The organism is Pseudomonas sp. BIGb0176 (assembly GCF_024810175.1).
Taxonomy (GTDB): domain Bacteria; phylum Pseudomonadota; class Gammaproteobacteria; order Pseudomonadales; family Pseudomonadaceae; genus Aquipseudomonas; species Aquipseudomonas protegens.
The window spans coordinates 1-228943 of sequence record NZ_JANUEC010000005.1 but is presented as its reverse complement, the minus strand read 5'-3'; the positions used below and the strand labels follow the sequence as shown (position 1 = coordinate 228943).

General features: G+C 63.7%; 197 protein-coding genes, 2 tRNA genes and 3 pseudogenes (1 of these 202 cut by a window edge). 104 read left to right on the top strand and 98 right to left on the bottom strand.

Annotated features, from left to right (window positions below):
* A protein-coding gene (locus tag M2395_RS27860) for a LacI family DNA-binding transcriptional regulator (protein ID WP_123431247.1) crosses the window boundary here: on the bottom strand, window positions 1–905 show its 5' portion. It extends 142 nt beyond the left edge of the window; 905 of the gene's 1047 nt are visible here — the first part of the coding sequence; the start codon lies at window positions 903–905; the stop codon falls past the left edge of the window.
* 205 nt (window positions 906–1110) lie between these two features.
* Here M2395_RS27860 and M2395_RS27855 point away from each other — a divergent pair, with 205 nt between their 5' ends.
* The 3 genes from M2395_RS27855 to mgrA all read left to right on the top strand — a co-directional run bounded on the left by M2395_RS27855 (window position 1111) and on the right by mgrA (window position 6028).
* The gene (locus M2395_RS27855) at window positions 1111–3369 is read left to right on the top strand and encodes a TonB-dependent receptor (RefSeq protein WP_123431246.1); all 2259 of its coding nucleotides are present in this window, start codon (window positions 1111–1113) and stop codon (window positions 3367–3369) included.
* Window positions 3370–3512: 143 nt separating this feature from the next.
* A complete protein-coding gene (locus M2395_RS27850) occupies window positions 3513–4841 on the top strand; it encodes an LLM class flavin-dependent oxidoreductase (RefSeq protein WP_123431245.1) in 1329 nt (442 codons plus the stop codon).
* Window positions 4842–4990: 149 nt separating this feature from the next.
* Window positions 4991–6028: an L-glyceraldehyde 3-phosphate reductase gene (mgrA, locus tag M2395_RS27845; protein ID WP_019094917.1), complete on the top strand. Its 1038-nt coding sequence runs from the start codon at window positions 4991–4993 to the stop codon at window positions 6026–6028.
* Between the two features lie 95 nt (window positions 6029–6123).
* Here the strand turns inward: mgrA and M2395_RS27840 are convergent, their stop codons facing one another.
* Entirely contained in the window at window positions 6124–7311 is a 1188-nt protein-coding gene (locus M2395_RS27840) for an HlyD family secretion protein (protein ID WP_011058638.1), read from the bottom strand.
* A 77-nt stretch (window positions 7312–7388) separates the two neighbouring features.
* Between M2395_RS27840 and M2395_RS27835 the strand changes: the two genes are divergently transcribed.
* Window positions 7389–8984 carry a DHA2 family efflux MFS transporter permease subunit gene (locus M2395_RS27835; protein ID WP_123431244.1) on the top strand — a complete coding sequence of 532 codons (1596 nt, stop codon included), beginning with the start codon at window positions 7389–7391 and terminating at the stop codon, window positions 8982–8984.
* A 14-nt stretch (window positions 8985–8998) separates the two neighbouring features.
* Here M2395_RS27835 and M2395_RS27830 read toward each other — a convergent pair whose 3' ends face one another.
* Window positions 8999–10045, bottom strand: a complete 1047-nt coding sequence (locus M2395_RS27830) for a GlxA family transcriptional regulator (protein WP_011058640.1) — start codon at window positions 10043–10045, stop codon at window positions 8999–9001.
* Between the two features lie 371 nt (window positions 10046–10416).
* Between M2395_RS27830 and M2395_RS27825 the strand changes: the two genes are divergently transcribed.
* The 8 genes from M2395_RS27825 to lpdA all read left to right on the top strand — a co-directional run bounded on the left by M2395_RS27825 (window position 10417) and on the right by lpdA (window position 19112).
* Window positions 10417–12198 (top strand): fatty acyl-AMP ligase, encoded by a 1782-nt coding sequence (locus tag M2395_RS27825; protein WP_041115188.1) that lies wholly within the window; start codon window positions 10417–10419, stop codon window positions 12196–12198.
* A complete protein-coding gene (locus M2395_RS27820) occupies window positions 12195–13103 on the top strand; it encodes an acyl-CoA desaturase (RefSeq protein WP_015633759.1) in 909 nt (302 codons plus the stop codon). Before M2395_RS27825 ends, M2395_RS27820 begins: the two co-directional genes overlap by 4 nt.
* Window positions 13104–13134: 31 nt before the next feature.
* Window positions 13135–14091 carry an acyl-CoA desaturase gene (locus tag M2395_RS27815; RefSeq protein ID WP_015633760.1) on the top strand — a complete coding sequence of 319 codons (957 nt, stop codon included), beginning with the start codon at window positions 13135–13137 and terminating at the stop codon, window positions 14089–14091.
* Between the two features lie 52 nt (window positions 14092–14143).
* Complete coding sequence (locus tag M2395_RS27810; protein WP_011058644.1) at window positions 14144–14464, top strand: acyl carrier protein; 321 nt, start codon at window positions 14144–14146, stop codon at window positions 14462–14464.
* An 18-nt stretch (window positions 14465–14482) separates the two neighbouring features.
* Complete coding sequence (locus M2395_RS27805; protein ID WP_015633761.1) at window positions 14483–16462, top strand: alpha/beta fold hydrolase; 1980 nt, start codon at window positions 14483–14485, stop codon at window positions 16460–16462.
* A 37-nt stretch (window positions 16463–16499) separates the two neighbouring features.
* Entirely contained in the window at window positions 16500–16697 is a 198-nt protein-coding gene (locus M2395_RS27800) for a rubredoxin (protein ID WP_011058646.1), read from the top strand.
* Window positions 16698–16899: 202 nt separating this feature from the next.
* Window positions 16900–17661, top strand: coding sequence for an alpha/beta hydrolase (locus M2395_RS27795; RefSeq protein WP_169892889.1), 762 nt, complete (start codon window positions 16900–16902; stop codon window positions 17659–17661).
* On the top strand, window positions 17658–19112 hold the full coding sequence (gene lpdA / locus M2395_RS27790; protein ID WP_123431243.1) for a dihydrolipoyl dehydrogenase: 1455 nt from the start codon (window positions 17658–17660) through the stop codon (window positions 19110–19112). The genes M2395_RS27795 and lpdA overlap by 4 nt, the downstream gene beginning before the upstream one ends.
* 57 nt (window positions 19113–19169) lie before the next feature.
* Here lpdA and tauD read toward each other — a convergent pair whose 3' ends face one another.
* The 7 genes from tauD to M2395_RS27755 form a co-directional block, all read right to left on the bottom strand.
* On the bottom strand, window positions 19170–20009 hold the full coding sequence (tauD, locus tag M2395_RS27785) for a taurine dioxygenase (RefSeq protein ID WP_041751907.1): 840 nt from the start codon (window positions 20007–20009) through the stop codon (window positions 19170–19172).
* 124 nt (window positions 20010–20133) lie between these two features.
* Entirely contained in the window at window positions 20134–20973 is an 840-nt protein-coding gene (tauC, locus tag M2395_RS27780; protein WP_123431242.1) for a taurine ABC transporter permease TauC, read from the bottom strand.
* Entirely contained in the window at window positions 20970–21764 is a 795-nt protein-coding gene (tauB, locus tag M2395_RS27775; RefSeq protein ID WP_123431241.1) for a taurine ABC transporter ATP-binding subunit, read from the bottom strand. Before tauB ends, tauC begins: the two co-directional genes overlap by 4 nt.
* Window positions 21765–21791: 27 nt before the next feature.
* Window positions 21792–22769 carry a taurine ABC transporter substrate-binding protein gene (tauA, locus tag M2395_RS27770; protein WP_015633766.1) on the bottom strand — a complete coding sequence of 326 codons (978 nt, stop codon included), beginning with the start codon at window positions 22767–22769 and terminating at the stop codon, window positions 21792–21794.
* Between the two features lie 173 nt (window positions 22770–22942).
* Complete coding sequence (gene gshA, locus M2395_RS27765; protein WP_026020196.1) at window positions 22943–24526, bottom strand: glutamate--cysteine ligase; 1584 nt, start codon at window positions 24524–24526, stop codon at window positions 22943–22945.
* Between the two features lie 215 nt (window positions 24527–24741).
* Window positions 24742–25125 carry a PaaI family thioesterase gene (locus M2395_RS27760; RefSeq protein ID WP_011058654.1) on the bottom strand — a complete coding sequence of 128 codons (384 nt, stop codon included), beginning with the start codon at window positions 25123–25125 and terminating at the stop codon, window positions 24742–24744.
* Window positions 25125–27449 carry a Tex family protein gene (locus tag M2395_RS27755; protein WP_011058655.1) on the bottom strand — a complete coding sequence of 775 codons (2325 nt, stop codon included), beginning with the start codon at window positions 27447–27449 and terminating at the stop codon, window positions 25125–25127. The genes M2395_RS27760 and M2395_RS27755 overlap by 1 nt, the downstream gene beginning before the upstream one ends.
* Before the next feature lie 359 nt (window positions 27450–27808).
* Here M2395_RS27755 and ompR point away from each other — a divergent pair, with 359 nt between their 5' ends.
* Together ompR and M2395_RS27745 are read left to right on the top strand one after the other, a co-directional pair.
* Window positions 27809–28549, top strand: a complete 741-nt coding sequence (gene ompR / locus M2395_RS27750) for a two-component system response regulator OmpR (RefSeq protein ID WP_011058656.1) — start codon at window positions 27809–27811, stop codon at window positions 28547–28549.
* Window positions 28550–28654: 105 nt separating this feature from the next.
* Window positions 28655–29968: an ATP-binding protein gene (locus M2395_RS27745; RefSeq protein ID WP_011058657.1), complete on the top strand. Its 1314-nt coding sequence runs from the start codon at window positions 28655–28657 to the stop codon at window positions 29966–29968.
* A gap of 75 nt (window positions 29969–30043) precedes the next feature.
* On the opposite strand, the gene rimK is transcribed toward M2395_RS27745, so the two are convergent.
* From rimK to M2395_RS27730, 3 genes are read right to left on the bottom strand one after another with little or no spacing between them, the layout of a single operon-like run.
* The gene (gene rimK, locus M2395_RS27740; protein WP_007931744.1) at window positions 30044–30949 is read right to left on the bottom strand and encodes a 30S ribosomal protein S6--L-glutamate ligase; all 906 of its coding nucleotides are present in this window, start codon (window positions 30947–30949) and stop codon (window positions 30044–30046) included.
* On the bottom strand, window positions 30946–31428 hold the full coding sequence (locus M2395_RS27735) for an ATP-dependent zinc protease (protein ID WP_015633768.1): 483 nt from the start codon (window positions 31426–31428) through the stop codon (window positions 30946–30948). Before M2395_RS27735 ends, rimK begins: the two co-directional genes overlap by 4 nt.
* Before the next feature lie 16 nt (window positions 31429–31444).
* Complete coding sequence (locus M2395_RS27730) at window positions 31445–32224, bottom strand: EAL domain-containing protein (RefSeq protein WP_123431240.1); 780 nt, start codon at window positions 32222–32224, stop codon at window positions 31445–31447.
* 115 nt (window positions 32225–32339) lie between these two features.
* Here M2395_RS27730 and M2395_RS27725 point away from each other — a divergent pair, with 115 nt between their 5' ends.
* Entirely contained in the window at window positions 32340–32744 is a 405-nt protein-coding gene (locus tag M2395_RS27725) for an RNA-binding S4 domain-containing protein (protein WP_011058659.1), read from the top strand.
* Window positions 32745–32782: 38 nt separating this feature from the next.
* On the opposite strand, the gene M2395_RS27720 is transcribed toward M2395_RS27725, so the two are convergent.
* The gene (locus M2395_RS27720) at window positions 32783–33595 is read right to left on the bottom strand and encodes a phosphatase PAP2 family protein (protein WP_011058660.1); all 813 of its coding nucleotides are present in this window, start codon (window positions 33593–33595) and stop codon (window positions 32783–32785) included.
* A 98-nt stretch (window positions 33596–33693) separates the two neighbouring features.
* Between M2395_RS27720 and hslO the strand changes: the two genes are divergently transcribed.
* Entirely contained in the window at window positions 33694–34596 is a 903-nt protein-coding gene (gene hslO / locus M2395_RS27715) for an Hsp33 family molecular chaperone HslO (RefSeq protein WP_011058661.1), read from the top strand.
* A 179-nt stretch (window positions 34597–34775) separates the two neighbouring features.
* Complete coding sequence (locus M2395_RS27710; protein ID WP_011058662.1) at window positions 34776–36320, top strand: phosphoenolpyruvate carboxykinase; 1545 nt, start codon at window positions 34776–34778, stop codon at window positions 36318–36320.
* 115 nt (window positions 36321–36435) lie between these two features.
* On the opposite strand, the gene M2395_RS27705 is transcribed toward M2395_RS27710, so the two are convergent.
* The gene (locus tag M2395_RS27705; RefSeq protein WP_185057802.1) at window positions 36436–37290 is read right to left on the bottom strand and encodes a DMT family transporter; all 855 of its coding nucleotides are present in this window, start codon (window positions 37288–37290) and stop codon (window positions 36436–36438) included.
* Between the two features lie 40 nt (window positions 37291–37330).
* A complete protein-coding gene (locus M2395_RS27700) occupies window positions 37331–37684 on the bottom strand; it encodes a DUF1493 family protein (RefSeq protein WP_011058664.1) in 354 nt (117 codons plus the stop codon).
* Between the two features lie 233 nt (window positions 37685–37917).
* Between M2395_RS27700 and M2395_RS27695 the strand changes: the two genes are divergently transcribed.
* From M2395_RS27695 to M2395_RS27675, 5 genes are all read left to right on the top strand, one after another.
* Window positions 37918–39075, top strand: a complete 1158-nt coding sequence (locus M2395_RS27695; protein WP_015633773.1) for a YfaP family protein — start codon at window positions 37918–37920, stop codon at window positions 39073–39075.
* A 67-nt stretch (window positions 39076–39142) separates the two neighbouring features.
* A complete protein-coding gene (locus tag M2395_RS27690) occupies window positions 39143–40273 on the top strand; it encodes a polysaccharide deacetylase family protein (protein WP_123431238.1) in 1131 nt (376 codons plus the stop codon).
* Window positions 40274–40441: 168 nt separating this feature from the next.
* Complete coding sequence (locus M2395_RS27685) at window positions 40442–42376, top strand: ATP-dependent DNA helicase RecQ (protein ID WP_123431237.1); 1935 nt, start codon at window positions 40442–40444, stop codon at window positions 42374–42376.
* Window positions 42377–42480: 104 nt separating this feature from the next.
* Window positions 42481–43707 (top strand): 3-hydroxyacyl-CoA dehydrogenase, encoded by a 1227-nt coding sequence (locus M2395_RS27680; protein WP_123431236.1) that lies wholly within the window; start codon window positions 42481–42483, stop codon window positions 43705–43707.
* A 67-nt stretch (window positions 43708–43774) separates the two neighbouring features.
* Entirely contained in the window at window positions 43775–44209 is a 435-nt protein-coding gene (locus tag M2395_RS27675; RefSeq protein ID WP_011058669.1) for a thioesterase family protein, read from the top strand.
* Between the two features lie 167 nt (window positions 44210–44376).
* On the opposite strand, the gene M2395_RS27670 is transcribed toward M2395_RS27675, so the two are convergent.
* The 3 genes from M2395_RS27670 to M2395_RS27660 form a co-directional block, all read right to left on the bottom strand.
* Window positions 44377–44850 (bottom strand): YMGG-like glycine zipper-containing protein, encoded by a 474-nt coding sequence (locus tag M2395_RS27670; protein ID WP_011058670.1) that lies wholly within the window; start codon window positions 44848–44850, stop codon window positions 44377–44379.
* A 291-nt stretch (window positions 44851–45141) separates the two neighbouring features.
* Window positions 45142–47490, bottom strand: coding sequence for an FdhF/YdeP family oxidoreductase (locus M2395_RS27665; RefSeq protein WP_053148523.1), 2349 nt, complete (start codon window positions 47488–47490; stop codon window positions 45142–45144).
* A 281-nt stretch (window positions 47491–47771) separates the two neighbouring features.
* A complete protein-coding gene (locus M2395_RS27660; RefSeq protein ID WP_123431235.1) occupies window positions 47772–48659 on the bottom strand; it encodes a LysR family transcriptional regulator in 888 nt (295 codons plus the stop codon).
* Between the two features lie 136 nt (window positions 48660–48795).
* Between M2395_RS27660 and lysM the strand changes: the two genes are divergently transcribed.
* On the top strand, window positions 48796–49236 hold the full coding sequence (lysM, locus tag M2395_RS27655; protein ID WP_011058673.1) for a peptidoglycan-binding protein LysM: 441 nt from the start codon (window positions 48796–48798) through the stop codon (window positions 49234–49236).
* Between the two features lie 68 nt (window positions 49237–49304).
* Here the strand turns inward: lysM and yrfG are convergent, their stop codons facing one another.
* Window positions 49305–49967, bottom strand: a complete 663-nt coding sequence (yrfG, locus tag M2395_RS27650; RefSeq protein ID WP_015633779.1) for a GMP/IMP nucleotidase — start codon at window positions 49965–49967, stop codon at window positions 49305–49307.
* Between the two features lie 224 nt (window positions 49968–50191).
* On the opposite strand from yrfG, the gene nudE reads away from it, so the two are divergent.
* Both nudE and cysQ read left to right on the top strand, forming a co-directional pair.
* Window positions 50192–50758, top strand: a complete 567-nt coding sequence (gene nudE / locus M2395_RS27645) for an ADP compounds hydrolase NudE (protein ID WP_011058675.1) — start codon at window positions 50192–50194, stop codon at window positions 50756–50758.
* 11 nt (window positions 50759–50769) lie between these two features.
* The gene (gene cysQ, locus M2395_RS27640) at window positions 50770–51597 is read left to right on the top strand and encodes a 3'(2'),5'-bisphosphate nucleotidase CysQ (RefSeq protein WP_011058676.1); all 828 of its coding nucleotides are present in this window, start codon (window positions 50770–50772) and stop codon (window positions 51595–51597) included.
* A gap of 141 nt (window positions 51598–51738) precedes the next feature.
* Here cysQ and M2395_RS27635 read toward each other — a convergent pair whose 3' ends face one another.
* The 7 genes from M2395_RS27635 to rfbB form a co-directional block, all read right to left on the bottom strand.
* Window positions 51739–52194, bottom strand: coding sequence for a YiiD C-terminal domain-containing protein (locus M2395_RS27635; RefSeq protein ID WP_015633781.1), 456 nt, complete (start codon window positions 52192–52194; stop codon window positions 51739–51741).
* 37 nt (window positions 52195–52231) lie between these two features.
* Window positions 52232–53638, bottom strand: a complete 1407-nt coding sequence (locus M2395_RS27630; RefSeq protein WP_053155930.1) for a sigma-54 dependent transcriptional regulator — start codon at window positions 53636–53638, stop codon at window positions 52232–52234.
* A 73-nt stretch (window positions 53639–53711) separates the two neighbouring features.
* Window positions 53712–55520, bottom strand: a complete 1809-nt coding sequence (locus M2395_RS27625) for an ATP-binding protein (RefSeq protein WP_011058679.1) — start codon at window positions 55518–55520, stop codon at window positions 53712–53714.
* A 34-nt stretch (window positions 55521–55554) separates the two neighbouring features.
* A complete protein-coding gene (gene rfbD, locus M2395_RS27620; RefSeq protein ID WP_123431234.1) occupies window positions 55555–56436 on the bottom strand; it encodes a dTDP-4-dehydrorhamnose reductase in 882 nt (293 codons plus the stop codon).
* Entirely contained in the window at window positions 56433–56978 is a 546-nt protein-coding gene (gene rfbC, locus M2395_RS27615; RefSeq protein WP_015633784.1) for a dTDP-4-dehydrorhamnose 3,5-epimerase, read from the bottom strand. The genes rfbD and rfbC overlap by 4 nt, the downstream gene beginning before the upstream one ends.
* Window positions 56975–57850, bottom strand: a complete 876-nt coding sequence (gene rfbA, locus M2395_RS27610) for a glucose-1-phosphate thymidylyltransferase RfbA (protein WP_015633785.1) — start codon at window positions 57848–57850, stop codon at window positions 56975–56977. Before rfbA ends, rfbC begins: the two co-directional genes overlap by 4 nt.
* Window positions 57847–58929, bottom strand: a complete 1083-nt coding sequence (gene rfbB, locus M2395_RS27605) for a dTDP-glucose 4,6-dehydratase (protein ID WP_015633786.1) — start codon at window positions 58927–58929, stop codon at window positions 57847–57849. The genes rfbA and rfbB overlap by 4 nt, the downstream gene beginning before the upstream one ends.
* A gap of 239 nt (window positions 58930–59168) precedes the next feature.
* On the opposite strand from rfbB, the gene M2395_RS27600 reads away from it, so the two are divergent.
* The 4 genes from M2395_RS27600 to M2395_RS27585 all read left to right on the top strand — a co-directional run bounded on the left by M2395_RS27600 (window position 59169) and on the right by M2395_RS27585 (window position 64792).
* On the top strand, window positions 59169–62087 hold the full coding sequence (locus tag M2395_RS27600) for an aminotransferase (RefSeq protein WP_077933208.1): 2919 nt from the start codon (window positions 59169–59171) through the stop codon (window positions 62085–62087).
* Between the two features lie 269 nt (window positions 62088–62356).
* Window positions 62357–63235, top strand: a complete 879-nt coding sequence (aguB, locus tag M2395_RS27595) for an N-carbamoylputrescine amidase (RefSeq protein ID WP_011058685.1) — start codon at window positions 62357–62359, stop codon at window positions 63233–63235.
* Between the two features lie 5 nt (window positions 63236–63240).
* Window positions 63241–64347, top strand: coding sequence for an agmatine deiminase (gene aguA / locus M2395_RS27590; RefSeq protein ID WP_011058686.1), 1107 nt, complete (start codon window positions 63241–63243; stop codon window positions 64345–64347).
* A 244-nt stretch (window positions 64348–64591) separates the two neighbouring features.
* Entirely contained in the window at window positions 64592–64792 is a 201-nt protein-coding gene (locus M2395_RS27585) for a hypothetical protein (RefSeq protein WP_011058687.1), read from the top strand.
* A gap of 81 nt (window positions 64793–64873) precedes the next feature.
* Here M2395_RS27585 and M2395_RS27580 read toward each other — a convergent pair whose 3' ends face one another.
* Complete coding sequence (locus M2395_RS27580; protein WP_123431233.1) at window positions 64874–66973, bottom strand: TonB-dependent siderophore receptor; 2100 nt, start codon at window positions 66971–66973, stop codon at window positions 64874–64876.
* A 262-nt stretch (window positions 66974–67235) separates the two neighbouring features.
* Here M2395_RS27580 and M2395_RS27575 point away from each other — a divergent pair, with 262 nt between their 5' ends.
* The 5 genes from M2395_RS27575 to M2395_RS27555 all read left to right on the top strand — a co-directional run bounded on the left by M2395_RS27575 (window position 67236) and on the right by M2395_RS27555 (window position 71447).
* Window positions 67236–67931 (top strand): DsbA family protein, encoded by a 696-nt coding sequence (locus tag M2395_RS27575; protein WP_015633791.1) that lies wholly within the window; start codon window positions 67236–67238, stop codon window positions 67929–67931.
* A 27-nt stretch (window positions 67932–67958) separates the two neighbouring features.
* The gene (locus tag M2395_RS27570) at window positions 67959–68348 is read left to right on the top strand and encodes a nuclear transport factor 2 family protein (protein WP_015633792.1); all 390 of its coding nucleotides are present in this window, start codon (window positions 67959–67961) and stop codon (window positions 68346–68348) included.
* 238 nt (window positions 68349–68586) lie between these two features.
* Entirely contained in the window at window positions 68587–69873 is a 1287-nt protein-coding gene (locus tag M2395_RS27565) for an OprD family porin (RefSeq protein ID WP_015633793.1), read from the top strand.
* A gap of 207 nt (window positions 69874–70080) precedes the next feature.
* Window positions 70081–70746 (top strand): hypothetical protein, encoded by a 666-nt coding sequence (locus M2395_RS27560; protein WP_230493583.1) that lies wholly within the window; start codon window positions 70081–70083, stop codon window positions 70744–70746.
* A 5-nt stretch (window positions 70747–70751) separates the two neighbouring features.
* Window positions 70752–71447 (top strand): tetratricopeptide repeat protein, encoded by a 696-nt coding sequence (locus tag M2395_RS27555; protein WP_011058694.1) that lies wholly within the window; start codon window positions 70752–70754, stop codon window positions 71445–71447.
* A gap of 71 nt (window positions 71448–71518) precedes the next feature.
* On the opposite strand, the gene M2395_RS27550 is transcribed toward M2395_RS27555, so the two are convergent.
* From M2395_RS27550 to M2395_RS27505, 10 genes are all read right to left on the bottom strand, one after another.
* On the bottom strand, window positions 71519–72649 hold the full coding sequence (locus M2395_RS27550; protein WP_123431232.1) for a lysozyme inhibitor LprI family protein: 1131 nt from the start codon (window positions 72647–72649) through the stop codon (window positions 71519–71521).
* 24 nt (window positions 72650–72673) lie between these two features.
* Window positions 72674–73060 carry a cytochrome c family protein gene (locus M2395_RS27545; RefSeq protein ID WP_011058696.1) on the bottom strand — a complete coding sequence of 129 codons (387 nt, stop codon included), beginning with the start codon at window positions 73058–73060 and terminating at the stop codon, window positions 72674–72676.
* A gap of 79 nt (window positions 73061–73139) precedes the next feature.
* Window positions 73140–73934, bottom strand: coding sequence for a hypothetical protein (locus M2395_RS27540; protein WP_053148554.1), 795 nt, complete (start codon window positions 73932–73934; stop codon window positions 73140–73142).
* 13 nt (window positions 73935–73947) lie between these two features.
* The gene (locus M2395_RS27535; RefSeq protein WP_011058698.1) at window positions 73948–74775 is read right to left on the bottom strand and encodes a phosphatase PAP2 family protein; all 828 of its coding nucleotides are present in this window, start codon (window positions 74773–74775) and stop codon (window positions 73948–73950) included.
* A 35-nt stretch (window positions 74776–74810) separates the two neighbouring features.
* On the bottom strand, window positions 74811–75662 hold the full coding sequence (locus M2395_RS27530; protein ID WP_123431231.1) for a MipA/OmpV family protein: 852 nt from the start codon (window positions 75660–75662) through the stop codon (window positions 74811–74813).
* A 213-nt stretch (window positions 75663–75875) separates the two neighbouring features.
* Window positions 75876–76910 (bottom strand): DUF1254 domain-containing protein, encoded by a 1035-nt coding sequence (locus M2395_RS27525; RefSeq protein WP_011058700.1) that lies wholly within the window; start codon window positions 76908–76910, stop codon window positions 75876–75878.
* Between the two features lie 161 nt (window positions 76911–77071).
* The gene (locus M2395_RS27520) at window positions 77072–78055 is read right to left on the bottom strand and encodes an AraC family transcriptional regulator (protein WP_123431230.1); all 984 of its coding nucleotides are present in this window, start codon (window positions 78053–78055) and stop codon (window positions 77072–77074) included.
* A 264-nt stretch (window positions 78056–78319) separates the two neighbouring features.
* A tRNA-Thr gene (locus M2395_RS27515) sits at window positions 78320–78395 on the bottom strand.
* Between the two features lie 113 nt (window positions 78396–78508).
* Entirely contained in the window at window positions 78509–79465 is a 957-nt protein-coding gene (gene speB, locus M2395_RS27510) for an agmatinase (protein WP_123431229.1), read from the bottom strand.
* 29 nt (window positions 79466–79494) lie between these two features.
* Window positions 79495–80880, bottom strand: coding sequence for a sodium:solute symporter (locus tag M2395_RS27505; protein ID WP_123431228.1), 1386 nt, complete (start codon window positions 80878–80880; stop codon window positions 79495–79497).
* Window positions 80881–81078: 198 nt separating this feature from the next.
* Here M2395_RS27505 and M2395_RS27500 point away from each other — a divergent pair, with 198 nt between their 5' ends.
* The gene (locus tag M2395_RS27500; RefSeq protein ID WP_011058704.1) at window positions 81079–81723 is read left to right on the top strand and encodes a hypothetical protein; all 645 of its coding nucleotides are present in this window, start codon (window positions 81079–81081) and stop codon (window positions 81721–81723) included.
* A gap of 53 nt (window positions 81724–81776) precedes the next feature.
* Here M2395_RS27500 and M2395_RS27495 read toward each other — a convergent pair whose 3' ends face one another.
* From M2395_RS27495 to M2395_RS27455, 9 genes are all read right to left on the bottom strand, one after another.
* Window positions 81777–81998 carry a formate dehydrogenase subunit delta gene (locus M2395_RS27495; protein WP_011058705.1) on the bottom strand — a complete coding sequence of 74 codons (222 nt, stop codon included), beginning with the start codon at window positions 81996–81998 and terminating at the stop codon, window positions 81777–81779.
* On the bottom strand, window positions 81995–84892 hold the full coding sequence (fdhF, locus tag M2395_RS27490; protein WP_123431227.1) for a formate dehydrogenase subunit alpha: 2898 nt from the start codon (window positions 84890–84892) through the stop codon (window positions 81995–81997). The genes M2395_RS27495 and fdhF overlap by 4 nt, the downstream gene beginning before the upstream one ends.
* Window positions 84889–86448 carry an NADH-quinone oxidoreductase subunit NuoF gene (locus tag M2395_RS27485; RefSeq protein ID WP_123431226.1) on the bottom strand — a complete coding sequence of 520 codons (1560 nt, stop codon included), beginning with the start codon at window positions 86446–86448 and terminating at the stop codon, window positions 84889–84891. Before M2395_RS27485 ends, fdhF begins: the two co-directional genes overlap by 4 nt.
* Window positions 86448–86924, bottom strand: a complete 477-nt coding sequence (locus M2395_RS27480; RefSeq protein WP_011058708.1) for a formate dehydrogenase subunit gamma — start codon at window positions 86922–86924, stop codon at window positions 86448–86450. Before M2395_RS27480 ends, M2395_RS27485 begins: the two co-directional genes overlap by 1 nt.
* A gap of 404 nt (window positions 86925–87328) precedes the next feature.
* Entirely contained in the window at window positions 87329–88144 is an 816-nt protein-coding gene (locus tag M2395_RS27475; RefSeq protein ID WP_019093897.1) for an ABC transporter permease, read from the bottom strand.
* A gap of 7 nt (window positions 88145–88151) precedes the next feature.
* Window positions 88152–88988 (bottom strand): ABC transporter permease, encoded by an 837-nt coding sequence (locus tag M2395_RS27470; RefSeq protein WP_047283525.1) that lies wholly within the window; start codon window positions 88986–88988, stop codon window positions 88152–88154.
* 10 nt (window positions 88989–88998) lie between these two features.
* Window positions 88999–90111, bottom strand: a complete 1113-nt coding sequence (locus M2395_RS27465; protein ID WP_015633809.1) for an ABC transporter substrate-binding protein — start codon at window positions 90109–90111, stop codon at window positions 88999–89001.
* An 85-nt stretch (window positions 90112–90196) separates the two neighbouring features.
* Window positions 90197–91288: an ABC transporter ATP-binding protein gene (locus M2395_RS27460; protein WP_053148571.1), complete on the bottom strand. Its 1092-nt coding sequence runs from the start codon at window positions 91286–91288 to the stop codon at window positions 90197–90199.
* Window positions 91289–91437: 149 nt separating this feature from the next.
* The gene (locus M2395_RS27455) at window positions 91438–92355 is read right to left on the bottom strand and encodes a LysR substrate-binding domain-containing protein (RefSeq protein WP_011058712.1); all 918 of its coding nucleotides are present in this window, start codon (window positions 92353–92355) and stop codon (window positions 91438–91440) included.
* Window positions 92356–92638: 283 nt separating this feature from the next.
* On the opposite strand from M2395_RS27455, the gene M2395_RS27450 reads away from it, so the two are divergent.
* Window positions 92639–94222 carry a peptidase M20 gene (locus M2395_RS27450; protein ID WP_053148574.1) on the top strand — a complete coding sequence of 528 codons (1584 nt, stop codon included), beginning with the start codon at window positions 92639–92641 and terminating at the stop codon, window positions 94220–94222.
* 285 nt (window positions 94223–94507) lie between these two features.
* Here M2395_RS27450 and M2395_RS27445 read toward each other — a convergent pair whose 3' ends face one another.
* From M2395_RS27445 to M2395_RS27425, 5 genes are all read right to left on the bottom strand, one after another.
* On the bottom strand, window positions 94508–95716 hold the full coding sequence (locus M2395_RS27445) for a methyltransferase (protein ID WP_077934982.1): 1209 nt from the start codon (window positions 95714–95716) through the stop codon (window positions 94508–94510).
* Between the two features lie 49 nt (window positions 95717–95765).
* Window positions 95766–96455, bottom strand: coding sequence for an ABC transporter permease (locus M2395_RS27440; RefSeq protein ID WP_072452116.1), 690 nt, complete (start codon window positions 96453–96455; stop codon window positions 95766–95768).
* Window positions 96455–97147: an ABC transporter permease gene (locus M2395_RS27435; protein ID WP_011058717.1), complete on the bottom strand. Its 693-nt coding sequence runs from the start codon at window positions 97145–97147 to the stop codon at window positions 96455–96457. The genes M2395_RS27440 and M2395_RS27435 overlap by 1 nt, the downstream gene beginning before the upstream one ends.
* A 65-nt stretch (window positions 97148–97212) precedes the next feature.
* Entirely contained in the window at window positions 97213–97965 is a 753-nt protein-coding gene (locus M2395_RS27430) for an ABC transporter substrate-binding protein (RefSeq protein WP_011058718.1), read from the bottom strand.
* 13 nt (window positions 97966–97978) lie between these two features.
* Complete coding sequence (locus tag M2395_RS27425; RefSeq protein WP_011058719.1) at window positions 97979–98752, bottom strand: ABC transporter ATP-binding protein; 774 nt, start codon at window positions 98750–98752, stop codon at window positions 97979–97981.
* A gap of 565 nt (window positions 98753–99317) precedes the next feature.
* Between M2395_RS27425 and gabP the strand changes: the two genes are divergently transcribed.
* The 3 genes from gabP to M2395_RS27410 all read left to right on the top strand — a co-directional run bounded on the left by gabP (window position 99318) and on the right by M2395_RS27410 (window position 103606).
* Window positions 99318–100709: a GABA permease gene (gene gabP, locus M2395_RS27420; protein ID WP_011058720.1), complete on the top strand. Its 1392-nt coding sequence runs from the start codon at window positions 99318–99320 to the stop codon at window positions 100707–100709.
* 187 nt (window positions 100710–100896) lie between these two features.
* Window positions 100897–102927, top strand: a complete 2031-nt coding sequence (locus M2395_RS27415) for a DKNYY domain-containing protein (protein WP_123431225.1) — start codon at window positions 100897–100899, stop codon at window positions 102925–102927.
* A 358-nt stretch (window positions 102928–103285) separates the two neighbouring features.
* Complete coding sequence (locus tag M2395_RS27410; protein WP_011058722.1) at window positions 103286–103606, top strand: hypothetical protein; 321 nt, start codon at window positions 103286–103288, stop codon at window positions 103604–103606.
* A gap of 82 nt (window positions 103607–103688) precedes the next feature.
* On the opposite strand, the gene M2395_RS27405 is transcribed toward M2395_RS27410, so the two are convergent.
* A complete protein-coding gene (locus M2395_RS27405; protein ID WP_011058723.1) occupies window positions 103689–104099 on the bottom strand; it encodes a hypothetical protein in 411 nt (136 codons plus the stop codon).
* Window positions 104100–104358: 259 nt separating this feature from the next.
* Here M2395_RS27405 and M2395_RS27400 point away from each other — a divergent pair, with 259 nt between their 5' ends.
* Genes M2395_RS27400 through gltS form a run of 3 tightly spaced genes read left to right on the top strand, consistent with a single transcriptional unit; the run spans window position 104359 to window position 107302 of the window.
* Complete coding sequence (locus M2395_RS27400) at window positions 104359–105084, top strand: IclR family transcriptional regulator (protein ID WP_041115262.1); 726 nt, start codon at window positions 104359–104361, stop codon at window positions 105082–105084.
* A gap of 18 nt (window positions 105085–105102) precedes the next feature.
* Window positions 105103–106041 (top strand): formimidoylglutamase, encoded by a 939-nt coding sequence (gene hutG / locus M2395_RS27395; protein ID WP_123431224.1) that lies wholly within the window; start codon window positions 105103–105105, stop codon window positions 106039–106041.
* 52 nt (window positions 106042–106093) lie between these two features.
* A complete protein-coding gene (gene gltS / locus M2395_RS27390; RefSeq protein ID WP_011058726.1) occupies window positions 106094–107302 on the top strand; it encodes a sodium/glutamate symporter in 1209 nt (402 codons plus the stop codon).
* Here gltS and M2395_RS27385 read toward each other — a convergent pair whose 3' ends face one another.
* Both M2395_RS27385 and M2395_RS27380 read right to left on the bottom strand, forming a co-directional pair.
* Window positions 107303–108280, bottom strand: coding sequence for an alpha/beta fold hydrolase (locus tag M2395_RS27385; RefSeq protein WP_123431223.1), 978 nt, complete (start codon window positions 108278–108280; stop codon window positions 107303–107305).
* A 49-nt stretch (window positions 108281–108329) separates the two neighbouring features.
* Entirely contained in the window at window positions 108330–108659 is a 330-nt protein-coding gene (locus tag M2395_RS27380) for a hypothetical protein (RefSeq protein WP_065364819.1), read from the bottom strand.
* A gap of 122 nt (window positions 108660–108781) precedes the next feature.
* Between M2395_RS27380 and M2395_RS27375 the strand changes: the two genes are divergently transcribed.
* The 3 genes from M2395_RS27375 to M2395_RS27365 all read left to right on the top strand — a co-directional run bounded on the left by M2395_RS27375 (window position 108782) and on the right by M2395_RS27365 (window position 110330).
* On the top strand, window positions 108782–109123 hold the full coding sequence (locus M2395_RS27375; RefSeq protein WP_123431222.1) for an isochorismate lyase: 342 nt from the start codon (window positions 108782–108784) through the stop codon (window positions 109121–109123).
* A 252-nt stretch (window positions 109124–109375) separates the two neighbouring features.
* On the top strand, window positions 109376–109834 hold the full coding sequence (locus M2395_RS27370) for a hypothetical protein (protein ID WP_053155983.1): 459 nt from the start codon (window positions 109376–109378) through the stop codon (window positions 109832–109834).
* A 220-nt stretch (window positions 109835–110054) separates the two neighbouring features.
* Complete coding sequence (locus M2395_RS27365; protein WP_077933219.1) at window positions 110055–110330, top strand: hypothetical protein; 276 nt, start codon at window positions 110055–110057, stop codon at window positions 110328–110330.
* A gap of 264 nt (window positions 110331–110594) precedes the next feature.
* Here the strand turns inward: M2395_RS27365 and M2395_RS27360 are convergent.
* The 4 genes from M2395_RS27360 to M2395_RS27345 all read right to left on the bottom strand — a co-directional run bounded on the left by M2395_RS27360 (window position 110595) and on the right by M2395_RS27345 (window position 114334).
* Window positions 110595–110670: transfer RNA gene (locus M2395_RS27360), tRNA-Phe, on the bottom strand.
* Between the two features lie 105 nt (window positions 110671–110775).
* Window positions 110776–111048, bottom strand: a complete 273-nt coding sequence (locus tag M2395_RS27355) for an oxidative damage protection protein (RefSeq protein WP_011058732.1) — start codon at window positions 111046–111048, stop codon at window positions 110776–110778.
* Window positions 111045–112112, bottom strand: a complete 1068-nt coding sequence (gene mutY, locus M2395_RS27350; RefSeq protein WP_053148603.1) for an A/G-specific adenine glycosylase — start codon at window positions 112110–112112, stop codon at window positions 111045–111047. Before mutY ends, M2395_RS27355 begins: the two co-directional genes overlap by 4 nt.
* Window positions 112109–114334, bottom strand: a complete 2226-nt coding sequence (locus tag M2395_RS27345) for an AsmA family protein (protein WP_015633825.1) — start codon at window positions 114332–114334, stop codon at window positions 112109–112111. The genes mutY and M2395_RS27345 overlap by 4 nt, the downstream gene beginning before the upstream one ends.
* 342 nt (window positions 114335–114676) lie before the next feature.
* On the opposite strand from M2395_RS27345, the gene M2395_RS27340 reads away from it, so the two are divergent.
* The 7 genes from M2395_RS27340 (at window position 114677) to M2395_RS27310 (ending at window position 120447) form a co-directional block, all read left to right on the top strand.
* Window positions 114677–116338, top strand: coding sequence for an OFA family MFS transporter (locus tag M2395_RS27340; protein WP_015633826.1), 1662 nt, complete (start codon window positions 114677–114679; stop codon window positions 116336–116338).
* A 237-nt stretch (window positions 116339–116575) separates the two neighbouring features.
* Window positions 116576–117169, top strand: a complete 594-nt coding sequence (hisB, locus tag M2395_RS27335; RefSeq protein ID WP_011058736.1) for an imidazoleglycerol-phosphate dehydratase HisB — start codon at window positions 116576–116578, stop codon at window positions 117167–117169.
* Window positions 117169–117807 (top strand): imidazole glycerol phosphate synthase subunit HisH, encoded by a 639-nt coding sequence (gene hisH / locus M2395_RS27330; protein ID WP_019093880.1) that lies wholly within the window; start codon window positions 117169–117171, stop codon window positions 117805–117807. The genes hisB and hisH overlap by 1 nt, the downstream gene beginning before the upstream one ends.
* A complete protein-coding gene (locus M2395_RS27325; RefSeq protein ID WP_011058738.1) occupies window positions 117808–118068 on the top strand; it encodes a DUF2164 domain-containing protein in 261 nt (86 codons plus the stop codon). It abuts the gene before it with no gap.
* Window positions 118069–118110: 42 nt separating this feature from the next.
* Window positions 118111–118848, top strand: a complete 738-nt coding sequence (hisA, locus tag M2395_RS27320) for a 1-(5-phosphoribosyl)-5-[(5-phosphoribosylamino)methylideneamino]imidazole-4-carboxamide isomerase (protein ID WP_011058739.1) — start codon at window positions 118111–118113, stop codon at window positions 118846–118848.
* A 9-nt stretch (window positions 118849–118857) separates the two neighbouring features.
* Window positions 118858–119628, top strand: coding sequence for an imidazole glycerol phosphate synthase subunit HisF (hisF, locus tag M2395_RS27315; RefSeq protein WP_015633827.1), 771 nt, complete (start codon window positions 118858–118860; stop codon window positions 119626–119628).
* A gap of 63 nt (window positions 119629–119691) precedes the next feature.
* Entirely contained in the window at window positions 119692–120447 is a 756-nt protein-coding gene (locus M2395_RS27310; RefSeq protein WP_015633828.1) for an ABC transporter substrate-binding protein, read from the top strand.
* 38 nt (window positions 120448–120485) lie between these two features.
* Here M2395_RS27310 and M2395_RS27305 read toward each other — a convergent pair whose 3' ends face one another.
* The 5 genes from M2395_RS27305 to gpmI all read right to left on the bottom strand — a co-directional run bounded on the left by M2395_RS27305 (window position 120486) and on the right by gpmI (window position 126833).
* Window positions 120486–121292 (bottom strand): divergent polysaccharide deacetylase family protein, encoded by an 807-nt coding sequence (locus tag M2395_RS27305; protein WP_015633829.1) that lies wholly within the window; start codon window positions 121290–121292, stop codon window positions 120486–120488.
* Between the two features lie 115 nt (window positions 121293–121407).
* Window positions 121408–122718, bottom strand: coding sequence for a S41 family peptidase (locus M2395_RS27300; protein ID WP_011058743.1), 1311 nt, complete (start codon window positions 122716–122718; stop codon window positions 121408–121410).
* Window positions 122719–122749: 31 nt separating this feature from the next.
* A complete protein-coding gene (locus M2395_RS27295; RefSeq protein WP_015633830.1) occupies window positions 122750–124036 on the bottom strand; it encodes a murein hydrolase activator EnvC in 1287 nt (428 codons plus the stop codon).
* A 174-nt stretch (window positions 124037–124210) separates the two neighbouring features.
* A complete protein-coding gene (locus M2395_RS27290; RefSeq protein ID WP_015633831.1) occupies window positions 124211–125125 on the bottom strand; it encodes a DUF1460 domain-containing protein in 915 nt (304 codons plus the stop codon).
* A gap of 166 nt (window positions 125126–125291) precedes the next feature.
* Complete coding sequence (gpmI, locus tag M2395_RS27285; RefSeq protein WP_015633832.1) at window positions 125292–126833, bottom strand: 2,3-bisphosphoglycerate-independent phosphoglycerate mutase; 1542 nt, start codon at window positions 126831–126833, stop codon at window positions 125292–125294.
* Between the two features lie 164 nt (window positions 126834–126997).
* On the opposite strand from gpmI, the gene M2395_RS27280 reads away from it, so the two are divergent.
* From M2395_RS27280 to secB, 3 genes are read left to right on the top strand one after another with little or no spacing between them, the layout of a single operon-like run.
* The gene (locus tag M2395_RS27280; RefSeq protein ID WP_011058747.1) at window positions 126998–127411 is read left to right on the top strand and encodes a rhodanese-like domain-containing protein; all 414 of its coding nucleotides are present in this window, start codon (window positions 126998–127000) and stop codon (window positions 127409–127411) included.
* Window positions 127411–127665, top strand: a complete 255-nt coding sequence (gene grxC, locus M2395_RS27275; protein WP_011058748.1) for a glutaredoxin 3 — start codon at window positions 127411–127413, stop codon at window positions 127663–127665. The genes M2395_RS27280 and grxC overlap by 1 nt, the downstream gene beginning before the upstream one ends.
* A gap of 42 nt (window positions 127666–127707) precedes the next feature.
* Window positions 127708–128187 (top strand): protein-export chaperone SecB, encoded by a 480-nt coding sequence (gene secB, locus M2395_RS27270; RefSeq protein WP_011058749.1) that lies wholly within the window; start codon window positions 127708–127710, stop codon window positions 128185–128187.
* Between the two features lie 95 nt (window positions 128188–128282).
* On the opposite strand, the gene trmL is transcribed toward secB, so the two are convergent.
* Window positions 128283–128738, bottom strand: coding sequence for a tRNA (uridine(34)/cytosine(34)/5-carboxymethylaminomethyluridine(34)-2'-O)-methyltransferase TrmL (trmL, locus tag M2395_RS27265; protein WP_011058750.1), 456 nt, complete (start codon window positions 128736–128738; stop codon window positions 128283–128285).
* Between trmL and M2395_RS27260 the strand changes: the two genes are divergently transcribed.
* A complete protein-coding gene (locus M2395_RS27260) occupies window positions 128737–129177 on the top strand; it encodes a hypothetical protein (RefSeq protein WP_011058751.1) in 441 nt (146 codons plus the stop codon). The genes trmL and M2395_RS27260 overlap by 2 nt on opposite strands.
* 685 nt (window positions 129178–129862) lie before the next feature.
* On the opposite strand, the gene ntrC is transcribed toward M2395_RS27260, so the two are convergent.
* Window positions 129863–131299: a nitrogen regulation protein NR(I) gene (gene ntrC / locus M2395_RS27255; protein ID WP_011058752.1), complete on the bottom strand. Its 1437-nt coding sequence runs from the start codon at window positions 131297–131299 to the stop codon at window positions 129863–129865.
* Complete coding sequence (gene glnL, locus M2395_RS27250; protein WP_011058753.1) at window positions 131296–132381, bottom strand: nitrogen regulation protein NR(II); 1086 nt, start codon at window positions 132379–132381, stop codon at window positions 131296–131298. Before glnL ends, ntrC begins: the two co-directional genes overlap by 4 nt.
* A gap of 371 nt (window positions 132382–132752) precedes the next feature.
* Here glnL and M2395_RS27245 point away from each other — a divergent pair, with 371 nt between their 5' ends.
* Window positions 132753–133847 (top strand): bifunctional transcriptional activator/DNA repair enzyme AdaA, encoded by a 1095-nt coding sequence (locus tag M2395_RS27245; RefSeq protein WP_011058754.1) that lies wholly within the window; start codon window positions 132753–132755, stop codon window positions 133845–133847.
* Here M2395_RS27245 and M2395_RS27240 read toward each other — a convergent pair.
* A complete protein-coding gene (locus M2395_RS27240; protein ID WP_015633834.1) occupies window positions 133830–135242 on the bottom strand; it encodes an MFS transporter in 1413 nt (470 codons plus the stop codon). The genes M2395_RS27245 and M2395_RS27240 overlap by 18 nt on opposite strands.
* A gap of 157 nt (window positions 135243–135399) precedes the next feature.
* Window positions 135400–136299 (bottom strand): LysR family transcriptional regulator, encoded by a 900-nt coding sequence (locus tag M2395_RS27235; RefSeq protein WP_011058756.1) that lies wholly within the window; start codon window positions 136297–136299, stop codon window positions 135400–135402.
* A 110-nt stretch (window positions 136300–136409) separates the two neighbouring features.
* Between M2395_RS27235 and M2395_RS27230 the strand changes: the two genes are divergently transcribed.
* Window positions 136410–138131 carry an acyl-CoA dehydrogenase family protein gene (locus M2395_RS27230; protein ID WP_015633835.1) on the top strand — a complete coding sequence of 574 codons (1722 nt, stop codon included), beginning with the start codon at window positions 136410–136412 and terminating at the stop codon, window positions 138129–138131.
* 35 nt (window positions 138132–138166) lie between these two features.
* Complete coding sequence (locus M2395_RS27225; protein ID WP_015633836.1) at window positions 138167–139354, top strand: CaiB/BaiF CoA-transferase family protein; 1188 nt, start codon at window positions 138167–138169, stop codon at window positions 139352–139354.
* A gap of 3 nt (window positions 139355–139357) precedes the next feature.
* Here the strand turns inward: M2395_RS27225 and M2395_RS27220 are convergent, their stop codons facing one another.
* The 3 genes from M2395_RS27220 to glnA form a co-directional block, all read right to left on the bottom strand.
* The gene (locus tag M2395_RS27220) at window positions 139358–139864 is read right to left on the bottom strand and encodes a DUF4124 domain-containing protein (protein ID WP_185057800.1); all 507 of its coding nucleotides are present in this window, start codon (window positions 139862–139864) and stop codon (window positions 139358–139360) included.
* Window positions 139865–139932: 68 nt separating this feature from the next.
* On the bottom strand, window positions 139933–140487 hold the full coding sequence (locus tag M2395_RS27215) for a chorismate mutase (RefSeq protein ID WP_077933223.1): 555 nt from the start codon (window positions 140485–140487) through the stop codon (window positions 139933–139935).
* A 137-nt stretch (window positions 140488–140624) separates the two neighbouring features.
* Entirely contained in the window at window positions 140625–142031 is a 1407-nt protein-coding gene (gene glnA, locus M2395_RS27210) for a glutamate--ammonia ligase (RefSeq protein ID WP_011058761.1), read from the bottom strand.
* A gap of 331 nt (window positions 142032–142362) precedes the next feature.
* Here glnA and thiI point away from each other — a divergent pair, with 331 nt between their 5' ends.
* Together thiI and typA are read left to right on the top strand one after the other, a co-directional pair.
* Entirely contained in the window at window positions 142363–143817 is a 1455-nt protein-coding gene (gene thiI / locus M2395_RS27205; protein WP_011058762.1) for a tRNA uracil 4-sulfurtransferase ThiI, read from the top strand.
* A 139-nt stretch (window positions 143818–143956) separates the two neighbouring features.
* A complete protein-coding gene (gene typA, locus M2395_RS27200; RefSeq protein ID WP_019093868.1) occupies window positions 143957–145777 on the top strand; it encodes a translational GTPase TypA in 1821 nt (606 codons plus the stop codon).
* A gap of 269 nt (window positions 145778–146046) precedes the next feature.
* Here the strand turns inward: typA and M2395_RS27195 are convergent, their stop codons facing one another.
* Entirely contained in the window at window positions 146047–146487 is a 441-nt protein-coding gene (locus M2395_RS27195) for a YkgJ family cysteine cluster protein (protein ID WP_026020056.1), read from the bottom strand.
* 269 nt (window positions 146488–146756) lie between these two features.
* Between M2395_RS27195 and M2395_RS27190 the strand changes: the two genes are divergently transcribed.
* The 5 genes from M2395_RS27190 (at window position 146757) to M2395_RS27170 (ending at window position 156218) form a co-directional block, all read left to right on the top strand.
* Complete coding sequence (locus M2395_RS27190; protein ID WP_041115300.1) at window positions 146757–149207, top strand: glycogen/starch/alpha-glucan phosphorylase; 2451 nt, start codon at window positions 146757–146759, stop codon at window positions 149205–149207.
* Between the two features lie 205 nt (window positions 149208–149412).
* Complete coding sequence (locus M2395_RS27185) at window positions 149413–153045, top strand: DUF2339 domain-containing protein (protein WP_123431221.1); 3633 nt, start codon at window positions 149413–149415, stop codon at window positions 153043–153045.
* Window positions 153042–154415 (top strand): DUF3999 domain-containing protein, encoded by a 1374-nt coding sequence (locus tag M2395_RS27180; RefSeq protein ID WP_123431220.1) that lies wholly within the window; start codon window positions 153042–153044, stop codon window positions 154413–154415. Before M2395_RS27185 ends, M2395_RS27180 begins: the two co-directional genes overlap by 4 nt.
* A 186-nt stretch (window positions 154416–154601) precedes the next feature.
* Complete coding sequence (locus M2395_RS27175; RefSeq protein WP_011058768.1) at window positions 154602–155612, top strand: class 1 fructose-bisphosphatase; 1011 nt, start codon at window positions 154602–154604, stop codon at window positions 155610–155612.
* Window positions 155613–155615: 3 nt separating this feature from the next.
* Window positions 155616–156218, top strand: a complete 603-nt coding sequence (locus tag M2395_RS27170) for a DUF924 family protein (protein WP_123431219.1) — start codon at window positions 155616–155618, stop codon at window positions 156216–156218.
* 35 nt (window positions 156219–156253) lie between these two features.
* Here M2395_RS27170 and M2395_RS31980 read toward each other — a convergent pair whose 3' ends face one another.
* Window positions 156254–157018 (bottom strand): methyl-accepting chemotaxis protein, encoded by a 765-nt coding sequence (locus M2395_RS31980; protein WP_370059460.1) that lies wholly within the window; start codon window positions 157016–157018, stop codon window positions 156254–156256.
* 93 nt (window positions 157019–157111) lie between these two features.
* Window positions 157112–158134, bottom strand: a pseudogene (locus M2395_RS31975) (cache and HAMP domain-containing protein); the annotation flags it as partial.
* A 294-nt stretch (window positions 158135–158428) separates the two neighbouring features.
* Here M2395_RS31975 and M2395_RS27160 point away from each other — a divergent pair.
* Window positions 158429–158683 carry a hypothetical protein gene (locus M2395_RS27160; protein ID WP_011058771.1) on the top strand — a complete coding sequence of 85 codons (255 nt, stop codon included), beginning with the start codon at window positions 158429–158431 and terminating at the stop codon, window positions 158681–158683.
* A gap of 35 nt (window positions 158684–158718) precedes the next feature.
* Window positions 158719–159288 carry a lipocalin family protein gene (locus M2395_RS27155; RefSeq protein WP_011058772.1) on the top strand — a complete coding sequence of 190 codons (570 nt, stop codon included), beginning with the start codon at window positions 158719–158721 and terminating at the stop codon, window positions 159286–159288.
* A gap of 81 nt (window positions 159289–159369) precedes the next feature.
* On the opposite strand, the gene M2395_RS27150 is transcribed toward M2395_RS27155, so the two are convergent.
* Window positions 159370–160734 carry a formimidoylglutamate deiminase gene (locus tag M2395_RS27150; RefSeq protein ID WP_011058773.1) on the bottom strand — a complete coding sequence of 455 codons (1365 nt, stop codon included), beginning with the start codon at window positions 160732–160734 and terminating at the stop codon, window positions 159370–159372.
* A 107-nt stretch (window positions 160735–160841) separates the two neighbouring features.
* On the opposite strand from M2395_RS27150, the gene hutC reads away from it, so the two are divergent.
* The 19 genes from hutC to M2395_RS27055 all read left to right on the top strand — a co-directional run bounded on the left by hutC (window position 160842) and on the right by M2395_RS27055 (window position 184665).
* A complete protein-coding gene (hutC, locus tag M2395_RS27145) occupies window positions 160842–161591 on the top strand; it encodes a histidine utilization repressor (RefSeq protein ID WP_011058774.1) in 750 nt (249 codons plus the stop codon).
* Window positions 161588–162160 (top strand): HutD family protein, encoded by a 573-nt coding sequence (locus tag M2395_RS27140; protein ID WP_011058775.1) that lies wholly within the window; start codon window positions 161588–161590, stop codon window positions 162158–162160. The genes hutC and M2395_RS27140 overlap by 4 nt, the downstream gene beginning before the upstream one ends.
* A gap of 404 nt (window positions 162161–162564) precedes the next feature.
* The gene (gene hutU, locus M2395_RS27135; RefSeq protein ID WP_011058776.1) at window positions 162565–164247 is read left to right on the top strand and encodes a urocanate hydratase; all 1683 of its coding nucleotides are present in this window, start codon (window positions 162565–162567) and stop codon (window positions 164245–164247) included.
* A gap of 129 nt (window positions 164248–164376) precedes the next feature.
* Window positions 164377–165846: a cytosine permease gene (locus tag M2395_RS27130; RefSeq protein ID WP_053156003.1), complete on the top strand. Its 1470-nt coding sequence runs from the start codon at window positions 164377–164379 to the stop codon at window positions 165844–165846.
* Between the two features lie 75 nt (window positions 165847–165921).
* Window positions 165922–166887 carry an ABC transporter substrate-binding protein gene (locus M2395_RS27125; protein WP_011058778.1) on the top strand — a complete coding sequence of 322 codons (966 nt, stop codon included), beginning with the start codon at window positions 165922–165924 and terminating at the stop codon, window positions 166885–166887.
* A 71-nt stretch (window positions 166888–166958) separates the two neighbouring features.
* Window positions 166959–167810: a proline/glycine betaine ABC transporter permease gene (locus M2395_RS27120; RefSeq protein ID WP_011058779.1), complete on the top strand. Its 852-nt coding sequence runs from the start codon at window positions 166959–166961 to the stop codon at window positions 167808–167810.
* Window positions 167807–168637, top strand: a complete 831-nt coding sequence (locus M2395_RS27115) for a glycine betaine/L-proline ABC transporter ATP-binding protein (RefSeq protein ID WP_011058780.1) — start codon at window positions 167807–167809, stop codon at window positions 168635–168637. The genes M2395_RS27120 and M2395_RS27115 overlap by 4 nt, the downstream gene beginning before the upstream one ends.
* Before the next feature lie 80 nt (window positions 168638–168717).
* Window positions 168718–170241, top strand: coding sequence for a histidine ammonia-lyase (hutH, locus tag M2395_RS27110; RefSeq protein WP_123431218.1), 1524 nt, complete (start codon window positions 168718–168720; stop codon window positions 170239–170241).
* Window positions 170242–170358: 117 nt separating this feature from the next.
* The gene (hutH, locus tag M2395_RS27105; RefSeq protein ID WP_019095429.1) at window positions 170359–171897 is read left to right on the top strand and encodes a histidine ammonia-lyase; all 1539 of its coding nucleotides are present in this window, start codon (window positions 170359–170361) and stop codon (window positions 171895–171897) included.
* A gap of 156 nt (window positions 171898–172053) precedes the next feature.
* A complete protein-coding gene (locus M2395_RS27100) occupies window positions 172054–173466 on the top strand; it encodes an amino acid permease (protein ID WP_015633849.1) in 1413 nt (470 codons plus the stop codon).
* Between the two features lie 10 nt (window positions 173467–173476).
* Window positions 173477–174682, top strand: coding sequence for an imidazolonepropionase (gene hutI, locus M2395_RS27095; RefSeq protein ID WP_123431217.1), 1206 nt, complete (start codon window positions 173477–173479; stop codon window positions 174680–174682).
* A 10-nt stretch (window positions 174683–174692) separates the two neighbouring features.
* Window positions 174693–175493 (top strand): N-formylglutamate deformylase, encoded by an 801-nt coding sequence (gene hutG, locus M2395_RS27090; RefSeq protein ID WP_011058785.1) that lies wholly within the window; start codon window positions 174693–174695, stop codon window positions 175491–175493.
* A gap of 202 nt (window positions 175494–175695) precedes the next feature.
* Complete coding sequence (pip, locus tag M2395_RS27085) at window positions 175696–176667, top strand: prolyl aminopeptidase (RefSeq protein ID WP_011058786.1); 972 nt, start codon at window positions 175696–175698, stop codon at window positions 176665–176667.
* Entirely contained in the window at window positions 176664–177101 is a 438-nt protein-coding gene (gene dtd, locus M2395_RS27080) for a D-aminoacyl-tRNA deacylase (RefSeq protein WP_015633852.1), read from the top strand. Before pip ends, dtd begins: the two co-directional genes overlap by 4 nt.
* A gap of 276 nt (window positions 177102–177377) precedes the next feature.
* On the top strand, window positions 177378–179210 hold the full coding sequence (locus tag M2395_RS27075) for a glucan biosynthesis protein G (protein ID WP_011058788.1): 1833 nt from the start codon (window positions 177378–177380) through the stop codon (window positions 179208–179210).
* Entirely contained in the window at window positions 179203–181773 is a 2571-nt protein-coding gene (gene mdoH / locus M2395_RS27070) for a glucans biosynthesis glucosyltransferase MdoH (protein WP_011058789.1), read from the top strand. Before M2395_RS27075 ends, mdoH begins: the two co-directional genes overlap by 8 nt.
* A 259-nt stretch (window positions 181774–182032) precedes the next feature.
* Complete coding sequence (locus M2395_RS27065; protein ID WP_019095754.1) at window positions 182033–182830, top strand: transporter substrate-binding domain-containing protein; 798 nt, start codon at window positions 182033–182035, stop codon at window positions 182828–182830.
* A 145-nt stretch (window positions 182831–182975) separates the two neighbouring features.
* Window positions 182976–183938, top strand: a complete 963-nt coding sequence (locus tag M2395_RS27060; RefSeq protein WP_011058791.1) for an amino acid ABC transporter permease — start codon at window positions 182976–182978, stop codon at window positions 183936–183938.
* The gene (locus M2395_RS27055) at window positions 183931–184665 is read left to right on the top strand and encodes an amino acid ABC transporter ATP-binding protein (protein ID WP_011058792.1); all 735 of its coding nucleotides are present in this window, start codon (window positions 183931–183933) and stop codon (window positions 184663–184665) included. Before M2395_RS27060 ends, M2395_RS27055 begins: the two co-directional genes overlap by 8 nt.
* 49 nt (window positions 184666–184714) lie before the next feature.
* Here the strand turns inward: M2395_RS27055 and M2395_RS31970 are convergent, their stop codons facing one another.
* From M2395_RS31970 to ubiE, 11 genes and pseudogenes are all read right to left on the bottom strand, one after another.
* Window positions 184715–185428: a methyl-accepting chemotaxis protein gene (locus M2395_RS31970; RefSeq protein ID WP_370511284.1), complete on the bottom strand. Its 714-nt coding sequence runs from the start codon at window positions 185426–185428 to the stop codon at window positions 184715–184717.
* Window positions 185429–185569: 141 nt separating this feature from the next.
* Window positions 185570–186631, bottom strand: a pseudogene (locus tag M2395_RS31965) (methyl-accepting chemotaxis protein); the annotation flags it as partial.
* Between the two features lie 137 nt (window positions 186632–186768).
* The gene (locus tag M2395_RS27045; protein WP_011058794.1) at window positions 186769–187476 is read right to left on the bottom strand and encodes a 16S rRNA (uracil(1498)-N(3))-methyltransferase; all 708 of its coding nucleotides are present in this window, start codon (window positions 187474–187476) and stop codon (window positions 186769–186771) included.
* Window positions 187473–188267, bottom strand: coding sequence for a twin-arginine translocase subunit TatC (tatC, locus tag M2395_RS27040; protein WP_011058795.1), 795 nt, complete (start codon window positions 188265–188267; stop codon window positions 187473–187475). The genes M2395_RS27045 and tatC overlap by 4 nt, the downstream gene beginning before the upstream one ends.
* The gene (gene tatB / locus M2395_RS27035) at window positions 188264–188722 is read right to left on the bottom strand and encodes a Sec-independent protein translocase protein TatB (RefSeq protein ID WP_011058796.1); all 459 of its coding nucleotides are present in this window, start codon (window positions 188720–188722) and stop codon (window positions 188264–188266) included. Before tatB ends, tatC begins: the two co-directional genes overlap by 4 nt.
* Window positions 188723–188732: 10 nt before the next feature.
* Window positions 188733–189014: a twin-arginine translocase TatA/TatE family subunit gene (locus M2395_RS27030; protein WP_077933226.1), complete on the bottom strand. Its 282-nt coding sequence runs from the start codon at window positions 189012–189014 to the stop codon at window positions 188733–188735.
* Window positions 189015–189039: 25 nt separating this feature from the next.
* Window positions 189040–189372, bottom strand: a complete 333-nt coding sequence (locus M2395_RS27025) for a phosphoribosyl-ATP diphosphatase (RefSeq protein ID WP_011058798.1) — start codon at window positions 189370–189372, stop codon at window positions 189040–189042.
* A 1-nt stretch (window position 189373) separates the two neighbouring features.
* On the bottom strand, window positions 189374–189766 hold the full coding sequence (gene hisI, locus M2395_RS27020; RefSeq protein ID WP_077933227.1) for a phosphoribosyl-AMP cyclohydrolase: 393 nt from the start codon (window positions 189764–189766) through the stop codon (window positions 189374–189376).
* 80 nt (window positions 189767–189846) lie between these two features.
* Entirely contained in the window at window positions 189847–191451 is a 1605-nt protein-coding gene (ubiB, locus tag M2395_RS27015; protein ID WP_011058800.1) for a ubiquinone biosynthesis regulatory protein kinase UbiB, read from the bottom strand.
* Complete coding sequence (locus tag M2395_RS27010) at window positions 191448–192071, bottom strand: SCP2 domain-containing protein (RefSeq protein WP_015633857.1); 624 nt, start codon at window positions 192069–192071, stop codon at window positions 191448–191450. The genes ubiB and M2395_RS27010 overlap by 4 nt, the downstream gene beginning before the upstream one ends.
* Window positions 192071–192841 (bottom strand): bifunctional demethylmenaquinone methyltransferase/2-methoxy-6-polyprenyl-1,4-benzoquinol methylase UbiE, encoded by a 771-nt coding sequence (ubiE, locus tag M2395_RS27005; RefSeq protein WP_053148653.1) that lies wholly within the window; start codon window positions 192839–192841, stop codon window positions 192071–192073. Before ubiE ends, M2395_RS27010 begins: the two co-directional genes overlap by 1 nt.
* 155 nt (window positions 192842–192996) lie before the next feature.
* Here ubiE and M2395_RS27000 point away from each other — a divergent pair, with 155 nt between their 5' ends.
* The 3 genes from M2395_RS27000 to M2395_RS26990 all read left to right on the top strand — a co-directional run bounded on the left by M2395_RS27000 (window position 192997) and on the right by M2395_RS26990 (window position 194701).
* Window positions 192997–193272: a polyhydroxyalkanoic acid system family protein gene (locus M2395_RS27000; RefSeq protein ID WP_011058803.1), complete on the top strand. Its 276-nt coding sequence runs from the start codon at window positions 192997–192999 to the stop codon at window positions 193270–193272.
* 123 nt (window positions 193273–193395) lie between these two features.
* Window positions 193396–193818, top strand: a complete 423-nt coding sequence (locus M2395_RS26995) for a phasin family protein (protein ID WP_011058804.1) — start codon at window positions 193396–193398, stop codon at window positions 193816–193818.
* Between the two features lie 10 nt (window positions 193819–193828).
* Complete coding sequence (locus tag M2395_RS26990) at window positions 193829–194701, top strand: phasin family protein (RefSeq protein WP_011058805.1); 873 nt, start codon at window positions 193829–193831, stop codon at window positions 194699–194701.
* A gap of 60 nt (window positions 194702–194761) precedes the next feature.
* On the opposite strand, the gene M2395_RS26985 is transcribed toward M2395_RS26990, so the two are convergent.
* From M2395_RS26985 to M2395_RS26940, 10 genes are all read right to left on the bottom strand, one after another.
* Entirely contained in the window at window positions 194762–195382 is a 621-nt protein-coding gene (locus tag M2395_RS26985; RefSeq protein ID WP_011058806.1) for a TetR/AcrR family transcriptional regulator, read from the bottom strand.
* A gap of 65 nt (window positions 195383–195447) precedes the next feature.
* A complete protein-coding gene (gene phaC, locus M2395_RS26980; protein ID WP_011058807.1) occupies window positions 195448–197130 on the bottom strand; it encodes a class II poly(R)-hydroxyalkanoic acid synthase in 1683 nt (560 codons plus the stop codon).
* A 108-nt stretch (window positions 197131–197238) separates the two neighbouring features.
* Window positions 197239–198099: a poly(3-hydroxyalkanoate) depolymerase gene (gene phaZ, locus M2395_RS26975; protein ID WP_011058808.1), complete on the bottom strand. Its 861-nt coding sequence runs from the start codon at window positions 198097–198099 to the stop codon at window positions 197239–197241.
* 130 nt (window positions 198100–198229) lie between these two features.
* Window positions 198230–199909, bottom strand: a complete 1680-nt coding sequence (phaC, locus tag M2395_RS26970; RefSeq protein WP_077933228.1) for a class II poly(R)-hydroxyalkanoic acid synthase — start codon at window positions 199907–199909, stop codon at window positions 198230–198232.
* 257 nt (window positions 199910–200166) lie between these two features.
* Complete coding sequence (locus tag M2395_RS26965) at window positions 200167–200544, bottom strand: gamma-butyrobetaine hydroxylase-like domain-containing protein (RefSeq protein WP_011058810.1); 378 nt, start codon at window positions 200542–200544, stop codon at window positions 200167–200169.
* Between the two features lie 91 nt (window positions 200545–200635).
* On the bottom strand, window positions 200636–201976 hold the full coding sequence (hslU, locus tag M2395_RS26960) for an ATP-dependent protease ATPase subunit HslU (protein WP_077933229.1): 1341 nt from the start codon (window positions 201974–201976) through the stop codon (window positions 200636–200638).
* 57 nt (window positions 201977–202033) lie between these two features.
* The gene (gene hslV / locus M2395_RS26955) at window positions 202034–202564 is read right to left on the bottom strand and encodes an ATP-dependent protease subunit HslV (protein ID WP_003186641.1); all 531 of its coding nucleotides are present in this window, start codon (window positions 202562–202564) and stop codon (window positions 202034–202036) included.
* Between the two features lie 199 nt (window positions 202565–202763).
* Entirely contained in the window at window positions 202764–203471 is a 708-nt protein-coding gene (locus tag M2395_RS26950) for an SPOR domain-containing protein (RefSeq protein ID WP_011058812.1), read from the bottom strand.
* A 1-nt stretch (window position 203472) separates the two neighbouring features.
* Window positions 203473–205209, bottom strand: a complete 1737-nt coding sequence (gene argS, locus M2395_RS26945; RefSeq protein ID WP_072452088.1) for an arginine--tRNA ligase — start codon at window positions 205207–205209, stop codon at window positions 203473–203475.
* 210 nt (window positions 205210–205419) lie between these two features.
* Window positions 205420–207639, bottom strand: a complete 2220-nt coding sequence (locus M2395_RS26940; protein ID WP_041115330.1) for a primosomal protein N' — start codon at window positions 207637–207639, stop codon at window positions 205420–205422.
* Between the two features lie 299 nt (window positions 207640–207938).
* Here M2395_RS26940 and rpmE point away from each other — a divergent pair, with 299 nt between their 5' ends.
* From rpmE to M2395_RS26925, 3 genes are all read left to right on the top strand, one after another.
* Window positions 207939–208160: a 50S ribosomal protein L31 gene (gene rpmE / locus M2395_RS26935; protein WP_011058815.1), complete on the top strand. Its 222-nt coding sequence runs from the start codon at window positions 207939–207941 to the stop codon at window positions 208158–208160.
* A gap of 41 nt (window positions 208161–208201) precedes the next feature.
* Window positions 208202–208981: a thermonuclease family protein gene (locus M2395_RS26930; RefSeq protein ID WP_077933230.1), complete on the top strand. Its 780-nt coding sequence runs from the start codon at window positions 208202–208204 to the stop codon at window positions 208979–208981.
* A gap of 187 nt (window positions 208982–209168) precedes the next feature.
* Entirely contained in the window at window positions 209169–210437 is a 1269-nt protein-coding gene (locus tag M2395_RS26925) for a malic enzyme-like NAD(P)-binding protein (protein ID WP_011058817.1), read from the top strand.
* Window positions 210438–210558: 121 nt separating this feature from the next.
* On the opposite strand, the gene M2395_RS26920 is transcribed toward M2395_RS26925, so the two are convergent.
* Window positions 210559–212991, bottom strand: coding sequence for a penicillin-binding protein 1A (locus tag M2395_RS26920; RefSeq protein ID WP_373365351.1), 2433 nt, complete (start codon window positions 212989–212991; stop codon window positions 210559–210561).
* 219 nt (window positions 212992–213210) lie between these two features.
* Here M2395_RS26920 and pilM point away from each other — a divergent pair, with 219 nt between their 5' ends.
* From pilM to hemE, 11 genes and pseudogenes are all read left to right on the top strand, one after another.
* A complete protein-coding gene (gene pilM, locus M2395_RS26915) occupies window positions 213211–214272 on the top strand; it encodes a type IV pilus assembly protein PilM (RefSeq protein ID WP_123431216.1) in 1062 nt (353 codons plus the stop codon).
* Window positions 214272–214838 (top strand): PilN domain-containing protein, encoded by a 567-nt coding sequence (locus tag M2395_RS26910; protein WP_077933232.1) that lies wholly within the window; start codon window positions 214272–214274, stop codon window positions 214836–214838. Before pilM ends, M2395_RS26910 begins: the two co-directional genes overlap by 1 nt.
* Window positions 214835–215458, top strand: a complete 624-nt coding sequence (locus M2395_RS26905) for a type 4a pilus biogenesis protein PilO (RefSeq protein ID WP_015633865.1) — start codon at window positions 214835–214837, stop codon at window positions 215456–215458. The genes M2395_RS26910 and M2395_RS26905 overlap by 4 nt, the downstream gene beginning before the upstream one ends.
* Window positions 215455–215985 (top strand): pilus assembly protein PilP, encoded by a 531-nt coding sequence (locus M2395_RS26900; protein ID WP_077933233.1) that lies wholly within the window; start codon window positions 215455–215457, stop codon window positions 215983–215985. Before M2395_RS26905 ends, M2395_RS26900 begins: the two co-directional genes overlap by 4 nt.
* Before the next feature lie 110 nt (window positions 215986–216095).
* Window positions 216096–217751 (top strand): annotated as a pseudogene (locus M2395_RS26895) (type IV pilus secretin PilQ); the annotation flags it as partial.
* Window positions 217752–217755: 4 nt separating this feature from the next.
* Window positions 217756–218274 (top strand): shikimate kinase AroK, encoded by a 519-nt coding sequence (gene aroK, locus M2395_RS26890; RefSeq protein WP_011058824.1) that lies wholly within the window; start codon window positions 217756–217758, stop codon window positions 218272–218274.
* Window positions 218275–218419: 145 nt separating this feature from the next.
* On the top strand, window positions 218420–219520 hold the full coding sequence (aroB, locus tag M2395_RS26885; protein ID WP_011058825.1) for a 3-dehydroquinate synthase: 1101 nt from the start codon (window positions 218420–218422) through the stop codon (window positions 219518–219520).
* Window positions 219521–219530: 10 nt separating this feature from the next.
* Window positions 219531–221111 carry an SPOR domain-containing protein gene (locus M2395_RS26880; RefSeq protein ID WP_015633869.1) on the top strand — a complete coding sequence of 527 codons (1581 nt, stop codon included), beginning with the start codon at window positions 219531–219533 and terminating at the stop codon, window positions 221109–221111.
* 348 nt (window positions 221112–221459) lie between these two features.
* Window positions 221460–225908, top strand: a complete 4449-nt coding sequence (gltB, locus tag M2395_RS26875; RefSeq protein ID WP_011058827.1) for a glutamate synthase large subunit — start codon at window positions 221460–221462, stop codon at window positions 225906–225908.
* A 33-nt stretch (window positions 225909–225941) separates the two neighbouring features.
* Window positions 225942–227360 (top strand): FAD-dependent oxidoreductase, encoded by a 1419-nt coding sequence (locus tag M2395_RS26870; protein WP_011058828.1) that lies wholly within the window; start codon window positions 225942–225944, stop codon window positions 227358–227360.
* Between the two features lie 210 nt (window positions 227361–227570).
* Window positions 227571–228638, top strand: a complete 1068-nt coding sequence (gene hemE, locus M2395_RS26865) for a uroporphyrinogen decarboxylase (protein ID WP_041115348.1) — start codon at window positions 227571–227573, stop codon at window positions 228636–228638.
* The last annotated feature ends 305 nt before the right edge of the window (window positions 228639–228943 follow it).

Sequence of the window (228943 nt, the reverse complement as noted above, 5' to 3'; positions counted from 1 at the left end):
CTCAGGCTGGGCAGCAGCATCTGCGCAAAGGGGTAGTCGCCAAAGCCCAGCACCGCACATTCCTCGGGGATCTTCAGCCCGGCTCGTTGCCCCGCCAGCAGGCCGCCGGCCGCCAGGTTGTCGTTGGCGAAGATGATCGCGTCGGGGCGTTCCGGGTTGCCCATCAGCGCTTCCATGGCCTGTTTGCCGGCCTCGAAGGGCGCGCGGTCGGCATCCGGGGCAAACACCCGGGGCGCCAGCCCCAACTCGGCCAGCGTTGCCAGATAGCCGTCGCGCCGCTCCAGGGCACTGAAGTCTCCCGGGGCGCTGTTCTGCACGAAGGCGATGCACCGGTAGCCTTTGGCGTGCAGGTGGCGAGCGGCCGTGACCCCTACCTGAAAGTGCGAAAAGCCGATCTGCAGCGGTTGGCGCTGGGGCTGGTAGTCCCAGGTTTCGATCACCGGGATCTCGGTGTCGGCGAGCATCTTTTCCGTGCCCGGGCTATGGAAGTGGCTGGTCAGTACCAGGGCTGCCGGCGACCAGCCGAGAAAGGCCCTTACCGCGCTCTCCTCCTGCCTTGCGTCGAAGTAGCTGGAAGCCAGCAGCAGTTGGTAGCCATGGCGGCTGAGGGTGTCGCTGAAGCCCTGGATGGTCTGGGCGAAAATCGGCCCGGAAATGTTCGGGATGACCATGGCGACAATCCGCCCGCGGGCCGAGGCCAGCCCGCCGGCCACCAGGTTCGGTACATAGCCGAGTTCGGCGACCACCGCGGCGATGCGTTCACGGCGCTCGGGGGAAACACTGTCGGGCTGGTTGAAATAGCGCGAAACGGTGATCGCCGAGACCCCGGCCTGGCGCGCCACGGTGTTCAGGGTTACGCGGCCGGCGCCGCGGCGCTTGCGGCCAGGCGCTTGGTCAGAGGTCATGAGCGCATCCCTTTGGCTGAACAAAAAGGCATATAAAAGTAATTTTTCAGTATTGGACGCTCTATCAAGAGCCTGTCGATACTGGCGATGTTAGCGCTAACAAAGCGCCATGTCTGCTACTCGCTCGAGCGAATGCCCAAGATAGTTTTCAGGCGCTGCCGGCACAGATCGGCAGCGGTTCGGGGCATTTTTCAGCAGGTGCAGCATGCAGAACTTTCTTGGGGAACAGCACAGTCTCACGCAGTCGATCCGCGGTGCCACGCCATTGCGACCCCATCTGGGCTGGTTGCTGGCGGGGCTGGTTGCCTTGCCGCTGCCGGCGGCTTTTGCCGCTGACAGCGGCGCCAGCGCACAGGATCAGGAACCGACCCTGAAGTCGGTGACCGTCACCGCCACCCGCCGCGAAGAATCGCTGCAGAAAGTCCCGGTGGCGGTCTCGGTGGTGGAGGGCGAGCAACTGGAGCGGGATAACCGCAACGGCGTTGCAAGCATCGTGCAGCAGGTGCCATCGCTGAACTTCCGCACGGGTGCCTCGAACAAGGACACCTCGCTGTTCATCCGTGGCGTGGGCACCATTTCCACCTCACCGGGGGTGGAGCCCACGGTGGCGACGGTGATCGACGGCGTGGTCTACGGCCGCCCCGGCCAGGCCACCCTGGACCTGCTGGATCTGGAACGGATCGAAGTCCTGCGCGGGCCCCAGGGCACCCTGTTCGGCAAGAACGCCTCGGCCGGGGTGCTGAATGTCATCACCAAGGCGCCTACGGCCGAGACTCATGGCTACATCGACCAGGCCTACTACAGCGGCAATGAAAGCCGCACCCGTTTCGGCATTGGCGGCAGCCTGATTCCCGACACCCTCAAGGGCTCGTTCACCACCTTGTTCGGCAGTTACGACGGCAATGTGGATAACCGCCACAACGGCCAGGAGGTCAACGGCTACAACCGCAAGGGCGTGCGCGGCAAGCTGGAGTTCACCCCCAGCGAGGACCTCAAGTTCACCTTCGCGGCGGACTACATGCAATCCCATGATGACGCCCCCAACGGGGTGGTGAGCAAGGCCCTGACACCTGCCTTTGCCAATGCCCTGAACCCCGTGCGCGCCAGCAGCGACAACCGGGACATCAACACCGACACCCGTACCCATGTGGACGATATCAACAAGGGCCTTTCCGGCCAGCTGGACTGGAGCCTGGGCGACTACACCCTGACCTCGATCACCGCCTGGCGCGGCTGGAACAATACCCAGTACCAGGACGGCGACCGTCTTGGCACGGTCACTGCGGCTTTCCCCGGGACCGCCGACAAGGGTGACCTGGACTACAACCAGTACTCGCAGGAGCTGCGCCTGGCATCGCCCAAGGGGCGGTTCCTGGAGTACGTCGGTGGTCTGTTCTACATGCACGGCAAGGATGAAGAAACCTACCAGCGCACCCTGACCACGACCACCGGCGCCAACCGGGGCATTGCCGACTACAGCACCACCAACGACAGCTACGCGGTATTTGGCGAGAGCACCCTGAATTTCACCGAGGACTTTCGTGGCATCGCCGGCCTGCGCTGGACCCACGATGACCTGAAGTACGATCACCGCCGGGTCTCGACTTCGGCGACCACGGTCAGCGGTATCCAACCGGGCACTCAGAGTTCCGGCTCGGTGGACGAGGATGGCTGGTCCGGGCGCCTGGGCCTGCAATATGACCTCAGCGCCACGGTCACCAGCTACCTGACCTATTCCCGGGGCTACAAGGGCCCGGCCTACAACGTGTTCTTCAACATGCAGCCGCGGGACACCCAAGCACTGAAACCCGAAACCTCCAACACCTGGGAGGTGGGGATCAAGGCCAGCAGCTGGAACAACCGGCTGACCACCAACCTCGCGGTGTTCCACAGCGAATACGACAACTACCAGGCCAACTTCTTCGACACCGTGGCCGGGCAGGTAGTGACCCGCCTGATCAATGCCGGGAGCGTCAGCAGCGAGGGCGTGGAACTGGATTACGCCCTGCAGGCCACCCAGCAACTGAAGTTCTCCGGGGCCCTGGCCTACACCCGGGCGCGCATCGACGAATTCGCCTGCCCGGCGGGCGCGGCGGCTTCGTGCAATGTCAACGGCAAGCCGTTGCCCTTCAGCCCGGACTGGAAAAGCTACGTGCGCGCCGACTACAGCATTCCCCTGGATAACGGCCTGGATATCGAGTTGGGCACTGACTACAGCTGGCAAAGCGAAGTGCAGTACGACATCAGCCAGAACCTCGACACCCGGGAGGGCGCCTACGGCATCTGGAACGCCAGCATTGCCCTGGCCGACTACAACGATGGCTGGCGCGTGGCATTGCTGGGCAAGAACCTTGCCGACAAGTCCTATTCGCCCTTGCTGGCCAGTGGCGGCAACTACATCTACCGCGCCGTGCCCCGGGATGACGAACGTTATTTCGGCGTGCAGTTGCGCAAGGATTTCTGATGCCCTGCCGTTGTAGGAGCCGGCTTGCCGGCGAATGGGTCGGCGAGCTGGGAGCAGGTCCCGAGGGCGCTTTCGCTGGCAAGCCCGCTCCTACAGCGGGCTTTGGCGGTGCCCTTTTTGCAGCATGAAACAAGGAGTGATCCATGTCCCGTTCCACTCGCCAGCTCAAGCTCGGTGCCTTTCTCATGGCCACCGGTCACCACGTTGCCGCCTGGCGTCATCCGGATGTTCCGGCCCAGGCAGGGCTGGATTTTGCCGTCTATAAAAAACTGGCGCAGATCGCCGAAGCCGCGCGCTTCGATGCACTGTTCGTCGCCGACAGCCTGGCAGCCCCTACCGGCCCCATCGCCAGCCGCATGGCCCGCTCCGATTACTTCGAACCCTTGACGTTACTGGCGGCCCTGGCGGCCGTGACCGAGCGAATAGGGCTAATTGCCACTAGCACTACGAGCTATAACGTACCGTACCACGTAGCACGTAAATTTGCGTCGCTGGACCATCTTTCAGGTGGTCGGGCGGGGTGGAACCTGGTGACTTCCGACAATGCCGCCGAAGCGCGGAATTTCGGCCGGGAGGAACATTTTGGGCACGCGGAACGTTATCGCAGGGCCCGGGAGTTCCATCGGGTGGTCACCGGGCTCTGGGACAGCTGGGAGGACGACGCCTTTGTCCGCGACAAGGCCAGTGGCAAGTATTTCGACCCAGACAAGCAGCATTTACTGGACCATCGCGGTGAATTCTTCCAGGTCAAAGGGCCATTGAATGTGGCGCGCCCACCCCAGGGATACCCGGTGATCGTCCAGGCCGGTTCTTCCGAGAGCGGTCGTGAGCTGGCGGCCCAGACCGCCGAAGTGGTATTCACCGCCCAGCCTTCCATGGCCGCCGCGCAGGCCTTCTATGCCGACCTGAAAGGGCGCCTGAAGCAGTACGATCGTAGTACGCAATCCCTGAAAATCATGCCTGGGGTATTCGTGGTGGTGGGGGACAGCGAAAGTCAGGCCCGGGAAAAGTTCGAAGCCTTCCAGGACCTGGTGGAGCCCGAAGTGGGCGTGGCCCTGTTGGGGAGGATGCTGGGCAACTTCGACTTGTCCGGCTACCCGCTGGATGCACCGTTGCCGGCGCTGCCACTGACCGAGAGCGGCCAGCAGAGCCGCCAGCAATTGCTCACCGAGCTGGCCGGCAAGGACAACCTGACCCTGGCCCAGCTGGGGCGCAGGATTGCCGGTGGCCGTGGGCACTACAGCCTGATCGGTACGCCCGGGCAGATAGCCGACGAACTGCAAGCCTGGTTCGAGGAGGGCGCGGCCGATGGTTTCAATGTGCTGGTGCCGCATCTCCCTGGTGGGCTACGGGACTTTGCCGGCGGGGTGATTCCGGAACTGCAGCGGCGCGGGCTGTTCAGAACTGAATACGAGGGCCGAACCCTGCGGGAAAACCTGGGGTTGGCGCGACCGAAAAATCAGTTTGTGTGACAACGCGGCTGGCGCAGGGGCCGGCTTGCCAGCGAAGGCGCTCGTGCTGGTTAAGGCTTGCGGGCCTTTGGCCGGCAAGCCGGCTCCTACCGTGGGGCGCTTTGATCGACGTTAGTCGTTTTGGAAAGACCTGACTCAGAGAGGATTCGATGACTTACATAGCTGCTGAAAACCGCTACGACTCCATCCCCTATCGCCGTGTCGGCCGCAGTGGCCTGGTACTGCCGGCGCTGTCCCTGGGGCTGTGGCACAACTTTGGCGACAGCACGCCGATCGACACCCAGCGTGCCTTGCTGCGCACCGCCTTCGACCTGGGGATCAACCACTTCGACCTGGCCAACAACTACGGCCCGCCCTACGGCAGCGCCGAAATCAACTTCGGCCGCCTGCTGCGTGAAGACTTCAAGGCCTATCGCGATGAATTGATCATCTCCAGCAAGGCCGGTTGGGACATGTGGCCCGGGCCTTACGGCCAGGGCGGCGGTTCGCGCAAGTACGTGCTGGCCAGCCTCGACCAGAGCCTGCAGCGCCTGGGCCTGGACTATGTGGATATCTTCTATTCCCACCGCTTCGACCCGGATACGCCGCTGGAGGAAACCGCCAGCGCCCTGGCCACCGCCGTGCAGCAGGGCAAGGCGCTGTATATCGGTATTTCTTCCTATTCGGGGGCCAAGACCCGGGAAATCGCCGCGTTGCTCAAGGAGTGGAAGGTGCCGCTGCTGATCCATCAACCGGCCTACAACATGCTCAACCGCTGGGTCGAGAAGGACCTGCTGGACACCACCGAGGAACTCGGCGCCGGGGTCATCGCCTTTACGCCGCTGGCCCAGGGCCTGCTTACCGACAAGTACCTCAATGGCATTCCCGAGGATGCGCGGGTCAATCGTCCGGGGGGCGGCTCGTTGCAGGCTTCGCACTTGTCGGAGGCCAATATCGCCCATGTCCGCGCGCTCAACGAGATCGCCAAGAACCGCGGCCAGAGCCTGGCGCAACTGGCCCTGGCCTGGACCCTGCGCGACCCGCGGGTGACCTCGGCGCTGATCGGTGCCAGCCGGCCGGAGCAGATCATCGAGAACGTCGGGGCGTTGCAGAACCTGAGCTTCAGTGTCGAGGAACTGGCGGAAATCGATCATTTCGCCAAAGAAGGGCGCATCAACCTGTGGGAAAAACCTTCGACGGCAGAGTGAGGTAAGTCTGCCCCTGCACCGATAAAACAGCCCCCGGCAGAGCGATCTGCCGGGGGCTGTTGGCTTTGCCGCCTGGAGCGGGGCGGCAGGCGTCGTTACCTGGTCGTGCTGCTGACTTTCAAGGAGGACGGATTGCCGGCCACAGTGCGGTCCTGGGGATCATCGAGGTCGACCTTGGCGGTCACCGACAGGCCCGGCCGCAGGCGTTCGAGGCCGGACTGGTTGGCGTCGAAGCGAATGCGCACCGGCACCCGCTGGACGATCTTGGTGAAGTTGCCGGTGCCTGGTTCGAAGGGCAGCAGGGCAAAGGTCGAGCCTGAACCCGGAGCCAGGCTTTCCACGGTGCCGGTGATGCTGACGCCTGGCAGGGCATCGATCTTGATCTGCGTCGATTGCCCCGGGTACATGTGCTGGGTCTGGGTCTCCTTGAAGTTGGCCAGTACATAGAGGTCATGCAGCGGCACCAGGGTCAGCAGGCGCGAACCCGGTTGCACGTAATCGCCAACCTGGATCTGCCGATTGCCGACGGTGCCGTCCATCGGTGCATAGATGGTGGTGTGGCGCAGGTCCTGCTGGGCCAGTTCCAGCCGCGCCTTGGCGGTTACCACCTTGGCCTTGGCCATCTGCAATTGCGCTTGCAGGCGTTGCCGTTGCGCGGTGGTGACCGCAAGGTCGTTCTCCGCCACTTGCAACATGGCCTGGGCGTAGGCCAGGCCTTGTTCGGCGGAGATGGCCTGGGTGCTGTATTTCTCCACCTCGTTGCGCGCCACGGCGCCGGTGGTGACCAGGGTATCGAAGCGATTGCGCTCCGCACCGGCACGCTTGGATTCGGCCTGGTTGGTGCGGATCGAGGTGCGCGCCGCCTGCACGCGGGCACTGGCCAGGCGCTGCTCGGCGTCCTGGATGGTCAGCGCGGCCTCGGCCAGGGCGACCTGGGCCTGGTTGTCCGCCAGATCGCCTTCGGCCAGGGATACCCGGCTGTCGAACTCTTCGCTGTTGATGCGCACCAGGGGCTGCCCGGCGGTGACGTTCTGGTGATCCTTGACCAGCACCTCTGTCACCAGGCCATGGACCCGCGGCGCGACGGAGGTCGCATCGGCGGCGATGTAGGCATCGTCCGTGGCCTGCGTCGACGGCGCCATCAGCACCCAGCCAACCCCGACTGCTACCAATGTCAGGGCGATAGCGCCGGCGATCAGCGGGCGCTTGGAACGCTTGCGCGGCTTCTCGGACTCTTGGGCGGCTTGCAGGATGGCGTTCTGAGTCTGGGTGCTCTGCTCCATGTTGAAGCTCCATGCTGTTTTGAATTACGATCATAATATTCACATGTCGGTCGCAATACTACAGGGAAGTACCTACCGTGACGACAAGCGCAACTGACCTCTCCGAAGCGGGTGCCCAGCCCGGCCAACAGTCCACCAAGCGCAAGTTTCTGGTCTTCACGATCATGGCTTTCGGCATGTTCATGGCGCTGATCGACATCCAGATCGTGGCGGCCTCGCTCAACGACGTGCAGGCCGGGCTCAGTGCCGGCCCTGATGAAGTGAGCTGGGTGCAGACCGCCTATCTGATTGCCGAACTGATCATGATTCCCTTCTCGGCGTTTCTTGCCCAGGCGATTTCCACCCGCTGGCTGTTCGCTGCCAGCGCGGCGTTCTTTACCCTGTTCAGCGTGGGTTGCGGGATGGCCTGGAACATCGAGTCGATGATCGTGCTGCGGGCCCTGCAAGGCTTTGCCGGCGGGGCGATGGTGCCCACGGTATTCGCTGTGGGGTTCGTGTTGTTCGAAGGCAAGCAGCGGGCGATGGTCCCGGCAATCCTTGGCATGACCGCGGTGCTGGCACCGACCCTGGGCCCCACGGTGGGCGGCCTGGTGACCTTCTACCTGGACTGGCGCTGGATCTTCTTCATCAACGTGCTGCCGGGGCTGGTGATCTGCATCGGCGCGGCGTTGCTGATCGATGTGGATCGCCCGGACCTGTCCATGCTGCGGCGTATCGACTGGCTGCATTTCGTCGCCATGGCGCTGGCCCTGGGGTGTTTTGAATACGTGCTGGAGGAGGGGCCGCGCAAGGACTGGTTCAGCGATACCGGGATCGTCATCGCGGCCTGGGTGTCCCTTGTGTCCTTTGGTTTGTTCATCGAGCGCTCGTTGTATTCGAACAACCCGATCGTGTCCCTGGTGCCGTTTCGCGACCGCACCTTTTCCATTGCCTGCCTGTTGAACCTGGTGATCGGTTTTGGCCTTTATTCGTCGACCTACCTGGTGCCGGTGTTTCTTGGCCGGGTGCGTGGCTTCGATAGCCTGGAAATCGGCACCACGGTTTTTGTCGTGGGCATCGGGCAGTTGGTCAGTACGATTATTGCTGCCCGGGCCTCGGAAAAAGTTGATCGGCGCCTGATCATCTCGGTGGGTTTCCTCGGCCTGGCGCTGAGCCTGTGGCTGACTTCCCGGGTCACCTCCAACTGGGGATTCGATGAGTTGCTGGTGCCGCAGGTGGCGCGTGGGCTGTTCCTGATGCTGTGCATCGTGCCGAGCGTGAACATGGCCTTGAGTTCGTTCCAGGGGGTTGAACTGCGCCAGGCCTCCGGGCTGTTCAACCTGATGCGCAACCTGGGCGGCGCCATTGGTATTGCTACGGTCAACACCTGGCTGCAGGACGATGCCCGGACTCAGGTCCTGCGCCTGTCCGAGTCGCTGGGGAGCAAGGCTGTCGCCGCCCAGGAACTCATGGGCCAACTGGCGCTGAAGATTGCCGCCGATACACCGGATGCCAGCCACGCTTTCCTGATGGCTCAGGGCATTCTCGGCCGCCTGGTGGGGCGTGAAGCGCTGACCCTGGCCTTTGGCGATGTGTTCCGCCTGATGGCGATGATGTTCGTGGTGGCGTTGTTGCTGGTGCCGTTGTGCAAGGTGCCCCCGGCCGTGCCAGGCGCAGCCGAGGAGGAGAAGTGATAAGCAGCCGGGGCCTAGATGATCGGCGGCCCGGAGCGGGTCTTGCGCAACTGGCTGGGGGTGCAGCCCATGTTTTTCCACATCAGGCGGCGTAGAGCGGTGGAATCGGCATAGCCCACTTTGAAAGCAACTTCTTCAATGCTCATATTGGTGGTTTCCAATAAGCTTTGAACATGTTGCAGGCGAACTTTCTGAATGAAGGCCATGGGCGGCTTTCCCGTGGCGCTACGAATTCTGCGGGATAAGGTCTTCTCGGTTATACGCAAGTGTTCGGCAATGGTGCTCAGTGGCGGAACGTTGGGCAGGCAATCCTCGATGAACTTCTCCATTAACAAAACTTCACGGTTTTCCGTTTGCAAGTTGGACAGGGCCATGTAGTGATATTGCGCCGGTCGACCATCTATCAACAGATAACGCATGGTCAATTCAGCAATCTGATTGCCCATCTTATTACGCAATATGTAGAGCATTAGATCCATTTGCGACATGCCTGCGCCTGCTGTAATCATATTTCCGTCATGAATAAGCATGCGTTTTGTGTCGAGTATCGCTTCGGGATAACGCTCTTTGAAAGTTTCATACAGTTGCCAATGAGTGGTGACCGTATGCCCCTCCAGAACCCCCGCCTCACCCAGGACGAAAACTGCTGAACAGGACGCCGCCGTCTGCTGCCCGCGGCGGTGATGGTCATGCACCAACTGGCTGAGCTTGCGGATATCGGCGTGCCCGAGCCGGGTGATCAGTTCGCTGGACAGGCTTAGCCCAGGCAGCCTTTTTTCCCGGCGACAGCCAAAGAAATCCAGCTCCTGGGTGTTCTCCAGCCCCAGTCCCGGGATCACCAGCATGCTGCCTTCGATGGCCTGGACCTTGTCCAGTGGCTGGGCATCCAGGCGCATGCCGTTGCGCATGCGAACCGATTCGCTGCTGCCGATAATCTTCCAGGTGATGGTTGGCCGGCCCATGACTTCGGCGACCTGGTTAGCTGTTCGCAGCACATCCAGGGTGATCGCGACACTCGATCCCATGGCACCTTCCAGCGCAATAAGCGTGAGCACATCCATGTCCATTTTCTCCCTGTAAGTGTCCATTTGTGCATTAGCAAAATATACAAGCTGGTGGCAGACTTCTCAACGCATCCAGATTTCACTTTCCTGCCCACGCTATTCCCTGTGGGACATAAAAAAATATGCATTCATCAAGTGAATGCGTTGCTCTGTCAATAAAATGACATCTTTGTCTACTGCCTAGTAAGAGCTCCCCTTCTTAGGGGCGTTTGTTCGGTTCCTTAGTGCTGAAAATAATAAACGACCTCCAGGTCAATATATGGCTCTCCATTTAAAAAGGATTTTGAATGAACTACGCCGTGCCTCGTGATTATCTTAATGATGTCAATCCAGCCATCTCAGCGCATGTAGCAGTTGATGATCTGCCGTTGGCTGAAGTCCCGGGCATCGAATGTTTAAGTTCGGTTACCGAAGTACTGGCCTATCGCGCATGGCGGCAACCCGATGCCATTGCCTTCATCCATCTGCTCGATGGCGAGCGGGAGGAGGCGTCGATCAGCTACGCCGAACTGTGGAAGCGTAGTCAACGATTGGCCGCCGCGCTGCAGATCTTCGAGCCCCGTGAAAAACGGGTGCTGATGCTGTTCGAGACCGGTATCGACTACATCGTTTCACTGTTCGGCCTGCTGCTGGCCGGTGCCGTGGCGATCCCGGCCTTTCCCCCAGTGGGGACCCGGGGGCTGGAGCGGCTGGCACTGATCTGCGCTGATGCCCATCCGCAACTGGTGCTCACCAGCTCGCGCTTCATGCGGTCCCAGGAGCGGGTCAACGCTCTGCTCCAGGGTGATTTGCCCGCGCCCCAGTGGGTTGACCCGGAGCAGTTGGCCGAGGCGGATTCATCCTGGCGCGGGCAGGCGCTCGCCCACGGCCAACTGGCCCTGCTGCAATACACCTCGGGCTCCACCTCGGCGCCCAAGGGCGTGATGCTGACCCACGACAACCTCTACAGTAATTGCCGCAGTGCCAGCCAGTGGATGGGCCCGGCCAGGAATCGCGTGGGTTGCAGCTGGCTGCCGCCCTATCACGACATGGGCCTGATGGGCGGAATCCTGCAGCCGATCTTCGATGCCTTCCCTACCGTGCTCATCAGCCCCGGGCACTTTGTCCAGCGGCCGCTGCGCTGGCTGGATGCGGTGTCCAGGTACGGCGCCGACGTCACCATCGCGCCCAACTTCGCCTTCGACCTGTGTGTCGAAAACATCACCGACGAGGAACTGGCAGAGCTCGACCTGAGCAAGCTCAAGGCTATCTATTGCGGGGCCGAGCCGGTGCGCCAGAGCACCCTGGCGCGCTTCTCCGAACGTTTTGCCGCCGCCGGCTTCAACCCGGCGGCCCTGGGCCCCTGCTACGGGTTGGCCGAGGCCACCGTACTGGTCTCGGGCAAGCGCCACGATGAGCCGGCGTTCAATACCCAGGTGGATCGGGACCAACTCGCCAGTGGCACCCTGGCCATCGTCGATGCCGAGGATGCCCGGGCCCTGCCGCTGGTCAGTAGCGGCAGGGTCGCCCCGGGCCTGCGTGTGGCGATTGTCGACCCTGTCAGCCTGCAACCGGTGGCGGACGGCCAGATCGGCGAGATCTGGGTCCAGGGCGACAACGTGGGCGCCGGCTACTGGGGCAAGGAAGCGCTGAGCCAGCAGGTGTTTCGCGCCAGCCTGCCGGGCATCCATGGGCGTTTCATGCGCACCGGCGATCTTGGCGCGCTGCACCGCGATGAGCTGTTCGTCACCGGGCGCCTCAAGGACCTGATCATCATTGCCGGGCGCAACCTGTATCCCCAGGACCTGGAGCTGGCGGTGGAAAGCGCCGACCCGCGCATCCGCAGCAACGGCTGCGTGGCGGTGGGCATCGATAACGGTCAGCAGGAACAACTGGCGATCGTGGCCGAGGTCAAGCGCAGCGAGAAACTCGATGAAGCCCAGCAGGAACAGCTGCGCCAGGTGATCACCAGTGCGCTGGTCAGCCAGTTCGGCGTGGCCCCGGCGCGCATCCACCTGGCGCCCATGGGCGGCATTCCACTGACCACCAGTGGCAAGGTCCAGCGCCAGGCCACCCGCAAGGCCCTGCTCAACGACACGCTGGCGCGCTATGGCGCCAGTCGCGCGGCTGCGGCACCTACCCTTAAAACTGCTACGGATGCCCTGTCATGACGGCCATGAATCCTCATATCGACCGCACCGGCCAGCGCGAGCGGCAATTGGCCTGGCTGACGGTCGCAACTCCGGCAGTGGGCACCGTGGTGGCCCTGGTGCTGGCCTGGCATCAGGGCATCGGCTGGCTGGAAATCGGCGCGCTGGCCAGCATGTACCTGCTGACCGCCCTGGGAGTGGAAGTGGGCATGCACCGGTTCTTTTCCCACCATGCGTTCAAGGCCGGCCCGGTGATCACCGCATTCTTCGGCATCGCCGGTTCGATGGCGGCGCAGGGCCCGATCCTGTTCTGGGCGGCGACCCATCGCCAGCACCACGCCTTCACCGACAAGGAAGGCGACCCGCATTCGCCGCGTCCGCTCAAGGCGGGTTTTATCGGCAATATCCAGGGCTGGTGGCACGCTCACCTGGGCTGGCTGTTCAGCCTGCGCAAGCAGAACTGGAGCCAGTTCGTGCCGGACCTGCTGCGCGATCGACTGATCATGCAGATCAACCAGCGCTACTACCTGTGGATCATCCTCGGCCTGCTGCTGCCCAGCCTGGCATGCGGGCTGATAACCCGCAGCTGGGAGGGCGCGCTCAGCGGCCTGCTGTGGGGCGGCTTCGTGCGGATCTTCCTGGTGGACCACGCCACCTGGTGCATCAACTCCTTTGCCCACCGGGTTGGCGGCCGCGACCACAAGACCCGGGATACCAGCCGCAACGTGTTCTGGCTGGCGATTCCGACGGTAGGGGGCGGTTGGCACAACAACCACCATGCCTTCCCGGCGCTGGCCCATGCCGGCCTGAAACCCTGGCAGTTGGATATTGGCGGCCTGTTCATCGAGCTGCTCGCCCTCTGCGGCCTGGCCTGGGATGTCAAACGGCCCGGCCCGACCGTGGCTGCAGAACCTTCAGAAAGCTGATTGCCGGTCCCTACCTCACAGGAAGCAATTCATGGACGAGATACTCACCAACACAGCGACACCAGAGGTCGGCGGGGTTGCCCAGCTGAGCCCGAGTGCGGCCAGGACCAAGGCGCGGATCGCGCTGGCAGTCATGCTGGTGCCCCTGTTCGGGACTTTCGAGGCAATCCGGCTATGGTTCACCGGCCAGGTCCATGCCCTGGATTTCATCCTCTTCGCGGTGTTCTACGCGGTGCAGATGTTCGGGGTTTCCATGGGCTACCACCGTTACCTGGCCCATCGTGCGTTCAAGACCTCGCGGCTGATGAGCAGCCTGATGCTGATCGCCGGTTGCATGGCGGCCCAGGGGCCGATCCTGTTCTGGGTCACCACCCATCGCCGGCACCACACCTACAGTGACCAGCACGGTGACCCGCATTCCCCCAACCTCATGGGCCAGAGCCGCTGGCAACGGGCCAAGGGGCTGTGGCATGCGCACATGCCGTGGATGCTGGCCCCGGACATGTCGAGCTGGAACTTCTTCGCCCCGGACATCCTGCGCGACCGCCGGCTGTTCTTCTACAACCAGACCTACCTGTTCTGGGTGGCCCTGGGGGTAATCCTGCCAGGGGTGATCGGCGGGCTGGTCAGCCAGAGCTGGTCCGGTGCCTGGAGCGGCCTGATCTTCGGCGGCCTGGCGCGGATCTTCGTCGCCAACCAGGCGGCCTGGTGTGTGGGCTCCATCTGCCACCGCTACGGCGCTCGCCCGTTCGTGACCCACGACCAGAGCACCAACAACTGGATCGTGGCCTTCCTCACCTTTGGCGAGGGGCTGCAAAACAATCACCACGCATTCCCTGCCTGGTACCGGCATGGCGTGCACTGGTGGGAGCCCGACCTGTCGGGCTGGACACTGGCGTTAATGGGCAAGCTGAGACTGGTCTCAGACCTGCGTTCCCCGTCCCAGGCAATGATCGACAAAGTCCGCAAGCGCCAGGCCTCGTCCTGAAACGCCCAATCGGCTGATCGTATTAACCACCTCACTCATCAAGGAAGATCCTATGTCCAATTTCATCTCCAATTTGCTGAGCACTCTGAGCTTCTCAGAGAAAAAACAGGCGGCGGTCGAACTCAACGAGGACAGCATCAAGCATTGGCTGGTGCAGAAGATGGGCGCGCTCTTGAAGATCGATCCTTCCCAGGTCGATACCGCCCGCAGCTTCGAGTCCTACGGCCTCGATTCGCTGGTAGCGGTGAAAGTGGCGGGTGACCTGGAGAAGTTCATGGAGCAGCGCCTGTCGCCGGCCCTGCTGTTCGAATACTCCAGCATCGATGACCTGTCCAAATACCTGGCCAATGAACTGACCACATCCGAAGTTTGACTTCGCAGGAGCTTGGCCATGGCCATTGCACAGATGCCCTCGCAAAAAAACGATAAATTCAATGACCTGCTCCGACGCTCTCAGGAGATCGAGGGCCTGCGTCTGACCGACGCAATCCCCAAGCACCTGTATCAGCCGCGGGTATGGCGCGGGATGCTCAGCTTCGTCGTCAGCTACATGCTCTACATCGGTGCCATCGTGGCGGTCGCCCACGTGCACTGGATGTTCTACCTGCCGCTGTGGCTGGTGGCGGGCCTGGGCGGCTGGGGCCTGTTCTGTGTCGCTCACGATTGCGGGCACAACTCGTTCTCGCGCAACCGCAGCTTCAACCACATCCTCGGGCACATCGCGCTGCTGCCGTTGCTGTACCCGTTCCACGGCTGGCGCCACATGCACAACATGCACCACGCCAACACCAACAACCTGGAAATGGACGTCGACTGGCGCCCGGTGCTGCGCGTGCAATATGACGCCATGCCCTGGTGGGACAAGCTGGTCTACAGCAGCACCCGCACCTGGCTGTTCTGGCTGGGCACGGTCAACTACCAGCGTCACTCGGGCTTCCGTCCGTCGATGTTCCACAAGCTCGAAGCGCGCAACGAAGTGCGTCGCTCGATCCTGTTCATGGTGGTGGCTGCGCTGATCTACCTGCCGACCCTGGTCTACTTCACCGGCTTCACCGGCCTGTTCCTGTACTTCATCGCCCCGTGGCTGGCGACCCATGCCTGGTTCAGCCTGACCACCATGATGCACCACATCAGCGACGAGACCCCGTTCCTCACCAAGGAACACTGGAGCTTCAACAGCAGCCGCCTGCTGCTGACCACCGACTACATGTACCCCAAGTGGCTGCTGTTCCTGACCCACTACATTTCGGTGCACACCGCGCACCATGTGGCGCCGATCATTCCCCACTACAACCTGCCCGAAGCCCAGGCCGCGTTGAAGACGGCCTTCCCCGGCATGGTCCGGGAAAAGCCCATGACCGTGCAGGACGTGTGGCACGTGGCGCGTAGCTGCCACCTGTACGACCCGGTGAACGGTTTCTATGAGTCCTTCGACCAACCAGCCCAGGCGGCCGGTGACCCGAGCACCCCCGGAGCCCGGGCCGCCAACGGCCCGTTGACCATGAAGCAGCAGATGCTGCGCAGCTACATGGGCGTGCTGGGATCGGTGTCGCTGGAGACCGCCGGGGCCAAGGCCACCGACCTGTTCGGCTACACCCGGGAATACATCAAGCAGCCGGACAAGGAAATGAGCCCCCTGGGCGCCCAGCGTTTCCATATCAAGGGTATCCCCGGCGTTCCCCATGGCTATCAGTGGGGCACGGGCAACCAGACCATCCTGCTGGTCCATGGCTGGGGTGCGGACAGCCGCAGCCTGTATTCCTTCACCCGGGTCCTGCAGCGCCAGGGCTTCAAGGTCGCGACCTTCGATGCGCCGGCCCACGGCATCTCGCCGGGCTCGCTGAGCACCATGACCGAGTTCAAGGACGCGGTGAAAGCGGCGATTGTCGCCCTCGGTGACGTGGTGGGTATCGTTGCCCATTCCCTAGGCGGGATCGCCGCCACCGGAGCCCTGGCCGAACTGGCCGAGACTCATCGGATCAAGGCCCTGTGCCTGCTGGGCTCGCCGGCCAACCTGCCGGTGGTGATCCAGCGCTGGGCCAACGGCTACCTGAAGCTCAAGCCGGCGGTGGTCCAGGCCATGCACCGGGAACTGTGGAAACGTAACGGCGTGCCGGTGGAGCACTGGGATATCCCGGCGCTGGGCAACGCCCTGCAACTGCCAACCCTGGTGCTGCATGACCTCAACGACCCGATCGTGCCGTTCTGCGAAGCGCAGCAGATCACCACGCTGATGCCATGGGCCAAGCTGGAGCCGGTGTCCGGGCTCGGGCATGTGCGGATCCTCTCCGATGCCGCGGTGCTGGAGCAGGTGGCGCAGTTCCTCGTGGAGAACGTCAAGGTGGCCGAAGTGGCTCAGGCCAGCGCATGAGAACAACGCATAACCCTTTGATGATGGTTGACCACCCATGAGCACCTACGCTGAAAACGCTGTGGCCGAGTCCGGCCTGTGGATGTGCCTGATCTGTGGCTGGATCTACGATCAACGCCTTGGCGATCCGGATTCGGGGGTGCCTCCGGGCACCGCCTGGGACGACATTGCCGAGGATTGGACCTGCCCGGAATGCGGCGTGAGCAAGTTGGACTTCAACATGGTGAAGCTGTAGCCCAGCGCTTGAATTCTGTAGTCGATGAGGAAGGAAGATGGCGACCCAAGAGCCAAGGCCGGCACCTGCCAGGGGCCGGCGCAACAGCTTCAGGAAGATGCTCTTCAAGGGCATTTACAACGGGGTTCTGGGGCTGCTTCGCTGCAGCTTCTGGATTGAGTCGCGGCTTTTTCCCCAGCGCGCTGCAGCACGGGCGCTGAAGATGTTCACGACGCCACAACGGCTGCGCCAGCATTTTCCGCAGACCTTGCCCAGCGCCACGGTGCAGGACCTGGAAACCGACCAGGGGCGCCTGCGCTGCTTTCGCTGGACTCCACCGCAGGTCCGGCGCCGGGTGGTGCTGGTGCACGGTTGGAGTGGCGCCAGCACCCAGTGGCAGTACCTGATCCCGCTGTTGCTGGAGGAGGGCTGCGAGGTCCTCTCCTTCGACTGCATCGGCCATGGCGGCAGCGGCGGTCGGCAGGCCTCGCTGCCGACCTTCGTCAGCATGCTCGACCAGGTGCAAAAGCAACTGGGGCCCTTCGACACCGTGATTGGTCACTCCCTGGGCGGCGCTGCCGCCGGGTATGCCTTGAGCACTCCGGTCGGCAAGGGTTTCCAGCGGGCGGTCCTGGTGGCCGCGCCGGCCGATATCGAAAACGTGGTCCGGCGCTTTGGCGCATTTTTGTGGATCAACGATGACGTCAGGCAACGCATGCAACTTCTGGTTGAGCAACGCTATCAGAAGGACATGGCTAGCCTGGCGGTCAGCCGTTATGGGCGCCAGGTGGAGGTCCCGGTGCTGCTGGTGCATGACCAGCAGGATCAGGAAGTCCCGGCAGATGACCTGCAATCCTTCGCCGAAGGCTTGCGACACCGGCGAGTCTTGCAGACTCGCGGGTTGGGCCATCTGAAAATTCTCAAGGACAGCGCGACCATGGAGGCCGTGGTCGAGTTTGTCTGTGCAAAGGACGGCAACCTATGAGTGAAAGTTACGATGTGATCGTTATTGGTGCGGGGCCCGGCGGCTATGTCGCCGCCATCCGGGCCGCGCAACTGGGGCTCAAGACAGTCTGCATCGAGCGCTACAAGGGCAAGGATGGCAAGACCGCCCTGGGCGGGACGTGCCTGAACGTTGGCTGCATTCCCTCCAAGGCACTGCTGGACAGTTCCCACCACTACTACGAAGCGCGCAACGGCTTCGAAGTGCACGGCATCGGCATCAGCAATCCGCAGATGGATGTGCCGGCCATGCTGGCGCGCAAGGACAACGTGGTGCGCAATTTCAACGGCGGCATTGCCTCGCTGTTCAAGGCCAATGGCGTGGCCCTGCTGGAAGGTCACGGCAAGCTGCTGGCCAACAAGGAAGTGGAAGTCACCGCCGCCGATGGCAGCACGCAACGCATCAGCGCCGGCAATATCATCCTGGCTCCCGGCTCGCGGCCGATCGACATTCCCGCGGCGCCCCTGGCCGGCGAGGTGATAGTGGACTCCACCGGCGCCCTGGAATTCACCCAGGTGCCCAAGCGCCTCGGGGTGATCGGTGCCGGCGTCATCGGCCTGGAACTGGGGTCGGTCTGGGCACGCCTGGGGGCTGAAGTCACAGTGCTGGAAGCCCTCGACAGCTTCCTCCCGGCGGTGGATGCGCAGATCGCCAAGGAGGCGCAGAAGATCCTCGGCAAGCAGGGCCTGGATATCCGCCTGGGCGCCCGGGTGACGGCCTGCGAAGTGCAGGGCGACAGCGTCAAGGTCAGCCTCAGTGAGGCCGGCGAGGACAAGCAGCAGGTGTTCGACCGGCTGATCGTCGCCGTCGGTCGCCGCCCCCTGACCACCGATCTGCTGGCCGCCGACAGCGGCGTGCACCTGGACGAACGCGGTTTCATCCACGTCGATGGCCAGTGCTGCACCAGCGTTCCCGGGGTGTTCGCCATTGGCGACGTGGTACGCGGCCCGATGCTGGCGCACAAGGCTTCTGAAGAGGGGGTGATGGTGGCCGAGGGGATTGCCGGGCATCGGCACCCGTTGAATTACGACCTGATCCCCTCGGTAATCTACACCCACCCGGAAATCGCCTGGGTCGGCCAGACCGAGCAGGCCCTCAAGGCCGAGGGCGTCGAGTTGAACATCGGCACCTTCCCGTTCGCTGCCAGCAGCCGGGCCATGGCGGCCAACGACACCGCCGGGCTGGTCAAGGTGATTGCCGATGCAGGCACCGACCGCGTGCTGGGCGTGCATGTGATCGGGCCGGGCGCGGCGGAGCTGGTTCAGGAAGGGGCCATCGGCATGGAGTTCGGCACCAGCGCCGAGGACCTGGGGATGATGGTGTTCTCCCATCCGACCCTGTCCGAAGCCCTGCATGAAGCCGCGCTGGCCGTGAATGGCCAGGCGATCCATATCGGCAATCGCAAGAAGAAAGCCCCCGCCGGCGTCAAATAGCCAGTGGCCCCGGCCCCGCTCATGCAGCGCGGCCGGGGTTTGCTGCATCCCCGCGTTTCAGCGCAAGAACGGCACATCCCCAAGAATGGTCGCGCGCTGCATCACCCGGCGCTGTGGACGGTAGTCGTCCACCGCATAGTGCTGGGTCACGCGGTTGTCCCAGAAGGCAATGTCGTTCTCCTGCCAGCGCCAGCGAATGGTGAATTCCGGGCGGGTGGCGTGGGCGAACAGCAGTTGCAGGATGGCTGCGCTTTCGCTTTCCGACAGCTCGTTGATCCGGGTGGTAAAGCCGTCGTTGACGAACAGCGACTTGCGCCCGCTCACCGGGTGCGTGCGGATCACCGGGTGCGACAGCGGCGGGTTCTTGCGCCGGGTTTCTTCCCAGCGCGCCAGGTCCTCGGGGGTGTTGCCGAAGCGCTCCAGAGGGAAGGACTTGGTGAAGTCGTGGGTCGCGGTCAGGCCCTGCAGCAGATTCTTCATCGGCTCCGACAGCGCCTCGTAGGCGGCAATGCCGCTGGCCCACAGGGTATCGCCGCCGAACTCCGGCAGCAGCTTGGCGCTGAGCACCGCGCCCAGGGCCGGGGTCGGCAGAAAGGTTACGTCGGTGTGCCAGATGGCGTTGTCGCGTACGTCGGTCTCGGCGGTATCGAGGATCAATACCTCCGGCTGCTCCGGCACATTGGGGTAGATCGGGTGGATGTGCAGGTCGCCGAAGCAGGCGGCGAAACGCGCCTGCTGCTGCGGGGTGACCGGCTGGTTGCGAAAGAACAGTACCTGGTGCTTGAGCAGCGCCTGCTCGATGGCGTCACGATGTTCGATGCTCAAGGGCTGGCTGATATCGATGCCGCCGATCTGGGCGCCGAGGGCGGAGCTTAGAGGAGTGATGGTCAGGCTCATGGTCGTTCTCTTGTACGGCGCCGGACGTCGGCGTGGTCGGATTCGGTTTATCTGCATCAATCTTGAAATCGCTGGCATGCACGGCTACAGACAACCGGGGCAATCGACGCAAGGCAGGCGCCAGTCAGTGGCTCTGGCCATGCCAGGGCACCAGCTTGCGCTGCAGGGCGCGCAGGCCCATTTCCATGGCGAAGGCGATCAGGGCAATCACCAGGATCCCCAGCACCACCACATCGGTGACCAGGAATTGCGCGGCGGACTGCACCATGAAGCCCAGGCCGCTGGTGGCGGCAATCAGCTCTGCCGCCACCAGGGTCGACCAGCCCACGCCCAGGCCGATGCGCACGCCGGTGAGGATGTCCGGCAAGGCGCTGGGCAGGATCACATGGCGAATCAGCTGGGCCCGGGTAGCCCCCAGGGACTGGGCGGCGCGCAGCTTCGCCGGGTCCACGGTGCGCACGCCGGTGGCGGTGGCGATGGCGATCGGGGCGAAGATCGCAAGGTAGATCAGCAGCACCTTGGACAGCTCGCCAATGCCGCACCAGATGACGATCAGCGGCAGGTAGGCCAGGGGCGGAATCGGCCGGTAGAACTCGATCAAAGGGTCGAGCACGCCACGGGCGATGCGGTTGGCGCCGATGGCGATGCCCACCGGAATCGCCGTCAGCACGGCAAAGCCCAGGGCCAGGCCGATGCGTTGCAGGCTCGCCGCCAGGTGCTGCCATAGGGTGGAATCCATGTAGCCGCTGGTGGCCAGCAACCAGCCCTTTTGCAGCACCGCAGAAGGGGGCGGCAGGAACAGCGGCTCGATCAGGCCGGTGGCGGTGACGGCCCACCACAAGGCCAGCAGGGCGATCAGGGTCAGCACGCTGATCCAGCGGGTGCTCAGGCTGCGGCGCACGATTTGTGGCGCTTTGGGGTTGGCATCGCCAGTGGCGGTGGCGGGAATCTCGTAGCTGCTCATGGCCGCTCCTGCTGCTGGGTGGCGCTGCGCTGGGAGAACACCCGGGCCAGCACGTTTTCGCGGGTTTCGATGAACCGCGGGTCGGACTTGATCGCCCGCGCCGACTCGCCGGCGGCGTAGCGCTGGCCGAAGTCCAGGTTCAGGCGTTCGACGATCTGCCCCGGGTTGGGCGCCAGGAGAATCAGGTCGGTGGCCAGGAACACCGCTTCCTCGATGTCGTGGGTAATCAGGAACACCGGCTTGGCAGTGCGCCGCCAGACTTGCAGCAACAGCTCCTGCATCTGCTCGCGAGTGAAGGCATCCAGGGCACCGAAAGGTTCGTCCATCAGCAGCACCCGCGGGTCGGCCGCCAGGGCGCGGGCCAGGCCCACACGCTGCTTCTGGCCACCGGAGAGCTGCCAGATGCGGCGCTTGTCGAAGCCGGCCAGGTCCACCAGGGCAAGCATTTCCCGAGCCCGGGCTTCGCGCTTGTCGCGGGCCACGCCGGCCAGCTCCAGGCCGAAGGCGACGTTGCCCAGCACGTCCTGCCAGGGCAGCAGGGCATCGTCCTGGAACACCACGCCGCGTTCGGCGCTGGGGCCCTGCACCGGTACGCCATCGAGCTGGATGCGCCCGGCGCTGGGTTCGACGAAGCCGGCAATCAGGTTCAGCAGCGAGGTCTTGCCGCTGCCGGAAGGGCCCAGGGCGACCAGCAGTTGCTGTGGCCCCAGGGTCAGGGAAATATCCGCCAGCACCGGTTCGGCGGCGCCGGGGTACTGTGCGCTGATGCGCTCCAGTTGTAGCAAGGCCATGACGGCTATCTCCTGTCCTGACGCGGGTTATTCAGGGATGAACTTGGCGCTGACGTAGGGGGCGTAGTCCGGCAGCACTGCCTCCACCTTGCCCTGCTCCTTGAGGAACGCGGCGGTGTCGGTGATGGCCTTGGTGGTCGGCGCACCGAGGCTGACCACCTGGTCGGCGGCCAGCGGGTAGACGTTGCCCTGCAGCAGCAGCGGAATATCGCTGGCCTTGGCCCCGGAGAGCTTCACCAGCTTGTCGACGTTGCCCTGGTTGGCCAGCCAGGCTTGCGGGTCCTTGCGGTACTGGGCGTAGGCATCCAGGGTCACCTTGGCGAAGGCCGTGACGATTTCCGGATGCTTCTCGGCAAAATCCTTGCGCACGATCCAGGCATCGAAGGTCGGCGCGCCGAACTTGGCCAGTTCACCGGAGGTGATCAGCACCTTGCCGTTTTCCTTGGCCACGCCCAGGGCCGGGTCCCAGACGTAGGTGGCATCGATATCGCCGCGCTTCCAGGCGGCGATGATCGCCGGTGGCGCGAGGTTGAGTATCTGCACTTTCGAGGGGTCGATGTTCCAGTGCTTCAGGGCTGCCAGCAGGCTGTAGTGGCCGGTGGAAACGAAGGGCACGGCGACTTTCTTGCCGACCAGGTCCTGGGGCGAGGTGATCCCGGAACCGTCCCGGGCCACCAGGGCTTCGGCGGCGCCGATCTGGGTGGCGATGAGGAAGGTCTGCACCGGCACCTTGCGGGTGATGGCGGCGGTCAGCGGGCTGGAGCCCAGGTAGCCGATCTGCACATCGCCGGAAGCGATGGCGGCGATGACGTCGGCGCCGTTATCGAATTTGCGCCAGTTGATCTTGGCCTGGGTGGCTTTTTCATAGCTGCCGTCGGCCTGGGCCACTTTGGCCGGGTCGACGGTGGTCTGGTAGGCGACGGTGACGTCGGCCGCCTGGGCGAAGAAACTCGCTGCGGCCAGGGACGCGGCCGCCAGGAGGCGAAGGGGGAAATGCAGTTTCATGGGAGGCTCCTCATAGGCGGCCGGTGATCGGCGTGGGAGGAGACTAAATGATCTAAGAATGCAGAAATAAATAACTTATTTGCATTAGCTTATGAGGGGAATATGCAGAGTGCTGTTCGCCGGCAAGCCGGCTCCTACGGGAGGGGTGTAGGAGCCGGCTGGCCGGCGAAGCGTCAGTTGCTGATGGCCAGGATGCTGGCCTGGTAGGCACCGACGAACACGTCGAAATCACCCACCTCGTTCTGTTCAAGCTCGGTCTGCTGTTCCAGGGATTTGCGCGCCGCTTCTTCGAACGCGGCTTGCTCTTCCTTGCTCAGGGCCTGGCTGCGGAAGTACTCGGCATGGGCCTGGCTCTGGCGCAGGGAGAACTGGGTGAAGCTCTCCTTGTGCTCGCTCATGGCCGCCAGCACCTGGGCCGAAGGGGTCAGGGACGAATCCTTGACCTTGGCCAATTGGGCGTCCAGGGCCTTGCTGTGCACGTCGCTGCCATGGCTCTGGTCGAGCAGGGCGGCCAGAGGGGCGATCTGCTCCAGCAGTTGGGCGGCCCACTCCTTCATTTCCACCGGCTGGCCCTGGCGTTGCAGCTGCAGGCCCGGGCGCCGGCCTTCCTTGACCACGGCGAGGAAGTTCGAGGTGGCATTGCCGCACTCGTTGTTCTCGAACAGCGGGCTGTCGTTGAGTGCGCAATACAGCAGGAAGGCGTCGAGGAAGCGGGCTTCCTGGATGTCGATGCCCAGTGGCAGGAACGGGTTGATGTCCAGGCAGCGTACTTCGACGTACTGGATACCCCGGGCCATCAGCGCCTGGATCGGCCGCTCGCCGGTGTAGGTCACGCGCTTGGGGCGGATGTTGGAGTAGTACTCGTTTTCGATCTGCAGGATGTTGGTGTTCAGTTGCACCCATTCGCCATCCTTGTGGGTGCCGACTTCCACATAGGGCGCGTAGGGCGTGGCCACGGCCTTGCGCAGGCTGTCGGTGTAGCTGTTCAGGTCGTTGTAGCAAGGGGTCAGGCCGGCCTGGGCCTTGCTCTGGTAGCCCAGGTCGCTCATGCGCAGGCTGGTGGCGTAGGGCAGGTACAGGGTCTCGGCGTCCAACTGTTCCAGCTGGTGCGAGCGGCCGCGCAGGAAACCCGCGTCCAGGGCCGGCGAGGCACCGAACAGGTACATCAGCAGCCAGCTGTAGCGACGGAAATTGCGGATCAGCGCGATATAGGCCGAAGACTGGTAGTCACGGTCGGTGCCGACAAAGCCCTCGGCCTGCTTGAGCAGCGGCCATAGCTGTTCCGGCAGGGAAAAGTTGTAGTGGATCCCGGCAATGCACTGCATGGTCTTGCCGTAGCGCAGGGCCAGGCCCTTGCGGTACACGTACTTGAGCTGACCGATGTTGGAGGTGCCGTAGTAGGCGATGGGGATATCTTCCTCGGCCGGCAACGGGCACGGCATCGATGGACTCCACAGGTACTCGTTGCCGAGCTTGCTGTAGGCGAAGCGATGAATCTTGTCGAGGCTGGCCAGGGTGTCCGCCGGGTCCTTGAGGGCCGGGGTGATGAACTCCAGCAGCGACTCGGAGTAGTCCGTGGTGATCTGTTCGTTGGTCAGCGCGGAACCCAGTTCTTCCGGGTGCGGGGTCTGTGCCAGGCGGCCTTCGCCGGTGACACGCAGGCATTCACGTTCGATACCGTGCAGGCACTGCTCGAGCAGAGAGAGGTTAGCGCGCTCGCCGAGCAGAGCCAGGCGGCGGTTGAGAAGTTCGCTCAAGTTGGATTCCTTCACGCGTCAGTCGCCCCAATATGGGGGTGGGCAGGACGGTCTACAAGGGTGAAGTTAAAACTGGCGTTTTCGCCTGGTTTTTGAGTCAAGCCGACTCGCCTGAAAACGCCAATCCTTCATCCCTGAATCTGGCTTTAGCGCGGGCAGAAAACTCCGACGCCGCTTTTGCAGCGCCGAAATTAACCCAAATACATGACAGGGAGCTATAGGACCGCGAAGGTGCCTTGTGCTTTTGCGACCAGTTTGTCGCCCTGGATCACATCCGCTTCCACCACCAGGGTGCGGCGGCCGGGGTGGATCACCTTGGCCCGGCACAGCACCTCGCCCTCGGCCACGGCGCGGATGTAGTTGATCTTGCACTCGATGGTGGCGCTCTGCTGGTCGAAGCCGTGGGTGCTGGAACAGGCCAGCCCCATGGCAATGTCCACCAGGCTGAAGATCGCCCCGCCGTGCAGCTTCTGCCCGCGATTGCGCAGTTGCGGGGTCAGCTCCAGGGCGACGTCCGCTTCGCCGGTTTCCAGGCGTTGCAGACGGCAGCCGAGCAATTGGCTGAAGGCGCTTTCGGTCAGGCCGGCAGGGATCTGCATCAGCGTTTCTTCAACTGCTTGGCGTTGGCGAACAGCGAGGCCATGGCGTTGTTGCTCGGGGCGGGCGCGGCGCTCTCCTTGCGCGGTGCATTGCCCTGGGAGGAGCGTGGCGCCGAGCCGGGGCGGGAGCCACGGGCACCGTCGATCTTCTCGCCCGGGGTGTCGCCCATGCGCATCGACAGGCCGACGCGTTTGCGCGGGATATCGACTTCCATAACCTTCACTTTCACCACGTCACCGGCCTTCACCGCTTCGCGTGGGTCCTTGATGAACTTCTCCGACAGCGCCGAAATGTGCACCAGGCCGTCCTGGTGCACGCCGATGTCGACGAAGGCCCCGAAATTGGTGACGTTGGTCACCACGCCTTCGAGGATCATCCCCAGTTGCAGGTCCTTGAGGTCTTCGACACCGTCCTGGAACTCGGCGGTCTTGAACTCGGGGCGCGGGTCGCGGCCGGGCTTGTCCAGTTCCTGGAGGATGTCGGTGACGGTGGGCAGGCCGAAGGTTTCGTCGGTGAACTTTTTCGGGTCCAGGCGCTTGAGGAAGCCGCTGTCGCCGATCAGCGAGCGGATGTCGCGGCCGGTGTCGGCAGCGATGCGTTGTACCAGCGGGTAGGCTTCCGGGTGCACTGCGGAAGCGTCCAGCGGGTTGTCGCCGTTCATCACACGCAGGAAGCCGGCGGCCTGTTCGAAGGTCTTTTCACCCAGGCGGGCGACTTTTTTCAGCGCGGCGCGGGTCTTGAAGGCACCGTGTTCGTCGCGGTGGCTGACGATGTTCTGCGCCAGGGTCGCGTTGAGGCCGGAGATCCGCGCCAGCAGGGCCACGGAGGCGGTGTTGACGTCGACGCCCACGGCGTTCACGCAGTCTTCCACCACCGCGTCCAGGCCACGGGCCAGTTTCAGTTGCGAGACATCGTGCTGGTACTGGCCGACACCGATGGATTTCGGGTCGATCTTCACCAGCTCGGCCAGTGGATCCTGCAGGCGGCGGGCGATGGACACCGCGCCACGGATCGATACGTCCAGGTCCGGGAATTCCTTGGCCGCCAGCTCCGAGGCCGAGTACACCGATGCACCGGCTTCGGAGACCATGACCTTGGTCATCTTCATGGCCGGGTATTTCTTGATCAGCTCGGCCGCCAGCTTGTCGGTTTCCCGGCTGGCGGTGCCGTTGCCGATGGCGATCAGGTCCACCGAGTGCTTGGCGCACAGGGCAGCCAGAATGCCCAGGGTCTGGTCCCACTTGTTATGCGGCACATGGGGGTAGACGGTGGCGTGGTCCAGCAGCTTGCCGGTGGCATCCACCACCGCCACCTTGCAGCCGGTGCGCAGGCCCGGGTCCAGGCCCAGGGTGGCGCGCGGGCCGGCCGGAGCGGCCAGCAGCAGGTCGTGCAGGTTGTGGGCGAAGACGTTGATCGCCTCGGTTTCCGCGCCATCGCGCAGTTCGCCCAGCAGGTCTGTTTCCAGGTGGGTGTAGAGCTTGACCTTCCAGGTCCAGCGCACCACTTCGCCGAGCCATTTGTCGGCCGGGCGGTTCTGGTTCTGGATGCCGAATTGCTGGCCGATCATGCCTTCGCACGGGTGCATGGTGCCCGGCAGTTCGTCACCGACTTTCAGCGCGGAGCTGAGAATGCCTTCGTTGCGGCCACGGAAAATTGCCAGGGCGCGGTGCGACGGCATGCTTTTGAGTGGTTCATCGTGTTCGAAGTAGTCGCGGAACTTGGCGCCTTCCTCTTCCTTGCCGGCGATCACGCGGGCGCTGATGGTGGCTTCCTGCTTGAGGAAATTGCGCAGCTTTTCCAGCAGGCTGGCGTCTTCGGCGAAGCGCTCCATCAGGATGTACTTGGCGCCTTCCAGGGCGGCCTTGACGTCGGCCACGCCTTTTTCGGCGTCGACGAAGCGTGCGGCTTCGGTTTCCGGAGCCAGGTTCGGGTCGTTGAACAGGCCGTCGGCCAGTTCGCCGAGGCCGGCTTCCAGGGCGATCTGGCCCTTGGTGCGGCGCTTCTGCTTATAAGGCAGGTAAAGGTCTTCGAGGCGGGTCTTGGTGTCGGCCAGCTTGATGTCGCGGGCCAGCTCCGGGGTCAGCTTGCCTTGCTCTTCGATGCTGGCCAGGATGCTGATCCGCCGTTCGTCGAGTTCTCGCAGGTAGCGCAGGCGCTCTTCCAGATGACGCAGCTGGGTGTCATCGAGGCTGCCGGTGACTTCTTTCCGGTAGCGGGCGATGAAGGGCACGGTGGAGCCTTCATCCAATAGAGCGACGGCCGCTTCGACCTGTTGTGGGCGTACGCCGAGTTCCTCGGCAATGCGGCTGTTGATGCTGTCCATAAAACCACCTGACAAATTGTGAAAGCAGGCCCGCGGGCACGAAAATAAGGCCCGGCGAGTCTGGTTGAGCGGCCTGGCACGCGCCGCCACCTGGATCAAAAGGCTGCCTGTTGACCCGTGAAATCGAAAAAATACTGCCGGCCCGGGTAAAAAAATAAACCGGCCGCAGGCGTACTGATCAGATATTGCCCAACACAAAAGGCGGCGCATTATACCCAGCGTTAGCCGTTGCGGGGTGATCGCCAGCCTCAGGCCGACAGCGGGTTTGCTGGCGATAGAGGAAAAATCTGCTAACAATGCACTCGGTGCGTATAACGGCAGCTACGCCATAATGCGCACCGAGATAAGAGGAGCATCCAATGAGCAGCACTGTACAAACTGCTGAAGGCGAAAAAATTCTTATTGTTGACGACGACCCGGGGCTGAGCAGCCTGCTGGAGCGTTTCTTCGTCAGCAAGGGCTACCGTGCCCGCGCAGTACCTAACACCGAGCAAATGGACCGCCTGCTGGGTCGCGAAGTGTTCAACCTGGTGGTACTCGACCTGATGCTGCCCGGCGAAGACGGCTTGACCGCATGCCGCCGCCTGCGCAGCGCGAACAACCAGATTCCGATCATCATGCTCACCGCCAAGGGCGACGAGCTGAGCCGCATCAAGGGCCTGGAACTGGGCGCCGACGATTACCTGGCCAAGCCGTTCAACCCCGACGAGCTGATGGCGCGGGTCAAGGCCGTATTGCGTCGCCAGTCCGCCCCGGTGCCGGGTGCGCCGGGCAGCGAAGACGAAAGCGTGACCTTCGGCGACTACGAGTTGTCCCTGGCCACCCGCGAGCTCAAGCGCGGCAATGAAGTGCACATGCTCACCACCGGTGAATTCGCGGTGCTCAAGGCGCTGGTGATGAACGCCCGCCAGCCGCTGACCCGGGACAAGTTGATGAACCTGGCCCGTGGTCGCGAATGGGACGCCCTGGAGCGTTCCATTGACGTGCAGATCTCCCGCCTGCGTCGGATGATCGAGCCCGATCCTTCCAAGCCGCGCTACATCCAGACCGTCTGGGGCGTGGGTTATGTCTTTGTGCCGGATGGCACCGCGACCAAGTGATCATTGATTTGTAGGAGCCAACGCCCGGGCCGGTAACGACCCGGGCGTTCGCATTCCGCAACGGTGCGAGCGCGAGTCGCTCCTGCAAAGTGTGTAGTGGCTGTTATGAAAACCCCGCTGTGGTTCCCCCAGAGTTTCTTCTCCCGCACCCTGTGGCTGGTGCTGATCGTGGTGCTGTTTTCCAAGGCATTGACCCTGGTTTATCTGTTGATGAACGAGGACGTGCTGGTGGACCGGCAGTACAGCCACGGCGTGGCCCTGACCCTGCGCGCCTACTGGGCTGCCGATGAATCCAACCGTGACCAGATCGCCGAGGCTGCCGGCCTGATCAAGGTGGTGGGCAGCGGCGTACCGGCCGGCGAGCAGCATTGGCCCTACAGCGAGATCTACCAGCGGCAGATGCAGGCCGAACTGGGCGCCGACACCGAAGTGCGCCTGCGCATGCATGCGCCGCCGGCGCTCTGGGTGCGGGCGCCGAGCCTGGGGGACGGCTGGCTCAAGGTGCCGCTGTACCCCCACCCGCTGCGGGGGCAGAAGATCTGGAGCGTGTTGGGCTGGTTCCTGGCCATTGGCCTCTTGTCCACCGCCTCGGCCTGGATTTTCGTCAGCCAGCTCAACCAGCCCCTCAAGCGCCTGGTGTATGCCGCCCGGCAACTGGGCCAGGGGCGCAGCGTGCGCCTGCCCATCAGCGATACGCCCAGCGAAATGACCGAGGTCTACCGCGCGTTCAACCAGATGGCCGAGGACGTGGAACAGGCAGGGCGAGAACGGGAGTTGATGCTGGCCGGGGTGTCCCACGACCTGCGCACGCCGCTGACCCGGCTGCGCCTGTCGCTGGAATTGATGGGCGATCACACTGACCTGACCGACGACATGGTGCGGGATATCGAGGACATGGACGCCATTCTCGACCAGTTCCTGGCCTTCATTCGCGATGGGCGCGACGAATCGGTGGAAGAGGTGGACCTGGGCGATCTGGTGCAGGAAGTGGCGGCGCCCTACAACCAGAACGAAGAACGGGTGCACCTGCGCCTGGAGCCGATCCAGCCGTTCCCGTTGCGCCGGGTGTCGATGAAGCGCCTGCTCAACAACCTGATCGGTAACGCCCTGAATCATGCGGGTACGGAAGTGGAAGTGGCGGCCTATGTGTCCGGTGACACCAATGCGCCCTATGTGGTGCTCAGCGTGATGGACCGTGGCGCGGGGATCGATCCTTCGGAACTGGAAGCGATCTTCAACCCCTTCACCCGTGGCGACCGTGCCCGCGGCGGCAAGGGCACCGGGCTGGGGCTGGCCATCGTCAAGCGGATTGCCGCCATGCACGGTGGCAATGTCGAACTGCGCAACCGCCCCGATGGTGGCCTGGAAGCGCGGGTACGCCTGCCGCTGGGCTTGCTGCTGCCCCGTGATGCGGATTGATCAGGGCTTCGCTCCTGCAGGCAGCACATAGCCCGTAGGAGCTGGCTTGCCAGCGCAAGGCCGGCAACCCGATCCCTAGCCCTTGCCCTTGGTCCGGGTCATGTTCGGCCCGCCGTTCTTCTCGATGTGCTCGATGATGATTCCCGCCACGTTCTTGCCGGTGGTGGTCTCGATGCCTTCCAGGCCCGGCGAGGAATTGACTTCCATCACCAGCGGCCCGTGATTGGAACGCAGGATATCCACCCCTGCCACGCTCAGGCCCATGACCTTGGCCGCCCGCAGCGCGGTCATGCGTTCTTCGGGAGTGATCTTGATCAGGCTGGCGCTGCCGCCGCGATGCAGGTTGGAGCGGAACTCCCCCGGCTTGGCCTGGCGTTTCATCGCCGCGATCACCTTGTCCCCCACCACGAAGCAGCGAATGTCGGCGCCGCCGGCCTCCTTGATGTACTCCTGGACCATGATGTTCTGCTTCAGGCCCATGAAGGCCTCGATCACCGATTCCGCCGCCGTGGCGGTTTCACACAGCACCACGCCGATGCCCTGGGTGCCTTCCAGCACCTTGATCACCAACGGCGCGCCATTGACCATCTCGATCAGGTCGGGAATGTCGTCCGGGGAATGGGCGAAGCCGGTCACCGGCAGGCCGATGCCACGCCGCGACAGCAACTGCAGCGAGCGCAGCTTGTCCCGGGAGCGGGCGATGGCCACCGATTCGTTGAGGGGGAACACCCCCATCATTTCGAACTGGCGCAGCACCGCGCAGCCATAGAAGGTCACCGAGGCACCGATCCGCGGGATCACCGCATCGAAGCCTTCCAGGGGCTTGCCGCGGTAGTGGATCTGCGGCTTGTGACTGGCGATGTTCATGTAGGCGCGCAGGGTATCGACCACTACCATTTCATGGCCACGCTCGGTGCCGGCCTCGACCAGACGACGAGTGGAATACAGACGCGGGTTACGCGACAGCACAGCGATCTTCATGCAACACCTGTGGCAGAGGTAGTGGATACCGGGAACACCGGTTTGTCTTGTACGTACTTGATGCCCGGATTGACCACCAGTTGGCCGTCGATCAGAGCCTTGGAACCCAGCAGCAGGCGATAGCGCATGGCCTTGCGGCAGGCGAGGGTGAACTCCACCCGCCACACCCGATCGCCCAGGGCCAGGGTGGTGCTGATCACGTAGCGCACCTGGGCCTGGCCGTTGGAGCTTTTAATGGTTTTCATCGCCACCAGCGGTGCTTCGCAGCGCCGGTGACGCAACTGCACCACACTGCCCAGGTGGGCATTGAAGCGCACCCACTGCTCACCTTCGCGCTCGAAGGGCTCGATCTCGGTGGCATGCAGGCTGGAGGTGCTGGCCCCGGTGTCGATCTTGGCGCGCAGGCCGGCCACGCCCAGATCCGGGAGCGCCACCCACTCGCGCAGACCGACAACGGTCAAATGGTCAAAAGTCTTCAATAAGGAAAATCCGCAATTAGCTGTTCCAGGCCGCGGCCGGAACCTCGGCCAGGGCTTTGAATGCAGGCTTGGCGAACCAGTAGCCCTGCATCAGATAAATTCCACAGTCGCTGAGAAAGTCCCGTTCACCGGCGCTTTCAATACCTTCGGCGATGACTGTAACCCCCAACTCCGCACACATTGTGACAATCGCGCGGATGATCGCCTGGCGTACGCGATCCTGGTCCACATCGCGCACCAGCGCCATGTCGAGCTTGATCAGGTCGGGTTGGAAATCCGCCAGCAGGTTCAGCCCCGAGTACCCCGAGCCGAAGTCGTCGATGGCGGTCTTGAAGCCGAATTCGCGGTATTCACGCAGAATATTGGTCAAATGGCGATAGTTATCTACGTGCTGGCTTTCCAGGGTTTCGAAAATCAGCCGGTCCAGGGGAAAACGCTGGGCCCGGGCCGCCTCCAGGGTGCTGCGGATGCACAGTTCCGGCCGGTACACGGCGTTGGGCATGAAGTTGATCGACAGGTGGCTTTGCATCCCCAACTGGGCGGCGAGGGTGATTGCCTGGGTCCGGCAGCGCTGGTCGAAACGGTAGCGATTGCTTTCATTGACCTGGCCCAGCACCGTTCCCGCCCCTTCGCCATTGACCCCGCGCACCAGGGCTTCATGGGCGAAGACCGAGCGGTCCCGCAGATCGACTATGGGCTGGTAGGCGAAGGAAAAATCGAAGCCCAGTGGCTGGCTTTGCTGGCAACCTTCGCAACGGTTGCCGGGCGAGGTCAGGGAAGTGGGGAAGTCAGTCACGGGGACTCCTCGCGTATCAGGGCGCAACCTGGGTTATTTTAGGTGAGCGGCAGGGTTTATGAGAGCCCGCTTGCAGGCGGTAAAGTTGCGACATTTTTCAGCGAGGGGAATTCCAGTGGCGCACAAGCAGGAAGAAGAGGACAAGGTTCGTCTGGATAAATGGCTGTGGGCAGCGCGCTTCTACAAGACTCGTGCCCTGGCCAAGACAGCGATTGAAAGCGGCAAGGTGCATCACCGGGGCGAGCGCTGCAAACCGGGCAAGGAGCCGCGGGTAGGCGATGAATACCAGATTCGCGCCGGCTTCGACGAACGCACCGTGGTGGTCCAGGCCCTGTCCATCGTCCGCCGTGGCGCTCCTGAAGCGCAGGCTCTGTACGCGGAAACCGAGGCCAGCATCGCCAAGCGCGAAGCCGCTGCGGCCCAGCGCAAGGCTGGTGCCCTAGGAGTGAGCACCGACGGTAAACCGAGCAAGAAACAGCGCCGGGACCTGTTCAAGTTCCACGGCAGCAACCACGAATGAAACCGTAGGAGCCGGTAAGCCGGCTCCTACGGGGCTGCTTAGCGCAGCAGGCTGCTGGCGCGCACCACGCTCATGCGCGAGAGCACGGGCATCCGGCTCAACAGGTTGAACAGCGGGTGGGTCAGGCGCAGCAGGAAGTTCGACATCCGCGCCGCGTACGGGGTGTAGTAGCCCCAGCCCAGGGCCAGCACCGCCAGCAGCACACCGCCGATGTAGTCGTCCTGGCCCCAGTGGGCGCCTGCCACCAGGCGCGGCATCATGAACAGCAGGGTCAGGCCCCAGACGATCAGGAACTGGCCGATGCTGCGGCTGAAGATCCCCATGAACAGGCCCCAGATCAGCAGCACCGAAGCGTGGTCGCCCGGGAAGCTCTGGCTGGAGCGGTCCTTGAGTTCCCAGGTCTTTTCCCAGCCCGGGAAGTAGTCGCTCATGTGCACGGCGCCTTCCAGCACCATGGACGGGCTGTTGTGCTGCCAGTTCATGACGGCCACCAGCTTGGAAAACAGCGCGCGAATCACCACCATCAGAATCAGGATCGATAGAAAGCCGAAGAAGGCACGGCGCACGTCCACCGCCTTGAACACCCAGTCACCGCGAATCAGCAGGCCGAGCATGATCAGCCCCACTACGATATCGAACGGCCGCAGGCTGGCCACGGCCCAGATATGCAGCCAGGTCGAGTTGCTTGCCAGAGGGGCGTTGAGGTGGTGGAACAGCCATTCGTCGAAGACCGTGCAGAGCGCCTGCCCGGTGGGCCACAACCAGAAACCCAGCAGGGCCAAAGGGAGTAAATTGCACAGAACCAGCTTGCCGAGGTTCCACCTTGCTTGGAACAAACCCGGATTGTTCATAAAATATCTCCAATCACCGCAAAACTGCACCCTCATGGTGCAAAGCCGCAATTTTCGGTGCTTGTCACCTTTTTGTCATCATTCAGATACCCAGACCTATGACTGATTTGCCGGATACCGACTTCACTCAACGCTTCATCTTCGATGAGAGCGACACCCGCGGCGAGCTGGTGGCGCTGGAGCGCAGTTACGCGGAAGTCCTCGCCAAACACCCCTATCCCGAGCCGGTTGCACAGCTGCTTGGCGAACTGATGGCGGCGGCATCGTTGCTGGTCGGCACCCTGAAATTCGATGGCTTGCTGATTCTCCAGGCCCGCTCCGAAGGCCCGGTGCCGCTGCTGATGATCGAGTGCTCCAGCGAGCGCGAGATCCGTGGCCTGGCCCGTTACGACGCGGAGCAGATCGCCCCTGATGCCACCCTCGCCGACCTGATGCCCAACGGCGTCCTGGCCCTGACCGTGGACCCGACCAATGGCCAGCGCTACCAGGGCATCGTCGACCTGGACGGCACCAACCTGGCGGAATGCTTCACCAACTACTTCGTCATGTCGCAACAGACCGGCACCCGTTTCTGGCTCTATGCCGACGGCCGCAGCGCCCGTGGCCTGCTCCTGCAACAACTGCCCGCCGACCGCCTGCGTGATCAGGAAGAGCGTGACGCCAGCTGGCAGCACCTCACTGCCCTGGCCAGCACCCTGACCGCCGATGAGCTGCTGAGCCTGGACAACGAAACCGTGCTCCACCGCCTGTACCACGAAGAAGCCGTGCGCCTGTTCGACGTGCAGCCGCTGCGTTTTCGCTGCAGTTGCTCGCGGGAACGGTCGGGCAATGCGCTGGTCAGCCTGGGTCTGGAAGATGCCCAGCAACTGGTGGTCGAACATGGCGGCAGCATCGAGATCGATTGCCAGTTCTGCAACGAACGCTACCTGTTCGATGCCGCTGATATCGCGCAATTGTTCGCGGGGGCGGGCGTGGACACGCCGTCAGATACTCGTCACTAAAACGATTCAGCGCAGGTAAATCACCTGGCAAACGCCGGAATTACGCCGTGCTGACGGGAGGGCCCTACTATTTTGGGGCTTTTCTGGCATAATCCGGCGCACTTTTTTCGCGGTAGTAGTGCGCGAGTTTCTACTACAAAACGTTTGGAGCACTCGGCCAATGGCCGACGGGGAACCTCATGACGCAAGCCAATAACGCCGTGTACACCGATCTGAGTGTGGATGATCTGGTCAAAGAAGCCCTGAACCGCGGTGAGGGCGAGCTTGCCGATACCGGCGCTCTGGTGGTTCGCACCGGTCATCGTACCGGCCGTTCGCCAGTGGATCGTTTCATCGTAGAAGAGCCCAGCACCCAGGACGCTATCGCCTGGGGCCCGATCAACCGCAAGTTCCCGGCGGCCAAGTTCGACGCCCTGTGGGACCGCGTTGAAGCCTACCTGGGCGAGCGCGAGCGTTTTGTTTCCCATGTGCATGTAGGTTCCGATCCGGCGCACTACCTGCCGGTGAAAATGACCACCGAGACCGCCTGGCACAACCTGTTCGGCCGCTGCCTGTTCATCAACCCCGAGCAGTACAACGCCGGTGGCAAGGATGAGTGGCAGATCCTCAACGCGCCGAACTTCGTCTGCGAGCCAGAGCGCGACGGCACCAACTCCGATGGCACCGTGATCCTCAACTTCGCGGCCAAGAAAGTGCTGATCGCCGGCATGCGCTACGCCGGTGAAATGAAGAAAGCCCTGTTCTCCGTGCAGAACTTCCTGCTGCCGGCTGCCGACGTACTGCCGATGCACTGCGCTGCAAACATGGGCGAAGAAGGCGACGTGACCCTGTTCTTCGGTCTGTCGGGCACCGGCAAGACCACCCTGTCCGCTGACGAAAGCCGTTACCTGATCGGTGACGACGAACACGGTTGGGGCGTGGGCGTGGTGTTCAACATCGAAGGCGGTTGCTATGCCAAGTGCATCGACCTGTCGGAAAAGAACGAGCCGGTGATCTGGAAAGCCATCCAGCACGGTGCCGTTCTGGAAAACGTGGTGATCGACCCGGTCACCAAGAAAGCCGACTACGCCGACGACAGCCTGACCCAGAACAGCCGCGCCGCCTACCCGCGCGAGCTGATCGAAAAACGCGCACCGAAGAACCTCGGTGGCGAGCCTAACGCCGTGATCTTCCTGACCTGCGACCTGACCGGCGTACTGCCGCCCGTCTCGATCCTCAGCGAAGAACAAGCCGCCTACCACTTCCTGTCCGGCTACACCGCTCTGGTGGGCTCGACTGAAATGGGTTCGGGCTCGGGCATCAAGTCGACCTTCTCCACCTGCTTCGGCGCACCGTTCTTCCCGCGTCCGGCGGGCGAATACGCCGAGCTGCTGATCAAGCGCATCCGCGGTTTCGGCTCCAAGGTCTACCTGGTCAACACCGGCTGGACCGGCGGTGGCTACGGCGTGGGCAAACGCTTCAACATCCCCACCACCCGTGGCGTGATTGCAGCGATCCAGAGCGGCGCGCTGATTGGTGCCGAGACCGAGCACCTGGACATCGTCAACCTGGACGTGCCAAAAGCCGTACCGGGCGTCGAAACCGGCCTGCTCAACCCACGTAACACCTGGGCGGACAAAGCCGCCTACGACGAAGCCGCCAAGGCCCTGGCCGGCCTGTTCATCGAGAACTTCAAGAAGTTCGACGTGAGCGACGCGATCAAGGCAGCCGGTCCAAAGCTGTAAGCCTCGACCTGCAATGAAAAAGCCGCCCTTCGGGGCGGCTTTTTTGTGCGCCGCTGTAGCCGCAGGCGCAGGCTGCGATGGGATGCGCGGCATCCCCTGGGCCAGCCAGACACCCTCACGTCTTCAAGTGCAACACCAGCGCCCCCAGCAACACCAGCACCACGCCCGCCACTTGCACCGCCGTCAGCCGCTCCTTGAAGAACACATAGCCCAGCACCGCAGCGATGCCGCCGGACAGGGTGCTGATTACCGTCACCACCGACACCGAGCCGCTCATGGCACCCCAGGAAAAGGCGAAGAAGGCGCCAAGGTTCATCAGGCTGGTGGAGGCCAGCAGGCCGCAGTTCTTCAGCGGCGGGATCTTCAGCCCGTCCGCAACTTTGAGCACCATCAGCAGCATCACGCCGCTGCCCACCGCGTAACCCAGCCAGAGCATGCTGATCGGCCCCAGTTGCGGCAGGGTGTAGCGGCCCTGCAGCCAGAAGCTGGTGCCATAGAGGAAGGCCGAGAGCAGGGCGAAGAAGATCGAGCGGCCGGCGGCGGTGCTGTGGGGCAGCTTGGAGTCCGAGTGCAGGCTGGAGAGGATCACGCCGATCACGCACAACAGGATGCACATGAGCTGCAGCAGGCTGATCTGCTCGCCACTGGCCCAGGACAGCAAGGTGGTGACCACACCGTAGGAGGTCACCAATGGGGCGACGATGGAGGCTTTGCCTAGGGCGAAGGCCTTGCCCAGGGCCAGGGCGCCGGAGACGGTAAAGGTCGCGGCGAGCACGCCCATCAGCCAGACCTCCAGGGGCGCGGCCATGGCCTGGAGCAGGAAGGCGGGAAAGATCACCAGCAGCAGGCTCATCAGGGTGAACCCCAGGCTCTGGCTGAAGAACACCGCACGTTTCACGCCCACGGCGCGCACGTTGAGCCCCACGAGAAAATCGGTGCCGCCCCAGAGCAGGGCGGCGAGCAAGCCCATCAGTACGTCCACGGTATTTCCTTATGTACTGCCGTGAACCTTAGAGGCCTTCCAGCTCCTGAGTGTCCCAGCGTTGCTCCTTGAGCGCCCGGTACAGCATGCCGATGGTCAGCGGGAGCTTATCTCCCCGACCCTTGGCGCGACGCTTGAGGGACACATCGTAGCCTTCGGGCTGGAAGTAGCGATAGCTGTCGAAATCGACAAAATCGATATCAAACTGTTCTTCCAGAGCGTTGAGTAAATGACGGGCGTCGGCGCCGTCGCAACCCAGGTCGAGATTGATCGCGGTGTTCAGGCGAAGAGTCTTGCGCTCGGGCAGGCCTATTTCCTCATGCAGCAGTTGCATGAGCTGGCGCATGATGACGTCGTCGGGAAAGCCGGGGGCCAGTTGCATGGTCGGGGTTCACTTGCGGTTTCCAGGAGCTGCAGTGTAAGGCGAGTAGGGGTTTGGCTTGCAAGTGCTCGGAGGTCGGGACGGGGGGCGTTGCTCCGGGTAGGCAAGACTGTCGTTTGGCGCTGTATTTACGGCGCCAGGCCGAGCATTGGCGGGCAAAACTGTGTATGGTTCGCCGCTGATGGGTGGGGCGGGACAGAGGTCCGGCCATCGTTATCTACAGGGATTTTGTTATGGCTTTTTTCCGCCTGGCGGCGTTGTTGTGGCTAGGGATGCTGATGAGTCCGGTGCAGGCTCAGTCGTTGTCGCTCCAGGTGCTGGATGCGGTGGTCAAGGACGCGGTACTGGCCGATGCCGAAGTGCAGTTGGGGCAGGCTTCCGGACGGACCGATGCCCAGGGGCGAGTGACGCTGGAGGCCGCCGATTCGCCGGGCAGTGAACTGCTGATCCGCAAGCTCGGTTATGCCGACCTGCGGGCCAAGTGCCCGTGCCAGGGGCTGAGCTACGCCATGAGCCCGGTGCTCAAGGATCCGCAAAGCCTGCGCGTGGTGCTGAGCTGGAGTGCACCGGGGGAAGACCTGGATGCGCATTTGAGCTATCCCCACCGGTTGCTGTATTACGCCACCGGCACCGGGCCGGGGGCGCGGATGAATGTGGATAGCACCGACAGCCGCGGGCCGGAGACCCTCACCATCGAACAGCCTGTGCCGGGCGATGCCTACGTGTATGCGGTGCACGACTTTACCAACGGCAATAATCCCGAATCCTTGCGCCTGGGCCGCAGCCAGGCGCAGGTCTTTGTCTATAAGGGCCCGACGCTGATGCGCAGCTACCGGGTGCCACAGAACCGCCAGGGCAACCTCTGGGTAGTGTTTCGCCTGACGGCCAATGGCCAACTGCAGGACATCGATCGGGTGCTGCAAGGCAACGAGGAAGTGGAGTCGCGGATGAGCGACCTCGATCCGCTGCTACTGGCCAATGGCAAGCCCATCGATGAAGTGCTGGCCAGGGACGAGGGGCCGGTGGATGCCAAGAGCCTCAACCAGAAAGGCGAGGCTTCCTACCGCAAGGGCGACTTCGGCAGTGCGGGTATCTACTATCGCGAAGCCATCGAGCTGGATCCAGGCTTTGCCCAGGCCTACAGCAACCTGGCGCTGTCCAACCGCAAGAACAGCCGCCCCGACGAGGCCGTGGCCGCCGATCGCCAGGCAATCGCCCTGGCCAGTGGCCCGTCGGCACCCACCATACGCGCCAGCGCCTACTACGACATGGGGCGCATCTACGAAGATGCCGGGCAATTGGTCACGGCGCTGGAGCACTACCGCAAGGCCCGGGAGCAGAAGGCCAACCCGGTGTACGACAAGGCGATAGAGCGGTTGCAGAACCGCTGATCACACAGGCAGAAGTTATCTCCACAACGCGCCGGCAGTGGCGCGTTGTGCATTTATGGAGGTTGGTATGCGAATTCGTGTTTTCCCCTGGTTGCTGGCGCTGTGTCTGACCACAGGGGTGGCCCAGGCGGCCGGGCCGCTGGTGTTCGCCACCATCGACCGCAGTGGCTGGCCGAATCCGCTGACCAGCGCCGCAGATTTCGATACCGCCTCCCGGGCCGAGATTCTGATGTTCAGCAAAGCCCTGCTGGCCACCGAGGCCTTGGATGACAAGGCCCTCAAGCAGCGGCTTGGAGTGCGGCAGCTTGACCGCAAGTCGGTGGATCAACTGCGCCAGCGTTTTTGGGACCAATTGCTGGGCAACTACCGGCAGGCCAGCCAGGGCTGTGATGGCCAGCCTTTCTGTCTGCAGGTACGCAGCCTTGGGGAGCTGCGGCAACTGGCGGCCAGTTTCACCGGCGCCAGCAAGGCGGCCTACGGCGCCTGGGGTGAGGCCAGTGGGCAGTTTCATCAGCAGTACCTCAATGAACAGCTGCGCCTGGCCGCCTTGTTTCCCGCCGTCAGCAGTGAGATCCAGCGCATGGACCCGGCAGAGCGCCTGGGCGACGAACTGGCAGACCGGCAGTTTCTGCTGACCTTCGACGATGGGCCGAGCCTGAGAGACGGGCCTACGGATCAGTTGATCGAGGTGCTGCGGGCCTACGATCTGCATAGCCTTTTCTTTGTCCTGGGGGACTCGTTTCAGGCGCGCCTGAGCCAGTCTTCGGCAGGGAAAATGCGCGAGTTGTACGACGGTCAGTGTGTGGGCGTACACGGCTGGGAGCACAAGTCCCACTCCTCCTGGAACGAATGGCAAAGCTCGGTGATTCGCAGCGCCAACTTGGCCAACCGCACGTTGACCAATGAGTACCTGCCGCTGTTCCGGCCGCCATACGGGCAGCGTCGCAGTGACAGCGCCGGGTTCTTCAAGGCCCAGGGGGTGCAGGTGATGCTGTGGAACATCGACTCCCAGGACTGGAGCAAGAAGGTCGGCGCCGAGGCGGCCGCGCAGCGGGTGCAGACACTGATGCTGCTCTGGCGCCGGGGCATCATTCTGTTCCATGACACCCATGCCAAGGCCGCCCAGGCGGTTCCGGCCTTGCTCAAGGCCAATCAGCACAACGGCGTGCAGTGGCTGGATTGCCGGACCTTGCGCTAGCGGTGGCCTCCTTTAGCGGCAAGCCGGCTACTGCGCTGGGGCTGGCTTGCCGATGAAGCTTCTTGTGCCCGGTATCATCCGGTAGCGCTTTTCCTTCGACCTTTTCTGGCCCTGCCGACCTGTCCCGCTAGTCTTCAAGACAGGTCAGCGGTCCAAGGAGTGACCCTTATGCACAGCACCCTGGAACAGGTCTTCGGTTATCCACAGTTTCGTCCGGGCCAGGAGGCCGCGGTCAGCGCGGTGCTCTCCGGGCGCTCGGCGGCAGCGATCTTTCCCACCGGTTCGGGCAAGTCCCTGTGCTACCAGTTGCCGGCCCTGCTGCTGCCGCACCTGACCCTGGTGGTTTCGCCGCTGCTGGCGCTGATGCAGGACCAGTTGGCCTTCCTCCAGCGCCACGGCATTGCCGCTGCCAGCATCGACTCGGCCCAGGGCCGGGATGAAGCCAATGAGGTCATGGCCCGGGCTCGTTCCGGGGAGCTGAAGATCCTGATGATCTCGGTGGAGCGGCTGAAGAACGAACGCTTTCGCAATTTTCTGCAGCAGGTGCCCATCTCCCTGCTGGTGGTGGACGAGGCGCACTGCATCTCCGAATGGGGCCACAACTTCCGCCCCGACTACCTGAAACTGCCGGACTACCAGCGCCAGTTCAACATCCCCCAGGCCCTGCTACTGACGGCCACGGCGACCCCCAAAGTGATCGCCGACATGCAGGCCAAGTTCGCCATCGCCCAGCAGGACGTAGTAACCACCGGTTTCTACCGGCCCAACCTCAACCTGCTGGTGGAGCCGGTACCGGGCGCCGACAAGCGTCGGCGGCTGGTGCAGTGGATGAGCGCCCGGGCCGGGCAGCCGAGCATTGTCTACGTGACCCTGCAGAAAACCGCCGAGCAGATCGCCGAGCACCTGAGCCAGCAAGGCATCTCCGCCGAGGCCTACCACGCCGGCCTGCCCCACGAGCAGCGCGAGTCGATCCAGCGTCGTTTCATGGAGGGCCGCAGCCACTGCATCGTCGCCACCATCGCCTTCGGCATGGGCATCGACAAGAGCGACATCCGCAACGTGGTGCACTTCGATCTGCCCAAGTCCATCGAGAACTACAGCCAGGAAATCGGTCGTGCCGGGCGCGACGGCCAGCCTTCGGATTGCCTGGTGCTGGCCAACCGCGACAGCCTCAACGTGCTGGAAAACTTCGTCTACGGCGACACCCCGGAATTGAGTGGCATCCGTTGTGTGCTGGAGGAGTTGCAGGCATCGGCGGCGGACGGGCAATGGGAGTTCCTGCTCGGCCCCCTGGCGGACCAGAGCAACATTCGCCAACTGCCACTCAAGACCTTGCTGGTGCAGCTGGAACTGCGGGGCCTGATCGCGCCGCGCTATGCCTATTTCGCGGAATACCGCTTCAAACTGCTGCTGGAAACCGAGGCCCTGCTGGCGCGTTTCGAAGGCGAGCGGAGGGACTTCGTCGAGGCCGTGATCAACACTTCAAGCCGCGCCAGGACCTGGGCTACGGTGAATTTCGACGCGCTCTACGAGCAGTACCAGGCGCCGCGCAACCGGGTGGTCAAGGCCTTGGACTACTTCCAGGAAAAAGGCTGGGTAGAGCTGGAAAGCAAGCAGATGACCGAGGTCTACAGCCTGTTGCAGACGGACTTTGACCTGGCGGCACTGAGTGCCGACCTGCACGGTTATTTCACCCGCCACGAGGGCAGTGAAATTGCGCGGATCCACGCCATGCTCGACCTGTTCGCCACCGAGCAGTGCCTGGGTTACCGCCTGGCGGAGTATTTCGGCGACCGGCAGGCACCCCAGCGTTGCGGGCATTGTTCGGTGTGCCATGGCCAGGTGGCGCGGCTGCCGGAGCCGCCGGTTCTGCCCGCGCTTGTGGATAAGAGTTTCGACGGGCTGTGTGGCCACTTTATCCACAGGCACCAGCAGCACACCGGCGATGTACCCGGGGCGGAACGCCTGACCCGTTTTCTCTGTGGTATCAGCGTGCCGTTGTTCACCCGGCTCAAGGCTCGGAGCATCCCCGGTTTCGCGGCACTGGAAGATTACCCTTATGCCGCGGTGCGGGCGTGGTGCGAGGCCCATTTGCCAGGCTGAAAATCCATCTGCTGAATGCTGCTTATCACAGGAATAAATTTCAAAAATGATGAGGGCCTGACTATGGTGGGGGCTGTCTTTGGATCGCCCACAAGAGAGCCAGCATGAGCCAGACAGCTTTCGATATTCAGCGCGCCGCCGTGATCGGTGCCGGCACCATGGGCCGTGGCATTGTCATGTGCCTGGCCAATGCCGGCCTGCCGGTACTGTGGCTGGACAACAACCCGCAGATGCTCCAGCAGGCCCTGGCGGCGGTGGCGGACACCTATGCCCACAACGTGCGCCAGGGGCGCATCGATCAGGCCGAGGCCGATGCGCGGGTGGCGCGGATCAAGCCGGCGGCGGATTATCCACAGCTCGCCGACGTGGACCTGGTGATCGAGGCGGTCTACGAAAACCTCGAACTCAAGCAGCAGATCTTCCGCCAGCTGGACGCGACCCTCAAGCCCGAGGCGATCCTTGCCAGCAACACCTCGGCCCTGGATATCGACGCGATTGCCGCAGTCACCCAGCGGGCGCCACAGGTACTGGGCCTGCACTTCTTCAGCCCGGCCCACATCATGAAACTGCTGGAGGTGGTGCGCGCGGCCAAGACCGCGCCTGCGGTGCTCGACGCTGCCTTGGCCCTGGGGCAGCGCATGGGCAAGGTCAGTGTCGTGGCGGGCAACTGCTTCGGCTTCATCGGCAATCGCATGCTCAACACCTACGTGCTCGAGGCGCGCAAGATGCTGCTGGAAGGGGCGTTTCCCTATCAGGTGGATGGCGCCTTGCAGGGGTTCGGTTTCGCCATGGGCCCGTTCCGCATGTATGACGTGGTGGGCATCGACCTGGGCTGGCGCGCCCGGCAACTGGACGGTGTGGGCCAGGATGCGCCCGAGGTGCAGATCGACAACCGGTTGTGCGAGTCGGGTCGTTTCGGCCAGAAGAGTGGCGACGGCTACTACCACTACGAACCCGGCAGCCGCCAGGCCGAGCATGACCTGCAGGTGGATGCGCTGGTGCTGCAGGTCAGCGAGGAGCTGGGTTACCGGCGCCGGGACATCGGCCCCGAGGAGATCCTCGAGCGCTGCCTGCTGGCGCTGGTCAACGAAGGTGCGAAGATTCTCCAGGAGGGCATCGCCCAGTCGGCCGCCGACATCGACCGGGTCTATCTCAATGGCTACGGTTTTCCCAAGGAGCAGGGTGGGCCGATGAGCTGGGCGGATGCCCAGGGGCTGGAGCAGGTCCGCCAGCGTTTGCAGCACCTGCAAGCCGAGCACGGGGCGCATTGGCGCCCGGCGCAGTTGATCGAGGAACTGGCCGCGGCCGGAAAAGGGTTTGCCCAGGCTTAGCTGCCTGGGGTGAAATGCCGGGCGATCAACCGATCGCCCGGCCTTCAATCGATGGGAGAGAGCCCTGATGTCCGAGCCTATGCCGCAACGCGGCGACTATCGTCATTTCCAGCCGATCATCACCCGCTGGCATGACAACGATGTCTACGGCCACGTGAACAATGTCACCTACTACAGCTTCTTCGACACGGCGGTGAACACCTACCTGATCGAACGGGGCGGGCTGGATATCCATGACGGCGAGGTGGTGGGATTCGTGGTCAGCTCGGCTTGTGATTACTTTGCGTCCATCGCCTTTCCCGAACGCATCGAGATCGGTTTGCGGGTCGGCAAGCTGGGCAACAGTTCAGTGCAGTACGAACTGGCGGTGTTCAAGGCGGGAGAGGCGGATGCCTGTGCAGCGGGGCGTTTTGTCCATGTGTTCGTGGATCGGGCATCGAACCAGCCGGTGCCGATTCCGCCCGCATTGCGGGCGGCGCTGGAACAGCTGCTGGTGGCGTGAACGTCGATAATCGATCTGGAATCTGGAATCTGTAGCCGCTGCCGTAGGCTGCGATCGGCTCCGCAGGAGACGCTAACCTGTCTCCACGAGCCGCCTGACACACCGCAGCGCCTGCTCTGGCGAGTCCTGCGGCCTCGTTCGCAGCCTGCGCCAGCGGCTACAGGGGATCAGTCGCGGTAGTGGCGGTGCTTGCGATGCCCGTAGGCATGGCCACGGCCACGGTGGCCGTCGCGGTAGTAGCGGCGGTCGTCGCGGCCGCGGTAGTCGCGATCTTCCCGGGCACTTTCATTGCCCATGTAGTTGCCCAGCGCGCCGCCGGCGCCACCGCCTGCCGCTGCGCCGATCAGGCTGCCGGTGTTGCCGCCCATGCTGCGGCCCACCACGTTGCCGCCGGCTGCGCCCAGGGCGCCACCAATGGCTGCCTGGCCACGGCTGCGTTTGTCCGCACCCACTGCGCTACCGCCGGCGCCGCCCAGGGCCGCACCGATGGCGGAACCGGTATTGCCGCCGATCTGCTGACCGACCACCGAGCCTAGAACCCCGCCCAATGCGCCGCCCACACCTGCTTCAGTGGTGCCTCCGGCAGAGGCGACGCCGCTGACCAGGCCAAGGGACAACAAGAGAATCGAGGAGAACTTCATAGAGGAGCCTCAAAGGGATGACGGCGCGATCCTGAGGCTGTATCGAGGGGCTTACAAACGAAATCCGACGAATAGCACGAATTGTACACAATCTCGTAACTTATTGTTTTTAATGCGGAACTTAAGTGATTTTTGCGGGTCTTTAGCTACTTCGGAACGGCCGCTTTGATACAAAAGCGGCCTTTTTTGTGCCTGCGGTTCAAGGCTGCGCAGCGGCTGTCGCCGGCTCCTACGGTTCACGCGCTAACCGTAGGAGCTGGCTTGCCAGCGAAGAGGCCCTCAAGCCAGGAATCAGGCCGAGCGAGCCATGATCAGGCCGCTGGCGCTGGCCGCTTCCAGGCGAATGGCGATGAACTTGGAAGTCGGGGTGTGGCTGCCGTCGCCGGTGCTTTCCAGCGGTACCAGGGGGTTCACTTCCGGGTAGTAGGCCGCGGCCTGGCCGGCCGGAATGTCGAAGGCCAGCAGGGTGAAGCCCTTGACCCGGCGCTCGCGGCCGTCGTCCCAGAGCGAGACGATATCGGCCTTTTGCCCCGGCTTGAAGCCCAGGCGGATGATGTCCGCCTCGTTGGCGAACAACACGTCGCGCTGGCCCTTGACCCCGCGGTAGCGGTCGTCCAGCCCATAGATGGTGGTGTTGTACTGGTCGTGGGAGCGCATCGATTGCAGGATCAGGTCCGGCAGTTGGCCGGTGGCCCGGGTGCGCTCGTGGATCAGGTCCTTGGGCAACGAGTTGGCGCGGAAGTTGGCGCGCCCCGACGGGGTGTTCCACTGGCGGGCGCCGGCACTGTTGCCCAGGTAGAAACCGCCAGGATGCTTGAGCCGTTCGTTGAAGTCCTTGAAGCCGGGAATGGTGTCGGCGATCAGGTCGCGGATGCGTCCGTAGTCGGCCGCCAGCCAGTTCCAGTCCACCGGCCGGCTGCCCAGGGTTGCAGCGGCGATACCGGCGAGGATCCACGGCTCGGAGCGCATCTGCGACGACAGCGGCTGCAACTGGCCGTTGGAGGCGTGGACCATGCTGAAGGAGTCTTCCACGGTCACCGCTTGCGGGCCGCCCGCCTGCTGGTCGATATCGGTACGCCCCAGGCACGGCAGGATCAGTGCGTCCTTGCCGTGGGCCAGGTGGCTGCGATTGAGCTTGGTGCTGATCTGCACGGTGAGGTCGCAGTTGCTCAGGGCCTGGAAGGTGCGCGGGCTGTCCGGGGTAGCCTGGGCGAAGTTGCCCCCCAGGCCGATGAATACCTTGGAGCGGCCTTCGAGCATGGCGTGGATCGCCTCGACCACGTTGTGGCCGTTGTCCCGGGGGACCTTGAACTGGAAGCGCCGCTCCAGGGAGTCGAGGAAGGCCACTGGCGGGCGTTCGTTGATGCCCATGGTGCGGTCGCCCTGCACGTTGCTGTGGCCACGCACCGGGCACAGCCCGGCGCCGGGCTTGCCGATGTTGCCGCGCAGCAGCATCAGGTTGGCGATTTCCTGGATGGTCGGCACCGAGTGGCGGTGCTGGGTGATGCCCATGGCCCAGCACATGATGACGTTCTTGCCCTTGGCATACATGCGCGCCGCTTGCTCGATCTCCACCAGGGCCAGGCCGGACTGCTCGACGATCTGCTCCCACGGGGTGTCGTCGATGGTGCCCAGGTAGTCGAGCACGTTGGCGGTGTGGGCATTGAGGAAGTCGTGGTCGAACACCGACGCCGCGCCGGCTTTCTGCGCATCGCGCTCCCACTGCAGGAGGAACTTGGCCATGCCCCGCAGCAGCGCCATGTCGCCGCCCAGGGCCGGGCGGAAGTAGGCGGTATTGGTCGGGCGGTTGCCGTTGGTGAGCATCTCGATCGGGCTTTGCGGGTGCTGGAAGCGTTCCAGGCCGCGCTCCTTGAGCGGGTTGATGCACACCACCTGGGCGCCGCGCTTCACTGCTTCACGCAGCGGTTCGAGCATGCGTGGGTGGTTGGTGCCGGGGTTCTGGCCCCAGACGAAGATGGCGTCCGCGTGTTCGAAGTCGTCGAAGGTCACCGTGCCTTTGCCGACTCCGACGCTCTGCGCCAGGGCCACGCCGCTGGCCTCGTGGCACATGTTCGAGCAGTCGGGGAAGTTGTTGGTGCCGTAGGCGCGCACGAACAGCTGGTACAGGTAGGCCGCTTCGTTGCTGGCCCGGCCCGAGGTGTAGAACTCGGCCATGTCCGGGCTGGGCAGGTTGTGCAGGTGCCTGGCGATCAGGCTGAAGGCATTTTCCCAACTGATGGGCTGGTAGCGGTCGGTCTCGGCGTTGTAGCTCATCGGCTCGGTCAGCCGGCCCTGGTACTCCAGCCAGTAGTCGCTCTGCTCCAGCAGCGAAGTGACGCTGTGCTTGGCGAAGAACGCTGCGTCCACCCGGCGCTTGGTGGCTTCCCAGTTGACCGCCTTGGCGCCGTTCTCGCAGAACTTGACCATGCCGCTTTCCGGCGAGTCGCCCCAGGCGCAGCCCGGGCAGTCGAAGCCGCCGTTCTGGTTGGTCTTGAGCATCATGCGGATGTTCTTCAGCGCGTTGTCGCTGGTCAGCCACGCCTGGGCCACGCTGATCAGGGCGCCCCAGCCACCGGCGGGTCCCTTGTAGGGCTTGTAGCGGGCTACGGGTTTCTGATCGGCTTGGTTATGTGTACTCACGGGCGACTCTCCATCGCAGGCTGCTGACCCGCAGCGCACGCTCGGCGGCAGGTGGACAAGGTTGAGACGCTGCTCGCGCGGCCGGCGTCTGGCCGGGCAAATGCCTTCGCGTACTAGCGTTCGAGGGATGCTGTGGGGCTGGCTGGCAGCGAGTGCGGGTGCCCGTTTCGCCGGGGCTGGCGCCGCGCCGGGGTGACCAGCGGCGTAACGGCTCCCAAGACTAAGCGCGGCAATCTGTCGCGTCTAATTGCTAGTACTGATCTATTGATAGATGGCGTCGATCAAGAATCGCCGAAGGATTGCTGGTAGAGGGCGAAGCAGGCTTGCGCCAGGGCCGAGCGCGGCGCGCTGCGGCGCATGATCAGGCCCAGGCGGGCCAGGGTCTGGGCATCGGCAATGGGTTGCAGGCGCAGGTGCTCGGTGAGGGTTTCCAGGCTGCGGTCCAGAGGCATCACGGCGCAGCACAGGCCGCCATGGACCATCTGCACCAGCTGATGGACGGCGTCGGTCTGCAGCACCGGCTGCGGTTGCAGGCCGCGGATGTGGAAGTTGTGGTCGATGGACTGGCGAAAGTGCATGCCGCTGGTGAGCAGGCCCAGGGGCAGTTCGATCAGCGCCTCCCAGCTCAGGGGCTGCTCGCCGAAGCTGAAGTGCCGGTGGTCGTAGAGCAGGCCCATGTGGGTCGGTTCCAGGGGCAGGGAGTCGAAATTCTCGCTGTCCAGGCGCTCCAGGTAGGAAACCCCGAGGTCCAGGCGATTGCTGGCCAACTGTTCGAGGATCTGTTCCGAGCTCAGGGACGAGAGTTCGAAGCGCAGGTTCGGGTGCTCGGCATGCAGGCGCTGCAGCAGTGGCTGGGGATTGAAACTCGACAGCGGCACCACCCCTACGCGCAGGGTGCCCACCAGGTTGCCGCGGCAGGCGGCGGCCTCGGCCAATAGCCCGTCATGGGCGGTGAGCACGGTGCGGGCCCACGCCAGCACCCGCTCGCCGGGTGCGGTGAAGCCTTCGAAACGCTGGCCGCGCTTGACCAGCGGCAAGTCGAGCTCTTCTTCCAGGCTGCGCAGGCGCATGGAGAGGGTCGGCTGGGTGATGTGGCAGCGCGCGGCGGCTTGGCCGAAATGCCGGGTTTCGTCGAGGGCGATGAGGAATTTCAGCTGCTTGAGGTCCATCTTCGCTCCGGAGCGGCAAAAGGCTGGGATTCTACCGCGGGCCTGTGACCTTGGGTCACTGGTCGCCCGGGAACCTCATCCGGCCAGGCTGGTCTAGTCTTTCGCGTCTGGATCTATCAACCAAGGAGTGTGCGACATGAGCATTTTCAGCTTTGTGAAGGAAGCCGGTGAGAAACTGATCGACCTGTTGACCCCGGGTAACGCCAATGCCAGTGAGCAACTCAAGGAGCACATCGAAAAGGTTGGCCTGGGCAATCCCAATGTTCATGCCACGGTGGAAGGTGACAAGGTGATTGTCAGCGGTGAAGTGGCGAGCCAGGAAGAGAAGGAGAAGATCCTGCTGGCCCTGGGCAACATTTCCGGCGTCGGCAGTGTCGAGGACCAGATCACCGTGACCGGTCCGGCGGTGGTTTCTGCGGTATTCGTCACCGTGAAGAAAGGCGACACCCTGAGCGCCATCGCCAAGGTGCAGTACGGCGATGCCAACAAGTACAACAAGATCTTCGAGGCCAACAAGCCGCTGCTGTCCCACCCGGACAAGATTTACCCGGGCCAGGTGCTGCGTATTCCCGAATGATCGGTTCTCTTCGCGGGCAAGCCCGCTCCCACGGGGTTCTGTAGGAGCGAGCTTGCCCGCGAAGGGCTTCACAAGCCTTCGATCAACGCCCGGTAATCCCCCACCGCCGCGAACTCCGCGGTGTCTTTCGGCCCTCTGCGGCTGTCCGGCTGGCTCACCGCCAGCAACTGCGCCACACCAAAGTCCCGCGCACTGCGCAGGATGGGCAGGGTGTCGTCGATGAACAGGCTGCGGGCCGGGTCGAAGCGGATATCGGCCTGCAAGGCGTCCCAGAACTGGGGGCTTTCCTTGGGGAAACCGTAGTCGTGGGAACTGATCAGGCGTTCGAAGTATGGCGCCAGTTCGATCCGTTCCAGCTTCAATGACAGGGAGTCGCGATGGGCGTTGGTGATCAGGATCACCCGCTTTCCGGCTTGCTTGATGGCTGCAAGAAAGGTGTCTGCGTCCGGACGCAGGGCGATCAGGTGCGCGGTTTCCAGCTTCAACTCGCGCACCGGCAGTTGCAGTTCGGCGCTCCAGAAGTCCAGGCAATACCACTGCAACTGGCCGGCGTTGCGTTCGAACAGGGGCTGCAGCTCCAGCTCGGCCATGGCCCGGCTGACCCCGTGCAGCTCGGCGTAGCGTTGGGGCAGGTGTTCCATCCAGAAATGGTTGTCGTAGTGCAGGTCCAGCAAGGTGCCGTCCATGTCCAGCAGGACGGTATCGATCTGGTGCCAGGGCAGTAGGGCCATCGAACACTTCTCCAGTGGTAAGAAAACAGCCGACCGGCGGGGTCGACAAGGCCAGTGGGGCAGGGAGGCCCGGTCACTAGAACGGATAGAAAGGAGCCGCCTCGAAGAGGGCGGTCACACGCAGTAAACAATAGGTTCCGCCGTGGTGCTGTGCACCGGCAATCTGCAACCCAGTCACTTTAAAACAGGCTGTATAGTAACCCGCTATCGCCAAGGAGCCCGCTATGCGCCAGAAACCCACCGTACTCGCCCGCGAGATCGTCGCCACCAGTCGTCTGTTCTGTGTCGAAGAGGTGCAGTTGCGGTTTTCCAATGGCGTCGAACGTACCTATGAGCGCCTGGTGGGCAAGGGCGCCGGCTATGGCGCGGTGATGATCGTGGCAATGCTCGACGCCGAGCATGCAGTGTTGGTGGAGGAATACTGCGGAGGCACCGACGCCTACGAGCTGTCGTTGCCCAAGGGCCTGATCGAGCCGGGGGAGGATGTGCTGGCAGCGGCCGAGCGCGAGCTCAAGGAAGAGGCCGGGTTTGGCGCGCGGCAACTGGAGCACCTGACCGAGCTGTCGCTGTCCCCGGGCTACATGAGCCAGAAGATCCAGGTAGTGCTGGCCACCGATCTGTATGAAGAGCGCCTGGAAGGCGACGAGCCGGAGCCGATGCGGGTCGACAAGGTCAACCTGCGCGAACTGGCGAGCCTGGCGCAGAACCCTCAGTTCAGCGAAGGCCGGGCCCTGGCTGCGCTGTACCTGACCCGCGACCTGCTGAGCCAGCGCGGGGTCTTTCAAGCATGAGCGAGACGTCAATGAATTTTCCCCACCCCTTGCTGGCGCCGGTTGCCGAGCTGGCCCTGCGTGCCGGTGAAGCGATCCTGCCGTTCTGGCGCGCCGATGTGGCGGTCAATCACAAGGCCGACGAGTCGCCGGTGACCGCCGCCGACCTGGCCGCCCATCACCTGATCGTGGCCGGCCTCACGGCCCTGGACCCGAGCATCCCGGTGCTGTCCGAAGAGGATGCGGACATTCCCCAGGCCACCCGCGCCAGCTGGCAGCGCTGGTGGCTGGTGGACCCGCTGGACGGCACCAAGGAATTCATTTCCGGCAGTGAAGAATTCACCGTCAATATCGCCCTGATCGAGCAGGGGCGGGTGGTGTTCGGCGTGGTGTCGATGCCCACCAGTGGCCGCTGCTACCTGGGCGGTGCCGGCCTTGGGGCCTGGCGCGTGGATCGCGGGCAGGCACCGCAGGCGATCCAGGTGCGTGAGCAACCGGGGGCCGGCGAGGCGTTTACCGTGGTGGCCAGCCGCCGGCATTCGAGCCCGGAGCAGGAACGTCTGCTCAGTGGTTTGAGCGCCGCCCTGGGTGAATTGCAACTGGCCAATATCGGCAGTTCGCTGAAGTTCTGCCTGCTGGCCGAAGGCGCGGCGGACTGCTATCCGCGCCTGGCGCCCACCTCGCAGTGGGACACCGCGGCGGCCCAGGGCGTGCTCGAAGGCGCGGGCGGCGAGGTGCTGGATCTCAGCGGTGCGCCGTTCTGCTATCCACCTCGGGAGTCGTTGCTCAACGGCTTCTTCCTGGCCCTGCCGGCCAAGGCGCCCTGGCGCGCCAAGTTGCTGGAACTGGCCCGCTCCTGATCACCTCGCGGCGACTTGCCGCTGCCACCCTTGTGCAGGAGCCGGCTTGCCGGCGACGGGGCCCTTGGGCCCTGTGCAAGCATTTCCGGCCTCTTCGCTGGCAAGCCAGCTCCTACAGATTTGAGCCGGGTCGCAAACGGGTTAGCGGTGCAGGACGTACTGGCCGGTAAAACGCACGGCGTCTTCTGCGCTGCCGGCATTGACGACCCGGGTGTGCAAGGTCAGCCGGGCACGGCCGTAGCGCTGATACATGGCGAGGAATTTGTTCCAGACCTTGTCATCCGGTGCGGCGCAGATCGCCACGGCGTCGCCGGTCACCGGCAGCGGGTAACTGATCTGGCCTTCCTGGATGACGATGTGCCCGTCATCGATGCCCTGTTCCTTGAGCCGCAGGTGCAGCCAGCCCCAGCCGGCGAGCACCGCACCGCAGTACAGGCTGCCGCCGAACATGGTGCTCTTGTGGTTGACGTTGGCCTCCAGGGGCAAGTGCAGGCGCAACTCTTGCACCTGCCAGTCGAGCACCTGCAGACCCATGTCCCGTGTCAGGGGGATGTCGCGGTGGAGGATGGATTCCAGGTATCGACTGTCGCGATTCATGCCGGGGCCTCAGGGGTCAAGGGAATAACGGAACGCTTCATTCTGATTCGTCGCCGGGCTGGTTGGCGCCGCCGTCGGCGAAGTTCAAACCGTGCTTGCGCAGCTTGTCGTGCAGGGTCTTGCGTGGAATCCCCAGGGCTTCGGCGAGGCTGCGCATGGAGCTGTGGGGCTGGGCCATTTCAGCGGCGATCAGGGTCTTTTCGAAGTGCTCCACCTGCTCGCTCAAGCCTCCTTCGATCAGGCTCGGGGCCGCAGCCGCGGGCGTACCCGGCTCGCTGTTGTCCAGGGCCAGTTCTAGGCCCAGGGCGAAGCGTTCGGCGGCGTTCTGCAGCTCGCGCACGTTGCCCGGCCAGCTGTGGCGCAGCAGCAAGGCACGGTGTCCGGGTTGCAGTTCCTGGGGCGGCAGGCCGTGGCGGGTGCTGGCTTCGTCGGCGAAGTGCTGGAACAGCATCAGCACGTCTTCGCCACGCTCGCGTAGCGGTGGAATGCGCAGCGGCGCGACGTTCAGGCGGTAGTAGAGGTCGGCGCGAAAGCGTCCCTGGTCCGCGGCCTGGCGCAGGTCTTCCTTGGTCGCGGCGATGATGCGGATATCCAGCGGGATCAATTGATTGCCCCCCAGGCGTTCCACCACCCGCTCCTGCAGCAGGCGCAGCAGCTTGACCTGGACATCCAGGCTCATGCTTTCGATCTCATCGAGGAACAGGGTGCCGCCGTTGGCAAATTCGAACTTGCCGATGCGGCGTTTCTGCGCGCCGGTGAAGGCCCCCGGCTCGTGGCCGAACAGCTCGCTTTCCACCACCGACTCCGCCAGGGCACCGGCGTTGATCGCCACGAACGGCCCGTTGCGCCGTCCGGAGAGATCGTGCAGGGCACGGGCCACCACTTCCTTGCCGGCGCCGGTCTCGCCGAGGATCAGCACATCGGCCCGGGTCGCCGCCAGGGCGCCGATCTGCTGGCGCAGGCGCAGCATCGGCGGCGACTGGCCTACCAGCCGCGCACTGAGTTCCTGACGGTCGCTGAGGGCTAGGCGCAGGCTGCGGTTGTCCAGCACCAGGCGCCGCCAGTCCAGGGCGCGGCGCACGCTGTCCAGCAGGGCATCGCTGGCGAAGGGCTTTTCCAGAAAGTCATAGGCGCCGGCACGCATGGCCTGCACGGCCAGGGGCACGTCGCCGTGGCCGGTGATCAGCAGCACCGGCAGTTCCGGGTCCTGGGCATGCAGCTGGTTGAGCAGCTCCAGGCCGTCCATGCCGGGCATGCGGATGTCGCTGACCACCACCCCCGGCCAATCCCGCTCCAGGCGCGGCGCCAGGCCCTGGGCTTCGGCGAGGGACAGCACCTTGAGCCCCGCCAGGTCCAGGGTCTGGCTCAGGGCCTGGCGCAGGTGGGGATCGTCGTCGATCAGCACCACTTGCAACTGAGGATCGAGGCTCTCGGGATGGCTCATCGCTCACTTTCCAGATCGTGTCGGGGCCGGGAGCGCCGGGCCGGACAGGGTTGATATCGGGTGCCGCTCTGCTTCATACCCCGCGGTCCTCGGAGGGCTGCAGGCTGACTCCGGGGGCCCCGGCCCGCAGGCGCAGGGTGATCAGGGCCCCGCCTTCGCGGTGGTTGGCGAATGACAGTTCACCACCGAAGGCACGCATCAGGGTGTCGCAGATGGCCAGCCCCAGGCCCAGGCCCTGAGTACGGGTCTTGGTGGTGTAGAACGGCTCTCCGGCGCGACCCAGCGCTTCCATGCAGAAGCCCGGACCGTTGTCGCGAATGTACAGGTTGACGCCGGTGGCGGTGGATTCGGCACTCAGCCAGAGTTTGCGCGGTGGGCCTTTTTCGGTCAGGGCATCCAGGGCGTTGGCCAGCAGATTGCCAAGCACCTGGCGCAGGCGGGTTTCCCCGGCTTCGACCCACAGGGTGGCAGCCGGCAGGTCGCGGATCAGTTCCACTTCCATGGCCCGGCGGCGCTTGGCCAGTAGCGCCAGGGCGTCGTCCAGGGCCGGTTGCAGGGCCACGCTTTCCGGGGCGTGGTGATCGCGCCGGGCGAAGGCCCGCAGGTGGGCAATGATCGAGGCCATGCGCCCGGTCAGTTCGCTGATCAGCTTGAGGTTGCCTCGGGCGTCGTCGGTGCGCTGGTGGTCCAGCAGCACTTCGGCGTTCTCGGCATAGCTGCGGATCGCCGCCAGGGGCTGGTTGAGCTCGTGGCTGATGCTGGCCGACATGGTGCCCAGAGCCGAGAGCTTGCCGGCCTGGACCAGGTTGTCCTGGGCCCGCACCAGTTCCTGCTGGGCGGTTTCGCGCTCCAGCACTTCCTGCTTCAGGCGCCGGTTGAGGCTTTCCAGGTCGCTGGTGCGCTCGGCCACACGCATCTCCAGCTCGCGCCGCGCCTTGGCTTCGAAGGCGATCCGCTCCAGGTAGTGGCGGCGGCGCTGCATCATCAGGCCGAGCAACAGCATCAGCACCAGCAGCGCGGCGGCGCCCACGGCCACTACCGTGCGCACCGGCCGGTCGATCAGAGTGCGCGGTGCGAGGATGCTCACGGCCCAGCGGGTTTCGTCGATCTGCTGGGTCTGGGTCAGCCAGGCATTGGGGTTGAGGTTCAGCGGCCTTGGGTCGCGAGTCGGATAGGGCTGGATGGCGACGATCGCCTGGCGTTCCTCGTCGCTCAGCGGCCGGGTCGCGCGAAAGCGCCATTCCGGGCGCGAGGTGAGGATCACCACGCCATTGTGGTCGGTCATCAGCAGCTGTTCCGGGGTCTTGCCCCACAGGCTTTCGGTGTGGTCCAGGTCGACCTTGACCACCAGCACGCCAAGGATCCGCTCGCCATCGCGCACCGCGGCAGCAAAGAAGTAACCGCGCTTGGCCGAGGTGGTGCCCAGGCCGAAGAAGCGCCCCAGGCGCCCGGCCATGGCCTCGCTGAAATAGGGGCGGAAGGCGAAATTGCGACCGACGAAGCTGTCGTGCTTGTCCCAGTTGGAGGCCGCCAGGGTCTTGCCGCTGGTGTCCATCAGGTACATCACCTCGGCGCCGGTCTGGGCACTGATGTTCTTCAGCAGGCGGTTGGCGTTGCCCTGGGTCACGCCATCGTCCGGGGCGCCGAGTACCGCGCGCAGTGCCGGCAAGTCGCCGAGGATCTGCGGCAGCACTTCGTAGCGGTGCAGGGTGCCCAGCAGGTTGGCCACGTACAGGTCGAGGGTCTGGCGGTTCTGGCTGGTCAGCTCGTTGCGGTAGTAGCGCTCCGCCAGATGCTCCAGCGGCCACAGCAACGGCGCCAGGCACAGTGCCAGCAAGGCCAGGCTGCGCCAGCGAGGGCGACGGGGAAGGGGTGGGGTCATGGAAAAGGCGCCTGTGGATACAGGCGCATTATGCCTAGCCCTGCTCGGCAAGACACTCGCGCAATGCGGTGTGCCAGTCCGGCTGGACCACGCCCCACTCCCGTGCCAGGCGGCTGCAGTCCAGGCGCGAGTTCAACGGCCGCGGCGCCGGTGTCGGGTAAGCGCTGGAAGGGATGGCTTCAAGGACGGCGCAGGGTTTGTCCATGGCCAGCAACTGCTCGCCGATGGCCTGGGCAAAGCCGAACCAGGAAGTCTCGCCGTGGGCGGTGAGGTGGTAGGTGCCCCAGGCGCCGGGCTGCACGGCTCGCCAACGCTCGATCAGCGCCCGGGTGCTGGTGGCGATGGTGCCGGCCCAGGTGGGCGCGCCGATCTGGTCGGCCACCACCCGCAGCTCGGGTTTTTCCTGCAGCAGGCGCTGCATGGTCAGCAGGAAGTTCTTGCCATGGCTGGAGTAGACCCAACTGGTGCGCAGGATCAAATGCTGGCCCTGGACCAGCCGGATCGCCCGTTCGCCGGCCAGCTTGCTCTCGCCGTAGACACTCAGCGGGTTGGGCTCGTCGTCCTCCACATAGGGCGTTTCCTTGCTGCCATCGAACACGTAGTCGGTGGAGTAGTGAATCAGCGGCACACCCAGCTCGAAGGCTTCCTGGGCGAAGATCCCGGGGGCCGTGGCGTTGATCGCAAAAGCCAGCTCCGGCTCGCTCTGGGCCTGGTCGACGGCGGTGTGGGCGGCGGCATTGATGATCAGGTCCGGGCGAATGGCGCGCACTTGCTGGCGGATCTGTTCCGGGTGGCTCAGGTCCAGTTGCTCACGACCCAGGACCACCAGCTCACCGAGGTCGCCGAGGCGCTGCTGCAGCTCCCGGGAGACCTGGCCGTGCTGGCCGCTGATAAGGATTTTCAGAGGAGCGTTCATGGGAACAGATCGGCCTCTTCTAGGCTTTTACCTTTCTGGTCCTTGGCCGAGAGCGTTGGCATATCCTGCAACTGCCAGTTGATCGCCAGGGTCGGATCGTCCCAGCTGATGCAACGTTCAGCAGAAGGCGTGTAGTAATCGGTGGTCTTGTAGAGAAACTCGGCAGCGTCGCTGAGTACTACGAAGCCATGGGCGAACCCTTCGGGAATCCATAGTTGGCGATTGTTATGTGCAGACAGGCGAACACTTGCCCAACGGCCAAAGTTCGGGGAGCTGCGCCGGATATCGACGGCTACGTCCAGAACCTCGCCGGCAATCACCCGGACCAGTTTTCCCTGCGGGTGCTCAATCTGGTAGTGCAGACCACGCAGGACGTTCTTGACGGATCGCGAGTGATTGTCCTGTACAAAGCTCTTCTGCAAGCCGGTGGCCTCTTCAAAGGCCTTGGCATTGAAGCTCTCGTAGAAGAAGCCACGCTCGTCGCCAAAGACCTTGGGCTCGATAATCAGTACACCGGTGAGCTCTGTCTGAATGATGTTCATTGGGTCTCCCCCGCCAGAGTGAACAGGTACTGGCCATAGCCGGTCTTGCCGAAGTAAGCGGCGCGCTCCAGCAGGTGCTCGCGGCTGATCCAGCGGTTCTCATAGGCGATCTCTTCCAGACAGGCGACTTTCAGGCCCTGGCGATGCTCGATGGTCTGCACGTATTGCGAGGCCTCCAGCAGGCTGTCGTGGGTGCCGGTGTCGAGCCAGGCAAAGCCCCGGCCAAAACGCTCCACGTGCAGGTCGCCACGCTTAAGGTAGGCGTTGTTGACGTCGGTGATCTCCAGTTCGCCCCGGGGCGAAGGCTTGACGTCCCTGGCAATCTGCACCACGTCATTGTCGTAGAAATACAGGCCGGTGACCGCGTAGCTGGACTTCGGCTTCTTGGGTTTCTCTTCGATGGACAGGGCACGGCCCTCGCTGTCGAAGTCGATGACCCCGAAACGCTCCGGGTCCTTGACCCAGTAGCCGAACACCGTGGCGCCGCTGGTGCGCTTGGCGGCATCGCGCAGCTGTTCGCCGAAGTACTGGCCGTGGAAGATGTTGTCGCCCAGGATCAGGCACACCGGGTCATTGCCGATGAACTCCTCGCCAATCAGGAAGGCCTGGGCCAGGCCATCCGGCGAAGGCTGTTCGGCGTAGCAAAAACGCACGCCGAACTGGCTGCCGTCACCCAGCAGGTTGCGGTATTGCGGCAGGTCCTGGGGGGTGGAGATGATCAGGATGTCCTGGATGCCGGCCAGCATCAGTACCGAGATCGGGTAGTAGATCATCGGCTTGTCGTAGATTGGCAGCAGCTGCTTGGACACACCGAGGGTGATGGGGTGCAGACGGGTGCCGGAGCCGCCCGCCAGAACAATGCCTTTGATCATGCAATCAGATCCTTGATGTCGGTGGAACCCAGGCGTTGGCCCTGGTAGCTGCCGTCTTGTACCCGGCGGCACCACTCGAGGTTTTCCAGGTACCACTGCACGGTCTTGCGCAGGCCACTGGTGAAGGTTTCTTCCGGAACCCAGCCCAGCTCGCGCTCGATCTTGCCGGCGTCGATGGCGTAGCGCAGATCGTGGCCGGGGCGGTCCTGGACGAAGGTGATGAGGTCGGCGTAGTGAGCCACGCCCTGGGGTTTCTGCGGGGCCAGCTCTTCCAGCAGGCTGCAGATGCCGCGTACCACGTCGATGTTCTTCTGCTCGTTGTGGCCGCCGATGTTGTAGGTCTCGCCGACCGTGCCTTCGGTCATCACCTTGAACAGGGCCCGGGCGTGATCCTCGACATACAGCCAGTCGCGCACCTGCAGGCCGTTGCCGTACACCGGCAGCGGTTTGCCTGCCAGGGCGTTGAGGATCACCAGCGGAATCAGCTTTTCGGGGAAGTGGAACGGGCCGTAGTTGTTGGAGCAGTTGGTGATCAGCACCGGCAGCCCATAGGTACGCTGCCAGGCGCGGACCAGGTGGTCGGATGCGGCCTTGCTGGCGGAGTAGGGCGAGCTGGGGGCGTAGGGCGTGGTTTCGGTGAACAGGTCATCGACGCCATGCAGGTCGCCATAGACCTCATCGGTGGAAATATGGTGGAAACGGAAAGCGGCTTTTTCCGCCTCGGGCAATGTGTGCCAGTAGGCGCGGGTCGCTTCCAGCAGGCTGTAGGTGCCGACGATATTGGTCTGGATGAAGTCGGACGGCCCGTCGATGGAGCGGTCGACATGGGACTCGGCAGCCAGGTGCATGATCGCGTGGGGCTGGAAGCGCGCCAGCACGGCGCTGACGGTGGCCTGGTCGACGATATCGGCCTTGACGAACTCATAGCGGCTGTTGCTGGCGATGCTGTGCAGCGATTCCAGGTTGCCTGCGTAGGTCAGTTTGTCCAGGTTCAGCACTTCGTGTTCCGTGTGCTGAAGCAGATGGCGGACCAGGGCCGAGCCGATAAAACCGGCTCCGCCGGTAACGAGAATGCGCATATTTGGGGCCTGTATCCTTGAAAACGGTCATTTGCTGCGACGAATGCAGCATAGCTTGTCGATAGGACGCCTAGGGTGCAATAGCAACAACCGCTTGATTGCTCTGCGAACCGTCGGAAATTTCGCCGGCCGAAGTTTACAGCAGGCAAGGCTCTGGTCTTGCCTGTGCGCTTTGGGGTTGCGCATTAACTTGCGCAGTGGCGATATAAGCGCCCTATAACAATTCCAGGGGTCGTTGTATGTTGCTCGCCACCTTGATCCACCGTGCCAGTCTGCCCAGCCCGCAAGTCTTAGCGCAGCAAGCGCTGGAGTTGCTGGAAAGCCACTACGGCCTGCACGGCACCCTGCACTCGCTGGGCAGCCAGCAAGACCTCAACTATCGCGTCGACAGCCCCCAGGGGCGGTTTGTCCTGAAGATCTGCCGCGGCGACTACTCGGTCCTGGAGTTGCAGGCGCAGCACGCCGGCCTCAAGCATCTGCAACAGCACCCGGAGCTGCGAGTGCCCAGGGTCATCCCGGCGACAAACGGCGCGGACCTGCTGTCCCTGGAGATCGCCGGGCAAGCGCTGCACGTGCGCCTGCTGGACTATATAGAAGGCCGCTCCCTGACCCAGCTGCCGCACCTGGGCGGCGAGCTGGTGGCGGGCCTGGGCCGGCTGTGCGGGCAGATGGACCTGGCCCTGGCGGATTTCGAGCATCCGGGCCTGGAGCGCACCCTGCAATGGGACGCCCGGCATGCCCAGGCATTGATCGGGCATCTGCTGCCGGTCATTGCCGACCCGCAGCAACGAGCGGTGATCGCCAGCGCCGCGCAACGCGCCGAGCGCCGCCTGCATCCGCTGCTGGAGCAACTGCCGGTGCAGGCCATCCATATGGACATCACCGATGACAACGTGGTCTGGCAGCGGGATGAAGCACGGCATTGGCAGGTGCAGGGGGTGATCGATTTCGGCGACCTGATCCGCACCTGGCGCATCACCGACCTGTCGGTGACCTGCGCGGCGCTGCTGCATCACGCCGAGGGCGACCCGCTGCGCATCCTCCCGGCGATCCAGGCCTACCATCAGGTCAACCCGTTGCAACGGGCGGAGCTGCTGGCGCTCTGGCCTCTGATCGTGGCCCGGGCGGCGGTGCTGGTGCTCAGTGGCGAGCAGCAGGTCAGCATCGACCCGGGCAATGCCTACAGCCGTGCCAACCTGAGCCACGAGTGGGAGATTTTCCAGGTCGCCAACTCGGTGTCGTTCGAGTTCATGGAGGCGGCGATTCTCACCGCTGTCGGGCACGCACTGCCTGCCATTGGCGGTGAGGGGTTTGCCCCGCTGTTGCCGAGCCTGGTGGGGCGCGAATTCGCCCTGATCGACCTGGGCGTGCTCAGCCCGCACTTCGAGGCGGGCAATTGGGAGCAGCCGGGGATCGACGATCGCCTGTTGGCCGAAGCTGGCGCCGCCCATGGCCTGGCCGCCAGCCGCTATGGACAGTACCGCCTGTCGCAGACCCGTCCCGATAGCGCCGAGGAACCCTCGACCTGCCCCTTGCATGTACAACTGCAAGTGCCGCCAGGCACCGCTGTGGAAGCGCCGTTCGCCGGGGTCCTGCACCGTGCCGAGCAAGGCCTGTTGCGCCTCGATGGCCCGACCCTGAGTGTGCACCTGTGGGGCGTCGAGCCTTCGTTGCAGCCGGGAGCGGCGCTGGTCAAGGGCCAGGTGCTGGGCGCCGTGGCGGGGGATGGTCGGCTCAAGGTGCAGCTGTGTCGCGCTGCCGAACTGGATCCGCCGCTGTTCTGTACACCGTCCCGAGCCCCGGCCTGGCAAGCCCTTTGCCCCTCGCCGGCGGCGCTGCTGGGGCTGGCCTGCGATGCCGAGCCGGAACTGGATCCGCAAACCCTGCTGGAGCGTCGTGACGCCAGTTTTGCCCGCTCGCAGAAGCACTATTACCTCGATCCGCCGCGGATCGAGCGCGGCTGGCGCAACCACTTGATCGACATGCAGGGGCGTTCCTACCTGGACATGCTCAACAACGTCGCGGTGCTGGGCCACGGTCACCCGCGCATGGCCGCTGAAGCGGCGCGGCAATGGTCGCTGCTCAACACCAACTCGCGTTTCCACTATGCGGCGATCGCCGAGTTCTCCGAGCGCCTGCTGGCCCTGGCACCGGATTCCATGGACCGGGTGTTCCTGGTCAACAGCGGCACCGAGGCCAATGACCTGGCGATCCGCCTGGCCTGGGCCTACAGCGGCGGGCGCGACATGCTCAGTGTGCTGGAGGCCTACCACGGCTGGTCGGTGGCGGCTGACGCAGTATCCACCTCCATCGCCGACAACCCTCAGGCCCTCACCAGCCGTCCGGAGTGGGTGCACCCGGTGACCGCGCCCAACACCTATCGCGGCGAGTTCCGCGGCCAGGACAGCACCCCGCACTACCTGCGCAGCGTCGACCAGCAACTGCACAAGCTGGATGAGCAGCAACGCCAGCTGGCCGGTTTCATCTGCGAACCCGTGTATGGCAACGCCGGAGGGATTTCGCTGCCACCGGGCTACCTGCAGCAGGTCTACGAGCGGGTGCGGGCCCGGGGCGGGGTGTGCATCGCCGACGAGATCCAGGTCGGCTACGGGCGCATGGGCCAGTTCTTCTGGGGCTTCGAGGAGCAGGGCGTGACCCCGGACATCATCACCATGGCCAAGGGCATGGGCAACGGCCAGCCCTTGGGTGCGGTGATCACCCGGCGGGAAATCGCCGAAGCGCTGGAGGCCGAAGGCTATTTCTTCTCCTCGTCCGGCGGCAGCCCGGTCAGTTGCCGCATCGGCATTGCGGTGCTGGACGTGATGCAGGAAGAGAAACTCTGGGAAAACGCCCAGGTGGTCGGTGAACACTTCCGGCAGCGGCTGGAGGCGCTCAAGGAAAACCACCCGCTGGTGGGAGCGGTGCATGGTTCCGGTTTCTACCTGGGGCTGGAACTGATCCGCGATCACGCCACCCTGGAACCGGCCACCGAGGAAACCACCCTGCTGTGCGAACGCCTGCGCGAGCTGGGGATTTTCATGCAACCTACCGGCGATCACCTGAACATCCTCAAGATCAAGCCGCCGATGGTCACGACTCGCCAGAGCGTGGATTTCTTCGTCGACATGCTGGCCAAGGTGTTGAGCGAAGAGCTGTAGGCGCAGGGCTCTGCTTTGCGTTGACCTCCATTCGCCGGCAGGCCGGCTCCTGCAACGCTTGGTAGGAGCCGGCTTGCCGGCGAATGCGTTTCTTTATAATTCGATTGTTATCGGCTTTTTGTCGTTAATTTATCGTAGTTAATGGTTTTTCAGCTTTTAAAGTCGATATTTATCGGATATAAAGTGGCCATATCCAGGCTTGGCCTCGCCGTGCCCGGTGCCTTGTGTCCGTTGTCATCGACCGCTTCGCCTTGCCCAGGAGTTGATCCATGAGCCGTACCGTTACCGTCGCCGCTACCCAGATGGCCTGTTCCTGGGACCTTGAGGCCAACCTCGAAACCGCTGAGAAACTGGTACGCGAAGCCGCGGCCAAGGGGGCGCAGATCATCCTGATCCAGGAACTGTTCGAGGCGCCTTACTTCTGCCAGAAGCCCAACCCGGATTACCTGCAACTGGCCACCACGGTGGACAGCAACGCCGCCATCGCGCACTTCCAGAAAGTCGCCAGGGAGCTGCAAGTGGTGCTGCCCATCAGCTTCTACGAGCTGGCCGGGCGGGCGCGTTTCAACAGCATCGCGATCATCGATGCCGATGGCAGCAACCTCGGGATTTATCGGAAAAGCCACATCCCGGATGGCCCCGGCTACCACGAAAAGTACTACTTCAACCCGGGCGATACCGGCTTCAAGGTATGGAACACCCGCTACGCGAAGATCGGCGTGGGCATCTGCTGGGACCAGTGGTTCCCCGAGTGCGCCCGCAGCATGGCCTTGCAAGGCGCGGAGATTCTCTTCTACCCCACCGCCATCGGCAGCGAGCCCCACGACCAGACAATTTCCTCCCGCGACCACTGGCAGCGGGTGCAGCAGGGCCATGCCGGGGCCAACCTGATGCCGCTGATCGCCAGCAACCGCATCGGCAACGAAGAGCAGGACGGCTACGACATCACCTTCTACGGCTCGTCCTTCATCGCCAATCAGTTCGGCGAGAAGGTTCAGGAGCTCAACCAAACTGAAGAAGGTATCCTTGTGCACAGCTTCGACCTCGACGAGCTCGAGCACATCCGCAGCGCCTGGGGCAGTTTCCGTGACCGTCGTCCGAACCTCTATGGCGCGCTGAAAACCCTCGACGGTTCCCTGGAGTCCTGAACACTATGAGCACTTTGCACAGCACGCCGCGCGCCGACGGTTTCTACATGCCCGCCGAATGGGCGACCCAGACCCAGGCCTGGATGATCTGGCCCGAGCGCCCGGACAACTGGCGCCTGGGCGGCAAGCCGGCGCAGGCCGCCCATGCCGCGGTGGCCAAGGCCATCGCGCGCTTTGAACCGGTGACAGTGGCCGTGTCCGCGGCCCAGTATGAAAACGCCCGGGCACGCCTGGACGTGCCCAATATCCGTGTGGTGGAAATGTCCAGCGACGACGCCTGGGTCCGCGACACCGGCCCGACTTTCGTCATCAACGCCAGCGGCGAAGTGCGCGGCGTGCACTGGGGATTCAACGCCTGGGGCGGCTTCGAAGGCGGCCTGTATTCGCCGTGGAACCGTGACGAGCAGGTCGCCAGCAAGGTGCTGGAAATCGAACGTTGCCAGGAGTACCGCACCGAGGGCTTCGTGCTCGAAGGTGGCTCGATCCACGTCGATGGCGAAGGCACCCTGATCACCACCGAGGAATGCCTGCTCAACCACAACCGCAACCCGCACCTGTCCCGCGAAGAGATCGAGGCGGTACTGCGCGAGCATCTAGCGGTGGAGCAGATCGTCTGGCTGCCGGACGGCCTGTACAACGACGAAACCGACGGCCATGTGGATAACTTCTGCTGCTATGTGCGCCCGGGCGAAGTGCTGCTGGCCTGGACCGACGACCCCCAGGACCCGAACTACCCGCGTTGCCAGGCCGCCCTGCAGGTGCTGGAAAACACCCGTGACGCCAAGGGCCGCACCTTCAAGGTGCACAAGATGCCGATTCCCGGCCCCTTGTACGCCACCGAAGAGGAATGCGCCGGGGTCGACGCGGTAGAGGGCAGCCAGGAGCGCAACCCTTCGGTGCGGCTGGCGGGTTCCTACGTGAACTTCCTGATCGTCAATGGCGGGATCATCGCGCCCAGCTTTGACGACCCGATGGACGCCCAGGCCAAGGCCATCCTGCAGCAGCTGTTTCCCGAGCACGAAGTGGTGATGGTGCCGGGCCGTGAACTGTTACTGGGGGGCGGCAATATCCACTGCCTTACCCAGCAACAGCCCGCGCCACAGCGGATTTGAGTGCCGTTGTAACAGCCGATGCCGGTTGTTTGCCGGTGCCGGCCCGGCCCGTGGCCTGAGCTTCACCAGCCAGCCCGCAGCCTAGACAGGCCGCGGGCTTTTTCATGGCCGTATATCGGCACGGGTGGCACATTGGCATAGCTCTTGTATCTCTCCTGGCGTGATTCTGAGACATGGAGAACGGTGTTGTTCTGTCATAAAGCTTGGATAAGTTAGGCCGCTCAGATACCAGGAGAGCGCTGGAATGAACATGGTCAGCGAGCGGGCGTCCCATCCCTTGGCAATGAATAACGAGTCGCTGCAGGTGCTGGCCCAGTGGTTGAAGTCCAATGGAACGCGTCAGATCAGGGAACCTGATCCGCGCCGGATCATCATTGAGCGTTACCCCGCTGGATTGCTCAGCGAGGCGGAACTGCAGGCGTTGTGGGATGTGGTGAAAGGATAGACAAACAAGGGATTGTGCGAAGCGCTGCCGGGATGGCAGCGCTTTTTTTTGCCTGGCATTCAGATGCCGGGCGTCCGGGTGTCAGAAGCGGTAGTTGCCGGTGACCACCAGGCTGCGAGGGTCGCCCGGCTGGATCTGGAAGGCGCTGGTGGCGGAACTGTAGTACTCGCGGTCGGCGATATTGTTCAGCGCAGCGCGTACGTCCCAGTCCTTGTGCCGGTAACCGGCCAGGGCGTCCCAGCGGCCATAACCGGGCAGCGCCACGGTGTTGCTGCTATCGGCGAAGCGGTCGCCGACCAGGGTCAGGCCGGTCTCGGCGTACCAGCCCAGTTCCGGTTTCCAGGTGATGAACAGGCTGCCATTGCGCTTGGCGACGTTGTTCACGCGCTTGTCTTCGAAGCCGTTGTTGTCCTTGACCACCACGGCGTCCTGCAGGCCGATGCCGCCGCGCAGGTACCAGTTGCCGACGATCTTGCCGGTGCCCGTCAGCTCGATGCCGCGGGAGCGTTGCAGCCCGGTGAGCAGGGTGATGCTGCGGTCTTGCGGATCGGAGGTGCGACGGTTGTAGAGCTCCAGCTCATACACCGCCAGGGTGGTGCTCAGGCGTTCGTCCAGCCAGTCGCTCTTGACTCCGACTTCCTTCTGCCGGGTGAGCTCAGGGCTCAGGTCGTTGCCGTTACCGGCGGCGTTCGGGGTGATGCCGATCAGGCCGCCGCCCACCGGTGAGAACGACTTGCTCCACGAGGCATAGAACGAGTGGTGCTCCAGCGGCGTCCAGACCACCCCCAGGCGCGGGCTGACGCTGTGGCTTTCGCGGCTTTCGGAGAGCCCGTTCTTGCGGTTGCTGGTCTGCACATCGAAGTTGTCGTAGCGCAGGCCGGCGAGCAATTGCCATTGATCGTTCAGGCGCAGTTGATCCTGCACATAGAGGGCCCGGCTTTCGACCTCGGTGTGGTTGTTGCTGGAGACCTGCATGCGGCCGGTGTGGCTCTGGTACGGGTTGGGGTTGTACAGGTCGACGGCGGGCACCGCCTGGCTGCCCGGCCCGGAAGTGGCGGCGTTGTAGAGGATCGGGTCGCGGCGCTGGCTGCCGAGCTCCAGGCCGGTGAGCAGGCGATGTTCCAGGCCGAAGGTGTCGAAACGGCCCTCCAGTTCGGTGTTGTTGTAGACGTTGCGGGTCTTCAGGTCCTGCTGCCAGCGTTGGCGTTGGACCTTGCCCGTCGTGGCGTTGTAGCCGGTCTGGTAGGTGTTGTCGAAGTCGCTGTCGAGCTTGAATACCCCCAGGGTGTGGCGCAGTTGCCAGTTCTCGCTGAGCTCGTAGCTCAGCTTGGAGCGCAGGGACTGGGACTTGTCGTCGATGTAGTCGCGGTGATCGCCGTAGGTGGTGTCGCGGCTGACGTCCGCCGGGCGTCCATTGACCCCGGGGATGCCGCGGTCCGGGGTGCGGTTGTAGCGGCTGTATTCGTACTGCACCAGCCAGTTCAGGTCCGGGGTCAGTTGCCAGCTCATGGACGGGGCGAACAATTGGCGGTTGCCGCTGACGCCTTTGCGGAAACTGTTCCGGTCCTCGTTGCCCAGGTTCAGGCGCAGGCTGATGTTCTCTGTCGGGTCGGCGCTGAGATCGGCATACAGGCTGCGCAGGTCCTGGCTGCCGCCCTGGACTTCGACGCTGGAGCGGCGGCCGAATTCCGGCAGCTTGCTCACCCGGTTGATGATCCCGCCCTGGCTGCCACGGCCGTAGAGCACTGCCGCCGGGCCCTTGAGCACTTCGATGCGCTCGATGTTGTGCAGGTCGCGCACGTATTGGCTGTCGTCGCGGATGCCGTCCAGGTAGAAGTCGTTACTGGCATCGAAGCCGCGGATCCGCAGGCTGTCGAAGCGCGTGTCCGAGCCGCTGCTGACGTTGGGAATGCCACTCAGGGCGCTGCCCAGGTCGTTGACGCCGTAGTCCAGCACGTTGGCGGTCTTGATTGTGTCGATGGCCTGGGGCACGTAGCGCGCCGGGGTCGAGGTACGGGTTGCAGTGCTGACTTCCTTGACGCGAGGGTCATCGGGGTCGGCTTCGGCCTCGGCACTGATGGAGGTCATCGGCAGGGTAGTGCTGGCAGCGCAGGCAAAACCGTTGGCCAGCAGGGTGCAAAGACCCAGGGACAGGGGCATGAGGCGGAAATGGGCAGGCATCTGAAACGCATCCGAGAAGGGGAAATTCGAGGGCGCGAATGGTAATGCTTGTCATTACCAGATGTTAAATATTCCCTAATAAGCTCCCCTGGCTATTTGTTTCTGAATGTATCTTTCAGGTATCGGTTCACATACTGAAGCTAAACAGACGGATTCGACCGGTTACAGCAACAGACTAAAAGCCAATTCGAGGTTTTTCCCTTGGCGCGCGCGGCCTAGTCTGCGTGACATCGAATTTTCAAGACCTTGCTGGAGCCCAGATATGTCCTTGGCCACCCTTCACTATATTTATGACCCCCTGTGCGGCTGGTGCTACGGTGCCAAGCCGCTGGTGCAGGCCGCCCAGGCGGTGGTGCCGGTGGTGGCCCATGCCGGCGGCATGATGACCGGGCGCAACCGCCAGCCGGTCTCGCCGCAACTGCGCGATTACGTCATGCCCCATGACCGGCGGATCGCCGAGTACACCGGGCAGCCTTTTGGCCAGGCCTATTTCGAGGGCCTGCTGCGGGATGAGACGGCCACCTTCGACTCGGCGCCGCCGATTGCCGCCGTACTGGCGGCCCAGGCTATGGAAGGGCGGGGCCTGGAATTTCTGGGCCGGTTGCAGACGGCGCATTATCTGGAAGGACGCAGGATCGCCGACCGGCAGGTGCTGCTGGAGCTGGCGCAGGCCCAGGGGTTTGCCCCGGTCGCCTTCGAGGCGGCCTTCGACCAGGCGGTGGCCCATGAACTGGACAACCATATAAAGGCCAGCCGGGCCCTGTTGGCCAAGGTCGGCGGGCAAGGCTTCCCGACCCTGGTGCTGGAGCGCGATGGTCGTTACCAGTTGCTCGACATCAGCCCCTGGCTGGGCAAACCCGAGGCCTTCGCCGACTGGCTGAAGACCTCCCTGGGCGCCGATAGCGGCCCTCACGATGGCGTGGTCCAGGCCTGTGGCCTGGACGGTTGCACACCCTGAACTCACCTGACCTGCGTGGAGTCACCCATGGATAACCTAGCGTTGATCAAGAGCACCTACGAAGGTGCCAACTCCCAGGAAAATGCGCGCAACACCGCAGCGGCCCTGGCCCCCGATGCCCGCTGGACCGAGGCGGCAGGCTTTCCCTATGCCGGCACCTACATAGGGTTCGAGGCGGTGCTGGAGCACGTCTTCAAGCGCCTGGGCTCGGAATGGCAGGACTTCACCTTCAAGGTCGAGAACTATGTGGCCCAGGGCGACAAGGTGTTCGCCTATGGCAATTACCAGGGCGTCTACAAGGCCTCGGGCAAACCGATCGATGTACGGGTGGCTCACTTGTGGACACTTAAAGATGGCAAGGTCACCCACTTCGAACAATTCGTGGACAGTCACAGTGTGCAGCTGGCAATGCTCTAGCCCGCAGTTCTTAGAATATTTTCAGCTATTCAAAGACGATTCACGAAATTGACACGTTGTTAAAGGCGCAGATAGGATTCGCCCCAACGCCTGTGGCCAGGAGCCATATTTCAGAATAATAAAAGGCCCACCGTGCTCACCCGCGGTCGGGCTTTTTTGTTTCAACGGTAGAAGAGCGTTCAATCGCCATAGCCGCGGAGCTCACAGCGCGTCACCAACCCGTAATAAGGAAAATAAAATGTTTAAACAGCGGATCTGCTTGGTTGCACTGGGGATTTTGAGCGCAACACAGGCCATGGCCGACGGCCAGGCCGACGCCAAGGGTTTTGTTGAAGACAGCAGCCTGAAAGTGCTGTTGCGCAACGCTTACATCAACCGTGACTACAAAGATGGCAACCCGGACAAGGCTGAATGGGGCCAGGGTTTCATCGGCACCTTCTCCTCGGGCTTCACCCAGGGCACCGTGGGCGTGGGCGTTGACGCCTTCGGCCTGTACGCACTGCGCCTGGACGGCGGCAAGGGTCGCAGCGGTGCCGGCGGCATCGACTTCTTCAAGCAGGGTGACAGCGGTAGCGCTGCAGACGACCTGGCCAAGGCCGGTGCTGCAGTCAAGTTCCGTTTCTCCAACACTGTGCTGACCTACGGTGACCAGATGCCGGCCCTGCCGGTGCTGAACTATGACAACTCGCGCCTGCTGCCGGAAAGCTACACCGGTACCCTGATCACCTCCAAGGAGATCAAGGGCCTGGAGCTGAACGCCGGTCACTTCACCGCCGAGTCGCGCAAGAGCGCCGAAGGCCGTGACAGTGGTGGCCTGAAGTCGATCAACGTATTGGGCGGTAGCTACCAGTTCACCGAGCAGTTCAAGGGCGCGCTGTACGCTTCCGACGTCGAAGACGTGCTGAAGAAGCAATACATCAACCTGAACTACGTGTTCCCGCTGGCCACTGACCAGTCCCTGACCCTGGACTTCAACGGCTACCGTACCGAGCTGGACAAGTCCTACGCCGAGAAGGCTAAAGCCGGCGGCGAAGACAACAAGATCTGGAGCCTGGCAGCCACCTACGCCATGGGCCCGCACTCCTTCACCCTGGCGCACCAGCGCAGCACCGGCGACAGCCACCTGGGCTATGCCTATGGCGGCTACCAGCGCGGTCAGAACCGCGTGGGCGATGGCGGCAACACCATCTACCTGGCCAACTCCTACTGGTCCGACTTCAACGCCGAAGACGAGCGCAGCTGGCAGCTGGGCTACGGTCTGGACTTCGGCGCCTTCGGCGTACCGGGCCTGACCTATAACGTGGCCTACGTGCGTGGCGACAACATCACCACCTCGACCTCCACCGGCGGCAGCGAGCGGGAAATCTTCAACCAGTTCAAGTACGTAGTACAGAGTGGCCCAGCCAAAGACCTGAGCGTGAAAGTACGCAGCTCGGTACTGCGCGTTTCGCAGAAGTCTTCCGAGTACAACGTGGGCGGCAACGAACTGCGTGTGTTCGTCGACTACCCGATCAACGTGTTCTGATGAACGCCTGATCACCCCCTGATATCAGGGGGTTGCCACACGAAAAGCCCCGACTGGTTCGGGGCTTTTTTGTGCCTGGGCATCCGGGTTGCAGAAATGCCCGGGATGGCGGGTGACTGTTCTCGCCCGGGTGCTTTTTTCAGCCAGTGGTTGGCGCATATCAATCTTGTTACAGTCCACCCCCCTGTCTTGTCACGGATGATTTCGATGTTCCGTACCCTGCTATCCGGCCTGTGCCTGCTGAGCGTCGCCAGCATCGCCCACGGCCAGCAAGCGACTGCGCCCGAGCAGTTGCTGAGCGACTTCTCCCGCTGCGATGCGCAGTTCTTCCAGAACCTGAATACCGCCCGACTGCCGACCGGCACCTTGAGCCTGGCCCGGTACGGTGCGGTAAGCGCGCCCAAGGTCATGAACCCTTTGCAGGAAGGCGGGCGCTACCAGGCCTTCGAACAGCCGCTGCTGGTCAATGGCGTGCGCCTGGTGGGCTACTACAACGAAGCTCAGTCGCTGAAGTCGGTGGGCAACCTGCTGTTCTGGGGCTTTGTCGCCGAGGGCCAGCCCAAGGACGTGGCCGCGGCGCTCAAGCCGCTGCTGGTGGACAACAGCCGCCTGAAGGCAGACCGCAGCGCCATGAGCCGGGTGGAGATCCGCCGGGTCGGCGACCCCATCGACCAGTGGCGCACCGAAGGCCTGGCGGGCGGTGGCGTGGCTACGCCGTTCGGTTATGTCGAACGCATCCTGAGCATCGACATCGGTACCACCAACGCGCCGATTGCCGGACGCACCACGATCTTCTGCAGCTTGCAGGGTACGGTCACCGCGCCGTTGCTGCAGGTGTATCGCCCTGACCTCAACGCCCATCTGCTGGATTGAAAAACATGCCTTCATTGTCTGTACGCGGGTCGCTCCTGCTTGTGTGTGCCCTTGCTGTGACTGGCTGCGCCAGCCTGCAGAGCCAGGACCAGATCAACTACGCCCATTGCCGCATGGTGGGCCAGGCTTCCAAGGCCGAAAAATTCGACGTGGTGCTGCAAGAGGCCGACCTGTGCCTTGAGAAGAACCAGCTGAGCCAGCCCATGCAGAGCCTGGTGTACTGGCTCAAATCCGATGCCTACGCCAGCTTCAAGCGTTATCCGGAAGCCATCGCCGCCAAGGAAAAATCCATCGAGTTGGGCCCCAAGCCCGATGCTCGGGCGGTGCTGGACCTGAGCCGTCTGTATCGCGAAGCGGGCAACCCGCAAAAGGCCCTGGAGCTGGTGCAGTCCAACCTTGACAACAACCTGGGCGAGGCGGGCAAGGGCAGCGGTTTCAACATGCCGACCTACTACCATCTGGGCCAGACGCTGTACGACCTGGGTCGCTACCGCGAGGCCGCGGAAGCCTACAGCACAGGCCTGTTGAAGCAGCCCGACTATGCCTGGGCCTTCTACCACCGCGGCCTGGCCTACGACAAACTGGGCCAGACCGACGACGCCCGCGCCGACTTTGCACAGTTCGCCAAGCTGGTGAACCAGAAGTACGTCGAGCCGCAGCACCAGGCCAAGCTGGCCGAGTACAAGATCAAGCTGCCTTGAATGCAGCGTGGTTGATGCAATAAAAAAGGCTCGCCGGATCGCGAGCCTTTTTTATCCGCGAACGCTGTTCGTCAGTCGTCCGGATTGATGGCGAACTTCAGCTGGTTGCCCTGCAGGTAGACCACCGCTTCACGGCCATGGATATCCACCGGCCGGGCCGACATTGCGTCGTGATCGGTGACTATCTTCGACAACTCCTTGCCCCGCATATCGACCCGCCAGATACAGGCCCGGGGCCCTTGGTTATCGAAGTACAGCACCGGGCGCGTGGTGCTCCAGGTCGGGTTGACGATGGCCCATCCGGCATCGGGCTGTTTCTGCTCGGTGATGTTCTCCGAATGGCTGCCCGCGTTGGCGCGCTCATAGTTCAGGGACAGCTGGCTGCTGTCGCGATTGAGGTCCTGCTCCACCCGTGCCCGGGCGTGCATGAAGGTGTTGGAGCCAACCTGGAACACCTGCTGAGTGCTGGCGGGCGCGCTGCGCGAACCCAGGCGGTAGACCATGCTTTGCTGCAACTGGCCCGCCAGCTGCTCGCGGTAGTAGAACTGGCCATCGACTATCCCGGCGTAGCGCGGCCCCTGGTCGTTGGCCCCGGGATTGGCCCAGCCGGCGAAGGCGATGTCCTGGGCGATGGGATGCAGCCCCGGCTGGTCATCGGCGTACTCATACAGGGTGCCGACATACACCGGCTTGCCCTGCTGATAGCGCCCGACAAACAGCACCACATGCAGCACCCCGGCTATCACCTGGGCATCGACGATCTGCTGGTCGCCCTGGGGCAGGGTGCTGTTGAAGGTGGCCAGGGTGAAGTTCTGCCAGTCGTCCGGGTCATAGACCAGGTACGCCTCGCCGGGAGCCAGTGGGCGCAGTGCGTCCGGGGCGGGCTCGGGAGGAATCGGCAGCGACGTGAGCATTTTCACCTGGGCCCGGTAGACCGACTCCAGGCAATCGGTGTCGGGGCAGGTATTGCGGGTGTTCTTCAACCAATGGCCTTGCAGCAGGCGGAACACCTGCAAGTGCTTCAGCGCCTGGTAGCGGCGGGTCATCTCCTCGTCCTTGGCGGACAGCGTCGGCGTGGCGCAGACAGTCTTTTCCACTTGGGTCGAGGCCTTGGCGCAGTCGAAGCCGGCGGCCTGCAGATCGGGCGTCAGCGCGCCCAGGGCGAGGCTCATGGCCGCCAGCGAGAGCAAAGGGAGCTTCATCAACACATCCTTGTCGAAAACGGGTCAGGGGGTCTGGAACGTCTGCAGATAGGCCAGCAGATTATCGATTTTTTCCTCATCGCTCAGCCCCCAGAAAATCATCCGGGTACCGGGCACCACGGCCTTGGGGTCTTCCAGGTACTGGATGAGCTTGTCCCGGCTCCAGACAATGCCCGAGGACTTCATGGCCGTCGAGTACTGGTAGTCCGCGGCGCTGCCGGCGGGGCGGTCGATGATGCCATTGAGCTGCGGCCCGAAGGAACTGCGCACCGAAGGCCCGATGTTATGGCAGCCGCTGCACAGGCGCTTGAACAGCTTGGCGCCGGCTTCGGCATCACCGGCCAGGGCCGGGGCGCTGAATAGCAGGGAGTGGAGCAACAGGGTCAGGATCGATACGGCGATGGGCTTCATGGGCGGCCTGCGTGCAACTGGAATCGGCGGCTATTGGAGCATGAAGCGCATGCCTGGGGGGAGCCTTGCGATACAAGGCTCAGAAGCGCCCACTGATACCCAGCAGCGGGCCCTTCTGGACGATGTCGTAGACAAACCCGTCATGGCGATAATCGACCCCCATGGCCCGGTAGCCGGCCACCGCCGAAAAGCCCGGCAGGAACTCCCAGCCCGCCAGTGCGGCCAGGTCCCAGTCTTCCCGGGACTGCCCGGCGCCCGCCATGCCCCAGGCGGAGAGCCAGAACCGCTCGTTCACGGCGTAGTGCCCGCGCAACCCCGCCATCGCGTCGGCCCAGGTGGCCTTGTCCGAGCCCGACAGGCCCCCCGCCGGCCCACCGTGCAGGGTGAGGCTGGTGCTGCTGTACCAGACGCGCACGCCGCCGGCGATGTCCAGGCGATGATCGTCATCCCCCAGCACCTGGTAGCCGCCCCCCAGGAAACCCGAGGCGGTCTTGCTCTGCACCTCAAGCTTGGACGCCAGCGCTCCGGCTGGCAGCCGGTTGCGGGTGTCGGTGTCGATGTACATCAGGTCGGCGAGCACGCTGTAGGGGCCGCGCCGCGCTTCGCCCATCAGCATCACCGACATGTCGACACTGCGCGCGATGTCCGAGAAGTCGGACTTGATGAACTGGGTCCCTGTGCTGCGGTGGCCTACGTGCCCGCGGATCCCGGCGCCCCACACGTACGGGCCGCCGTTGAACCGCCAGCCATCGTCGTCTGCCGCCATGGCCACGGGCGGCAGGCTGGTTCCGGCGGTCGTCAAGGCACCGAGCAGCAGCGCCAGGCGGGTACGCCGGTGCAGCAACGGTGAGTGCGGATGGTCACGGTGGATCATGCTGTTTCTCCGATCAGTGCTGGGTCAGCCCAAGAGCCACGCCTTCGGCTGCGCAGTCCTCGGCAGGCTTCAGGCCGGCCTGCTGCGCCGCCTTGACCTCCTCCTTCGCGGCCGCCAGGTCGGCGAGGAATGCCGGATTGCCATGCAGGCTGGCGACCGTCGCGGCCCCCATGATGCGGCCAGCGTCCACGTCGCTCTGCCAGTGGGCGTCGCAGATGACCCGGCTCTGGCCGTATGCCAGGCCACGGGTCATCAGTTCGGTGGCGCGGGCCGGGCTGATCTCGGCCAGGACCAGGCCCCAGGCCCAGCCCGCGGCGGAGTGGCCGGAGGGCCAGGAGCCATCCGTGCGCAGCAGTGGCTCCATGTCCTTGCGGCACGTGCCTTCGTCATGCACCACGAAGGGGCGAGTACGGTTGTAGGCATTCTTTCCGGCGTAGGTGGAGCCCCCCGCATCCGTCAGGGTGCGCTGCATCAAGGTATAGAGATGGGGGGTGCTCTTTTCGCTGATCTGCGTGCCCAGCGCGCAAGAGAAGGTTTTCGCCGGGCCGGGGAATGACAGTTCTGCATCGGTTGCCGCGAGTTTCTCCCGGCTCGAGCCACGCAGCGCCAGCGCCGCACGCCGTGCTTCTTCATCCCGCGCGAGGGCCGCGGAGCCCGGTTTTGGCGGGGCCCCGAGCAAGGCCAGGCGTACAGGCAAGTCAGCCGGTTCAAGGTAGCCTGGCGCCAGCTTGAAGTGCGGGTCGGTGACCTTCGTGGCGGCGTCCTCGGCCAGCGCCCATGCCGACCAGAGCAGGCCGGCCAGGGACAGTGTCACCGCGAAGGGTTCAGGTATTTTTTTCATCGTGCGTTCTCTTTTCTATCCATGACCACGGCTGATCAGAACCGGTACAAGGCGTCCAGATAGGCTCCGGCACCGACCTTTTCCCCCGTCAGCGGGCTGTCACGGGCGTCGGAGACCAGGGCGTAGGTCTTGATGCCACCTTCCAGCGCCAGCTGTGGCTGCCATTGCCAGGTCAGGCCCAGTTTCAAGGTCACGTCGCGCATCCCGCCACCGGGGTGGTATTCATCGAACCGGGTGCGTGCGGCTTGCTGGGCGGTGACGCCGAAGCGGGCCATCGTGTCGTTCTCGTTGCTCCAGGTACCGTACAGCGTCGAGTCCAGGGTCAAGGTCGAAGACAGCGGGTAGGTGGTGGCGACCCCGGCTTCCAGGTACGTCGTACGGCCCAGGCTTTCGCCACCGTAATTGCGCCTCTGGCTCGATTGCAGGCCGCGTACGAACAAGCGGCCGGCGGGCAGGATCCAGTACGCTTCCGCCCCCACCAGGGCGGTGCTGTCCAGGTTGCCCATGCCCCGCAGGTAGTCATCACGGCCGTCCAGGGTGTGAATGCGTTCCTTGCGCCCCGGGTCATAACCCACCAGCAGGGCCACGCCGAAAGGCGCCAGCCCCGGCAGATCCCACCGCAGCCCTTCCGGAAAGGCCGCGGTAAAGGTGCCCCAGTCCTGGGTCGGCATGACCGCCTTGAGCTTCAGTGACGGGAAGGCGGCGTAGTGGGAAGAGCCCTGGTACAACGGGCCAACAGCCAAGCCACCGCCTACCGTCACCGATGGCGTGCCGCCTGAATCGGCCGGGGCAGCCTGGGCAGGCGGCACGAGCATCAATGCAAGGGCTGCACTTAGGGAGAACACCACGGGAGACCTGAAAGAATGTGAATGATCCTTGAGTGTCATTGTTCATTTCCTTGGGTGTGAACTCTGTAGTGCAGAGCCATTGCTGAGTTGATCACCAATATTCAACTTGCAGGTGCTGGTATCCGAGGCGAGTGCAGGCCGGTAAACCCCCGGCGCAAGCGCTGGCCTCATTGATCGCCCCAGTGCGTTTACAAGTACCGATGGCAGGAGTCCGTCCTTTCGACAAACTTGCACTTGCTCGAATACTCGAATTTACAAATCGACGGGCTCGGGCGTTGGAAAACGCCATTGGCCACTGAGTATTTCGTTACTCGGTCGATAGAGCCTGACGGTGTAGTTCCAGCCGGGTGTCGTAACCAGGCAATTGACGACCTTGGCCTCGCAACCCCCGAACTGGATGACAATTGAACCATCGGCACTTTTCTTGGCAGTGAGGTTGTTCAGCGAATAGGCGTCATAGGGGTTTTTCTGAAAGTACCCGTCGGCGTTGTAAACACTCACAGACCAGAAACTCTTGACCGGTACCTGTTCGACCTTGAGCCGGTAGACGGTTTTTCCATCGTTGTGCGGCAATACTGCTCCGAGGTAGATGGCGTCCCTGCTCGGGTTGCCGCCCCAGCCCGTTGCGGTTCCGATCAGGTGGCGCACCGGATCGACCCTGCCTTTCGGGCCAAAGGACTGGTTGTAGTCGGGAAGGGTCGAACCCAGAACAGCCAGGGCATCACGCACTTTTTTCTGGCTCGCCTGATCCCACTTCGGAACCACGAACTCCCCGTGCCTGGCCTGGCTGACCTGGATGGCGTCCTGCAGCGCATGCACCTGCTCGAGGTCTTTGCGATCCGTGGGGTCGAAGAACAGGCGGATAGCGACAAATACATAGCGTGTGCCGATGTCCTCTTTCGCCAGCGTATGGGGACCGGGCCCATAAATGACTGCCGGCACGTAGTGATCTTCGTTGACCACTTGCATCGACATGAACCTCTCACCGGCTTCAGGCAAGGTGACAGTCACCGGGCCGGCATCGAGATCGAACACCGCTGACGAGTAAAGCGTGTCCCTGTTCATGCGGATGACATCCTGAGCGTCGATGGCAACCGCTTCGCGGCTGTGAACAAACCGCCCCAGGCCTCCACTCTTCACACTCTTGCCCATGTAGAGGTCGGACTCGGCGCGAGCAAAGTTATCGACATTTACCCGCACCGTCGCATCAGCGGATGACTGAGCGTGTGCACTGGCAAAAGTGGCCAGCGTCAGGGCGACGATGCAGGCCGTGGATGAATCGGGCATGAAAACCTCTAGCTCTTTTAAGTGGGCATTACCTTTTCAGACTTTATAAGAACACCCTGCTGGAAACTTGCCATTTGGTGCCAAAAGCACACCAGGCAAGTACCGCGAAGTGGGTTATTTGAAGGCGCCCGATAGTGGGGCGGGAGGGTCAGGCGAAGAGGTTAACGATCATCTTTCAAGAGCGAGCGGTAGCGCGACGGCGAACTTCCGGTCCAGCGCTTGAAGGCTCGGGTAAAGTGCGCCTGATCACTGTAGCCCACCATGTAGGCAATCTCGGTCGCGGTGTATTTGCCGCTGGCAATCAATTGCAGTGCTTCGCTGCGACGGGTTTCGTCACGCAGGTCTTCGAAGTCCATGCCGCAGTACTTGAGGCGCCGCTGTAGCGTTCGGGAAGACAAGCCGATGTTTCTTGAAATAGCGGTAAGTTTGGATCGATCCTGATCCGCGATCCGTTCGATCAGCACACCGGCGGCTTGCGCGGTCGACTTCAAGGCCTCGGTGACTTTCCAGGCGTCATCCCGGGCAGGTTGCAGAGGGGTGTCGAGCAGCTCACGATCGAATTCGATCATGTTGTGCTTCGCGTTCATGTGCAGATTCGGCCCCAGGTACTCCTCCAGCGCCTCATCTCCTCGCTCCCGCGGGTTTTGCAGATGCACCCGTATGGCGCAAGGCTCGCCGGACATGAGCGGCACTTTCCTCAGCAGCGCCAGAGTGCCGAGAATGACCTGCTTCGGATCAGCCCCGTGCTGCCCGGTGAATTGCTGGATCAGCTTCGTCGTACGACCTTCGGTAACGATTCTTACGTCACTTCCTTGATGCAGTAAGTCCGTATGGATCGCTGCCACTGCGCACGCCTGGGCAAGGTTGGTCGAACCCAGGATCAACCCGCCCCAGGCGCCGAGTGAGCGTACTTCGATCAGGTGCCCCACCGTTGCACCCGCGAAGGGGTCCTGTGCGACCGCGGCCATTTCATTGGCGATGTGAAAACAGGTCGCTCGCGGCACCCAGGCATCCGGGTATTGAAAAACCTGCGGGGAAATCCCGTAACGCCGGAAGAACTCCAGCGGCGACACCCCGCGCATGCTCAGGTAGGGCGCTATTTGCTGAAGCGTGCTGAGTTTGATGGAGGGCGTTGCATGGGTCATGAGCGTTTGCACCTGGTTCAAAGGCCGTGCACGTGAGGAACGTCCGAGTCCGCAGGAAACACTAGCGCAAAACACCTGCCGGAGTCGTGCTGGCGATGTGCATTGAACACGAAGGACATTGTGCTTGTGGGACTTGCGAAGAAGGGTAAGGGGGCTGAAGCGCGGCGATACCGGGTCCAGCAAGGTGCTGAAGGCATCGGGAGAGGATTGTTTGACCCTGGAAACAACAAAGCCCTCGCATCGCTGCGAGGGCTTTGTTTTGTATGGTGCCGGCACCAGGAGTCGAACCCGGGACCTACTGATTACAAGTCAGTTGCTCTACCAACTGAGCTATACCGGCGTGTCAGGGCGACGATTATAGCGATTGGCGGGCTTCTGTAAACCCCTGAAATCTGACTATTTTTGCGAAGCGCTCAGGGCCGTGTCCGCTGGCAAACGATTGGCTGGCCCTCCTCAGGAGCCTTGCGCTATCGATTCGGCGAGGATGCACAGCAACTCGAACATCAGGGTCGCGCCCACCAGGGCGGTGGCGCCGCCGACGTCGAAGGGCGGCGAGACTTCCACCACGTCGGCGCCGACCAGGTTCAGGCCGCGCAGGCCGCGGATCATCTGCTGGGCCTGGAGGGTGGTCATGCCGCCGATCTCCGGGGTGCCGGTGCCGGGGGCGAAGGCCGGGTCGAGCACGTCGACGTCGAAGCTGATGTAGGTCGGGCCGTCGCCCACCACGCGCCGGGCTTCGGCCAGGGTGGCTTCGACGCCGATGTCGGCGAACTCTTCCATGTGGATCACGCGAATCCCGCAGTCCCGGGCGAAAGCCTCGTCGTCGGCGCTGTAGATCGAACCGCGAATGCCGATCTGCACCGTGCGCTTGGGGTCCAGCAGGCCTTCTTCGATGGCGCGGCGAAAGGGCGTGCCGTGGGTGTAGAGGTTGTCGCCGAAGTAGCGGTCGTTGGTGTCGGAGTGGGCATCGAAGTGCACCATGCCGATGGGGCGGTGGCGGGCCAGGGCGCGGAAGATCGGCAGGGTCACCAGGTGGTCGCCACCCACCGCCAGGGGCACGGCGCCGGCCTGGTGCAATTGGCTGAAGAAACCTTCGATCTGTTTCAGCGAATCCAGCAGGTCGATGGGGTTCACCGGTGCATCACCCAGGTCACCGACCCGGACCAGGTCATAGGGGGCGATGCGGCTGACATGGTGCACCTTGCGCATCAGGCTCGACTGGTTGCGCACCTCCCGCGGGCCGTGGCGGGCACCGGCACGGTTGGTGGTGCCGCCGTCCCAGGGCACGCCCACCAGGGCGATCTGCACCTGGGTCGGGTCGTTGAACAGCGGCAGGCGCATGAAGCTTGGAATGCCGGCGAAGCGTGGTACCAGGGCGGCATCCACGGGTTGGGGAAAGGGCTTGGACATGGCGGGGTTCCTTGTTCGCTGTGAAGGGTTTATTCGGCGGCGCTGCGCAGTGCCGGTGCCGCCCGGCTTGTCAGGCTGACGCCGACAAAGGTCAGCAGGCTGACCCCGAGCCCGTAGTAGATCGGGGTGTTGGCGAGAATGCCGTCGCGGACCATGAACGCGATCACCGTCAGGCTGCCGGTGAGCATGCAGGCGATGGCGCCCCTGGCCGAGGCGCGGCGCCACAGCAGCGCGCCCATGATCGGCACCAGCAGGCCGCCCACCAGCAGGTTGTAGGCGATGCTCAGCCCGGCGATCACGTCGTTCACCAGGCACGCCATCAACAGCATCGCTCCCCCCAGCCCGAGGGTGATCCAGCGGCTGCTGGCCAGGTGGTTTTCCCCGCCCCGGGTAAGGAAGCGGCTGTAGATGTCTTCCTTGAGCACCGTGGCCGAAGCCAGCAGGCAGGCGCTGGCGGTGGACATGATGGCGGCCAGGGCCGCGGCCACCACCAAGCCGCGCAGGCCGGCGGGCAACACGCTGCGGGTGATTTCGGCGAAGGCGTTTTCCGCCACCGCCAGGTCCGGCAGCAGCAGCTTGGCGGCGGCCCCCACCAGGGCGCAGGCGGCGCCATAGAACATGCAGTAGATCCCGGCGCCGAGCCCGGCGTAGCGCACCACGCTTTCACTGCGGGCGGTGAACAGCCGCTGCCAGATGTCCTGGCCGATCAGGGCGCCGAAGAAGTACAGCAGGAAGTAGGTGAGGATGGTGTCCAGGCCGATATTGCCCAGCTCGAAGAAGCCCGCCGGCAGGTTGGCCTGCAAGGCTTCCAGGCCGCCGGCCTGGCCCAGGCTCATGGGCAGCAGGACGCCGAAGATCCCCAGGGTCATGATCACGAACTGGATGATGTCGGTGAGGGTCAGCGACCACATGCCGCCGATCACCGAGTAGAAGATCACCAGGCCGCCGCCGCAGAGGATCGCTGTGATCCGCGGGATCTCGAACACCACTTCGGTGATCGAGCCGATGGCGATGGTGGCGGTCACCGCCACCATCAGGTCGTAGGCCACCATCACGCAGCCACCGATCAGCCGCGAGGACGCCTGATAGCGCTGCTCCAGGATCTGGGTCACGGTAAAGACCCGCAACTGGGCGATCTGCCGGGAGAACACCAGGCTCAGCACGATGATCCCCAGACCCAGCATGAACACCAGCCACAGCCCGGAAATGCCGTAGCTGTAGCCCAGGCGCACCGAGCCTATGGTGGAAGCGCCGCCGAGCATCACCGCCGACAGCGTGCCCAGGTACAGGGCCGGGCCCAGGCGGCGCCCGGCCACCAGAAAGTCATCCTGGCTTTTCACTTTGCGCATGCCCCACCAGCCGAGGCCGGCCATCAGCAGGACGTAGATCGCCATTACCAGATAATCGAGTGCCATAACCGTCGCTTCCTTTTGTTTTTGTTGTTGAAGGCAGGTCGGGGCAGCGTAGGTGGCAGGGGTTGCCGGGTACATCCCGGCGGGCACAAGCTGGCTTGTGTTTTGTGGAAAGTGCCTGGGTGGCAGTGAAGGCTGCGGGTACTCGGCCGATAGCCTGTGCGGGCCCGGTGGCCGCCTCAGTCAAAGGAAACTTCAGTGATGAATCTCGCAACTCCCACCCTGCTGGCCGCGTTGGCGTTGCTCGGCGCTTGCAGTGTCAAACCGGTACAGCCCTATTCGGAACCGCCCCTGAGCGTGCCGACCGCGCAGTTGCGGGTGATCACCAACGGCGAGGTGCGCGGGGACGCCTATGCCGGGTGCCTGGGGGACAGCAAGCGCCTGGCCAAGGCCGGGCGTTTCGGCAGCGATCAACAGGCCAACATCAACTACCCGCAGTTCCCGGTGCAGCCCCGGCAGATCGACATGCTGCCCAGGTTCGCGCCGAAACTGCCGGCCTACGCAGGGGCGATCCGCAGGGGCGAGGGCGCCTACAACGAGATCGCCACCGAGTACCGGGTACCGGCGGGCCGGCCTTTCCTGCTGGAAGGCGGGGGCGTGGCGGCGGGTGGCTATGGCAGCACCTACAGCACCTGCCCCGAGGTGAGGAAGGTGGTGCTGTTCGAGCCGGGCAAGAGTTACGAGGCCTATGTCGGCCTGAACTACATCCCCCAGGCGAACGGCGAAACCGCAGCCATGTGTGCCTTTGCGGTGTACCAGTTGTTGCCCCTGGGCAAGCCGGGAGCGGTCATGCCGATGGCGGTCCAGGCCAAGCCGCCGGTGGACAGCAAGTGCCCGGGTAGCTGAGCCGTTGGAGGGTAGCCCCGGCCTGGGGTAGCAGGCCGGGGGTGAGGGCTGGTCTAGGCCTCCCAGCCCGCGTCGCGCACCGCCTGCTGCACGAGTGGATGCAGTTCGGCCCCTTGCTGCTCGGTCTGCCAGGCCAGCAGTTCCTTGCGCATGCCTGGGGTCCAGAACATCTGCATGTGGTTGCGCACGCTGAGCACGGCCTGTACCTGGTCCGGCTCATTGGCGAAGTACGAGGCGATCTGGTTGGCCATCTTGATCAGGTTGGCGGTGCTCATCGACGCACCTCCGCCTTGCCGCCCCGGGAGCGGCCACGCTTGTCCAGCAGGCGATGCTGCTCTTCGCTGAATGCCTGGTAGCGCTTCTGCCATTCGGAAGGGTGGTAGACGCGGCTGACTTCCACCGCGGTGACCTTGTATTCCGGACAGTTGGTGGCCCAGTCGGAGTTGTCGGTGGTGATCACGTTGGCCCCCGATTCGGGGAAGTGGAAGGTGGTGTAGACCACCCCCGGCGCCACCCGCTCGGTAACCCGGGCGCGCAGCACGGTCTGCCCGGCGCGGCTGCCGATACCCACCCAATCGTCTTCGTTGATGCCCCGGCTCTCGGCGTCGGTGGGGTGGATTTCCAGACGGTCCTCGGCGTGCCAGGCGACGTTGTCGGTACGCCGGGTCTGGGCGCCGACGTTGTACTGGCTGAGGATGCGCCCGGTGGTCAGCAGCAGCGGGTAGCGGCCATTGACCTTCTCGTCGGTGGGCACGTAGCCGGTGAGCATGAAGCGCCCCTTGCCGCGCACGAACTCGTCGATGTGCATGGTCGGTGTGCCGTCCGGCGCGGCGTCGTTGCACGGCCATTGCAGGCTGCCGTGACGGTCCAGGCTGGCGTAGCTGACGCCGGTGAAGGTCGGGGTCAGGCGGGCGATCTCATCCATGATTTCCGAGGGATGGCTGTAGTGCATCGGGTAGCCCAGGGCCGCGGCCAGGGCCAGGGTGCCTTCCCAGTCGGCCTTGCCGCCCAGGGGCTCCATGACCTTGCGCACCCGGGAGATGCGCCGTTCGGCGTTGGTGAAAGTGCCGTCCTTTTCCAGGAACGAGCTGCCCGGCAGGAACACGTGGGCGAACTTGGCGGTTTCGTTGAGGAAGATGTCCTGCACCACCACGCATTCCATGGCCGACAGGGCCGCGGTCACGTGCTGGGTGTTGGGATCGCTCTGGGCGATGTCCTCGCCCTGGCAGTACAGGCCCTTGAAGCTGCCGCCCAGGGCTGCTTCGAACATGTTGGGAATGCGCAGCCCGGGATCGGCCTGCAGGGTGACGTTCCAGGCCTGCTCGAACTGCTGGCGCACCGCCTGGTTGGAGATGTGCCGATAGCCCGGCAGCTCGTGGGGGAAGGAGCCCATGTCGCAGGAACCCTGGACGTTGTTCTGCCCTCGCAGCGGGTTCACGCCCACCCCTTCGCGGCCGATGTTGCCGGTGGCCATGGCCAGGTTGGCGATGCCCATGACCGAGGTGCTGCCCTGGCTGTGCTCAGTGACCCCCAGGCCGTAGTAGATCGCCGCGTTGCCGCCGGTGGCGTAGAGGCGGGCAGCGGCACGGATGTCGGCGGCGGGCACGCCGCAGATGGCGCCGAGCACTTCCGGCGAGTTGTCCGCGCGGCTGACGAAAGCGCTCCACAGGGCGAAGGCCTCGGGCTCGCAGCGGGCGCTGACGAACTCCTGGTCGACCAGCCCTTCAGTGACGATCACATGCGCCAGGGCATTGAGCATGGCCACGTTGGTGCCGGGGCGCAGGGCCAGGTGCAGCTCGGCGCGGGCGTGCACCGAGTCCACCAGGTCGATGCGCCGCGGGTCGATGACGATCAGCTTGGCCCCTTCACGCAGGCGGCGTTTGAGCTGGGAACCGAACACCGGGTGGGCGTCGCTGGGGTTGGCGCCCATCACCAGGATTACGTCGGCCTGCATCACCGAGTCGAAGCTCTGGGTCCCGGCGGATTCCCCCAGGGTCTGCTTGAGGCCGTAGCCGGTGGGCGAGTGGCAGACCCGGGCGCAGGTATCGACGTTGTTGTTGCCGAAGGCCGCCCGCACCAGCTTCTGCACCAGGTAGGTTTCCTCGTTGGTGCAGCGGCTGGAGGTGATGCCGCCGATGGAATCGCGGCCATATTTGAACTGGATGCGCCGCAGTTCGCTGGCGGCGTAGGACACTGCTTCGTCCCAGCTGACTTCCTGCCAAGGGTCGCTGATGTGCTTGCGGATCATCGGCTTGGTGATGCGGTCCGGGTGGGTGGCGTAGCCCCAGGCGAAGCGGCCCTTGACGCAGGAGTGGCCGTGGTTGGCCTGGCCGTTCTTGTCCGGAACCATGCGCACCAGCTGGTCGCCCTTCATCTCGGCGCGGAACGAGCAACCAACCCCGCAGTAGGCGCAGGTGGTGATCACCGCCCGCTCCGGCTGGCCCATCTGCACCACGCTCTTTTCCATCAGGGTGGCGGTGGGGCAGGCCTGCACGCAGGCGCCGCAGGACACGCATTCGGAGTCCAGGAAGTTGTCGCCACCGGCCGCCGCAACCCGGGATTCGAAGCCGCGGCCGCTGATGGTCAGGGCGAAGGTGCCCTGGGTTTCCTCGCAGGCGCGCACGCAGCGGTTGCAGACGATGCACTTGCTCGGGTCGTAGTCGAAGTAGGGGTTGGAGGTGTCTTTCTGATCCTGCAGGTGGTTGGCGCCGTCATAGCCGTAGCGCACTTCCCGCAGGCCCACCTGGCCGGCCACGGTCTGCAGTTCGCAGTTGCCGTTGGCCGAGCAGGTCAGGCAGTCCAGAGGGTGGTCGGAGATGTACAGCTCCATCACGTTGCGGCGCAGGGTCGCCAGTTTCGGCGTTTGCGTATGCACCACCATGCCTTCGCTGACCGGGGTGGTGCAGGAGGCCGGGTAGCCGCGCATGCCGTCGATCTCCACCAGGCACATGCGGCACGAACCGAAGGCTTCCAGGCTGTCGGTGGCGCAGAGTTTGGGAATGGTGGTGCCCATCAGGGCCGCGGCGCGCATCACCGAGGTGCCCTGGGGCACGCTGATGCTGCGCCCGTCGATGTTCAGGCTGACCTGCACCTGGCTGTCGCGGGCCGGGGTGCCGAAGTCCACGGCATTGAGATCGATGTCTGTGGCTGGGTCGAAAAGAGTGATCATTGCTCGGCCTCCGAGGGCGCCAGACCGAAGTCGGCGGGGAAGTGCTTCAGGGCGCTGGCCACCGGGTAGGAGGTCATCCCGCCCAGGGCGCACAGCGAGCCGTATTGCAGGGTGTCGCACAGGTCCTTGAGGATCAGCGCCTGCTCATCGCGGCGGCCTTGATCGGGAGCGGCCAGCAGGCGATCGATGACCTCCACGCCGCGGGTCGAGCCGATGCGGCACGGGGTGCATTTGCCGCAGGATTCCTCGGCGCAGAACTGCAGGGCGAAGCGCGCCATGCGGGCCAGGTCCAGGCTGTCGTCGGCCACCACTACGCCACCGTGGCCGAGCATCGCGCCCATGGCGGCGAAGGCTTCGTAATCCAGCGGCGTATCGAACTGCGAAGGCGGTACCCAGGCGCCCAGGGGGCCACCGACTTGCGCTGCCTTCAGTGGCCGGCCACTGGCGGTGCCGCCGCCATAGCCTTCCACCAGCTCGCGCAGGGTCAGGCCGAAGGCCCGCTCCACCAGACCGCCATGGCGCACGTTGCCCGCCAGTTGGAAGGGCATGGTGCCCAGGGACCGGCCCATGCCGTAGTCACGATAGAACGGCGCGCCCTTGGCCAGGATCAGCGGCACCGAGGCCAGGGTCAGCACGTTGTGCACCAGGGTCGGCTGGCCGAACAGGCCTTGCAGCGCCGGGATCGGCGGCTTGGCGCGGACGATGCCGCGCTTGCCTTCCAGGGAGTCCAGCAGAGCGGTTTCCTCGCCGCAGATATAGGCCCCGGCACCGACCCGCACCTCCATGTCGAAGGCCTGGCCGCTACCGCCGGCATTGGCCCCGAGATAACCGGCATCTCGGGCGATGTCCAGGGCCTCGCGCAGGGTGGCCACGGCCTGGGGGTATTCCGAGCGCACGTAGATATAGCCGTAGCTGGCGCCGACTGCGATGCCGGCAATGGCCATGCCTTCGATCAGCAGGAACGGGTCGCCTTCCATCAGCATGCGGTCGGCGAAGGTGCCGGAGTCGCCTTCGTCGGCGTTGCACACCAGGTATTTCTGCTGCTGCGGCGTGTCGCGCACGGTGCGCCATTTGATCCCGGCGGGGAAGGCCGCGCCGCCACGGCCGCGCAGGCCGGAATCGAGCACCGCGGCCACGGTCTGCTCGCCGCCCAGGGCGATGGAGCGGGTCAGGCCCTCGAAGCCGTCGTGGGCCCGGTAATCGGCCAGGGACAGCGGCCGGGTAATGCCGGCGCGGGCGAACAGCAGGCGTTGCTGGTTCTTCAGGTAGGGCAGGTCTTCGACCCGGCCCAGGGCCAGGGGATGGCTGGCGGCATCGCCTTGCAGGGCGTCCAGTAGCGCCGGTACGTCGGCGGCGCCCACCGGGCCGAAGCCCAGGCGCCCGTCCGGGGTGTCGACTTCCAGCAGCGGCTCCAGCCAGTACAGGCCACGGGAGCTGGTGCGTTGCAGTTGCAGCGGCAGCTGGCGCTGTTCGGCCTGGGTGGCGATGGCCTTGGCCACCTCATCGGCGCCCACGGCGCGGGCCAGGGAATCACAGGGCAGGTAGAGGCTGGGCATCACGCGTCCTCCCGGCAGCTGTCGAGCAGCGCGTCCAGGCGCTCGGCGCTCAGGCGTGCATGCAGCTGGCCATCCAGCTCCAGGGCTGGCGAGCAGGCGCAGGCCCCCAGGCAATACACCGGCCGCAGGCTGATGTTGCCATCGGCGCTGCTGCCGTGGTCGTCCAGTTGCAGGCGCTCGCGCAGTTGCGCCGCCAGTTGCTCGGCGCCGCGGCTCTGGCAGGATTCGGCGCGGCACAGGCGCAGGATATGCCGCGCCGGCGGTGCGCTGCGAAAGTCATGGTAGAAGCTGATTACCCCGCGAACTTCGGCCTGGCTCAGGTTGAGGCTGTGGGCTATTTCCGGGATGGCGGGATCGGGGATGTAGCCGAGCTCTTCCTGGATCTGGTGGAGGATCGGCAGCAGCGCGCCCGGGGAGTCTTTGTGGCGCTCCAGCAGGCGGTGGATCAGAGGCAGGTGCAGTGTTTCATCAGGCATACAGCATTCCTCACGGTCACGGACAAACCTGGTGGTTGTCGGCTGTCCGAAAGTGTCGGCTGCGGCGCTGGTTGCCACGTCACGGTAGCGCGGCGTTTCAGGCCGTTGGCCATGCACCCTGAATGGGCATCTTGTTGTACCCGGCGCGGTCGTTGCCGCACCTGTTCAGGGCATAAAGGGCAGCTTGACACGCTGCTTCTGGTTCATCTGCACGAAAGCGACTTGTTCGGTTCCATCTACGACCACCCATTGAGTCTAGAAGAGCCTGGGCAACCGGGTGGGCGAACGGGGCACTATCGGATAAAACGCGGGGAGTGAGGGATGACTTCGGTCAGCTCGGAAGCGAATAGCCAGGGAGTAGGGTGGGCCCTGTGGCGAGGGAGCAAGCTCCCTCGCCACAGGCGCTAGGAGCGGGCGCGGCGCTGGGCGGCGTACTGCAAGGCCAGGCGGCCCATGAGCACCAGCAGGGTCAGGCCGATCAGCAGCACCGAGATCGCCGCCACGCTGGGGTCGACGTTATCGCGCAGGCCGCTCCAGATCCGCCGCGGCAGGGTGTTGACGTCGACACTGGTGATGAACAGGGTCACCGCCACTTCCTCCCAGGACAGGGCAAAGCTCAGCAGCGCGGTGGAGAAGATCCCCAGCTTGAGGTTCGGCAACATCACCAGGAAGGTGGTCTGCATCAGGCTCGCCCCCAGGTTGCGCGAGGCCAGCTCGATGCGCCGGTCCACCTGGCTCAGCGCCACCAGCATGGTCACCACGCCGTAGGGCACCACCATCACCACATGGGCGATCACCACCCCGGGCAGGGTGTCGTAGCCCCAGCCCGGGGCGATGCGCCCGAGGTTGGTTTCCATGAAGTACAGCACCAGCGCCGAGATCACCGGCGGAATGGCCATGGGCAGCAGCACCAGGCCGATCAGCAGGGTTGCCAGGCGCGAACGCAGGTACCAGATGCCGAGGCTGAAACTCACCGCCAGCAGGGTGGCGATCAGGCTGGTGGCGCTGGCGATGGCCAGGCTCTGGCCGATGCTCGACAGCCAGTCGGGGTTGCTCAGCAGCGCCTCGTAGTGGCGCAGCGACCAGTGGCCGTCGGGCATCGACAGGTAGCGTTTGGCGGTGAAGGAAACCGGGATCACTGTCAGCAGCGGGAACAGCATGAAGGCCATGGCGACCACGGCGATCAGCCGGGTACTCAGGGCAGTGCGATGTGTATTCATAGTGACCTCAACCCACCAGTCGATTGACACGGGTGATGCGCATCAGCAGCCAGATCAGCGCGCTGACCAGGGTCAGCAGCACCAGGCTCAGGGCCGCGCCCAGGCCCCAGTTGCTGGTCTGGAACATCTGCAGGAACACGTATTCGGCAATCATCACCGTCTGCCCGCCACCCAGCAGCACCGGGGTGATGAAGAAGCCCAGGCAGAACACGAAGACCATGATGAAGGCCCCCAGCAGCCCCGGCAGGGTCTGCGGCAGCAGCACCTGCCAGAAGGTGCGCAGGGCGCCGGCCCCCAGGCCGCGTGAGGCCAGCAGCACCCGTTGATCCAGCTGGCGCATGCTCGACAGTAGCGGGAACAGGGCATAGGGGATCATGAAGTGCAGCATGCCGATCACCACCCCCAGTTCGTTGCGGGTCAGTTGCAAGGGGTGATCGATCCAGCCCAGGGACAGCAGGCTGTCGTTGACCACGCCGTTGCTGCGCAGGGCGATCAGCCAGCCGAAGGCCCGCACCAGCACCGAGATCCAGAACGGGATGAACACGCAGATCTCCACCATGCGTTGCCAGAACGGCGGGCTGAACACCCAGCAGTAGGCCAGCAGGTAGCCGATCACCAGGGCCAAGAGGCTCACGGTCAGGCACAGGCGCAGGGTGCGCAGGAGCATGTCGTGGATCGCCGGGTCGGTTGCGATGCGCTGGTACTGCCCCAAGCCCGTCTCCGGCAGGGTGAAGCTCCAGCTCACCACGCCGAAGAACGGCAACAGGTAGAACACCACCAGTAGCAGCGGCAGCGGGAACAGCAGCAGGCTGCGTTCCAGGCGTGCGGTTCGGGTTGCACTCATGGTCGGCGGCTCATTTGGACAGGTGGGTCAGGTACTGCTCCAGGGTGCTGGAGTAGTGGTCGGCGTACCACTGGGTGTCGAGGAAGATCTGCTTCTTCATGTTGGCTTCGGAGGCGCAGTTGATCTCCCGCTGTTCGGCGCTCATCAGTTGCTGGGTGGCGGCGTTGGACGGGCCGTTGCCCAGGGCCTCGAACAGCTTCAGTTGCCCGGCCGGCTGCAAGGCGTGCTGGATGAACTGCATGGCCGGTGCGGTGCCCGCGGGGTTGTCCTTGAGCACGCCCCAGCTGCTGGCGTTGAGGAAGGCATGGTCGAAGCCCCACTTGATGCGGCCGCCGCTGTCTTCGTGGAGCAGGGTGGCGCGGGTGTGCCAGATGGCGCCCATGGAGGCTTCGCCTTCGATCATCAACTGCTGGCTTTCCGCACCCGAGCCCCAGAACGACAGGACATGGGGCTTGAGCTCATCGATCTTGCGCAAGGCGCGAGGCACGTCCAGCGGGTACAACTGCTCGGCGGCCACGCCATCGGCCAGCAGCGCGGCTTCGAGCATGCCGTTCATCCACTTGTAGAGGGTGCGCTTGCCGGGGAATTTCTCCACGTTCCAGAAATCCGCCCAGTCCTTGGGGCCGTTGTCGCCGAACTTCTGGCTGTCCCAGGCGATCACGTAGCTGAACAGGTAGCCGGCGATGCCGTGCTCGTGGGACAGCGACGGCGCCACCAGGTCCCGCTGCACCACGCTGTAGTCCAGGGGTTGCAGGACCTTGTCGCGGCCCAGGGTCATGGCGCTGTAGCTGTCCACGTCGACCACGTCCCAGCTCGGCCGGCCGCTGGCCAGCTGCGAACGGATGGCCCCTTCGGTGGGGCCGGCGCCGTCGATGCGCACCGGGATGCCGGTGCTCTTGGTGAAGCTGTCGGTCCAGGCGCTGCGAAAGGCATTGAGTGCGTCGCCGCCCCAGTTGACCACCACCAGGGGCTTGTCGGCGGCCCAGCTGATACCGCTGCGCAATGCCAGGGGCACCGCCGCCAGCAGGCCCATGGCCTGGAGGAAGGTGCGGCGGCTGACCTGCCCGCCGCGGGCTTTTTCGATGAGGATTTCAATGCAGTCGCGTTGATGGTGCTGGCTCATGGGGCAAGTCCTCGCGAGGCCGGTGCAGGGCGCGCCGGCCGATTATTGTTATGGGAGAGCTGTGCGCGATGGGGGAGCGGCCGGCTCAGGCTTCCAGCAGGAAGCTGTGGCGTACCGGCCAGCTCAGCCACACCGGGGTGCCGCTGGGCAATCGGGCGCCGGGGTGGTCGCCGGGCACCGAGAGGTTCACCGGTGCCAGTTCCGGGCTGATGTTCAGCGCCAGGTGGGTGCTGGAGCCCTGGTACACCCGCTCGCCGAGGCTGGCGGGCAGCACGTTGTGCTCGCCGGCTTGCGGGCGCTCGGTGTGCAGGGTCATGTGTTCCGGGCGTACCGCCAGCAATTGCGGCTGGCTGCTGATTTCCCCGGACGTGGTGGCCTGCAGCGGGCTGTCGCCAAAGCGTCCGCTGGCCTGGCTGCCGTTGCGGGAAATGCCTTGCAGCGGGAACAGGTTCATCTTGCCCAGGAACTCGGCGACGAAGCGGTTGCGCGGGCGGTCGTAGATGGTTTCCGGGGTGTCGATCTGTGCCAGCCGCCCCTGGTTGAAGATGGCGATGCGGGTCGACAGCGCCAGGGCTTCACCCTGGTCATGGGTGACGAAGACGAAGCTGGTGCCGACCTGGCGATGAATGCGTTGCAGCTCGGTCTGCAGTTGCTCGCGCAGGTTCTTGTCCAGGGCCGAGAGCGGCTCGTCCAGCAGCAGCATGTCCGGCTCGAACACCAGGGCCCGGGCGATGGCGACGCGCTGTTGCTGGCCACCGGAAAGTTCGGATGGCTTCTTGTTCAGGTGGGCGCCCAGGCCCACCACTTCGAGGATGTGCTTGACCCGGCGCTGGCGCTCCTCGGCTTTCACGCCTCGGATGCGCAACGGGTAGGCGACGTTGTCGGCCACGCTCATGTGGGGAAACAGCGCGTAGCCCTGGAACACCATGCCGTAGTTGCGTTTTTCCGCCGGCCGCCGGCTGATGTCCACACCGCGCTCCAGCAGCTTGCCGGCGCTGGGGGTGAGGAAGCCCGCGAGGATCATCAACAGGGTGGTCTTGCCTGAGCCCGAGGGGCCGAGCAGGGTGAGGAATTCGCCTTGGCGAACGTCGAGGTCGATGCCGTCCAGGGCAGTGAAGTTGCCGTAGAACTGGCTGATTCCTTGGGCGCTGAGTTGAGTCGAGGGACTGCTGGACACTACGGAGATCTCCCGCAAAGCCGGCCTGCGCTATGGAATTTTTATTGTCGGAACAGCAGGCGGTCGGCTCATTATTGTGAAAAGCAACGCCACATCAATGGAATAATTTTTGTCTCATTGGTGAGTGAAATTTCCCAGTCGCGAGCGCCTCAGGGTTCGCCGGAGGGGGCGTCCGAGATGTGCTGGGCGCTGGTCTGCAACTGGTTCTTCAACCATGCGCTGAAGGCCTGGACCACCGAGCGCTCGGCCTTGGCCGGGTCGATCACCAGGAAGTAGCCGCGCAAGGCGCTGATGCTGATGTCGAACGGGCGCACCAGCAGGCCCCGGGCCAGGGCGTCGCCACTGAGCAGGTTGTCGCCAATCGCCACGCCCTGGGCGGCGATGCAGGCCGACTGGGCACAGTGCGCATCGGAGAAGGTGATGCCGCTGTCGGCGTTGACCTGACTGGCGCCCGCCGCTGCCAGCCAGACCCGCCAGTCGCTGGTGTCGCTCATGTGGATCAGCGGGAAGTCCTTGAGGTCCAGTGGGGTCTTCAGGCCGCCGATGGCGTTGATCAGGCGCGGGCTGCACACCGGCGAGAAGCGCAGGGTAACGATCTGCTCCACCAGCAGCCCCGGCCAGTCGCCGATGCCATAGGCGATGAACAGGTCGGCTTCGGCGTCGCTGGTGTCGTCCTGGGAGCGCGGGCTGACCACTTGCAACTGCACCTGGGGGTACTGGCGCAGGAAACCGTTGATGTGATTGCACAGCCAGAAACTGGCGAACCCCGGGTTGCAGCTGATGCGCAGTTTTCCGGACACCGACAGACCGTCGAAACGCCGCCCGGCGTCCTGGATGTCGGCCAGGATGCGCCGCACCTCCCGGGCATAGCACTGGCCCTGGTAGGTCAGGCCGATGCCGCGCCCAACCCGTTCGGTGAGGGCAAAACCCAGGCTCTGTTCCAGGCTGATGATCTGGTGGCTGATGGCGCTGCGGGTCAGGCTCAGTTGCTGGGCGGCAGCAGTGACGCTGCCCAGCCGGGCGACCGCGTCGAGGGCGCGCAGGGCGGTGATCGAGGGGTAGCGCATACAACCTCCGGGTCAAGGGAACCTGTGTTCGACGGCGTTCGTATTCCGCACATAGTGCGGCGCAGTATGGGCCGACCTCTCGGCAAACTGGTCAATTTACTTTGACATTGCCGCCTAAAAAATTCGATTGATGTAATCGGCGCTTCACCAATACTGAGCCTCGATCCGGCCTGTAGCCGACCGGACAAGCCTAATAACAACAAGAGGTCCCGCAGGCCGAGTGGGGGCGCTGTGGCGTCCTGGCGCCGGCCGGCCGGAACCTGGATAACCAGGAGTGCCGCGGATGTCCCGTTACAAAGAATTCGCCATGGATTGGGTTGAACGCCACCGCCAGCAACTGTCGGACTGGCACCAGATCATCTGGCATTACGCCGAGCCGGCCTTTCGTGAATACAAGTCCAGCGCCTGGTACGTGCAACTGCTGGAAGCCGAGGGCTTCACCGTCGAGCGCGCCAGCGGCGGCATGCCCACGGCCTTCTGCGCCACCTTCACCCAGGGCCAGGGACCGCTGCTGGCCACCTACGGCGAATACGACGCGGTGCCCGGCAACTGCCAGGCGGCCACTACGCGCAAGCAGCCGCGCGATGGCCTGTCGCGCTTCGCTCCTGGGCACACCGACCCGCACTCGGCCCTGGGCATCAGCGCCCTCGGCGGGGCCCTGGCGGCCAAGGCGACCATGGTGGAATTCGGCCTGCAGGGCAGCATCAGGTTCTTCGGCGAGCCGGCGGAAAAGCTTCGCGCCTCCAAGCCGGTCCACGCCGCCAAGGGCTACTACGATGACCTGGATGCCGCTATCAGTTTCCACCCCACCTACATGCTGCCGCTGAACAACACCACCACCTGGGACACCCACTGCGGCATCGCCTACGCCTACATCTACAGCTTTACCTGCGAGGATCCGCAGAACTGGATCGCCGCCGATCGCTACAGCCCGATCCCGCAGAACCATCTGGCGGCCCGGGCGCCGGGGGCCAATGACGCCCTGGTGCATTTCTACACCCTGAACGAAAGCCTGCGCCGTTCGACCCTGCCGTTCACCGGCCTGTGGAGCTACAACGAGGCGATTCTCACCGCCGGCCAGGCCACCGCGGACAACCTGCCGCCGCACCTGTCGCAGATCCAGTACCTGCTGCGCTGCGATTCCATCGAGCAGGCCGAGACCATCTCCCAGGTCATGGACAACAACGCCGCAGCGGCGGCCATGGCCACCGGCTGCCGCTGGAAAAAGACCTGGGTGTGCAAGTCCCGGGGCGGCCTGCCCAACCACGTCATGGCCCAGGCCACCTACGACAACCTGGCGGCGGTGGGCGCTCCACAGTGGGACGAAGAAGCCCGGGAGATCGCTCGGGAAATCCAGCGCAACCTTGGCCTCGAAGCCATGGAACGGCCATTTCTGCCGGCCACCGAAGCCTTGATCGAACCCCAGGAATGCGAGCGCCAGATGCGCCTGCAAATGCCCGTCTGGCAGAACTACCTGACCTCCGATGACTACCCGGAATACACCTGGCACTGCCCCACCGTGCGCCTGCTGGTGGCCCGGCCGATGCTCAGCGCGCCAGCTGGCACGGTCTATCCGGACTGGGTGTCCAACGCCCTGGGGGGCATTCGCCAGACCATCGACCCGATGATCGAAGTGGCGGCCAAGACCATTGCCGCGACCCTGGTGGACCTGCTGACCGACGAAGCCCTGTTGAGTGCGGCCAAGGCCGAGTTCGTGGAGCGCACCGGTGGCGGTATCGGCGGCACTCGCTGGCAGGCGCCACTGCTGCCCGAGGACTTCAAGGTGCCCCACGATTTCCGTTGGCCGGAGTACATCAGCACGGCCCGAGGCGAAGAGTGGTGGATCCCGGCGCGAGCGGACGAATAGCCCGCGGCAGGAGGTGACAGAGCCTGTGGAAACGGCCTGGACGAGAGGGCGTTATGCCCGTTCGTTCAGGTGTTTATGCACAACGGATGGGTTGCCAGGGCCTGGACGGGCCGGTTTTGTGGACCGTTTCTCATTCCTTGCGCAACTGGCTGTTTTTTCGACGGTTTATTTTGTGAACAAAAAATGACCAGCCTCTGTTTTTGGCTCCAGGCCAGGCTTTCATGGGCTTTCATTGAATTCCATCAACAGACTTATCCACAGGTCGCGACAGGCCGTCGCAGGCTCTCAACGCTCCGCCAGAAGCAGCAGATTGCGCGGGGTCAGGTGCGCAGGGCAGAAGGTGCCCAGGCGTACCTGGTAGCCCTGCTGTTGCAGAAACAATGCCCGGTCCAGCACCAGCCACAGTTCCAATGGCCGGCGGAACAGGCCGCGCAGCAGTTCCAGGTTGCGCACCTGGGCCAGGCGCTGCCAGCCGGCGGCTTCCAGGGCCGGCCAGTCTGGCTGGCCCACTGTGGATAACTCCTTGAGCGCGGCAAGGTCGCGGCAGTAGTCGGCGAAGGGCTTGTCCAGCCAGTGGCTGGGCAGCGACGGGGTAGACAGGTATTCATCGACCCCGCGCACTTGCCGCTGCAGCAGGTCGAAAGCCAGGCGGCGGGCCATGGAGCTGTCGCGCTGGCGCCGCACCCGGGCGCCGGCGGTGACGGTTTCGCTCATGGGCAGGGCCAGGTCCTCCAGGGACAGTTGCAGGTGTGATGCCTGGGCCGCTGTGGATAACCCCTGATAGTGGCTGGCGCTGGTGCGGTTGTAGCAACAAGGGGCAATGGCCAGTTGTTGGCAGCCGTTCTGGCTGGCCAGCTGGATCAGGCGCACATGCAGGTCGCCGCAGGCGTGCAGGGCCACTGGGGTGTGTCGGGCATCGAGGTGGCGGTCGGCGTCGGCGGCCAGTACATCCTGGTGCAGGTGCCGGGCAGGCAGGCCGTGGTGCTGGCTCAGCTGCGCGCCGCTGGTCACCAGCGCCGGATCGTATTCCAGGCAGGTCAGTTGTTGTCCGGGCTGCAGCAGGCGCCGCCCCAAGTGGCCCTTGCCCGAACACCAGTCGAGCCAGTGCTCGGTTGCCCGGGTGAAGTGCAGGCGGCCGGCGAAGGCTTCGATCTGCTGCCATTTGCGCCCGGGGACGTCGACACTGAGGCGCTGGCGCAGGGGCGGCAATGCCTGGCCGGGCCATTCGGCTACGGCAGACAGGGCCCCGGAGCGCGCGGCCAATTCGCCGAAGGGGGCGGGTGCCTGGAGGTGTTCCGGGTGGTTGTGGGCAGCCTCGGCGTCTTCCAGGGTGCGCTGGCGCAGCCACTGGGCGAGTTCCGGGTAGGAGGTTTCCCACGGCAGGTGCAGATGCTGGAACGGACGAGGCCGCCAGAGATCCTGGTGTTCAAGCAGGAAGCCGTCCAGGGCCTGGAAGCGATCGAGCAGCGCAGGGCCTTGGAGAATCGCAGGCATGGTCATGGCGTCCGGGGCAGGCCCGCTCCCTGGCGGGAGCGGGAGAAGATCAGCGTCCCTGGCAGGCGTCGACCCGCAGCCAGCGTTCCAGTTGGCGGAAGGCCTGGACCAGCATGAACGACATCAACAGGTAGAACACCCCGGCGGTGAAGAACATGTCCACCGTCAGGTAGTTGCGGGCGATGATGGTGCGCGCCATGCCGGTCAGTTCCAGCAGGGTCACGGTACTGGCCAGGGAGCTGGCCTTGAGCATCAGGATCACTTCGTTGCTGTAGGCCGGCAGGCCGATGCGCGCCGCCCGCGGCAGGATGATATAGAACAGCGCCTTGGGCCGGGACATGCCCAGGGCCCGCGCGGCTTCGATTTCACCGGGCGGAATGGCCTGGATCGCGCCACGCAGGATCTCGGCGATGTAGGCCGCGGTGTGCAGGGTCATCGTGGCGGTGGCGCACCAGAACGGGTCGCGCAGGTAGGGCCACATGAAGCTGTCGCGCACCGCATCGAACTGCGCCAGGCCGTAATACACCAGGAACAGCTGCACCAGCAGCGGCGTGCCGCGAAAGAAGAAGATGTAGGCGTAGGGCAGGGCGCGCACGTACCAGAGCTTGGACGAACGGGCGATGCCCAAGGGGATGGCCAGCAGCAAACCGAGAATCACGGCGATGCCCACCAACTCCAGGGTCAGCGTCGCGCCCTGGATGAACTTCGGCAGCCATTTGTAGATGACTTCCCATTCCATTACGTCGTCCTCACAAAGCCGCGGGCGGCGCGTTTTTCCAGGAAGTGCATGCCGGTCATGGCCAGCACGGTCAGGCCCAGGTACATGAAGGCCGCGACCATGAAGAAGGTGAAGGGATGCTTGGCGAAGGTCACGGCGTTCTGCGCGTGGCGCATGATTTCTTCAAGGCCGATCACCGACACCAGCGCGGTGTCCTTCATCAGGATCATGAACAGGTTGCCCAGGCCCGGCAGGGCGATGCGCCACATCTGCGGCAGGATCAGGCGGCTGAATATCCGAAACTTGGAAAGGCCCAGCGCGGTGCCGGCCTCGCGGTGGCCCTTGGGGATGGCCAGGATCGCGCCACGAAACACTTCAGTGGCATAGGCGCCAAAGCACAGCCCGAGGGCGATCACCCCGGCGAGAAACGGACTGAGGGCCAGATCGGGGTTGCCGAAATGCTCGCCCAGCGCGCTCATCATGTTCACCGTGCCGTAGTAGATCAGCAGCACCCACAGCAGTTCCGGGACGCCGCGCACGATGGTCGAATAGGTTTCGCCAAGCCAGCGCAGTGGCTTGTACGGGGAAGTCTTGGCCAAGGCGCCGAGCAGGCCGAGCACCAGTCCCAGGCATAACGCCGAGAGGGCCAGCTTGACGGTCATCAGCGCGCCGGCGGCGAGCGCCGGGCCGAATCCGTAGAGATCGATATTCATGGGGTCTGGATGGCTTTGCTAAGGACCGGCGCCCAGGGGGCGAGCGCCGGTCAGGCAAGTCAGTATCAATAGATGCTGAACGGGAAGTACTTGTCGTTGATCTTCTTGTAAGTGCCGTCGGCCACGATTTCTTTCAGGGCGGCGTTCAGCTTCTCGCGCAGTGGATCTTTCTTGCGCACGGCAATCCCGATCTTGTCGCTTTCCACCATAGGCTCGCCCTTGAACTCATAAGGCTTGCCCGCATCGCTCTTGAGCCATTCGTAGTTGACGTACTTGTCGGCCAGGATCGCGTCCAGGCGGCCGGACGTCAGGTCCAGGTAGGCGTTTTCCTGGGTGTCGTAGAGCTTGATGGTGATGTCGTCGCCCAGGTTGTCTTCCAGCCAGGTGCCGGCCAGGGTCGCCCGTTGCGCGCCGATGATCTTGCCCTTGAGCGAGGCCTTGTCGGTCTTGAAGTCGGTCTTGGCCTTGGGCGCGATGAACTGCAGCTTGTTGGAGTAGTACGGGTCGGTGAAGTCCACCGCCTGCTTGCGCTCATCGGTGATCGACAGCGAGGAGATCAGGAAGTCGAACTTCTTCGCGTTCAGGGCCGGGATGATGCCGTCCCAGTCGGAGGTGACCACGGTGCACTCGACTTTCATCTTGGCGCACAGGGCGTCGCCGATGTCCTTGTCGAAGCCCACGACCTGGCCGCTGGCGTCCTTGTTGTTGAACGGTGGGTAGGCTGCTTCGATGCCCATCTTCAGGGTCTCGGCGGCAGCGCTGGCGCTGAAGGCCAGGGTGACGGCAGCGGCCAGGAGGATTTTCTTATAGCTCTGCATGCGTGTAGCTCCGTTAGCGGTTGCTGGACATGAATTGTTTGCAGCGTGCCGAAAGCGGGTTCTCGAAGACCTGCTGTGGCGATCCTTGCTCTTCTACCAGACCCTGGTGCAGAAACACCACTTCGCTGGAGACCTGACGGGCAAAGCTCATTTCGTGGGTGACCAGCAGCATGGTGCGGCCTTCTTCGGCGAGGGCGCGGATCACGTTGAGGACTTCCTGGACCATTTCCGGGTCCAGGGCCGAGGTCGGCTCGTCGAACAGGATGACTTTGGGTTGCATCGCCAGGGTCCGGGCGATGGCGGCGCGCTGCTGCTGGCCGCCGGACAGCTGTGCCGGGTAGGCGTGGCGCTTGTCGGCGATGCCGACCTTGGCCAGCAGCGCCTCGGCCACTTCGATGGCCTCGGCCTTGCTCTGGCCCAGCACCCGGCGTGGCGCCTCGATGATGTTGTCGAGCACGCTCATGTGCGGCCAGAGATTGAAATTCTGGAAGACGAACCCGATTTCGCTGCGCAGGCGGTTGATCTGCTTGCCGTCGGCGGCTACCAGCTCGCCGTTTTTCGCGGCCTTGAGCTTGAGCTCTTCGCCGGCTACCAGGATCTGGCCCTGGTGCGGGTTTTCCAGCAGGTTGATGCAACGCAGGAAAGTGGACTTGCCGGAGCCGGAGGAACCCAGGATCGATATCACGTCACCGTCGCGTGCGGTCAGCGAGATACCCTTGAGTACCTCCTGAGTGCCGTAGCGTTTGTGCAAGTTGCGGATTTCAAGCGCGGGCGTGGCCTCAGCCATGTGCGGTCCTCATTGAGTTCATTGTGCTCCTGCTGTTGGGCGGCCTTCCTGGCGAGGCGCCAAGCTAGCATAGGGTTCCAAGCGCAGCCAACAGCGCTACCGGAGGTAAACAGACGGTGTGTGGCAGGTTGTCGCATCAGCACAGAAGACTGTCGCCCCATCAACAACCGAACGCCTGTTTGAACCCTGGATCCGCCTGAAATCCGGTAGGTGTCGCGTAAAAAAAGGCGCGATGGTGCCAGCTTTGGCCGGGTGTTGGAAGGGTTAACGGGCCAAAGGTCATGGATCTGCACTCTAATCGCTCATCGGCTGCTTTTCGGGTGTGTTTTTGGTGCGCCATTTCGTCCTGCAAGTGAGTCGGCCGGTAACGAAATGGCGAAATGCCATTGTTCTCAATGACTTGGGATTTCCATCGGTCGGCTCGCCAACCCTTGTTGCCCGGGGTTCTGTAACATTTTGGCGCAATTCTTGCGTGCGATATAAAGAACGCCCTGTTGGATTCTTTTTACGAGAACGAATGCAGACCGGGTGGAGTTACTCTTTTTTCGTTGCAAAGGTGCTTTTCATGAGCGGTACGCAACTCTCCAATGACCTCGAACAGGGGCTCAAACCGCGGCATGTGACCATGCTGTCGATTGCCGGCGTGATCGGCGCAGGCCTCTTCGTCGGCTCCGGCCACGCCATTGCCGAAGCCGGCCCCGCCGTGCTGCTGGCCTATGCTGCCGCCGGCACCCTGGTGGTGCTGGTGATGCGCATGCTGGCGGAAATGGCCGTGGCTTCGCCGGACACCGGATCGTTCTCCACCTACGCGGACCGCGCCATCGGCCACTGGGCCGGTTTCACCATCGGTTGGCTGTACTGGTGGTTCTGGGTGCTGGTGATTCCCCTGGAAGCCAACGCTGCCGCGACCATCCTGCATGCCTGGTTCCCCAACGTGGCGATCTGGGTCTTCACTCTGGTGATCACCCTGCTGCTGACCGCCACCAACCTGTTCAGCGTGAAGAACTACGGTGAGTTCGAGTTCTGGTTCGCCCTGATCAAGGTGGTAGCCATCATCGGCTTCGTGATCCTCGGCCTCGCCGCCATCTGCGGCCTGCTCCCCAACAGCCAGGTCAGCGGCGTATCGCATCTGGTGGACACCCAGGGCTTCATGCCCAACGGCATGGGCGCGGTACTGGCCGCCATGCTGACCACCATGTTCTCCTTCATGGGCACCGAGATCGTCACCATCGCCGCGGCGGAATCCCACAACCCGGGCAAGCAGATCTCCAAGGCCACCAATTCGGTGATCTGGCGGATCGGCCTGTTCTACCTGGTATCGATCTTTATCGTTGTGGCCCTGGTGCCGTGGAACGACCCGAGCCTGGCCCAGGTCGGCTCCTACCAGACCGTGCTCGACCGCATGGGCATCCCCAATGCCAAGCTGATCGTTGACCTGGTGGTGCTGGTGGCCGTGACCAGTTGCCTGAACTCGGCGCTCTACACTGCCTCGCGCATGCTGTTCTCCCTGGGCAAGCGTGGCGATGCCCCGGCCGCCGCCAAGCGCACCAACGCCAGCGGCACGCCTTACTGGGCGGTGATCCTGTCCACCGCTGCGGCCTTCCTCGCGGTGTTCGCCAACTATGTCGCTCCGGCGGCGGTGTTCGAATTCCTCCTGGCCAGCTCCGGCGCCATCGCCTTGCTGGTGTACCTGGTGATTGCCGTCTCGCAACTGCGCATGCGCCACAAGCGCATGGCTGCCGGCGAGAAGATCGCCTTCCGCATGTGGCTGTTCCCGGGCCTGACTTACGCTGTGATCGTGTTCATCGTCGCGGTGCTGGGCATCATGCTGTTCCAGGAAGAGCACCGGGTGGAGATCCTCGCCACTGGCCTGCTGAGTGTCATCGTCATCGCTGCCGGCCTGATGGTGGCCCGTCGGCGCAAGGCCGAGCGCAATGGTGCCCTGGCACTGAACTGACGGTTTGCTCCGCTCTTTATGAAAAGGCCGCGCTCAGAAATGACCGCGGCCTTTTTCATGTCCGGATGCAACTTGGGGGGGGCTGCTGGTGGCGGGCAGAGGCTCGCTCGCGGCCTGGCGACGGGGCGCTTTACCCACCCGGGGCGCCTGCTGATAATCCGCCACTCGGTTAGCTTGGGATGCAGCGATGAAAGACCTGGATATGGATGATGCCGAGTGGGAACTGCTCGACCTCGAATGGCATCAAGGGTTCGCCTTCGTGGAAGGGGCCCTGTTGGTGGAGGAGCGAGCCCGGGACGTCTACCTCATGCTGCAGCGTGAAGGGCGGACCCCGGCTGAGCAGGCTTGCCAGGCCGCGACCGAGCAATTCCCGGCTTCCCCCCTGGTAGAGGGCGAGCCGCTCTGGCGACATCGTGTTCATCGGCACCTGCTGCGTGATGCGCGGGCCGATTATTATGCGTTGCCCCGTTACTTCGCGCGTTATGGCTACCACCCGTTGCAAGCCTTGCCGGTGCGTGTGTGTCGGGGCTTGCAGAGCCTGGGCCATGACCATTGGCGTGATCAGTGCCGTGCCTACTTCTGTCATGACTACGGGCAGGAGGTGATCGACGGCGCGCAGCCTGAGCGCCTGGCGCTTGTGCACCCGGTGCCAGAAAACTGGTCTGCGGGGTCGGTGCTGTTCAGTGACGGGGACAAGGTCTTCCTCGGCGCCCGAGCGATCGCCAGCGCGGAGCAGCAGGTACGCGGTACCAACCATCCGGCTTATCAAGTGATCAGCGGCCAAGTCTGCCGGGGCGGCGTTGTGCTGCATCAGAAGGACGGTTCGCCGTTGCCGATTGCCAATCCGGATGGCTTCCAGATGCTGGCCTGGCGCTGGGGTACGGATGGGCATTCGGTGATCGTCCAGGCGCAGCAGGGCTCGAGCATCGCCTATGAGTATTTCTACCGCATCGACAACGTCGATCTGGCGACTTTCAGCGTGCTCAACGAGCGCTACGCCAAGGACGCACGGCGGGCTTATTACCTGACCGGAAAAACCCTGCGCTATGTCGGTGACTTCCGCCTGCTGAACCGTGTTCAGTCGGTGTTCGATGCCGGTGGCCGGATCTTGAGCCAGAGTGAAGCGGCGGACCCGTACTTTGCCGTGGACGATCAGTTCGTCTACTGCAATGGCACCCGCCTGCGTGGTGCCGATGGCCCGAGTTTCCGTCACCTGGGATTCGATTACTACGCTGACCGGCATCGCGTCTACCGGCGCAGCAAGCCGCTGGACGTGGATGTAGAGAGTTTTGTAGTGGCCCAGCTGGAGCGTGGCGAAGGCAACTATTCGCCGTTGCTGGTGGGTGACAGGCACGGCCCGCTCGGTTCGGATGGGGTGATCGATGACACCATGCTGCAAGAGTGGTCGGCGTACTTCGAGGCGCATCCGCAGTTGCAAGATTATTGGTGGCATCGCTTGCAGGCACCATCGGCGTCAACAGCCCAGGCCTTGCGTTCCATCGGCTCCGGGTTCGAGCTGGGGAGCCAGGTGCACTTCCATGGCCGCCCCATCAATGGTCTGGATGCCGGCAGTTTCAAGCTGCTGGACACACACCTGTGTGGCGACGCCAATGGCTTGTATCTGATCCCCTTTCATCGCGCCGAGACCCGGGTGCCGGAGCGATTCTCTTCGGCCTGCGCCGATCATTACCGTGCCCTGGGCGGCCCGTACCTGACCGATGGCCAGAGGGTTTTTTGCCACAGTGTCTTTTATCAGGTGCCCGAGCCTATGGCCAAAGCGGATCTGGCCAGCTTCGAGTCATGCGGGCATGGCTGGGCCCGGGACAAGGGGGCGGTGTACTACTACGGCGCAAGAAAGAAGCCCCTCGACCCGGCGCACACTCGCGTCATGGGCAGCTACGCCTTCACCGCGACACTGATGTTTGCTGCCGGCAAACCGCTGGAGGTTGAATTCAGCCCGGAGGAAGTGATGGTTCCTCATCCGGACTTTCTGCAATTGGGCACGCGCAAGCTGTTCTGTGGCCGGCGGCCGGTGAGTGCCAAGCGCATCGACCTGGCCAGCCTGGAGTTTGTCGCGGACCGCTATGCTCGCGACAAACAGCGTTTCTACCAGTACGACGGCTACGCGACACTCAGCGAAATCAGCGCCGAGCAGTACCACCAGGCACTGAAGAAGGCCCCGGCAGGGGACGCTGGCTCTGAGAGTTTGGCGTTCTGAAAGGCAAAAAAGGCTGCCGTCAGCATTGACGGTGGCCTTTTTGCTGGATTTGTGACTTGTTACATGGCGTTTCATGGACAGCCCGCTGGCGAAATAGTAGCCTGCGCGCTCTTCGATAAGAGCTCTTGCGTGCCAGCGTGAGAGGAGCTATGGAATAGCGCTGTATTGCAAGGGATTGAATGCTTGTCGGGGCCCTGAATCCGCCTTCTGCCTCTGTCCCTTGTTCCCTGCGTAGCCGCCATGGTTCCTGAGTGTCAGCGCCTGCCTGACAGTCCCGGTTCGAAGAACGAGCATTCAGGGTTCAATGGTGATCGCCCGGCCATTGGTCCCTTAAAGAAAGGGCGGCAAGGAGACGCGCATGGCGTTCACTAAAATCATCTTCAAAAACCCGAACACCGGAGCCATCAAGGAAGCGCCAGTTGGTTTCTCCTGGACCGTGTTCTTCTTCGGCTTCATCCCGGCACTGTTCCGCGCCGACTGGAAATGGGCTGCCATCATGTTCCTGCTGGCCATGTTCACCTTCGGCCTGAGCAACCTGGTGTTCATGTTCATCTACAACAAGCTGTATGTACGCGACCTGATCGGTGCAGGCTTCAAGGCCCAGTCCATCGCCAGCGGCGACCTGAACTTCGCCAGCTCGCGCATCGGCATGGAAATCCCTCGGCTGGAAGCTGCCTGAGCATCACGCCAGGCTGTTTAGCTGAAACGGAAAAGGGCGCATTCATTGCTGAATGCGCCCTTTTTTCATGCCCGGAAGAAACTCAGCCTTCGGCGCTGAACAGTGCCTGGGATGCGGCCATGTAGTCGGCCTGGAAGGCCTCGGACTCGATCCAGGCCAGGGCCGTGGCCTCGTCGGCCTCGGTGGACCAGTTACGGTATTCGATCAGCGCCGCAAGGATGAAGTCCGTGGCGCCCTGTTCGCCCTCCTGCTCATAGACCAGTTCCAGCAGCGGGTCCGAGAGGAAGACCGTGCACAGCGCCTGCTGGCTGGTTTTCTCGGCGTCGCGCATCTTCACGAACAGCTCGGTCAGGTCCACCGATTCGAAGTCGATGCGGCTGTCGTTGGGGTCCAGTTCCAGCTCCGAGGTCGGTGCAGTGCGCTTGGCGCGGTTCTGCTTGGCCTTGGCCTTTGCCCGGGCGGCACGTTTGTGTTGTTTGTCGATCGATGCCATGGGCGTCTTACCTTGTTGCGCAAAGGGGCGGCGCTCGCGGATTCGGGGCGAACGGCCGGTCAGGCGGGAAAGGATGCCAGCAAATCGCTGCGCTGGCACCCGCCAAGGCCTCAAGGCGGGTACCGACGATCCTGCATGGGCCGAGGTCCATTGCGGCGCAGCACCTGTGCCAAAGGTTTTTTGCAGCCTTTTCCCACTGCCTGGGAATCTGATTTCATTTGCCGGGAAACTCCATGCACCATGGCTGCAAGAGGCCGCTATGCACTACCACACGCCCACTGACCGTCTGCTGCAAATACTCGTGGCCCTGGGGCAATCCCCGGAGGCCATGTCTGCCAAGGAGCTGTCGCTGAACCTGCAGCAGCCCCTGAGCAGCACCTATCGCCACCTCAAGACCCTGCTGCGCTGGGGGCTGGCCCAGGACAATGGCCAGGGCCGTTACCTGCCCGGGCCTGCTTGCCTGCAACTGGCGAAGAAGTTCGACCGCGAAGGCCTGCTGGTGACCCTGGCCAAGCCGGAGCTCAACCGTCTGGCCGAACTCAGCCAGGAAAGCGTCGCGCTGATGGTGCCAAGCAACGGGCAGGCGATCTGCATCGAGCTGGTGGACAGCCCGCAGCCCTTGCGCTGCTGCTACCAGAAGGGCCTGGCGCAGCCGCTGCTGCTGGGCGCCTCGGCCAAGGTGTTGCTGGCCTACATGGAGCCTGAGCTGTGCTTGTCGATCCTGCGCCAGCAGGGCGTCGAGGAGGCGGATTTCGCCGCGCACCTGGACAGCTACGGGGCCATTCGCGCCGCCGGGCATGCGGTGAGCCTGAGCGAGATCGATCTGGGCATCTGGGGTGTCAGCGCGCCCTTGCTGGACAGCCGTGACCGCTTGCAAGGCGCCATCAGCCTCATGGCCCCGGCGTTCCGCGCCGAACAGCGCAGTGACCGGCTGATCCGCTGGACCCGCGAAGCGGCCCAGCGCCTGAGCGCCCGACTGGATTGAATTGACTGGAGCAAGACCATGATCAGCACCGCCCCCATGCACCTGTGGCAGGGTCGTATCGACCTGGCCGAAGGCCTTGCCGCCCGGCGCTGGCACCAGTGGGTGCAGCCCTGGGCCGAACAGCAGCTGGCGGGTATCGCCTTGCTCGGGCTGGCCTGTGACGAGGGGGTCAAGCGCAACCAGGGGCGCACCGGTGCCAGCCAGGGCCCGGCAGCCTTGCGCGCGGCCCTGGCCAACCTGGCCTGGCACGGCACCGGCCCGCTGTACGACGCAGGGGACGTGACCTGCACCGACCACCACCTGGAAAGCGCCCAGCAACGCTACGCCGAGCGCCTCGGCCTGTTGCTCGAACAGGGGCACCTGGCCCTGGGGCTGGGCGGTGGTCATGAAATCGCCTTTGCCAGCTTCAGTGGCCTGGCCGATCACCTGCGCCGCCAACAGCCCTGCCCGCGCATCGGCATTCTCAATTTCGATGCCCACTTCGATCTGCGCCATGCGCCGCAAAGCAGCTCCGGTACGCCGTTCCGGCAGATCGCCGAGTACTGCCGGCAGGCCGGCATGCCTTTCGAGTATTGCTGCCTGGGGGTCAGCGAGTTGAGCAACACCCAGGCGCTGTTCGAGCAAGCCCGGGAGCTCGATGTGCGCTACCTGCTGGACCGGCAGATGCAGGGCTGGAACCTGCCGGCAGTCGAGGCCTGCCTGGACGCTTTTCTCGACGGTATCGACGTGCTCTACATGACCCTGTGCCTGGATGTGCTGCCGGCCAGCCAGGCTCCCGGCGTCAGCGCGCCCTCGGCCCACGGGGTGGATGTACAGGTGGTCGAGCACCTGGTACGCCGTGCTCGGGCCAGCGGCAAATTGCGCGTGGCCGACATTGCCGAACTCAATCCCGGGCTCGACCAGGACCAGCGCACCGCCCGTGTGGCCGCGCGTCTGCTGGCCAGCCTGATTCACTGAGGGGCATGCCCCTCGCCGCGCAACACCACAATGACAAGAAGAGATGTTTGCCATGCCGACTTTTGAATTGGACGCGCTGACCACCCTGGCGCTGGCCCTGATCCTGCTGGGGGTGGGAGCCCAGCTGAAGAAACGCAGCCGCTGGCTGACCCAGCTCTGTGTCCCGGCGCCGGTGATCGGCGGTTTCGGCTTTGCCCTGATCGTCTGGCTGCTGCGCGATCAGCAACTGCTGGCGATCAAGCTCGACACCGCGATCCAGACGCCCTTGATGGTGGCGTTCTTCACCACGGTGGGCCTGGGGGGCAGCCTCGGCCTGCTGCGCCGTGGCGGCAAGATCCTGTTCGTCTACCTGGGGGCCTGCTGGTCCCTGGCGCTGCTGCAGAACCTGGTGGGGGTCGGTGCCGCCAAGGCGCTGGGCATCGACCCGCTGCTGGGCATCATGGCCGGTGCGGTGTCCCTGGAGGGTGGCTTTGGCGCGGCGGCGGCCTTTGGCCCGATCGCGGAAAACCTCGGGGCGGTGGGGGCCACCACGGCGGCCCTGGCCTCGGCCACCTTCGGCATGGTTGCCGGCGGCTTGCTGGGCAGCCCGCTGGCGCGCTGGCTGATCGAGCGCAACCGCCTGCAGATCCAGGCCGATCAGGTCAGTACCCTGCAGCACCTGGAAAGCGCTGCCCAGGGTTCGGTGGCGCCTTTGGATGCGCCGACCCTGCTGCGCCTGCTGACCTGCATTCTGCTGATCATGGTGCTGGGTTTCTGGATCGGCAGCGCGCTGAACGAGCACCTGGGCATCGTCCTGCCAAGCTACGTGGGGGCGATGTTCGTGGCGATCATCCTGCGCAATCTCAATGACCGGGCGCGGATCATCGACATCCCCGACAGCGCCGTGAGCACCCTGGGCGACGTATGCCTGGGGGTGTTCCTGACCATGGCCATGATGAGCCTGAAGTTCTGGGAACTGGAACAGCTCGGCCTGCCGCTGCTGGTGATCCTGGTGGTGCAGGTGCTGGTGATGGTGCTGCTGTGCGTATTCCTGCTGTTCCGCCTGTTTGGCGGCAACTACGACGCGGCGGTGTTGTGTGCCGGCTTCATGGGCCACGGCCTGGGGGCCACGCCCAATGCGGTGGCCAACATGGGCGCGATCTGTGATCACTACAAGGTCTTTTCCTACAAGGCCTTCATCATCGTGCCGCTGTGCGGTGCGGTATTGATCGACATCGTGGCGATCCCGCTGATCACCTGGTTCATCAACGCCTTTGCCTGATCAGCGCCCCGGCGTCAGCTCTTGCCCCGGGCTGTTCGGGGCCGGGCTTGCGTGCTGCAGCCAGTGCAGCAGCAGCGGCCAGAGCCGGCTTTCGAAGCGGCTGTGGAAGAAGGCGAAGTGGCCGATCTCGACCTCACCGATGTCCTCGGGGCGAATGCGCCAATGGGTGCGCGTGCTGTTGTCAAAGTAGCCCAGTAGCCGCTCGATGGCTGCCACGGTGCCGAAGGGGTCGTCGCTGACGCTGATGGCGAGGATCGGGGCGCTGACCTGGGCGAAGGGCTGCCCACTGCGCTCTGCGGCCAGCCTGCGGCCGCTGGGGCGGCCTTCGTAGCGTGGGTGCGGGGTGGCCCAGTCGCGGACCACCCCGGCGGGGGTGTCTTCCATCCAGCCCAGGCGCTTGCCGGGGAAGTAGCCGTACAGGCGGGTCAGCAGGGGCATCAGCACATGCCACTTGCCCAGCATGCGCCAGCGCTGGGCGGGCACGTAGTCGCGCCAGTAGGCGAACTGCGCGCCCATGGTGGCCGCGCGGCGGATCACCCCGGCGGAGGCCGCCAGGCCCAGGGCGCAGCCGCCGAAGCTGTGGCCCACCACGTCGATCGGTTGCTCGGGAAACTCGCGCCGGGCGCGTTGCAGCATGGCTTCGAAATCCAGCGCGCCCCAATCCGACCAGGACGCCTTGAGCCCCTTGAGCGAGGCCGGGCGCGACTCGCCGATGCCGCGGTAGTCGTAGGTCATCACGTCGAAGCCGTTGGCGAACAGGTAGTCGGCGAAGCGAAAGTAATAGCGGCAGCGCACCGAGGTCGCGGCGTTGATGATCACCACTGCGCGCGCCGGATCGGCTTGCGCGTGGCGCCAGCTGAAGCCGCCAAGACGGAAACCGTCCGCCGCCACTTCGCTGAAGCGTTCACTGGGGCCGGGCGCCGGCTCGGCAGTGGCGGGGCCGGCGGCCGGCAGGTCGGGCGAGGACAGCAGGGACATGGGCGGTTGTTCCTTGGCGGCTGTAACGGGCCGGAGCGACCCCTGGCGTTCAGCGACGATTTTTTTGTGCGCCCATTAATACCCGGGCGATCCACAGCGCGGCAACTGCCAGGGCACCCAGCAACAGGGTGCTGGTGCCCTGCCAGAGCAGCTCGATATAAAACTGGGTGGGCTGCAACGCCTGGCTGTAGGCGAGCTTCGGCCCGGCACGGTTGCTGGTGACGATCTGCCCGTCCAGCAGCGCGCTTACCAGGGTCCAGCCCAGCAGCGCAGTCAGTGCCAGCAGCACGCTGCCGATCAGCAAAAAAAACCAGGCCCCGCTGCGGGTCTTGCCGGGCTGGGGGTGGGGCAGGCGGACTCGGGTTCGCTTCTGGTTCACGAGAGCAGTTCCTTTGCGCCCGGATGGGCGGATGCCTGCAACTTTACTCCCAGGCGGGCCCATGGGAATAATCCGGGCCCGGTCGAGCCCGGGTATCCCTATTCGTCGATGGAGCCTTGAGCATGGAAGTGAAGAACCAGATGAGCCCGGAACAATGCCAGGGCATGGACGATATCCGCCGGGAAATCGATGCCCTGGATCGAGCGGTCATCGCCTTGCTCGGCGCGCGCTTCCAGTACGTACTGGCGGCATCGAAATTCAAGACCTCGGCGGCCACCGTGCGCGCCGAGGAGCGTTTCAAAGCCATGTTGGCCACTCGTCGCGATTGGGCGGCGGTCGAAGGCCTGAACCCGGATGCCATCGAGAAGATGTACAGCGATCTGGTGCAGCACTTCATCGCCGAGGAGATGAGGCATTGGCAGGCGGCGCAGGCTCCGATCCGAGGGGCTGGTCCCCTAGCCTAGGTACCTTTGGTTAAAGGCCTCACGCCGAATCGATCTAAACCGCCCTGTGTCAGGTTTTACACTCAATAGCAGGAGCTATGGGCGAGCCTGGTTGCACAAGGCGAGCGAGGGTTTTCATTCGGCTTCTGGCCTGAGACATGGCCTGGCCATTCAAGATGAAGCAGGGGAGACCCGGGCGCTGCCGTCCCGGGGCCAGAGGCCTGACGGTGGCGTCCCATTCAGTGGTTCGAGACGAACCCGGGAGTGGTCATCATGAAGTCCTTTTCTATGAGTGTCCTGTCAGGTGTTATCGCGGTGCTGCTATTGGCCGCACCAGTGAGCGTGCGCTCCGCCTCCACCAGCAATGAGCCGATCGACCCGGCTGGCGTGCAATTGGAGCCGCTGCAACAGAACGGCATTTCCTATGTCAGCGGCGGCATCGGCCTGGACGAGTCGCGGGCCATTCAGCAGGCCAAGGGTTACAACCTGCACATGACCTTTTCCGTCGGCTCAGGGAATGAATACACCTCGGATGTCGATGTGCTGATCCAGAACCCGCAAGGGCATCAGCTGTTGAGCCTGAGCGGAGTGGGCCCGATCGTCTTTGTGCAGTTGCCGGCCGGCAGATACCAGGTCATCACCACCCGCAAAGGGCTGGAACAGCGCAGCATGGTCGACATGAAAGTGGCGGCTATGCGCGATCTCAACATCCACTGGAATAACGGTTACTGAGAGAGGGCTGGAATGTTGCCCGGTGCTGAGTCTGGGCAATGGCCAATTGCACGCATGAAAAGCCCTGAATCGAGTGATTCAGGGTTTTTGCGGGTCGCTGCCAAATCAGCGGCCGGGCGTAGGAACCTGATCATAAGAAGCACCCAGCGCTTTGGGTGTTGTTTGCTGTCTATGCGTTATGGCAGCTGTACGCGGGCACGCTTCGGCGTGGCCGGATCTTGTGACCGGATCCTACCTCCGTGCTCCGCTGTTCGATCTTCTGGCCTGCGCCGATCAGCGCATACGCGTCCTCCACAAGCTGGTGAACAGCCTGTCCTGCTTGACCGCGCAAGCTGCCGACGCCAGCGATCTGTTCCAAATCGCCGACATCGCCTCGTTGCTGCTCGGTGATGGCGTGGCCCTGCTCGATGTGGCCCAGGGGCAGGCGATGGAGGCTGTAGGCGGGGCCGCTGATCGGCGCAGGCAGATAATGAGTGAAGGCAGCCAGGATCGATAGGATTCGGGCTGCCTTCAAATTGGCCTGACGCAGCCCTTAAGTCCCCACAGGGGGGGCAGCCTGAAGGGTTGGCAAACTGAGAGAGTGCCGGCAAGCCACGACTTGAGTCGGGTCATGGGGGGCGGGGTATTTCTGCCGGGGTGCAACACTCTTGGCGGTGCAGGTTATACGGGGAAGGGCCAAATCTCAGGCAACAAAAAACCCGCACTAGGCGGGTTTCTTGGTTGCTTTCACGTGATGCATACACCACCTGAAAGCTGAAGGTGGTGCCCAGAGACGGAATCGAACCGCCGACACGGGGATTTTCAATCCCCTGCTCTACCGACTGAGCTATCTGGGCAACGGGGCGCATTAAACGGGTTTTTCAGGGGGGCGTCAAGCAAGTTTTGAAAAAAATGTTTAATTATTACCGTCGCTTACGTTCCACCCCCGATTTTCAACAGCTTTACTCAGCCGGCGGCACGTAGCCGTCGGCCTTGGCGTATTCCTCGCCGGAGAAAAACTTGTCCATCTCGCCCTGCAGATATTTGCGATCGTCGGCATTCATCATGTTCAGGCGCTTTTCGTTGATCAGCAGGGTCTGGTGTTTCTGCCAGTCGGCCCAGGCCTTGGCCGAGACGTGATCGAAAATATCCTGGCCCTTGGCCCCCGGGTAGGGAGGGCGCTCCAGGCCCGGCAGTTCTTCCTGGTACTTGCGGCACATTACGGTGCGGGTCATGACGACTCTCCTGCATTCAAGACTTCGGCCGCGCGTTTGAGCAGTGTTTTCACCGGGGCGGCAAGGCCCAGGCGCGGCGGGGTGGCGAGGTTATACCAGAGCCAGTCGGCCTCGGCGACGTGCAGGGCCGACTCTTCGACCCGGATCAGCCAGGGTTCGATGGCCAGCTGGAAGTGGCTGAAGGTGTGCACCAGCCCGGGCATCTGCTGTTGCTGGCCCAGTTCCAGGGAGTGCTGCAGGGCCAGGTGCTGGATGTCGTCCAGGCCATCCAGCTCCGGCAGGCTCCACAACCCGCCCCAGAGGCCGCTGGAGGGCCGCCGGTAAAGCAGGATGGCGCCTTCGCGGTTGGCCAGCATCGGCATCAGGGTGCGCTTCTGAGGTACTTCCTTGCGTGGCTTGGGGATCGGGTAGCGGGTTTCCAGGCCGAGCATGTGGGCTTCGCAGCCGCGCTCCAGGGGGCACAACAGGCAGCTGGGCTTGCTCCGGGTACAGAGGGTCGCCCCCAGGTCCATCATCGCCTGGGTGTAGTGGTTGACCCGGCTATGGGGGGTGAAGCGCTCGGCGGCGGCCCACAACTGCCTGGCCACTTTGGGTTCGCCGGGGTAGCCCTCCTGGGCCGTGAAGCGTGCCAGCACCCGCTTGACGTTGCCGTCGAGGATCGGCGCCCGCAGGCCCATGCTGATGCTGGCGATGGCGCCGGCGGTGGACAGGCCGATGCCCGGCAGTTCGGTGAGCTTTTCCACGTCCCGGGGGAACTCGCCGCCGTATTCGGCCATGACGATCTTCGCGGTCTTCTGCAGGTTGCGCGCCCGGGTGTAGTAGCCCAGGCCGGTCCACAGGTGCAGCACCTCGTCTTCCGGGGCTTCGGCCAGGGCCTGCACCGTGGGCAGCGAGGCCATGAAGCGGTCGAAGTAGTTGAGCACGGTGCTGACCTGGGTCTGTTGCAGCATGATCTCCGAGACCCACACCCGATACGGGTTGATGTCCTGCTGCCAGGGCAGGTCATGGCGGCCGTGGCGGTCGTACCAGTCCAGCACCGCCGTTGAAAACGCCTCGGCTCTCATCGCTTGAACAGCCCCTTGAGCGCGTTCTTCAGTTCCGGGCTGACCTTGTCCCCCAGTTTCTCGTCGATCTTTTGCTGCAGGCGGTCACCGGCCAGCTTGGCTGCTACCTGGCCCAGGCCGTCCTTGTCCAGGCGGCAGGCCTTGGCCCCCAGCTCCAGCGGGCCGCGGCAGCGCAGCGGCAGCTCGATGCCGGTAAAGCGCTCGCCCACCTGGCAGGCCGGGTCCGGGTTATCCCGCAGGTCGCCTTCGACAATGATGCCGACCCGGTAGTCCATGCCCAGCACTCGCAGGTCGATGTCGCCGTTGCCGTTCACCGTCATGCCGGGGATGCGCACTTTCAGGTCCGGGTTGCTGGCCACGCCATTGCGCAGCGTCAGGTTGCCCTTGAGTTCCTGGAAGGGCGTGTCCTTGCCCCGTGGCGTGCTGCTGAGGTTCTTGCGGTTGAGCACGGCGATGCCCTGGCACAGCTGCTGTTCGATATTGGCGTTGAGCAGCACGCCGTTGTTGATGACGAAGCTGGCGGTGCCGTTGAGGCTGTCGATCAGTGCCTTCTGGCTGTTGCCGCTGCCGCTGAGGTTGCTGTTCAGGGTCACCAGGCCCTTGACCGGAGGATTCTGGCCCTGGCTTTCGAGGATGCGTTCCACCGGCACCCGGTTGATCTTGGTCTGCAGGCTCAACTGCGGTGTGCTCTGGCGCACATCGAGGTTGCCGCTGGCATCGAAGCTGCCGTTGTACAGCTCGCCGCGCAGGCTGGAAAGCTTGAGCAGGCCACCCTGGCCGGAGGCCTTGAGTGCGGCATTCTGGATCGGCAGCTTGTCCAGGGTCAGTTGGCCGAAGTTCAGGTCGGCATCGACGTCGAGTTTGCTCAGGCGCTCCACCGGCAGCAGGCGGTCAGTACTCCAGGCGCCCTTGGTCGGTGCGTTGGGCAGCGGGGTGCTGCCGGCTCCGGCCATGGCATCGGCTTCGCTGCTCTGCACTTCGGCCTTGCGTGCCGATGCCGCGCTGTTGGCTTCGGCGGACTTGGGCGGCAGGTAGCGGTCGACATTGAAGGTGTCGGCCTTGAGCTGGGCGCGCAGGGATTGCTTGTCGAAGTCCTCGATGGCCAGGCGGCCGCTGAAGGTGCTGTCGTCGAGCTTCAGGTTCAGGTCTTCCAGGGCCAGGCTGGTGGGCGTGCCTTGCAGGCGGCTGACCAGCTCGACCTTGCTCAGGCTGCCTTCACCCATGGCGGGCAGGGTCTGGCCGATGCTGTCGACGAATCTCGCCAGGTCGAACTGGGCAATGGAGATGCCGCCGCTGATCTGCGGGGTCTTGTCCAGGTCGTTGACCTTGAGCTCACCCAGGGCGCGCAACTGATTGAGGGAGACCTTCAGGCCGGTCCACTGGGCAACGTTGGCGGCCTGGTCCAGCAGCAGCTGGCCCTGGGCTGCGAAGGTCAGGGTCTTGCCTTGCAACGGGTCGCCGGCGGCTTCGCCGGACAGGCGCATGTCTTCGAACTGGTAGCGCTTCAGGGCGCGGTCGAAGCGCAGTTCGCCATTGAGTTCGGTGCGCACGCGCACTGCGGGTTGGCTGCTGGCGAGGAAGGCCGTGAGCTTGACCGGGGTGTTGGTGGCTTCGTGAATCGGCCCGGTACTCAGCTGGATGCTTTCGGCGGTGAACTGCTTGTCGGTCTGTTCATCGTTGTACTCAACCCGGGCGTTGTTCACGGTCAGGCTGTCGATGTCCAGGCGGATCGGCTGCGCGGGTTTGTCCGCGCCGGCTGGTGGTTGGCTGGCTTCGCCGGTGCTGGCGGCCGGAGTCTCGGCCTGCTTGTCGGTCGGTGCGGCCTTGCCAATGTCCTGCCAGTTGCCGTGGCCGTCCTTGTTGCGGGTCAGGCGCAGGTTCAGGCCTTCGACACGCACATCGCTCATCTGCACTTCGCGGCGCAGCAGCGGCAACACCCGGACCGACAGGCCGAGCATCTGCAGGTCGGCGAAAGGTTGGGTCGGGTTGGCCAGGGTGGCGACGCCGGCATCGTGCAGTTCCAGGCCCAGCCAGGGGAACAGGCTCCAGCCGATGTCGCCATTGAGCGTCAGCTCGATGTGGGCCTTGTCGCGGGCAATCTGGCGAATCTCGTCTTTGTAGTCGTTGGGATCAAACAGGTGGGTCAGGGCGAAGCCCAGAGCCACGATGATCAGCAACAGCCCGAGAATTACCAGACCCAGGATTTTGCCGAACGCTTTCATGGGCGAGTCCTTGTATGTCGAATTCAAAATTTAGCGGGGGAGTATAGCGCTCTGAACCTGACGACTGGTCACCCATTGCAGTTAGAGGTTTTTTCGTTGTAGCGGTTTTTTTTGGCCAGCGGCCTGGCCTGTGGGCAAAGCAGCTGCGGGAAAAAAGGTGATGTCAGTTTGGTTTTTTAGTTTGTCGCAAATGGTAACCTCTCGCGGTTCGTCCGCCCTTGTGCGACTTAATGTCGCGTCTGCCCAAATGGAGCTTTACTCAATAAAACGACCGCGCCGGTGTGCCAAGGTCGTCGCAGAAGAGTGGCCGATGAACAATTCTAATAATTGGGGGAAACATCCATGAGCACTAGCAACGCGGCGGCCAGTCCGTCCGCTCAGCCAGCGTTCTTGTCCAAAGAACGCATCATCGCCAAGCCCGGTTTCAACCGCTGGCTGGTTCCACCGGCCGCTCTGGCCATCCACCTGTGCATCGGCATGGCCTATGGCTTTTCGGTGTTCTGGCTGCCGCTGTCCAAGGCCCTGGGCGTCAGTGCGCCCGTGGCTTGCGAGCCCGGCATGGGCTTCATCGCGCAGATCTTTTCGTCCCAGTGTGACTGGCCGATCTCCATGCTCGGCTGGATCTACACGCTGTTCTTCATCTTCCTGGGGTGCTCGGCGGCGATCTGGGGCGGCTGGCTGGAACATGCCGGCCCGCGCAAGGCCGGTGTGGTTTCGGCACTGTGCTGGTGCGGCGGCCTGCTGATCTCGGCGCTGGGGATCTACACCCACCAGATCTGGCTGATGTGGATAGGCTCCGGGGTCATCGGCGGTATCGGCCTGGGCCTGGGCTATATCTCCCCGGTGTCGACCCTGATCAAGTGGTTCCCGGACAAGCGCGGCATGGCCACCGGCATGGCGATCATGGGCTTTGGCGGCGGCGCCATGGTCGGTGCGCCCCTGGCGGCGGCCCTGATGGGCCACTTTGCAACGCCGACCAGCGTTGGCGTGTGGCAGAGCTTCCTGGTGATGGCGGCCATCTACTTCGTGTTCATGATCGGTGGCGCCCTGGCCTACCGGGTTCCGCCTACCGGCTGGAAGCCTGAGGGCTGGACCGCACCGGCGAAGAAAGCCGCCAATGCGATGATCACCCACCGCCACGTGCACGTGAACGTGGCCTGGAAGACCCCGCAGTTCCGCCTGGTGTGGCTGGTGCTGTGCCTCAACGTTTCGGCCGGTATCGGCATCCTCGGCATGGCCTCGCCCCTGCTGCAGGAAGTGTTTGCCGGCAAGCTGCTGGGCAATGGCCTGACCTTCAGCCAGCTGGACGCCGGGCAACTGGCGCAGATTGCCGCGATTGCCGCCGGCTTCACCGGTTTGCTGAGCCTGTTCAACATCGGCGGGCGGTTCTTCTGGGCGTCGTTCTCCGACTACCTGGGCCGCAAGAACACCTATTTCGTGTTCTTTGCCCTGGGCTTTGCCCTTTATGCGCTGATCCCGAACCTCGGCCACCTGGGCAATATCGCCCTGTTCGTGGCGGCGTTCTGCATCATCCTGTCGATGTACGGCGGCGGTTTCGCCACGGTGCCGGCCTACCTGGCGGACCTGTTCGGCACCCAGATGGTGGGCGCTATCCACGGTCGCCTGCTGACCGCCTGGGCCGCGGCGGGCGTGCTGGGCCCGGTGCTGGTGAACTACCTGCGCGAGTACCAGCTGAGCATCGGCGTCGAGCGCGCTGCGGCTTACGACATCACCCTGTACATCCTCGCCGGCCTGCTGGTGCTGGGCTTTTTGTGCAACCTGCTGGTGCGCCCGGTGGCCGACAAGTACTTCATGACCGATGAGCAACTGGCGGCCGAGCAGGCCCTGGGTCATGACAAGGGCGCTGACAGCAGTGTCGTGCTGGAGTGGAAAGCTTCGTCCGCCAGTCTGCCGGTGGTGATCGCTGCCTGGCTGGTGGTGGGCATTCCCCTGGCCTGGGGTGTGTGGGTGACCTTGCAGAAGACGGCGGTGCTGTTCCATTGATGGCTTCGCCGGCAAGCCCGCTCCTGCTCAGGAGCCGGCTTGCCGGTGCACAAGGTGCCTCGGTCTTGTAGGCCTGGCACCTTCACCAGCAAGTCAGTTTCTACAGTTGTCATGACAGGTACAGCCCCGCAGCCATTGGCTGGCGCCCGTCAGGATATTGTCCATCGTGTTTCTGTTTAGCCGCCGTGGGGCCTATACTATTCGCCTTTTTCGCCCAATGATTTTGCGGAGCTGGTGATGGCCGAACGTAAGGCATCTGTCGAGCGCGACACTCTGGAAACCCAGATCAAAGCCTCGATCAACCTGGATGGCACCGGAAAGGCCCGATTCGATATCGGCGTGCCCTTCCTTGAGCACATGCTGGACCAGATCGCCCGGCACGGGCTGATCGACCTGGACATCGAAAGCAAGGGCGACCTGCATATCGACGACCACCACACCGTGGAGGATGTCGGTATCACCCTCGGCCAGGCATTCAGCAAAGCCATCGGCGACAAGAAAGGCATCCGTCGCTACGGCCATGCCTATGTGCCGCTGGATGAAGCCCTGTCCCGCGTGGTGATCGACTTCTCCGGCCGCCCTGGCCTGCAGATGCATGTGCCGTTCACCCGCGCCACCGTCGGTGGTTTCGATGTCGACCTGTTCCAGGAGTTCTTCCAGGGCTTCGTCAACCACGCCAACGTGACCCTGCACATCGACACCCTGCGCGGCACCAACACTCACCACCAGATCGAGACCGTGTTCAAGGCCTTCGGCCGCGCGCTGCGCATGGCGGTGGAGCTGGACGAGCGCATGGCCGGCCAGATGCCGTCCACCAAGGGTGTGCTGTAATGCAGACCGTCGCCGTTATCGACTACGGCATGGGCAACCTGCACTCGGTGGCCAAGGCCCTGGAGCACGTGGGCGCCGGCAAGGTGCTGATCACCAGCGATGCCAGCGTGATTCGCGAAGCTGACCGGGTGGTGTTCCCCGGAGTGGGCGCGATCCGTGACTGCATGGCCGAGATCCGCCGCCTGGGCTTCGATGCCCTGGTGCGCGAGGTCAGCCAGGACCGTCCGTTCCTCGGTATCTGCGTGGGCATGCAGGCGCTGCTCGACCACAGTGAAGAGAACGAAGGCGTGGACTGCATCGGCCTGTTTCCCGGCCAGGTGAAGTTCTTCGGCAAGGGCCTGATCGAGGATGGCGAGCACCTGAAGGTGCCGCACATGGGCTGGAACGAAGTGAAGCAGGCGGTGGATCACCCGCTGTGGCACAACATTGCGGACCTGGCGCGCTTCTACTTCGTGCACAGCTACTACATCAATGCCGGTAACGCGCGGCAGGTGGTGGGCAGCGGTCACTATGGCGTGGATTTCGCCGCGGCGCTGGCCGACGGCTCGCGTTTCGCCGTGCAGTTCCACCCGGAGAAAAGCCATACCCACGGCCTGCAGCTGCTGCAGAATTTCGCCGCCTGGGACGGTCGCTGGTAAATGGCGATCAAGAAACCCAAGCCGCCGATCCTGAGCCTCACTGCCGAACAGGAGAGCGAGGCGACGCACAAGATCAAGCGTTTCCTGGAGGATCGGTTCGAGCTCGAGCTGGGCTCGTTCGAAGCGGCGGAGGTTCTTGAACTGTTTACCCGCGAAATTGCTCCGCACTATTACAACCGGGCGATTTTCGATGTGCAGGCGCACCTCAAGGAGAGGTTCGAAAGCATCGAAAGCGACCTGTGGGCGCTCGAGAAAAACTGATTTCCGAGTGAAGCTGAACAATCGAACTTGAAGGTTTGCCAGATGCTGATTATTCCCGCTATCGATCTCAAGGACGGCGCCTGTGTGCGTCTGCGCCAAGGCCGCATGGAAGACTCCACGGTGTTCTCCGATGACCCGGTGAGCATGGCCGCCAAATGGGTTGAAGGGGGTTGCCGGCGCTTGCATCTGGTGGACCTGAACGGTGCCTTCGAAGGCCAGCCGGTCAACGGCGAGGTGGTCACCGCAATCGCCAAGCGCTACCCGAACCTGCCGATCCAGATCGGCGGCGGCATCCGCTCCCTGGAAACCATCGAACACTATGTGAAGGCCGGCGTGAGCTACGTGATCATCGGCACCAAGGCGGTCAAGGAGCCGGAGTTCGTCGCCGAGGCCTGTCGCGCGTTCCCCGGCAAGGTGATTGTCGGCCTGGACGCCAAGGACGGTTTCGTCGCCACCGACGGCTGGGCTGAAGTCAGCAGCGTGCAGGTCATCGACCTGGCCAAGCGCTTCGAAGCCGACGGCGTGTCCGCCATCGTTTATACCGACATCGCCAAAGACGGCATGATGCAGGGTTGCAACGTTCCCTTCACCGCAGCCCTGGCGGCCGCTACCCGGATCCCGGTGATCGCTTCCGGCGGTATCCACAACCTGGGCGACATCAAGGCCCTGCTGGACGCCAAGGCGCCAGGAATCATCGGCGCCATCACTGGCCGCGCGATCTATGAAGGCACCCTCGATGTTGCAGAAGCCCAGGCTTTCTGCGATTCGTACCAAGGCTGAGGACTCGCCATGGCACTGGCCAAACGCATCATCCCTTGCCTGGACGTGGACAACGGCCGGGTGGTCAAGGGCGTCAAGTTCGAGAACATCCGCGATGCCGGTGACCCGGTGGAAATCGCCCGTCGCTACGACGAGCAGGGTGCCGACGAAATCACTTTCCTCGACATCACCGCCAGCGTCGATGGACGCGATACCACCCTCCATACCGTCGAGCGCATGGCCAGCCAGGTGTTCATCCCGCTGACTGTGGGCGGTGGCGTGCGCACCGTGCAGGACATCCGCAACCTGCTCAATGCCGGCGCGGACAAGGTTTCGATCAACACCGCAGCAGTGTTCAATCCCGAGTTCGTCGGCGAAGCGGCGCAGCACTTTGGTTCTCAGTGCATCGTGGTCGCCATTGACGCCAAGAAAGTCTCCGGCCCGGGTGAAACCCCGCGCTGGGAAATCTTCACCCATGGCGGGCGCAAGCCCACCGGGCTGGACGCGGTGGAGTGGGCGAAGAAGATGGAAGGCCTGGGTGCCGGCGAGATCCTGCTCACCAGCATGGATCAGGACGGCATGAAAAACGGCTTCGACCTGGGCGTGACCCGGGCCATCAGCGATGCCCTGGGGATTCCGGTGATCGCCTCCGGCGGTGTCGGCAACCTCCAGCACCTGGCCGACGGCATCATTGAAGGCCATGCCAGCGCAGTGCTGGCGGCGAGCATTTTCCACTTCGGCGAATACACGGTTCCCGAGGCCAAGGCCTATATGGCTCAGCGCGGGATTGTTGTGCGGTAGCCACTGGACAGCATGGCGTGCTCACGGCACTCTTGAGCACGCCATGGATTCCGGTAGCCCGTCATGTTCAAACGTCTTCTAGTGGTTGTCGCCAGCGCTTCGCTTGTTCTTTGCGGCCTCGCCCGCGCTGATGAACCCGCCGACACCTCCCTGGTGTTGCTGACGGAAAACTTCCCCCCCTACAACATGGCCAAGAACGGCAAGAACTTCGCCCAGGGCGAGAATATCGACGGCATCGCCGTGGATATCGTCCGTGAAATGTTCAAGCGTGCCGGAATCAATTACAGCCTGACCCTGCGTTTTCCATGGGAGCGTATCTACAAGATGGCGCTGGAGCAGCCGGGCTATGGTGTGTTCGTCATGGCGCGCCTGCCGGACCGCGAACCGCTGTTCAAGTGGGTCGGCCCCATTGGCCCGGATGACTGGATCATGCTGGCTAAGGCCGGCAGCAAGATCACCCTCGAATCCCTGGAACAGGCGCGCAAATACAAGATCGGCGCCTATAAGGGCGATGCCATTGCCGAGACCCTGACCAAGCAGGGCCTGGCACCCCAGGTGGTGCTGCGGGACCAGGACAATGCCAAGAAGCTGGTGGCGGGGCAGATCGACCTCTGGGCCACCGGCGACCCGGCCGGGCGCTATCTGGCCAAGCAGGAGGGCATCAGCGGCCTCAAGACGGTGCTGCGCTTCAATAGCGCCGAGCTGTACCTGGCCCTGAACAAGGATGTCTCCGATGAGGTGGTGGCCAAGCTCCAGGCCGCCCTGGACCAGATGCGCCAAGAGGGGCTGGTGGAGGAGATCATGGGGCGTTACCTGTAGGCGCTTCGCTGGCAAGCCAGCTCCTGTGGCGAAGGCCTCTAGCGATAAACCCCGTTCTTGCCATGCCCGGCCATGGCCTTGTTACTGCGCAGGCTGATCATCGACTTGATATCGATCCACTCGATGCCCTGGGCCTTGAGCCTGGGCAGCTCACGTTCGAGCACTGCCAGGGTCTGTGGATAAGGGTGGCCGATCATCACCGCCGAACCCTGTTTGCGCGCCAGTTTGATCGCGGTCTGCAACTGTTGGCTGATCGCCGCTTCGGTACGTTCGTCATCCAGGAACACATCCCGGGAAACACTGGCCAGGCCGATCTTCTGCGCTTCGGCGGCGGCCACCGTCTGGGCGCTGGTGCGGCTGTCGACGAAGAATTTGTGTCGCCGCTGCAAGTCGCCCATCAGCCAGGCCATGGCCTGGGGCTGGGCGGTCATGCGGCTGCCCATGTGATTGTTGATGCCGCTGGTGTAGGGCACGGCCTGGAAGGCGGCTTCCAGGCGTTTTTGCAGCTCTTCGATGGGCAACTCGGGGTGCCAGGCAAACGGCCCGGTGGCCGGGTCCATGGGCATGTGCAGGATGACGATCTTGCCGGCGCGATGGGCCTCGCGAGCGAATTCGGCAGCGTGGGGCGTGTCGGGCATGATCGCCGTGGTGACCGGGCCGGGCAGGGCCAGTACGCGACGGTCACGGGGCAGGTTCTGGCCGAGGTCGTCGATGATCAGGCTCAGGTAGGCCTTGGGCGCAGCGGCTGTGGGTTCGGCGGCTTGGGTCGCGAGGGGCAAGAGGCACAGCAGGGTGAGCAGCGGGGCCTGGAGCGAGCGCAACAGCAGTGAGCAGCGGGAAATCATGGGGATCGGGATCAGGCCTTTAGGGGAATGGGCACCCTGGCGGGCGCTTCGCTGGCGAGCCAGCTCCTACGCAAGCCGGCTCCTGTAGGAGCCGGCTTGCCGGCGAAGGGTTCAATCATTTGCCGCGGGTGATGCTCAGCCCCTTGAGCAGGCTCAGGGCCTGGGCCAACTGGTAGTCGTCGTCCTGCGGCATCGGCTTGGCCTTGCTCGCTGCACCACTGGGCTTGTCGGCGCCGCCGTTGCCATTGCCCAGGTGGCCCTGCAGGTCGGCTTCCTTGAAGTACTCGCCGTCCTGGGACTCGCTGGTGATCTTGGCGCGGCGCACTTCGATGTCCGGAACGATGCCCTGGGCCTGAATCGAGCGGCCGTTGGGGGTGAAGTACAGCGCGGTGGTGATCTTCAGCGCCCGGTCGTTGTTCAGCGGCAGCACGGTCTGCACCGAGCCCTTGCCGAAGCTGGTAGTGCCCATCAGTACTGCGCGCTTCTGATCCTGCAGGGCACCGGCGACGATCTCCGAAGCCGAGGCGCTGCCGCCGTTGATCAGCACCACCATCGGTACGGCTTCGCTTTCGTCCTTGCCGGTGGCGGAGAAGCGCAGCTCGGAGTTGGCGATGCGGCCCTTGGTGTAGACGATCAGGCCCTTGGTGATGAAGTGGTCGACCACCTCCACCGCGGCTTGCAGCACGCCGCCCGGGTTGTTGCGCAGGTCGAGGATGATGCCGTTGAGCTTCTTGCCGTTGTCCTTGCGCAGCTTGGCCAGGGCCTTGGAGACTTCCTCGCCGGTCTTGACCTGGAACTGGGTGATGCGGATGTAGCCGTAGCCCGACTCCAGCAGCTGGCTCTTCACGCTTTTCACCTGGATGGTGGCGCGGGCCAGGGTCACGTCGAACGGCGTGCCGCCGTCGCGCACCAGGGTCAGGGTGATCTTCTGGCCGATCTTGCCGCGCATCTTGTCCACGGCTTCGGTCATGGTCTGGCCACGGGTCGGCTGGCCGTTGATCTTGACGATCAGGTCGCCGGCCTGGATCCCGGCCTTGGATGCCGGGGTGTCGTCGATGGGCGAGACCACCTTGATGAAGCCGTCCTCGGCGCCGACTTCGATGCCCAGGCCGCCGAATTCACCGCTGGTGCTTTCCTGCAGTTCGGCGAAGTCTTCCGGGCCCAGATAGGCAGAGTGCGGGTCGAGGTTGCTGAGCATGCCCTTGATGGCATTCTCCAGCAGGGTCTTGTCGTCTACGGGTTCGACATACGCTGCCTTGATGCGGTCCATGACCTCGGCGAAGGTGCGCAGCTCTTCCAGCGGCAAGGGCGCCTTGGTGGTCGCGGCGGTTGCTGCTTGAGCGGTTTCGGCGGCAAACGCCTGAGGCGCTCCGATCACCAGGGCGATCGTCAGGGCCAGCGAGGTAAGGCGGGACAAATGCAGCATGTCGAACGAACTCCTAATTTAGATGCAGCGCTTATCCTTGCGCGTGGCACCACTGTGCCGGGTCGCTGGGGCGGCCCTGCTGACGAATTGCAAAGTACAGCGCAGGAGTGTCCTGTCCGCCACTATTACCGACGGTGGAGATGGACTCTCCGGCCTTGACCACGTCGCCGGCTTCCTTGAGCAGCGTCTGGTTGTGTCCGTAGAGGCTCAGGTAACCGTTGCCGTGATCGAGGATCACCAGCAGGCCGGCGCCGCGCAGCCAGTCGGCGAACACTACCCGGCCACCGTGCACGGCGTGCACCTGGCTGCCGGCGGCGGCGCTGATCATCACGCCGTCCCACTTGGAGCGGGAGTCGTCGCCACGGGTTTCACCAAAGCGTGCCAGTAGTCGACCATCAACGGGCCATGGAAGTTTTCCCCGGGCTGAAGCAAATGCCCCGCCATAGGAAGGGCCGGCGCTGGAAACCAGGGCTCCAGGGCTTGATCTTGCGGGTTTGCGCGGCTCATCGCTGGCGTCGGCCTGAGCCTCACGCAAGCGCTTTTTTTCGGCTTCCTGCTGGGCGATCAGCGCTTTCTGGCGCGCTTCTTCTGCCTCGCGGGCCTGGCGGGCCAGGGTTTCTTCAATGGTTTTCAGGACCTTGGCCAGGTCGGCCTGGTCCTGTTCACGGGCCTTGAGCTTGTCGTCCCGGGCCTTCACGTCGTTGTTCAGCTTGGCCAGGGCCAACTGCCGCTCTTTGCGGACCTTGTCGAGTTCTTCACGCTGGGTGTCGAGGCTGCTCTTCTGCACCAGCAACTGGGCCTGTTGCAGGGAGATGTCCTTTTCCACATTGGCCAGCTGACGCAGGGTTTCGTTGAAATTCTTCAACTGCTCCAGGCGGGCCTGGCTCAGGTAGTCGTAATAGGTCAGGGTGCGGGCGAATTTTTCCGGATTCTGCTGGTTGAGCAGCAGCTTGAGGTACTCCTGGCGCCCGTTCTGGTAGGCCGCGCGGGCCTGGATGGCGATCAGTCGCTGCTGTTCAGTGCGCGCGCTCTGGAGTTTTTTTTTCTCCTCATCGAGTCGCTGCAGCTCGGATTCGCTTTTTTTCAGCTCTTTCTGCAGGGCTTCGACCTGCTTCTCCAGCTTGCCCATCTCGGTCTCGGTGCCGCGCAGGTCTTTCTGCACGCCGGACTTCTCTTCCTGCAGCTTGCCCAGCAGCTTTTTCAGCTCGGCAATGTCCTGACGCGTGGCGTCCAACTGTTGTTGGGTTTGCGCGCGCTCGTCGGCGAAAGCCGGTTGGAGCAGGCAGATCAGAGCAAGGGTAATCAGGGCGCGAAGCATAGAGGCGGGCGACACCAGGGAAAGGGACGGCCTAGTATGCCCGCCCATCGCTGCAAAAAAAACGCCTCAAAGCCAACTGCTTTGAGGCGTTCGTCATAAAAAGCCGTTTCCGGGCCGTTATTGGGCCATTTGCTATCAGCGTGCCGCCGCCGTGGCCTGGGGCGGCGGCGCCGATCAACCTTGTGCGGGCGAACGAGCCTGATGCTGCAGCGCCTGGGTGCCGGCCTTTGCGGCCGAGGCATCCTGGCCGGCCTGGCTGTCTTGCCGGGCCCGCAGGACCACGATTCCCGGGACGTTGTGAACGTACTCCATGAAGGGTGAGTCGATGACCGCGCCCTGGTCCTTTTTCGAGGAGGCGTTGCGCAGGACCGGGCCCTGGGCCGTCTGAATGAACAGCCCGGTATGGGTGACGTCCAGGCCCGAGAGGTGGGTATAGATGCCGATGTAGTCGCCGGTTCGCAGGTGGCTGAGCAGATGCTGGTCAATCAATGCGCTGGGAATGTAGGTGATGTCGCGTTCGGCCACGGGCAGGCCGGGCAGGTAGCGGCCGCCATCGGCCTTTTGATTGAGGCGCTTGGCCACGGTCACCGCGTTCGCACTCAGCTGGGCGGTCACATCCTCGGCCATGGGTTGCCCGGCATGGGCCCAATCGGTGAAGAAGTGGCGGCGGTTGAGGAAGTTGATATCGCCGTTCACGTAGCGAATCTGCACCAGGTTGTTAATGAAGCCGGCCTCGTCGCTGGACTGGCGCAAGGCCTCGACGTAATCCAGGTAGGTGAAGCAGTCCAGGCCCCTGAAGTCGACCACCAGCTTCTCGGCCAGGGTTGCGGAGCCGTGCAGCCGGTTCGCCGCGTAAGGCGTGTGCAGGAACTCCCGGGAAATCAGGTCGTTCATCTGGCCTATGTCGGTAGAGCCCCGAGGAGGCTGGATCTTCAGCAGTGCTTTCAATTTATCGGCGGTCTGAGCATCCATTTCCACCGGGCTGTGTTGCTGTGCGAGGGCACTGGCATCCACCGGCTGTTGAGCAGGAATCTGGCTTGCACAGCCTGACAGGAGGGAGGCCAGAAGCAGCGTAGCCGTCTTGTTCATGGAGATTCTCTCTGCTGTTATTGATAACGATAATCATTATTCAATAAGTGCCCGGCGCTTGTCTGCTTTTACTTCCATGGCCCTGATTCGCCCTGTGCAAGGCCACCATGAAAAACGCCCGACGGTTGCATCGGGCGTTTTTGCCTGCAATGGCGAGCTGGAGGGATCAGTGCGCTGGGTCCACCAGGATCGACGTGCCGGTCATTTCCGCGGGCTTGGGCAGGCCCAGCAGCTTGAGCATGGTGGGCGCCACGTCCGCCAGAACCCCGCCTTCACGGACTTTCAAGGCGCGTTTGCCGACATAGATGAATGGCACCGGCTCGGTGGTGTGGGCGGTGTGGGCCTGGCCGGTGGATTCGTCGGACATCTGCTCGACGTTGCCGTGGTCGGCGGTGATCAGGGCTTCGCCGCCGACCTTTTCCAGGGCGTCGACGATACGTCCGACGCACAGGTCCAGGCATTCCACGGCTTTGACCGCCGCCTCGAACACGCCGCTGTGACCGACCATGTCGCCGTTGGCGTAGTTGACGATGATCACGTCATAACGCTGGTGCTCGATGGCGTCGACGATCTTGTCGGTGACTTCCGGGGCACTCATTTCCGGCTGCAGGTCGTAGGTGGCGACTTTCGGCGACGGGATCAGGATGCGCTCCTCGCCCGGGAACGGCTCTTCGCGGCCACCGGAGAAGAAGAAGGTGACGTGGGCATACTTCTCGGTCTCGGCGATGCGCAGTTGGGTCTTGCCGTTTTTCGCCAAATAGTCGCCCAGCACGTTTTCCAGGCTGCCCGGAGCGAAGGCCGACGGCGCGGGGATGCTGGCGGCGTACTGGGTGAGCATGACAAAGCCGGCCAGCTTTGGCTGGCGCGCACGTTCGAAGTCCTTGAAGTCGTCCTCGACGAAGACCCGGGTCAGCTCGCGGGCCCGGTCGGCGCGGAAGTTCATGAACACCACGGCATCGCCGTCTTCGACCTTGACCGGTTCGCCGATGGTGGTGGCCTTGACGAATTCATCGCTCTCTTCGCGGGCGTAGGCGGCTTGCAGGCCTTCCTGGGCGGTGGCGGCGTTGAACTGGCCCTGGCCGTCGACGATCAGGTTGTAGGCCTGGGCCACACGGTCCCAGCGATTGTCGCGGTCCATGGCGAAGTAACGGCCGATCAGGCTGGCGATGCGGCCCTTGCCCAGGGTCTTGAAGGTTTCGTCCAGCAGTTCGATGGACGATTGGGCGCTTTTGGGCGGCGTATCGCGACCGTCGAGGAAGGCGTGCAGGTAGATCTTCTCGGCGCCGCGCTTGAAGGCCAGTTCGGCCATGGCGATCAGGTGGTCCTGGTGGCTGTGTACGCCGCCGTCGGACAGCAGGCCGAGGATGTGTACGGCCTTGTCGGCGGCCACGGCCTTGTCCACGGCCGCGCAAATGGTCGGGTTCTCGAAGAACTCACCGTCACGGATGGCCTTGGTCACCCGGGTGAAGTCCTGATACACCACGCGACCGGCACCGAGGTTCATGTGGCCGACTTCGGAGTTGCCCATCTGCCCGTCCGGCAGACCGACGTCCATGCCCGAGCCGGAGATCAGGCCGTTGGGCATGCTGGCGCACAAGCGGTCCAGGACTGGCTTCTTGGCCGCATAGACGGCGTTGGATTCGTGGCTTTCGCTGTGACCGAAGCCATCCAGAATCATCAGGACCAAAGGTTTAGGCGTGGTAGTCATGGCGTCCACTCGTGGCTGGATAGGAAAGAGATGAAAGGGAGGTGTTGAAAAAGGGAGTGGCAGTTTAAAGCGAAGTTCCGGTGGAGTCACCGCCGGGCGGGGTTTGGTCGACCCGGAGGGCTGTGTATACTGGCCGACATTTTAACGCCCTGGAACCTCCTTAGATGGTTGCTCACCTGATTCAATTCGCCACTGAACACTACTTGCTCGTCGGCGCCTTCGCCATCCTGCTGGCTCTGTTGATCGCTCATGAATTGAGCCGCGGTGGCCGCAGCCTCAGCACCCGTGAACTGACCGCGCTGGTCAACAGCGAGCAGGGCGTCGTGATCGATATCCGTCCATCCAAGGACTATGCCGCCGGCCATATCGTCGGTGCACTGAACATTCCCCAGGACAAGCTGGCCGCCCGTGTCGGCGAGCTGGAGAAGCACAAGTCCAAGACCATCATCCTGGTGGACGCTCAGGGTCAGCACGCCGGCACCCACGCCCGCGAGCTGCTCAAGTCCGGTTTCACCGCGGCCAAGCTGTCCGGCGGCGTGGCCAGCTGGAAGGCCGATAACCTGCCATTGGTGAAGTAATGTCCAAGGTCATCGTCTACTCCAGTGATTACTGCCCTTACTGCTCGCGCGCCAAGCATCTGCTGGCGAGCAAAGGCGTAGCCTTCGAAGAGATCAAGGTCGATGGCAAGCCCCAGGTACGCGCCGAGATGGCCCAGAAGGCCGGGCGTACGTCCGTGCCGCAGATCTGGATCGGCGCCACCCACGTAGGCGGCTGTGATGATTTGTTCGCCCTGGAGCGTGCCGGCAAGCTCGACGCGCTGCTAGCGGCCTGAAATTCCCAACCCTATAGACCCAAGATCAAGAAGGACTCTGAGATGACTGACCAACAGAACACCGTTGCCGACGACGAAAGCGCACCGCAATTCTCCCTGCAGCGTATCTACGTGCGTGACCTGTCCTTCGAAGCGCCGAAAAGCCCGGCGATCTTCCGTCAGCAGTGGGAACCTAGCGTCGGCCTGGACCTCAATACCCGCCAGACAGCGTTGGAAGCCGACTTCCACGAAGTGGTGCTGACCCTGTCCGTGACCGTGAAGAACGGCGACGAAGTGGCCTTCATCGCTGAAGTCCAGCAGGCCGGTATCTTCCTGATCAAGAACCTGGATGAGGCTTCCATGAGCCACACCCTGGGTGCTTTCTGCCCGAACATCCTGTTCCCTTACGCTCGTGAAGCGCTGGACAGCCTGGTGACCCGCGGTTCGTTCCCGGCGCTGATGCTGGCCCCGGTGAACTTCGATGCGCTGTACGCCCAAGAGCTGCAACGCCTGCAGTCCGCTGGCGAAAACACCGTTCAGTAAGTGCTGGTTGCGGTACGAAAAAAGCGCCTGTAACGGCGCTTTTTTCATGCTCGGGCAAAACCTGTAGGAGCGGGCTTGCCCGCGAACCCCCGGCTCTACTTGAACCCCAACTGTCTCCAGCCTTCATAGACCGCAACGGCCACGGTGTTGGACAGGTTCAGGCTGCGGCAGCCTTCGCGCATGGGCAGGCGCAGGCGCTGTTCGCCGGGCAGGGCGTCCAGCACGTCCGCCGGCAGGCCCCGGCTCTCGGGGCCGAACAGGAAGGCGTCGCCCTCCTGGAAGCTGGCGTCATGGAAGGGGCGCGAGCCCTTGGTGGTGAAGGCGAACAGGCGCGGGTGGCCGAGGCTTTCCAGGCAACTGGCAAGGTCGGCATGGCGTTGCAGGGTGGCGTATTCGTGATAGTCGAGGCCGGCGCGGCGCAGGCGCTTGTCGTCCATTTCGAAACCCAGCGGCTCGATCAAATGCAGGTGGCAGCCGCTGTTGGCGCACAGCCTGATAACGTTGCCGGTATTCGGCGGAATTTCTGGTTGAAAGAGGATGACGTGAAACATGCACGGCTCCGAAGAGAAAGACAGGCTGCATTCTACGCCTGAAGCGTACTCGCGACCGAAGCTAATGCTGCGGGTGTTCGGCTCCCTGGCGATTGTCGGGGTGATGGTAGGGCTGATGATCGGCCGCTTGACCCAGCCTGATCCGGTGGCGTTGCAGCAGGTCGAGGTGGCGCCCGATGGGCTGGTGCTGTGGTTCAACCATGAGCCCAAGCTCCATGGGGAACACATCGATGGCACCGTGGCGCTGCTGTTCGATGCCCAGGGGCAGGCACAGAAGGGCCAGTTGCAGGTCAATCAGCGCAATGTGAACTGGCGGGTGCGCCGGGCGGACCAGGGTCTGCTGCTGAACCTGGTGGCCGCGCGGCCGCTGCGGGGCCAGTGGGACGGGAGCGAGGTGGAGGGGCGCTGGCGCCTGGCGATCCACCTGCGGGAGGAATAAAAGAGGGAAACCCCGGCCTGCCTGTACCAAGGCCCCCAAAAGCGGGAGGGGCTGAGCGCCACGAGGGCGATGAGTCCCGGTGTAAAGAAGGGGATTCCCGGCCTGCCTGTACCAGGGTCCCCAAAAGCGTGGCCCGTCGCGATGCGCGGGATGGGCCGGGTATTAAAGAGGGAAGTCCCGGCCTGCCTGTACCGGGGTTCCCGAAAGCCTGGCCCGTCGCTGTGAGCGGGGTGGGCCTGGTGTTAAAGAGGGAAGTCCCAGCCTGCCTGTACTGGGGTTCCCGAAACCATTGGCCGTCGCGATGTGCGTGCCGAGCCTGGTGTTAAAGAGGGGAATCCCCGGCCTGCCTGTACCAAGGTCCCCGAAACTGGGTAGTGACTGGGTTATTGCAGGTGGCGTGCCAGTTTTGGCTGCAGAGGCGTTGATTGCTGGGATAAAAAGCCGAAAGCCCCGTAATCCGGGGCTTTTGCGTTTTCGACGGAGGGCTTTTCAGAGCTGAGGCCCGGGTTGTACCCGGGCTGGATGGCACTGCAGCGCGCCTTCGGGCAGTGCATGCACCCCATCCTGGTGCACGCACATCCTCATCGTAGGAGCCGGCTTGCCGGCGAAAGCGCCTGTGGGCGCACTGCAAGGCTCAAGGGCCTCTCCGCTGGCAAGCCAGCTCCTACATGCCGCGGCCGGGGCTTCAGCCTTCCTCGCCTTCATCCTCGTCGCCACCGTCGACCTTCATCCCCAGCTCCTTGATCTTGCGGGTCAGGGTATTGCGCCCCCAGCCCAACAGGACCGCGGCATCGCGGCGGCGGCCGGCGGTGTGCTTGAGGGCGGTCTCGATCATGATCCGCTCGAAACTCGGTACCGCGCTGTCCAGCAGGTTCGATTGCCCGCGGGCCAGGGCCTGGTCGGCCCATTGGCGCAGGGCCTGTTCCCAGTTGGTGACCGGCGCTGAATCCTGGGGCAGGCTCAGCAACTCCGGTGGCAGGTCGCTGATATGCACCTCGCGACCCGAGGCCATGACGGTGATCCAGCGGCAGGTGTTCTCCAGCTGGCGCACGTTGCCCGGCCACGGCAGGTTCTTCAGGTATTCCTCGGTTTCGTTTTTCAGCAACTTGGGTTCCACCGCCAGCTCCTGGGCGGCGCGGCTGAGGAAGTGCCTGGCCAGGGTCGGGATGTCTTCGCGACGGTCCGACAGGCGCGGGATATGGATGCGGATCACGTTGAGGCGGTGGAACAGGTCCTCACGGAACTTGCCGGCGTGCACCAGGGTTTCCAGGTTCTGGTGGGTCGCGGCGATGATGCGTACATCGACCTTGACCGGGGTATGGCCACCGACCCGATAGAACTCGCCATCGGCCAGGACCCGCAGCAGGCGGGTCTGGGTGTCGGCTGGCATGTCGCCGATCTCGTCGAGGAACAGAGTGCCGCCGTCGGCCTGCTCGAAGCGCCCGCGCCGCAGGTTGGCCGCGCCGGTGAACGCGCCCTTTTCATGGCCGAACAGCTCGGATTCCATCAGGTCCTTGGGGATCGCCGCCATGTTCAGGGCGATGAACGGCGAAGCCGCCCGCGGGCTGTGGCGATGCAGGGCATGGGCTACCAGCTCCTTGCCGGTGCCGGACTCGCCGTTGATCAGCACTGTGATGTTGGAGTGGCTCAGGCGCCCGATGGCGCGGAACACCTCCTGCATCGCCGGCGCTTCGCCGATGATCTCCGGGGTGCGAGCCAGGGTCGGGGCCACTTCCAGGCCTTGCTGTTCCTGGGCGTGCTGATTGGCGCGCTTGACCAGCGACACCGCTTCATCGACATCGAACGGCTTGGGCAGGTATTCGAAGGCACCGCCCTGGTAGGAGGCGACAGCGCTATCCAGGTCCGAATGCGCGGTCATGATGATCACTGGCAGGCGCGGGTGCTGCTCGCGAATCCGTGCCAGCAGGTCCAGGCCACTGGCGCCGGGCATGCGAATGTCGGAAATGATCACGTCCGGGGCCTGGCGGGCCAGGCGGCTCATCACCCCGTCGGCGCTGTCGAAGCTCTGGGTGGTCATCCCTTCCTGCTGCAAGGCTTTTTCCAGGACCCAACGGATAGAACGGTCGTCATCGACGATCCACACGGTTTCACTACGGCTCATGTCGATGGGGCTCCTTGTTCCAGTGGCAGAAAGATCGAGAACGTGGTGTGGCCGGGATGGCTGTCACATTCGATCAGACCCTGGTGCTGGCTGATGATGTTCTGGGTGATGGCCAGGCCCAGCCCGGTACCGTCCGGGCGGCCGCTGACCATGGGGAAGAAGAGGGTGTCCTGCAGTTCCGCGGGGATGCCCGGGCCGTTGTCGATGATCTCGATCTTGCTCACCAGGCGATGGCGCACGTGGCCGATGGTGAACTGGCGCATGGTGCGGCTGCGCAGGGTGATGCGCCCCAGGCGCATTTCATTCTGGCTGCTGATGGCCTGCATGGCGTTGCGCACGATGTTGAGCACCGCCTGGATCATCTGTTCGCGGTCGATCAGCACGTCGGGAATGCTCGGGTCGTAATCGCGCACCAGGGTGATACAGCCCTGGCTTTCGGCTTCCACCAGGCTGCTGACCCGCTCCAGCACTTCATGGATGTTGGTCAGGGCCAGGGATGGCAGCTTGTTCGAGCCGAGCATGCGGTCCACCAGGTTCCTCAGGCGGTCGGCTTCTTCGATGATGACGTTGGTGTAGTCCTTGAGGCTTTCCTCGGGCAGCTCCCGGGCCAGCAACTGTGCGGCGCCGCGAATGCCCCCCAAGGGGTTCTTGATTTCATGGGCCAGGCCGCGCACCAGCATCTTGCTGGTTTCCTGCTTGGACAACTGGGCCTCTTCCTTGGTGATCCGCAGCAGCCGGTCCCGGGGGTGGACTTCCAGCAGCAGCAAGGTGTCGCCGTTGCTGAGGATCGGCGTCACCGCGTAGTCGACGGTCAGGGTCTGGCCGGTCAGTGCGGTGAGCATGGCTTCGCGCTTGGTGAAGGGGTGCGCCTGCTCCACCGCCTGGCGCAGGGAGCTCAGGGCCTCGGCGGATTCGGTGAACAGCTCGCTGATGAATTGCCCATGGCTGCGCTGGCCGCTGATGGCCAGGAGCATTTCCGCCGCCGGGTTCATGTACTCAAGGCGCAGGTCGGCATTGAGCAGGATGGTGGCGGTGGTCAGGTTGTCCAGAAGCAGGCGGTGCAGTGGGTCGCTGATGGTCATGGGTAGATGGTGACCTCTTTTGAAGCAAGACAATCCGGGGCCGGTCCCGAAGTGCGCGCGCGGCTAAGGCGCTGTGGTGGAGAAAATGCAAAAACCAAACCAAGGCTCCGAAAAGAAGCGCGCATGCCCTGAAACAGGCGTTTGAAGCCTGGTTCTGTGGCGTTTTGCCAGCTCTGGCGGGTATTTTCGAACCAAAATGGGCTGGTATTGGCACCTGAGTGCAAGGCATTGCACCAATATAGTGCATGAATCTGAGCGGCGCTCGATGGGCGCGCCTTGATAGAAGAATCAACGCCCGTTTTTCAGCGGCGCGGGGCAAAGGGCGGGTTTAGAGTGCTCGAACCCGATGCTTCAAGGTTTAGGATGCGGCCATGGAAAATGCCCCTCTGCTGTTCCAGCTTCCCGATGACGACACCCTGTATCAGGCGCTGCTGGCACGGGACCCGGCCTATGAAGGCTTTGCCTTTGTCGGGGTGAAGAGCACCGGCGTGTTCTGCCGCCTGACCTGCGCTGCACGCAAGCCCAAGCGCGAGAACACGGTGTTCTTCGGCTCCATCAAGGGTTGTGTCGAAGCAGGGTTCCGCGCCTGCCTGCGCTGTCGTCCGCTGGAGCGGGCCGGGGTCCAGGAGCCCTGGGTGCAGACCTTGCTCGAGCAGTTGGGCCGCGACCCGGAACGCCGTTGGTACGAGGACGACCTGGTCGCCCAGGGGCTGGACCCATCCACCGTGCGCCGTGCGTTCAAGCGCTATTTCGGCGTCACCTTCCTGGAAATGGCGCGCCTGCGTCGCATGGGCCAGGGCATGCAGCAACTGGCCTCGGGAGAGCCGGTGATCGAGGCGCAGATCAGCGCCGGCTTCGACTCCGACAGCGGCTTTCGCCACGCCTTCAGCCGCCTGGCGGGCCAGCCGCCGTCCAACTTGCGGGGGCGGGAACTGCTCAAGGTCGATTGGTTGCAGACCCCGATCGGCGTGATGCTGGCGGTGGCCGACGCCCAGGTCCTGCATCTGCTGGAATTCTTCGACCGCCCGGCACTGGCCAATGAGTTGCAGAACCTGCAGAAGAGCAGCGGTTCGAGCATAGGTTTCGGGCGTTTTGCCCCCATCGACCAGATCGAGGCCGAACTGCAGCGTTACTTCGCCGGCGAGGCGGTGCACTTCGCCACACCGCTGGCGATGAGCGCCTCGCCCTTTACCCGTACCGTCTGGCAGGCGTTGCGGGCCATTCCCCTGGGTACCACCTGCAGCTACGCCGAGGTGGCGCGGCAGGTTGGCTCGCCCTCAGCGGTGCGCGCGGTGGCCCGGGCCAATGCCGCCAACCAGATTTCCATTGTCATTGCCTGCCACCGGGTGATTGGCGCCGATGGCTCCCTGACCGGCTATGGCGGTGGTCTGTGGCGCAAGCGCTGGCTGCTGGAACATGAGCGGCGCCTGCACCACTTGCAGGGTGCATCAGCGAGCGGGCTGTAGCTCGCTGCCGGGCACCGGGTCGGGCCGGGAAACCTTATCCACAGGTGGCTGGGCGCCAGTCTGGCGCGCCAGTTCGTCGGCATCCGCCTGTTCCGCCGTGGACAGTTCGGCGGCGTTATGGCCGATGCGCTTGAGCAGGGCCAGCATGCATGCCAGCGAGACCAGGGCGTAGCAGGCCGAGGCGATGGCCACGCCGATGATGCTGCCGGTGCCATTGAGGATGCTCTGGGCCAGCACCGGCGTGGCGCCGCCCACCAGCAGTGAACACAGCTGATAGGAGATCGACAGTCCGCTGTAGCGCACCCGGGTCGGAAACGCCCGCGCCAGGATGCCGCCCACCGCGCCATAGAACATCGAGTGCGGCACCGTGGCCAGGCACATGCCCAGCACCGCGATCCAGTAGTGACCGGTCTCCACGGCGAAGAACATCGCCGGCATCAGCAGCAGCTCGGGCACCACCATCAGCACCATGGCCTTGCGCATGTCCATGCGTGAAACCAGCACCGCACCCAGGGGCTGGGTGATGAACTGCACCACCAGGGCGATGACGATCACGCTGAGGAAGCTGCCCTGGCTGTAGCCCAGCTCCTTGGTGGCCCAGGACAGGGCGAAGGTGCTCTTGAAATAGGTGACGTGGATGATCGGCAGCACCCCGGCCCCCAGCAGTACCAGGCGCCAGTGGTCGCGCAGGACTTCGAGAATCGGCAGCTTGACGGTCTTTTTCTGCTCCATCAGGCGCTTCATGTCATCGGATTCTTCCAGCTTGAGGCGGATGACCATGCCGATGATCACCAGCACCGCCGACAGCAGGAACGGAATGCGCCAGCCCCAGAGCAGAAAGTCCGGAGTCGGCAGGGCGCTGAGGCCGAAGAACACCAGGGTTGCCAGCAGGTTGCCGGCCGGCGAACCCTGCTGGGCGAAGGCGGCATAGAGAATGCCCTTGCCCTTGGGCGCGCTTTCGCTGGCGATGAGGATCGCCCCGCCCCATTCGCCGCCCACCGCGATGCCCTGGATGATGCGCAGGGTCACCAGGGCAATGGGGGCCCAGACGCCGATCTGCAGGTAGCTGGGCAGCAGGCCGATGCAGGTGGTGGCCAGGCCCATCATGATCAGGGTGATCACCAGGGTGGTCTTGCGGCCGATCTTGTCGCCCATGTGGCCGAAGATGATGCCGCCGACGGGGCGGGCGATGAACCCGGCCCACAGGGTGAGGAAGGACAGCAGGGTGGCCGTGCCGGGGGGCAGGTCGGCGGGAAAGAACACCTTGCCGAACACCAGGGCGGCGGCGATGCCGTAGGCGTAGAAGTCATACCACTCGATGGTGGTGCCGATGAATGAGGCGATACCCGCCTTGCGGGCTTTCTTGTGGGCAGCGGCATCCTGGGCAGCGTTCATGTTCAATTCCTGCGTTTTTATTGTTATATGCGCCCCTGATCGGGCGCATGGACCTCTGGCAAGGTCCGACCGCTGGGAGCCTATACAGGCAGGAATCGAAAAATATAATGATTAAATCTTATGGTTTGATACGTGATTGCGTATCGCGCCCCAACGCTCAGCGCCCTCCGGCGGCCGGTTTGATCAGGGACTTGAGCAGCCCGAGAAAGCTTTCGGCCGCCGCCGAAGGCTTGTCCTCCAGGCGGATCGCCTGGATCTGCGAAGGCGCGCCGGAGCCTTCGAGCTCGCCGTAATGCACGCCCGGCTGGCCGAGCATGGCCAGGGTCTGGGGCACCAGCGCCACGCCCATCTCGTGGGCCACCATTGCCACCACCGTTTGCCATAGCCGCGTCTCGTGGCGAATGCGCGGGCTGAACCCGGCCGCCACGCAGCGGGAAATGATCAGGTCGTGGTAGTGCGGCGAGACCGCCCGCGGAAACAGGATGAAATCGTCATTGGCCAGTTGCGCCAGGTCGATCCGCGCCTGGGTGGCCAGCGAGTGGCTCTGGGGCAGGCAGCAGAGGAACGGCTCGGCCAGCAGCGGTTCGCTGTGGATGCCGGCGGCGAAGGTGCTGCCATGGACGAAGCCGATGTCGATCTGGCCGCGTTGCAGGGCCTGGGTCTGGTCGGCACTGTTCATTTCCATCAGCACCACTTCGGTTTCCGGGTATTGCTGTTCGAAGGCCTTGACCGCCTCGGGCAGCCCGCGGTGCAGGATCGAGTTGACGAAACCCAGGCTCAGGCGCCCGGCAAAGCCTTCTGCCGAGCGCTGGGTCAGGTGCCGCGCCTGGTCGGCACGCAGCAGCAGGTAGCGGGCCTCGTCCAGCAGAACCTGTCCGGCGTTGGTCAGGCTCACCGACTTGTTGTTGCGATTGAGCAGTTGGACTTCCAGTTGCCCCTCAAGCTTCTTGATGTCGAAACTCAGGGCCGGCTGGGAAATGCACAGACGGTTCGCGGCCCGCCCGAAATGCAGTTCTTCGGCTACCGCGACGAAGTAGCGCAACTGTTTGAGGTCCATGGCGACTCCGGTTCTACGATATGGATTTCTTATCGTAGTTGATTGATTTTGTATTAGATACTTATCGATGGCGGCTCTAGTCTCGGCCTACAAAAAACAGGAGACGCGCCATGACCGCCGAGCCCCGCCCCATTGAAGACAGCCTCAACATCCCCGACAGCCGCGGCATCAACCTGTTCGAGTGCGACGCCGGCCTGGCCGCGCTGCTCCAGGTCTACCTGCCCTCGGCGGTCTACCAGCAGTGGTTGCCCACCTTGCAGCACCTGGGCGCCCGGGCCGGTGGCGAGCTGGATGTGCTGGCCCTGAGCGCCGACAAGAATCCCCCGGTGCTGCAACCGCGTACCCGCCGCGGCGAGAACCTGCAAAGCATCGCCAAGCATCCGGACTACGTCACCCTGGAACGGGTGGCCTTTGCCGAACTGGGGCTGGCTGCCATGAGCCACCAGCCCGGAGGCCCGCCGCCGCTGATCAAGTACGCCCTGACCTACCTGTTCGTCCAGGCCGAGTTCGGCCTGTGCTGCCCGGTGAGCATGACCGACTCCCTGACCCGCACCCTGTGCAAGTTCGGTACGCCGGAACTGGTGGCGCGCTACCTGCCGCAGTTGCAGTCCCAGGATTTCGAGACGCTGTTCCAGGGGGCGATGTTCATGACCGAACAGGCCGCCGGTTCCGACGTTTCACGCACCGAAACCCGGGCCCGGCTGGAAGATGGCCAATGGCGCCTGTTCGGTGAGAAGTGGTTCTGCTCCAACCCGGATGCCGACCTGGCCATGGTCCTGGCGCGCCCGGAAGACGCACCACCGGGCATGGCCGGGGTGACCCTGTTCCTGTTGCCCAAGGTGCTGCCCGACGGCTCGCGCAACCACTATCGGATCCAGCGCCTGAAGGACAAGCTGGGCAGCCGCTCGATGGCCAGTGGCGAGATCACCCTGGAAGGCGCCACGGCCTACCTGATCGGTGAGGTCGGCCGCGGTTTTCAGCAGATGGCCGACATGATCAACATGTCGCGCCTGTCCAATGGCGTGCGCGCGGCGGGGCTGATGCGCCGGGGACTGAGCGAGGCGTTGTACATCGCCCGCCAGCGCCGGGCCTTCGGCAAGCACCTGATCGAAATGCCGCTGATGCAGCGCCAGTTGCTGAAGATGATGCTGCCCGCCGAACAGGCGCGCTCGATGTTCATGCAGATCGCCAGCTTGCTGCCCCGGGCCGATGGCGGCGATGAGACGGCGCGCAAGTGCGTGCGGATCCTTACGCCGCTGATCAAGTTCCGCGCCTGCCGTGATGCCCGCCGGGTGACCGGCGATGCCATGGAAGTGCGCGGCGGGGTTGGCTATATCGAGGAGTGGAGCGATGCCCGGCTGGTGCGCGATGCGCACCTGGGGTCGATCTGGGAGGGCACCAGCAACATCGTCGCCCTGGACATTGCCCGGGCGGTGACTCGGGAGCAGGCGCTGGAGCCGTTGCAGGGCTATCTGGCCGGGCTGCTGGCCGAGGCCGATTTGCCACCGGCGAGCCGCCGGCTGTTCGATTCGGCCCTGTTGCGCACCGTGACCGGCTTCCATGCCGTGGCGCAGCAGCGCCGGGACGAGCAGGTGCGGCAGGTGGGCAGCGTTCTCTATCACCTGGCCAGCGCCATCTTCATGGCCTGGGAGGCCGCGCGCCAGGGTGCGGACCATCGGCGCCTGGCCCTGGCTCACCTGGTGCTGGTGCACAAGGTGTTGCCGCGCGATCCGTTGGGCCTTGAGCCGGTGATCGATGCCGAGCTGCTGGTGCGCCTGGCCAATGAAAGCCCGCTGTCCCAGGCCCAGGCCATGCAATTGCTGCCGGCCTGAATGGCCGTCCTTGTCCGATCTGCCGGAGTACATCCATGACGTTTGCCCAAGGCGCCCTGGCGGGCGTGAAAATCATCGATCTCAGCCGTGTGCTGGGCGGCCCCTACTGCTCCCAGGCCCTGGCCGACCACGGCGCCGACGTGATCAAGCTGGAACCTTTGAGCGGTGATGAGACCCGGGGCTGGGGGCCGCCTTTCGAAGGTGATGACGCGGCGTATTTTCGCGGCATCAACCGTAACAAGCAGGGGATCGCCGTCGACCTGTCGCGCCCCGAAGGCTTGGAACTGCTGATGCAGTTGCTGGAAGGCGCCGACGTGCTGATCGAGAACTTCAAGCCGGGCACCCTGCAGCGTTGGGGCATCGGTTACCAGGAGGTGCTGAGCCAGCGTTTTCCGGCGTTGATCCACTGCGGGATTTCCGGCTTTGGCGCCGATGGCCCGCTGGGCGGGCTACCGGGTTACGACGCGGTGATCCAGGCCATGGCCGGGCTGATGAGCGTCAACGGCGAAGGCGACGGCGGGCCGTTGCGCATCGGCCTGCCGATTGTCGATATGGTCACCGGCCTGAATGCCCTGGCGGGGATTCTCCTGGCCCTCAACGAGCGCCAGCGCAGCGGCCTCGGGCAGTCACTGGACATCTCCCTGTACGACTGCGGCGTGTCCCTGCTGCACCCGCACCTGCCGAACTACTTCGCCGCCGGCCAGACGCCCAAACGCACGGGCAACGCCCATCCCAACATTGCTCCCTACGACAGCTACCGCACCGCTGGCGAGCCGATTTTCCTGGCGGTGGGCAACGACCGCCAGTTCGCCCGGCTGTGCCAGGAACTGGGGGCCGGCGCGTTGCTGGAGGACCCGCGCTTTACCGACAACGGCCAGCGCTCGGTCAATCGCGAGGCCTTGAAGCAGCAACTGGAGCATTACCTGTCGGCACACGACGGCGCGTTGCTGGCCCCGCGGCTGATCGGCCTGGGGGTGCCTTGTGGTTCGATCGCCACCGTCGACCAGGTGGTGGCTCATCCCCACACCCGGCATCGCGGGCTGCTGGTGGAACTCGATGGCTACCGGGGCATAGGTTCGCCGGTGAAGTTGTCGCGCACGCCGGCCAGCTACCGTACGGCGCCGCCGAGCCTGGGGCAGGACACCCGGGCGGTATTGCAGGGGCTGGGCCTGGATGAATCGACCATCGCCGCACTGCTGGCCAGCGGCGTGGTGCACGGTTGAGGCTCAGGGGCGGCGGGCCCGCAGCAGAGTGAAGCTGATGGCCGGGGTCTGTTGCAGGACCTTGTCGCCAGCCAGCACCTGCACCGCCAACCGGTGCTGGCCACGGTCGATATTCACCAGTTGCAGCTCGGGCCCCTGGCCGGCCTGGCCATAGGGCTGGCCATCCAGCAGCAGGCGCAGACGGTGGCCGGGCCGCAGGCTGGGCTGCAACTCCACCTGCACGCTGAAACTGCCGTTGTTGGCGCGCAAGGCACCGTGCTCCGGTACGCCGCTCAGTTGCAGCCGTTCGTAGGCCAGAAGGGTGCTGGCAGGTTGTGCTGCCGGCGTATGTGGCGCCGGGGTGGCCGGGCTGGGGAGGCGATTCGGCGCGGGCGTTTCAATCTGCCGGTACGAGGTTCCCGGCGGCTGGTCGCTATAGGCGCGATTACCGGCCGAGTCGGTGTACTGGTAGATCTGCGCGCCGGCTGGCAATGCGCTGATCCACAGCAGGCAAGCAATGACGAGGTGCATCTCGCTGATCCTGGCGGGTGCCTGAAAGGCTCCAGCATAGGGTGCTGCTGCGCGTGGCACAGGCGTGGTTAACCTTTGAACACACATAACTCTGCCGTGGCACGAACCATCGCCAGTCGTCGCAGTGGGTCGCTGCTGCTGGCCTGATTGGCCCGGGCCAGCCATTGCGGGCATTGGCGGTCGGTGCGCTGCGGGCTGAAGTCGGCCAGTTGCTGCAGCAGGCGTTTTTGTAACTGATCAAGTTGGGGGCGGATCTGCCCGGCCAGGTCCTGGCGCGGAGTGTCCGGTGCCCGGCCTTGCAAGTACCAGGTCGAGAGTCGGGCGTATTGCACCAGCTTGTTGGCTTCGATCTGGGCGGCGAAGAACTGCCCAACCGTTTCTTCGCTCAAGTGATAGGTTGCGGCCTGGGCGGTTGCCCCGGCGATCACCTGTTGTTCCCGCGGGCGGTCTTCCACGGCCTTGTGGCTGTCCCATTTGCTCAGGGCCACCTGATCGGCAATCGCCAGGCGTTCGCCGATGCTCTGCAGCAGCGGGGCGAGGGCGGGCGGGGCGTCACTGGCGCAGGCGGCGGTGGCGAACAGGCTGCAAGTCAGGGCGAGGCACAGGTTGAGGCGCGAAGTCATGGGCGGGCTCGGCTGCTGATGGGGAGACGGTGCCCATGATGCACGCAACCACCCCGGGCAGGGCAAATGCGCGGGCATAAAAAAAGGCCTCCCGAAGGAGGCCCCTTGATCACGCGGCTTGCGCCGGCGTTACCGGATCAGCAGCTGTAGTACAGCTCGTATTCCAGTGGGTGTACGAAGGTACGTACCTTGATTTCTTCTTCGCTTTTCAGGGCGATGTAGGCGTCGATGAAGTCGTCGCTGAAAACGCCGCCTTTGGTCAGGAACGCACGACCTTTGTCCAGCTCTTCCAGGGCTTCCTTCAGGCTGCCGCAAACTTGTGGGATCTCTTTGGCCTCTTCAGGCGGCAGGTCGTACAGGTTTTTGTCAGCAGCGTCGCCAGGGTGGATCTTGTTCTGGATGCCGTCCAGGCCGGCCATCAGCAGGGCAGCGAAGGCCAGGTACGGGTTGGCAGCCGGGTCCGGGAAACGGGCTTCGATACGGCGGGCCTTAGGGCTCGACACGTAAGGAATACGGATCGAAGCGGAACGGTTGCGCGCCGAGTAGGCCAGCATGACCGGGGCTTCGAAGCCTGGCACCAGACGCTTGTAGGAGTTGGTCGCCGGGTTGGTGAAGCCGTTCAGGGCCTTACCGTGCTTGATGATGCCGCCGATGAAGTACAGAGCGGTATCGGACAGGCCGGCATAGCCTTCACCGGCGAAGGTGTTCTTGCCGTCTTTCCAGATGGACATGTGTACGTGCATGCCCGAGCCGTTGTCGCCGTACAGTGGCTTAGGCATGAAAGTGGCGGTGCGACCGTAGGCGTCGGCCACGTTGTGCACGACGTATTTCAGGGTCTGGGTTTCGTCGGCTTTCTTCACCAGGGTGTTGAACTTGACGCCGATTTCGTTCTGGCCGGCAGTCGCCACTTCGTGGTGGTGAACTTCAACGGTCAGGCCCATTTCTTCCAGTGCGTTGCACATGGAGGTACGGATTTCGTGGTCGTGGTCGAACGGTGGAACCGGAAAGTAGCCGCCTTTGACGCCTGGACGGTGACCCTTGTTGCCGCCTTCGATGTCCTGGTCGGACATCCAGGAACCTTGTTCGGAGTAGATCTTGAACATCGAACCGGAGATGTCGGACTTGAATTTCACTTGGTCGAAGATGAAGAACTCTGGCTCTGGGCCGGCGAATACGGTGTCGCCGATACCGGTGGCTTTCAGGTGCTCTTCGGCGCGCTTGGCGATGGCACGTGGGTCACGATCGTAACCCTGCATGCTCGAAGGTTCGATGATGTCGCACACCAGGATCAGGGTCGGTTCTTCGGTGAACGGGTCCAGTACGGCGGTTTCGTCGTCCGGCATCAGGATCATGTCGGAGGCTTCGATGCCTTTCCAGCCAGCGATGGAGGAGCCGTCGAACATCTTGCCAGCTTCGAAGAAGTCTTCATCCAGCGCATCACGAGCCGGCATGGTCACGTGATGTTGAGTGCCCTTGGTGTCAGTGAAGCGCAGATCAATCCATTTGACGTCATGATCTTTGATGAGTTGAACCGACTTCGACATAGTGTCCTCCGGGTGGCTTCGGGCTTGGTGTTGGAGTGCCCTTAGAATGTGGGTGATGCCGGCGCGAATACTCTGCCATGGCAACCTGCCTCACAAGGGAGCAAATTGCATGCCAGTGCCCCGAGATGGGTTTTCTGCCCCAAAATCACGCTTTCTGCGACGTATTGGGTTGAATGCCGGCATTCGGCGCACTGCAATGTAGCGTCTTTGCCAATAAATGACCCGTTTTGGTGCATCGAAAACCTTCTGCACATAAACTGGTTAAACCTTGAGCAATTTCCGCTATAATCCGCGCCCCCCTTTTTCGGCTGGCCCAGCGCGCGCTGTTTTCATGAAACTAATCGTTAAAGTTTTCCCGGAAATCACCATCAAGAGCCGCCCGGTTCGGACGCGTTTCATCCGTCAGTTGGCGAAGAACATCCGTGCCGTGCTCCGCGACCTGGACCCGGCCGTGGTGGTCAATGGTGTGTGGGACAACCTCGAGCTGGAAACCGCCGTCAGCGAGCCCAAGGCCCTGAAGGACATGACCGAGCGCCTGAGCTGCATGCCCGGCATCGCGCATTTCCTGCAGGTCGACGAGTACCCTCTGGGCGACTTCGACGACATCGTCGCCAAGTGCAAGCAGCACTTTGGCGAAGCCCTCCCGGGGAAGGTTTTTGCCGTGCGCTGCAAGCGTGCCGGCAAGCATGAATTCAGCTCCATGGACGTGGAAAAATACGTCGGCAGCCAACTGCGTCGGCAGTGCGGCGCCGCCGGAATTTCCCTGAAAGAGCCTGAAATCGAAGTGCGGATGGAAATTCGCGACCAACGGTTGTTCGTGATCCACAGCCAGCACAACGGCATCGGCGGCTACCCGCTGGGCGCCCTGGAACAGACCCTGGTCCTGATGTCCGGCGGTTTCGATTCCACGGTGGCGGCCTACCAGATCATGCGCCGCGGCCTGATGGGGCATTTCTGCTTCTTCAACCTGGGCGGGCGTGCCCATGAACTGGGCGTGATGGAAGTCGCGCACTATATATGGAAGAAGTACGGCAGCTCCCAGCGCGTGCTGTTCGTCAGCGTGCCGTTCGAGGAAGTGCTCGGGGAAATCCTCGGCAAAGTCGACAACAGTCATATGGGCGTCATTTTGAAGCGTATGATGTTGCGTGCCGCGTCGAGCATCGCCGACCGCCTGCACATCGATGCGCTGGTGACCGGCGAGGCGATTTCCCAGGTGTCCAGCCAGACCCTGCCGAACCTGTCGGTGATCGACTGCGTGACCGAGAAACTGGTACTGCGCCCCCTGATCGCCAGCCACAAGCAGGACATCATCGACCTGGCCGTGGAGATCGGCACCGCCGACTTCGCCAAGCACATGCCGGAGTACTGCGGGGTCATCTCGGTGAACCCCAAGACCCATGCCAAGCGCCATCGCGTCGAGCATGAAGAGAAAGAATTCGATATGGCGGTGCTCGAGCGTGCGATCGAGCGGGCCAAACTGGTGCCGATCGATCGAGTGATCGACGAGTTGGGCCAGGATGTGCAGATTGAAGAAGTCAGTGAAGCGCTGGCCGGTCAGATCGTCATCGACATCCGTCATCCGGATGCCGAGGAAGACCAGCCGCTGGAGCTCGCGGGCATCGAAGTAAAAGCGCTGCCGTTCTATGCATTGAACGCCCGCTTCAAGGAACTGGACCCTACGCGCCAGTACCTGCTGTATTGCGACAAAGGCGTCATGAGTCGCCTGCATGCTCACCATCTGCTCAGTGAGGGACATGCCAATGTGCGCGTTTATAGACCGAGCTAAGTGCCCGGGGATGTTCGCCTGTGGCTTGCGTCACCGGCCCCCCGACGCCGCCGTCCAGCTGTAACGGCCAGGCCTGAATCTATTGTTAATCGCTGCCAGCATTTGTCAGCACACCGAATCCTCTGATCGAGATACACAAGTGATCGAAAATCTACGCAACATCGCCATCATTGCCCACGTTGACCATGGTAAGACCACCCTGGTAGACAAACTCCTGCGTCAATCCGGCACCCTGGAGCGCAACGAGCTCAACGACGAGCGCGTGATGGACTCCAACGACCAGGAAAAAGAGCGCGGCATTACCATCCTGGCGAAAAACACCGCCATCAACTGGAACGGCTACCACATCAACATCGTGGACACCCCGGGCCACGCCGACTTCGGCGGCGAAGTTGAGCGCGTAATGTCCATGGTCGACTCCGTGCTGCTGCTGGTCGACGCTCAAGACGGCCCTATGCCGCAAACCCGTTTCGTGACCAAGAAGGCTTTCGAAGCCGGCCTGCGTCCAATCGTGGTGATCAACAAGGTCGACCGTCCGGGCGCGCGTCCTGACTGGGTTCTGGACCAGATCTTCGACCTGTTCGACAACCTGGGCGCCACCGAAGAACAGCTGGACTTCAAAGTCGTCTACGCCTCGGCCCTGAACGGCATCGCCGGTCTGGACCACACCGAAATGGCCGAAGACATGACCCCGCTGTACCAGTCGATCGTCGACAACGTGCCAGCGCCAAGCGTTGACCGTGACGGTCCGTTCCAGATGCAGATCTCCGCTCTGGACTACAACAGCTTCCTGGGTGTGATCGGCGTTGGCCGTATCGCTCGCGGTCGCGTCAAGCCCAACACCCCGGTGGTGGCCATCGACGTCGACGGCAAGCGCCGCAACGGTCGTATCCTCAAGCTGATGGGCCACCACGGTCTGCACCGCGTAGACGTTGAAGAAGCCGCTGCCGGCGACATCGTCTGCATCAGCGGTTTCGACGAGCTGTTCATCTCCGACACCCTGTGCGACCCGACCGCTGTTGAAGCGATGAAGCCGCTGACCGTCGACGAGCCAACCGTTTCCATGACCTTCCAGGTCAACGACTCGCCATTCTGCGGTAAAGAAGGCAAGTTCGTGACCTCCCGTAACATCAAGGAGCGTCTGGACAAGGAGCTGCTGTACAACGTTGCTCTGCGTGTCGAAGAAGGCGACTCGGCCGACAAGTTCAAGGTTTCCGGCCGTGGTGAGCTGCACCTGTCGGTACTGATCGAAACCATGCGTCGCGAAGGTTTCGAAATGGGCGTTGGCCGTCCTGAAGTGATCATCCGTGAAGTTGACGGCGTGAAGCAGGAACCGTTCGAAAACGTCACCATCGACATCCCTGAAGATTCCCAGGGCAAGGTCATGGAAGAAATGGGCCTGCGTAAGGGCGACCTGAGCAACATGGTTCCGGATGGCAAGGGCCGTGTACGCCTGGAATACAACATTCCAGCCCGTGGTCTGATCGGTTTCCGTAACCAGTTCCTGACCCTGACCAACGGTGCAGGCATCCTGACCTCGATCTTCGATCGCTACGCTCCGATGAAGTCCGGCCACATGTCCGGCCGTCAGAACGGCGTACTGGTATCGGTAGAAACCGGCAAGGCCCTGACCTACTCCCTGGAAACCCTGCAGGCGCGCGGCAAGCTGTTCGTCGAGCACGGCCAGGAAATCTACAACGGTCAGATCGTTGGTCTGAACAGCCGTGACAACGACCTGGGTGTGAACCCAACCAAAGGCAAGAAGCTCGACAACATGCGTGCTTCGGGCAAGGACGAAACCATCGCCCTGGTTCCACCGGTCCGTTTCACCCTGGAACAGGCTCTGGAATTCATCCAGGACGACGAGCTGTGTGAAGTGACTCCTAAGTCCATCCGTCTTCGCAAGAAGATCCTGGACGAAGGCGAGCGTACTCGCGCTGCCAAGAAAGCCAAGAACTGAGTCTTTAGTTCCGGCTGAATGAAAACGCCCCCGGCCTTGCGGCCGGGGGCGTTTTTTTTGATCTGTGAAAAAGCTCGGGTCCTGTCGCCGCTGCCGAGCCTGCGAGGCTGCGCTCGACCGCGTAGCGGTCGTAAAACGGTGTATCTGAAACTCTGCAGTGGCCCGTACTGCGGCGGCTTTGCAGCCGTTCGCAGCCTCGCCAAGGCTCGGCAGCGGCTACAGGGCGGCAGGGTTACATGGGGAACAGGGTTGCAGGCGCAGGCCGGGGCTCAGAAGCGTTCCAGGGTCCGGCTGCTGGTATTGGTCGGGCGCACCTGGGGCTTGGGCTTGTAGGCGCAGTAACCCGGGCGCGGGCCGATCTTCGGATGGTTGCGGCAGGTGTCCGGGCGCTTGTCATAAATGGTGCACAGGCGGCTTTTACGATCCAGATACAGGCAGTCGTTGTTGCTCATGCGCTGCAGGGTGAAGATTTCCGACTTCTGGTTATAGCGCTCGACGATGCCTTCCTTCTGCAGGCGCTTGGCGATGTTCTTCGCCGGCTCGCCGCGTTCGAATTCATCGACGATGCCGATGCGGATCAGGTCCTTGATCTTCACTTCCACCGGCAGTGTGCAGCAGCTGGACATGCAGGAGCCGCACATGGGGGCGGTGTACTTGGCCCAGGTATCGAGACGATCGATTTCCGCGGCGGCGATCAGGTTGGACTTCATCAAGGTCATTTCCGGCAGGTGTTCCAGGGCGCGCGATCATACCGGGACTGGTGGATTTTTGAACGACTTTAGGTCGGATTTTTCTTCATGTGGCGCCGAACAATACCTGGCGGCACGGCAACTGCATCCTTTTCTCCCGCTGGCGCAGAAGACTCCCTGTTTAGCCGAGCCATTTGAAATAGCGCCGAACCAGAGCCTTCGCCTCGTGTCAGACCGACTAGGCTCAGACAATTCCATGCTCACTGTGTATCTCGTCAGAGGTCGTATCGATGACTCAGGAACCCCTTGTTCGCGACGCTGAGGTGGCCGCTTTTCGCGAAGCCGTCTTGACCAAACTCACCTACGCGGTAGGCAAAGACCCGGATCACGCCTTCGACCACGACTGGTTCGAAGCCATTGCCCTGGCCGCGCGGGACCACATGGTCGACCACTGGATGGATCACACGCGGCAGATCTACCGCAAGGGCCAGAAGCGGGTGTACTACCTGTCCCTGGAGTTCCTTATCGGCCGCCTGCTGTTCGACAGCCTGAGCAACCTCGGGCTGCTGGAGGTGGCCCGCGAGGCCCTCACCGACCTGGGGGTGGACCTGGAGCGCATCCGCCTGCTGGAGCCCGATGCGGCCTTGGGCAACGGTGGCCTGGGGCGCCTGGCGGCATGCTTCATGGAAAGCATGTCGACCCTGGGCATCGCCGGCCACGGCTACGGCATCCGCTACGAACACGGGCTGTTCCGCCAGGCCATCGTCGATGGCTGGCAGCAGGAGCAGACCGAGCACTGGCTGGATTTCGGCAACCCCTGGGAGTTCGAGCGCCCCGAGGTGATCTACTCCATCGGCTTTGGCGGCAGTGTCGACACCGTGACCGACGAGGCGGGCAACACCCGGCAGGTCTGGTGGCCGGCGGAAACGGTGCGCGCGGTGGCCTACGACACCCCGGTGGTGGGCTGGCGCGGGGCCAGCGTCAACACCTTGCGCCTGTGGCGGGCACGGGCCATGGAAGACCTGCACCTGGAGCGCTTCAATGCCGGTGACCACCTGGGCGCGGTAGCCGAAGTGGCCCGGGCCGAGAGCATTTCCCGGGTGCTGTACCCGGCCGACAGCACCGAGGCCGGCCAGGAGCTGCGCCTGCGCCAGGAATATTTCTTCGTCTCGGCGTCGCTGCAGGACCTGCTGCGCCGCCACAAGAACATGCACGACTCGGTGCTCAGCCTCGGCGAGCACGCGGCGATCCAGCTCAATGACACCCACCCGTCGATCGCCGTGGCCGAGCTGATGCGCCAACTGGTCGACCTGCACGGCATCGCCTGGGACGCGGCGTGGCAGATCACCGTGGAAACCCTCTCCTACACCAACCACACCTTGCTGCCCGAGGCCCTGGAAACCTGGCCGGTGGGCCTGATGGAGCGCATGCTGCCGCGGCACATGCAGATCATCTACCTGATCAACGCCCAGCACATCGACTCGCTGCGGGCCAAGGGCCTGCACGATTTTGACGTGCTGCGGGCGGTGTCGCTGATCGAGGAAGACAACGGCCGCCGGGTGCGCATGGGCAACCTGGCGTTTCTCGGCTCCCACAGCGTCAACGGCGTGTCCGGGCTGCACACCCAGCTGATGCGCAGCACGGTGTTCTCCGAGCTGCACAAGCTGTACCCCGAGCGCATCAACAACAAGACCAACGGCATCACCTTCCGCCGCTGGCTGTACCAGGCCAACCCGCAACTCACTGAAATGCTGGTAGAGGCCCTGGGCCCCGAGCTGCTGGACAGCCCCGAGGAACTGCTCAGGGGGCTCGAACCCTTTGCCGAGAAACCGGCCTTTCGCAAACAGTTCGCCGAGCAGCGCCTGCACAGCAAGCGCGCCCTCGCGGCGATCATCCATGAGCGCCTGGGAATCGCGATCAACCCGGCGGCAATGTTCGATGTGCAGGTCAAGCGCATCCACGAATACAAGCGCCAGTTGCTCAACCTGCTGCATACCGTGGCGTTGTACCAGGCGATCCGCGCCGAGCCGGAAACCGACTGGGTGCCGCGGGTGAAGATCTTCGCCGGCAAGGCTGCCGCCAGCTATCACCAGGCCAAGCTGATCATCAAGCTGACCAACGACATCGCCCGTACGGTGAACAATGACCCCACGGTGCGCGGCTTGCTCAAGGTGGTGTTCTTGCCCAACTACAACGTCAGCCTGGCGGAAAGCATCATTCCTGCCGCCGACCTGTCGGAGCAGATCTCCACCGCCGGGTTCGAGGCCTCGGGCACCAGCAACATGAAGTTCGGCCTCAATGGCGCGTTGACCATCGGCACCCTGGACGGCGCCAACGTGGAGATGTGCGAGCAGGTCGGCGCGGAGCACATGTTCATCTTCGGCCTCAGTGCCCAGCAGGTGGAGGCGCGCAAACGCAATGGCGAGTTCAGCGCGGTGCCGGACATCGCCGCCTCCCATCGGCTGAACGATGTGCTGCAGGCGATTCGCGGCGGGGTGTTCTCCCCGGACGATCCGTCGCGCTATACCGCGCTGATCGATTCGCTGATCGATTACGACCGGTTCCTGGTCTGCGCCGATTTCGACGCTTACTGGAACGCCCAGGCTCGGGTCGAGGAGCGCTGGCACGACTCCAAGGAATGGTGGCGTTCGGCGGTGCTCAACACTGCGCGCATGGGCTGGTTCTCTTCGGACCGGACCATCCGTGAATACGCTACGGAGATCTGGAAGGCCCTGGAATGAGGCCCCTGAGAAAATTCTAGAAGTGTGTACAAGGCCCAGCGTTTGTTGGGCCTTGCCGATATACTGGGCAGCGTTTTGCCTCCCCGGCGGTGTCTTTTGTCTGGTGTCCGGCTTCCAAGCGGGGAGGGGCCTTTACCGGTTTACCGGCGCGGGCACCCATACGGTTGCACCCGTCCGTCAATGGACTGCTTAGGGATATCGACACATGCAATGGATATTCATGCTGCTGGGAGGGGGACTGGGCTGGCTCCTTGACGAGTCCTTCAGCGACGCCCTGATTGGCGCGGTCTCGGGCTTGGCCATCGGCCTGGCGATTCGTTCCGACGCCTTGCATCGACAAGTTGTCGACCAGCATCGTGAGCTGGAGAAGGCAAAGAAGGCCCTCGCTACCCTGGGCCAGCGCCTTGCCCTGCTGGAAAGCACCGGCGGCCCCGCTGCCGAGCCCGCCTCAGAACCCCAGGCCAGCGCCCCGCTGGCCGAGGCAGGCAGCAGCATGAGCGCCGCGCCGGAACTTGCAGACCTTCCCGAATTCATTCTTGAGGAAGTCCAGCCCGTGGAGCCGGTGCCGGCTGCCCCCGAGCTGGTCTGGGAGTTGCCCGCGGCAGCGAGCCCTGCCGCCTCCGTGGAGGCCAGCCAGCCGGTGCCGGAGTCGGTGTGGCAACCCCAGCCCCAGGCGCCGGCCCGTGAGTCCGTAGCTGCGCCTCGGGAACCCAACCTGATCGAGCGCGCCCTGAGCGGCGCGCGCAACTGGCTGTTTGGCGGCAACACTGTGCTGCGGGTCGGCGTGGTGCTGTTGTTCCTTGGCCTGGCTTTCCTTCTGCGCTACGCCACCGAAGGCATGGTGGTGCCGCTGGAGCTGCGCTACGCCGGGGTTGCGGCCTGCTCCCTGGGCCTGCTGGGCCTGGGCTGGTGGTTGCGGCGGCGCAACAGCAACTACGCCCTGATGCTCCAGGGCACCGGTATCGCGGTGCTGTACCTGACGGTGTTCGCGGCGATGCGCCTGCATCCGTTGCTCGACCCTTCCGCGGCCCTTGGCCTGTTGGTGGCGGTCACGGTGTTTTCGGCGATCCTGGCCATTACCCAGGACGCCCTCAGTCTGGCGGCCGCTGCAGCCCTGGGCGGCTTTGCCGCACCGATCCTGACGTCCACCGGCGCCGGCAGCCATGTGGCACTGTTCAGTTACTTCGCCCTGCTCAATGCCGGCATCCTGGCCATTGCCTGGTTCAAGGCCTGGCGCCTGCTGAACCTGATCGGCTTTGTCGGCACCTTCGGTATCGGCTTTGCCTGGGGCCTGCGCTCCTACACGCCGGAGCTGCTGTGGAGCACCGAGCCCTTCCTGATCCTGTTCTTTGTCATGTACCTGGCCATCGGCCTGCTGTTCACCCGGCGCAAGCTGCTGGAAATGCCCGACGCACCGGCGGATGACAGCCGCCAGGCGCTGCTGCACTGGTCTGCGCGCAAGGGTGACTACGTCGACGGCAGCATGCTCTTCGGCCCGCCCCTGGTGGGCTTCGGCCTGCAACTGGCGCTGGTCCAGCACCTGGAGTTCGCCGCTTCCTTCAGTGCCCTGGCCCTGGGCCTGACCTACATGGTCCTGGCCCGGCTACTGATGGGCGGCCGCGCCCTGTTGCTGGGTGAAACCTGCCTGGCCTTGGGCGTGATCTTCGCCAGCCTGGCGATCCCTCTAGGCCTGGATGCGCGCTGGACCTGCGCCGCCTGGGCCGTGGAAGGGGCGGGAATCTTCTGGCTCGGCCTGCGCCAGCAACGGCCGCTGGCCCGGGCGTTCGCCCTGCTGCTGCAACTGGGGTCGGCCCTGGCCTTCCTCAGTAAGCTGCAGCCTGGCGCTACCAGCCTGCTGGATGGCGCGCCGCTGGGGGCGTTGCTGCTGGGCGTCGCGCTGCTGTTCAGCTTCGACCAGTTGCGGCGGGCGCAGAAGACCCAGGTAGCGAGCTGGGAGCAGGGCATTGCGCCGATCCTGGCGGTGGCCGGGCTGGCTTTCCTGTACCTGCTGGCGCCGTTGTTCCTGTTCACCCAGGGCACCGCCATCAGCTGGGCGGTGGCCGGGTTGGCGACGCTGTTGGTCGGCCTGCGCCTGCAATCGCGGACGTTCCTGTTCACCGCCTTCGCCGTGCAGCTGTTGGGCGGTGCGCTGTTCCTGATGCGCCTGCAAGGTGCGGACGGTGATGCCGGTGCGGTGTTCAACGCCGGCTGGAGCGGGCTGATGAGCGCTTCGCTGATTGGCCTGGCGCTGATCGGCGGCATGCTCCTGGCAGCCCGCAATGACATGGTGCGCAGCGATCCGCGGCTGCTGCGGGGCTTGTCCCTGGTACTGCTGGCCGGCCTGATGATGATCAACCTGGCGGTGCTGTTCGTCCTGCCCTGGAGCACGGCCAGCGGCGTCTGGGCCGCCAGTGGCCTGCTGATCATCTGGCTCAGCCTGTATCTGCAGCAGCGGGCCAGCTTTGTCTTCGGCCTGGTGCTCCAGGTGATTGGCGGCAGCACTTTCCTGCTGGCCGGTTCGGGTTGGTATTTCGTCGCGGCGGACGCTGCGCGGCCTCTGGCCAATGGCGATTTCTGGACGCCGATGGTCCTGGCCCTGGCGGCCCTGGTGGGCGCCTGGCGCCTGCAGCGGGGCAACCATGGTTCGGCCTTCGATACCTTGAGCCTGGGCCATCTGTCCGATCTGTTGCTGGCCTGGGGCGCGTGCTGGTGGGCCTTTACCTGGCTCAAGGAAGTGCTGCGCTTCGCCCCGGCCCATTGGCAGGCCAGCCTGCTGTTGCTGATCAGCGCGGCTAGCGTGTTGCTCTGGGCGCTGCTGGCGGTACGTTTGAAATGGTCGTCCCTGGGCCTGTTGTGCAGCCTGTTGATACCGGCCGCGGGTCTGGTGCTCCTGGCTTCCTGGGCTCCGCGCTATCACCCGGCGGCGGATTTCGGCTGGCTGGCCTGGGCCCTGTTGTTCGCCGTGCACTTCTTCAGCCAGCGGCGCCTGGCGTCGCAGCTGCCGGCACGGGTGGCGAGCATCGCCCATGTGCTGGGCTGCTGGTTGCTGATCGGCGTGCTGGCGCTGGAGCTGCGTTATGGCCTGCTGCTGTTGTCCGAGCAGTACAACGCCTGGCGCTGGCTGGGCTGGGCGATCCTGCCGAGCCTGTACCTGGTGGCGATGGCCGCGCCGCGCGCCTGGCCGTGGCCGGTTTCTGCCCACTCCCGCGAGTACCGCCTGTATGCCGCGCTGCCCCTGGCGGTGCTGATGCTCGGCTGGTTCTGGCTGGCGAATATCTTCAGCGATGGCCGGGCCGAACCACTGCCTTACCTGCCGCTGCTCAACCCGCTGGAACTGGGGCTGCTGTTCGCGCTGTTCGGCGTCTATGTCTGGTCGCGCAGCGCGGTGCGGGAACTGGCGATCCGTGCCGACTACGCCGAGCGTGCCACGCAACTGGTGGCGGGGCTGTCGCTGTTCGCCTTCTTCACCGTGCTGGTGATGCGGGCGGCGCACCATTGGAGCGGCGTGCCGTTCCAGGCGGATGCGTTGCTGGAATCGATGATGGTCCAGGCCGGGCTGTCCATCGTCTGGACCCTGATTGCCCTGAGCCTGATGATCGGCGGCCACCTGCGTCATCGCCGTGAAGTCTGGCTGATCGGCGCAGTGCTGATTGCCGTGGTGGTGGCCAAGCTGTTCCTGGTGGAGTTGAGCAACCGTGGCGGGCTGGCGCGGATCGTCTCGTTCATCGGGGTGGGAGTATTGCTGCTGGTGGTGGGCTATTTCGCCCCATTGCCGCCCAAGCGCGCCGAGGCGCAAGCCGAGCCCGGCAAACCGTTGAATGAAGGAGTGTCATCGTGAGTGCGAAGCTGAGCCTGGGCTGGTTGGGGGCTGTGGGACTGTGTGTGGCGTTGTCCGCCGTGGCCCAGGACAAACCGGGGGGCTTCAAGTCCCTGGCACCCCTGAGCCTGAGCGGCGAGGGGCCCTGGTATCGCCTGGAACTGCCGTTGGCGGTGCAACTGCACGCCAGCCAGACCGACCTGCGGGATATCCGTGTGTTCAACGCTGCCGGTGAGCCCCAGGCCTATGCCCTGGCGCGCCAGCAGGCGCAGACCACCGAGCAGCACACGCTCAGCGATGTGAAGTGGTTCCCGTTGTACAGCTCGGCAGATGCCGCCGACAGCACCCCCAGCGTGCGGGTGCAATCCACCAGCAATGGCACGCTGGTGGAGGTTCAGCCCTCCACTCAACTGGAGGCCGGCGAGGAGGTCCTGCGTGGCTGGTTGCTGGATGCCAGCGCAATCAAGGCTCCGTTGCAGCAACTGGTGCTGGACTGGACCAGCGAACGCGACGGCTTCCAGCGGTTCAGCATCGAAGCCAGCGACGACCTGCAACACTGGCAGCCCTGGGGCGAAGGCCAGGTGGCGCGCCTGTCGTTCGCCGACGAGCGGGTCGAACAGCATGAAGTGGCCTTGCCCGGGCAGACGGCGCGCTACCTGCGCCTGTTATGGAACGCCCCGCAAACGGCGCCGGTGCTGACTTCGGCGCAATTGCAAAGCAATACCACCAGCAGCCTGCCCTCGCCGCTGGTGTGGTCGCAGCCCCTGAAGGGCAGCAGTGCCAAGGCCGGCGAGTACACCTGGCAGCTGCCTATGGGTTTGAACCTGGAACGGGTGCGCATTGCCCTGACCCAGGCCAACAGCCTGGCTCCGGCCACGCTTTATGGGCGCCGAGAAAGCAGCCTGCCGTGGCAGCCCCTGGGCAATGGCCTGCTGTACCGCCTGACCCAGAATGGCCAGGACGTGCAGCAGAACGAACTGCAACTGCCGGGGCAGACCGTGCAGCAACTCAGGCTGGTGGTGGATGAGCGTGGTGGCGGCCTGGGCGCCGAGGCCCCGAGCCTGGAGTTCGCCGTGCGTGGCACCCAACTGGTGTTCCTGGCTCGGGGAGCCGGCCCTTACACCCTGGCCCTGGGCAACCCCACCGCGAGCGCGGCCAACCTGCCGCTGGCGACCCTGATCCCCGACTACAGTGCGCAACGCCTCAAGCAGTTGGGCCAGGCCAAGGTCGAGGGTGCGGCGCAGCTGGCCTCGGCCACTGTCGCTCCTGCCGCTGCCGTGGCGGCAGGCGGGCCGGACTGGAAGAAGATCGGCCTGTGGGCCGTATTGCTTCTCGGGGTGCTGGCCCTGGCCGGCATGGCCTTCAGCATGTTGCGCAAACCCGCGGCCTGAGGCGGGCAGGTGTGGCGAGGGAGCTTGTTCCCTCGCCACCAAGGTCCATCGTGCCCGGGGTTTTTGACTACGCTGAAACCGGCGCCTGAACTCTAACTGGCGGTTCCCTGTCTGAGAGGAGGAAATGCGCCCCGACTCGCGTTAAACTGCGCGGGTTTTTAGCCCCCCATTCCTCCGGAGCCTTCCATGTCCCGCGTTACCCTGAGTCGCTATTTGATTGAGCAGACCCGCAGCAACAACACTCCTGCCGATCTGCGCTTCCTGATCGAAGTGGTGGCGCGTGCTTGCAAGGAGATCAGCCACGCCGTTTCCAAGGGCGCCCTGGGCGGTGTCCTGGGCAGCATGGGCACGGAAAACGTGCAGGGCGAAGTGCAGAAGAAGCTCGACGTGATCTCCAACGAGATCCTGCTCGAAGCCAACGAATGGGGCGGCCACCTGGCCGGCATGGCGTCCGAGGAAATGGACAATGCCTACCAGATCCCGGGCAAGTACCCCAAAGGCGCCTACCTGCTGGTATTCGACCCGCTGGACGGCTCCTCGAACATCGATATCAACGCACCGGTCGGCACCATTTTCTCGGTACTGCGCTGCCCGAACGAGTACCTGAGCCAGAACGAAGCCCTGAATGAAAAGGCCTTCCTGCAGCCGGGCACCCAGCAGGTCGCCGCCGGTTACGCCATCTACGGCCCGCAGACCATGCTGGTGCTGACCCTGGGCGACGGCGTCAAAGGCTTCACCCTGGACCGCGAAATGGGCAGCTTCGTCCTGACCCACGAAGACATCAAGATTCCGGAATCCACCCAGGAATTCGCCATCAACATGTCCAACGAGCGTCACTGGGAAGCCCCGGTCAAGCGCTACGTGGAAGAACTGCTGGCGGGCGACACCGGCCCGCTGAAAAAGAACTACAACATGCGCTGGGTCGCGGCGATGGTGGCTGACGTGCACCGTATCCTGACCCGGGGCGGCCTGTTCATGTACCCACGGGACAGCCGCGAGCCGGAAAAACCGGGCAAGCTGCGCCTGATGTACGAAGCCAACCCGATGTCGTTCCTGGTGGAACAGGCCGGCGGCGCGTCCACCGATGGTCACAAGCGCATTCTCGACATTCAGCCTGAAGGCCTGCACCAGCGTGTGGCGGTGTTCCTCGGCTCGAAGGAAGAAGTGGCCCGCGTGACCGGCTACCACAAGGAATAAACCATGAGCGCGCCCTGGCAGCCTCTGCTTGATTGGTGGTTCGGTTCAGCCGAAAAGCCGGCGGAGATTGTCGCTGCCAAGGGCCGGTTGTGGTTCGGCAAGCGCGACAGCCAGGACCTCGAAGCGCGTCAGCGTTTCGCCGGCCTGGTGGAGCAGGCCCTGGCTGGCGGTTTGACCGAATGGGCGCAAAGCCCCCAAGGTTGGCTGGCCATTGTGCTGTTGCTCGACCAACTGCCACGGATGATCTATCGCGACACTCCCAAGGCATTTGCCGGCGACCTGCGTGCCCAGGCACTGGTGGCCCAGGGTATCGCCGCGGATTTTGACCGGCGCCTGCCGGCCATGCAGCGCTGCTTCATCTACCTGGTGTTCGAGCACTGCGAAAACCTGGCGGTGCAGAACGAGAGCGTTTCACGCTTTACCGCCCTGCACGATGAACAGCCAGCGGACGAGCGTGCAGTGTTTGCCGACAACCTGGACTACGCCGAACGGCACCAGAAAGTCATTGCCCGCTTTGGGCGCTTCCCCCATCGCAATGCCATCCTGGGCCGCGAATCCACGGCCGAGGAACTGGCTTTCCTGCGCGAGCCCGGTTCGCGTTTTTAAGGGCACTTTCGTCGGCAAGCCGGCGAAGCTGTTACTCAGATTCGGAAACTGCCCACCAGATGCTGCAGGCGCTTGGCCTGCTGCTCCAGGTCGGCGCAGGCGCGCAAGGTGGCCTGGAGGTTTTCCACGCCTTCCTGGTTGAGGGTGTTGATCTCGGTGATGTCGACGTTGATCGACTCCACCACGGCGGTCTGCTCCTCGGTGGCGGTGGCCACCGACTGGTTCATGCCGTCGATCTCGCCGATGCGCTGGGTCACGCTGCCCAGGCGCTCGCCGGCCTGGTTGGCAATGCCCACGCTGTTCTCGCTCTCGCGCTGGCTTTCGGTCATGGTGCCCACCGCTTCACGGGCGCCTACCTGCAGTTCCTCGATCATCTTCTGCACTTGCTGCGCCGAATCCTGGGTGCGGTGGGCGAGGTTGCGCACCTCGTCCGCTACCACTGCGAAGCCGCGCCCGGCTTCACCGGCGCGGGCGGCTTCGATGGCGGCGTTGAGGGCCAGCAGGTTGGTCTGCTGGGAGATGCTGGTGATCACTTCCAGAATCTGCCCGATGTTCACCGTGCTGCTGTTGAGGGTTTCGATGTTGTCGCAGGAGCTGCTGATCTTGGCCGACAGCTGGTGCATCGCGGCGATGGTCTTGTCCACTACCTGCTGGCCGTCTTCCGCCAGGCTGCGGGCGTCGCTGGAGTGCTGCGAGGCCAGGGCTGCGTTCTGGGCGATTTCCTGGGCGGCGGCGCCCAGCTGGTTGATGGCTGCGGCCACGCTGCTGGTGCGCGAGGCCTGCTGGTCGGAGTTGAACATCGACGAATTGGAGGCAGCCACGACCCGCAGGGCCACTTCGTTGACCTGGCCGGTGGCCGAGGACACTTCGCGGATCGAGCTGTGGATGCGTTCGACGAAACGGTTGAACGACACTCCCAGGGTGCCGAATTCGTCGTGGCCGTGGATCACCAGGCGTTTGGTCAGGTCGCCTTCACCTTCGGCGATATCGTGCATGGCCCGGCCCATCAGGTGCAGGGGCTGCATCAGCATGCGGATCAGCATGCCCAGCAGGCTGATGATGATCACCACGGCAATGGCCATGGCGATGATGGCCGAGGTGCGGAACTCGCTGAGCATGGCGAAGGCGGTGTCCTGGTCCAGGACCAGGGCCACGTACCAGTCGGCCGAGGGCACGCCATTGACGTGGGTGAAGGAAATGAACTGGGTCTTGCCGCCCTGCTGTACTTCTTTCAGGCCCGGGCTGACGTTCGGCGCTGCGTTGGGGTAGGCCTCGCTCAGGTTCTTGAGCACCAGCTTGCTGTCAGGGTGGATGAGGATCTTGCCCTCGGCACTGACGATGAAGGCATGGCCGTGGCCGCCGAAGTTCAGTGAGTTGATGATGGCGCTGACGCTCGACAGGTCGATGTCGGCACCGGCCACGCCGATCATCTGGTTCTGGTGCTGTACCGGGGTGGCGACGGTGATCACCAGCTTGCCCGACGAGGCGGCGATGTAGGGTTCGGTGACGATGGTCCGCTGGGCGCCGGTGGCTGCCTTGTACCAGCCGCGGGCACGGGGGTCGTAATCGGCGGCGCGGTTGCCGGCCGGTACCGAGAACATCACGCCGTCCTGGCCCCCGAAGTAGCTGAGCTGGAAGTTGCCGGTGTAGGCGGGCAGGCCGACGCTGCGTTTCAGGCTATCGGCGCCGCTGCCGTCCACGGCGATCTGCTGGGCCAGGGATTGCAGGAGCTGGATGCGGCTCTCCAGCCAGGTCTGGATGTTGCTGGTGGTCAGGCTGCCCAGTTCCTGCATCGAGGCTTCGGTGCTGCTGCGCAGGGCCTCTCGCTGTCGATAGTCGTTGAACAGAATAAAACAGGCGAACGCAACGGCAACCACAAGGGCGGCGGCGAGCAGGATCTTGTGGCTGAACTTCATATTTCTGGTCATTAAATGAACTACCGCGAGGGGCTGGTCAACGAGGGGCGTCAATTTGCCACAGTGGAGGGCTTTGCGCTGCATCTTATGTCGACTGGCCACCACTGAAAATGAGGGGCAGATGCACAAAGCCGACGAACTGTCAGGTGCGGCAAAAAGGTCCTTGATTTACGAGGCAATTGCCCGGTTTGCCAGGCAAGAAATACCCGTCTCCCCGGGGAACCAGAAGGGGGTTTTCTCTTCTAAGCTTCTGGTTGGCTGACAGGCCTTCCCCCTTTTGTTCAGGAGTTCACCATGTCCCTGCGTTCTCTCGCTCTGTTGTCGTTCTGCGTGCTGCTGGCCGCGTGCAGCAAGGTCAATCAGGAAAACTATTCCAAGCTGTCGGCGGGTATGCCCAAGGCCGAGGTCGAACAACTCCTGGGCAAGCCGACTGACTGTTCGGGCGCGCTGGGCATGTCCAGCTGCACCTGGGGTGACAAGAACAGCTTTATCAGCGTGCAGTACGCCGGTGACAAGGTTCTGATGTTTTCCGGGCAAGGCCTGAAGTAAAAAAACCGGGGCTTCGGGCCCACGGGAGAAAAATAATGATGCGTTTTGCTGTCACTCTTCTGGTCGGCCTGCTCTTGGCCGGCTGCGCCACGTCCCGGGACGATTCGCTGGCGCCCAAGACCGTCAACCACGTCGATCTCAAGCGTTATCAGGGCACCTGGTACGAGCTGGCGCGGTTGCCCATGTACTTCCAGCGCAACTGTGCGCAATCCGAGGCTCGCTATACCCTGCTGCCGGAGGGCAACGTGGCGGTGCTCAATCGCTGCCTGACGCCGGAATGGAAATGGGAAGAGGCCCGTGGTACGGCCACGCCTCAAGTGCCGGGCAAGACCGACAAGCTGTGGGTGGAGTTCGATAACTGGTTCTCGCGGCTGCTGCCGGGCGCTACCAAGGGCGACTACTGGGTGTTGTACGTCAGCGATGACTACAAGACCGCGATTGTCGGCAACCCGAACCGCCGTTACCTGTGGCTGCTGTCGCGGACCAAGGAGGTCAACGAAACGGTGCGCGAGGAGCTGCTGAGCAAGGCTCGCCAGCAGGGGTATGACACCACGCGGCTGATCTGGCGGGTGTCGGACTCGGCCATGGCCAAGACCTCGAAATAAGCTCATCCGCAGGAGCCGGCTGGCCGGCGAAGGCGCTCGTGAGAATGCTTTCGCCGGCCAGCCGGCTCCTACAGGTCGGGGTTAGTTGAGCAGGTCACGCAGGACCTGGGTGAAGGCCCGGCTGCTGTCTTCTTCGGCGGCGTGACGCCCGTCGCGCACGACCCACTGCCCACCCACCATCACATCGCGCACCTGACGGTCGCCGCCGGCGAACAGCCAGCGGTTGAGAATCCCGTCGCCGTCGGCGGTGGCCAGGTAGGGGTCGTTGCCATCCAGCACCAGCCAGTCGGCGCGGGTACCCACGGCCAGGGCGCCAATGCCTTGTCCCAGGGCCTGGGCCCCGCCATCCAGCGCGGCGTCGTACAGGGTCCGGCCGACCATGGGCTGGTCGGCGCGGTACAGGCGGTTGCGGCGCTGGTCCCGCAGGCGCTGGCCGTACTCCAGCCAGCGCAGTTCTTCCACCACGCTCAAGGACACATGGCTGTCGGAGCCGATGCCCAGGCGCCCGCCCTGGGCCAGGAAGTCCACCGCCGGGAAAATACCGTCGCCCAGGTTGGCCTCGGTGGTCAGGCACAGGCCGGCGATGGCCCGGCTTCTGGCCATGAGGCTGACTTCCTCGGGGTTGGCGTGGGTGGCGTGGACCAGGCACCAGCGCTGATCCACCGCGACGTTTTCATACAGCCACTGCAATGGACGCCGGCCGCTCCAGCTCAGGCAGTCGTCGACTTCCTTCTGCTGCTCGGCGATGTGGATATGCACCGGGCAATGGCGATCACTGGCAGCCAGCACTTCGCTGATCTGCTGTGGCGTGACCGCTCGCAACGAGTGAAAGCACAGGCCCAGTTGCTGGTTGGCCTGCTGCGCCAGCAGCGGCTGCAAGTGCTGTTGCAGCTTGAGGTAGTTTTCGGTGCTGTTGATGAAGCGGCGCTGGCCGTCATTCGGTGCCTGGCCACCAAAGCCTGCGTGGCTGTAGAGCACTGGCAGCAGGGTCAGGCCGATACCGCTGCCGGCGGCGGCCTGGCTGATGCGGCGGGACAGTTCGGCGGGGTCGGCGTAGGGCTTGCCGTCGCTGTCGTGATGCACGTAGTGGAATTCAGCTACCGAGGTGTAGCCGGCCTTGAGCATTTCGATATACAGCTGGCGGGCGATGACTTCCAACTGCTCGGGATTGATCTTGCCCACCAGGCGGTACATCAGGTCGCGCCAGGTCCAGAAGCTGTCATTGGGGTTGCCGGCCACTTCCGCCAGCCCGGCCATGGCCCGCTGGAATGCATGGGAGTGCAGGTTGGGCATGCCCGGCAGCAGCGGGCCCTTGAGCCGTTCCGCGCCGTCTGCGCTGGCGTTGGCCTGGATCTGTGTCAGTTGGCCGTTAGCGCTGACTTCAAGGCGTACATGGTTGGCCCAGCCATCAGGCAGCAGTGCACGTTCGGCGAAAAAGGCGGACATGGTTCAAGCACCCTATCGTTTGTTATTTGTATATACATATACAGACGTTTGCCTGCCCGGTAAACTCCGGCAAGCTAGCCACCTTTATCGATCAACAAGGATTTCCTGTGCCGACTCCGCCTGCCAAATCGCCGCTGGCTGCCCACTTGGGCGATAGTCCGGCGCCCTTGTACGCCCGCGTCAAACAGATGATCACCCAGCAGATCGAGAGCGGAAACTGGCCGCCGCACTACCGTGTTCCCTCGGAAAGCGAGCTGGTCAATCAGCTGGGTTTCAGCCGCATGACCATCAACCGCGCGCTGCGCGAGATGACGGCCGAAGGCATGCTGGTGCGGATGCAGGGCGTGGGCACGTTCGTCGCCGAACCCAAGAGCCAGTCCGCCCTGTTCGAAGTGCACAACATTGCCGACGAGATCGCGTCCCGTGGTCATCGCCACACCTGCCAGGTGATCACCCTGGGCGAGGAGGCCGCCGGTTCCGAGCGTGCCCTGGCCCTGGACATGCGTGAAGGGCAGAAGGTCTTCCACTCGCTGATCGTGCATTTCGAGAACGACATCCCGGTGCAGATCGAGGACCGTTTCGTCAACGCCCTGGTGGCGCCGGAGTACCTCAAGCAGGACTTCACCCTGCAGACTCCCTACGCCTATCTGTCCCAGGTCGCGCCCCTGACCGAGGGCGAGCATGTGGTGGAGGCGATTCTCGCCGAAGCCGAAGAATGCCGGCTGCTGCAGATCGAGCGGGGCGAGCCTTGCCTGCTGATTCGCCGTCGCACCTGGTCCGGGCGCCAGCCGGTGACCGCCGCGCGGCTGATCCACCCCGGTTCCCGTCATCGTCTGGAAGGGCGCTTTCACAAATGATCCAGCTCACCCATCTGCGTGCCGCCGACTACCCACGCATGCCCTGGAAAAACGGTGGAGGCAGCACCGAAGAGATTGCCCGGGATACCGGTGACGGCCTGGACGGTTTCGGCTGGCGCCTGTCGATTGCCGATATCGCCGAGTCCGGCGGGTTTTCCAGTTTTGCCGGTTACCAGCGGGTCATCACCGTGCTCCAGGGCGCGGGCATGCAACTGACCATCGATGGCGAGGATGTGCGGCCGCTGTTGCCTCTGGACGCCTTTGCCTTCAGCGGCGCCAGCCAGGTCGATTGCACATTGCTGGAGGGGGCGATCCGCGACTTCAACCTGATCTATTGCCCACAGCGTTACGTCGCCCGTTTGCAGTGGCTCGATGGCCAGCAGCGGTTTTTCACCCAGGCGCACACCTTGTTGCTGTTCAGCGCTGCCGAGCAAGCCTGGGTGGATACCGGTAGCGCACCGGTGCAAGCACTGGGGCGTTATGACTGCCTGCGCCTGGAAGGCAATCGCGGGCTGCTGGAAGTCGCCCTGGACGGGCTGTGCTGCGTGATCGAACTCACCGCCCGCTGATTCATCACATCTTGCCGCAGGCCGGGATACGGCCTGCGGATGCTGCAAACCTCCTTTCTTTATTCGTGCTTGGTTGCCCTTGGCTTCGTGCGGGGTCCTGCGTGCCTGCGCCGGCGCGCCTGCTGTTTCTTGCGCGCACTCATTTGTTACCGAACGCCCCAGCTCGGCGCAAAAGCCCATCCTGGTAACAGCCGCGCGCGTGGAAAAAAACCTTCGCTGAAAATTTATCTTTGGTTGAAAGCCCCGTTCTACAAGGCCTGCGATGTGTTCGTCAGGTTTATGAGAATGATCTCAAGGGAGTTGGCCGCTTGATTGCATATGCTTGTATGTACAAGTAAATATGTGTGCGTAAGAGTCGATGGAATCCTCTTCGCACCTTGGACTCATCGCCGAGGAGTTTTTCCGTGACCGACAGCAAGCCAACTAAATACCGTAACGTCGAAATCCGTGCTGCACGCGGCAACAAGCTGACCGCCAAGAGCTGGCTGACCGAAGCGCCGCTGCGCATGCTGATGAACAACCTCGACCCGGAAGTTGCCGAGAACCCCAAGGAGCTGGTGGTGTACGGCGGCATCGGCCGCGCGGCGCGCAACTGGGAGTGCTACGACAAGATCGTCGAGGCCCTGACCCATCTGAATGACGACGAAACCCTGCTGGTGCAGTCCGGCAAGCCGGTGGGCGTGTTCAAGACCCACAGCAACGCCCCGCGGGTACTGATCGCCAACTCCAACCTGGTGCCGCACTGGGCCAGCTGGGAACACTTCAACGAACTGGATGCCAAGGGCCTGGCCATGTACGGCCAGATGACCGCCGGCAGCTGGATCTACATCGGCAGCCAGGGCATCGTCCAGGGCACCTATGAAACCTTCGTCGAAGCCGGCCGCCAGCATTACGATTCCAACCTCAAGGGCCGTTGGGTGCTGACTGCGGGTCTGGGCGGCATGGGCGGTGCCCAGCCACTGGCCGCGACCCTGGCCGGAGCCTGCTCGCTGAACATCGAGTGCCAGCAGACCAGCATCGACTTCCGCCTCAAGACCCGCTACGTCGACGAGCAGGCCACCGACCTGGACGACGCCCTGGCGCGGATCAAGAAATACACCGCCGAAGGCCGTGCCATCTCCATTGCCCTGTGCGGCAACGCTGCCGAGATCCTGCCGGAACTGGTACGCCGCGGCGTGCGCCCGGACATGGTCACCGACCAGACCAGCGCCCACGACCCGCTGAACGGCTACCTGCCCAAGGGCTGGACCTGGGAGCAGTACCGTGACCGCGCCCAGACCGAGCCGGCGGCGGTGATCAAGGCGGCCAAGCAGTCCATGGCCGTGCACGTCCAAGCCATGCTGGACTTCCAGAAAATGGGGGTTCCGACCTTCGACTACGGCAACAACATCCGCCAGATGGCCCAGGAAGAGGGCGTGGAAAACGCTTTCGACTTCCCCGGCTTCGTCCCGGCCTATATCCGTCCGCTGTTCTGCCGTGGCATCGGCCCGTTCCGCTGGGCGGCGCTGTCCGGCGACCCGCAGGACATCTACAAGACCGACGCCAAGGTCAAGGAACTGATCCCCGACGACGCCCACCTGCACAACTGGCTGGACATGGCGCGCGAGCGCATCAGCTTCCAGGGCTTGCCGGCACGGATCTGCTGGGTTGGCCTGGGCCTGCGCGCCAAGCTCGGCCTGGCCTTCAACGAAATGGTCCGCAGCGGCGAGCTGTCGGCACCGATCGTCATCGGTCGCGACCACCTGGACTCCGGTTCCGTGGCCAGCCCGAACCGTGAAACCGAATCCATGCAGGACGGTTCCGATGCCGTATCCGACTGGCCGCTGCTCAATGCCCTGTTGAACACCGCCAGTGGCGCGACCTGGGTTTCCCTGCACCACGGCGGCGGCGTCGGCATGGGCTTCTCCCAGCATTCGGGGATGGTGATCGTCTGCGACGGCACCGATGAAGCGGCCGAGCGTATTGCCCGGGTGCTGCACAACGACCCGGCCACCGGGGTGATGCGTCACGCCGATGCCGGCTACCAGATCGCCATCGATTGCGCCAAGGAACAGGGCCTGAATCTGCCGATGATCACCGGCAAGTAACCACCGCTCTCTGTAGGAGCCAGCTTGCTGGCCAAGCATGCACCGCGGTGCATCAGGCACACCGCCTCGCAAGCCCGCTCGCTCCTACAGGGGAATTCGTCTGCAGTGCCCACTAGAGGTTCGACGTCCATGGCTTTAGCGAATGATCGTGCAAGCAACAAACCGTTGATCGAAAGGCGTTCGATCGACTACATCCCGGAAGCGGAAAGACACGGTCGTCTCTTGAGTCAATTCACCCTGTGGTTGGGCGCCAACCTGCAGATCACCGCCATTGTCACCGGCGCCCTGGCAGTGGTCCTGGGCGGTGATGTGTTCTGGTCGCTGATCGGCTTGCTGGTCGGTCAGTTGCTGGGGGGCGGGGTCATGGCCCTGCATGCCGCCCAGGGCCCGCAACTGGGGCTGCCGCAGATGATCTCCAGCCGCGTGCAGTTCGGCGTGTACGGTGCGGTGATTCCCCTGGTGCTGGTGTGCCTGATGTACGTCGGCTTTTCCGCCAGCGGTTCGCTGCTGGCGGGGCAGGCTGTGGCGCAACTGCTGCACGTCGAAGACTGGGCCGGCATCTTGCTGTTCGCCGGCTCGATCATGGTCTTCACCATTTTCGGCTACCGGGTCATCCACGGCATCGGGCGGATCGCCAGCGTGCTTGGCGTGGTGGCCTTCATCTACCTGTTCTACAAGCTGCTGGCAGGCAACGACATCACGGCCCTGCTCGGCAACAAGCATTTTTCCCTGGCCAGCTTCCTGCTGGCGGTATCGCTGTCGGCTTCCTGGCAGATCGCCTTCGGCCCTTATGTGGCGGACTACTCGCGTTACCTGCCGCGCAGCACCTCGGCGGCGAAAACCTTCTGGGCCGTAGGCCTGGGTTCGGTGATCGGGGCCCAGGCCGCGATGGTCTTCGGGGTCTTCGCGGCGGCCCTGGCCGGGTCCCAGTTCGCCCACCACGAGGTCTCGTTCATCGTCAGCCTCGGCGGTACCGGTATCGTCGCCGGCCTGCTGTATTTCGCCGTGGCCTTCGGCAAGGTCACGGTGACCACGTTGAATGCCTACGGCAGCTTCATGTCGATCGCCACCATCATCAGCGGCTTTCGCGGCAGCCGGCATATCGGCAGCGGTGTGCGCCTGTTCTACATCTTCATCATGGTCTCGCTTGCCGCCACCCTGGCACTGTTGGGCAAGGATTCGTTCCTCAAGGATTTCTCCGCCTTCATCCTGTTCCTGCTGGCGTTCTTCACGCCCTGGAGTGCGATCAACCTGGTGGATTTCTACTGCATTACCAAGGAGCGCTATGACATCCCCGCGCTGTCCAATCCGGACGGTCGCTACGGCCGCTGGAATGTCATGGGCATCAGTATCTATGTGTTCGGCGTGCTGATTCAGATGCCGTTCATTTCCACCCACTTCTACACCGGCCCCCTGGTGGCGAGCCTCGGAGATACCGACATCTCCTGGATCATCGGCCTGGTGGTGCCCGCGGCGTTGTACTACGCCTGTGCGAAGAAGTGGCATGGCGCGGTGCCCGAGCACCTGATCCTGCCAATAGAGCAGGGCGCGCCCACCGAACAAAAAACGAGTGGGACCACCCGCGCTGCAGCGGTATGAGTCTTGATTGGACGTGGACAGGGCTGGATGCCTCTTAACTGCCGTAAGCCAACTCATGATTAGGAGCGTCACACAATGAAAATGCATAAGACCCTGCTGACCACGTTGCTGTCCATGGGCCTGCTGGCCGCTTCCGGCGCCCAGGCCGCGGGCTGGTGCGAGTCGGGCAAGGCGGTGAAGTTCGCCGGCCTGAACTGGGAAAGCGGCATGTTGCTGACCGACGTGCTGCAGCTGGTCCTGGAGAAGGGCTACGGCTGCAAGACCGACAGCCTGCCGGGCAACTCCATCACCATGGAAAACGCTCTGGGCAGCAATGACATCCAGATCTTCGCCGAAGAGTGGGTGGGCCGCAGCGAGGTGTGGAACAAGGCCGAGAAGGCCGGCAAGGTGGTGGGCGTCGGCGCGCCGGTGGTGGGTGCTGTCGAAGGCTGGTACGTCCCGCGCTACGTGATCGAAGGCGACGCCAAGCGCAAGCTCGAAGCCAAGGCCCCGGACCTGAAGAACATTGCCGACCTGGGCAAGTACGCCAGCGTGTTCAAGGACCCGGAAGAACCGAGCAAGGGGCGTTTCTACAACTGCCCGGCGGGCTGGACCTGCGAGCTGGACAACAGCGAGATGCTCAAGAGCTACGGCCTGGAAAGCAGCTACACCAACTTCCGCCCGGGCACCGGCCCGGCCCTGGATGCGGCGGTACTGTCGAGCTACAAGCGCGGCGAGCCGATCCTCTTCTACTACTGGTCGCCGACCCCGCTGATGGGCCAGGTGGACCTGGTCAAGCTCGATGAGAAACCTGGCGTCGACAAGAGCGTGAGCATCAAGGTCGGCTTGTCCAGAGTCTTCCACGACGAGGCCCCGGAGCTGGTGGCGGTACTGGAAAAGGTCAACCTGCCGATCGACCTGCTCAACCAGAATCTGGCGCGCATGAGCCGCGAGCGCATCGAGTCGCCGAAACTGGCGAAACTCTTTCTCAAGGAACATCCTGAAGTCTGGCACCCATGGGTCAGTGAAGAGGCCGCCGGGAAAATCGACGCGGCCCTGTAGCCCGGGCTTTTCCGGCGGCTCCAAGGGCCGTCGGCAACCGGACAGCAACCTCCTTTGAGCGAGAGTTTCCTATGTTTCCAGAAAGCTTCACGTTTTCCATCGCCGATTGGGTCAACGGCTGGGTCGACGCCCTGGTGACCCATTATGGCGATGTGTTCCGGCACATTTCCGACACCCTGCTGTGGGCCATCGTCAACCTCGAAGGCCTGCTGCGCATGGCGCCCTGGTGGCTGATGCTGGCGATTGTCGGCGGTATCGCCTGGCACGCCACCCGCAAGCTGCTGACCACCGCGGTGATCGTCGGCCTGCTGTTCCTGGTGGGCGCGGTGGGGCTGTGGGACAAGCTGATGCAGACCCTGGCGCTGATGCTGGTGGCCACCCTGATCTCGGTGCTGATCGGCATCCCCCTGGGGATCCTCTCGGCCCGCAGCAACCGCCTGCGCTCAGTGCTGATGCCGCTCTTGGACATCATGCAGACCATGCCCAGCTTCGTGTACCTGATCCCGGTGCTGATGCTGTTCGGCCTGGGCAAGGTGCCGGCGATCTTCGCTACGGTGATCTACGCCGCGCCGCCCTTGATCCGCCTCACCGACCTGGGGATCCGCCAGGTGGACGGCGAGGTGATGGAGGCGATCAACGCCTTCGGCGCCAACCGCTGGCAGCAGCTGTTCGGTGTGCAACTGCCCCTGGCCCTGCCGAGCATCATGGCCGGGATCAACCAGACCACGATGATGGCCCTGTCGATGGTGGTGATCGCCTCGATGATCGGTGCCCGTGGCCTGGGCGAGGATGTGCTGGTGGGGATCCAGACCCTCAACGTCGGGCGCGGCCTGGAAGCGGGGCTGGCGATCGTGATTCTGGCGGTGGTGATCGACCGCATTACCCAGGCCTACGGTCGTCCGCGCCATGAGGTGAGCAAATGAGCAGCGCTGCCATCAGCAAGATCGAAGTGAGGAACGTCTTCAAGATTTTCGGCAGTCGCCCTGCCGATGCCCTGGCGATGATCCGCCAAGGCAAGGGCAAGGACCAGGTGCTGGCCGAGACCGGCTGTGTGGTCGGGGTCAACGACCTGTCCCTGAGCATCGGCACCGGCGAGATCTTCGTCATCATGGGCCTGTCCGGCTCTGGCAAGTCGACCCTGGTGCGCCACTTCAACCGCCTGATCGACCCCACCAGCGGCGCGATCCTGGTGGACGGCGAGGACATCCTGCAATACGACATGGAGGCCCTGCGCCAGTTTCGCCGGCACAAGATCAGCATGGTGTTCCAGAGCTTCGGCCTGCTGCCCCACCGCAATGTGCAGGACAATGTTGCCTACGGCCTCAAGGTGCGCGGCGAGAGCAAGGCACTGTGTGCCGAGCGTGCCTTGCACTGGATCAACACCGTGGGCCTCAAGGGCTACGAGAACAAGTACCCGCACCAGCTGTCCGGCGGCATGCGCCAGCGGGTCGGCCTGGCCCGGGCCCTGGCGGCGGACACCGACATCATTCTCATGGACGAAGCCTTCAGCGCCCTCGACCCGCTGATCCGCGCAGAAATGCAGGACCAGTTGCTGGAGCTGCAGAAGACGCTGCACAAGACCATCGTCTTCATCACCCATGACCTGGACGAGGCCGTGCGCATCGGCAACCGCATCGCGATCCTCAAGGACGGCCGCCTGATCCAGGTGGGCACGCCCAGGGAGATCCTGCATTCACCGGCGGATGAGTACGTCGATCGTTTCGTCCAGCGTCGTGCCGCGACGGTGTAGTTCAACAGCCCACAAGTCCCGGGCCCGTAGGAGCTGGCTTGCCAGCGAAGAGGCCCCCGGATTTCACCATGAGGTTAACGATGTTCCAGGCTGAAAAGATCGTAATCGCCGACGCCCCCCAGGGTTGGCAGGATGTTGTCGCCGTCGCCCGCCACGGTGCTGAGCTCGAACTCTCGGAGCAGGCCTGGGCGCGGATCGACAATGCCCAGGCCATCGTGCGCAAAGTGGTGGACAGCGGCGAGCGCGCCTATGGCATCAGCACCGGCCTTGGGGCCTTGTGCAATGTGTTGCTGGCCGGCGAGCAGCTCAGCCAGCTGTCGCGCAATACCCTGCTCAGCCATGCCTGCGGAGTTGGCCCGGTGCTGGCCGACGAACAGACCCGGGCGATCATCTGTGCGGCCATCATCAACTACAGCCACGGCAAGTCCGGGATCCACCGGCAGGTGGTCCAGGCGCTGCTGGCGCTGCTCAATCGCGGGATCACCCCGCAGGTGCCGTCGCAGGGTTCGGTGGGCTACCTGACCCACATGGCCCATATCGGCGTGGCGCTGCTCGGCGTCGGTCAGGTCAGCTATCGCGGGCACATCGTCAGCGCCGAGCAGGCCCTGGCCGAGGAAGGGCTGCAAGCGGTGCAACTGGGGGCCAAGGATGGTCTGTGCCTGGTCAACGGCACGCCGTGCATGACCGGCCTCGGTTGCCTGGCCCTGGCCGATGCCAGCCGCCTGTTGCAGTGGGCCGACGTGATCGGCGCCATGAGCTTCGAGGCCCTGCGCGGCCAGATCGCCGCCTTTGATGCCGAGATCATCGCCCTCAAGGCGCACCCCGGCATGCAGGTGGTGGGCAGCAACCTGCGGGCCTTGCTCGACCGCAGCGAGGTGATCGCTTCCAGCAAGGGCATCCGTACCCAGGACGCCCTGAGCATCCGCTCGATTCCCCAGGTGCACGGTGCTGCCCGGGATCAACTGGCCCACGCGGCCAGGCAGGTGGAAACCGAGCTCAATGCCGCCACCGACAATCCGTTGCTGCTGGGCACCCCGGACAACTATCGGGTGGTGTCCCAGGCCAACCCCCACGGCCAGTCGGTGGCCCTGGCGGCGGACGTGCTGGCGATTGCCATGGCCGAGATCGGCTCCATCGCCGAGCGCCGCCTGGACCGCCTGATCAACCCCCATGTCAGTGGCCTGCCGGCGTTCCTGGTGGCCGAGCCCGGGGTCAACTCCGGGATGATGATCGTGCAGTACGTGGCGGCCTCGCTGTGCGCGCAGAACCGCCAGCTGGCACAGCCGGCGGTGCTCGACAACTTCGTCACCTCGGGCCTGCAGGAAGACCACCTGAGCCTGGGCACCAACGCCGCCCTGAAGCTGCTGCAGGTGCTGGAAAACTGCACCCAGATCCTCGCCATCGAGTACCTGCTGGCGGCCCAGGCATTCGAATTTCTCAAGGAGCAGCGCTTCGGCACCGGCACCGGCATTGCCTGGTGCCTGCTGCGCGAGCGGGTTCCGGCCTACGACCAGGACCGCTGGCTGGCCCCGGATATCGCCAGCGTGGCGGCCTTGCTCAAGGACCCGCGATTGCTCAACAAACGCTTTTCCAAGGTGCAATAAAACGGATTTCCCCATCGCCAGCGTGCCAAGGCGCCACCTGCTCAAGCTGCGGGTGGCGACGGACAACGGAAGCTTCCGGAGCGACTGGCTAGTTATTACAAAACTCTCAGAAGGAGCATGAATGTGACTGCGCTAAACCTGATTCCCGGCCAACTGACCCTGGCCCAACTGCGGGCCATCTATCAGCAGCCGCTGACCCTGACCCTGGATGGCAGCGCCTCGGCGCAGATCGACGCCAGCGTCGCCTGTGTCGAGCAGATCCTCGCCGAGAATCGTACTGCCTATGGCATCAACACCGGTTTTGGCCTGCTGGCCTCGACCCGCATTGCCAGCGCCGACCTGGAAAACCTCCAGCGCTCGCTGGTGCTGTCCCACGCCGCCGGTGTTGGCGAGCCTATCAGCGATGACCTGGTACGCCTGATCATGGTGCTCAAGGTCAACAGCCTGAGCCGTGGCTTCTCCGGGATCCGCCGCCAGGTGATCGACGCCTTGATCGCCCTGATCAACGCCGAGGTCTACCCGCACATCCCGCTCAAGGGCTCGGTGGGTGCTTCCGGCGACCTGGCGCCTTTGGCCCACATGTCCCTGGTGCTGCTGGGCGAGGGCAAGGCGCGCTACAAGGGGCAGTGGCTGGAAGCGACAGCGGCCCTGGAAGTGGCCGGCCTCAAGCCGTTGACCCTGGCCGCCAAGGAAGGCCTGGCGCTGCTCAACGGCACCCAGGTTTCCACCGCATACGCCTTGCGCGGTCTGTTCGAGGGCGAAGACCTGTTCGCCGGCGCCCTGGTGTGCGGCGGCCTGACCGTGGAAGCGGTGCTGGGTTCGCGCTCGCCATTTGACCCGCGGATTCACGCCGCTCGTGGTCAGCGCGGGCAGATCGATACCGCCGCGGCCTATCGCGCGTTGCTGGGGGACAGCACCGAGGTATCCGCGTCGCACAAGAACTGCGACAAGGTCCAGGACCCGTATTCCCTGCGTTGCCAGCCACAAGTGATGGGCGCCTGCCTGACCCAGTTGCGCCAGGCTGCCGAAGTGCTGGTGGTGGAAGCCAACGCCGTGTCGGACAACCCGCTGGTGTTCGCCGCCGAAGGTGACGTGATTTCCGGTGGCAACTTCCACGCCGAGCCGGTGGCCATGGCCGCCGACAACATGGCCCTGGCCATCGCCGAGATCGCCTCCCTGAGCGAACGGCGGATCTCGCTGATGATGGACAAGCACATGTCCCAGCTGCCGCCGTTCCTGGTGGCCAATGGCGGGGTCAACTCCGGCTTCATGATCGCCCAGGTCACCGCCGCGGCCCTGGCCAGCGAGAACAAGGCCCTGGCCCACCCGCACTCGGTGGACAGCATCCCTACCTCTGCCAACCAGGAAGACCACGTCTCCATGGCCCCGGCCGCCGGCAAGCGCTTGTGGGAAATGGCCGAGAACACCCGTGGTGTCCTGGCTGTGGAATGGCTGGCGGCCTGCCAGGGGCTGGACCTGCGCGAAGGCCTGAAAACCTCGCCGACCCTGGAAAAGGCCCGTGCCACCTTGCGCGAGAAAGTGGCGTACTACGAGAAGGACCGCTTCTTTGCACCGGACATCAACGCCGCCAGTGAGTTGCTGGCTTCGCGTTGCCTGAACGGGCTGCTGCCAGCCCGGTTGTTGCCGAGCCTGTAATGCACGCCGGGCCGCCAGGCAGCTTCGCGCTCGGCGTGGAGCTGCGGCCCGTGCTGGTTGGCTTTACCTGCAAGACAGGCGCGGAGCGTCTGCTTCCTCCGCCCCGCACCCCTGCGCGGGGCGGACTTGTCCGATAACAATAAAAGGGACGATGACATGCAATCGCAAGACAGTGGACTACGCCGAGGGCTGACAGCCCGCCATATACGCTTCATGGCCTTGGGGTCGGCCATCGGTACAGGATTGTTCTACGGTTCGGCCTCGGCCATCCAGATGGCCGGGCCCGCCGTGTTGCTGGCCTACCTGATCGGTGGCGCGGCGGTTTTCATGGTGATGCGCGCCCTCGGGGAGATGGCCGTGCACAACCCGGTGTCCGGTTCGTTCGGGCATTACGCCAGCCAGTACCTGGGGCCGTTGCCGGGCTTCATCCTGGGGTGGACCTACGCCTTCGAGATGTTGATCGTGTGCCTGGCGGACGTGACTGCCTTTGGCATCTACATGGGCTTCTGGTTTCCCGAAGTGGCGCGCTGGATCTGGGTGCTGGGCATCGTGCTGTTCATCGGCGGCCTGAACCTGTGCAACGTCAAGGTGTTCGGCGAGATGGAGTTCTGGCTGTCGCTGCTCAAGGTCGGGGCGATCGTCGCGATGATCCTGGGGGGCTTGGGCATCATGCTCTTCGGTATCAGCAGCGCCGCGCAGGACCAGGCCACTGGCGCCGCCAACCTCTGGGCCCACGGCGGCTTCATGCCCAATGGCATCAGTGGGGTGATCGCCTCGTTTGCCGTGGTGATGTTTGCCTTTGGCGGCATCGAGATCATCGGGGTCACTGCGGGCGAGGCCCAGGATCCGAAGCGGGTCATTCCCAAGGCGATCAATGCCGTGCCGCTGCGTATCCTGCTGTTCTACGTGCTGACCCTGTTCGTGCTGATGTCGATTTTCCCCTGGCCGCAGATCGGTACCCAGGGCAGCCCGTTCGTGCAGATCTTTGACAGCCTGGGCATCAGCTCGGCCGCCACTATCCTCAATATCGTGGTGATTTCGGCGGCGGTATCGGCCATCAACAGCGACATCTTCGGCGCCGGCCGGATGATGTATGGCCTGGCCCGGCAAGGGCAGGCGCCCAAGGGCTTTGCCCAGGTGTCCAAGCACGGGGTGCCGTGGATGACCGTGGTGGTGATGGCCGTGACTCTGTTGATCGGGGTGGTGCTGAACTACCTGATCCCGGAAAACATCTTCCTGCTGATCGCGTCCCTGGCCACGTTCGCCACGGTCTGGGTGTGGCTGATGATTCTCCTGACTCACGTGGCCATGCGCCGTTCGATGACCGCCGAGCAGGTGGCCCAGTTGCAGTTCAAGGTGCCATTCTGGCCTTGGGCCCCGGCGGCGGCCATTGCCTTCATGCTGTTCATCTTCGGCGTGCTGGGCTATTTCCCGAAAACCCAGGGAGCGCTGATCGTCGGCGTAGTGTGGATCGCTCTACTGATCGTGGCCTATATGCTGTGGGTCAAGCCCATGGCGGGGCAGGCCCAGGCGATCATGAGCGACGCTCCTTTACCTACTGACCATTAATGGAGGTTGGATGAAAACTCTTTGGCAACACTGCAACGTCGCCAGCATGGCCTCGGGTGTTTACTCGATCATCGAGGATGCGGCCATGGTGACGTCAGGGGCGCACATCGAGTGGATCGGCCGGCGCTCGGAGGCGCCGGCCGGCGACTACGCCCAGGTCAATGACCTGGCTGGAGCCTGGGTAACCCCGGGCTTTATCGATTGCCACACCCACACGGTATTTGGCGGCAACCGCAGTGGTGAGTTCGAGCAGCGCCTGCAAGGGGTGAGCTATGCCGAGATCGCCGCTGCCGGCGGTGGTATCGCCAGTACCGTACGGGCTACTCGGGCCGCCACCGAGGAGGAACTGTTCGGCAGCGCCCGCAAGCGTCTGCTGAGCCTGTTGCGCGATGGCGTGACCAGCGTCGAGATCAAGTCCGGCTACGGCCTGGACCTGGCCAGCGAGCGCAAGATCCTGCGGGTGATCCGTCGCCTGGGCGAAGAGTTGCCGGTCAGCGTGCGCAGCACCTGCCTGGCGGCCCATGCCCTGCCGCCGGAATACGCCGAGCGCAGCGATGCCTACATCGAGCATATCTGCAGCGAGATGCTCCCGGCCCTGGCGGCCGAGGGGCTGGTGGACGCGGTGGATGCCTTCTGTGAATACCTGGCGTTCTCCCCGGAGCAGGTGGAGCAGGTGTTCATTGCCGCGCAACAGCTCGGCCTGCCGGTCAAGCTGCACGCCGAGCAACTGTCGTCGCTGCATGGTTCGAGCCTGGCGGCCCGCTACCATGCGCTGTCCGCCGATCACCTGGAGTTCATGACCGAGGAGGATGCGATAGCCATGGCGGCGTCCGGGACCGTGGCGGTGTTGCTGCCGGGGGCCTTCTATTTCCTCCGGGAAACCCAGCTGCCGCCAATGGAAGCCCTGCGCAAGCACGGGGTGAAGATCGCCGTGGCCAGCGACCTCAATCCCGGTACGTCACCGGCGTTGTCGCTGCGGCTGATGCTGAACATGGCCTGTACCTGTTTCCGTATGACCCCCGAGGAGGCCCTGGCCGGGGTTACCCTGCATGCGGCCCAGGCCCTGGGCATGGAAAAGACCCATGGTTCGCTGGAGGTGGGCAAGGTGGCGGACTTCGTCGCCTGGCAGATCGATCGTCCTGCCGACCTGGCCTACTGGCTGGGCGGCGATCTGGAAAAGCGCGTCGTGCGACACGGCGTTGAAGTGACTGTGTAGGAGAAGGGTTGTGGATAAGGTTCTGAATTTCAAACAAGGCCGGGTGCCGCTGCTGATCAGCATGCCCCACGCCGGTACGCGCCTGACCCCGGCGGTGGCGGCCGGGCTGGTGCCCCAGGCGCAGAGCCTGCCGGACACCGACTGGCACATTCCACGGCTGTACCAGTTCGCCCAGGAGCTGGGGGCCAGTACCCTGGCGGCCGAATATTCGCGTTTTGTCATCGACCTGAACCGCCCGTCCGATGACAAGCCCCTGTACGTGGGGGCCACCACTGGCCTGTACCCGGCCACCCTGTTCGACGGCGAGCCCTTGTTCGTCGAAGGTCAGGCGCCGTCCAGTGAGGAGCGCGAGCAGTACCTGCACGAGGTGTGGGGGCCTTACCACCGCACCCTCCAGGAAGAGCTGGCGCGGCTCAAGGCCGAATTCGGCTATGCCCTGCTGTTCGATGCCCACTCCATCCGCTCGCTGATCCCGCACCTGTTCGAAGGCAAGCTGCCGGACTTCAACCTCGGCACTTTCAATGGCGCCAGCTGCGATCCGCAACTGGCCAGCCGGCTGGAGGAGATCTGCGCCGGCCACGGCGGCTACACCCATGTGCTCAACGGGCGCTTCAAGGGCGGGCATATCACCCGCCACTACGGCAACCCGGCCGAGCATATCCATGCCGTGCAACTGGAGCTGGCACAGAGCGCCTACATGGAAGAGTTCGAACCGTTCCGCTATCGCGAGGACCTGGCAGCACCGACCCAGGTGGTGCTCAAGGAATTGCTCCAGGGGCTGCTGGCCTGGGGGCAGGAACGTTACGCCTGACAGCAAGCGCTCCTACAGCGGGTACACGCCTTTGTGTAGGAGCGCGCTTGCTCGCGAAGCGCCTTCGACCCCCGCGCAAAACCTGCAAACAACCCTGTTTTCTCCAAGGACATGCTCATTGCGTAATTCGGGTTTATGATGCCGGACGGCAGAATAAATGTAGTCCCCGCCAGGGATGAACCCGACCTCCACGGAGCGCGTAATGCAGACTTTGTACCCGCAGATCAAACCCTATGCCCGGCACGATCTGGCCGTCGACGAGCCGCACGTGCTGTATGTCGACGAAAGTGGTTCACCGGAAGGTTTGCCGGTGGTGTTCATTCATGGCGGGCCGGGGGCGGGCTGCGATGGGGCCAGCCGCTGCTACTTCGACCCGAATCTGTACCGCATCGTCACGTTCGACCAGCGCGGTTGCGGGCGTTCCACCCCCCACGCCAGCCTGGAAAACAACACCACCTGGGACCTGGTGGCGGACCTTGAGCGCATTCGCCAGCACCTGGGCATCGACAAGTGGGTGCTGTTTGGCGGCTCCTGGGGTTCGACCCTGGCCCTGGCCTATGCCCAGACCCACCCGGAGCGCGTGCTCGGCCTGATCGTGCGGGGCATCTTCCTTGCCCGGCCCCAGGAGATCCAGTGGTACTACCAGTGTGGCGCCAGCCGCCTGTTCCCCGACTACTGGCAGGACTATGTGGCGCCGATTCCCCTGGAAGAGCGGCATGACCTGGTCAGCGCCTTCCACAAGCGCCTGACCGGCACCGACCAGATCGCCCAGATGCATGCGGCCAAGGCCTGGTCGGGCTGGGAAGGGCGCACCGCGACCCTGCGCCCCAACCCGTTGGTGGTGGACCGTTTCTCCGAGCCGCAGCGGGCGCTGTCGATTGCCCGGATCGAATGCCATTACTTCACCAACAACGCCTTCCTCGAACCTGACCAGCTGATCCGCGACATGGGCAAGATCGCCCATCTGCCCGGGGTCATCGTCCATGGCCGCTACGATGTGATCTGCCCGCTGGACAACGCCTGGGAGCTGCATCAGGCCTGGCCCAACAGCGAGCTGCAGGTGATCCGCGACGCTGGCCACGCCGCCTCCGAGCCGGGCATCACCGATGCTCTGGTACGCGCCACCGACCAGATGGCGCGCCGTCTGCTCGACCTGCCGCCCGAAGAAGCATGAAGGGCCTGTTGCAGCGCGTGCGTGGCGCGCGGGTGGAAGTCGCCGGGGAAATAGTCGGCGCGGTGGACCAGGGATTGCTGGTACTGGTGGCGGTGGAGCCCGAGGACACCCGGGCCAGTGCCGACAAACTCCTGCATAAGCTGCTTAACTATCGGGTGTTCAGTGATGCCGAGGGCAAGATGAACCTGTCCCTGGCGGATGTGCAGGGCGGCTTGCTGCTGGTGTCGCAATTCACCCTGGCGGCAGACACCAAGAGCGGGCTGCGCCCGAGCTTTTCCACAGCCGCGCCGCCGGCCCTTGGCGAAGAGCTTTTTGACTACCTGGTAGTGAAGGCGCAACAGTTGCATGGCAAAGTGGCATCAGGGCGTTTTGGCGCGGACATGCAGGTGCACCTGGTCAATGATGGCCCGGTAACCTTCCTGTTACAGACCTGAAAACGCCTGAAACAGCTTTTTCCACCGATTTGGGCCGGAAACTGCTGTTTTTCGCGATAAATACTTTGTTACCCCTGATGCGTTGTAACGCGGGCTACTAGATAATCGCGCGCTACGGGGATCAGCGTTCGTTGGTCCATTTTGACTTAAGTAGAGACTTGTCCACGGCCGTTTGGGGAATCATTTAGCCCCATCGGAGTCGGAACAATGCTCGCCAACCTGGCATATAGATAGCTGGCCGTTGGTTTTTTGATCTGTTTTCGGCGAGGGTTGCTCGTGATTGTTAGTCCCTGTAATGCACCAAACTTGTTTGCCAAACGGTTACGAAACGCACTGGTGACGGGCTCTGCGCTGGTCTGCCTGCTCGGCGCCGGTCAACTCATGGCATTCAATCTGGATGATGTATCGGTCAAGGCCAAGGACCTGGCCGGGCAGAAGTACGAGGCCCCGCGCAGTAACCTGCCGAACGAGTTCCGTGAGATGAAGTTCGCGGATTACCAAAAAATCCGCTTCCTCACCGAAAAAGCCGAATGGGCCGACCAGAAGACCCCGTTCAAGCTGTCGTTCTACCACCAGGGCATGCACTTCGACACGCCGGTGAAGATCAACGAGATCAGCGCCAACACCGTTACCGAGATCAAGTACGACCCGAACCGTTTCGATTTCGGCGACGTGAAGTTCGATCCCAAGGCCACCGAGAAGCTCGGCTACGCCGGTTTCCGCGTGCTGTACCCGATCAACAAGGCTGACAAGCAAGACGAGATCATGACCATGCTCGGCGCGAGCTATTTCCGCGTCGTTGGCAAGGGCCATACCTATGGCCTGTCCGCCCGGGGCCTGGCAATCGACACCGCCCTGCCATCCGGCGAGGAATTCCCGCGTTTCAGCGAGTTCTGGATCCAGCAGCCCAAGGCTACCGACAAGCACCTGGTGATCTACGCCCTGCTGGATTCGCCACGGGCCACCGGCGCCTATCGCCTGACCCTGCGGCCGGGCGCCGACACCATTGTCGACGTCAAGGCCCGGGTGTTCCTGCGTGACAAGGTCGGCAAGCTGGGCCTGGCCCCGCTGACCAGCATGTACCTGTTCGGCGCCAACCAGCCGTCGAAGGTCCTCAACTACCGTCGCGAACTGCATGACTCCAGCGGCCTGTCGATCCACGCCGGCAATGGCGAATGGATCTGGCGCCCGCTGAACAACCCGAAACATCTGGCCGTGAGCAACTTCTCGGTGGAGAACCCGCGTGGTTTCGGCCTGCTCCAGCGTGGCCGCGACTTCAGCCACTATGAAGACCTCGACGACCGCTACGACAAGCGCCCAAGCGCCTGGATCGAGCCCAAGGGCGACTGGGGCAAGGGCACCGTCGACCTGGTAGAGATCCCGACCGCGGACGAAACCAACGACAACATCGTGGCGTTCTGGAACCCGGAAAAGCAGCCTGAGCCAGGCCAGCCGCTGGATTTCGCCTATCGCCTGCACTGGACCATCGACGAAGCCGCCCTGCATTCCCCTGACAGCGCCTGGGTACAGCAGACCCTGCGCTCCACCGGTGACGTCAAGCAGTCCAACCTGATCCGTCAGCCCGACGGCAGCGTGGCCTACCTGGTGGACTTCGAAGGCCCGTCCCTGGCGGCATTGCCGGAAAACGCCGACGTTCGCAGCCAGGTCAGCGTGGGTGACAACGCCGAGCTGGTGGAAAACAGCGTTCGCTACAACCCGGAAACCAAGGGCTGGCGCCTGACCCTGCGGATGAAGATCAAGGACGCGAGCAAGTCCACCGAGATGCGTGCCGCTCTGGTCCGCGACATTGCGCAGCCCGAGCCGGCCAAGGCCTCGACGCCGAACTCCAACTCCTCCATCGCCAAGGCCGACAAGATCGCCGCCAAGCAGCAGGAGAAGAAAGAGAAGGAAGCCGCAGCGGCAGCCGCCAAGCAGGCGCAAGCCCAGCCGGGCAAAGAGGCTAAAGACGCCAAGAACGCCAAGGACAAGGACCACAAAGACGCCAAGCAGCCTGCTGCTGCGGACGCGGCCCCAGCCACACCGGAACCGGTTAAAACGGAGCAAGTCCTGACCGAGACCTGGAGCTATCAGTTGCCTGCCGATGAGTAACTCTCAACTACAGCCAGAGTCTCTTGCCGAGTACCTGGCGCATTTGCCGATGTCGGACCAGCAGCGCGCGGAACTCGCGGGCTGCCAGTCCTTCAGCGAATTGCACCAACGCCTGTCGTCCAGCACCTTCGATGGCCCCACCGATGCCGCCCAGGCCTCGGTGGGCCAGCGCCTGACCCTGAGCACCGCCGCTGAGCTGGAAGAAGCGGAAATGCTCGCGGTGGACGCCGAGGGCCGGGTCTGCCTCAAGGCCACGCCACCGATCCGCCGCACCAAGGTGGTCCCTGAGCCGTGGCGCACCAATATCCTGGTGCGCGGCTGGCGGCGCCTGACCGGGCGTACCAACCCGCCAGCGCCGAAGAAGGACGAACGGGTACTGCCGGCCGCTCGCTGGCGTACCGTCGGTTCTATCCGCCGCTACATCCTGCTGGTGCTGATGCTCGGCCAGACCATCGTCGCCGGCTGGTACATGAAAGGCATCATGCCGTACCAGGGCTGGTCCTTCGTCGACCTGGAAGAGGTCATGCACCAGCCGCTGATGCAGACCGCCCAGCAAGTGCTGCCCTATGCCCTGCAGACCAGCATCCTGATTCTGTTCGGGATCCTGTTCTGCTGGGTCTCGGCAGGTTTCTGGACCGCCCTGATGGGCTTCCTGGAACTGCTGACCGGCCACGACAAGTACCGCATCTCCGGGGCCAGCGCCGGCAACGAGCCGATTCCCAAGGATGCGCGCACCGCACTGGTGATGCCGATCTGCAACGAAGACGTGCCCCGGGTGTTTGCCGGCCTGCGCGCAACCTTCGAGTCGGTGGCGGCCACCGGTGACCTGGACCGTTTCGACTTCTTCGTCCTCAGCGACAGCAACGACAGCGATATCTGCGTGGCCGAGCAGCAGGCCTGGCTGGATGTCTGCCGCGAAGCCAAGGGCTTCGGCAAGATCTTCTATCGCCGCCGTCGCCGCCGAGTGAAACGCAAGAGCGGCAACCTCGACGACTTCTGCCGTCGCTGGGGCGGTGACTACAAGTACATGGTCGTGCTCGACGCTGACAGCGTGATGAGCGGCGAATGCCTGACCAGCCTGGTACGCCTGATGGAAGCCACGCCGGACGCGGGGATCATCCAGACCGCGCCACGGGCCTCGGGCATGGACACCCTGTATGCGCGCATGCAGCAGTTCGCCACCCGGGTCTACGGCCCGCTGTTCACCGCCGGCCTGCACTTCTGGCAGTTGGGGGAATCCCACTACTGGGGGCACAACGCGATCATCCGCATGCAGCCGTTCATCGAGCACTGTGCCCTGGCGCCGTTGCCGGGCAAGGGTGCCTTCGCCGGTGCGATCCTCTCCCACGACTTCGTCGAAGCCGCGCTGATGCGCCGTGCCGGCTGGGGCGTGTGGATTGCCTACGACCTGCCGGGCAGCTACGAAGAGCTGCCGCCGAACCTGCTGGACGAACTCAAGCGTGACCGGCGCTGGTGCCACGGCAACCTGATGAACTTCCGCCTGTTTCTGGTCAAGGGCATGCACCCGGTGCACCGCGCGGTGTTCCTCACCGGGGTGATGTCCTACCTGTCGGCGCCGCTGTGGTTCTTCTTCCTGGTGCTGTCCACGGCCCTGCTGGCGGTCAACACCCTGATGGAGCCGCAGTACTTCCTCGAGCCGCGGCAGCTGTATCCGCTGTGGCCGCAGTGGCATCCGGACAAGGCCATCGCGCTGTTCTCCACCACCATCGTGCTGCTGTTCCTGCCCAAGCTCTTGAGCATCATCCTGATCTGGGCCAAGGGGGCGAAAGAGTTCGGTGGCAAGTTCAAGGTGACCCTGTCGATGCTCCTGGAGATGCTGTTCTCCATGCTGCTGGCGCCGGTGCGGATGATTTTCCACACCCGTTTCGTACTGGCCGCATTCCTGGGCTGGGCCGCGACCTGGAACTCGCCACAGCGTGACGACGACTCCACGCCGTGGAGTGAAGCGGTCAAGCGCCACGGTCCGCAGACCCTGCTGGGCTTCTGCTGGGCGCTGCTGGTGATCTGGTTGAACCCGAGCTTCCTCTGGTGGCTGGTACCGATCGTCGGTTCGTTGATGCTGTCGATCCCGGTGTCGGTGATCTCCAGCCGCGTGGGCCTGGGCCTGAAGTCCCGTGACGAAAGCCTGTTCCTGATCCCCGAGGAATACGCTCCGCCACAGGCGCTGCTGGCAACCGACCAGTACACCCATGAAAACCGCTGGCATGCGCTCAACGACGGCTTTGTCCGGGCCGTGGTGGATCCGCAGCAGAACGCCCTGGCCTGTGCCCTGGCGACCTCGCGCCACACCCAGGCCGAGCCCATCGAGTGGCTGCGCCAGGAGCGTGTACGGCATGCCCTGAAAGTCGGCCCGGCGGCCCTGAACAACAGCGAGCGGCTGGCGCTGTTGAGCGACCCGGTAGCCCTGGGGCGCCTGCACGAGCAGGTCTGGAGCGAGGGGCACAGCGAATGGCTGAGCGCCTGGCGCCAGTCGGTGGATGCCGATCCCCATGCACCGCTGCTGCCGTTGCAGCCGTTGAACGCGGCGCCGCAACCGGCCTGAAGCCAACGCCCTTGAGCTCTTGCTCAAGGGCGTTTTGCTTTATGGCGCCAATGGCCGCCTACGCCTTGCGGGAGGCTGTGGCAGCGGCTACCGGTCGCTCCCCCTGAAACAACAAAAATCCTTGTGCAAATGGCCGAGTGCGTTAGCATCGCACCCGCAAATTTCTGCGCGCAATCGACAACGGCCTGCCATTCGAAGCACTCAAGCAGATGACCGCCGTGCGCAGACACCACAATAAAATGGCTTCAGGGGACTTGAGATGAAGAAGTATCTTTCGCTGCTGCTGGCGGGTGCCGCAGCCCTGCTGGCGGTCAACACGGCCCAGGCCGGCGCAATCGACGACGCGGTCAAGCGCGGCACGCTGAAAGTCGGCATGGACCCGACCTACATGCCGTTCGAGATGACCAACAAGCGTGGCGAAATCATCGGTTTCGAAGTCGACCTGCTCAAGGCCATGGCCAAGTCCATGGGGGTCAAGCTGGAGATGGTTTCCACTGGCTACGACGGCATCATCCCGGCCCTGCTGACCGACAAGTTCGACATGATCGGCAGCGGCATGACCCTGACCCAGGAACGCAACCTGCGCCTGAACTTCAGCGAACCCTTCATCGTGGTCGGCCAGACCCTGCTGATCCGCAAGGACCTGGAAGGCACCATCAAGTCCTACAAGGACCTGAACAGCGCCGACTACCGCATCACCTCCAAGCTGGGCACCACCGGTGAGATGGTCGCCAAGAAGCTGATCGCCAAGGCCAAGTACCACGGCTACGACAACGAGCAGGAAGCGGTGCTGGACGTGGTCAACGGCAAGGCCGACGCCTTCATCTACGACGCTCCGTACAACGTGGTGGCCGTCAACAAAGTGGGCAATGGCAAGCTGGTATTCCTCGACAAGCCGTTCACCTACGAGCCCCTGGCCTTCGGTTTGAAGAAGGGCGATTACGACAGCATCAACTTCATCAACAACTTCCTGCACCAGATCCACGAAGACGGCACCTACGATCGCATCCATGACAAGTGGTTCAAGAGCACCGAGTGGCTCAAGGACATGGAATAGGTGTCAGGCAACTGACTTGTGGTTGATCGCGAGCAAGCTCGCTCCTACAGGGCGCATAGCGTTTTTGTAGGAGCGAGCCTGCTCGCGACGATGCCCACCCGGGCTCTGCCGAACCTCCCCGCTGCAAACCGCTGGAACCTGCAAAGTGAACAAACACAAGAAAGCCCAATGGCCCTGGCACGTGCTGACCGTGCTGGTGCTGATCGGTCTGGCTGGCGCGCTGTACTACGCCACCTCGTTGATGTCCTACGAGTGGCGCTGGAACCGTGTCCCCCAGTACTTCGCCTATCAGGCCGAAGAGTCCCAGCGGGCGGCGGAAATCTCCACCGTCGCCGAGGTGGTGCGCCAGGGCGGCAAGGCACAAGTCACGCTGCGCGGTGACTCGGGTGCCGAGCAGCATCTGAGCGTCGATGAAAGCAGCTTGCAGGTGGCTAGCGGCGATGACGTTGCCGAAGGCGATGTCATCGGCGTGACCCGGCACTGGGCCGCGGGCCCGCTGTTGTGGGGCCTGTGGACCACCTTGTGGCTGTCGGTGGTGTCCGGCGTGCTGGGGCTGCTGATCGGCCTGGGTACCGGCCTGTGCCGGTTGTCCAGCAACCCGACCCTGCGCGACCTGTCGACGATCTATGTCGAACTGGTGCGGGGCACGCCGCTGCTGGTGCAGATCTTCATCTTCTATTTCTTTATTGGCACGGTGCTCAATCTGTCCCGGGAGTTCGCCGGGATCGCCGCGCTGTCGCTGTTTACCGGGGCCTATGTGGCGGAAATCGTTCGCGCCGGGGTGCAGTCCATCGCCCGCGGGCAGAACGAAGCCGCTCGCTCCCTGGGGCTCAGCGCCGGCCAGTCGATGCGCCATGTGGTGCTGCCCCAGGCCTTCAAGCGGGTGCTGCCGCCGCTGGCCGGGCAGTTCATCAGCCTGGTCAAGGACACCTCCCTGGTGTCGGTGATCGCCATTACCGAACTGCTCAAGAGCGGCCGGGAAGTCATCACCACGTCGTTCTCGCCATTCGAGATCCTGTTCTGCGTGGCAGGCCTGTATTTGTTGATCAACCTGCCGCTGTCGAAGATGGCCAGCCGGCTTGAGCGGAGGCTCGCGCAAAGTGATTGAAGTCCGCGATCTGGTAAAAGTCTTCGACACCCGCGGCCAGGTGGTGCGCGCGGTGGATAACGTCACCACCCAGGTGGCCAAGGGCGAGGTGCTGGTGGTGATCGGCCCGTCCGGCTCCGGCAAGTCGACCTTCCTGCGTTGCCTCAATGGCCTTGAAGAGTTCGATTCCGGCTCGGTGAGCATCGACGGCCTGCAACTGGCCGACCCGAGGACCGATGTGAACGCCTACCGCCGGGAAGTCGGCATGGTGTTCCAGCACTTCAACCTGTTCCCGCACATGACCGTGCTGGAAAACCTCTGCCTGGCGCAGAAGGTGGTACGCAAGCGCGGCAAGCAGGAGCGCGAGGCCAAGGCCCTGGCGTTGCTGGAAAAGGTCGGGATCGCCCAGAAGGCCCACGAGTTTCCTTCGCGGCTTTCCGGTGGCCAGCAGCAGCGTGTGGCCATCGCCCGGGCCCTGGCCATGGAACCCAAGGTGATGCTGTTCGACGAGCCGACCTCGGCCCTGGACCCGGAAATGGTCGGCGAGGTGCTGGATGTGATGAAGACCCTGGCCCTGGAAGGCATGACCATGGTCTGCGTGACCCACGAAATGGGCTTTGCCCGGGAAGTGGCGGATCGGGTGCTGTTCTTCGATCACGGCAAACTACTGGAAGACGCGGCGCCGCAGGTGTTCTTCGACGCGCCGCAAGACCCGCGGGCCCAGGCTTTCCTGCGCCAGGTGCTGTAAGGCCGGCTCCTGCATTTCCCGGTAGGAGCCGGCTTGCCGGCGAAGCGGCTCAGACCCGGAAACGCCCCACCAGGCTTTGCAGGTGAATCCCCAGCCGCGCCAGCTCGGCGCTGGACGCGGCGGTTTCCTCGCTGGCCGATGACGTCTGTTCAGACACATCCCGCACATTCAACACGCTGCGGTTGATCTCTTCCGCCACCGCGCTCTGCTGCTCTGCTGCCGCGGCGATCTGCTGGTTCATCGCCTGGATCGCCGACACGGTACGGGTGATGTTTTCCAGGGAACCACCAGCCCGGCGTGTCAGCTCGACACTGCTGTCGGTCAGGCTGCGGCTGGTATCCAGGGTGCTGGCCACCTGCTGGGTGCCGCTTTGCAGGCCAACGATGAGTTCAGCGATTTCTTCGGTGGATTGCTGGGTACGTTGCGCCAGGCTGCGGACTTCATCCGCCACCACGGCAAAACCCCGCCCGGCTTCACCGGCCCGGGCGGCCTCGATGGCGGCGTTCAGGGCCAGCAGGTTGGTCTGCTGGGCCACCGACTTGATCACATCCAGGACGCTGCCGATCTTGTCGCTTTCCTGCTTGAGATGGCCCATGGCCTCGGTGGAATGGCCCACCTCGCTGGCCAGGCGCTCGATCTGGGCGATGGCTTCGTTCACCACCCGGTCACCCTCGCGGGCCTGCTGGTCGGCCGCCACAGCGGCCTCGGAGGCCTCCTCGGCGTTGCGCGCCACTTCCTGCACGGTGGCGGCCATTTCGTTCATGGCCGTGGCCACCTGGTCGGTCTCGACTTTCTGGCTGTTGACCCCGGCGCTGGTCTGCTCGGTCACCGCGGACAGTTGCTCGGCGGCGCTGGCGATCTGGGTCACCCCGTCGCTGATGCCGCCGATCAGTTCCCGCAGGCTCACCGTCATGCGCTGCATGGCTTTCTGCAGTTGGCCCAGTTCGTCGCGGCGCTCCACGGCGAGGTTCTGGCTCAGGTCCCCGGAAGCCACGCGCTCGGCGGCCTTGAGGGTCTGCTGCAGCGGCTGGGTGATCTGCCGGGTGATGGCCCAGGCGGCGATCAGGCCGAACAGCATGGCCAGCAAGGTGGCGATCAGCAGGGTGCTCTTGGCTTGCGCGGCGTCGCTGTCACGCTTGGTGGTCTGGGCCACGGTCAGCTGCTTGCTCAGGTCCATCAGCCGGTCGCCCTGGGCGGCCATGCGCTTGAGCGCAGCCGCGCTGGCTTCTTCGGCGTCGCTGTAGGCGCTGACGGCCATCCGGTAGGCCTTCAGCGAGTCGCTGGCCTGTTGCAGGTTGGCAACGTGCTGCTCGGGCAGGCGCGAAGGCAGGCTGGTGAGGTTGTTCAGGGCGTTGTCGATGGCGTCCAGCGCCGGCTGCTTGGCCTCGGGCTTGGCGCTGTAGGTGTAGCCGCGTACCTGGAAGCGTGCCTGCTGGATCAGCTTGGACAGGTCGATCACGCTATTGAACTGCGCCACGCTGTCGCCTTGCAGCAGTGAGTTTTCAACCTCCGCGACCCGGGCCACGGCATTGTCCGCGGTGGCGCCAAGCTGGGACCTCGCAGCCTCGCGGTTGGCGGTGGCGCGAGTCATGTCGGCAAAGGCTTTCTGGTATTCGGCCACGGCGTCCAGTTGCTGGTCGACCATGGTGATGCTTTCCGGTTGCTGCAGTTGCGCGCGAGCGTCCTGCAGGCCGTCGTTGAGTTGCTTGAGGAAGTCGTTGACCGCTGCCGGGCCGTGTTCACCGCGGCTCATCTCGTAGTTGAGGCGGGCGATGCGCAGGTCCTTGGTCAGGGCGTAGATAACGGAAATATTGCCCAGTTTGTCGCCCCGGTCGATCACCCGGCTCAGGCCGGTCCAGCCGGTGGCGGTGATCAGCAGGGTCAGGAGCAGTACCAGGCCGAAGCCGATACCCAGCTTGAGGCTGACGCTTACGTTTCCCAGGTTTCTGGCTAGCCAACGGTACATTCTGCGAACTCCCTTTTAGCAATGTGCGCTTAACCATAGGCTATCGGCGGGAGTGGGGGATTCTGTAGCTTGACTGGCTAGTTGCCATTACGACCGTGAGGTCCGGCTGGCCACTTGGCCAGCACGCACATGGGGGCTCAGAACAGGCGCGAAAGCAGGGCGGTGACCGCGGTTTCGACCCGCAGGATGCGTTCGCCCAGTTGCACCGGTTGCAGGCCGGCCTTGCCCAGAAGATCGATCTCGTAGGGAATCCAGCCGCCCTCCGGGCCAATGGCCAGGGTGACGGCCTGGTCCAGCCCGCGAGGGCAGGGCGGATATGGGCCAGGGTGGCCCACCAGCCCCAGGGTGCCAGCGCTGAGGGCCGGCAGGCGGTCTTCGACGAAGGGCTTGAAGCGTTTTTCGATCAGGACGTCGGGCAGCACGGTGTCACGGGCCTGTTCCAGGCCGAGCACCAGGTGTTCGCGAATCGTTTCGGGTTCCAGGAACGGGGTCTGCCAGAAGCTCTTTTCTACCCGGTAGCTGTTCACCAGCACCAGCCGCGGCACGCCCATGGTCGCTATGGTCTGGAACACCCGGCGAAGCATTTTCGGGCGCGGCAGGGCCAGCACCAGGGTCAATGGCAGCTTGGCCGGTGGCGGCTGATCGAGGGTCACTTGCAGTTCGGCTTCAGCAGGCTCCAGGCGCAGTACCTGGGCACTGCCCATCAAGCCGCCAATGCGCCCGACCCGCAGGCTGTCGCCGACCGCCACCCGATGCACGTCCTGCATGTGGGTCAGGCGTCGGTCGCGCAGCACTACCCGGTCGGCCGCAATGAAATCGGCCTCTTCCAGAAGCAGCAGGTTCACGCTTGGGTCGCTGGCGGCTGGTCGTTGTGGTCGTCGGCCGGTTCATCGTCCGGGTGCTCGCCACGTTTGCTGATCAGCCCGCCGAACAGCACGCCGATCTCGAACAGCAGCCACATGGGCACGGCCAGCAGGGTCTGGGAGAAAATGTCCGGCGGGGTGAGGATCATGCCCACCACGAAGCAGCCGATGATCACGTAAGGGCGGATCTTGCGCAGGTACGCCACGTTGACCACGCCTATCCACACCAGCAGGACCACGGCCACCGGGATCTCGAAGGCCACGCCGAAGGCGAAGAACAGGGTCATGACGAAATCGAGGTAGCTGGTGATATCGGTCATCATCTCCACGCCGGCCGGGGTGGCGGCGGCGAAGAACTTGAAGATCAGCGGGAACACCAGGAAGTAGGCGAACGCCATGCCGATGTAGAACAGCAGGATGCTCGACACCAGCAAGGGCACGGCAATGCGCTTTTCATGCTTGTACAGGCCGGGTGCGATAAAGCCCCAGATCTGGTGCAGGATCACCGGGATCGCCAGGAACAGCGAGACCATCATGGTCAGCTTCAGCGGCGTCAGGAACGGCGAGGCGACGTCGGTGGCGATCATCGTCGCGCCGACCGGCAGGTACTGGCGCAGCGGCGTGGAGACGATGGTGTAGATCTGCTGGGTGAAGGCGAACAGCCCGGCGAAGATGATGAAGATCGCCGCTACGCAGCGCAGCAGGCGGGTGCGCAGCTCGGTGAGGTGCGACACCAGCGGCATGTGTTGGTCGTTCTCTGGGATATCGCTCATGGTGCTCGCGGCGGCAAGGTGGAGTCGTGGGGGGCCGTGGTGGCGGGTGTTGCCACTGGGGCTGCGGGCTCTGCGGTCGGTGCCGGTGCTGGTGTCGATGGCAGAGGCGCGGGCACTTCGCTGGCTGGCGGCGCTTCGGCGACCGTAGCGGCGCCTGGCGCGTGAATCGTCTGCTCGGCCACAGGCTCTACCGGAGTCGGTTGCTGCTGGGTCGGGGCGAGGATTTTCCGCGCTTCCTGCTCCAGGGACAGAATGTGCTCGTTGTGCAGTTGCCGGCGGATCTCGTCGGCACCGATTTCACGTTCAACTTCCTGTTTTATCGCGTTGAAGCTGCGCTTGAGGCGCCCGACCCACAGGCCGGCGGTGCGCGCAGCGCCGGGCAGGCGCTCGGGGCCGAGCACCAGCAGGGCCACCAGGCCCACCAGCAGCAGTTCAGAGAAGCTGATACCAAACATTAGTCAGTGCTCACGAGTCTTTGCGGGTCGGCTCTTCGACTTTCTGCGCCTGCACATCGATGGTGTGCGGCTGGCTCAACGGCGCGCTCTGCTGCGGCTGAACCGGTGGCACAGGCTGCGCTGCTGGCGGGACCACGGGTTCGGCAGGCTTTTCGTCGTCATTCATGGCCTTGCGAAAGCCCTTGATCGATTCGCCGACGTCGGTGCCCAGGTTCTTGAGCTTCTTGGTGCCGAATACCAGTACCACGACCACCAGGATGACGATCCAGTGTTTCCAGTCAAAAATGCCCATGCTGCGTTTCCTCTTAGAAAGTTGTTCAGGCGGACGGACGCGAGGCTTTCTCGGCGTGTCCGGACAAACCGAAGCGGCGGTCCAGCTCATCGAGCACGGCCTGGGGATGCTGCCCCAGCTGTGCCAGCATGACCAGGGTGTGGAACCACAGGTCCGCGGTTTCGTAGATCACATCGCTGCAGTCGCCGCTGATGGCAGCGTCCTTGGCGGCGATGATGGTTTCCACCGATTCTTCGCCGACTTTTTCCAGAATCTTGTTCAGGCCCTTGTGGTACAGGCTGGCGACGTAGGAGCTGTCGGCTGCGGCGTCTTTACGCTCTTCCAGCACCTGGGCCAGACGGGTGAGGGTATCGCTCATGTCAGTGTCCTGCAGAATAGATCGCGTGCGGGTCCTTGAGGACCGGTTCGACGGTTTTCCACTCGCCATCTTCATAGACGCGGTAGAAACAGCTGTGGCGGCCGGTATGGCAGGCGATGTCGCCGATCTGCTCAACCATCAGGATGATCACATCGGCGTCGCAGTCCAGGCGCATTTCATGAAGCTTCTGCACGTGCCCGGATTCTTCGCCCTTGCGCCACAGCTTGCCACGGGAACGTGACCAGTAGATGGCGCGATTCTCGACAGCGGTCAGGCTCAGGGCCTCGCGGTTCATCCAGGCCATCATCAGTACGCGCCCGGTCTTGTGATCCTGGGCGATGGCCGGCACCAGGCCGTCCGCATCCCATTTGATCTGGTCCAGCCAATCTTTCATTTTCGACTCCGACAACCGGGCTCAACCCGCTGGTGACGCCTCGGCGATTTCGACAGTTTGCCAGCAGGTCGCGCCACTGGCTATCGGCGAACGATCAGATACAAACCGACCGCAATCATGATGCCAGCAGGCCAGTGCCCCAGCTCATGCAATGGACCGCCGGCGGCCAGGACCGCGCCACCGCCCAGGTGGGCAGTGCCCAGCAGGCGCAGGAACCAGTCGTCCTTGCGCTTGTGCCAGGGCGCCGGCGGATCGGCGGCATGGGGCTGGGACATGCGCTCCAGCAGGTCGCGGGTCATGTTGGCCAGGTGCGGCAACTGTTCGATCTGGCTGTGGATGTTGCCGAGCACGGCCTTGGGGCTGACCCGTTCGCGCATCCAGCGTTCGAGGAAGGGTTGCGCGGTGTTCCACAGGTCCAGGTCCGGGTACAGCTGGCGGCCCAGGCCCTCGATGTTGAGCAGGGTCTTCTGCAGCAGCACCAGTTGCGGCTGCACTTCCATGTTGAAGCGCCGAGCGGTCTGGAACAGGCGCATCAGCACCTGGCCGAAGGAAATGTCCTTCAGCGGTTTTTCGAAGATCGGCTCGCACACGGTGCGGATCGCCGCCTCGAATTCGTTGAGCTTGGTTTCCGCCGGGACCCAGCCGGAATCAATGTGCAACTGGGCCACGCGGCGGTAGTCGCGCTTGAAGAAGGCAAACAGGTTGCGGGCCAGGTAGTCCTGGTCTTCCGGGGTCAGGCTGCCGACGATGCCGCAGTCGATGGCGATGTACTGCGGGCTCCAGGGCTGCACGGTGCTGACGAAGATGTTGCCCGGGTGCATGTCGGCGTGGAAGAAGCTGTCGCGGAACACCTGGGTGAAGAAGATCTCCACGCCACGCTCGGCGAGCATCTTCATGTCGGTACGCTGGTCGGCCAGGGTGGCCAGGTCGGTGACCTGAATGCCGTAGATGCGCTCCATCACCAGCACTTTGGGCCGGCACCAGTCCCAGTAGACCTGGGGTACATAGAGCAGCGGCGAGCCTTCGAAGTTGCGCTTGAGCTGGCTGGCGTTGGCCGCCTCGCGCAGCAGGTCGAGCTCGTCGTAGATGGTTTTCTCGTAGTCGCTGACCACGTCCACCGGGTGCAGCAGGCGCGCGTCGGCAGAGAGCTTTTCCGCGGCACGGGCGAGGATGAACAGCCACGCCAGGTCCTGGGCGATGATCGGCTTGAGCCCGGGGCGGATCACCTTGACCACCACTTCTTCGCCGGTCTTGAGCTTGGCGGCGTGCACCTGGGCCACCGACGCCGACGCCAGGGGCTCGATGTCGAAGCGGCTGAACACGTCGCTGATCTTCTTGCCCAGCTGCGCTTCGATCAGGGCCACGGACTTTTGCGAGTCGAACGGCGGCACCCGGTCCTGCAGCAGCATCAGCTCGTCGGCGATGTCTTCCGGCAGCAGGTCGCGGCGGGTCGAGAGGATCTGCCCGAACTTGATGAAGATCGGCCCCAGGTCCTGCAACGCCAGGCGCAGGCGTGCACCGCGGCTCAGGTCCAGCGGCTTGCGCGGGAACCAGCGCCAGGGCAGGGCGAAGCGCAGGGCCAGGAGGAACCAGGGCAGGGGCAGGTCGAACAGCAGGTCATCGAGGCGGTAGCGGATCACGACGCGCTGGATGCGCAACAGACGGCGGACGGCAAGCAGCTTCATGCGTTATCGCTTGGGTCAAGGGATCGGGAAAGGCGCTCCAAGCGCGCCTCGAGACGTTCCAGGTCGAGTTTGGCCTGATCCAGCTCGCGAAAGCGCGCTTCGGCTTCGCGCTGACCCACCAGGGTCCGCGATTCTTCGGCGAGGAATTCGGCGAGGTTCTGGTTGAGGCTGGCAAATCCTTGCTGATACCAGCGGGCGCGGCTGCGCACATGGCCACTGAACAGCTGGGTGGCCACGGGGCCCAGCCAGCGCGAGAGCTCGTACTCCCAGTCCAGCTCCAGGTCCTGAAGGGTTGCTGCCAGGTCCAGCAGCACGCCGCTATCGCCTTCCAGCTCCACTTCGGGGCCGTGCAGGACCGCGGTCTTGTCCTTGCTCAGGGCCAGGCGCAGCAGGCTCGAGGCCGGTGCGCGCAGGGTGCAGTCCGGGTCCGCGGCCCACTGGCTGGCGAGCATCAGGCCTTCATCGCTGGGCAGGATGAACAGCTGCAGCGCCGGGTTGCGGCATTCCACGGCGATCACCTTGCCATTGAGGTGCTGCAGGCGCGGCAGCGCCGTGCTGTCCAGACGCAGCACCCGATTGATGCCGGTCTCGACGCTGGCGAGCAGGCCGCTGAGCAACATCAGGGCTTGATGCCGCGGTGCAGGGCGACGATGCCTGCGGTCATGTTGTGATAGGTCACGCGGTCGAAACCGGCCTCGACCATCATCGACTTCAGGGTTTCCTGGTTGGGGTGCATGCGGATCGATTCGGCCAGGTAGCGGTAGCTTTCCGAGTCGTTGGTGATCAGCTTGCCGGCCAGGGGCATGAAGGCGAACGAGTAGGCGTCGTAGACCTTGGACATCAGCGCGTTGGTGGGCTTGGAGAACTCCAGCACCAGCAGGCGACCGCCGGGCTTGAGCACCCGCAGCATGGAGCGCAGGGCGTCTTCCTTGTGGGTCACGTTGCGCAGGCCGAAGGCAATGGTCACGCAGTCGAAATGGTTGTCCGGGAACGGCAGTTTTTCCGCATCGGCCTGGACGAACTCGACGTTGCCGGCCACACCCAGGTCCAGCAGGCGGTCACGACCGACCTTGAGCATGGATTCGTTGATGTCGGCCAGTACCACTTGGCCGGTCGGGCCCACCAGGTGGGAGAAACGCCTGGTCAAGTCACCCGTGCCGCCGGCGATGTCCAGTACGCGATTGCCGGCGCGCACGCCGGACAGCTCGATCGTGAAGCGTTTCCACAGGCGGTGCATGCCACCGGACAGCACGTCGTTCATCAAGTCGTACTTGGCCGCTACCGAGTGGAACACCTCAGCGACTTTTTCCGCTTTCTGGCTTTCAGGAACATTCTTGAAGCCGAAGTGAGTGGTGGGTTCGGCATCGCTGCCTTTGCGCTGATCAGTCATATCGCTGTCACCAAAAGAGAATGCGGGACATTCTAATGCCGGTGGCGGTCTTTGTCTTGGCAAGGCTGAATGTAAGATAGCGATCCGCCGGGACGTTTTGACGCACGCAGGGTCAAGATGCTTCAGGCAAGTCCCGAAACAGCAGGAGACCTTCAATGGCCCGTATTAGTGTTGAACGTGCCCATGGCCTGGGCAAGCAGGCAGCCCGTGAAAAGGCCGACAAACTGGCGCAGAAACTCGCCGATCAATATGGCCTGGAGCCGCAGTGGGCAGGCGATACCCTGAACCTCAAGCGCTCGGGCGTCAAAGGCGCGGTGCATGTGGGTGAAGAGTCGATCCGCATCGACGTGGAACTGGGGATGTTGATGTCGGCCATGAGCGGCACCATCAAGTCGGAAATCGAAAAGGCTCTGGACAAGGCTCTGGTCTGAACCGGCTCCTACATGAATTCATGACAGTCGTTAGGGTGCCGATTCTAATTTTTCTCTCTAGGTTGTGCCTCAGGTCCTCTTTCCGAGGGCAGTTCCTCAAACCTTCTGCGCGTGAGGTGCACCATGGCCAAAGTAATTCTGAAGAAAAAAGTTGATGCCCAATCGACTGCTCTGAGTGAAGTCAAATCCTATGCCCGCAAGATCTGGCTGGCAGGCCTGGGGGCCTACGCCAAAGTCGGTCAGGAAGGCAGCGAGTACTTCCAGGAGTTGATCAAGGCTGGTCAATCCGTTGAAAAGAAAGGCAAAAAAGTTGTCACTGAACAACTTGAAGCAGCCAACAGTCAGATAGATGGCGTTAAAGGGGATGTCAGCACTCTTAAAGGCAAAGTCGAAGTGCAACTGGACAAGGTCGAGAAGGCTTTTGACACGCGCGTCGCCAGTGCCTTGAATCGTATCGGCATTCCGTCTAAACATGACGTTGAGACACTCTCTGCTAAGCTCGATGAGCTGACGGCGTTGCTCGAACGTGTCGCGCGTAAACATTAAGGAGAACGGGATGGCTGGTAAAAAGAATACTGAAAAAGAAGGCAGCTCGTGGATCGGGAAAGTCGAAGAGTACTCCCGTAAAATTTGGCTTGCTGGTTTAGGCGTGTACTCGAAAATCGACTCTGACGGCAGCAAGCTTTTCGAGACATTGGTCAAAGATGGTGAGAAAGCCGAGAAACTGACTAAGAGCGTAGTCGGCAAGAAAGTTGATGCGGCCAAAGATTCCGCAACTTCGGCCAAGTCGCGTATCAGCGACGTCAAGGATCGCGCCCTGGGTAAGTGGGATGAACTGGAAGGCGCTTTCGACAAGCGCTTGAACAGCGCCATCTCGCGTCTGGGCGTGCCTAGCCGCAACGAAGTCAAGGCCCTGCACGACAAGGTCGATACCCTGACCAAGCAGATTGAAAAACTCACAGGTGCCAAGGTTGCGCCGGTTGCAGCCAAAACTGCAGCTGCCAAGCCTGCTGCAAAACCCGCAGCCAAGCCTCTGGCCAAGCCTGCCGCTAAGCCTGTCGCCAAGGCCGCCGCTAAACCCGCAGCCAAGCCGGCCGCGAAAACCGCAGCCGCCAAACCAGCGGCCAAACCGGCTGCCAAGCCTGTAGCGGCCAAGCCCGCTGCCAAGCCAGCAGCCAAGCCCGCGGCGAAAACCGCAGCGGCCAAGCCAGCGGCCAAACCGGCCGCCAAGCCTGCAGTGGCGAAAAAGCCTGTGGCCAAGAAGCCTGTGGCTGCCAAGCCAGCGGCCAAACCAGCAGCCAAGCCCGCTGTTGCGGCCAAGCCTGCAGCCCCGGCTCCGGCCAGCTCGGCGAACTCCGCCGCAGCCCCGAGCCCGGCTGCAACCCCGACTGCCGCGCCAGCTCCAGCGACGCCAAGCAGCCAGTCCTGATCGCATCAGGAATAAAAAACGCCCGGCCTGGGAAGGCCGGGCGTTTTTTATTGAGGCGTTCTAGCCCTGCTCATCCAGGTAGCGCAGCGCCATCTGTTCGGTGGCCATCTTTGCCGGCGGCAGCAGGTGTGGCGCCACCAGCATCATGATCTGGTAGACCACCAGCCGAACTTCGCCTTCGCGATCGAGAATCCGCTGGTAATCCAGAGAGAACAGCAGGGTCATGGTGATCTGTTCCACCAGCTGCCCCAGGGCCTGGGTGCCGCTGACCAGTTGCCCCTGAGCCTTGAGCCGGGCCAGCAACGAGGCCAGGGTGCGTTTCAAGGCATTGAGCAGGTTGCGAATGCCCTTGGCCAGTTTTGGCAGGCGCCCGGCCAGGTTGGACAGGTCCTGAAATAGAAAGCGGTAGTGGGCCAGGCGCTCGACGATCAGGTGCAGGAACAGCCAGTAGTCTTCCGCCGCCAGCTGGACGTCGGACGGTGGGTCCAGCAATGGCGTCAGTTCGTTCTGAAAGCGCTCGAACAGGCCGAGCACCAGCGGCTCCTTGCCATGGAAGTGGTAGTAGAGGTTGCCGGGGCTGATCCCCATTTCATTGGCCACCTCCATGGTGGAGACATTGGGCTCGCCCTTTTGATTGAACAGTTGCAGGGCACATTCGAGTATCCGGTCGCGGGTCTTCATCCTGACTTCTTGTCGGTCCATTGAAGGGGCACGGCTCCGGCGTGGAACCGTGGTGCAAAGTGTCTTCAGCGCACGCGCACGTAGGTGCCGGGCGCAGCCTCCATCGGCGGATAGTTCTGGTTGCCCAGGGTGGTGAGGGTTTCCCGCTGCGCCCCCGAACGCTCCTGGACCCAGGTCAGCCACTGGCTCCACCAGCTGCCGTCCACATGCTCGGCATCGTAGTACCAGGCCCGCGGGTCGCTGCTGAGCTTGCGGTTCTCCACGTAATTGGCCTTGGGATTGCTCGGCGGGTTGAGGATGCTCTGCACGTGGCCGCTGTTGGACAGCACGAAGCGCCGTTCGCCGCCCAGCAGCAGGGTCGAGCGGTAGACCGCGTCCCAGGGCGTGATGTGGTCGTTGATCCCGGCCACGCTGAAGCTGTCCACCGTGACCTTCTGCAAGTCGATCGGCGTGCCGCAGACTTCCAGCCCGCCGACATGGCTCAGGGGGTTGTGCTTGAAGAAGTCCAGCAGATCGCCGTGCAGCGCGGCCGGCAACCGGGTGCTGTCGTTGTTCCAGTAGAGAATGTCGAAGACCGGCGGCTCCTTGCCCAGCAGGTAGTTGTTGACCCAGTAGTTCCAGATCAGGTCGTTGGGGCGCATCCAGGCGAACACCTTGGCCATGTCGCGACCGTCCAGTACCCCTTGCTGATAGGAGCGACGCTTGGCCGCTTCGAGGGTCTTCTCGTCGGCGAACAGCGTTGCCGGGCTGTCCATCTGGCTGTCCAGCAGGCTCACCATGTAGGTCGCGCTGGATACCCGGCGCAGCTGGCGCTTGGCCTGCAGATGGCCTTGCAGGGCGGCGATGGTCAGCCCTCCGGCACAGGCTCCCACCAGGTTGACTTCGCGACTGCCGGTAATCGCCCGGGTGACGTTCAGCGCTTCTTCGGCCGCCTCGACGTAGGTCGACAGGCCCCACTCGCGGTGCCGCACATCCGGGTTGCGCCAGCTGACCATGAACACCTGCAGGCCGTTTTTCAGCGCGTACTGGACGAAGCTGTTGGTCGGGCTCAGGTCGAAAATGTAGTACTTGTTGATTTGTGGCGGCACGATCAGCAGCGGCTTGGCGTACTGTTTTTCGCTCATGGGGCTGTACTGGATCAGCTCCAGCAATTCATTGCGAAACACCACTGAGCCCGGGGTGACCGCCAGGTTCTTGCCCACCTCGAAGGCGTGCTTGGTCACCTGGCTGGGCAACCCGTTGTTGTGCAGCAGGTCATCCAGCAGGTTGCCGATGCCCCGCACCACGCTGTTGCCCCCGGTGTTGAAGATCTCCTTGAGAGCCAGGGGGTTGAGCAGGGTATTGGAAGGCGCAACGGCATCATTGAGCAGGGAAAAGGCAAAGTGTGCCCGCGCCCGGTCGTCCTCGCTCATGCCACTGTCGTCGATCCAGTGGCGCACCTGCTTCTGCCAGCTCAGGTAGGCCTGCAGGCCGCGCCGGTAGAAGGGGTTGAGGCTCCAGGCCGGGTCGGCGAAGCGGTTGTCCTTGGGGTTGGTCTTGTGCAGGGTTTCCCCCAGCAGCACACGCCCCAGCTGGCCGCCCAGGGCCAGGGTATGCCGGGCACTGTGCAACGGATTGCGCAGGCTGTGGGCCGCCAGGCTGCGCAAGGTGGAGAACAGGTCCCGGCCGCGCAGGCCGGTGATCGCGCTCTGCGCATTGATATACGCGGCGGGTGACGGCAATGAGCCCGTCGCAGGTTTGTCTTGCATGAGTCAACACTCCTTCGTCAAACCACTAACAAGCAGACCAATCCAAGACAGACAACATAGTCGGTCCTGGCCCTTCTTGCGCGCGACGATCCTGTCGACAGGTATCTTTTACTTGGTAGGGCGCACAGGTTCGGGATGCGGGTGCATCACCGCCCTTTGGCGTTCTTCCTGGAGGAACTTCATGATGATCGGGGCGACGGCCTCGGCCCGGGTGATCAGGAACAGGTGGCCATCATCGATGATGTGCAACTGGGCATTGGGTATGCGCCAGGCCAGCATGCGCATGTTGATCAGGGGAATCAGCGGGTCGTCATCGCCGGCCAGCACCAGGGTCGGCTGATGGATCTTGTGCAGCCAGTGAATGCTGGTCCAGCCCAGGCCCGCGAACAGCTGCCAGTAGTAGCCGAGCTTGCCGGCCGAGCGCACCTTGGCTGCGTGTTCCGCTGCCAGGCTCGGGTCGCGGCGGAAGGAGCCGCCATAGATCAGCGGCGCGATGCGCATCACATGGGAGGGCTGCACGTAGCGCCGTGGGCTGGCCATCATCCACAGCACCTTGGGTTTGCCCGGGACCATGAACGCCCCGGCCGCGGTGGCGGCCAGCACCAGCTTCTTGCAGCGCTCGGGGTAGTCGTAGGCGAACTGCTGGGCCAGCGCGCCGCCCCAGGACACACCCACTGCATTGACCTGGCCGTAGTCCAGGTAGTCGAGCATCCGCGCGGTCAGCTTGGCCAGCCCGGGAAAGCGGTAGGGCCGGCTCGGCGTGGAGGAGCCGCCGACACCGGGGACATCGAAGGCGATCACCTCGAGGTCCGGATCCAGGGCCTGGACAAAGGGAAACACCAGCTCCAGGTTGGCGCCGATGCCGTTGAAGATCAGCAGCGGCGTCAAGTGCGGCTTGCCTGGGCGTACCGCGGTGCGGATGGTCTGGCCATCCAGGTCGACGGTGCGGAATATGAATGAGTGTGGCATGCCGTAGCCCTGTGAATTAAACCGTCGCAGCCGCCATCCCGGGCGTCCTGCGGATTTCCTGAGGCCGAGCCTCTTGTCAAGAATAGGGCTTGGCGGAGCCTCCTGGCGCCGCCGTGTCGATGGCCGGGGCTCAGCGCTCGTGGACGTAGGTCCCGGGCGCCGCCTCGGCGGCTGCGTACTTCTTGTTACCCAGGCTGGTGGGCGCCGGCTTCAGGTCACCTGAGCGTTCCGCCTGCCAGGCCTGCCAATGCAGCCACCAGGAATCGGTGTGCTTGATCGAGTTTTCCTGCCACTGGTCGGGGCAGGCCGGAATGTCGGTGCTGGTCATGTAGCGCGCCTTGGGGTTGCCAGGCGGGTTGAGGATGCTCTGGATATGGCCGCTGCTGGAGAGCACGAACTCGACGTTGCCGCCAAACAGCTGCGCCGACTTGTAGCAGGACTTCCACGGGGTGATGTGGTCGTTGGTGCCGGCCAGGGAGAAGATATCGGCGGTCACCTGCTTGAGGTCGATCGGCGTGCCGCACACTTCCAGTGCATTGGCGCGCACCAGCGGGTTGTTCTTGAACATTTCGATCAGGTCGCCGTGGAAGGCGGCGGGCAGGCGGGTGGTGTCGTTGTTCCAGAACAGGATGTCGAACACCGGCGGCTCGTTGCCCAGCAGGTAGTTGTTGACCCAGTAGTTCCAGATCAGGTCGTTGGGGCGCATCCAGGCGAACACCTTGGCCATGTCGCGGCCTTCCAGGACTCCGGCCTGATAGGAGTGGCGCTTGGCCGCTTCCAGGGTCTGCTCGTCGACGAACAGCGCTACCTGGGTGTCCAGGGTGGTGTCGAGTACGCTGACCAGCAGGGTCAGGGCGTTGACCTTCTTCTGCCCCAGCGCCGCGTAGTGGCCCAGCAGCGCGGTGCAGGTGATGCCGCCGGAGCAGGCACCGAGCATGTTCACGTCCTTGCTGCCGGTGATCGCGGTCACTACATCGACCGCTTCTTTCAGGGCTTCGATGTAGGTGGACAGGCCCCATTCGCGCTGGGCCTTGGTGGGGTTGCGCCAGCTGACGATAAAGGTCTGCACGTTGTTGCGCAGGCAGAAGCGCGCCAGGCTCTTGTCCGGGCTGAGGTCGAAGACATAGAACTTGTTGATCTGCGGTGGCACCACCAGCAGCGGGCGCTCATGCACCTGCTCGGTGATCGGCCGGTACTGGATCAGCTCCAGCACGTCATTGCGAAACACCACCGCGCCTTCACTGGTGCCCAGGTTCTTGCCCACTTCGAAGGCGTCCATGTTGACCTGGCTGGGCATGCCGCCGTTGTGCACCAGGTCCTTGGCCAGATGGGACAGACCGTCCAGCAGGCTCTTGCCGCCGGTTTCGAAGAAGCGCTTTACCGCTGCGGGGTTGGCCGCGCTGTTGGTCGGGGCCATGGCTTCGGTCATCAGGTTGATCACGAAGTGGCCGCGGCTGATGTCCTGCTCGGACAGGCTGCTGTCGTCGATCCAGTCGTGGAGTTCCTTGCGCCACGCCAGGTAGGTTTGCAGGTAGCGTCTGTACAACGGGTTCTGGCTCCACGCGGGGTCGTTGAAGCGACGGTCGTCGCTCTCCGGCTGCAGGGTGGATTTGCCGAACATCACGTTCTTAAGTTCGATGCCGAAATGGGCGACGTGCTTGACGCTGTGGATGGGTTGTTTGATGGCCTGGGCAAGCACCATTCGAGCGGAAGTAAGCAGGTCCTTTCTACGCAAGCCAATGACCGGATTGAGCCCCAGGGTGTTTTCCGAGGCTTGGCGTTTCAGGTCATCGTTATTCTTGTTACTCATCTACGACGCTCCATTGTCCTGAGACGAGTACCGGACCTGCTGTGCAGTCACACAGCACGATGCCAGGTACTACTGCTCGGGTGACCGTTGATTGCGCACCGCTGCTTTTTTGTTCCTAAAGCTCTGCAGGGAACTTGCCAGCTCCATTGGTTACCCGAGTTTAATTTTTTCCGCAAGCAGGCCATTCATTGGCCATACAGCCAAGCATTCAAACAGATGAAATTAGAAAATGCCCTCTAAACCATCGGAGCCTTGAGCTAGAGCATCAGCTTGACGATGGACTCGTTCGGATCGCGGGATTTTCCGGCAGCCTTGAGCTCCGCCAGATAGTCGTTCCACAGCTCGTCCTGGCGCAGCGCCAGTTGGTAGAGGTAGTCCCAGGTGAACAATCCGCTGTCATGACCGTCGTCGAAGGTCAATTTCAGTGCGTACTGGCCCGCCGGTTCAACCTTGGTCAGGCCGACGCCGAGCTTGCCGAATTGCAGGATGGGTTTGCCGTGGCCCTGGACCTCGGCGGAGGGGGAATGCACCCGCAGGAGTTCTGCAGGCAGGTGATAGACCTCGTCCGGCCCGTAAGTCAGGGTCAGGGTTTTCGAGGCTTTGTGCAGGTTGATACCGGTGGGAAGTTTGCTCATGACCTGTAGTCCTTCCGGCAGGAGCCGGCTTGCCGGCGATCGGGGGAGGCCCTATCGCTGGCAAGCCAGTCCCTGCATGGGTGGCGAAGGTTTACAGGATATAACGGGAAAGGTCTTCGTTCTGCGCCAATTCGCCCAGGTGGCTGTTGACGTAGGCGGCGTCGATGCGGATCGGCTCTTCGCTGTGGGCGCTGGCCAGGTCACCGGCACTGAACGACACCTCTTCCAGCAGGCGCTCGAGCAGGGTGTGCAGGCGACGGGCACCGATGTTCTCGGTCTTCTCGTTGACCTGCCAGGCGATTTCCGCCAGGCGCTTGATGCCTTCGGGCAGGAACTCGATGTTCAGGCCTTCGGTCTTCAGCAGCTCGCGATATTGCTCGGTCAGCGAAGCGTGCGGCTCGCTGAGGATGCGCTCGAAGTCTTCCGGCGACAGCGCCTTGAGTTCCACGCGGATCGGCAGACGGCCTTGCAGCTCCGGTACCAGGTCGCTGGGCTTGCTCAGGTGGAAGGCACCGGAGGCAATGAACAGGATGTGGTCGGTCTTGACCATGCCCAGCTTGGTGTTGACGGTGCAGCCTTCGATCAGCGGCAGCAGGTCACGCTGCACGCCCTCGCGGGAGACGTCCACACCGCCGGCGTTGCCGCGCTTGGCCACCTTGTCGATCTCGTCGATGAACACGATGCCGTGCTGCTCGACGGCTTCCAGGGCCTTGGCCTTGAGTTCTTCGTCGTTGACCAGGCGGCTGGCTTCTTCGTCGCGTACCAGTTTCAGCGCTTCCTTGACCTTGAGCTTGCGGTTCTTGCGCTTGCCCTTGCCCATGTTGGCGAACAGGCTCTGCAGCTGGTTGGTCATTTCTTCCATGCCCGGTGGCGCGGAAATGTCGACGCCTGCAGCTTCCGCCACTTCGATCTCGATTTCCTTGTCATCCAGCTGGCCTTCGCGCAGGCGCTTGCGGAACAGCTGGCGGGTATTGGAGTCCTGGGCCGGAGCCGCGTCGTCGCTGTTGAAACCGGTGCGTGCCTGGGGCAGCAGGGCATCGAGGATGCGTTCTTCGGCGGCGTCTTCGGCGCGATGGCGAACCCGGATCATTTCCTGTTCGCGGAACATCTTGATCGCCGCGTCGGCCAGGTCGCGGATGATGGATTCAACGTCGCGGCCCACATAGCCGACTTCGGTGAACTTGGTGGCCTCGACCTTGATGAAGGGCGCATTGGCCAGCTTGGCCAGGCGGCGGGCGATCTCGGTCTTGCCGACGCCGGTCGGGCCGATCATCAGGATGTTCTTGGGGGTCACTTCAACGCGCAGCTCGGCCGGCAGTTGCATGCGGCGCCAGCGGTTGCGCAGGGCGATAGCGACGGCGCGCTTGGCATCGTCCTGGCCGATGATATGGCGATTGAGTTCGTGGACGATTTCGCGGGGTGTCATGGACATAGTAGTTGGCGGTCCTCAAGCAAGAATGAATGCCGTGGCGCAAGCGCCGCAACAGGCTTATTCCGCGAGATCCTGCTCCTCGATGGTTTGAGTGTGGTTGGTGAATACACAGATGTCGCCGGCGATGCCGAGTGCGGTCTCGACGATTTCACGGGCCGACAGGTCGGTCTTTTTCAGCAGGGCGCTGGCAGCGGCCTGGGCGTAGGCGCCACCGGAACCCATGGCGATCAGCCCGTCCTCGGGTTCAACCACGTCGCCATTGCCGGTGATGATCAAGGACGCATCCTTGTTGGCCACGGCCAGCATGGCTTCCAGGCGGCTCAGGGAGCGATCGGTGCGCCATTCCTTGGCCAGCTCTACGGCGGCACGGACCAGATGGCCCTGGTGTTTCTCCAGTTGGCCTTCAAAGCGCTCGAACAGGGTGAAGGCGTCGGCGGTGGCCCCGGCAAAGCCGGCGATGACCTGGCCGTGATAGAGGCGGCGGACTTTTTTCGCGTTGCCTTTCATCACGGTGTTGCCGAGAGAAACCTGGCCGTCGCCGCCCATGACGACTTTGCCGTGGCGGCGGACTGAAACGATGGTGGTCAAGGGGGGAGTCTCCACACAGCGGGGCGAAAGTGCCCTGATGGAAACTCATATGGGGGTGGTCGGGCGTTTTTCAACCGGAGGCTGCAGCGAGGGACCGGCGGTCATTGTTGCATGCTGCAAGCGCTTCGCGGGCAGGCCCGCTCCTACGGGGGGCCATGTAGGAGTGGGCTTGCCCGCGATCAATCGCGTAGCGGTCGGCTTAGCGGCTCTGGCGCTGTTGTAACAGCAGGTTGCTGAAGCCGGCGCCGGCCAGTTGTTTCTGCGCCACGGTCAGCTGTTCGCGGTTGCTGAACGGGCCTACCAATACCCGGTACCAGGTTTCATCCTTCACCGTGCCGGATTCCACCGAGACCGACTGGCCCAGCAGGATGATCTGCGCCCGGACCTTGTCGGCATCGGCTTCCTTGCGGAACGAACCGGCCTGGAGGAAGAACTTGGTCACCGGCGCCGCCTTGGCCACGGGTGGCGCTGGTGGCGGGGTGATCCCGGCCAGGGCTGCCTGGGCACGGGCGGTGTCGATCTTGGCCGCTTCCGCCGGGGTTACCGGGGTGGTCGGCACCGGCGGCACCTGTGGCGTCGGCAGGGTTTTTTCCGGCACCGCTTCCGGCGGCACGATGACCTCCGATTCCGGCAGCAGGGTGTAGAAGTCGTATTTCGGCTTCACCGGTTGCTGGGGGCTCGGCGGGGTCTTGTTGGCCTCGGCGATCTTGGTGGCTTTCTGCTGTTCGATCTTCTCGCGCTTGACGCTGTCACCGCCCTTGCCGGGCTCGAGCTTCATCAGGAACACGATGAAGGCACCGATGGTCAGGCCGATGGCCAGCCACAACCAGCCCGGAATCGGCTTCTTGGCCGGGGCCTGGTAACGGCTGGCGCCACGCTTGGGTGCAGGTTTTTTCTTGGCAGCCAACTTACATTTGCTCCAGGACTTTGAGGCCCAGCAGTTCCAGACCTTGCTTGAGGGTGCGCCGGGTCAGCTCGGTGAGGCGCAGACGGCTGTGCATCTGGGTCGGCGTCTCGGCTGCCAGGATCGGGCAGTTTTCATAGAAGCTGGAGAACAGCCCGGCCACGTCGTACAGGTAGGTGCAGAGGATGTGTGGCGTGCCCTTCTCGGCGACGTTGTTGAGAATCTCGCCGAACTGCGCCAGCTTGGCCGCCAGCTCCAGTTCCTGGGCCGCGTGCAGTTCGATCTGCCCGCCGACTTCGCTGAAGTCCTTGCCCAGCTTGCGGAACACACCGGCGGCGCGGGTGTAGGCGTACAGCAGGTACGGCGCGGTGTTGCCTTCGAAGTTGAGCATCAGGTCGAAGTTGAAGCTGTAGTCGCTGGTGCGGTGCTTGGACAGGTCGGCGTACTTCACCGAGTCGATGCCCACCACCTTGGCGATGCTGCGCAGGTCGGCTTCCGGCAGTTGCGGGTTCTTTTCCTTCACCAGGGCGTAGGCACGTTCTTCGGCTTCGGTCAGCAGGTCGATGAGCTTCACGGTGCCGCCGTCGCGGGTCTTGAACGGACGGCCGTCGGCGCCGTTCATGGTGCCGAAGCCCATGTGCTCCATTTCCATCGGATGGGTCACGAAACCGGCCTTGCGGGCCACGGCGAACACTTGCTGGAAGTGCAGGGCCTGGCGCTGGTCGACGAAGTACAGGGCGCGATCGGCCTTGAGCTTGCCGCTGCGGTAGCGCACGGCCGCCAGGTCGGTGGTGGCGTACAGGTAGCCGCCGTCAGCCTTGACGATGATCACCGGCAGCGGCTCGCCTTCGGCGTTCTTGAACTCGTCGAGGAACACGCACTGGGCGCCGTTGCTCTCCACCAGCAGGCCCTGGGCCTTGAGGTCGTTGACCACGTTGATCAGGTCGTCGTTGTAGGCGCTCTCGCCCATCACGTCGGCCATGGTCAGCTTGACGTTGAGCAGCTCGTAGATCTTCTGGCAGTGGGACAGGGAGATGTCCTTGAACTTGGTCCACAGCTCCAGGCAGTCCGGGTCGCCGGCCTGCAGCTTGACCACCAGGCCGCGGGCGCGGTCGGCGAAGGCTTCGGACTCGTCGAAGCGCTGCTTGGCGGCGCGGTAGAAGTTCTCCAGGTCCGACAGCTCGTCACTGGTGATGGGGTTTTCTTCCAAGTAGGCCATCAGCATGCCGAACTGGGTGCCCCAGTCGCCCACGTGGTTCTGGCGGATCACGGTGTCGCCGAGGAACTCCAGGACCCGGGCCACGCCGTCGCCAATGATGGTGGAGCGCAGGTGGCCAACGTGCATTTCCTTGGCCAGGTTGGGCGCCGACATGTCGATCACGGTGCGCTGCGCCGGGCCGGCCTTGCGTACGCCCAGGTGGGCGTCGCCAAGAGCGGCGTCCAGGCGCGCGGCCAGGGCCTGGGTGTTCTGGAAGAAGTTGATGAAGCCGGGGCCGGCGATTTCCGCCTTGCTCAGGTCTTCATGGGCCGGCAGGGCGGCGATGATTTTCTCCGCCAGGTCGCGCGGCTTCATGCCGGCCGGCTTGGCCAGCATCATGGCGATGTTGCTGGCGAAGTCGCCGTGGGTCTTGTCGCGGGTGTTTTCGACCTGGATCGCCGGCGTCAGGCCTTCTGGCAACACACCTTCGGTGACGAGTTGGGTGATGGCTTGCTGGATGAGCTGGCGAATGGTGTCTTTCATGGTCTTCTCTTTCGACCGCTGGTGCGGCGGCGCTTCGGTGCGCAGGTGGAAAAACTGGGCATTATCCGTTGCTGGAACGGGCTTGCCAACTATAGAGGACTGCTTGGGGATCGATGGCGGCATTCGATTGCCTTCGCCGGCAAGCCGGCTCTTGCAGGTTTGATGCTGCCCATTGTAGGAGCGGGCTTGCCCGCGAAAGCACGACCTCGATCAATACAGATCCACGGGATCCACATCCAGCGACCAGCGGACCTGCCGCCCGCTGGGCATCTGTTCCAGCACCAGCAGCCAACTGCTGAGCAAACGATGCAAGGGCGCTCTGGCATTGGCCTGCAGCAGCAATTGCGCGCGATAACGTCCGGCGCGCCGCTCCATCGGAGCCGGCACCGGGCCCAATAGTTCGATGCCCCCCAGGTTCTGTTCCGCCAGCAGGCGCTCGGCCTCGCTGCAGGCTTCATCGAGGAACCCCTCGGCCTGGCCCGGTTTGTGGGCTTCGGCCCGCAGCAGCGCCAGGTGGGCGAAAGGTGGCAGGCCGGCGGCGCGGCGCTCGCTCAGGGCCTGTTCGGCGAAGGCGAAGTAGCCCTGCTCGGTCAACTGCACCAGCAACGGGTGGTCGGCGAGGTGGGTCTGGATGATCACCTTGCCCGGCTCTTCGGCCCGGCCGGCCCGCCCGGCGACCTGGACAATCAGTTGCGCCATGCGCTCGCTGGCGCGGAAGTCGCCGGAGAACAGGCCGCCATCGGCATCGAGGATCGACACCAGGGTCACCCGGGGAAAGTGATGACCCTTGGCCAGCATCTGGGTGCCCACGAGGATGCACGGCTGGCCTTTCTGGATAGTGGCGAACAGCTGGTTCATCGCATCCTTGCGCGAGGTGCTGTCGCGGTCCACCCGCAGCACCGGGTAGTCGGGAAACAAGATGCCCAGGCGCTCTTCCGCCCGCTCGGTGCCGGCGCCCACGGGGCGCAGGTCGACCTTGCCGCATTGCGGGCAATGGCGCGGAACCCGCTCCACATGGCCGCAGTGGTGGCAGCGCAGCTCGCCGGAACGCTGGTGCACGGTCATGCGTGCATCGCAGCGCTGGCATTCGGACATCCAGCCGCAGTCGTGGCAGAGCAGGGTCGGGGCGAAGCCGCGGCGGTTGAGGAACACCAGGACCTGCTGGCCGGCGGCCAGGGTCTGGCCGATGGCTTGCTGCATGGGGCCGGAAATGCCGCTGTCCAGCGGGCGGCTCTTCACGTCCAGGCGCAGGAAACGCGGCTGCTTGGCGCCGCCGGCCCGCTCGTTCAGGCGCAGCAGGCCGTAGCGGCCGGTGTAGGCGTTGTGCAGGCTTTCCAGGGACGGCGTGGCCGAGCCCAGGACGATGGGAATGTTTTCCTGGCGCGCACGCACCAGAGCCAGGTCGCGGGCGTGGTAACGCAGGCCTTCCTGCTGTTTATAGGACCCGTCGTGCTCCTCGTCGATGATGATCAGGCCAGGGTTCTTCATCGGCGTGAACAGGGCCGAGCGGGTGCCGATGATGATGTCGGCCTCGCCGTCCCGGGCAGCCAGCCAGGCGTCCAGGCGTTCGCGGTCATTGACCGCCGAGTGCAGCAGGGCGATGCGGGCGTTGAAGCGTTGCTCGAAGCGCGCCAGGGTCTGCGGGCCGAGGTTGATCTCCGGAATCAGCACCAGGGCCTGCTTGCCGGCTTCCAGGGTTTCGCGGATCAGTTGCAGGTAGACCTCGGTCTTGCCGCTCCCGGTGACCCCGGCCAGGAGAAACGCGTGATAGCTGTCGAACCCGGCGCGGATGGCTTCATAGGCGGCGCGCTGCTCGCTGTTGAGCGGCAGTTCGGGCTGGGCCAGCCAGTGTTCGTGGCGCACGCCCGGCGCGTGCTTGCGCACCTCCACCTGCACCAGGTCCTTGGCCCGCAGCAGGTCGAGGCTGTCCTTGCTCAGCATCAACTTGCTCAGCAGGGTATGTGGCACGCCGTGTGGGTGCTGGGCCAGGGTTGCCAGGGCTTCGCGCTGGCGTGGGGCGCGAGCGATGCGCGGGTCGTCGAGCCGGGCCCCGGGGGCTATCGACCAGAAACGCTCCTGGCGGGCCTCGGCCAGCTCGCCCTGGCGCAACAGCACTGGCAATGCCCAGCTCAGGGTGTCTCCCAGGCTGTGCTGGTAGTACTGGGCGGTCCACAGGCACAGCTTGAACAGGGCCGGCGGTAGCGGAGGCGTGGGATCCAGCAGGGCCAGGGCCGGCTTGAGTTTTTCCGCCGGGACCTCGCTGTGATCCGCCACCTCCACCAGGATGCCGATCATTTCCCGGCGGCCGAATGGCACCCGCAGGCGCATGCCGGGGTGCAACTGGGCACGCAGCACCCCGGCCGGAGCACGGTAGTCGAACAGGCGGCGCAGAGGCGAGGGCAGGGCGAGGCGCAGGATGGCGTCGGGCACGCGGGACAATCTCGTTGAGCAGAGGGTAAATAGGCCCCGGAGCCTAACAGAGCAGCGGTGGAGTGTCCTGTATAAGCGTGCGTGGCCCCTGTACCTGCGGGGTCTGTCCGGGCATGGAGCCGGTTTTTCAGTTCAGGGGGTGGCAAAGCCTGGGCTGTCAAGGTTGCACCGGCTTTTTCTGATGGGCTGCACTCAGGATCGCTTGCGCGTTTGACGCGGTCTGGTAGAATTCGCGCCCTAATTCGTGCGGTATTCAACAATAGTGTTGGGTGGCGGCACGCTAGCCTGAGGAATACACCATGAAAGCCGATATCCATCCAGTATACGAAGCCATTACCGCTACCTGCAGCTGCGGTAACGTCATCGAAACTCGCTCCACCCTGGCCAAGCCTCTGAGCCTGGACGTGTGCAACGAGTGCCACCCGTTCTACACCGGCAAGCAAAAGACTCTGGACGTTGGCGGTCGTGTCGACAAGTTCAAGTCGCGCTTCGGTGCTTTCGGCGCAACGAAGAAGGCCTGAGGCTGATCGTTCTGGAAAGCCGATACCGACTTTCCTCGCTGATGAAAAAGGCGTCCCTAGTGGGCGCCTTTTTTGTGGGCGCGATTTGGCTGACAGCGGCCGAGGCGTTTTGCCCGGCGCCCAAGGGGCTGTTGCCGGCAACGGTGCTCCGGGTGGTGGACGGCGACACCCTGCACCTCAAGGATGGCCGCAGGTTGCGCATGATCGGCCTCAATGCCCCGGAGCTGGCGGGCAAGGGGCGCCCTGCCGAGCCCTTCGCCGAGGCGGCGCGGCAGCGCCTGCGACAACTGGTGGCACAGAGTGGTGGGCGGGTCGGCCTGCTGCCGGGGCGTGAAAGGCAGGATCGCTACGGTCGTGTCCTGGCCCATGTCTATGGCGTCACTGGTATCAACTTCGAAGCCCGGTTGATCGCGGAAGGCTTGGCCTATCGGATTGCCGTGCTGCCAAACGTCGCCCTGGCGAGCTGCCAGAAGGCTGCCGAGAACCATGCGCGCCGAGCCGGGCTGGGGCTTTGGCGACGTTCACCTGTACTCAAGGCGCAGCAGATCCATCGCGCGGGCTTTGCCCTGTTCGAAGGGCGAGTGAGCAGGGTGCAGCGCAATCGCGGTGGTCTTTGGATCACATTGCAGGGGCAGGTTGTATTGCGCATTGCACCCAATGTCCTGCGGCGCTTCGATCGTCGGCTGCTCAGTCGCCTTTCGGGGCGCCGGATCGAGGCTCGCGGCTGGGTTGTCGATCGCTCGCGTCAGCCTGGCCGGCAATCTGCACATCCACGCTGGATGTTGTCCGTGACTGACCCTTCCATGCTCGGACTTATCTGATAAAGAAAAATTGTAGACATTTTTTTAATGGATTGTGAACAGTTGAAAGCCTTGTACCCCGCGGCTCTTGGCCCAAAGTCGTACGCTAGGGGCCTTGACAGGGGTGACTGGGCAGTCTTGTGGGGACTATGCGACACGAGTATCCTCGGCGGTCCGTCTGTCCAACAGCAAAAAGCGGAATGCCCACATGTCTGATTTGAAAACTGCCGCTCTCGAATACCATGCCAATCCTCGTCCAGGAAAGCTGAGTGTCGAGCTCACCAAGGCCACTGCTACCGCTCGTGATCTGGCGTTGGCCTACAGCCCCGGCGTAGCCGAGCCGGTACGCGAAATCGCTCGCGATCCGGAACTGGCCTACAAGTACACCGGCAAAGGCAACCTGGTTGCCGTCATTTCCGATGGCACCGCGATTCTCGGCCTGGGTAACCTCGGCCCACTGGCCTCCAAGCCAGTGATGGAAGGCAAGGGCGTGCTGTTCAAGCGTTTCGCCGGCATCGATGTATTCGACATCGAAGTCGACTCCGAAAGCCCGCAGGCTTTCATCGACACCGTCAAGCGCATTTCCATCACCTTCGGTGGCATCAACCTGGAAGACATCAAGGCACCCGAGTGCTTTGAGATCGAGCGCGCTCTGATCGAGCAGTGCGACATTCCGGTGTTCCACGATGACCAGCACGGCACCGCGATCGTTACCGCCGCCGGCATGATCAACGCCCTGGAAATCGCTGGCAAAACCCTGGCCGACGCCAAGATCGTCTGCCTGGGTGCCGGTGCTGCCGCCATCTCCTGCATGAAGTTGCTGGTGAGCATGGGTGCACAGATCGAAAACATCTTCATGGTCGACCGTACCGGCGTGATCCACTCCGGCCGCGATGACCTGAACCAGTACAAGGCGGTGTTCGCCCACGCCACTGACAAGCGCACCCTGGCCGACGCCCTGCAAGGCGCCGACGTGTTCGTCGGTCTGTCCGGCCCGAACCTGCTGAGTGCTGAAGGCCTGAAATCCATGGCGCCGAACCCGATCGTGTTCGCCTGCTCCAACCCTGATCCGGAAATCGCCCCGGAACTGGCGCACGCCACCCGCGACGACGTGATCATGGCTACCGGCCGTTCGGACTACCCGAACCAGGTGAACAACGTCCTGGGCTTCCCGTTCATCTTCCGTGGTGCCCTGGACGTACGCGCCAAGCGCATCAACGAAGAAATGAAGATCGCCGCGGCCAACGCCCTGCGTGACCTGGCCAAGCTGCCGGTTCCTCAGGAAGTGTGCGACGCCTACGGTGGCATCAAGCTGGAATTCGGCCGTGAGTACATCATTCCCAAGCCAATGGATGCCCGCCTGATCACCGTGATCTCCGATGCCGTGGCCAAGGCCGCCATCGAGACCGGCGTGGCTACCCTGCCGTACCCGAAGAACTACCCGCTCAAGAGCGTGGATGATGTGTTCAACGGTTAAGCGTTCGTAGCGTCATGCAAAAAGCCCCGGCTCGCGAGAGCCGGGGCTTTTTTGTGGGCGCTTGCCCGCTGTAGGAGCGGGCAAGCCGGCGAAGGTTGCCGCGTTCGCGGCTCCCCTGGCGCTAGAACAGATCGATCGGCGCCGCTTCGTCCGCCGGCAGCGGGCTGCCTGGTACGGCGCCATTGCCCAGTTCATTGACCGAGGGCGGAGTGTCTTCGCTCTTGAACAGTTCGAAGTAGGCATTGGGCGTGCCGGGTGTGGCGGCGCGGCCGCTGACCGGGTCTACCCGCAGGCTGAGAATGCCTTCCGGCTCTGGCTGGGTGTGTGGCGGCTTGTCCTTGAGGGCGGCGCCCATGAAGCTCATCCAGATCGGCAGTGCCACGGTGCCGCCGTATTCGCGGCGCCCGAGGCTTTCCGGCTGGTCGAAACCGGTCCATACGGTGGTCACGTAGTCGGCGTTGTAGCCGGAGAACCAGGCATCCTTGGACTCGTTGGTGGTACCGGTCTTGCCCGCCAGGTCGGTACGGCCCAAGGCCAGTGCGCGGCGTCCGGTACCCAGCTTGATCACGTCCTGGAGCATGCTGTTGAGGATGTAGGTGGTACGGCCATCGATGATCCGCTCGGCAACCGCCGGGGCTTGCGTCGCTGCCGGAGCTGAGGTTTCACCGGCCACGTTGTTGATCGTGAAGTTGTGCTCAGGGGCGGCGATGCCGCTGGTGGCCGTATTGCCGGTGGGGGCGCTTGGCGGGTTGGCGCTGAACAGCAGCTCGCCGTTGCGGCTTTCGATCTTGTCGATGATGTACGGGGTGATCTTGTAGCCGCCGTTGGCAAAGGTGCTCCAGCCGGTGGCGATTTCCATCGGCGTCAGGGTTGCGGTACCCAGGGCCAGGGACAGGTTGCGCGGCAGGTCCTGCTTGTTGAAGCCGAACTTGCTGATGTAGTCGATGGTGCGGTCCACGCCCATGCTCTGCAGCAGGCGGATCGACACCAGGTTGCGCGACTTGTACAGCGCCTCGCGCATGCGGATCGGGCCGAGGAAGGTGTTGGTGTCGTTCTTCGGGCGCCAGACCTTGTCCAGGTATTCGTCGACGAACACGATAGGTGCGTCGTTCACCAGGCTGGCCGGGGTGTAGCCGTTATCCAGGGCGGCGCTATAGATGAACGGCTTGAAGCTGGAGCCGGGCTGGCGCTTGGCCTGCATCGCACGGTTGTAGTTGCTCTGCTCGAAGGCGAAGCCGCCCACCAGGGCGCGGATCGCACCGTTCTGCGGGTCCAGCGTCACCAGGGCGCCCTGGGCGACCGGGATCTGGCTGAACTTCAGCGAGTTGTCCGCCTGGCGCTGCACGCGGATCAGGTCGCCGACCTGGGCCACGTCCGCCGGTTGGCGCGGGACCGGGCCCATGCTGTTGGTATTGAGGAACGGCCGGGCCCATTTCATGCTGTCCCAGGCCACATGTTCTTCGCCGTTGCGGGTCAGCACCTGGAGGCCATTCTTCTCTACCAGGGTGACGATCGCCGGTTCCAGGCCGCTGATGGTCCGCTGCTTGGTCAGTTCGCTGGCCCAGGCCGCCTGGGTCTTGCCTGGCAGGCGCGATTCCGGGCCGCGATAGCCGTGGCGCTGGTCGTAGGTCATCAGGCCTTCATGGACCGCGGTGTTGGCCATTTCCTGCAGATCGCTGGGCACCGTGGTGGTGACCCGAAAACCTTCGGTGTAGGCATCGCTGCCATAGCGGCCGACCATTTCGGCCCGGGCCATCTCGGCGATGTACGGGGCGTTCACTTCCGGAGTCGGTACGTGATAGCTGGCGTTCAACGGTTCGTTGATTGCCTCGGTATAGGCCGCTTCGGTGATCTTGCCGAGCTTGTACATGCGCCCCAGGATCCAGTCGCGACGTTCCTTGCTGCGTGCCGGGTTGGCCAGGGGGTTGAAGCGCGAAGGCGCCTTGGGCAGGCCGGCGATCATCGCCATCTGCGCCAGGCTCACGTCACGGATGGACTTGCCGTAATACACCTGGGCCGCTGCCTCGATCCCGTAGGCACGGTTGCCCAGGTAGATCTTGTTGACGTACAGCTCGAGGATCTCGTCCTTGGTCAGCTGCCGTTCGATCTGCAGAGCCAGGAGGATCTCGGTGGTCTTGCGCGAGAAGCTGCGCTCGCTGGTCAGGAAGAAGTTCTTCGCCACTTGCATGGTGATGGTACTGCCGCCGGACTGGATGTGTCCGCTCTTGACCAGCTGGGTTGCGGCACGCATCAGGCTGCTGGGGTCAACCCCGTAATGGTTAGCGAAGTTGTCGTCTTCAGCACTTAGTAACGCATTGATGAAGTTGGGCGGAATGTCGGCGAAACGTATGGGAGTACGGCGCATTTCACCGAATTCAGCGATCAGTTTGCCGTCGCTGCTGTACACCCGCAGGGGAATCTGCAACTGGATGCTTCTCAGGGCCTCAACCGACGGCAAGCCGGGACTAAGATAGAGAAACGCACCGGAGAGGGCGAGGAGGAGCCCGCAGAACACCGCGACGATGGACCACCCGAAAAACTTCAGCAGACGAATCAAGGCTTTTGGATTTCCAGAGAAAGGAATGAATTAGGCGTCAGGGCATTCACGGACATCAGGGGCCGGCCCACGCAGCAGGTAAAAGCGGAAAAAAACGCTGGGCATTATAAGCATTTTCCGCCGAGAGCGTCATTTGCCCGTCTGTCAAGACGTGACCATTGAACGCAATGCGGCTTAAGCAGTCCGTAAGTCACGGATAGTCATAGGGAATTGGTCGTGCTTGGACTCTTCAGCAAAAAGCCGAGTTCCCTTATGGGGATCGATATCAATGCGACATCGGTCACGCTTCTGGCCCTGGGGCGCCAGGGGCAGGGGTACCGGGTCGAGGCCTACGCCAGGGAGCCCCTGGCGCCCAATACTGTGCTTGACCAGCACATTGCCGACCCCGAGGCCCTGGGCGCGGCCCTGTCCCGCGCCTGGCTCAAGACGGGCAGCCGGCTCAAGGGGGTGGCGGTAGCGGTGGCCGGCGAAGCGGTGATCAGCAAACTGATCGAGATGCCGGCGGGCCTGCACACCGACGAACTGGAGCAGCAGGTCCGGCTGGAAGCCGGCCAGTACATTCCCTATCCCCTGGAAGACGTGGCCCTGGATTTTGAAGTGCAGGGGCCGGTGCCCGGTAATCCGCAGCGGGTTCAGGTGCTGCTGGTAGCCTGTCGCAACGAGCGGGTAGAAGCCCTGGAAACGGTATTGGGCCTGGCCGGCCTGACAGCCCGGGTGGTGGATACCCAGCCCCTGGCTCTGGAGCGCTGCCTGTTGCTGCTGGCGGCGCACCTGCCGCTGGCGACTCCTGGCGCCGTGGCGTTGCTGGATATAGGCCCGGCCCTCAGCCGTTTCAGCGTCCTGCACGGCCAGCGAGTGATCTATAGCCGTGAGCAGCTTTTCGGTAGCGGGCTGCTGATGGAAGCGCTCCAGCGTCGATACGGGCTGACACTGGAGCAGGCATTGCTGGCGCAGAGCCAGGGCCGTTTGCCACAGGGCTGCGCCGAAGAGTTGCTGCAACCCTTCGAGCAGGAAGTGCTGCAACAGGTCAGCCGTTCCCTGCAGCAGTTCGCCACCTCGCCTCAGCAACAGCCCCTGGTGCAACTGCTGCTGGCCGGAGACGGTAGCGGGCTGGCCGGCCTGGAGCGGCGGGTGGAGGGCGAGACAGGCATCGATACGTCGCTGGCCAATCCTTTCCGGGCCATGCCGATGGGGCCTCGAGTCGACCCCCAGGTACTGAATGAACAGGCGCCGAACCTGCTCCTGGCCTGTGGCCTGGCCCTGCGAGGGTTCGACTGATGGCGCGGATCAACCTGTTGCCCTGGCGCGAGGCCTCGCGCGAACTGAGGCGTCGGCGTTTCCTGCAGATGCTGGCGATGATGGTCGTGCTCGGGGCTGGGGTCATTCTGTTGGCCGACGCCTATATAAGCCGGGTGATCGAGCGCCAGCATTTGCGCAACCAGTATCTGGGCCAGGCGACGGCACGCCTGAATGAGCAGATCGCCAGCATCCAGGGGCTCAAGGCGCAACGACAGCAGTTGCTCGAACGCATGGGCATCATCGAAGAGCTGCAGGGCAACCGCTCCAACAGTGTGCGGATTTTTCAGCAGTTGGCCCGCAGCCTGCCTGATGGCGTGTACTTCACCGAGGTGGATCTGCAGGGGCAGAACCTTGGAATCAGCGGTGCTGCCGAGTCAAACAACAGGGTGTCCGACCTGATGCGCAATCTGCAGGCTGCCGAGGGTTTTGCTGCCCCCAGCCTGACCGAGGTGAAGAACGCGGTGGACGCCCAGCAAGGGCTGAACAACCTGTTCCGGCTGAATGTCGGGCAGACGTCCGGGCCAACCGGGGAGCTTCGGCAATGACCCCTCGACAATGGCTGGCAGAGTTGCGGCGTATCGATCTGCGGGAGCTGGAGCTGGCCAACCTGGGCTCCTGGCCCGGGCCGGCCAGGAGTCTGGTGGCGGCCCTGCTTCTGCTGCTGGTTCTGCTAGTGGGCTACGGCTTTTACCTGAGCCCGCACCTGGAGCAACTGGAGCGCCAGCGCCAGGAGGAAGCTCGTCTCAGGCAGGAGTTTGCCGGCAAGGCGCGCCAGGGAGCCAATTTGCCGCGCTACCAGGAGCAGTTGGCCGTCATACGCAACAGCTTCGACCTGCTGTTGCGTCAGTTGCCCAGCGACACCGAGGTCCCCGGCCTGCTGGAGGACATCAGTCGCGTGGGGCTGGGCAGTGGCCTGGCCTTCGAGGAAATCAGGCTGCAACCGGAGGTGGCCAGGCAGTTCTACGTCGAGTTGCCGATCCAGATTACTGTCACCGGGGCCTATCACGACCTGGCGAGCTTCGTCAGTGGCGTCGCCGGCCTGCCGCGCATCGTCACCTTGCATGATTTTCGCATTCAGCCTGTGGCGGCGGGCAATCCGGCGCTGTTGCGCATGAGCATCGAGGCGCGCACCTACAGGTACGACGCTCCGGAGCCGCACTCATGAGGCGCCTGCGCTGGGCGGTGCTTGGCTGCCTTTGTGCCGGGCTGTGGGGGTGTGGTGGCGCCGATGACGACTTTGCCGACCTGGACGCCTACATGAACCAGATGCGCCTGCAAGCGCCCGGGCCGATTGAACCAATCCCGGTAATCCGGTCTTACCCCTCGTTCACCTATGACGCCAGCGCATTGCGTAGTCCGTTCCAGCCGCCGCAAAGGCTTGACCTGGCGGCCCGTCGGCAAGGGGCCAGTGCGGTCCGGCCCGACCCGCAGCGAGCCCGGCAATACCTGGAGGGGTTCGATATCGAGCAGTTGCAAATGGTCGGGACCCTGTCCAACGCCTCCGGGAGCTTTGCCCTGTTGCGCGGCGCAGGTGGCATCCACCGCTTGCAGGTGGGCGACTACCTGGGGCGCAACGAAGGCCGGGTTGTGACCATCAGCGAATCGCAGATCGAGGTGGTGGAAATTGTTCCCGATGGAGCGGGAGCCTGGCTGGAGCGGCCGCGAACACTGGCGCTGAGAAAACACTCTTAAGTGGAATATGGAAAATGAACAGGACTGTTTCAGCCCTCGGTGTAGCGCTATGGATAGCGCTGCTGGCACCGCTGGTCGGCGCCGCCGAGCCCAAGCCCGCTGCTCCGGGGACGGCAGCTCGGGCGCCTGCAAAGCCGCAGGCAGTGGCCGGGTCGATACGCGGCGTGGATTTTCAGCGCGGCGAGGAGGGCGAAGGCAATGTGCTGATCGACCTGTCCGACCCGCGCATCGCTGTCGATGTCCAGCGGCGCGAGGGCCGGATCGTCCTCGATTTTGCCCGTACCCAATTGCCCGAGGCGCTGCGGGTTCGCCTGGACGTCAAGGATTTCGCCACCCCGGTGCAGTACATCACTGCGGATACGGCTGCCGGGCGTACCACCGTCACCCTGGAGCCCAAGGGCGCCTTCGACTATTCCACCTTCCAGACCGACAACCGCCTGACGGTCAGTTTCCGCCCCCTGGCCGAGACCAGCAGCAGGGCGGCTGCGGCCCGACCTGCCTACAAGGGGGAAAAGCTCTCGCTGAACTTTCAGGACATCGAGGTGCGCTCGGTGCTGCAACTGATCGCCGATTTCACGGGCCTCAACCTGGTGGCCAGCGACACGGTGCAGGGCGGCATCACCCTGCGCCTGCAGAACGTGCCCTGGGATCAGGCCCTGGATCTGGTGCTACGGACCAAAGGCCTTGATTCGCGCAAGATCGGCAATGTGCTGCTGGTGGCTCCGGCGGATGAGATTGCCGCCCGGGAGCGTCAGGAGCTGGAGTCACAGAAGCAGCTGGAGGACCTGGCGCCGTTGCGTCGGGAGCTGCTGCAGGTCAACTACGCCAAGGCAGCGGACATCGCCAAGCTGTTCCAGTCGGTGACCCGCGCCGAGGAAAAAGCCGATGAGCGTGGCTCGATCACCGTGGACGAACGCACCAACAGCATCATTGCCTACCAGAGCCAGGAGCGCCTCGACGAACTTCGGCGCATCGTCGCCCAGCTGGATGTTCCGGTGCGCCAGGTGATGATCGAAGCGCGCATCGTCGAGGCCAACGTTGACTACGACAAGAGCCTGGGCGTGCGCTGGGGCGGCTCGGTGCAGAACCAGGGCAACTGGAGCGCCAGCGGGGTGCAGAACGCTGCCAGCGGTTCCAGCAGCATCGGCGCTCCGGGCAGCGGCGGCAGCAACTCGCCCTTTGTCGATCTGGGGGCTAGCGCCCATACCTCGGGCATCGGTATCGCCTACATCACCGACAACGTGCTGCTGGACCTGGAGTTGACCGCCATGGAGAAGACCGGCAACGGCGAGATCGTTTCCCAGCCCAAGGTGGTCACCTCCGACAAGGAAACCGCAAAGATCCTCAAGGGCACCGAGATCCCCTACCAGGAAGCCAGCTCCAGCGGCGCTACCTCGGTGTCCTTCAAGGAGGCGTCGCTGTCGCTTGAAGTGACGCCGCAGATCACCCCGGACAACCGCATCATCATGGAGGTCAAGGTCACCAAGGATGAGCCGGACTACCTGAACAAGGTCCAGGATGTACCGCCGATCAAGAAGAACGAGGTCAATGCCAAGGTCCTGGTCAACGACGGGGCGACCATCGTCATCGGCGGGGTTTTCTCGAATACCCAGAGCAAGGTTGTAGATAAAGTGCCATTTCTTGGCGATGTGCCGTATCTTGGCCGCCTTTTCCGGCGTGACGTGGTGTCGGAGAAAAAATCCGAGCTGCTGGTATTTCTCACTCCGCGTATCATGAACAACCAGGCGATTGCTGTGAGTCGTTGATTCTGTGCGAAATTTGATTCTTGTTGGGCCGATGGGGGCTGGAAAAAGCACCATCGGTCGCTTACTGGCCAAAGAGCTGCGCCTGCCATTCAAAGATTCCGATAAGGAAATTGAACTGCGTACAGGCGCGAATATCCCGTGGATCTTCGATAAGGAAGGCGAACCGGGCTTTCGTGATCGCGAACAGGCGATGATCGCCGAGCTCTGTGGCACTGACGGCGTGGTCCTGGCCACTGGCGGTGGTGCAGTGATGCGCGAGGCCAATCGTCGGGCGCTGCACGCTGGCGGACGAGTGGTCTATCTGCACGCCTCGGTCGAGCAACAGGTGGGGCGCACCGCCCGGGACCGCAATCGTCCCCTGCTGCGCACCGCCGATCCGGCCAAGACCCTGCGCGACCTGCTGGAAATCCGCGACCCGCTTTATCGGGAAATCGCCGATCTGGTGGTGGAAACCGATGAGCGGCCGCCACGAATGGTGGTGCTGGACATACTGGAGCGCCTGCAGCAGCTGCCACCCCGTTAATGCGTCGAGCGAAATGCGCTATTCTCGGCGTCGCGCCAGACCGCCAAGGTGTGGCGCAGAGCTATCGGGCTGCGTCAGAAGACCAGGCGAGGCCCATCGTCAATGCAGGGCACAATGCCTGCTTCCATCTTCACTGTGGGGACACATGCAGACACTTAAGGTCGATCTAGGCGAGCGCAGCTACCCGATTCACATTGGTGAAGGTCTGTTGGACCAGCCCGAGCTGCTGGTGCCGCATATCGCCGGGCGGCAAGTGGCGATCATTTCCAATGAGACCGTCGCGCCGCTTTACCTTGAGCGTCTGACCCGCAGCCTGGGGCAGTTCTCGGTGATCTCGGTGGTCCTGCCCGATGGCGAGGCCTACAAGAACTGGGAAACCCTGCAGTTGATCTTCGATGGCCTGCTCACTGCGCGCCACGATAGACGCACTACCATCATCGCCCTCGGTGGCGGCGTGATCGGTGATATGGCCGGCTTTGCCGCGGCCTGCTACCAGCGGGGCGTGGATTTCATCCAGATTCCTACCACCCTCCTGTCCCAGGTGGACTCTTCGGTGGGTGGCAAGACCGGTATCAACCACCCGCTGGGCAAGAACATGGTCGGCGCCTTCTACCAGCCGAACGTGGTGCTGATCGATACCACCAGCCTTAACACCCTGCCCAGCCGCGAGCTGTCGGCAGGTCTGGCGGAGGTGATCAAGTACGGCCTGATCTGCGACGAGCCCTTCCTCACCTGGCTGGAAGAGAACGTCGACCGCCTGCGGGCCCTGGACCAGCAGGCCCTGACTTACGCCATCGAGCGCTCCTGTGCGGCCAAGGCCGCGGTAGTGGGTGCCGACGAACGTGAATCGGGAGTGCGGGCCACCCTCAACCTGGGGCATACCTTCGGCCACGCCATCGAAACCCACATGGGGTACGGTGTGTGGCTGCACGGTGAGGCGGTGGCTGCTGGCACCGTAATGGCCCTGGAAATGTCCGCGCGCCTGGGCTGGATCACCAGCCAGGAGCGTGACCGCGGTATTCGCCTGTTCCAGCGCGCGGGCTTGCCGGTCATCCCGCCAGAGGAAATGAGCGAAGCGGATTTTCTCGAACACATGGCAATTGACAAGAAAGTGATCGACGGTCGTTTGCGTCTGGTGCTGTTGCGCCGCATGGGCGAAGCCGTAGTGACCGACGATTATCCGAAAGAGGTTTTACAGGCCACGCTGGGAGCGGACTACCGCGCCCTGGCTCAGCTTAAAGGTTAATAAGATCCCGATGACTAGTTTGCACGCCGACGAGGCTTTCCTCGGCCATTACCAGTTGAGCCACGATCCTTTCGCTCCCCGGGTCCCTGGCTTCAAGTTCTTTCCTGCCCAGCGCAAGCCCGTGCTGGGGCAACTGCATCACCTGGCCCGCTACAGCCAGTTGCTGCTGGTGGTCACCGGGCCTCAGGGCAGCGGCAAGACCCTGCTGCGCCAGGCGCTGGTAGCCAGTACCAACAAGCAATCGGTGCAGAGCGTGGTGGTGTCGGCCCGCGGCGCCGGCGACGCTGCCGGCGTGCTGCGCCAGGTGGCCCAGGCGCTGAACGTGGCCGAGGCTGAAATCGGCGCGATCCTCGCCCAGGTAGTGCAGCTGGCCCTGACCGGTCAGGAAGTCTATCTGCTGGTGGATGACGCCGAGCAGCTCGACGAGTCCGCCCTCGAGGCCCTGCTGGCCCTGGCGGCCGGCGCACCGGAAGGTCGTCCCCATGTGTTCCTGTTCGGCGAGTCGTCGCTGATCGCCGCACTGGACCAGCTCAATACCGAGGAAGAGCGCTTCCACGTCATCGAGTTGCAGCCTTATACCGAAGAGGAAACCCGCGAATATCTGGCCCAGCGGCTTGAAGGTGCGGGGCAGGGCATCGAACTTTTCTCCGCAGATCAGATCAGTGATATTCACGAAGGCTCCGATGGCTGGCCGGGCAACATCAACCAGGTCGCCAGGGATGCAATGATCGAAGCAATGATCGCCAGCCGCTCTGCGGTCAAGCGTCCAAGTATGGGGTTCAACATGCCAAAGAAACACGTATTGGCCATCTCCGCTGTCGTGGTGGTGGCCGTGGCCGCGGCCTGGTTGATGCCGGGCCGCAGCAAGGCTCCAACCACCGGCGCTCCGGCCAATGAGCAAGCGCAACTGCCTTTGGGGCAAACACCGACACCCAATGCCAATGGCAGCCCGTCAGTAGAGTTCGCCGGTTCGTCACAGCCAATGCCGCTGCCGTTGGTCGGCCAGTCGCAGCCCGTGATGCGCGGTCCTCTGGCCGAAGCCGCAGGGGGTATCAGTGAGGGTGACGACGGGGTACCGGTTGAAGGCTCCAGCGCCGTTCCACCGACCGTGACCACCACCGCGCCGCCTGCTGGGGCTACGGCTGGCCCGACGCCGACTCCGGCAGCGCGTCCAACCCCGGCACCGACCCAGGTGGCCACGGCCAAGCCTGCGCCTGCCGCCAAGCCGGCAGAGAAACCAGTGGCAGCCAAGCCTGCTCCGGCCAAGCCGGCCGAGAAGCCGGTCACCGTGGCCAAGGCCGCCGGTGGCAGCTGGTACGCTGGCCAGGCGCCAGGCAACTACGTGGTGCAGATCCTCGGCACCAGCTCGGAAGCCACCGCGCAGAACTTCGTCAAGGAACAGGGCGGCGAATACCGCTACTTCAAGAAAGTCCTCAACGGCAAGCCGCTGTATGTGATCACCTACGGCAACTTCGCAAGCCGCGATGCAGCGGTCAGCGCCATCAAATCCTTGCCAGCGAAGGTTCAGGCTGGTAAACCTTGGCCTCGCACTGTCGCTAGCGTTCAACAAGAACTGGCAACAACTCGCTGAAGATTCGGCGGCCTTACCCAGGCCGCCTCTCCCGGCAACCTCAAATTTCCGCATCGGCATGCTGCCTTACAGGCCGCGTGCCTTGTGGTGTCTGCGTCACAGTAGTTTTTGAGTCGCGGCAGTCAAAAGCAAAACTTTTTGACTAGCACAGCATATCGCTTTAAAACGTTCATAAATGCGACATGAATTTACGACAGATCGTCGCTAAATTTGTGGGGCTTTGTGTCGGTGTGTACAATGACCTCCCTTTTGCCCCCGCAAAGCTGGCGTACGTTCGGCGCGGAATGCAAGTGGTTGAATTGAAAAGAAATTTGCCTCTAAAAGAGGCAGCCTGGTGAGAAAGTGTCTATGAAAGCAGGTCTGTACCAACCAGATGAATTTAAGGATAACTGTGGTTTCGGCCTGATAGCCCATATGCAGGGCGAACCCAGTCATACCCTGTTGAAAACGGCCATTGAGGCCCTGACCTGCATGACCCACCGCGGTGGGATCAACGCGGACGGCAAGACCGGCGACGGTTGCGGTCTGCTGATGCAAAAGCCCGACCTGTTCCTGCGCGCAGTCGCCACGGAGCACTTCGGCATCGAGCTGCCCAAGCAATATGCGGTGGGCATGGTGTTCTTCAACCAGGACCCGGTGAAAGCCGAAGCCGCTCGCGAAAACATGAACCGCGAGATCCTCGCCGCCGGCCTGCAACTGGTGGGCTGGCGCAAAGTGCCGATCGATACCAGTGTGCTCGGGCGTCTGGCCCTGGAGCGCCTGCCACAGATCGAACAAGTATTCATCGGCGGCCAGGGCCTGAGCGACCAGGATTTCGCCATCAAGCTGTTCAGTTCCCGTCGCCGCTCCTCGGTGGCCAACGCCGCCGACACCGACCACTACATCTGCAGCTTTTCCCACAAGACCATCATCTATAAGGGCCTGATGATGCCGGCGGACCTCGCCGCCTTCTATCCGGACCTGGGTGACGAGCGCCTGCAAACCGCGATCTGCGTGTTCCACCAGCGTTTCTCTACCAACACCCTGCCGAAATGGCCGCTGGCCCAGCCATTCCGCTTCCTCGCCCACAACGGCGAGATCAACACCATCACCGGCAACCGCAACTGGGCCGTGGCCCGGCGCACCAAGTTCGCCAACGACCTGATCCCGGACCTGGAAGAGCTCGGCCCGCTGGTCAACCGCGTGGGTTCCGACTCCTCGAGCATGGACAACATGCTGGAGCTGATGGTCACCGGCGGCATCGACCTGTTCCGCGGCGTGCGCATGATCATTCCGCCAGCGTGGCAGAACGTCGAGACCATGGACGCCGACCTGCGCGCGTTCTACGAATACAACTCGATGCACATGGAGCCGTGGGACGGCCCGGCCGGCGTGGTCATGACCGACGGCCGCTACGCCGTCTGCCTGCTGGACCGCAACGGCCTGCGCCCGGCGCGCTGGGTCACCACCCAGAACGGCTTCATCACCCTGGCCTCGGAAATCGGCGTGTGGAACTACCAGCCCGAGGACGTGATCGCCAAGGGCCGGGTCGGCCCGGGCCAGATCTTTGCCGTGGACACCGAGACCGGGCAGATCCTCGACACCGACGCCATCGACAACCGCTTGAAGTCCCGTCATCCATACAAGCAATGGCTGCGCAAGAACGCTCTGCGCATCCAAGCCACCATGGAAGACAACGACCACGGCTCGGCCTTCTACGACGTCGACCAGCTCAAGCAGTACATGAAGATGTACCAGGTCACCTTCGAAGAGCGTGACCAGGTCCTGCGCCCGCTGGGCGAGCAGGGCTACGAAGCGGTGGGTTCGATGGGCGACGACACGCCGATGGCGGTGCTGTCCCAGCGCGTGCGTACCCCCTACGACTATTTCCGCCAGCAGTTCGCCCAGGTCACCAACCCGCCGATCGACCCGCTGCGCGAAGCCATCGTCATGTCCCTGGAGATCTGCCTCGGTGCCGAGCGCAACATCTTCCAGGAGTCGCCCGAGCACGCTTCGCGAGTGATACTCAGCTCGCCAGTGATCTCCCCGGCCAAGTGGCGTTCGCTGATGAACCTCGATCGCCCGGGCTTCGAGCGCCAGGTCATCGACCTCAACTACGACGAGAGCGTCGGTCTGGAAGCGGCGATCCGCAACGTCGCCGACCAGGCTGAAGAAGCCGCGCGCGCCGGCCGCACCCAGATCGTCCTCAGCGACCGTCATATCGCGCCGGGCAAGTTGCCGATCCACGCCTCCCTGGCCACGGGCGCGGTGCACCACCGCCTGACTGAAAAGGGCCTGCGCTGCGACTCCAACATCCTCGTGGAAACCGCCACCGCCCGCGATCCGCACCACTTCGCGGTGCTGATCGGGTTCGGCGCCTCGGCGGTCTATCCGTTCCTGGCCTACGAAGTGCTGGGCGACCTGATCCGTACCGGTGAAGTGCTGGGCGACCTCTACGAGGTGTTCAAGAACTACCGCAAGGGCATCACCAAGGGCCTGCTGAAGATCCTGTCGAAGATGGGCATCTCCACCATCGCCTCTTACCGTGGCGCGCAGCTGTTCGAAGCCATCGGCCTGTCCGAGGAGGTCTGCAACCTGAGCTTCCGTGGCGTGCCGAGCCGGATCAAGGGCGCACGTTTCGTCGACATCGAAGCCGAGCAGAAAGCCCTGGCGACCGAGGCCTGGAGCCCGCGCAAGCCGATCCAGCAAGGCGGCCTGCTGAAGTTCGTCCACGGCGGCGAATACCACGCCTACAACCCGGACGTGGTCAACACCCTGCAAGCCGCTGTGCAGCAGGGCGACTACGCCAAGTTCAAGGAATACACCGCGCTGGTGGACAACCGCCCGGTGTCGATGATCCGCGACCTGTTCCAGGTGAAGACCCTGGACACGCCGATGGACATCAGCGAAGTCGAGCCCCTGGAGTCGATCCTCAAGCGCTTCGACTCTGCCGGTATCTCCCTGGGTGCCCTGTCGCCGGAGGCTCACGAAGCCCTGGCCGAAGCCATGAACCGCCTCGGCGCGCGTTCCAACTCCGGTGAGGGCGGCGAAGACCCGGCGCGCTACGGCACCATCAAGAGCTCGAAGATCAAGCAAGTGGCCACTGGACGTTTCGGCGTGACCCCGGAATACCTGGTCAACGCCGAAGTGCTGCAGATCAAGGTGGCCCAGGGCGCCAAGCCCGGCGAGGGCGGCCAGCTGCCTGGTGGCAAGGTCAACGGCCTGATCGCCAAGCTGCGCTACGCAGTCCCCGGCGTGACCCTGATTTCGCCTCCACCGCACCACGACATCTATTCGATCGAAGACTTGTCGCAGCTGATCTTCGACCTCAAGCAGGTCAACCCTCAGGCGCTGGTGTCGGTGAAGCTGGTGGCCGAAGCCGGTGTTGGCACCATCGCTGCCGGTGTGGCCAAGGCCTATGCCGACCTGATCACCATCTCCGGCTACGACGGCGGCACCGGCGCTTCGCCGCTGACCTCCATCAAGTACGCCGGTGCGCCGTGGGAACTGGGCCTGGCGGAAACCCACCAGACCCTGCGCGGCAACGACCTGCGCGGCAAGGTCCGGGTGCAGACCGACGGCGGCCTGAAAACCGGCCTCGACGTGATCAAGGCCGCCATTCTCGGCGCCGAGAGCTTCGGCTTCGGCACCGCGCCGATGATCGCCCTGGGCTGCAAGTACCTGCGCATCTGCCACCTGAACAACTGCGCCACCGGTGTGGCGACCCAGAACGAGAAACTGCGCAAGGATCACTACATCGGCACCGTCGACATGGTGGTGAACTTCTTCACCTACGTCGCCGAGGAAACCCGTGAGTGGCTGGCCAAGCTTGGCGTGCGTTCCCTGGAGCAACTGATCGGCCGGACCGACCTGCTGGAGGTGCTGGAAGGCCAGACCGCCAAGCAGCATCACCTGGACCTGACCCCGTTGCTGGGCAGTGACCACATTCCGGCGGACAAGCCGCAGTTCTGCCAGGTGGACCGCAACCCGCCGTTCGACAAGGGCCTGCTGGCCGAGAAAATGGTCGAGATGGCCCGCTCTGCGATCAATGACAAGAGCGGCGCCGATTTCGCCCTGGATATCTGCAACTGCGACCGCTCCATCGGCGCACGGATCTCCGGCGAGATCGCCAGGCTCCACGGCAACCAGGGCATGGCCCAGGCGCCTATCACGTTCCGCTTCAAGGGCACTGCGGGGCAGAGCTTCGGCGTGTGGAACGCCGGCGGCCTGAACCTCTACCTGGAAGGCGACGCCAACGACTACGTGGGCAAAGGCATGACCGGCGGCAAGCTGGTGATCGTTCCGCCCAAGGGCAGCGTCTACAAGACCCAGGACAGCGCCATTATCGGCAACACCTGCCTGTACGGCGCCACCGGCGGCAAGCTGTTCGCCGCTGGCACCGCGGGTGAGCGTTTCGCCGTGCGCAACTCCGGTGCCCACACCGTGGTGGAAGGCACTGGCGATCACTGCTGCGAGTACATGACCGGTGGTTTCGTCTGCGTCCTGGGCAAGACCGGTTACAACTTCGGCTCAGGCATGACCGGCGGTTTCGCCTATGTGCTGGACCAGGACAACACCTTCGTTGACCGGGTCAACCACGAACTGGTGGAAATCCAACGGATCAGCGGCGAAGCGATGGAAGCCTATCGCAGCCACCTGCAGCGCGTGCTGAACGAGTACGTCGAGGAAACCGACAGCGAATGGGGCCGTAACCTCGCCGAGAACCTCGACGACTACCTGCGCCGTTTCTGGCTGGTCAAGCCCAAGGCTGCCAGCTTGAAGTCGTTGCTTTCCAGCACCCGTGCCAACCCGCAGTGATATGCGCCTGAAGAGTGTGATGAGGTTTTGATAATGGCTGAACGTCTGAATAACGACTTCCAGTTCATCGATGTCGGGCGCAAGGATCCGAAGAAGAAACTGTTGCGTCAACGCAAGAAAGAGTTCGTGGAAATCTACGAACCCTTCAAACCCCAGCAGTCGGCCGACCAGGCCCACCGCTGCCTGGGTTGCGGTAACCCATACTGTGAATGGAAGTGCCCGGTGCACAACTTCATTCCCAACTGGCTCAAGCTGGTGGCCGAGGGCAACATCCTCGCCGCCGCCGAGCTGTCGCACCAGACCAACACCCTGCCGGAAGTCTGCGGCCGGGTGTGCCCGCAGGATCGTCTGTGCGAGGGTGCCTGCACCCTCAACGACGGCTTTGGCGCGGTGACCATCGGTTCGGTGGAGAAGTACATCACCGACACCGCCTTCGCCATGGGCTGGCGCCCGGACATGTCCAAGGTCAAGCCCACCGGCAAACGCGTGGCGATCATTGGTGCGGGCCCGGCGGGCCTGGGCTGTGCCGACGTGCTGGTGCGTGGCGGCGTGACCCCGGTGGTGTTCGACAAGAACCCGGAAATCGGCGGTCTGCTGACCTTCGGTATCCCCGAGTTCAAGCTGGAAAAGACCGTGCTGAGCAATCGTCGCGAAGTCTTCAGCGGCATGGGCATCGAGTTCCGCCTGAACACCGAGGTGGGCAAGGACGTGACCATGGAGCAACTGCTCGCCGAATACGATGCGGTGTTCATGGGCATGGGCACCTACACCTACATGAAGGGCGGCTTTGCCGGTGAGGACCTGCCGGGCGTCTATGACGCGCTGGATTTCCTGATCGCCAACGTCAACCGCAACCTGGGCTTTGAAAAGTCGCCGGAAGACTTCGTCGACATGAAAGGCAAGAAGGTGGTGGTGCTGGGCGGTGGCGACACCGCGATGGACTGCAACCGCACCTCGATCCGCCAGGGCGCCAAGTCGGTGACCTGCGCCTATCGTCGTGACGAAGCCAACATGCCCGGCTCGCGCAAAGAGGTGAAGAACGCCAAGGAAGAAGGCGTGAAATTCCTCTACAACCGCCAGCCGATCGCCATCGTCGGTGAAGACCGCGTCGAAGGCGTGAAGGTGGTCGAGACCCGTCTCGGCGAGCCGGACGCCCGTGGCCGCCGCAGCCCCGAGCCGATCCCGGGTTCTGAAGAGATCATCCCGGCCGACGCCGTGGTCATCGCCTTCGGTTTCCGTCCAAGCCCGGCGCCATGGTTCGAGCAGTTCAGCATCCAGACCGACAGCCAGGGCCGTGTCGTGGCCCCGGAACAGGGCCAGTTCAAGCACCAGACCAGCAACCCGAAGATCTTTGCCGGTGGTGACATGGTGCGCGGTTCTGATCTTGTGGTGACGGCGATCTTCGAAGGGCGTAACGCCGCCGAAGGCATCCTCGACTACCTGGGCGTCTGACCCACCTTGCAGGAGCCGGCTAGCCGGCGAACAACGATAACGCGGTGCTGTTGATGCACCGCGTCGATCGCTTCGCCAGCAAGCTGGCTCCTACGGGATCTGTGCCCGTCCCGTGACAAATTGACCCCATAGACATAAAGAAACGGCTCTTGCCGTGCCTTTTGTGTCGCGCTCTGAGAAAATGCCCCCACTTTTTTTCCGGATGCCGACATGACTGCCCTGAAGAACGACCGTTTCCTTCGTGCCCTGCTCAAGCAACCCGTAGACGTCACCCCGGTGTGGATGATGCGTCAGGCTGGGCGCTACTTGCCTGAATACCGCGCCAGCCGTGCCAACGCCGGTGACTTCATGAGCCTGTGCATGAACCCGGCGTTCGCTTGCGAAGTCACTCTGCAGCCTCTGGACCGCTATCCACAGCTGGATGCGGCGATCCTCTTCTCCGACATCCTGACCATCCCCGATGCCATGGGCCAAGGCCTGTACTTTGAAACCGGCGAAGGCCCGCGCTTCAAGAAAGTGGTCAGCACCCTGGCCGACATCGAAGCCCTGCCGATCCCCGATCCGCACAAGGACCTGGGCTATGTAATGGATGCTGTCAGCACCATTCGTCGCGAACTCAACGGCCGTGTGCCGTTGATCGGTTTCTCCGGCAGCCCCTGGACCCTGGCCACCTACATGGTCGAAGGCGGCTCCTCCAAGGACTTCCGCAAGTCCAAGGCCATGCTCTACGACAACCCGCAAGCCATGCACCTGCTGCTGGACAAGCTGGCCCAGTCGGTCACCGCGTACCTGAACGGGCAGATCCGTGCCGGCGCGCAGGCGGTGCAGATCTTCGACAGCTGGGGCGGCAGCCTCTCGGCGGCGGCCTACCAGGAGTTCTCCCTGGCCTACATGCGCAAGATCGTCAGTGGCCTGATCCGCGAACACGACGGGCGCAAGGTTCCGGTGATCCTCTTCACCAAGGGCGGCGGCCTGTGGCTGGAAAGCATTGCCGATGCCGGCGCGGACAGCCTGGGCCTGGACTGGACCTGTGACATCGGCGAAGCCCGCCGCCGGGTCGGCAGCAAGGTATCGCTGCAAGGCAACATGGACCCTACCGTGCTCTACGCCAACCCGCAGGCGATCCGCAGCGAAGTTGCGCGCATCCTCGCCAGCTACGGCAAGGGCAGCGGCCACGTGTTCAACCTGGGCCACGGCATCACTCCGGAAGTGAAACCGGAGCACGCCGGAGCCTTCCTGGAAGCGGTGCACGAGTTGTCGGCGCAATACCACGAATAAGCGCCTCCCTAAAAAACGCCCGGCACCTGCCGGGCGTTTTCATTGGCGGACACTTTTTGCAGGAGCCAGCTTGCTGGCGAAAGGGCCCTCAAGACTTGCGCCTGCCTGGCGCACGCCTTCGCTGGCAAGCCAGCTCCTACAGGGGGCGGCCAGCCAGATTCGCTCGGTGTAGGAGCCAGCTTGCTGGCGAGAGGGCCCTCAAGGCCTGCACCTGCCTGGCGCACGCCTTCGCTGGCAAGCCAGCTCCTACAGGGGGCGGCCAGCCAGATTCGCTCGGTGTAGGAGCCAGCTTGCTGGCGAGAGGG

Bases quoted from the DNA above. Each gene is read 5' to 3' on its own strand.
- M2395_RS27855 (WP_123431246.1), top strand. From the start codon at position 1,111: ATGCAGAACTTTCTTGGGGAACAGCACAGTCTCACGCAGTCGATCCGC.
- M2395_RS27850 (WP_123431245.1), top strand. From the start codon at position 3,513: ATGTCCCGTTCCACTCGCCAGCTCAAGCTCGGTGCCTTTCTCATGGCC.
- mgrA (WP_019094917.1), top strand. From the start codon at position 4,991: ATGACTTACATAGCTGCTGAAAACCGCTACGACTCCATCCCCTATCGC.
- M2395_RS27840 (WP_011058638.1), bottom strand. From the start codon at position 7,311: ATGGAGCAGAGCACCCAGACTCAGAACGCCATCCTGCAAGCCGCCCAA.
- M2395_RS27830 (WP_011058640.1), bottom strand. From the start codon at position 10,045: ATGGATGTGCTCACGCTTATTGCGCTGGAAGGTGCCATGGGATCGAGT.
- M2395_RS27820 (WP_015633759.1), top strand. From the start codon at position 12,195: ATGACGGCCATGAATCCTCATATCGACCGCACCGGCCAGCGCGAGCGG.
- M2395_RS27815 (WP_015633760.1), top strand. From the start codon at position 13,135: ATGGACGAGATACTCACCAACACAGCGACACCAGAGGTCGGCGGGGTT.
- M2395_RS27810 (WP_011058644.1), top strand. From the start codon at position 14,144: ATGTCCAATTTCATCTCCAATTTGCTGAGCACTCTGAGCTTCTCAGAG.
- M2395_RS27805 (WP_015633761.1), top strand. From the start codon at position 14,483: ATGGCCATTGCACAGATGCCCTCGCAAAAAAACGATAAATTCAATGAC.
- M2395_RS27800 (WP_011058646.1), top strand. From the start codon at position 16,500: ATGAGCACCTACGCTGAAAACGCTGTGGCCGAGTCCGGCCTGTGGATG.
- M2395_RS27795 (WP_169892889.1), top strand. From the start codon at position 16,900: ATGTTCACGACGCCACAACGGCTGCGCCAGCATTTTCCGCAGACCTTG.
- lpdA (WP_123431243.1), top strand. From the start codon at position 17,658: ATGAGTGAAAGTTACGATGTGATCGTTATTGGTGCGGGGCCCGGCGGC.
- tauD (WP_041751907.1), bottom strand. From the start codon at position 20,009: ATGAGCCTGACCATCACTCCTCTAAGCTCCGCCCTCGGCGCCCAGATC.
- tauC (WP_123431242.1), bottom strand. From the start codon at position 20,973: ATGAGCAGCTACGAGATTCCCGCCACCGCCACTGGCGATGCCAACCCC.
- tauB (WP_123431241.1), bottom strand. From the start codon at position 21,764: ATGGCCTTGCTACAACTGGAGCGCATCAGCGCACAGTACCCCGGCGCC.
- tauA (WP_015633766.1), bottom strand. From the start codon at position 22,769: ATGAAACTGCATTTCCCCCTTCGCCTCCTGGCGGCCGCGTCCCTGGCC.
- M2395_RS27760 (WP_011058654.1), bottom strand. From the start codon at position 25,125: ATGCAGATCCCTGCCGGCCTGACCGAAAGCGCCTTCAGCCAATTGCTC.
- M2395_RS27755 (WP_011058655.1), bottom strand. From the start codon at position 27,449: ATGGACAGCATCAACAGCCGCATTGCCGAGGAACTCGGCGTACGCCCA.
- ompR (WP_011058656.1), top strand. From the start codon at position 27,809: ATGAGCAGCACTGTACAAACTGCTGAAGGCGAAAAAATTCTTATTGTT.
- M2395_RS27745 (WP_011058657.1), top strand. From the start codon at position 28,655: ATGAAAACCCCGCTGTGGTTCCCCCAGAGTTTCTTCTCCCGCACCCTG.
- rimK (WP_007931744.1), bottom strand. From the start codon at position 30,949: ATGAAGATCGCTGTGCTGTCGCGTAACCCGCGTCTGTATTCCACTCGT.
- M2395_RS27720 (WP_011058660.1), bottom strand. From the start codon at position 33,595: ATGAACAATCCGGGTTTGTTCCAAGCAAGGTGGAACCTCGGCAAGCTG.
- hslO (WP_011058661.1), top strand. From the start codon at position 33,694: ATGACTGATTTGCCGGATACCGACTTCACTCAACGCTTCATCTTCGAT.
- M2395_RS27710 (WP_011058662.1), top strand. From the start codon at position 34,776: ATGACGCAAGCCAATAACGCCGTGTACACCGATCTGAGTGTGGATGAT.
- M2395_RS27705 (WP_185057802.1), bottom strand. From the start codon at position 37,290: ATGGGCTTGCTCGCCGCCCTGCTCTGGGGCGGCACCGATTTTCTCGTG.
- M2395_RS27700 (WP_011058664.1), bottom strand. From the start codon at position 37,684: ATGCAACTGGCCCCCGGCTTTCCCGACGACGTCATCATGCGCCAGCTC.
- M2395_RS27695 (WP_015633773.1), top strand. From the start codon at position 37,918: ATGGCTTTTTTCCGCCTGGCGGCGTTGTTGTGGCTAGGGATGCTGATG.
- M2395_RS27690 (WP_123431238.1), top strand. From the start codon at position 39,143: ATGCGAATTCGTGTTTTCCCCTGGTTGCTGGCGCTGTGTCTGACCACA.
- M2395_RS27685 (WP_123431237.1), top strand. From the start codon at position 40,442: ATGCACAGCACCCTGGAACAGGTCTTCGGTTATCCACAGTTTCGTCCG.
- M2395_RS27680 (WP_123431236.1), top strand. From the start codon at position 42,481: ATGAGCCAGACAGCTTTCGATATTCAGCGCGCCGCCGTGATCGGTGCC.
- M2395_RS27675 (WP_011058669.1), top strand. From the start codon at position 43,775: ATGTCCGAGCCTATGCCGCAACGCGGCGACTATCGTCATTTCCAGCCG.
- M2395_RS27670 (WP_011058670.1), bottom strand. From the start codon at position 44,850: ATGAAGTTCTCCTCGATTCTCTTGTTGTCCCTTGGCCTGGTCAGCGGC.
- M2395_RS27660 (WP_123431235.1), bottom strand. From the start codon at position 48,659: ATGGACCTCAAGCAGCTGAAATTCCTCATCGCCCTCGACGAAACCCGG.
- lysM (WP_011058673.1), top strand. From the start codon at position 48,796: ATGAGCATTTTCAGCTTTGTGAAGGAAGCCGGTGAGAAACTGATCGAC.
- yrfG (WP_015633779.1), bottom strand. From the start codon at position 49,967: ATGGCCCTACTGCCCTGGCACCAGATCGATACCGTCCTGCTGGACATG.
- nudE (WP_011058675.1), top strand. From the start codon at position 50,192: ATGCGCCAGAAACCCACCGTACTCGCCCGCGAGATCGTCGCCACCAGT.
- cysQ (WP_011058676.1), top strand. From the start codon at position 50,770: ATGAATTTTCCCCACCCCTTGCTGGCGCCGGTTGCCGAGCTGGCCCTG.
- M2395_RS27635 (WP_015633781.1), bottom strand. From the start codon at position 52,194: ATGAATCGCGACAGTCGATACCTGGAATCCATCCTCCACCGCGACATC.
- M2395_RS27630 (WP_053155930.1), bottom strand. From the start codon at position 53,638: ATGAGCCATCCCGAGAGCCTCGATCCTCAGTTGCAAGTGGTGCTGATC.
- M2395_RS27625 (WP_011058679.1), bottom strand. From the start codon at position 55,520: ATGACCCCACCCCTTCCCCGTCGCCCTCGCTGGCGCAGCCTGGCCTTG.
- rfbD (WP_123431234.1), bottom strand. From the start codon at position 56,436: ATGAACGCTCCTCTGAAAATCCTTATCAGCGGCCAGCACGGCCAGGTC.
- rfbC (WP_015633784.1), bottom strand. From the start codon at position 56,978: ATGAACATCATTCAGACAGAGCTCACCGGTGTACTGATTATCGAGCCC.
- rfbA (WP_015633785.1), bottom strand. From the start codon at position 57,850: ATGATCAAAGGCATTGTTCTGGCGGGCGGCTCCGGCACCCGTCTGCAC.
- rfbB (WP_015633786.1), bottom strand. From the start codon at position 58,929: ATGCGCATTCTCGTTACCGGCGGAGCCGGTTTTATCGGCTCGGCCCTG.
- M2395_RS27600 (WP_077933208.1), top strand. From the start codon at position 59,169: ATGTTGCTCGCCACCTTGATCCACCGTGCCAGTCTGCCCAGCCCGCAA.
- aguB (WP_011058685.1), top strand. From the start codon at position 62,357: ATGAGCCGTACCGTTACCGTCGCCGCTACCCAGATGGCCTGTTCCTGG.
- aguA (WP_011058686.1), top strand. From the start codon at position 63,241: ATGAGCACTTTGCACAGCACGCCGCGCGCCGACGGTTTCTACATGCCC.
- M2395_RS27585 (WP_011058687.1), top strand. From the start codon at position 64,592: ATGAACATGGTCAGCGAGCGGGCGTCCCATCCCTTGGCAATGAATAAC.
- M2395_RS27580 (WP_123431233.1), bottom strand. From the start codon at position 66,973: ATGCCTGCCCATTTCCGCCTCATGCCCCTGTCCCTGGGTCTTTGCACC.
- M2395_RS27575 (WP_015633791.1), top strand. From the start codon at position 67,236: ATGTCCTTGGCCACCCTTCACTATATTTATGACCCCCTGTGCGGCTGG.
- M2395_RS27570 (WP_015633792.1), top strand. From the start codon at position 67,959: ATGGATAACCTAGCGTTGATCAAGAGCACCTACGAAGGTGCCAACTCC.
- M2395_RS27565 (WP_015633793.1), top strand. From the start codon at position 68,587: ATGTTTAAACAGCGGATCTGCTTGGTTGCACTGGGGATTTTGAGCGCA.
- M2395_RS27560 (WP_230493583.1), top strand. From the start codon at position 70,081: ATGTTCCGTACCCTGCTATCCGGCCTGTGCCTGCTGAGCGTCGCCAGC.
- M2395_RS27555 (WP_011058694.1), top strand. From the start codon at position 70,752: ATGCCTTCATTGTCTGTACGCGGGTCGCTCCTGCTTGTGTGTGCCCTT.
- M2395_RS27550 (WP_123431232.1), bottom strand. From the start codon at position 72,649: ATGAAGCTCCCTTTGCTCTCGCTGGCGGCCATGAGCCTCGCCCTGGGC.
- M2395_RS27545 (WP_011058696.1), bottom strand. From the start codon at position 73,060: ATGAAGCCCATCGCCGTATCGATCCTGACCCTGTTGCTCCACTCCCTG.
- M2395_RS27540 (WP_053148554.1), bottom strand. From the start codon at position 73,934: ATGATCCACCGTGACCATCCGCACTCACCGTTGCTGCACCGGCGTACC.
- M2395_RS27535 (WP_011058698.1), bottom strand. From the start codon at position 74,775: ATGAAAAAAATACCTGAACCCTTCGCGGTGACACTGTCCCTGGCCGGC.
- M2395_RS27530 (WP_123431231.1), bottom strand. From the start codon at position 75,662: ATGACACTCAAGGATCATTCACATTCTTTCAGGTCTCCCGTGGTGTTC.
- M2395_RS27525 (WP_011058700.1), bottom strand. From the start codon at position 76,910: ATGCCCGATTCATCCACGGCCTGCATCGTCGCCCTGACGCTGGCCACT.
- M2395_RS27520 (WP_123431230.1), bottom strand. From the start codon at position 78,055: ATGACCCATGCAACGCCCTCCATCAAACTCAGCACGCTTCAGCAAATA.
- speB (WP_123431229.1), bottom strand. From the start codon at position 79,465: ATGTCCAAGCCCTTTCCCCAACCCGTGGATGCCGCCCTGGTACCACGC.
- M2395_RS27505 (WP_123431228.1), bottom strand. From the start codon at position 80,880: ATGGCACTCGATTATCTGGTAATGGCGATCTACGTCCTGCTGATGGCC.
- M2395_RS27500 (WP_011058704.1), top strand. From the start codon at position 81,079: ATGAATCTCGCAACTCCCACCCTGCTGGCCGCGTTGGCGTTGCTCGGC.
- M2395_RS27495 (WP_011058705.1), bottom strand. From the start codon at position 81,998: ATGAGCACCGCCAACCTGATCAAGATGGCCAACCAGATCGCCTCGTAC.
- fdhF (WP_123431227.1), bottom strand. From the start codon at position 84,892: ATGATCACTCTTTTCGACCCAGCCACAGACATCGATCTCAATGCCGTG.
- M2395_RS27485 (WP_123431226.1), bottom strand. From the start codon at position 86,448: ATGCCCAGCCTCTACCTGCCCTGTGATTCCCTGGCCCGCGCCGTGGGC.
- M2395_RS27480 (WP_011058708.1), bottom strand. From the start codon at position 86,924: ATGCCTGATGAAACACTGCACCTGCCTCTGATCCACCGCCTGCTGGAG.
- M2395_RS27475 (WP_019093897.1), bottom strand. From the start codon at position 88,144: ATGAATACACATCGCACTGCCCTGAGTACCCGGCTGATCGCCGTGGTC.
- M2395_RS27470 (WP_047283525.1), bottom strand. From the start codon at position 88,988: ATGAGTGCAACCCGAACCGCACGCCTGGAACGCAGCCTGCTGCTGTTC.
- M2395_RS27465 (WP_015633809.1), bottom strand. From the start codon at position 90,111: ATGAGCCAGCACCATCAACGCGACTGCATTGAAATCCTCATCGAAAAA.
- M2395_RS27455 (WP_011058712.1), bottom strand. From the start codon at position 92,355: ATGCGCTACCCCTCGATCACCGCCCTGCGCGCCCTCGACGCGGTCGCC.
- M2395_RS27450 (WP_053148574.1), top strand. From the start codon at position 92,639: ATGTCCCGTTACAAAGAATTCGCCATGGATTGGGTTGAACGCCACCGC.
- M2395_RS27445 (WP_077934982.1), bottom strand. From the start codon at position 95,716: ATGCCTGCGATTCTCCAAGGCCCTGCGCTGCTCGATCGCTTCCAGGCC.
- M2395_RS27440 (WP_072452116.1), bottom strand. From the start codon at position 96,455: ATGGAATGGGAAGTCATCTACAAATGGCTGCCGAAGTTCATCCAGGGC.
- M2395_RS27435 (WP_011058717.1), bottom strand. From the start codon at position 97,147: ATGAATATCGATCTCTACGGATTCGGCCCGGCGCTCGCCGCCGGCGCG.
- M2395_RS27430 (WP_011058718.1), bottom strand. From the start codon at position 97,965: ATGCAGAGCTATAAGAAAATCCTCCTGGCCGCTGCCGTCACCCTGGCC.
- M2395_RS27425 (WP_011058719.1), bottom strand. From the start codon at position 98,752: ATGGCTGAGGCCACGCCCGCGCTTGAAATCCGCAACTTGCACAAACGC.
- gabP (WP_011058720.1), top strand. From the start codon at position 99,318: ATGAGCGGTACGCAACTCTCCAATGACCTCGAACAGGGGCTCAAACCG.
- M2395_RS27415 (WP_123431225.1), top strand. From the start codon at position 100,897: ATGAAAGACCTGGATATGGATGATGCCGAGTGGGAACTGCTCGACCTC.
- M2395_RS27410 (WP_011058722.1), top strand. From the start codon at position 103,286: ATGGCGTTCACTAAAATCATCTTCAAAAACCCGAACACCGGAGCCATC.
- M2395_RS27405 (WP_011058723.1), bottom strand. From the start codon at position 104,099: ATGGCATCGATCGACAAACAACACAAACGTGCCGCCCGGGCAAAGGCC.
- M2395_RS27400 (WP_041115262.1), top strand. From the start codon at position 104,359: ATGCACTACCACACGCCCACTGACCGTCTGCTGCAAATACTCGTGGCC.
- hutG (WP_123431224.1), top strand. From the start codon at position 105,103: ATGATCAGCACCGCCCCCATGCACCTGTGGCAGGGTCGTATCGACCTG.
- gltS (WP_011058726.1), top strand. From the start codon at position 106,094: ATGCCGACTTTTGAATTGGACGCGCTGACCACCCTGGCGCTGGCCCTG.
- M2395_RS27385 (WP_123431223.1), bottom strand. From the start codon at position 108,280: ATGTCCCTGCTGTCCTCGCCCGACCTGCCGGCCGCCGGCCCCGCCACT.
- M2395_RS27375 (WP_123431222.1), top strand. From the start codon at position 108,782: ATGGAAGTGAAGAACCAGATGAGCCCGGAACAATGCCAGGGCATGGAC.
- M2395_RS27370 (WP_053155983.1), top strand. From the start codon at position 109,376: ATGAAGTCCTTTTCTATGAGTGTCCTGTCAGGTGTTATCGCGGTGCTG.
- M2395_RS27355 (WP_011058732.1), bottom strand. From the start codon at position 111,048: ATGACCCGCACCGTAATGTGCCGCAAGTACCAGGAAGAACTGCCGGGC.
- mutY (WP_053148603.1), bottom strand. From the start codon at position 112,112: ATGAGAGCCGAGGCGTTTTCAACGGCGGTGCTGGACTGGTACGACCGC.
- M2395_RS27345 (WP_015633825.1), bottom strand. From the start codon at position 114,334: ATGAAAGCGTTCGGCAAAATCCTGGGTCTGGTAATTCTCGGGCTGTTG.
- M2395_RS27340 (WP_015633826.1), top strand. From the start codon at position 114,677: ATGAGCACTAGCAACGCGGCGGCCAGTCCGTCCGCTCAGCCAGCGTTC.
- hisB (WP_011058736.1), top strand. From the start codon at position 116,576: ATGGCCGAACGTAAGGCATCTGTCGAGCGCGACACTCTGGAAACCCAG.
- hisH (WP_019093880.1), top strand. From the start codon at position 117,169: ATGCAGACCGTCGCCGTTATCGACTACGGCATGGGCAACCTGCACTCG.
- M2395_RS27325 (WP_011058738.1), top strand. From the start codon at position 117,808: ATGGCGATCAAGAAACCCAAGCCGCCGATCCTGAGCCTCACTGCCGAA.
- hisA (WP_011058739.1), top strand. From the start codon at position 118,111: ATGCTGATTATTCCCGCTATCGATCTCAAGGACGGCGCCTGTGTGCGT.
- hisF (WP_015633827.1), top strand. From the start codon at position 118,858: ATGGCACTGGCCAAACGCATCATCCCTTGCCTGGACGTGGACAACGGC.
- M2395_RS27310 (WP_015633828.1), top strand. From the start codon at position 119,692: ATGTTCAAACGTCTTCTAGTGGTTGTCGCCAGCGCTTCGCTTGTTCTT.
- M2395_RS27305 (WP_015633829.1), bottom strand. From the start codon at position 121,292: ATGATTTCCCGCTGCTCACTGCTGTTGCGCTCGCTCCAGGCCCCGCTG.
- M2395_RS27300 (WP_011058743.1), bottom strand. From the start codon at position 122,718: ATGCTGCATTTGTCCCGCCTTACCTCGCTGGCCCTGACGATCGCCCTG.
- M2395_RS27295 (WP_015633830.1), bottom strand. From the start codon at position 124,036: ATGCTTCGCGCCCTGATTACCCTTGCTCTGATCTGCCTGCTCCAACCG.
- M2395_RS27290 (WP_015633831.1), bottom strand. From the start codon at position 125,125: ATGAACAAGACGGCTACGCTGCTTCTGGCCTCCCTCCTGTCAGGCTGT.
- gpmI (WP_015633832.1), bottom strand. From the start codon at position 126,833: ATGACTACCACGCCTAAACCTTTGGTCCTGATGATTCTGGATGGCTTC.
- M2395_RS27280 (WP_011058747.1), top strand. From the start codon at position 126,998: ATGGTTGCTCACCTGATTCAATTCGCCACTGAACACTACTTGCTCGTC.
- grxC (WP_011058748.1), top strand. From the start codon at position 127,411: ATGTCCAAGGTCATCGTCTACTCCAGTGATTACTGCCCTTACTGCTCG.
- secB (WP_011058749.1), top strand. From the start codon at position 127,708: ATGACTGACCAACAGAACACCGTTGCCGACGACGAAAGCGCACCGCAA.
- M2395_RS27260 (WP_011058751.1), top strand. From the start codon at position 128,737: ATGCACGGCTCCGAAGAGAAAGACAGGCTGCATTCTACGCCTGAAGCG.
- trmL (WP_011058750.1), bottom strand. From the start codon at position 128,738: ATGTTTCACGTCATCCTCTTTCAACCAGAAATTCCGCCGAATACCGGC.
- ntrC (WP_011058752.1), bottom strand. From the start codon at position 131,299: ATGAGCCGTAGTGAAACCGTGTGGATCGTCGATGACGACCGTTCTATC.
- glnL (WP_011058753.1), bottom strand. From the start codon at position 132,381: ATGACCATCAGCGACCCACTGCACCGCCTGCTTCTGGACAACCTGACC.
- M2395_RS27245 (WP_011058754.1), top strand. From the start codon at position 132,753: ATGGAAAATGCCCCTCTGCTGTTCCAGCTTCCCGATGACGACACCCTG.
- M2395_RS27240 (WP_015633834.1), bottom strand. From the start codon at position 135,242: ATGAACGCTGCCCAGGATGCCGCTGCCCACAAGAAAGCCCGCAAGGCG.
- M2395_RS27235 (WP_011058756.1), bottom strand. From the start codon at position 136,299: ATGGACCTCAAACAGTTGCGCTACTTCGTCGCGGTAGCCGAAGAACTG.
- M2395_RS27230 (WP_015633835.1), top strand. From the start codon at position 136,410: ATGACCGCCGAGCCCCGCCCCATTGAAGACAGCCTCAACATCCCCGAC.
- M2395_RS27225 (WP_015633836.1), top strand. From the start codon at position 138,167: ATGACGTTTGCCCAAGGCGCCCTGGCGGGCGTGAAAATCATCGATCTC.
- M2395_RS27220 (WP_185057800.1), bottom strand. From the start codon at position 139,864: ATGCACCTCGTCATTGCTTGCCTGCTGTGGATCAGCGCATTGCCAGCC.
- M2395_RS27215 (WP_077933223.1), bottom strand. From the start codon at position 140,487: ATGACTTCGCGCCTCAACCTGTGCCTCGCCCTGACTTGCAGCCTGTTC.
- glnA (WP_011058761.1), bottom strand. From the start codon at position 142,031: ATGTCGAAGTCGGTTCAACTCATCAAAGATCATGACGTCAAATGGATT.
- thiI (WP_011058762.1), top strand. From the start codon at position 142,363: ATGAAACTAATCGTTAAAGTTTTCCCGGAAATCACCATCAAGAGCCGC.
- M2395_RS27195 (WP_026020056.1), bottom strand. From the start codon at position 146,487: ATGAAGTCCAACCTGATCGCCGCCGCGGAAATCGATCGTCTCGATACC.
- M2395_RS27190 (WP_041115300.1), top strand. From the start codon at position 146,757: ATGACTCAGGAACCCCTTGTTCGCGACGCTGAGGTGGCCGCTTTTCGC.
- M2395_RS27185 (WP_123431221.1), top strand. From the start codon at position 149,413: ATGCAATGGATATTCATGCTGCTGGGAGGGGGACTGGGCTGGCTCCTT.
- M2395_RS27175 (WP_011058768.1), top strand. From the start codon at position 154,602: ATGTCCCGCGTTACCCTGAGTCGCTATTTGATTGAGCAGACCCGCAGC.
- M2395_RS27170 (WP_123431219.1), top strand. From the start codon at position 155,616: ATGAGCGCGCCCTGGCAGCCTCTGCTTGATTGGTGGTTCGGTTCAGCC.
- M2395_RS31980 (WP_370059460.1), bottom strand. From the start codon at position 157,018: ATGTTCAACTCCGACCAGCAGGCCTCGCGCACCAGCAGCGTGGCCGCA.
- M2395_RS27160 (WP_011058771.1), top strand. From the start codon at position 158,429: ATGTCCCTGCGTTCTCTCGCTCTGTTGTCGTTCTGCGTGCTGCTGGCC.
- M2395_RS27155 (WP_011058772.1), top strand. From the start codon at position 158,719: ATGATGCGTTTTGCTGTCACTCTTCTGGTCGGCCTGCTCTTGGCCGGC.
- M2395_RS27150 (WP_011058773.1), bottom strand. From the start codon at position 160,734: ATGTCCGCCTTTTTCGCCGAACGTGCACTGCTGCCTGATGGCTGGGCC.
- M2395_RS27140 (WP_011058775.1), top strand. From the start codon at position 161,588: ATGATCCAGCTCACCCATCTGCGTGCCGCCGACTACCCACGCATGCCC.
- M2395_RS27130 (WP_053156003.1), top strand. From the start codon at position 164,377: ATGGCTTTAGCGAATGATCGTGCAAGCAACAAACCGTTGATCGAAAGG.
- M2395_RS27125 (WP_011058778.1), top strand. From the start codon at position 165,922: ATGAAAATGCATAAGACCCTGCTGACCACGTTGCTGTCCATGGGCCTG.
- M2395_RS27120 (WP_011058779.1), top strand. From the start codon at position 166,959: ATGTTTCCAGAAAGCTTCACGTTTTCCATCGCCGATTGGGTCAACGGC.
- M2395_RS27115 (WP_011058780.1), top strand. From the start codon at position 167,807: ATGAGCAGCGCTGCCATCAGCAAGATCGAAGTGAGGAACGTCTTCAAG.
- hutH (WP_123431218.1), top strand. From the start codon at position 168,718: ATGTTCCAGGCTGAAAAGATCGTAATCGCCGACGCCCCCCAGGGTTGG.
- hutH (WP_019095429.1), top strand. From the start codon at position 170,359: ATGAATGTGACTGCGCTAAACCTGATTCCCGGCCAACTGACCCTGGCC.
- M2395_RS27100 (WP_015633849.1), top strand. From the start codon at position 172,054: ATGCAATCGCAAGACAGTGGACTACGCCGAGGGCTGACAGCCCGCCAT.
- hutI (WP_123431217.1), top strand. From the start codon at position 173,477: ATGAAAACTCTTTGGCAACACTGCAACGTCGCCAGCATGGCCTCGGGT.
- pip (WP_011058786.1), top strand. From the start codon at position 175,696: ATGCAGACTTTGTACCCGCAGATCAAACCCTATGCCCGGCACGATCTG.
- dtd (WP_015633852.1), top strand. From the start codon at position 176,664: ATGAAGGGCCTGTTGCAGCGCGTGCGTGGCGCGCGGGTGGAAGTCGCC.
- mdoH (WP_011058789.1), top strand. From the start codon at position 179,203: ATGAGTAACTCTCAACTACAGCCAGAGTCTCTTGCCGAGTACCTGGCG.
- M2395_RS27065 (WP_019095754.1), top strand. From the start codon at position 182,033: ATGAAGAAGTATCTTTCGCTGCTGCTGGCGGGTGCCGCAGCCCTGCTG.
- M2395_RS31970 (WP_370511284.1), bottom strand. From the start codon at position 185,428: ATGAACGAAATGGCCGCCACCGTGCAGGAAGTGGCGCGCAACGCCGAG.
- tatC (WP_011058795.1), bottom strand. From the start codon at position 188,267: ATGAGCGATATCCCAGAGAACGACCAACACATGCCGCTGGTGTCGCAC.
- tatB (WP_011058796.1), bottom strand. From the start codon at position 188,722: ATGTTTGGTATCAGCTTCTCTGAACTGCTGCTGGTGGGCCTGGTGGCC.
- M2395_RS27030 (WP_077933226.1), bottom strand. From the start codon at position 189,014: ATGGGCATTTTTGACTGGAAACACTGGATCGTCATCCTGGTGGTCGTG.
- M2395_RS27025 (WP_011058798.1), bottom strand. From the start codon at position 189,372: ATGAGCGATACCCTCACCCGTCTGGCCCAGGTGCTGGAAGAGCGTAAA.
- hisI (WP_077933227.1), bottom strand. From the start codon at position 189,766: ATGAAAGATTGGCTGGACCAGATCAAATGGGATGCGGACGGCCTGGTG.
- ubiB (WP_011058800.1), bottom strand. From the start codon at position 191,451: ATGAAGCTGCTTGCCGTCCGCCGTCTGTTGCGCATCCAGCGCGTCGTG.
- M2395_RS27010 (WP_015633857.1), bottom strand. From the start codon at position 192,071: ATGTTGCTCAGCGGCCTGCTCGCCAGCGTCGAGACCGGCATCAATCGG.
- ubiE (WP_053148653.1), bottom strand. From the start codon at position 192,841: ATGACTGATCAGCGCAAAGGCAGCGATGCCGAACCCACCACTCACTTC.
- M2395_RS27000 (WP_011058803.1), top strand. From the start codon at position 192,997: ATGGCCCGTATTAGTGTTGAACGTGCCCATGGCCTGGGCAAGCAGGCA.
- M2395_RS26995 (WP_011058804.1), top strand. From the start codon at position 193,396: ATGGCCAAAGTAATTCTGAAGAAAAAAGTTGATGCCCAATCGACTGCT.
- M2395_RS26990 (WP_011058805.1), top strand. From the start codon at position 193,829: ATGGCTGGTAAAAAGAATACTGAAAAAGAAGGCAGCTCGTGGATCGGG.
- M2395_RS26985 (WP_011058806.1), bottom strand. From the start codon at position 195,382: ATGAAGACCCGCGACCGGATACTCGAATGTGCCCTGCAACTGTTCAAT.
- phaC (WP_011058807.1), bottom strand. From the start codon at position 197,130: ATGCAAGACAAACCTGCGACGGGCTCATTGCCGTCACCCGCCGCGTAT.
- phaZ (WP_011058808.1), bottom strand. From the start codon at position 198,099: ATGCCACACTCATTCATATTCCGCACCGTCGACCTGGATGGCCAGACC.
- phaC (WP_077933228.1), bottom strand. From the start codon at position 199,909: ATGAGTAACAAGAATAACGATGACCTGAAACGCCAAGCCTCGGAAAAC.
- M2395_RS26965 (WP_011058810.1), bottom strand. From the start codon at position 200,544: ATGAGCAAACTTCCCACCGGTATCAACCTGCACAAAGCCTCGAAAACC.
- hslU (WP_077933229.1), bottom strand. From the start codon at position 201,976: ATGTCCATGACACCCCGCGAAATCGTCCACGAACTCAATCGCCATATC.
- argS (WP_072452088.1), bottom strand. From the start codon at position 205,209: ATGAAAGACACCATTCGCCAGCTCATCCAGCAAGCCATCACCCAACTC.
- rpmE (WP_011058815.1), top strand. From the start codon at position 207,939: ATGAAAGCCGATATCCATCCAGTATACGAAGCCATTACCGCTACCTGC.
- M2395_RS26930 (WP_077933230.1), top strand. From the start codon at position 208,202: ATGAAAAAGGCGTCCCTAGTGGGCGCCTTTTTTGTGGGCGCGATTTGG.
- M2395_RS26925 (WP_011058817.1), top strand. From the start codon at position 209,169: ATGTCTGATTTGAAAACTGCCGCTCTCGAATACCATGCCAATCCTCGT.
- M2395_RS26910 (WP_077933232.1), top strand. From the start codon at position 214,272: ATGGCGCGGATCAACCTGTTGCCCTGGCGCGAGGCCTCGCGCGAACTG.
- M2395_RS26905 (WP_015633865.1), top strand. From the start codon at position 214,835: ATGACCCCTCGACAATGGCTGGCAGAGTTGCGGCGTATCGATCTGCGG.
- M2395_RS26900 (WP_077933233.1), top strand. From the start codon at position 215,455: ATGAGGCGCCTGCGCTGGGCGGTGCTTGGCTGCCTTTGTGCCGGGCTG.
- aroB (WP_011058825.1), top strand. From the start codon at position 218,420: ATGCAGACACTTAAGGTCGATCTAGGCGAGCGCAGCTACCCGATTCAC.
- M2395_RS26880 (WP_015633869.1), top strand. From the start codon at position 219,531: ATGACTAGTTTGCACGCCGACGAGGCTTTCCTCGGCCATTACCAGTTG.
- gltB (WP_011058827.1), top strand. From the start codon at position 221,460: ATGAAAGCAGGTCTGTACCAACCAGATGAATTTAAGGATAACTGTGGT.
- M2395_RS26870 (WP_011058828.1), top strand. From the start codon at position 225,942: ATGGCTGAACGTCTGAATAACGACTTCCAGTTCATCGATGTCGGGCGC.
- hemE (WP_041115348.1), top strand. From the start codon at position 227,571: ATGACTGCCCTGAAGAACGACCGTTTCCTTCGTGCCCTGCTCAAGCAA.